We start from the raw sequence: 209,741 nt of genomic DNA, 5'->3' as shown, positions 1-209,741 counted from the left end.
TGCTTCCCGCCGCGTCGACTTGCGCGACGCGATAACCCAGATCCGAAACGCGCTGACATATGCCATCGTCGGCTTCGCTGCCGTCATGGCTGACGATCACGGTACCTGCGGGGACCGAGACGACCACGTCCTGGACGCCGGGCAGCCGTTGCAGGGCGTTCTCGATCTTCGTGGCGCAGGAGGCGCAGTCCATACCCTCGACACGGAGCCGGATTTTCGTGGGCTGCGCAATGTCGCTCACGATCGTCCCCTAAGGAACTTGCTGCGAACGTCCTCGTTCGAACTCATGTCCTACCCTCCTTGCGCAAGCGCTTGTAGAGCGCCTCGACAGCATCGGAAAAATCCAGCGCCGCATTCTGAGCGCAATGGTCCTCAAGGAAATGCAATTGGCCGACAAGATCGAACGTTACCGGGGCGAGATCGAGCCCCTCGTCCACGCCTGGTGGCCTGCTGAGGATGATTCCGCTCATGAAGCCTTGTGCCCAAGCGAGGTAATCTCTCCGGAGCACCGGATTCGCTTTGACGTCATCACTGAAGCGTTGGCACGTCGTAGCGCCCAGACCGACAATCTTGGCCTTCTGCGATTCCGCCTGCAGCACCTGCCATCCGGCGGTCGCAAGCAATGGACCGGACGATAGCGCCAGGACCAGAAGCCATCGCCTGCACCAACCGCCCGTATGACTCACGCGAGCGTTCGCTCCGTCCTGGCCGTCACTTCTGCCTGGAGCTCCGTTGTTGGTCATCGTTAATCCCCATTCAGAACAGGGACGATGATCCCCGCGGCGAGACACCTCATGGGTTTACTCCCTCCACAGCGGGCGAGTTCGAGCCGCCATTCTCCGGATCTTCCCGTCTGAACAGGACGTAGAGCGCGGGCAACACCAGCAACGTCAAGATCGTCGAGGAGATGATTCCGCCGATCACCACGGTCGCCAGTGGTCGCTGCACCTCGGCGCCCGCACCGGTGGCAACCGCCATCGGCACGAAGCCGAGCGAGGCGACCAGCGCCGTCATCAACACGGGTCGCAGCCGGGTCAGCGCACCTTCGCGGACCGCATCGACAAGGGCATGTCCTTCTCGCCTCAGGCGCTCAATGAAGGTGATGATGACCAGACCATTGAGCACCGCTACGCCGGACAACGCGATGAAGCCGATCCCCGCGCTGATCGACAATGGGATGCCGCGCAGCAAGAGTGCCACGATGCCGCCCGTCAGTGCGAGCGGCACCCCACTGAACACCAGCAACGCATCGGCCATTGATCCCAGGCTCATAAAAAGGAGCAAAAGGATCAGCAAAAGCGCGATCGGCACGACGATCGTCAATCGTTGCGTGGCGGAAACAAGCTGTTCGAATTGGCCGCCCCATCCGATCCAGTAGCCCGCCGGCAATTTCACTTTCTCCTCGACCTGTTTCTGTGCGTCGGCAACGAATGACCCGAGATCACGGCCGCGCACGTTGGCGGTAACCACGATGCGCCGCTTGCCGTTTTCGCGGCTGATCTGATTGGGACCCAACGCAACGTCGATTTCGGCAAGTTCGGAAAGCGGCACGTACCGGATTTGAGCAAGCGGCGAATTGTTCCAAACCGCTGGCTTTGCCTTGGCGTCGTTCTCCAGAGGAGGCAATGGCACCGGCAGCGCCCGGACCGCCTGAATGTCAGATCGCAGATACTCCGGAAGCCTAACCACGATCTTGAAGCGCCGGTCTCCCTCAAAGACAAGGCCGGAGGGTTTTCCCCCAACGGCGATTTCGATCAAATTCTGGACGTCCGACACATTGATTCCGTATCGTGACAAGGCCTGTCTATTGAGCTTCACCGTCAACACCGGCAAGCCGGAGGCTTGTTCGGTCTTGACGTCGGCCGCGCCTTGAACATTCTGCAACACGGCTTGCACCTTTGCTGCCGATTGGACCAGCGTGTCGAGATCGTCGCCAAAAATCTTGACACCGACGTCGCTGCGGACCCCGGAGATTAATTCGTTGAAGCGCATTTCGATCGGCTGCGATATCTCGTACACGCTGCCCGGAACGTCTTTGGCGGCTTCCTGGATTTCACGAACCACCGCGGCCTTGCTCTTCTCCGGATCAGGCCATTCCTTGCGCGGCTTCAACATTACGTAACCATCCGAAGTCGACGGTGGCATCAGATCGGTTGCGACTTCTGCGGTGCCGGTCCGTGCGAAGGCCTCCTTGACCTCGGGAATCTTCAGCAGCCGCTTTTCGAGCATCGCCTGCATTTCCAGCGACTGGGTCAGGCTCGTTCCCGGGATCCGGATCGCCTGCAGCGCGACATCCCCCTCGTCGAGGCTGGGAATGAATTCACCGCCCATGCGCGTCGCGGCGATGCCGCAGACGATGACCAGCAACGCGGCGACGGCGGCGACACCGAAACGGTTGCGAATCGAGGCGGACAGCAACGGCGTGTAGAGCTTTCGCGCGCCGCGCATGAAGAAGTTTTCGTGTTCGGAGACCTTTCCGGTCACCAAGAGGGCAACCGCCGCCGGCACGAAGGTGAGCGACAGGATGCTGGCGCCGGTGAGCGCCATCAGGACCGTCAAGGCCATCGGCGTGAACATCTTGCCTTCGACGCCAGTCAGCGTGAGGATGGGCAGGTAGACCACGCCGATGATCAAGGTTCCGAACAAACTGGGACCGATCACCTCCCTCGACCCGGCGAGAATGGTCTCGAACCGTTCCTGACGATTGAGCAATCGGCCCTGCCGATGCTGTTCTTCCGCCAATAGCCGCAGGCAGTTCTCGACGATGATGACTGCGCCGTCGATGATGATGCCGAAGTCAATGGCGCCGAGGCTCATCAGGTTGGCGCTGACCTTGTTCTCCACCATGCCGGTGATCGTGAACAGCATGGCTAGAGGAATCACGCATGCGGTCGCGATCGCCGCTTTGAAATTTCCCAAGATCATGAAGAGAATCACGATAACGAGCAGCGCACCTTCGACCAGGTTTTTTTCCACGGTCGCAACCGTCGCCTCGACAAGGTGCGTTCGGTCATATACCGCGCGCGCGATCACGCCATCCGGCAACGATCGGCCGATCTCCTTGAGTTTGGCGGCAACCCGCTGCGCGACAGCGCGACTGTTCTCGCCGATCAGCAGCATTGCGGTTCCGAGAACGGTTTCCTTGCCGTTCACGGTGGCCGCGCCGGTCCGCAGATCCTTGCCTTCCCTCACCTCGGCGACGTCTCCGATTCGAACCGGAACGCCATTGTGAGAGCCAATCACAATTTCCTTGATTTCCTCGACGTTCGCCACCTGGCCCGGCGTCCGAACCAGATATTGCTCGCCATTCCGCTCGATATAGCCTGCACCCACATTGGCGTTGTTCGACGCCAGCGCCGTCATCACGTCGCGGAAGCTGAGCTTGTAGGCCATCAGTTGCGCCGGGTCCGGCAGCACATGAAATTGCTTCTCGAAGCCTCCGATGGTGTTGACCTCGATGACGCCCGGGACGTTGCGCAACTGTGGTTTGATGATCCAGTCCTGGATCGTCCGCAGATCGCTCGGCGTATAATCGCCGCCGCCCTCTTTACGGGCGCCGGGCTTCGCTTCGACCGTGAACAAATAGATTTCGCCGAGTCCTGTCGAGATCGGTCCCATCGCGGTCTCGACGCCGGCGGGCAGTTGGTCCTTGACCTGCTGGATGCGCTCGTTGACCAACTGCCTGGCGAAATAGATGTCGGTCCCATCCTTGAAGATGATCGTGACCTGGCTCAAGCCGTAACGTGACTGTGAGCGCGTGCTGTCGAGATGCGGCAGCCCGCCCATGGCGGTCTCGATCGGAAACGTGATCCGCTGCTCGACCTCCAGCGGCGAATAGCCAGGCGCGCTGCTGTTGATCTGGACCTGGACGTTGGTGATGTCGGGCACCGCGTCGATCGGCAGCCGGGTGAAATTCCAGGCGCCGAGGGCCGCCATGATGAGAATGCCGATCATGACCAGCCATCGCTGCCGGATGGCGAACGACAGAATTCCATCAATCATGACGCTGCTCCTGATGCTCGCCGATCTCCCGGATGCGTCCGAACGAATGCACGGACGTTGTGTAGATCACGCCATCGCCTTTCCGACCGGTCCAAGCGGCCGCTGCAATGCGTTCGCAGATCGGCGCCGCTTGGTCCGACCGGCAGACAAGCCTCAGTTCCAGAAACTGGTGGTAGGTGATGTCCTCATCGCTCGCGACATACGACCCGCCCTGTCCCCGGCCGCGGCCCTGGCCGCGCACCTCGTCGAAGGTAAAACCTGGAAAATTCGTGAGATCATGAAGGGCGCGGACCACATGGCCCTCCATGTGAGGTCTGATCAACGCGGTGATCAAAATCATGTCGTTCTCAGTGTTCATCACCGCCCGCTCCTTTCGTCATCTCAGCCTTTACGATGAAGCTGTTCTTGGCCGCATAGACGTCGCCGTCCAGAACGCCGTCGGTGATCTCGACGAGCTGCGGATCGCGTTCACCGATTACAACGTTTCGTGCCTCGAACTTTTCGCCGTTGCGAACGAAGACGATCGTGCGGTTTTCCACGGTCTGCAGCGCCGATGATTTCACCGCGACGCCGACCTTTTTCGCGGTGAGCATCAAACGACCGGTGACGAAGAGTCCCGGGCGAAGCCGTTGTCCGGCGTTCGGTACCATTGCCCTAGCGATCGCACTCTGGGTGTCACTGCTGCCAACCGGGGAGAGATAGGAAATTTTCGCATCGATTGGCGCGCCGCCGTCCGCTGGATCGATGAACACTTGGTCACCGACACTGACCCGCTTGAGATCGCGCCGATAGACCGAGAAATCGACCCATACGGTCGACAAATCCGCGACCACGAAAGCGGGCTTCTGCTCGGAAGCGTACTCGCCCAACGTGATCTGGCGATCGATCACCGTTCCGGCCAACGAGGCCTTTAATTCGTACTGGGTTAGGCTTTGGTTGCTCTCGATGACTGCAAGGACGTCACCCTTCTGGACGGCGTTGCCGATCCGCTTGCGCACGTCGCGGACGATCCCCGGGAAGCGGGGTGTAACCTGGACCAGCGATTCCTGGTTCGGTTGGACAATGCCGTTGAGGAAAAGGCTTTCGCGCAGCACGCCGGATGAGGCTTTCACGAGTTCGATCTCCGAAGCCTCGACCTTGGCGTCGCTCAGGATAATGCTCTCTGAGTGCTCGTCCTTGTCCGTTTTTTCGGTGGGTGTGACTTTCGAGCTTGCTGGCATCAGCATGCGATAGCCGCCGTAGCCCAGCGCGACGGCGACCAGAATGAACACGGAGTAGCGAACAATTGCCTTGATCATCTTGAACTCTGATGTGTGAGCGAAAACGGGTTGCCGACAAGACCTTCGATCGTCGCCACGGCAATATGGAAATTCTGCAACGCTTCCTGCTCGCGCAGCCGAGCCTGGGCGAGCGTGGCTTGCGCATCGAGGACTTCGAGCAATGTGAACCGTCCCTGGCCGTAGCCATCGACGATTGCCTCCGCCGCCGCCTCCGCCTTCGGGATTGCGGACTTCCTGAGGATCGCTAGCTCGCGCAGCGATCCTTCCAGAGAGTCATAGGCCCGCCCCGCCAGCACAACGAGCGTGGCCTTGTTCGCCGCTCTTTCGGCGGCCGCTTTTGCCAAGCTTTCCTGTGCGGAGAGGATGTTGCCCTGGTTCTGGTCGAACACCGGGATCGGAATAGAGATTCCCAGCCGCACGGCATTGTCGCCGGTTTCATTGAAGTGCCGCCAGCCCGCGCTCACTCGCACGTCGGGATAAGGCTTGAGTCGCGCCACCAACAACTCGGCATTCCGCTGCGCGTAGACTGCCGTCCATCGCACCAATTGCGGATTTGCATCGATGGCGGCGATGACGGATTTAAAGGATGGCGGGCGGCCGACCGCTTCAAAGCGCCCGGTTACGGTCGAAAATCGCGGAGAGGTGTCGCCCATGAGTACTGCAAGGTCGCGCCGCGCACTCGACAGCGAGGCTTTGACGCGTTCACGGTCGGCCTTGACAAGGTCCGAGGCGACCTGAGCCCGTCCCGTTTCAGCCGGCGACGACGCGCCAGCCTCGACGCGCCGTTGCAGCAAGGGGGTCAGGCGATCGATGGCGGCCACCTGATCGTTCAAAATCTGGACGCGCCGTTGCGCGCCGAGCACCGTCAGGAAGGCCACCGCCGTTTCCGACAGGACCTCCAGTCGAACAGCCTTGCGCTGGATGACGGCGACGTTGAGCCCGGCCGCTCCCGCCGCGATGCGCGCGTCGCGTTTGCCGAACAGCTCGAACAGTTGGCTGATCTGCACGGTCGTCTCGGCCGACCACGTGCCGCGGTAGGGCCCCGAGCCGAGCGAATTGTCCTGTTCGTAAGACAGGTCGGGATTGAAAAGCGCCCCGGCCTGGATTCGCTGGCCGGTTGCAATGCCGACATCCCGCTCGGAGGCGGTGAGACGCGGATTGGCTGCAAGCGCTCGCTGTAACGCATGCTGAAGCGTCATTGGCCGCGACGCGGCCCAGGCAATGCTCGAGGGCAGCCCGAATAGGATCAGCGACACGCACAAGAGGCGCGCCGGAGCACATTTGGAAAACATAAAAATGACCTCGAAAACGACAATTCAGGGCGCAGAGCGCCCCGGCGACGATTTTCAGGTCAGATGCCGTGGTGGGGGCGGATCGAGTCCCGGTGCCAGACCGGAATCATGCGTCAATCGCGCCAGAATCAACTTGGATGTTGGTTCAAGCGGCGTCGCTAAAATGACAGGGATCGGGACGGACACAGAAAAACACCCATGGCAATGGTGTTCGACCGCCAAGCCCTTGCCGGAAAGGTCGACGTCCTTGTTCATCTGCGTTGCAACGATCGAACTGCCGGCGGGGTTCGTTACGTCGATATCGTAGAGGCTATGCAGCGTCCCGGCCAACAAATAGGCAACCATCAGGAACACAGCCGCAATGCCGCGCGGGCTGCGCAAGCGACGTTTTCCAGACGGGTCAGACGCGAACGTCAAATGGAACTCACTCTCCTTGATCCCAACGAGCCTATCACCTGAAGTTAGTCCGTGTCGATCCGCAACAATATTACACTCGCCGACCTGAACGGGCGTTTCCCAGAGTCTATCCTGCCCGGTACAATAGTTGGGAAGTGTCGATGTAGTCAGGACCTTGCTTGAGCAGCCAAGTGCACGCCCTCCTCAGATGCGGTCGACCATGTGCGTAATGCTTCGCACGCGGCCTCATTGATATGCCTCTGCTGTTGGGGCTTAGGGAAATTGTTTGAATGAGAAGAATTGGAGGCTCGCGAAAGCCGCGAGGCCAACGGACCGCTCTTACGCCGCCTTTGAAATATCAATTTGGCGCCGACCACAACCCCGAGAAGAACGGCTGCGACGAGAGCGTCCCTCCTGACCACAACCCGAGAGAAGTGCCACTCAAAATGCGCCGCGTAGTCTGCGACGTAAGCAATTGCAGTCGCGCTCGCCAAAGATGCAAACAAACTCATCGATCTCCTTAAATTGTCTGTCATATGCTACCTTGAATACCGAGACTCGCTTCGAACAAGCCGTCAAAGTTTAAGTTTGATGCCGTGACGCCTTTGGCTAGACTGTCAGCGCAGCAATAATGCTGCGCCTACTTTCCCCCGCCCCACACGGCGGAGCTTTTTTGTTGGTTGCATCGAAAAGGCAAGGACTTTGACCATTGCTGGGCCAAGTGTTCTGCCATTTAGCGTCTCGCGGTGCTGAAAGGGTCCGAACCTGCCATCGACGCTGGTATAGGTCTTCGTCCTGCCCCGGACACGGTTATTACTGAAGCAGGTTAGGCCCATCCTCATGGGGCCGTGCCAGTGCAGTTTTTATTGATCCCGTCGCACTAGCCGCGTCGCCTGATCACTGACCTCGATTGTAACGTGGGACAAATCGCCGAACTTGCCAAGCATGCGGCGATAATATTCGGCTTCGCGGCGTTTCTCGGTGGCGATGGCGACGATTGCTCCAAGGTGTCCGGGTCCCAGCCGCCAAAGGTGCAGGTCGGTCACCCGATCTCCGTCGCGCTCGATCGTCTGTCTGACCTTTTCCGCCATCCGCGGGTCCGGATTGCGGTCCAGCAATATGCCGCCGGTATCGCGTAAAAGTCCGAACGACCAGTTTGCGATGACGACGGCGCCGATAAGGCCGGCGAGCGGATCCATCCAGAGCCATCCGAAGGTGCGCGCGAGGAGAAGTCCGACAATCACCAGCACCGAAACGGCGGCGTCGGCCGCCACGTGAACGACCGCGGCACGCATGTTGTTGTCACGATGATGAGCGCCCGCTGGCGCATCGTGATCGTGCTCTTCGAATCTTTCTTCAAATTCCTCGAACCGATCGCCCTGTCTCACGCGGACCTTGGCCACGAACTCATGCGGTTCCGGAATCTCGTCGAGCGATTCCAGATATCCTCCGCGATCCGCGAATGTGAATGTCTGTCTGCCGCCCGCAGGTCTTATGGTTTCAATGGCGGCGTGCGAAGCATGCAACTGCAAACCATCCGGAAGCCGCAATCGGAAGCGAGGCGGCACACCATTTTCAAAAATCTCAAGCTCGATGACGCCGGCTCCCAGGTCGATCCGGCGAACATCCTCACCATGATCGTGAGGATGTTCGGGGCCGTGTGAATGACCATGGCCATGACTGTGCCCATGGTGCCCATGATGACCGCCGGACAGCAACCACGCACTCACCAGATTGACCGCGAGACCGAGCACGGCAATCGGAATGGCCTCATTGAAACTGATGGCGACGGGGGACAGAAAACGCGATACCGCCTCATAACCGATCAGCAACGCGACCATCGCCAATATGATTGCGCTACTGTATCCGGCCAAATCCCCGAACTTTCCGGTGCCGAAGGTGAAATTCCGGTCGTGGGCATGTCGGCGCGCATACGTATAGGCCAAAGCCGCCAACAGAAGCGCGCCGGCGTGCGTCGACATATGCAGACCGTCTGCGATCAGGGCCAACGATCCGAACAGTGCACCGCCGACGATCTCCGCTATCATCATCGCGCCACACAGCACGATGACCCCCCAGGTCCGGCGCGCGGCCTTGTCGTGATCTTCGCCCAGAAAAACGTGATCATGCGCGGCAAGAGGATCGAACGTTCGGTCGGCGGTCATGGGGTGTCCTTACTTCAGGTAGGTGTGAACGACTTCGATCAGTTGATCCGCCGCATCCGCATTGAGCGCGCCAGGATTCTTCTGGGGGTCAACCAGATGGGTGCGGATGTGATCCTCCACGACCTCGGCCATCAGACCTGCGACACTTCCACGGATGCCGGCAATCATGTGCATGATGCGCTCGCACCCGGCTTCTTCGCTTAAGGCACGCTCGATGGCTTCAAACTGACCGCGGATGCGGCGAACGCGCGCAAGCAGCTTCTTTTTCTCGCGGACGGTGTGGCTCATGCGACAATATAGCCTACCCCCCTATCCTTTTCAAGCTTGTAACTTTCGGGTTGGCATATCCCCCCAGGGAGGATAGGTTCCGCGGATGGCAAAAGTTCACGTTCACGAAACTCATCCCAATATCGTCAGGCGGCTCCGGCGCGCCGAGGGTCACCTCCGTCGTGTCATCGACATGTTCGACGAAGGCCGGTCGTGCCTGGATCTGGCTCAGCAGCTTCATGCCGTCGAGAAGGCCATCGGCGAGGCGAAGCGCACATTGATCCACGACCACGTCGACCATTGCCTCGATCGCGCCGTGAGCGGACCCAGCAAATCGACAAGAACCGTCGTCGATGAATTCAAGGCGATTTCCAAATATCTGTGACGGTGGCGCGCTGGCTCCACGTCGGAAGAGTATCATGATGAGTCGCTCGACAATCGTTGTGCTTGCGTTCGCGGCAGGAGCCGCGATTTTCGCGCTGGGGCTGTCGACGACCCTTCAACGGGCAATCGGGATGGGACCGCCGGCCAAGACGGCAATATTGCCCAAGCCGTCGGCACCGGAGCTGATCTCCAGCCTTCTGTCTATGAGTGATGAGCAGATCAAGCTCGCGCAGATCGATCTGGTCGACGTAGGACCGGCAGCAATCGCCAAGCGTCTCGTTGTTCCGGGTTCGGTTGTTCCCGACGCGGACCGGATCGCACATGTCTCGGTCAAGCTATCGGGGACGGTCGCGGAGCTGCGTAAGAATATCGGTGAAGATGTCGCAAGGGATGAAGTGATCGCCGTCCTCGAAAGCCGCGAGGTCGCGGATGCCAAGAGCGAATATCTGGCAGCCGGACTTACAAACGATCTGCAACAGGATTTGTCCACCCGCGACAAGACGCTCTGGGACAGCCGTGTAGGCACCGAGCAGCAATACCTGCGGTCGCGCAACGCCGCGGCGCAGACCGAAATGCGCTTGAAGATCGCGCGGCAGAAGTTGCTCGCGCTGGGCCTAGGCGAAAAGGAAATCACTGCGGTGCCCAAAGCCCCGGAGGCTTCGCTTCGACGCCAGGATGTACGCTCACCGATCTCCGGGCGGGTGGCCGAACGCAAGGTCGAGTTGGGAACGGCGGTCGGCCGCGACAGTCTGGAGACCGAACTGTTCGTCGTGGTCGACCTTAGCCGTGTCTGGGTGGAATTGTCTGTTGCCTCTTCCGACCTTCCTCTGATCAAGGAAGGCCAGCAGGTCAAAATTTCCGCGCGAGGCCTCACCGAGACGGCCACTGGCAAGATTGTCTTCGTGAGTCCGCTGGTCGACAAGGATACGCGCACGGCGCGCGTCGTCGCCGAAATGCAGAATCCTGACCGGATGTGGCGTCCGGGCTCGTTCGTCACGGCGGCGATCGCCCTCAACGAGCGGACCGTGCCCCTCGTCGTGCCGGCGACCGCAATTCAGAAGCTGGACGGCCAACCGATCGTATTCGTCCGGACCAAAGACGGTTTCGAGAAGCGCGACGTCGTGCTGGGCGAGAGGGAGGATCAGACCGTCGAGATCGTGTCCGGCCTGACGCCCGGCGAGGCCATCGCAGCGACGAACACGTTTCCGCTCAAGGCCGAGTTGTCGAAGCCTCGGGACGAGGACTGAGCGATGATCGAACGCATCATCGATTTTTCGGTCCGGCGCCGATGGCTCGTCTTGCTGATCACGCTGGCGGCAGTCGTGTCGGGCTTCTGGTCGCTGACCAAGCTTCCGATCGATGCGGTTCCGGACGTCACCAATGTCCAGGTCCAGGTCAATGCCGTGGCTCCGGCGCTGACGCCGGTCGAAATCGAGAAGCAGGTCACCGTGGCGCTGGAAACGGTGCTGGCTGGCACGCCCGGCTTGGAATCGACGCGGTCCTTTTCGCGAAACGGTTTTGCCCAGATCACGGCCGTGTTCACCGATCGCACCAATATCTACTTTGCGCGCCAGCAGGTCTCGGAGCGCATCAACGAGGCCAAGGCCAATCTGCCGCCCAGCGTGGACATCAAGCTGGGGCCGATTTCGACGGGACTTGGCGAGATCTACTGGTGGGCGGTCGAATACGCCAAGCCAGGCGCTATTGCGCCGGTGCGCGATGGGCAGCCCGGCTGGCAGTCGGACGGGACATACCTGACGCCCGAAGGTGAGCGCCTGACCGATGATTTTCAGCGGACGGTGTATCTGCGCACCGTGCAGGACTGGATCATCCGTCCGCAGATGAAGACGGTCCCCGGGGTGGCTGGCGCCGATGCTATCGGTGGTTTCGTCAAGCAGTTCCAGGTGCAACCCGACCCAGCACGGCTGATCAGCTTTGGACTATCTCTCAATCAGGTCATCGAGGCCATCGAGGCCAATAATGTCAGCCGCGGCGCCAACTACATCGAACAAAATGGTGAAGGTTACGTGGTCCGCGCCAGTGGCCGCGTCGAAAACATAGAAGACATCTTGCAAATCGTCGTGGCCACGCGGGCCGGCGTGCCGGTGCGCGTCAAGGATGTCGCCGACGTCGTGATCGGCAAGGAGTTGCGGACCGGCAGCGCCAGCGTCAACGGCCGCGAAGTCGTCCTTGGAACGGCGCTCATGCTGATCGGAGGCAACAGCCGCACGGTCGCGGCTGCGGCGGATGCGAAGATCAAGGAGATCAGCCGGGCGCTTCCGCCCGGCATCTATGCCCACACCGTGCTCAACCGGACGCAATTGGTCGATGCCACGATCAAGACTGTCGCCACCAACCTGGCCGAAGGCGCTCTGCTCGTCATCGTCGTACTCTTCCTCCTGCTAGGCAACCTGCGGGCCGCGGTAGTGACCGCGTGCGTCATCCCGGTCACCATGATGCTGACCGCAACCGGCATGCTGCAGGGCAAGATCAGCGCCAATCTCATGAGCCTGGGCGCGCTGGATTTCGGACTGATCGTGGACGGCGCCGTGATCATCGCGGAAAACAGTCTGCGCCACCTCGCCGAACGCCAGCGCGAGTTCGGGCGAGTGCTGGCGTTGGACGAACGGCTGCAGACCGTCAAGGAATCCGCCATCGAAATGATCCGGCCTACAGTCTACGGCCAGCTTATCATCATTCTCGTCTACGTGCCGCTGCTGACGTTCACGGGCGTCGAGGGCAAGACGTTCGAGCCGATGGCGCTGACGGTCATCATCGCGCTCGTTGCGGCCTTCGTCGTCTCGCTGACGTTCGTCCCGGCCATGGTTGCACTGACCGTCACCAAGCCTGTCAACGAGCAGGAAAACGCCATCATCCGCAAGCTGAAGGCGGGCTATGCGCCGCTGTTGACGCGGGTGATCGCGTCGCCGCTGCCGGCTATCGGGATTGCTTCGGTTCTGTTCATCGCGGCGGGTTTGCTGTTCACCCGGCTGGGGCAGGAGTTCACGCCGACGCTGGATGAGAAGAACATCGTGATGGAGGTCAAGCGTATCCCGAGTACGTCGATAACCCAATCGCAAGCCATGCAACTCCAGATCGAGAGTGTCGTCAGCAAGTTTCCGCAGGTGGCGTTTGTGTTCTCCCGTACCGGAACCCCGGACCTCGCCGCAGACCCGATGCCGCCGAACGCGTCCGACACCTACATTATCGTCAAGCCGCAGGCCGAGTGGCCTGATCCATCGATGACCAAGGACGATCTCATCAAGCAGATCGAAGCGGAAGCCTCGAAACTGCCGGGGAACAAACTCGGCTTTTCCCAGCCCATCGAAATGCGGTTCAATGAGCTGATCGCCGGCGTGCGCGAGGATCTGGCGGTCAAGGTGTTCGGCGATGATTTCGAGCAGATGCAGCGGGCCGCCGGTAGCATCGCCAATACGCTGCGCCGCATTGACGGCGCCCAGAATGTGAAGATGGAGCAGACTGCCGGTCTTCCGTTCCTCGAGATCAAGATCGACAAGGCCGAAATCGCACGACGAGGACTCAGTTTGCTCGCGGTTCAGGACGTGATCGAGGCCGCAATCGGCGGTCGGGTCGCCGGACTGGTCTTCGAGGGTGATCGACGTTTCCAGATCATCGTCAGGCTGAACGACGCATTGCGCAACGATATCGCGGCGCTGGAAAACCTGCCGGTCCAACTGCCGCGACTGACCGCAAATGCCGCGGTGGCATCCGTCCCCCTTCGCGCTCTGGCGACATTCGAGCAAACCGAGGGCGCAAACCAGATCAGTCGTGAGAACGGCAAGCGGCGCGTCGTCGCGACGGCTGAAGTGCGTGGGCGGGATATCGGATCATTGGTCGCCGAGGCGCAAGCGATCGTCGGAGAGAAGGTCAAGCTGGCACCGGGGACCTGGCTCTCCTGGGGTGGGCAGTTCGAGAATTTCTCCGTCGCCCGGCAGCGTCTGATGTTCGTGGTCCCCGGCTGTTTCCTCTTGATATTCCTGCTGCTGTTCGGTGCCCTTGGTTCCGCGCGGGACGCGCTTCTGGTCTTCAGCGCGGTGCCCCTCGCGCTTACCGGCGGCATTGCCGCACTGTGGCTGCGGGGCATGCCGTTCTCGATCTCGGCCGCGGTCGGCTTCATCGCACTCTCCGGAGTCGCCGTCCTGAATGGATTGGTGATGTTGAGCCAGATTCGAAGATTGGTTTCGGAAGGTGTGGATACCCGCGTGGCCATCAGCCAAGGCGCTCTGACGCGGTTTCGTCCGGTCATCATGACCGCGCTGGTCGCCTCGCTCGGCTTCGTGCCGATGGCGCTTGCGACGGGGACGGGAGCAGAAGTGCAGAAGCCGCTGGCGACCGTGGTGATCGGTGGCCTGTTGAGCGCGACGCTGCTCACCTTGCTGGTCTTACCCGCGCTTTATTCCTACTTCGCATCTATCGAAAGCCAGACGAAGCCCGGCCGCGCGTTCGTTCCGAACCGGGCGGCCGAATAAAGCTCTATTGCAAGCGCGAACCTAGAGCGTTTCACGTTTTGATTGAAGCGTATCCTGCGTTTGCGAAGTAGTTGGCGCATTCTGCGGGCTGGATGGTTGCGATGAGGCTGCCGAGATTTCGGCAGATTTCATCGAGGGTGCGTTTCTGGGCGGCGCGCATCCAGTGCTTGATCTTGGCGAAGGCCTGCTCGATCGGGTTGAGGTCGGGTGAGTATGGCGGCAGATACCATAGCCTGGTACCTGCGGCCTTGATCAGGCGGCGCAGCGCGGCCGGCTTGTGGCTTCCGAGATTGTCCATGATGACGATATCGCCGGGCCTCAGACACGGCACGAGCTGTTGTTCGACATAGGCGCGGAAGCACTCGCCGTTGATCGGGCCGTCAAACAGGCAGGGAGCTGTGAGGGCGTCGCAGCGCAGTGCGCCGAGGAAGGTCATCGTACGCCAGCGGCCATATGGTGCGAAGCCCCGCACGCGCTCGCCCCTCAAGCCCCATCCGCGCAGCGGCGCCATGTTGGACTTGATCCAGGTCTCGTCGATAAAGACCAGACGCTGCGGATCGAGGCCGGCCTGCCACGATAGCCAGCGCCGCCGCCGGCGGGCCACATCGGAGCGGCCTTGTTCAAGAGCGAACAGCGTTTTTTTGAATCGCAGTCCTTCGCGGCGCATGAACAGCCACACCGCATTATGCGAGACGCGAACTCCGCGTCCCGCCAGTTCTTCCTTCAGGGCGTGCAGCGTCAGCTGTGAGGTCTGCCTGATCCGCTCCTTGATGAAGCCGCCATGCGGCTCCAGCACCGACTTGCAGTGACCGCCCATCTTGCCGGGCCTGACCGAACCCGTCGCCCGGTAGCGCGCTGCGACCACTTCACCACCGAAGACACCGCAACGCCAAACCGCGCCGCCGCAGCCCGGCAACTCTCACCCTTCGATACCGCAGCGACCGCCCGCTGGCGCAAGTCAATGGAAAGAGGTCTGACCATCGGATGCTGGCCTCCAGTCCAGCCAGCATCTTGAATCATATTCGCGCCAAAACCGGAATCCCTCCCGATTCAATAAACTCGTGAAACGCTCTAGCGTCTCCCATTGATACGAATAGCGAGCGCGCCTCCGGAATCACCACGGCAGCATTCGCTGCATCACACGATCACGATGGATTAAGAGGTGTGCCATTGCCGCCGCAACGTGAACGCCGATTGCGACGAGTAACGACCATTCCATAATTTGATGCCAGCCGTCGATCGCACGAACGCCGGAGGCGCTTTCGGAGGCCAGCATCGGCAAACGGATCAGGAAGAAATACGACAGACTCCATCCGCGAAACGAGGCGAACAGCCAGCCGGTTATGGTCGTTGCCAACACAAGCGCATAAAGCAGCCAGTGGACAGCTTCGGATGTCAGGCGTTGCCAGGGAGGAAGCGAGACTTCCGGCGCAACCGGATGCGTGATGCGCCACCCGAAACGAAGAACGATCAACGCGAGGATGGTGAGCCCGAAGGAAACGTGAAACACCATGGCGCTGCCCGGCTGCGCGCCACGGTGAATGTCCGGCATGAACCAACCGATCGGGTACTGCACCACCAGCAGCGCAACAATGAGCCAATGAAAGACTTTCGCCGTGGTTCCGTAGTGCAATTGCTGGTGCATGACTATGCCGCTCCGATCAGGATGCCGACCGCCAGCACGATCGCACCTCCAAGCACAATCTGGAACACCGCCTGCAGGAATGGCGTGTCCATGTACCGCGTACGAATGTAGGCGATCGCCCACAGTTCAAGAAAGACGACGCCACCGGCGATCGTCGTCGCAATCCAGAACGCGTTGGGCCAGGAATCGGGGACAAGGTAAGGCATGGTGTGGCCGAGGCCACCCAACGTCGTCATCAGGCCGCAGATGGCTCCGCGCAACCAAGGCGAACCGCGCCCGGTCATCGATCCGTCGTCGGACAGCGCTTCTGCAAAGCCCATGCTAATGCCGGCGCCGATCGATGCGGCGAGGCCGACCAGAAACGTCTGCCAGTTTTGATGGGTCGCGAATGCCGCGGCGAAGAGCGGTGCAAGCGTCGACACCGAGCCGTCCATCAATCCGGCGAGGCCCGGTTGAACGTATTGCAGCACGAACATTCGCTTGCGGGTTTTGTCCTCCTCCTCGCGGACGTCAGGGCTGAGGTTGCCAGTCAGTCTCGCAGCGAAGCTTTCGTGATCTTTCTCCATCTCGGCAAGATCGCCAAGCAACTTGCGGACTCCAATGTCGCGGCTCTGTTCGGCGGCTTTCGTATAAAAACGCTCAGCCTCGAACTCCATCGTTTCGGCTTCTTTGCGGATAGTATCTAGGGAGAGATTTTTGGTCAGCCAGATCGGACGGCGGCGCAGGAATCCCTTGACGTTTTCGCGGCGGATCGGCGGCAGATTGGGACCGAACCGTTGTTCGTACAATTCGAGAAGCATGTGGCGATGATTCTTTTCTTCCTCGGCCATCCGCTCGAAAATCTTGGCGGAGTCGGGATATCTGCTCATCAGATCCTCCGCAAAGCTCATGTAGATTCGGCTGTCCTCCTCTTCGCCCGAGATCGCGACGGCAAGCACCTCCCTTTCGGTCAGGTCCGCAAAATTCTTCATTGGAAGCCCCGACGCCATAGTTTAGAATAATTCTAAATCAATTAAGGATGCTGCGGCGACAGGTCAAGCCCAGAATCGCGTTGCCATTCTGAGAACGATCAACGCGGTGGGCCGCGAGCGAGGGCGAAAATGCAGAAGGTCAAATATCGTCTGATCAACTCGCGGCTGGCGCCGCGACGGACCAAGCTGGAGCTACCTGGATGGGCGGGTGAGCGCCAGCCTCGCGCGAATGGTTCGCGCGAACAGGTCTGGCATTGTGTGCCCTTTTCGGAAGGCGCCCAGTACGGGATCGAATTGTTTTATCCCTACGACAACGAGCTTCGCGTGAGCACAAAAGATGGCAAGCTCGTTCTCGACGGAGATTTTGGACCCCCGCCAGAGTCCGGAGTGCAATGGCCGCCGTTCCGGAACTTTGGCGACAGCTACTACACCTATCAACTCCTCCTCGATCTTAAGGTCGAGCAAGGATTCGCTATCAGGACCGAACCGCACCCGCGTTTCTACACCGACCGCACCGATACCGTGCCGGTGGCGGTGCCCGCGCTGATACGAAACTGGTGGCCGATGTTGTTCTTCATGGTGTTCAAGTCCCCCGCCGAAGGACGAACTCACATTTTCCGGCCTAATGAGCCGTTCGTGCAAATCATCGTTATCCCGGAAGAGGCGGCCTTTGAACTTGAGGAGATGAACGACGAGGAGGCCGCCGAACGTGAGCTGCAATCGCGCCGGATATTTGCCAATCGTCCGAAGCTGGCGGAAGGTACCGAGTGGACGTCATCGACAGATACCGTATTCGACGGCACTTATCGCCATCTGCATCGGGCGGCCAAGGATCGAGCCCGCAATCAATAGCGGCTTGATCAAAAGGGGCCTGACGGCCCTTTTGATCGATTCGCTTAGTCGTCGTCGCGATAAAAATGATGATGGTGATGGTGGTGGTAAAAGTGATGGTGATGGTGATGATGGTGCCATCGCGGTGGAACCACAACGATCCGAGGCGCGCGGTGCCATCGATGGTGATGATGGTGATGATGATGATGATGATGATAATAAAACTGGGCCAATTCGATTTGGCCATCAGCCGAAGGTGATGAAGCAGCGTCAATGGCCTGAAGAGTGGTCAGCGCGTTCGGAATTGGCTGTAGCAGATCGGCATACGAGTTTGCCTGGAGAACGTCAGTTGGCGCGGGATTTACTACGGGGGGTGCTGCCTCCGCGACATTGCAGGCTCCGAGCGTCGCCACGGCTCCTATAAGTCCGGCGATCTTCTTGTCCATTCACGCCTCCTGAGAATCTTAGCCAACGGATGCTGGCACCTTGTAACGTTCCCCCGCACCGCAAGTTCCAAGTTGAACTAGATGGGAGCGAGCCCGAGCTTGCGGCTCCGGTTATATCCGGTACCCGCCGCCTCCCGACAGACGTGGCGCTGCTGGGCGAAGCAATAAGAATATGCCGCGTGCAATACACAGCAGGTCATGGAAAGCTACCCGAGCGCGCCGATTCACGATCGACATCTATTCGCAGACCCGGACTCGGCGCCGCACCCAGCTATAGCCGTCCCAATACGGCCTTCCCTGAGTCCAATAGCAATCCGGCGCGTATCGTGGCGCAGCTACCATTCCACCGATGATTCCGCCAATTATACCTGCAGCGGGGTCATCGGAGTAATATCCGTGGTGATGGTGATGGTGATGGTAAAAATGATGATGGTGGTGATGATACTGTGCAAGTTGGACAAGTGGCGTCTCGCTAGTGCGAGCTGCGTCGTCCGCTCTCAACATTGCGACCGCATCGGGGATAGGCTCGAGTAGCTCGGCGTAAGACTGAACCTGCAGGTTAGGGCGAGGGTCTTGAGCGGGGGTTGCCGCTTGACCGGGAGTGCTACAGGTCAGCAGCGCAGCGGTACTGCAAAGCAAAAGCGAGAGATTATTCTTCATTTCACGTCCTCCACCCCCTGTGTGTCAGCACCAGCTTGTTTCATACTTTCCTTCCGGCCCGAGCGACCGAGGAGGCTCAATCAATTACGCGCGACCATGTCTTCCGTTTTCACGACCTGAGATTCGAAATCGGGGCGCAATTTAGAGCGGAATTGTGGCAGGAAGCACCACCCAGCGATCAACAAGATCAAAGTTGCGCAAGACGATGTAACTCCTTTGATCAATCCGATGGGCGATCACATCAATCCGGATGCGGCCCCTCGGTCTTGTTTTCAAGCACCTTGCCAGTGGCGGCATCAATCCCGACTTCCTGGGTCCGCGAGCCCGTCCTGATGTCGAACGAATAGCGCAACCCGCTACCACCGGCCTCGCGCCCAAGCTCCTCGTCGGTGATTTTCCCGGGATGAGCCTTGAGGGCGAACTGGCGGGCCTGCGTGGAGTCACCTTGGCGTGACCTGCAAGGTTCTGACCTGTGTAGGCAGGATAAGTCCAAGGATGACCAGGCCGAACACCGGATGCAGCACTACGGCATCGACGCGCGTGGTCAGCGTGTCAGGCTTCGACGGCATCGTCACGGTCTCGCGGATGATGCGGTCGGCCTCGCGCTGGGTGGCTTTCAGTTCGGCGATACTCAGCGGCATCCAGGTGTTGTCGCGTTTGTTCTCGCCGAGATGCGCCGCGAATTCGTCGGTGCGCCGCAGCAGTTCGGCGATGCCGCCCTTGCGCACCGCGATCGAGGTGACGACAGTGACGCCGAGTGCCGCCGACATCTTGTCGATATCGATCTCACTCCACGCCGTTGGGCGATGTCGAACATGTTGAGGATCACCAGCAGCGGGCGACCGGTGCGTTTCAATTCCAGCACCAGGCGGAAAGTCAGGCGCAGGTTGGTCGCGTCCGCGACGCATAGCACGATGTCAGGCGGATCCTCGTTGGCATAGCGGCCGAGCACGACGTCGCGGGTGATCTCCTCGTCAGGGCTGCGGCCACGCAATGAATAGGTGCAGGGCAGATCGACCAGCGACATGGTGCGGCGCTCGGGCGTCACGAACGAGCCAGTCTTGCGCTCGACGGTGACGCCGGGATAGTTGGCGACCTTCTGACGGCTGCCGGTTAGCGCGTTGAACAGCGAAGTCTTGCCACTGTTAGGGGCACCCACCAGCGCGATGTGCAGGGAAGCCGCCGTCATCGATCGAAACCGATCATCGCACCACGACAGCCATAGCTTCGCGCCGCCGCAATGCGATCGTGATATTGTCAACGCGCACAGCGATCGGATCGCGGGCGATGGCCCCCTCGTGCAGGATTTCGACCCGCGCGCCTTCGATGAACCCCATTTCGATCAGTTGCTGCTCGCGCTCGGCTGCAACCGCCCCGTACGTTGCCGATTTTAGCACCACGACGGTGCCGGCAAAGCCCCGCGGGGCGTTGCCGAGCAGCAATTCGGGAGGCGGATGCGGGCAGTCGCACATGCGACGTTTGTGAGCAGCCGCCCAGTCGACGTCAAGCTGCCTCCCGGCGCGAACATTAGAAATGCTCTACGTATGCTCGCCAAGCTGGCCGCGCAGCTGTTCCTTACGGAGGGGCGTGGCCCAACGCGTGCGATGAGCTCGCCCAACGTGGGTACGTAGTAGCCGAGAGCATTGTGTGGCCTGAGGGGAAGCTCGCCGTGAACACATGCGGGGCATTTGGAACGAGGTCGGGTCGCGCGCGCTCGAAACTCAACTTCAGTAGGATGCTGATTAATTGACCGCCGACACTGCTCCAAGGATTAGTAAGGCGGCGGCACGCTTGCGCAGCATAATGAGATAGCCCAGCACAGCTACAAAGACGAGACCGAGTACGACCGTACTGCCGAGCGCCGTTAGGTCTCGGGCAGCCTCTTTGAGCCATAGGGGTCCGATTGTGTTCGCCATGTCTCCGGACTGTCGGAAGAACACGAGAATCGCGTTATCAAAGGCCGTGGTGTCACCCTCCGCCACATCCGCGGCGAGGAGTCCGAACGCGAGGAAAAGAGCGGCAACGCCAAGAATGACAGGAGCGGACAAATCTCCTGTCGCGTAACAGAAGTGGTGAGCCATTGCCACAAGGAGTGTCGGCGCGCTTCGAAAAACATACATGTGAGAGCAATCTCACGCGCGCTAGTTCCTGTCCACGCGCGATGGCCAACATTGGCAAATTGTATAGTCGCGGTCGAACGCCTGTGATCGTCGCGAGCGCATTCTCTTGGCTCTCCGCGGTCGTGATCGCTTGCGACATCGTCACCTCAAGACGGCCGGAAGCACAAGGTACTTGTCGACACTCAAAGCGGTCAGGTTGTGAAGACAGCCATGGCCGACGATGAGCAGAATGAGAACGGCCACGAGGGCGACGACAACTGACGCTCGTCATTTTGGGCGGCTCGCGCTCGCTGTGAGCCGCCTCCTATTGCTCCCTCTCTCGCTCTCGATCCGTGGGCCAGCCGTCGCCATGACAGCCAAGCCGCAACGACCCTTCAAGAGGCCAACATGAAAACCCGATCAAGAAGTCACCTCATCGCATCATCGCTGGCGTTTGCGCTGGCAGCTTCGATGGCCGTGCCGATCGCCGCCGCGCCTGCCCTCGCTCGGGAGACGGCCGTCGCGCCGGAGAAGAATCCACCGGGGGATATCCCGGACAGCCAGGTCTTCGTTGAATACAAATCGCCGTTTGGCTTCGCCATGAAAGTCCCCGAGGGCTGGGCTCGCGCCGATCGCGCGGACGGCGCTCGCTTTTCGGACAAATACAACATCATCGATCTGGCTGTTTCGAAGGCTGACCAGGCGCCCAATGCGACGATCGCGAAAACACGCGAAGCAGCCGAATTGCAGAAGGGCGGCCATGCTGTCGCGATAAAAACGGTCAAGGACGTCAAGCTCAAGTCGGGCCCTGCTGTCCTTGTTTCTTATGCCTCGAACTCCGCCCCTAACGCCGTCACCGGCAAGCAGATCCGGCTCGAGCATGACCGTTATCTGATGTTCAGGAACGGCACCTTGGTCACGCTCGATCTGTCCGCGCCACTCGGCGCCGACAATGTGGATCAGTGGCGGCTGATGTCGAACTCTTTCCATTGGCAGTGACATGAGCGTGCTCCGCGGCCACGAGCTGTATCGGTTCTTCCACGTGGGCGACGATGAGACGCCGGCGCTGAGAGGCATCGATGTGCAGCTCGACGCCGGCGAGATGGTCGCCCTGGTCGGCCCGTCCGGGAGTGGCAAGTCGACGCTCCTCGCCTGCCTCGCCGGTCTGGACGAGCCCGATGGCGGTCATGTGGACGTCATGGGAGAGCGCCTGTCGCGGCGGCCCGAAGCAACACGGGCTCGTCTGCGCGCTCGCCATATCGGCATGTTGATGCAGTCCAACAACCTGTTCGACCACTTGACGGTGTCCTCCAACATCGCGCTGCAAATCGAGCTGTCGGGCAAGGGCGAGCAGGGTTCGCTGCTGCAGCGGCTCGGCATCGGCGAGCATGGCGATGCAATGCCATCGCAGCTCTCCGGCGGCGAGGCCGCGCGAGCCGGCCTTGCCGTCGCGCTCGCAGCCGATCCGGACATCCTGATCTGCGACGAGCCGACGGCCGAGGTCGACGCCGACACCGAGCATCGCATTCTCGAGTTCCTCGACGAGAGGCGGCGCGCGGGCTGCGCCATTCTGGTCGCGACCCATAGCGCGTCCCTGGCGCAATGCGCCGACCGCATTCTGCGGATCAAAGACGGGCGGATTGTCCATGATTGATCTCGTCGAAGCGTTCGGAGCGGCCCGCTCCTTCCAGCGCGGCGGCAAGACCGTGGCAGCGCTCGCTCCGACGACGTGTCGGGTCAGAGCGGGGGATCGGATCGCTTTACTGGGACCCTCGGGAAGCGGAAAATCCACCCTCCTGCACCTTATGGCGGGTCTCGACATCCCGAGCGCGGGCGAAATGCGCTGGCCGCTTCTGGGACGCCGGGATGGTCTGCTGCCCGGCAAGGTCGCCATGGTTTTTCAATCGCCTAGCCTCATGGCGCCGCTGAGCGTCATCGAGAACGTCGAGCTTCCCCTTATTTTGAAGGACGGGCGGGACGACGCGCGCGCCACCGCTATGGAAGCACTCAAGCGCGTCGGCCTTGCCGATCTGGCAAATAAGTTGCCCGAGGAACTGTCCGGCGGGCAGGGACAGCGCGTGGCCATGGCTCGCGCGATCGCGGCGCGCCCGCAGCTCCTTTTGGCGGACGAGCCTACGGGGCAGCTTGATCAGGCGACCGGGCTCGCATTGATCGATGGTCTCTTGAATTGGCTGGCAGGCTCTCCGACCGCGCTGGTGATCGCCACGCATGATCTCGCCATTGCCGAACGCATGGAGCGGATCTGGCACATGGACCACGGCCAAATGTGTTCCGCGGCGGGAGATGAGCGATGATAGGGCCATGGATCTCCGGACTCGTCCGGGCGCGCTCGGGACGCTTGATCGGTGCCGTCGCAGGGGTCGCGTGCGTGGTGGCTCTTATCGCCGTCCTCGGCATATTTCTTCGGGCCAGCTCTGCGAGCATGACGACCCGGGCGATCGCCACCGTGCCTGTCGATTGGCAGATCCAATTGGCTTTCGGCGCCTCACTCGAGGCCATAAAGGAAGCAGCCTCGAAGGCAAACCCGCTCGCGAAGGTGCAGACGGTCGACTACGCATCTGTCGACGGCTTCGAGTCCTCGACCGACGGCACGGTGCAGACGACGGGAGCTGGACAGGTCCTTGGCCTCGACCCCTCCTATACTGCCTCGTTCCCCGGCGAGATCCGGCTTCTTCTTGGGTCGTTAGACGGCGTTCTCGTCGCCCAGCAGACGGCAGCCAATCTGCACGTCGGTCTCGGAGACATGGTGATGATTCACCGGCCGGGGCTGTCGAACTCCGCGGTCAAAGTGGGCGGAGTGATCGATCTCCCGAACGCCGACTCGCTCTTCCAGGCGGTCGGCGCCCCGAAAGGCCTCGCACCGCAGGCTCCGCCCGACAACGTGCTTGTCCTTCCCGCCCCGCTTTGGCGCGAGCTCTTCTTGCCACAGAAGAACGTCCGGCCGGATAGCGTGCGCCAACAACTGCATATCGGCATCGACCGCGCGCAGTTATCCAGCGATCCCGGAGCAGCCTATATCGCCGCGACTGCTTCCGGTCATAACCTCGAGGCGCGAGTGGCAGGGACCGCGGTTCTCGCCAACAACCTTGCGGCGCGCCTGGATGCCACCCGCGGGGACGCGCTTTACGCCAAGGTGCTCTTCCTGTTTCTCGGAGCGCCGGGAGCAGCTCTCGCGGCACTGCTGACTGTCGCCTGTGCTCGCTCGGGCGCGGACCGGCGACGCCGGGATCAGTCGCTGCTGCGATTGCGGGGAGCGTCGACGCGCCGGATCCTGACGTTGTCCGCTGTCGAGGCGGCCCTCGTCGCTGCGGGCGGGGCGGTCCTGGGCCTCGCCGTCGCAGTTCTCGCGGCGCACCTTACTTTCGGTGCAGTGCTCACCATCACCGGCCTTTGGCCCTGGCTCGGGGCTGCCGTGATCGCGGGGCTCGCCCTCGCCCTCTTGGCCGTTCTGCTACCAGCTTGGTCCGAGGCGCGTCGGCTCACGGTTGCAGCGGCGCGCATGGTGCTCGGTTCGGATCACGTGCCGTTGTGGCGGAGAGCTTTCGTAGACTTGGTGCTCATTGCCATCGGCGCTTTGGTCTTCTGGAAGACGGCGAGCTCCGGTTACCAGGTGGTGCTCGCGCCGGAAGGCGTGGCGGCAGCTTCGGTTGACTATGCGACGTTTCTCGCTCCCCTGCTGATGTGGGCCGGCGTCGGCCTGTTGACCGTCCGCCTTTCGACAGTGGGGCTCGCGCAGGGCCGCCGCTGGCTCACGGCCGTCCTGCGGCCTGTCGCCGGACCTCTCTCGGACCTTGTGGCGGCTACGATGGGGCGACAGCGCGGGCGGCTGACGAGCGGGATCGCTATGAGCGCCCTCGCCCTTGCGTTCGCGACTTCGACGGCCGTCTTCAACACGACGTACAACGCGCAGGCTCGCGTTGACGCGGAACTCACTAACGGAGCCGACGTCGCCGTCACTGGTACCAGCACCGCACCGGCCTCCAACGTCATGGACAAGCTCGCGGCTTTGCCGGGCGTCGTGGCGGCACAGCCCATGCAGCATCGCTTTGCCTATGTCGGGACGGATCTGCAGGACATCTACGGAATCGATCCGATTAATCTGGGCAAGGCCACCGATGTCTCTGACGCTTATTTTGCGAACCGGAATGCGGAGGCCACCCTGGCCGAGCTTGCCAAGACGCCCGACGGCGTCCTCGTCTCGCAGGAGACCGTCAATGACTATCAGCTTGCGCTGGGCGATCCGATCAATTTGCGCCTTCAATCGGCGACCGATCACCAGTACCACGTCGTTCCGTTCCGCTTCATTGGTATCGTCCGCGAATTCCCGACGGCGCCGAAGGATTCCTTTCTCGTCGCCAATGCTACGTACATCGCTAAGGTGACCGGCTCCGACTCGGCTGAGGTCGTCCTGCTGCGCACGCGCGGCAATCCAGCTGCCGTCGCTAAGCTGGCAGAGCAGGTCGTGAGTTCGCTTCCGGGCTTGAAGGTTCGCGACATCGGAACCACGCAGCATCTCATTGGCTCGAGTTTGACGGCTGTCGATCTCGTCGGTTTGACCCGGATCGAACTGGTGTTCGCCGTGATCATGGTGGCCGGCGCGGCTGGGCTCGTTCTGGCGCTGGGACTGGCCGACCGGCGGCGCGGCTTCGCCATCCTCTCGGCGCTGGGAGCGAAACCGCGCCAACTCAGTGCTTTTCTTTGGAGTGAAGGGATGCTGATCTTTACCGTCGGAGGCGCAATTGGCGTCGCCGGCGGCTTCGGCATGGCATGGATGCTCGTCAAGCTGCTGACCGGCGTCTTCGATCCCCCTCCCGATCAGCTGTCGATTCCGTGGATCTATATCTTTGTCCTGATCTGTGCTGCTTTCGCCTCAATGGCGGCGGCGGTGATCGGAGCGCAACACGAGACGCGGATCCCGGCCGTTCAGCGGCTAAGGGAGATGTAAATGGGGGCGGGTGCTCATTACTATAATGCAACGTCGCTTTGGTCCGACCTGGAGCTGCGTCATGGGTATGAGAGCGCCGACCCCGGTGAGAACCGCAGCAGGAATAGAGGCCATGAAGATTCTCGTCATTGAAGACGATCGCCGGATGGGAGCGTACGTCCGCAAGGGCCTGGAGGAACACGGGCATGTGGTCGACTTGGCTCCTAACGGTCGGGATGGCCTGTTTCTCGCCGCTGGGGAGACCTATGACGTTATGATTGTCGATCGCATGCTGCCCGGCCTCGACGGGCTAGGCGTAGTGAAAACAGTACGCGGCGCCGGGGTGAAAACGCCAATCCTGTTTCTGACCACGATGGCGGGGATCGGCGACCGCGTGGAGGGCCTTGAGGCTGGCGGCGACGACTATCTGGTAAAGCCGTTTGCCTTCGCAGAACTTCTAGCGCGAATCAACGCGTTGGCTCGTCGCCCGCCCATGACAGAGGTCTTGACGATTATCCGGGTGGCCGACCTCGAAATGGACCTGATTGGCCGAAAGGTGAAACGCACCGGCCAGGACATTGCCCTTCAGCCGCGCGAGTTCCGGCTGCTTGAATATATGATGCGCAATGCCGGCCGCGTTCTCACGCGCACAATGCTGCTTGAAAATGTCTGGGAATTCCACTTCGATCCCAAGACCAACATTGTGGAGACACATATGAGCCGGTTGCGCGCCAAGATCGACAAGGGCTTCGAGACGGAGCTGCTCGAAACCGTACGAGGCTCCGGATATATCCTTCGTGTTCCAGCGTAGGCTTCTGCGCACAGCGAGCTTTCGGCTTGCATTGCTTTATGCCTTGCTGTTCGGCATATCCGTGCTTCTCCTGGGCGCAGTGACCTTCTGGAGCACGCGCGCGGCACTGGAAGATCAGCTCCGGCGCAGGATCGAGGCCGAGATGAGCTTCCTGCAGGAAGAGTTTAGAAGCGATGGAATTGATCACCTAGTCGCGACGGTGCAGGAACGAACGCGAACGCCGTCCAATCTCGATTATTTCGTCTTGGATCCTGCGGGTAAACGCCTCGCCGGAGACCTGCCGATGGTTTCCGGCAGCGTCGGCTGGGTTCGCACGAAAAGCGGTCGTGATGCAGACGGAAAGGAACGTACGGAATCCGAACGCATCGAGGCCCTCGTTTCGGAGCTGCAGGGAGGTTACAGGCTGGGTGTTGGCGAAGATCTCGAGCAGGTGCGCGAGATCGAGGACACCTTCCTGACCGCCTTCGCGTCGGCCCTCAGCGTTGTTTTGTTGCTCGGCATCGGAGGCGGCCTTCTTCTCAGCGCTGGGTTTCTTCGTCGCGTCGAGACCATCACGCGCACTGCCGATGCCATAATCGCAGGCGACATTTCGCGGCGGATCGAGCGCAACGGGTCCGGAGATGATTTCGACCGGTTATCGGCGACGCTGAACGCAATGTTGGACCGGATAAGCGGACTGATGGAAAATCTCCGCCAAGTCTCGACTGATATCGCTCACGACTTGCGGACGCCCCTTTCCCGCCTTCGCCAAGGCCTGGAGGAAGCACGATGGCGCGAGCTGACCGCGGCCGACTATCGCGGCGTCGTCGAACACGCGATGGAGGAAGCCGACGCTATCCTCGACACCTTCTCCGCCCTGTTGCGCATAGCGCAGATCGAGGCAGGCGTCCGGTGTTCGGCGTTTCGGTCGGTTGACCTGTCGGAGGTCATGCAAACGGTCGCAGACGCCTATGCGCCGACTGCCGAGGAAAGCGGACGCACGTTGCGGATAGACATTGCGGGCGGCGTAACAATCAATGGCGACCGCGACCTTCTCGTTCAGCTCTTCTCCAATCTCGTGGAGAACGCACTCCATCATACGCCGCAGGGAACCATCGTCGTCGCGCAATTGTCTGAAATTTCGACAACCGTGATTGCCGAAATCGCGGACAACGGATCGGGGATCCCCGCAGAGGAACGCTCAAACGTGCTTCGGCGCTTCTACCGACTCGAACGCAGCCGATCGACCCCCGGCAGCGGTCTTGGCCTGAGCATGGCGAGCGCAATTGCCGCGCTCCACCACGGGACGCTCGAGATTATCGACAATGCGCCGGGCCTTCGTGCCGTCGTGCGATTCCCAAGCTCCAGCCGCGTCTCCTAGAACTTGAGCCTACCTGGACCACGGTGGCGCCAGGACTGATTGGCCAGCGCGCGCTCGAAACTGGCCCAAAAGGGCGCAGATTACCGATCCGTATACATCCGGGAATGCCGTTCCAATCCCCATGGGCGCTTATGGGTGTGACGGGCGGTCGCCGATTGTCGCCGCAGCTCTCCGATTGGACGGAAAACCTCATGACCTCAGAACTGTCGAAACGCGGAAGCATTGTCAGGATGATGCTGAACAAAGTTCCAGAGGTGACTCTCTTTTTCTGGCTCATCAAGATCATGTCGACGACGGTCGGGGAGACCGGCGCGGATTACCTGGCGGTTCACGTAGGGCTTGGCACCGCCCTCACCGGCGGGATCATGGCCGCGCTGCTGCTTGCCGCGCTGGTGTTGCAAGTCCGGATGCACCGATATGTGCCGTGGATCTATTGGCTGACGGTTGTGCTCGTCAGCGTCGTCGGTACGCAGATCACAGACCTGTTGACCGACAAGCTCGGCGTCCGCCTGTATGTCAGCACCTTCGCATTCGCAACCGCTTTGGCCGCAACCTTCGCGGTGTGGTACGGATTTGAAAGAACGCTGTCGATCCATACAATCGTGACGACGCGACGCGAGCTATTCTATTGGCTCGCGATCCTCTTCACTTTTGCGCTGGGCACGGCGGCCGGCGACCTTGCGACCGAAGCGCTCGGTCTTGGCTTTAATCTGGGGGTGGTAGCCTTCGGCGCGCTGATCGCGGCCATTACACTGGCGTATCGTTTCGGTGCCAATCCGGTTCTCACCTTCTGGCTGGCTTACATCTTGACGCGCCCGCTTGGAGCGTCGCTGGGCGACCTTCTGTCCCAGTCGCGGGAGTACGGCGGGCTTGGACTTGGCACCGTGTATACCAGCATGGCCTTTCTCGTCGTTATCGTCGGGCTCGTGATCTTCCTGAGCGTGGAAGCCGGGAAGCCTGCAGATCCAATGCTGGCCGAAGACAAGGTGTGAGCCCGTACATGGCGAATCGTCCCCGCCGGGCAGGATCAATCGCAATCAACGTTTCCACAAAATCAGAAGATCAGCGATGACCACGCATAGACAAGCGGGTATGGCAATCATGCTAATGATAGTAGGCGCCGCCGCTCTGGCGGGAGGAGGTCGGATCCCCGTGAGCCTCTTCGCCACTACGAAGGCCGAGGCCGCCGCGGCCTCGAAGCTCGGGGACCTCTCGAAATTCCAAACGATCGCGGCTGACACCAAGGCGCTTGCGGACAAGGGCGATCTGGCGGGGGCAAAGACACGCATCAAGGATCTCGAAATGACATGGGATGAGGCGGAGGGCGGGCTTAAGTCGCGCGCGGCGGCTGATTGGCACGTACTCGATAAGGCCATCGACCGTGCGCTCCAAGCCTTGCGTGCGAGTGTACCTGATCCTGCGGCTTGCAAGCAGGCGCTGGCTGATCTTCTCGCGGTAATGGACGGTATGAGCGGTAAGACCTCACGCTAAGCCGCCAGTCTCGTTCGATCAACGACCTATCGTGGGCAAGCGTTTGGCTTTGTTGTTTGACACAACCGCGCCGCCGTCGCCGCAACAAGCTGCATCGGATATGGCCATGGAAGACAAACGAGAGCATGAACGCAGGCGAGTGCTGAAGGGAGGGAAAATAGTATTTAACGGCGGTCGCTCCGCAATCGATTGCACCATCAGGAATTTGTCAGCCGGTGGCGCCACTCTTCAGGTCGAAAGCCCGCTCGGCATTCCCGACACATTCGAGTTGGTTGTGCATCCAGACAACATCATAAAAAGCTGTCGGATGGCCTGGAAAAAGGAAAACCTGATCGGAGTCGCGTTCCAAAAGACAAGTTAGCCTGCTGCTGTCAAATACCCAGTAACCCCGTCCGCAAACACCTGTTTACCCCAGAGAACACGATGAATGAGATCGAAAAGTCGGCCTTCAGTAAAGTCCCGCCGGACGCCTGCGTCGACGCTGACCGCGATGCGCGGGAAGCTCACGTGCGGGAACAGAGAGACCGGGAGTCGCAGGATGCATTATTGTCGAACGCCGACTTCAGCGTCGCGGGCATTCCCGCCCGCACATTGCCGACATCCTCGGGCTCAACGCCGAGCAGCACCGCTAAGGCGTCCGCGTCGGCCAGCCCGTATTGCGCGAACCTCAGCGACTTCAAATGCCCGCTTGGTACCGATTTCGGATCCCTCCCGCGATCGTTCCGACGCTTTGCTGAGCGTCTGTGCGCGCGGCGAGGTAATCTCCCAGCCCCATCGCGATCGCGCCAGCAGCAATCTCCGTGCGCGCAGTAAGATGACCAACTGATGCCGAAGCGCTACGTTCTCGGCTTCAAGCCGCAACGTCGACTTGAATGGCGAGGTCGGACGGCCAGAACCAAACACAGCAGCCCGATCATTTCGCCACCACGCAAATGCCGACCTTCGGAAATGTTCGAAACAGCCATTTGCGGTGGCGTACATGAGGACGCCTAGCGCCGCGCTCACTCAGAGCGACTTGTCGCGATGCTCAATCCTGCGGGCCAATGCGTCGGCAAGTCCAATCGTCGGTTTAGCCTCGGGACGGCGGAACGTGCCGGCGGTGGCCTTGCGAGCACCCAACACAGTCAACGCTTCGGCCTGTTTCACCGCCGCTGCCATCTGATCCACGACCGGCACCGGAATTCGACCCTTGACCTTCTCGGCGAGGCCGGCGAGTGGCGCCCCACCGAGAATAATGACGTCCGCCTCGTCCTCGGTCACTGCTCGGTTGGCAAGCTCAACCAGCAGTTCTTCCTTTTCTTCCTGCACCTCCGAAACCGACGCAAAGGAACCATCGAGCATGCGGATGCCGGCGCAACGCCCGCCCAAGCCATGCATGTCGACGCAATCCTGATACCAAGCACCGAGGGCCCGGGCGAAAGTCACAATGGCAAAGCGACGTCCGAGCATGCACGCGGTCAGCATCGAGGCTTCAGCCATGCCGACGACGGGCAGATCGAACAGTTCACGTGCGCCAAAAAGACCCGGATCACCAAAAGCCGCAATAATTACGGCATCTACATCCCGATGCCGTTCCGCAAGCATTTCCAGAGCGATGGCGCCGCCGATCTGGGCTTCGGCGCGCGTCGCGATGTAGGGAACGCCGCGGGGCGCGGTCAACGGAACAATAACGGTACCCGGCGCCGCAGCCTTCTCGGCGGCAGCGGCAAGGCGCGCAGTGATAGATTCACTGGTATTGGGATTAAGCACCATGATGCGCATGCGGGACGAAGTCCTTTAGTCCGATCGATCTGCCGCAGCTTCCGGCACGGGAGCTGTCACGGTCCGTCTGTCAGAGCAAATACCTAAGAACACACGATCTGCAAACAAATTTTTGTATGCAGTATACAAATGGATTGAGAACGCCTCTATATTGTTTCAGACACAGTGCAGGTTGGATGGAGTGGTGAATGACACCTCGGACTGCTGTAACACGAGTCAAAGAAGTTCGCGCCGCCGCCCGGAAACTGCCTGAACGGGTTGCGCTCCATGAACAGGCTCTGGCGCGGCTGCGCACATTGATTGTCCGCGGCGATCTCGCTCCCGGCGTGGCAATCCTCGAAACCAAGCTCAGCGAAGAGCTCGGAATTTCCCGGACTCCCCTTCGCGAGGCACTCAAGCTACTGGCGGCAGAAGGGTTGCTCGAGTTGAGATCCAACCGGAGCGCGCAAATCGCACCATTACGACCGGTCGAGATCGACGAAATCTTCGAGGTCATCAGCGCTCTTGAAGGCATTGCCGCTGAACTCGCGGCATCACGCATGACATCTGCAGAGTTGCGGCGGCTGACACAGCTCCAGGATCGGATGGAGACCCATCACGAAGATGGCCGGCTGGATGATTACTTCAAAATCAATCAGGAGATCCACAGCTACATTGTTGCGTGTGCCAAAAATGCGGTCTTGAAATCGACGCACGACGGGCTCCTTGCCCGCGCTGAGCGTGCACGCTACTTCGCTTTGTCGTCTCGCTCGCGCTGGGATGATTCCGTCATGGAGCATCGGGAAATTTTAAAAGCGCTCAAGAAGCGCGACGGCGCTGCCGCGGCCCGTGCGTTGACGCAACACGTCTTGCATACCGGCCGAACGGTCAACAAGGAACTACGTTCCCGCAGGAATATTCACCAACCAACAAGTCCTGTCAGAGACGCAAACCGCTAACGAGCCACATCGTCTTCATGTCATTCGGAATATATTCCTCAAAAAAATTGTATGCAGAATACAAAAAATGTTGTGTTCTGCCCGTTTGTGCTGCAGCTTTGCAGCGGCTATCGGGATTTCTGACGGTTCGGGCACGGTCGCATGCAGGTCTCTCAATCAAGAGGAGGCCGCATGGCTTAGATGACTCAACATTGGAGGAACAAATGACTGCGCAAGGCGATGTGATCTCAGCGGAAGGCTCGCAGCAAAAGACCGGCGTACGCTGGAAGATTTTCGTTTTGATGTTGTTTCTGATCACGATCAATTACATCGATCGTGCCTCCCTCTCCGTTGCGATGCCGCTCATTTCCAAGGAGTTTGGTCTCGATGCCGCAGCTCAGGGATTTATTCTGAGCTCGTTCTTCTGGACTTATGCCCTGATGCAAATCCCCGGCGGCATGCTGGCGGACCGATACAAGCCGCGCATCGTCATTGCAGCAGCGACGATTGGTTGGGGTTTCTTTCAGGCGATCGCAGCCGCCTCAACAAGTTCGTTCATGCTTATCTTAACCCGCTTGGGACTCGGGGCGGCGGAAGCGCCGATCTATCCCGCCGGCGGCAAGCTCAATGCGATGTGGATGACGCCAAACGAGCGCGCGCGTGGCGCCACGCTGCTTGATGGTGGCGCGCCGCTTGGCGCGGCGCTGGGCGCACTTGTCATTGCCGGCCTTATCGCCGCGTTCGATTCCTGGCGGATTTCTTTTGCGGTCGCTGGAATCGGTACGGTTCTCTGCGGCGCCCTTGCCTGGTGGTACATTCGCAATAGTCCAAGCGAGCACCCGTCCGTCAATGAAGCCGAGGCGAAGCATATTGAAACCGCCCACGCATTGGAGGATTTGAATGATCCGGTGTCGTCTGGCCGCGGGATTGGCGCCTACTTCGCGTACAAGTCTGTCTGGTGCATGTGTTTGGGATGGATGTTCTTCAACACCGTGTTTTACGGACTGCTGACGTGGATGCCGACCTACCTCTTCAAGGTTCACGGCCTCGACATCAAGCAGCTGGGCGGGGCTCTGTTCATCATGTTTTTCGCCGGATTCATTGGGGAACTCGTCGGGGGACAGATTGCCGACGTTTGGCGGGAACGTGGCGGTCAACCCAACACCGTCTTTAGAACTCTGTTCGGCATCGCTGCAATCGTCGCAACCATCTCAATCTTCTCGGTTGCCTACGTGAAGGACGCCGTAATCGTCGTTGCGCTGCTATCTTCGACGCTGTTCTTCCTGCGCTGGTGCGGAATGTATTGGGCCATCCCATCCATTCTTGCCACGCGAAATCGGGCGGGATTTTTGGGCGGTTGCATGAATCTCGGCGGTAACATCGCCGGCGTCACTGTCCCGATTATCGTAGGTTTCATTGTTCAGTTCACGGGATCCTACTACCTCGCTTTGATGTTCTTCGCCGCCGCGGGCGTAGCGCTGCTCGTTTGCTCGACTGCAATCGACTACAGCCGGAAACTTCCGGTTTAGATCGGACTCGATGAGCCTCGCTCGTGAATGCGAGGCTCATCACTCCGAATCATCCAGTATCATCCGGTCATCGACGCAGACCGACGGCGTCGGATGACCATTCGCATTAGCGAAGCTACCTGACCATTATTCGAGCTTTCGCAATGCTCTCCGGAGAACTTCATGAACACGCGCCTGCGTCTCGGAATGTTGACCCCCTCGTCCAACACCGTCCTCGAGCCCATCAGCACGCAGATGGTCGCGGGACTTCCGGAGGTCAGCGTTCATTTTGGCCGCTTCAAGGTAACCGAAATCGCATTGTCGGATCAGGCGTTGAAGCAGTTCGACGACACCGAGATATTGCGCGCGGCGGAACTTCTCGCCCATGCCAAGGTCGATGTGATTTCCTGGAACGGCACATCCGCGAGCTGGCTTGGTTTCGACCGCGATGAGCGACTTTGCGAACGCATCACCTCCTCGACCGGTATTGCCGCCTGCACATCCGTATTGGCATTTCGGGAAATATTTGAGCGAACACGTGTGAGGCGGATCGGTCTTGTGACCCCCTATACCGACGACGTTCAGGCGAAGATCATCGCGAACTGGAAATCCGCCGGCATTATCTGCTCGGCAGAACGGCATAGCGGTCTCCGCGATAATTTTTCGTTCGCGGAAGTCAGCGAGCACACCATAGCAGAGATGATCGGTTCGGTTGAAAAAGCGGGATGCGAGGCAGTCGCGATCGTGTGCACGAACATGCGCGGAGCTCCGCTTGCTCAATTGCTGGAAGCAAAACTCGGCATTCCGGTCTATGACTCGATCGCGACGGCCGTTTGGAAGAGCCTTGTTCTGGCCAGCGCCGACCCTCGGCGGGTCAAGGGCTGGGGCAGCCTGTTCCAGGATGCCCGGCTTTCGGCTCAACCATGACGTCGGTGTCGAGGATGTTGTATCACACCGGCCCGCAGTGAGGAGGGCACCATGGCAAAATTCGACACCATCATTCGAGCCGGCACGATCGCGACCGCGTCGGACATCTTTTCCTGCGATATCGGCATCCGCGACGGACGCATCGCTGCCCTCGGACATGACCTTGGTACTGCCGACCAGTTCATTGACGCCACCGGCAGGCTGGTGCTGCCCGGCGGCATCGACAGCCATGTTCATATATCGCAACCGTCGGGCCCCGATGTCGTCATGGCGGATGACTTCGAGAGCGCAACGCGATCGGCTGCATTCGGCGGCAATACAACAATTCTGCCTTTTTGCTTGCAGGAGAAAGGACAATCGCTGCGCCAGGCATTGAAGGATTATCACGCTCTCGCTGAAGGCAATTGCCATATCGACACCTCCTTCCATCTCATCATTTCCGACCCCACCGAGCAGATGCTCGGGCAGGAGTTGCCGGGGCTTGTTGCCGATGGGTATACCTCGTTCAAGGTCTTCATGACCTACGAAGGCCTCGCGCTCGCCGATAGGGAAATATTGGAAGTCATGAGCGTCGCGCGCGAAACGGGCGCGCTTGTCATGGTTCATGCCGAGAACTATGACGCCATCCGCTTCCTCACCGACCGGCTTGAGCTCGCGGGGAAAACCTCGCCGCGTTATCATGCGACTTCCCGGCCAATCGTGGTCGAGCGCGAAGCAACGCACCGCGCAATCTCGCTGGCGGAACTCATCGGCGTGAACGTGATGATCGTTCATGTTTCAAATCGCGAGTCGATGGAGGAAATCCGCCGTGCTCAAGCCAAGGGCTTGAGCGTATCCGGCGAAACCTGCCCGCAATACCTCATGCTGACGGAGAAGGACCTCGACGGACTCAATATGGAAGGCGCCAAATACGTCTGCTCGCCGCCACCACGCGACGAGGCCAGCCAAGCGGCGTGCTGGGAGGGTATCCAGACTGGCGTGTTCTCGGTTTTTTCCTCAGACCATTGCCCGTTTCGTTATAACGATTCACAGGGCAAGTTGACCGCAAAAGGCAGAACAAGTTTTCGCTGGGTGCCGAATGGCATTCCGGGAGTGGCAACACGCTTGCCCATCCTGTTTTCGGAAGGCGTCAACAGAGGCCGCATTGACCTGAATCGCTTCGTCGCGCTGACCTCGACCAATCATGCCAAAACCTACGGCCTCTACCCGCGCAAAGGCACGATCGCAGTGGGATCCGATGCAGATATTGCTATCTGGGATCCGAAGAAAAAGGTGACACTCACCCACGCGCTTCTGAAGGATGGCTCGGATTACACGCCGTATGAGGGCCTCAACGTCACAGGATGGCCTGAACTGACGATGGTGCGCGGCCAATGTATCGTTAAGGATGGCGAACTGATCGGCAGCAAAGGTTTCGGTCAGTATATAAAACGAGAGACGGCCTCCTTCATTAAACCGCCTGTAGGGTCAGTGCGCGCCGACGGATAACCGATCGTCAAATAGGCGAATAAATTAGGAAGGCTCTTGTGAACGTGGCGCGCCATTCAGAATAACATTTTGAAATCTTACGTGATTGAAACTGCTTTGTAATTTTTAGACGCTGCCGAAGGCAATTAAGGCGGATCACAACTGATCCCTGCCGCCAAGTCGCTTGCAACAGGGCTTGGGAGGTCAATGTTCGGCGTGGAATGCAACAACTGGCGGATGCCCTGCATCTTTGCAATAGCAATGAAACAGGTGTTGCATCCGTCTGAGAACCCCGGTAATGCAACACCTGTTTCGGAGGTCGGAGAGAACACATTACCGGTCAGTGGCTTCTGTTCTTGGCGCAGCTTCCGGCTGCCCCCTCCAGCGGGCGCGTGGCGCTGTGGCGGCGTCTTCGTGCCGCCGGAGCTGCCAGCGTGCTGAATGGGGCGTGGATTTTAACAGTTACGGACGAGCACAAACTGCTCTATGCGCAGCTTGTCGAGATGGTTCGCGCGCAAGGCGGCAGCGCCACCGTCTTCTCGACGACTGCGACCAGCGAGGAAGAAGAGCAAGCCATTATTGCTCGGTTTCAGGCGGACCGAGCACGCGAATACGACGAGTTCGCCGAGCGCTCCGGCGAATTTCTCGCCGAGATCGAAAAGGAGACCCGGCGCCGGAAATTCACATTTGCAGAACTTGAAGAGATCGAGGACGACCTCGACAAGCTTTCTGCCTGGCTCGCCAAGATCAAGGCGCGCGACTTTTTCCCCAACGCTCGAATGCAAGTGGCGAACGAAACGCTCGAGACCTCTGGCGCCGCTTTGCGAACCTTCGCCGGCGCGGTCTATACGCAAGAGGGTGTTGTAGACGCGGCTGATGACAGCGCTGGTTCGTCGGATACCGCGACTCCGAATTCCCCGCTCAAGAAGCGAGGGAGACTGCGGGATGGCTGACCAGGTTCTTGCCGCCTCGACGGCGCTTCGAAACCTGCCGCGCGGAATCTGGACGCTTGGGTTCGTATCGATGTTCATGGATCTCTCATCCGAGATGATCCACGCTCTCCTGCCGATCTACCTCGTCGCCGTGCTTGGAGCCTCGACACTCACGGTCGGACTCATCGAGGGTGTCGCCGAATCGACGGCGATGATCACTAAAATTTTCTCCGGCGCGCTGTCTGATTGGTTGGGTCGCCGCAAGCTGCTGGCCGTTATCGGCTACGGTCTTGCTGCCCTCACCAAACCGATCTTCCCGCTCGCGACGACGCTTGAATGGGTGGTGACCGCCCGATTCCTTGACCGGGCGGGAAAGGGTATTCGCGGCGCACCGCGCGACGCGCTGGTGGCCGATCTCGCCCCCGCTCCGCTGCGAGGAGCAAGCTTTGGTTTAAGACAATCCCTCGACACGATCGGGGCCTTCCTCGGCCCGCTTGCCGCAATCGGGCTTATGCTTTTCACCGGCGACAATTACGCCGCGGTGTTCTGGATCGCGGTCATCCCGGCGTTCATCGCGTTCGGCCTGATGGCGTTCGGGGTGACGGAGCCGGAACGCGCCATTGACGCTACGGCAAGACCCAAGCCGCAGTTCGCCGATGTCTGGCGGCTCTCAGGGCCATTCTGGGCCGTGGTAGCAGTTGCGGTGGTGCTGACGCTGGCTCGGTTCAGCGAAGCCTTTCTGGTTCTGCGGGCTCAGAATGTAGGTCTCGCGATTGCGATCGTACCCGTCGTCATGGTCGTTATGAACATTGCTTACGCACTCGCAGCTTACCCGGCCGGCATGCTGTCTGATTGGTTCGGGCGTCAGGGCGTCCTGATCGTCGGCGTCGCTACACTCGTGGTCGCCGATCTGCTCCTGGCACTCACGACGTCAGTGCCCATTCTTTTGTTCGGTGCGGTGTTTTGGGGCCTGCACATGGGCCTGACCCAAGGGCTGCTTGCAACGCTGGTGGCGGACACCGCGCCTGCCGATCTGCGCGGAACCGCGTTTGGAGTGTTCAACCTCGCGAGCGGGGTGGCCATGCTTGTCGCCAGCGTGGTCGCCGGAGCGCTCTGGGATGTCTACGGCCCGAACGCGACCTTCCTGGCCGGCGCGGCTTTCACCGCCATCGCTTTGGCCGGCCTGCTCGCTCTACGAAAGCAATTCCGATCAGACAACACCTCATCAGCTTAGAGCAATCGGAAACTGTCGATGGATGTGAGCATGTCCGGTAGTGAGCACAAGAATCCTGGTGGACCTGGGCGTCGAATCGTTCGGCTTCTGGTTATTCTGGCGGCGATCGGAGGTCTTGGCGTGCTTGTCGTCTGGGGTTTCCTTGCCGGACGCGGCGAGGCAACGATGGAAGCCGAGCGAGAACGTCCGGTCAAAGCGCCCTTACGCGTGTCGACTGACGGCCGAGGGCAGCCCGTCGTGACCCTCGACGCAGCAACGCGTAGGCAGAGCGGAGTCGATGTTACCAAACCAAAGTCGACGCAGTACCAGGAGCAAGTCCGCGCCTACGGAACAGTGCTTGACCTCGACAAGCTGGTTACGCTGGACAACAATTATGTAACTGCCGTCGCCCAGCTTCAGAGCGCTCAGGCTAAGATCGTTGCATCGAAGGCGGCTTTCGAGCGCGCGCAGGCCCTTTCCAAGGACAACATCACGACTGTGGCGCAGCTACAGACGGCCCAGGCCACATTCGGTGCGGATAAAGCCGGCGTCGCAACGGCAGAAGCCCAGGTCAAAACGCTAAAAGCAACGGCGCTGCAGGAGTGGGGAACGGTCATCGGCAAGGCGCTCGTCGAGAGTGGGCCTTTGGTGACGCATCTGATCGAGCGCCAGACTTTCCTCCTCCAGATCACACTGCCGCCTGGAACATCCATGACGCCGCCGTCGACCGCGACGGTTCAATTCGGCGCAAGCGCCTCGCACCATCAAGTGGATTTTGTCTCGGCCGCCACGCAAACGGACCCGAAGATCCAAGGCCTGAGTTTTTATTATGCGGCCGATGCCGCGAGCAATCTGTTGCCGGGAATGAACGTCCTTGCGTTCCTGCCGTCCGGTGCTCCCATCGATGGAATTGAAATTCCAGCCTCGGCGGTCGTGTGGTGGACGGGGCGGGCATGGGTCTATCTGCGCACTGGCGCGGACACGTTCACGCGCCACGAAATTCCAACCGATGTGCCCGCGCCCGGAGGCGGTTTCATCGTTTCGGTCAAGAGCCTCCCATACCCCGACCCGGAGATTGTGGCGCAGGGCGCGCAGATCTTGCTGTCCGAGGAGTTCCGGTCACAGATCCAGGTCGGCGAGGACAAGAAATGACGTCGGCAAACCCTGATCATTCAACACCATTCGGCTTGCAAGCGAATGTCATCGGTTTCGCGATCCGCTTCCGCGGCATCGTCGTGGCTATGGCCTTGGTGCTGCTCGGCTACGGCGTCCTCTCGGTTGCTGGCGCCAACTACGACGTTTTCCCGGAGTTCGCACCGCCCCAGGTCGGCATCCAGACCGAGGCGCCCGGCCTTACGCCAGAACAGATCGAGGTCCTCGTCACCCAGCCGATCGAGAATGCCATCAATGGTGTCCCCGGCGTGCAATCGTTGCGGTCCACCTCGATCCAGGGGCTCTCCGTCATCACGGTTATCTTCGCGCCCGGAAGTGACATCTATCGGGATCGGCAAGTGGTGGCCGAGCGCCTGGCGGTCGCCGCACAACAACTCCCGGCGGAGACGGGGCCGCCGGGAATGACGCCGCTGACCTCTTCGACGAGTACCATCCTTGTCGCCGGGCTCACCTCCGACACGCACTCGCTGATGGATTTACGCACTATCGCCGATTGGACGCTGCGCCTGCGGCTTCTCGCCGTGCCGGGCGTCGCCAAGGTCGCGGTGTTCGGCGGCGATCTCCGTTCGCTTCAGGTTCAGGTCCATTCGGACCAGCTCATTCGCTATAATCTCACCCTCAACGACGTTTTGACCGTGGCGAAGAAAGCCACCGGCGTGCGCGGCGCGGGCTTTATCGACACCGCCAATCAGCGCATCGTCTTCCAGACCGAGGGCCAGTCGCTCCAGGCGGAGGATGTTGCTCACACTGTTCTGCTGAACCAAGGCGCTTCGAGCGTGCTTCTCGGTGACGTCGCCGAGGTGGTCTATGCGCCGGAGCCGCCGATCGGCGGCGCGACGATTATGGGCAAGCCTGGCGTAATGTTGAATGTCTCGGGGCAATACGGCGCCAATACGGTCGAGGTGACCCAGCACGTCGAAGAGGCGCTGGCGAGCTTGCGGCCGGGACTGGAAAAGGCCGGTATCAAATTTCACGGCGATCTTTTTCGTCCCGCCAACTTCATCAATACGGCCACCAACAATGTCCGGAACTCGCTGCTCCTCGGCGGTATCCTCGTCATTGTGGTCCTGTTTCTGTTCCTGTTCGATCTACGCACGGCGGCGATCGCCTGCACGGCGATCCCGCTGTCACTGCTTGCCGCCGTCATTATCCTCGACGCTTTGGGCCAGAGCCTGAACACAATGACCTTGGGCGGGCTCGCGATCGCCATCGGCGAAGTCGTTGATGATGCGGTGATCGGCGTTGAGAACATCGTCCGGCGTTTACGCGAGAACAGGCGTTTGCCGGAACCTCGGCCAGTGGGCCGGGTCGTCCTCGACGCCTCGCTCGAAGTGCGCGGCGCTGTCATTTATGCGACCTTCGCGGTTATTCTTGTTTTCTTGCCCGTGCTGACGTTACCGGGTCTCGCCGGCCGGTTCTTTGCGCCGCTCGGCATGGCCTATATATTCGCCATTCTCGCATCACTTGTTGTGGCGCTGACGGTGACGCCGGCGCTCTCGATGCTGCTGCTCGCCGGCCGTGGACGACGAGGCGAAGGCGCGGGTGCGGTCGCGCATGATAGAGAGCCGCCCGTCGTTCGCTGGACGCGCGGGCGTTATGAGCGAATTTTGCGCGGCATCGCCATCCATCCGCGTACGGCGATCGCTGCCACTCTGGTTTTTACCGTGGCCGGCTGTGCCGCCCTTCCGTTCTTCGGTAGCGCCTTCCTGCCCGAACTCCAGGAAGGGCATTTCATTCTTCACATGTCGGCTGTGCCCGGCACCTCGATTGCCGAATCCGAGCGCCTCGGCGCTCTCGTCACCAAGGCCCTGATCGCTCTGCCGGTGGTGCGCTCGGTCGCCCAGCACATCGGCCGCGCCGAGAAAGCCGACGACACCGCGGGCACGCATGAAAGCGAGTTCGAAGTCGACCTCAAATCCGGATTATCGGGCGACCAGACGGAAGGAGCGCAGGCCGACGTACGCAAGGCGCTCCGAGGGTTCGCGGGAGTCAATTTCGCGGTCACACCATTTCTGACCGAGCGCGTAGAGGAAACCTTGTCAGGCTACACGGCTGCTGTCGTCGTCAACATCTTCGGCGACGATCTCGACACGCTCGATCGCGCGGCACGGGACGTCGCGCGTACCGTTGGGGGTATCCAGGGTGCGACGGACGTGCAATTGCAATCGCCGCCTGGTATGCCGCAGTTGACCATTCGACTCCGGAAAAAGGACGTGGAGCGCTGGGGCTTCGATGCGGTGGACGTCCTCGATTTGGTCCGCACCGCCTATCAGGGCGATGTTGTCGGCCAGAGCTATGATGGCAACCGGGTTTTCAACGTCATCACGGTACTCGACGCCGAGAGTCGCAACAGCATCACCAAGGTGGGTGACCTTGCGCTACGCGCCCCGAGCGGCAGCTATGTGCTTCTCAAGCAAATCGCGGACATATACGAAACCGCCGGGCGCTATCAGGTGTCTCACCTCGGCGGCCGACGTCTCCAAACGGTGACGGCGAACGTGGCCGGCCGTGACGTCGCCTCGTTCGTGCGGGATGCTCAGGCCGCGGTCTCTGCCAACGTAGAACTCCCGAGCGGCGTCTACGTGGAATTCGCCGGCTCGGCGCAGGCGCAGGCGCAATCCCGGCGGGACCTGCTGATCCATTCGTCGATCGCAGCAATCGGGGTCGTGCTGCTGCTGTCGATCGTAACGCGTAACTGGCGAAACCTGCTGCTCGTCCTTGTCAATCTGCCGTTCGCGCTCGTCGGCGGCGTGCTGGCGGTATTTGCGACCGGAGGCGTACTCTCACTCGGTTCGATGGTCGGCTTCGTGACGCTGTTCGGAATCACGCTGCGCAACTCGATCATGATGATCTCGCATTACGAGCACCTGGTCGAAACTGACGGTATGCCTTGGGGCCTCGAAGCTGCGATCAAAGGCGCCGGCGACCGGCTGACGCCGATCCTGATGACCTCGCTCGTGACTGCGCTCGGTCTCCTGCCCCTCGCGATCGGAATGGGAGATCCAGGCCGTGAGATCGAAGGCCCCATGGCGCTCGTGATCCTGGGGGGCCTGCTGACCTCGATGGCCCTGAATTTGCTTGTCTTACCCGCCCTAGCCCTGCGCTTCGGGCGGTTCGAGTCGGCCGTCGATGAACTCGGCGGCGGTTCGCCTGAATTGGCGAAGCAAAACTCGAGCTAATATCTTACCAGTACCCGCAGCCGAATGTTTCCGGAACGAGCGAACTCATCGGCCATCTGGTGCTCTCGATCCCGCAATGAACGCGATCGATGCATTGTCGAGCCACGTCGAGCCGGATGAAAAGGCCAAACATTCCGGCGGCTACCCATCCTCTGAATACAACGACAATATCGACACGCGATCCGGACGAGGTCGCATTTCGGTCATCACACTCATCCTCCGACCCTTCGCAAACCCGTGCGACGTCGGCGTGGACCGTCACCGCTCTCTTCTAGGAATTTCACGCTTTCACTGGGACGATGGCCGGGCGGCGCGTCGAGCATCGAACGCGGATCGATCCGTTGACCAATTTGCTCGAAGCGATTACTGTTGAGTTACAGATGGGGATGGAGTCCCCCGATACCCGCCCGTCGTGGGCTGATGACTCCTGCTGGGATGGGGCTGCAAAGCTCCGTCATGGCGGGAGCGTTGTTTAACCCGCCATAGGCGGGTTTTTTGTTGCCCTTCGATGATTGCAAGGGCAGCCGCATGGACATTCTCACCAGGCAATTGCGCGAATGGCTTAAATTGATCGCAGGCGATAGCTTTGCCGCGTCAATTCTTGCTGCCGTTGGCGTAATCTGTTTTCTCGCGTTCGGATTGGGCGCGGCCTACGACCTCGTCGGCGGCCTGCTCGTCCTCGGACTAGTCACCGCCATCTTCGAAGCGCGGTCGCGCGCGAAGAATCAAAGATAGCGCGATGCAAGCGTATCTGATCGTCTTCCTTGGCGCCGGCATCGGCGGTGCGTTCCGACATGGAGTCAACGTCTGGTCGGCTCGCGTCTTCGGTCTGAATTTCCCCTACCGCACATTGATCGTCAACATCGTGGGGTCGCTGGCGATGGGTTTGATCGCCGGCTATTTTATGGCGAGAGGAAGCGCCTCCCAGCACTGGCGGTTGTTTCTCGCGACGGGCATTCTTGGCGGCTTCACCACCTTTTCATCGTTCTCGCTCGACGTCGCCCTGCTTTATGAGCGCGGCGAGCTGGTGGTCCTCGCCTTTTACGTTCTGGCTTCGGTGTTGGCGTCTGCCACGGCGTTGTTCATCGGACTCTGGGCGACGCGGATTTTCATCTCTTGAAAGGGTTACATCCGCAAAGGCATGTCGCGAGGGACGCCGTTTGGCCAACGCAAAGGAGGACGCATGTCCTTTGACAATCCTGCTACGCAGCAATCGATCGACCGGCGTCTCGTCCTCGTCCGGCACGGCCAGAGCGAGGGAAATCTCAAGAACATCTTCACGGGCTGGCGCGATCTCGCTCTGACGGAGCAGGGAATTGCCGAAGCCAGCGGCGTTGCGCAACGGTTGCAAGCGTTGGATGTTCGGTTCGATATCGGCTTCACCTCAAGGCTTCGACGGGCATGGCAATCGTGTTCGATCATCCTGGAGAACATGGGGCAAGCCGATGTCCGGCAGTGTCGCAATGCCGCACTCAACGAGCGAGACTACGGCGATCTCACCGGTCTGAACAAGGATGAGGCTCGAACGCGTTGGGGCGACGATCAAGTTCAACTGTGGCGCCGCTCCTATGATGTGGCGCCGCCGGGCGGAGAGAGCCTGAAGGATACGTCCGCACGAATATTGCCATTCTTCATCCAAAAGATCTTGCCCGCAGTCATGCGTGGCGACAGGACGTTAGTTGTCGCCCATGGAAACAGCCTGCGCTCGCTGGTCATGGTTCTCGACAGGTTATCGCCCGAATCTGTCACCTCGGTCGAGTTCGCGACGGGCGATATTCATCTTTATCGCCTCGCTGCCGATACGACCGTCGCGCAAAGGCAAGTCTCGCTGGCATCAGGTGAAATATGACATTTCCCACGTTCGTACCGACAATACCGATCCAATGCTTCGCTCTCGATGCAATCGAGAAGAGCGCGCCCGTTAGCGGCCGGCGACTCGATGCCGTCACATGGTTTCGTAGTCAGGAGGCCGAGTTCGACCGCGCGGCGCCTCCGATGGCGTATATCGGAAACTCTCGATGACCGAGCGCGCGGCGAACGACCGAGGTCGCCAATCAAATGTCGGGAGGTCCTGTCTCGCTTTCTTTGCGACGACGAACCGGTTTTTGACGTCTCATCCGATTGGCCGCGCCGTGATGTATACGACAAATGCGCTTCTCATCTGCGTTGGTCTTGCCGGCGGGTGGGCCATCGGCCTGCAACTGGTCGGGAATGTCCACGTCGTCGAATCCGGAGTGCTTTACCGCTCCGCACAGTTGAACGGGCAGAAGTTGGCCGATGTGATGGACGCTTACGGCATCAAATCGGTGATCAATCTGCGCGGCGAAAACAGCGGGTCTTGGTGGTACGACAATGAAGTGGCGGTTACGACCGCGCATGGAGCTTCTCACCTGGATGTTCGAATGTCGGCCCTACAGGATCCGGCGGTTGGGACGATTGCCAAACTGATGGAGACGATGCGTACCGCGCCACGACCGATATTGATCCACTGTCAAAGCGGCTCCGATCGGACTGGACTGGCGGCAGCCTTGTTTGAACGGTTTGTCGAAAGGCGCCCTGCCGATATTGCAGCTCATCAAATCTCGTTCCGCTACGGTCATTTTCCGTGGCTCGGAAGCCGGTCGATCGCCATGGACCGAACATACCGGCGGCTTTCGGCCGGTGGCTTACCGAAACCTGAGTGATGTAAGGGCCGAGGCAGAAAGCATAAAGCGAAGCAAGATGATGCTAAGATCGAGATTACGAACCGGCTGGTACGCATTTGTGCATCACCTCGAGCCGCTTCATCGATCAGAGATGCGGCGGGGGAAAATCGCCTTGGGCAAATGGAAGACATGTAGCGAGGCTTCGTAAGGTCGCTCGATCAGCGGCAGGAGATGAGCTGCAACGTGAAGATGAACAGCCCATGTCACAGCAGCACCTGTGGCCGCGACAACGGCGGACCCGGCCATATCGAGGGGAAAGTGAACGCCCACGTAGATTCGAGCCCAGGCCGTCGCAAGACCAGCGAGGAACAGTACCCACCCCCACCCGCGTTGTTCTCGCGTGGCGAGGAGACCGAAGCCGAAGGTCCAAAGGAATGTCGTGTGATCGCTCGGAAACGAGCTGTCGGGCGAGTGAGCCAGTAAAGTACGACCCAAGCCAATAACGAAGGGGCGAGGATGATACCACAGAAGCCCGATGGTCCAGCTCAGTGCAAACGCGATCAGGAGCCCGACCCCGATCGAAGTCAACGCATCGCGTTCATCACGCGAACCCCGCACCCACAAGCATACTGCCAGAACGGCAGCCACATACACGAGATATTCCGCGGCTACCTTGGCGAGCCCTATCGTTACGGCGTTCGCTGAAGCCGGGGCATTGAGGGCTATAAAAAGTGCGGTATTCCAGGTTTCCATCGTTCTCTCAGCAATCTATTCGTCTTGCATCACCGGATCACGTCAGTGCGCTGTCCTCAAATTCTCATCGGAAGAAGTAATATGATCGTTAATTGGGCGCATGCTTGGCCGACGGCAATTGCCGCATTTCTGGCCTCACTCGTCGAGTTCGTCGAGGCTCTGACCGTTGTTCTGGCCGTCGGCGCGGTCCGCGGCTGGAGCGGTGCATTGATCGGAAGTGGGGCCGCGCTTGGCGTGCTGCTGGCCATCGTCGTGGCTATCGGTCCGGCGCTCGCGCGCATCCCGCTGGATGTCGTCCAACTCGCGGTCGGAGCGCTTTTGCTCCTCTTCGGAATGCGATGGCTGCGCAAGGCAATCCTGCGTTCGGCCGGCGTTATTCCTTTGCATGACGAGGACGCGATCTATTCCAGGCAAACGGAATCGCTGCGCAAGCTCGGGCAGCGTGGGCGGGGATGGGACAAAGTTGCCATCGCAACAGCTTTCAAAATCACGATGCTTGAGGGCACAGAGGTGGTCTTCATTGTTATCGCTGTCGGTTCCGGCGGCGTGGGCTTGCTTGTTCCGGCGAGCGTTGGGGCGCTGGCCGCGCTGCTTGTCGTCGTGCTGCTTGGCTTTGTCGTTCACAAGCCTTTGGCGTCCATTCCGGAGAATACCTTGAAGTTCATGGTCGGTGTATTGCTCTCCGCCTTTGGGGCTTTCTGGGTTGGCGAAGGCATGGGACTTCGATGGCCAGGTCAAGATTGGTCTATCCTTGGTCTCATCGCTGGCTTCCTGATCATCGCATTGATCGCAACCCCGTTTCGCCGGGCCCGGTTGAGCGCGCGCGACGCCGCGAAACGATAGGAGTTCCGCATGCGCTGGTTCAGGACGATCATTCGAGAGCTTTTCGGCTTGTTCGTGGATGACGGCAGCTTCGCGATCACAATCGTTGCGTGGCTTGGCATCGCGTGGCTTGTGCTGCCATGGCTGACAGCCGGTTCGGCCTGGGGCGGCGCGGCCCTTTTCGTCGGTCTTGCCGTGATTCTCGCCGAGAGTGTCTGGCGGCATCGGGCTTAGCTGGATCTCCTCGCGACATGATTGCCTATATCGACCACCTGATGAAAGCCTTTCGGGGACGTCGCGCCGCGATCGAGTATACATTGTCGTTCCTAGTTTTCGCTATTCGCCCCAGTGAAGCGAACACCTATACGTCTCTCCTTGCGCCAGATCAGCCGGCAATGCTGCGAGCCGCTATCCATCAGCAGCGAAAAGACGTCGGGAATTCCGATCGGTGATGTCACATCTAGCGAGGCGCCGTACTCGGAAAGATTCCGAACCGTGCAACTGATTGCGCCTCCACCAAACGCGATCGTTGCAGCCTTCAAGACCCGGCGGCGCGGTGTGGAACGATGCTCCTCCATTTGAGAACTCCATGGTGATGTCGGGAGTCTATTCCGCGATCAATCGAGTCCGCGAAGTTCGGAGACTCGCGAATATGCGCCGGGATGCCGCCCCGGCCGCTGCGGAATAACGAGAATGCAAACGGTAATGACGACGATGAGGGCTGCCGAGACGGAAAAGTCGCCAACGGCAAGCCCCCCGGCGGCGACCGGCTTGTCAAGCGAGTTGGCAATTGTGGCGCCCAGCGGACGCGTCAGGATGAAAGCCGCCCAGAACAATGTGGTGCGGGACATTTTCGTGAAGAAGTAAAGAACGGCGACGATTGCCAAGACGAGGGCAATCACAAGCGCGCTGCCGTTGTAACCGAGCCCGGTGTCATCTGCCATCCAGTCGCCGAGCGCCGTGCCGAGGGTCTGCGAGAACATGATGGTCGCCCAGTAGAACGCTTCGACTTTGGGCGACGTAACGGTTTCGACGGAGACGGAGCCGAGCAACCAGTACCACAAGCCCAGTGTCGCCATGACCATCGTGAAGAGCGACAGGGAGCCGCCGAGATAGCCAATGCCGAGCGAACGATCGACCAAGTCGGCAAGCGTCGTTCCGGCGAGCGTGGTCGCGGTGATGGCGGCCCAGTACAGGAAGGGCTGAAATCGCTTCGCCCTTATCTGAGCACTCACGGCCGCAATCAATACGGTGGCAAAGATCGCGGTGCCGATCAGATAGCCGAGACCCAACGTCAACGTCACCGCGTTGCCGCCTACCTCGCCCAGGGTGGTCGCGAATATCTTGATGACCCAGAATCCGAGCGTGATTGCCGGCACCTTGCTGGCTTCCGTGCTGACGATTCTGTCCATGCGGCTTTCTCCGAACAACGATTGCTGATTGAACGACAAATTGACAAATTGAACATGGGAGCCGCTCTCCGACGGCTACGGATTCTGCATCGCTCGACGCGCCACGCTTGAAAATTTGCGAACGCTCATGAGGATCGCCATCGCTTGCCGACGCAGTAGCGTCACGCCGGATGCTTGCCCGCGCGCTGCGGCAACAGGATCAGGCACGCAAGGATGAAGGCTGCGATCACGGCCGATGCGAGCGGCCTGCTGAGACTGAGACCCCCGGCAGCGACCGGTTTATCGAGGAAGTCGCCGACCGTCGCGCCGAGCGGACGGGTCAGAATGAAGGCCGCCCAGAACAGCAGCACCCGCGACACGTTTGTGCGATAATAGAGTGCGACAACGACGGCCAGCCCGGCCGCAAAGACGAGAGCGCCCCCTTCATAACCAAGGCCGCCGGTGTCGGCCAGCCAGTCGCCGAGCGCAGTGCCGAGGGTTTGCGAGAACGTGATCGCTCCCCAGTAAAATGCCTCGACCTTCGGCGTAGAGACGGTGTTGACCGATACCGTCCCCTCCGACCAGTACCAAAGCCCGAGGACGCTCACGAGGCAGAGAAACAGCAGCGATGAGCCTCCGGTATAACCGATCCCGAGCGATCGGTCGGCGAAGTCGGCCATCGTGGTGCCAAAGGTGGTCGAGGCCACGATGGTCGCCCAGTAGAGAAACGGATGAAAGCGCTTCGCGACGATCTGTGCGATCACGAACGCGATGAGCAGCACCGCGAACAAGGCTGTCCCCGCCAAATAACCCCAATTCAGCGTCATGGTGACGGTATCACCGCCAGTCTCGCCGAGCGTTGTGGCAAGAATTTTGATGATCCAGAAGCCGAGCGTAACTTCAGGGACTTTGCTCAATGCGAATTTCTGGGCTGGGGTCATGATTGCATTTCCGTTATGTAGCCGGCCACCCGGCGCGTGCGAGGACGCACCGGGTTTGTTCGTGGGACATGCTGCGGTCAGTCCGGATGGGGACCTTCTGTCTTGTTTTCGAGTACCTTGCCGCTCGCGGCATCGACGCCGACTTCCTGCGTCCGCGAGCCGTTCTTGATGTCGAACGAATAACGCAGGCCACTGCCTCCGGATTCGCGCTCAAGCTCTTCGTCCGTGATCTTGCCGGGATGGGCCTTGAGAGCGGTTTCCCGGGCCTGCGTGATGGTGACCTTCGCTTGACCGGCAAGCTTTTGACCGGTGTAGGCCAGCGCCGGCACCATGAGCGCCAGCAAGATACCTGCGGCGCCCAAGGCGCCCAGGCGGTACGGGGTAGTCCTGATCATGTGTCTCTCCAATTCGCCCCCGCTTGCGAACGGATGCGCGGCGCGTCGGCGACGGCCCGCTCCGATGAGGTGACCATGGCCCCGGAGACTGAGGACAGAATGAGCATGGGTGCGGCGAGAAGAGAAAAGTGCGCTATGCCGGTAATGTGACGCGCGCGAGAACGCCGGCTGCCCCGTCGGGGCGGTTCTCGACGGTCAGGACAAGACCATTGCGCTCGGCAATTCGCCGCGCGATCGCCAGCCCCAGACCGGTTCCCTCGACGTCCGGCGGCGACGCGCGATAGAACCGATCGAAGATGCGGGAAATGGCGCCGGGCGGCAGACCGGTACCCGTATCCAGAACCTCGACAACGCTTCGCCCGTCGCGCAGAGTCAGGGAAATGTCCACCTGCCCGCCGGATGGCGTGTACCGCACGGCGTTATCGATCAGATTTGCGAACAGAACGCGCAATTCCTCGACCGAACCATGCAGCGTCGCGGACGTCTCCATCCGGGCCCCGAGATCGATGCCCTTGTGTTCGGCCAGCACGACATGATCGCCGACGCAGTCGAGCAGCAGCGGACCCACCTCAACCGTTTCGCTGAGGGGTGCTACGGGCTCGTCGAGGCGCGCCAGCCGCAGCAGTTGACCGACAAGGGCGCTCGCGCGCTTCACGCCCTGCGCAAGTGCCGCCTTGCCAGCCTCGAATTCCGCTCCGACCGAACCGGAGCTGTTGATCTTGAGGTTATCCACCTGGATTTGCATCGCGGCGAGCGGGGTGCGGAGTTCATGCGCCGCGTCGGAGAGAAATCGCTTCTGCGCTTCCACGGCGGCGCGCAGGCGCACGATCAGGCCGTTCATGCTTTCGACCAAGGGCGCCACTTCGACCGGAATTCCGGTGAGGGGAATGGCTGCGGCCGCCACCGCGCTTCGATTCGCAATATCCCGCGCCAGAGTGTCCAGCCGTCCAAGCATCCGGTTCAGCGCCCAACCAACGACGAGCCAGGACAGCGGTATCACGATCAGGATGGGAGCTGCGGCTCCCACGGCGGCGCTTCGAGCAAATTCCTGACGAACCTTGTCGCGCTGCGCGACCTGCACGGTCCAGGTGTCGTTGTCCGTCGAATAGACCCGCCAGGGCTCGCCTACGATGACGACATTTTCAAAGCCGGGCTTGCTCGGCCGCGCGATATCGAGACCGCGAAGCGTGGTGTGGGCAACGACGCCACCCTTCCAGATCGTTACCGCAATCTGATCTTCCGGATCCTGATCGCTGGCCGGCGGCGCGTCAGCATCGGGAAGACCCAAACCGGCGTTGAGTGCAACCTGGCGTAACTGTCCGTCAAGAAAATCAGCGGCTTCGTCACGCGCAAGCTTGTAGGCGAGCAACATCGCGGCGGCGCCGACCAAGGTCAGAAGAACGGTCATCGAGACAAGGGTTGCTCGCCGGAGCGATACCGTCGTCATGATTTTTGTACCATCCAGCCCGCCCCCCTCACATTGAAGATGATGTCCTTCCCGAATTTGCGTCGTATCGAGTAGATCAGGGCATCGACCGCGTTGCTTTCCACCTCTTCTCCCCAGCCGTAAATACGCTCCTCCACCTGTGCGCGGGAAAGAATACGACCCGGGCGCTCCATCAAGGCGTGCATTAAAGCGTACTCGCGGGCGGGCAACACCTGCACGATATCAGCATGCGACAACTCATGCGTCTCGGTATTGAGCTCAATCGCGCCCGCCACCAGGTACGATGTCGCCCTGCCCGCCCGGCGGCGGAGGACTGCGCGCATTCTGGCGAGCAACTCCCGTGTCTCGAAGGGTTTGACGAGATAATCGTCCGCGCCGAGATCGAGCCCGGCCACCCGATGGTCGAGCCCGTCGCGCGCCGTGATGATCAGCACAGGTGTATCGAACCCCCGGCTCCGCGCCGCCTTCAAAAGATCGAAACCTTCAGCGCCAGGCAGCCCGAGGTCGAGCAGCACAATCGCATGTCCGCTATCGGCGAGCGCGGCTTCCGCCTCTCCGCCGGCGCGCACCCAATCCACCGACATGCCTTCCTCCGCAAGCGTCCGGGAAAGGCCCTCGCCGATCATCGCATCATCTTCCAAAAGCAGAACGCGCATCGCTAAACCCCGAACCTACAGGCACCGTACACACGAGAACCAGGTTCTATAGCTGGCGATAAACACAAAATATCACACTCCTCTTTCGCCGAATTCTAGTAACATTTTTCTTGGTTTGATAATGGCGCCGCCCGACCGCTATACCGAACCACTTCTGCACTTAGAATCTCGCGCGTCGCGGGAGACCCTCTCATCCGCCTTTTGCGAGACGGATCTACTCGGAACATGATCAGTCGCGGGGGCCTGAGAATGACAGACTTATTTTGGAGCACCTGGGAAGTTATCTCGCTGATAGAGCAAGCGGTCGACCAAAGCGCCCTTCAAGATTGTCTTATAAGCATCGCCAATAGTTACGGGTTTGCTTCAGTATTTGGTGGAATCGTACCACCAGCTGATATGCAAAATTCAAGGACCGAGATACGAACCCGCTCTATGGTGCAACATTTTCCCAAAGCCTGGGCGACCAGATACGTCGCTCAAAATTATCTTCCGCGCGACCCGATCGTTGGTCGCCTTCAAAAGGATCGAAATGCCTTTTCCTGGGCTGAAAGTTACAAGTCGTGTTCGGAGCCAGACAACGCGCGGATAATCGGAGGGGAAGCTGCCGACTTTGGGTTAGTCGAAGGCTTCGTGATCCCGGTCACGACGCTTGATCAGCGGTCAGCGGCATTGTCCTTCGGCGGAGCAAAGGACGATCTCAGCAGTAACGACCGATCAGCCCTTACGTTTCTTGCAAATTTTGCCATCGGGCATTGGTTGTGTTTACGTCGTCCGAGATCAACGCGCAGCAATAAGCTTTCACCTCGTGAATTTGACTGTCTTCTCTGGGCTGGGGAGGGAAAAACCGATTGGGAAATCTCGGTCATTCTCGGCATTTCTCGACCGACGGTAGCGAAACACATCGCTTCCGCTCGCGAGAAACTTGATGCTGTTAACAAGACACATGCGATCGCAATCGCCATGCGTCTAAAGATTTTGGGCTAGGATCTCCGTAGCAAACTCCAGGAACATTTCAATCACCCTTAGCGAGCGCGTTCAAACGCGTAGCAATCATATTTGCGATTCCTTTTAGAGATCGCTGGTAATATTCCCCCTCAACTGCGCCTTTGGCCTTTGATTGATTGCAAGCTTGGCTTTTCGGCTTCGAGCTCACGCACGATTTTTTCCTGCTCCGCGCGAAGCTTCGCCAAGGCATCGGTCTGGATCAGGGATATTGGCAGCGGCTGCGCCGGATGTTCCGCGATCGCCTGCGCTGCCTCGACCGCCGCGGCCGCCTCTCGAGCTTCACGCGCCGCGGATTGTTGCGAGCCAACAACGATGGCCCTTTCCGCTTTCAATTCCTCTTGCGAAGTAGGATCAATACTCCCTCGCGCCTCCTGCCGCCGCTCGACGTCGATTGCACGATTCGCGAGACGCTCCGCAGATGTCGCTTCCCGTTCTTCCTTGACGCGGATTTCCTGGGCGTTCTCGATGAGCCGATCGGCGTTCGTGCCAACTACAGCCTCGACGTCCGCCGGGCTGAGTTGCTGTACGCCACGCTCCTGCAGGCGTTGCAGATCAATCCGATTGGCGAGCGTTTCCAGGTAGCGCCCCGACGTTTCGCGAAATTGCTGCTTCGTCTCTCCATCTAAGAGATCGCTAGTCCGGGAGACCGCATCATTCATGATGCGTAAATCCTGGACCATCTGCTCCGATGTAATTGGCATCTCGCCCTCCTTAACCAAATACTCCACACGTTTGCCAATCGTGTGCAGGATGCCACCGACGGTCTGCGCCATCAACAGCCGCTCGAGCATATCCTTTGCTACGCCGTTTGAAGGCTGCTCCGCCGCAACGGTCCTCCAGGCGACGATGCCCTCGTTCACGACTTTGCGATCCGGCGCCGACATCGGCAGGCGGATGGGGTTTGTTTTCGCCACCCGGATCCGCTGCCGGGCATTGTCGATAAGACGTTGATTGCCGGGATCGGCGGCATAGGCACGATCGCGGGCTTCTCGCGCAGGACGCGGCCGATCCGCCGCCTCGACGATTGCCTTATCCTTCGGACCATAGCTTTGCGAAGAGGCCCGCTCCTTCGCCGAGGTTGCGACGATCTTCAGGCCTTGCGCCTGGGCATGCTGCGCGTAAGCCTCGCGCCACTCCCGGAAAGTCTCTGGATTAGGATGGATCTTCTGGCCGGATTCATTCTTCACCGTGATGACGGCGTGAGCGTGAATATGCCCGGCCGATTCCTTATCCGTGTGAACGCCAAACATGAATTTGTGATCGGCGAAGCGGTCGTGCAGGAAGGCGCGCGCCGCGTCGGCCAAGGCCGTCACACCGGTTCCGGCCTTCGCCGAAATGATCATGTGCATGGTATCGCGCGCGGATTGCGATCGAAGCGACGGCCCCCATTCGCGGGCGGAAATCCGCGCATCCGCCACGTTGGACAGGCTCTTCCCGCGATCGTCGGTCGCCGGACCCCGCTCAATCAGCTTGTTGAGCCTGTAGGTGACGCCATCGCGGCCATGGCTCGTCGCCCCGGGCCGAATGACCACAGTCTCCGCATCAATGCCTGTGGCCGCTGCGATCCTGGCACGAACCGCGGCATCCGAAACGGAATCGAGACGGCGTGGTCTGGCGTCGTATTCCTGATCGGCGGCCTGAGCCTCTCGAATGCGGAATCGCTCCTTGCCGCTCCCGGCCATGGCCGCGACAACGTGCGCTTCGAGCTGTCCGTTATCGTCGACATCGATGCGGGTCGCGTGACGATGTCCGGAGAACGCGGACGCGATCGCCTTCTCGCAAAACGCTCGGCCTTCGGCGTTATCTGCAACACCTGCAACCTTGAGACGGAATGCGCCGACGTCTTGGCTTTCCGCGCGCTTCGAAAAGTCGGTCGACCAAGCCTTCATCTCCTCGGCCACGGCCTCCCGGTCCGTCAACAGCCGCCCGTCATGGGTCTCAAGCGTAACATCCTCGCGCTGCACATACTGGCCGGTCGCCGTGGCGCGCGCGGCACCGCGCGCATAAGAAACCACCTTGATGACGGCAGGCTGGTAGCCGGCAGCGAGCTGCCGGGCTCGACCAAGAGGACCGCCCTGCCCTCCCCCGGTCGAGTTCACTCCGGCTCCAGCACCGGCGCTGATGCCTCCGGAGATCGAGCCCCGCGCCCCACGCGAAGGTGAGGCCCCAGGGCCTGCGCCGGCACCTCCGCTCGCGGCCGGGATCGCGCGAGCCCGCTCCTCATCACGCTCGCCCGTAATTGTCGCGCCGCGAATGATATCTTGTGCCGGCGGCATCTTGGGAAGCGGCGCGACGTGTACTTGCCGTGCGCGGACGTTATCGCCCGGCCGACGCGGCCGCCGACGTTCCGCGCGCGCCTCCACGACTGCCCGACGCGCCGCCTCGACCTGTTCAAGCCACCAGACGATCTGTGCGGCACGGCTCACGTCAATTCCTCGCCTGAGATCTCCGCCGACAGCGCGAGCTTGGCCTCGCGACGTAGTTTCGACCCGTAGGCGACCGTCATCTCAGTCAGCTCGTCGTTGATCGCCGCGATGACCTCGTGCAGCCCTCGCCATACCGGCTCGGTGTCTTCGATGCGAACGGCTTGGCCGCGATGAATCGCCTTGACGACTTGCGCGAGATTGCGGCCGACCATGCGCACCTGGCTCGCCAACTCCACAACAGCGCGCGTGTTTTCGGCCGACAATGCGGGGCCTGCTTGGACGGAGGCGCGGATCAGCCGACGCACCACCTCGGCTTTCGGCAAGCCAAACAACGCGACGGCCTCCTGCAGACGCTGCTCATCTGTCTCGGAGAGCTCGGTCCGAAGTCTCGGCTTGCGTCTCAGTGATGCAGAGCCAGCCATCCGCGTCCCCACACTCTTTCCGGTTGAGCGGCTCGTCGGTCGTCAGACCGAAGCCGAATACGCCGGGCGTTCCGTCAGGACGCCGGCGTCGCGCGTCAGTGCCCTCGGCTGCGCTCAGCAGCCGTTTCCCGGTTTGGCCCACAAACCGGTATCTTGTCAACCAATATCTAATACACTGAATGTTAGACACTCAGCGCATGAAGGCGCTTGCGTCCAAAAAAGCTGTCCGAATGAACTCTCCAACCTTCTGGCGCGCAGTGCCATCCACAAGCTCCTGATTGCGGCAAGACCGCAATTCGGCAAGACGGTAACGCCGGAGAACGGGAATGCCTCAACACCGTAACAACCTCATCCGACATCCCGGCAACGCGGCATCACCGCATTCGCAAAATCACCGATTAACGAACCAGTGCATTGCGACAAAACCGCAATCACGATCTACCGAAAAGAGATATTGCGTGATTGCCGCAAGTTCATTATGTTGTATGTTGTCATTCCGCCGACGGAGCTCACCGCCTAAGGAGGACCAAGTGCCGAGCATCTTCGCCGTGGCAAACCCGAAAGGCGGAAGCGGCAAGACGACCGTCGCGATCATCCTCGCCGGCGAGTTCGCCAAGCACGGTTACTCGGTCGCCATTGTCGATGCCGATCCGCAGGGATCCTCTTACCAATGGCATGCGTCATCGGTCGCGCGGGGCTTGAGCCCGCAGGGCGTCGACCTCGTGCGCGCGCCTGATGAAAAGGCTCTCGCCCAGGCGATCGATCGGCTGGACGGCTATGACGTCGTCGTCGTCGACACCCCCGGCTATTATGGCGATGTCTTGATCCAGTCGGCGCTCCGCGCCGACCTCGTTGTCCTTCCTTGCAAGGTTCACACCTTCGACGCTTCCCAGGTCGTGCGCACCATCCGCAATCTCGAACAGCATGCTGCCAGCTCAAAGCTGCCGATGAGCCAGCATCGTGTTCTGTTCAACGAATACGACAGCCTCGACCGCAACACCCGGCCCCTGAAGGAGGTCGTCGCCTATCTCGATGCAGAAAAAGTTCCCGTTTGCGCCAACGCGCTGTACCGGCGCGTCACCTATCGCACCATGACAAGCGGACACGGCACGTTGTACCAGATGAGCGACAAGGACGAATCGGTCCGCAAGGCCCGTTACAACGCCGATCAGGTCGTCCGCGAATTGCTCGCTGCAAGCCAAGGTGCCGACCAGGGCGACGCCGCATGACGGATCCCGACTCTGCACAGAAACCGGATCGCCCCGCCCTGCCCCGCGACGCCTTCCGCGCTCATCGCGTGAACACGGCGCCGATCGATACCCCCGCGGCAAAGCCGGTCGTGGTAACACCCGCCTATGAAGATCAGGTCGCTGCGCCAGCAGCACATCCGACCTCGACGGAAAGCGCGTCGACCCGCAAGCCATCACGCCCTCAGAAAGCCCGCGATCGAAATCCATTCGATGTCTACGGCGAACGATCCTCATCTCGGCCTTACGCGTTGCGCTTCCCCGATGCGATCGACCTTGTGGTCCGTCAAATGGCCGCCGAGGAGCGAACACAGCCGCTTCGAATCATCGACCGCATAGTTTACGACCACCTCAAACGGATCGGCCGGCTGCCGCCGTCGCACGAAACCTGACAGAGATGTCCGCGCTGAGGCCGCATGTTCGCGGCCACGCGACGCACCAAATGAGGGAAGCGACACAAGCAGGATCACCTTTACGAAAAGTCGTCCGGGAAGGAAGATGAGGGTGGGTCTCTGTCACGGGCAGCTTGCCCTTGCCGCCGAAGCGCCATCAGCATCGGCCAGACTGAGAATTTGCCCGCTGCGGCGCGCCGGGCCAGGATTCGGAGATAGCCTCCTGGATTCTTGATGGCGTTGCCCCGTTGCAGAATGGCCGAGAGCACTACACTGGCTTGTCCATCGCCCATTGCGATGCGGGCTTCCTCCCAGGCGCTTGGACTAATGCCGAGCATGGAACGAACGGTGGATGCGGTCGTAATGAGATCCTGCGGCGTGCGGATGCCACTGCGCGCATAGTCGACGATGTCGGGACAGAGTTCGACCACCATGCGAATAGGGATTGCGCTGGCCGTTCGAGCGTTGCTGGGGTCAGCCATCTCATGGGCGCCCGGTGCCGGGTCAGGTTCGGATGAACTAGGCTCCTCCGGGCCTGAGTTCTGAGTCCGATCGGCCGATGAAATTGGCGGGACGGGCTCGATCGGATCAAGGTGTTGTTCGAGAGCTTTGACGATCGCTTTTGCCAAGCTCACTAGTTCGACAACGATGGGCTCAAGAATCTCACATTTCGGGACGCGAGGAAGCCGGGTCAGGATCTCTCGGAACGTCCGATGATAGGAGGCCCAATCGGCGGCGACACCCTGCTCCACACCAGTCGCAATCATCTTGGCGATGTCACGCCGCGCCAAGGTCATCCGTTCGCGAAGAATGCCGAGCGCCTGGCGCTTGGCGATGGCGGCTTCGGCCGCGGCAGCGAATTCGTCGGATCGGGCCACGATCGGTCCGAGATCGAAGCCAAACGCCTGTTCGATATCGCCGGAAGGCGTCTTGCGTGCGTAGCGTTTGCCATTCGGACTATCCCTTCGGAGAACGAGTCCGTGATCGACAAGCGCCGCAAGATGGCGGCGCAAGGTCGAGGCTGCCATCCCATGCGCGCGCAAGGCAAGAAGCCGATTTGAGGGAAACACGACCAGATCGGTCGCGCCGGCAGTCAATACTGTGTCGGGATGAAACGAGAGCAGTGCGTTCAAAACCATAAGCGCGCGATCGGAGATGGCGAGCGATGCCCGCGCCTCACAGATGTTTCGGAACACCTGCCATTTGTGCGCGGGCTTGCCCTCGGGGAATTCTCTCACGCCGCGTTGCGCCTCGACGGTACTGAGCGACAGCGGTCGCCGCCCAAACGGCGTAATCGGATTTTGGTCAAGCATCTCCATTCGCGTCCTCTCGTTAGCGAGAGCGCGGGCAAACAAAGACCGTGGCGTAAAAACGCGAGTCCCCTTGAACTGTCGGATGGCGCGGGCTAAAATGCCTCTATGCGATAGGGGCATTGTTGGCGATTGGCGTCGCCAGCCCGTTCATCCTCATGAGAGACCCGGCTCTGCCGGGTTTTTCTTTGTCCGAACGCACCTCTCTTGGTTGAATCGAATCCGTCTATTATATTGAATGTTGACCGGCCGTCCAACATGGAGGCTTGACCGGCGGAGCGGCGGAACCGTTTGCGTTTGGAACTGCGAGGAATCAGCGATGGGTGAGAAGTGTTGCCGCCGAAAGGCAGCTCACGCAGCGCAAGGCAGCACCTTGCGGAGTGCGTTCCACGCAGGATTGGAAGCGCTCAGGCTGGAATCGGGGCTGAGCCGGCGGGAATTCGCGGAGCGGCTTGGCATTCCGCGATCGAGTTATTTCCACTTGATGACATCGGCAGCCAATCCCAGCCTCGATTACATCGAGCTCATAGCCGAGCGGGCGGGTATCGACCCGCTGAGATTGCTTCACCGGCAGGTTAGCCCCACGGCCGGACGCCGCGCGGACATCAGGGATACTCGGGCGGCAAGATGAGTCGTTTCAAAGATTTGCCTGTAAAATTCTCCAACGTCCAATATACTGGACCTCGGGCTTGGTGTATGTTCCCCGGCGTTTCTCCCGGTGGACCCGAAAGCCAACCTACCATGTCACCAGTCCGCAAACCCCAGGCGACCGATCATTCTGTTCTGAGTGAAATGCTTGCAGCCCGGCTCCAGCAACTCGAAATCGAGAACGGTGGGACGGAACGCTTCCAGCGAAAGCTAGGCCTTGCGCGCGGCACCTACTACACGATGGTGCGTGGTAGAGGAAATCCGACGCTCCGAACCATCGAACGCATCGCATCGAGCCTCAATATGAGTGTATTCGAATTGCTTGGCTTCAACGATACCGATGCCCGTCGTGCGCTGAATAAAAGCGGTATCGATTACGATGAGTTGGTTTCCGCAATCGAAAAGAAAAATCAAGCCGAGCGTAGCCTTGCGCGTCAGACGCGATCACGCAAATTGCCATACTGAAATTAGCACAACCGGAAGGCGGAAAGCGGCGGGGAGGCCAAAACCTCCCCGCCGATCCGCTATGCGGCGACGCGCTCGCTGGCTTGCGCCAGCCGGCCCAACTCCAGACCGATGAGATCGACGGTGTAAACCCGCTGGCCGTCGCGCTCAAAGCTGTTCTGCCGAAGTCGCCCGCGGACGTGGACCAAGTCTCCCTTGCTGATGTGCTCGTTCACGTAAGACTGGATCGCCTTTGTGAAGATTGTGACCTCGTTCCAGTGCGCGTCGTCCTTCCACTGACCTTTGTCGTCCTTGAACGGGTAGTTGGCGCAGATGCTGACGCGAACAGTCTTGCCGACCTGCTTGATGGTTCCGACCCGACCGATGAGAGTGAATTCGGCGATATTGCGCATTATCTTTCTCCATCTTGTGGGGCTGTGCCCCGTTGCGATGGCGATCCGTTCATGGCCGGGAAGACGAAACAGAGCCGGAGCCGCCAGAGGCGAGCGGAGGGCAAGCGCAGCGCTGCGCCCCGGCCGGAGCCACGAATTTTGGCGCTGCAGGCGCATGCGCGAGGAATGCTGGTCGGGGTCCCCGCTTGCGGGGGAAACCGGCAGGGGAAAATTCTTGGCTCCAGGGGCCGACGTGCCGTCGACGGCCATAGGAATCCAGCCATGCAACCGGGAGCGACAGCCCGAACAGGGGAAAGATCTGCGATCGTCGCCAGCGCCCGGATCTTCGGCGGACGGATCAAAAGGGACGGCCATGTGATCGTTGCGGCGTTTCGCACATTTGCCGACGGACGACATTTCGGAAGCGCCGACCTGTCCTGACGAGTACGATCGTCTTGGCGATTCCCAGGATGCGTGCGGCCCGCGCGGAGAGACCGAGCACTGCGGAACGGCCGCGCAGTTTCAGTTTTCCGCGACCCCCGGGGCGCTCGATCACCTGCTCGCAGCCAAGTGCGTCCATGGCTAAAGCTCAAGAATGCCAGGCAAAGCGAGGAGGTGAAGATGAGGTCGACCATTACGTCACGCCCGCCGCTTTTCGTTGAGGTGCGAATTGATCTGCGACATCAAAATCGGGCCGAGCGAGAACTCTCCGGCCTCCGCTTTTCGAGTCAAACCGCGCAGGTAACCGCCGGCGGACCTGATCGCCGTGCCACGCTGCAGAATGCACGCGACAACAATCGCAGCCGGCGTCTCACCGAGGATCGTTTGCGCCTCCTCCCAGGCACTCGGACTAATTCCGAGCATCGATCGAACCACGGCGGCGGTGGCGAGGAAATCCCGCCAGTTCGAAATCCCGCCCTTGGCGTAATCGACAATATCGGGGCAGGCGCTCAGCACCATTCCCAACGGATAGGTCCCTTCCGCCACCCTCGGTGCTTGGGGTGTTGGCTCAGCCCTCGCCGCCCTGCCTTCTCGAAGGCTAGGTTCAAGATCAATAAGGGGGTCTGTATTTGAATTCTGTATGTGGCGCTCAGAATGGGACTCATTGGCGCTAGGATTCTTGGTTTTGATATGTGTTTCCAGAAGATTGAGCACATCATCGGCAAGCTGTGACAGCTCTTCGGCGATCGGCTCGAGTTCTTGCCGCGTTGCCGTGCGCGGAATCTGGTCGATGATCGAGCGGAAGGCGGCGTGGACCTCCTGCCAATCGGCCGGCCCCTGCCCTCCCCTACGGGTCGGGACGCCTTCCTCGATACCGGTTGCGATCATCTTGCCTATATCGCGCCGGCACAGCGTGATCCGCTCACGGACGAGCTTTAGCGCCCGCGCTTCTGCCTCAATGTCCGCCGCCAGGCTCTCGAATTCCTCCGATCGGACAACCAGTGGCGAGATATCGAAGCCGAAGGCCAGCTCGATCTCGCCGGCGCTGCCCTTGCGAGCATAGCGCTTGCCGTTTGGACTATCGCGCCGAACGACCAAGCCAGCATCGACGAGTACAGCAAGGTGACGCCGCAATGTCGATGCCGGCATCCCATGCGCCCGCAGCGACAACTGATAATTCGACGGGAAGACGATCAGATCGTCCTCTCCCGTGAGCGCGGTCTCAGGATGGAAGGTGAGAAGCGCGTTCAAAACCGAGAGCGAACGCTCGGACACACCCAGCCGCGGCCGCGCCGTGCAGATGGCGTGAAAGATCTTCCATTTGTGTACGACCTTCTCGGGTGGCCGCGTGGTGGCCACCATTTGGCTTGCCACGTGGGCAAGCGTCAGTGATCGCCGCCCAAAGGGCGTCGTTGGAGCGTGTGACTGCATGTCTTTGCCTCTTCAGGGCAAAGGAAATCGGCTCGCCAAAACGACGCCGTCTCTCACGAGACACTTGACTGCGATTCGCGGAAGTGATTCTCTGTCAGTCGCCAAACAGACGAGAGAGGGCTTCCGGACGGAAACGTTTGGGGGCCTTTTCTTTTGCCGCTATGAATCCTTCTTCGTATTGCGGGAACGCGGCTTACACATCGGCGCGGCGTCGAAACGCCGCGTAGATTTCGGGTAGCTGTTCAATCAGGTAAGATCCGAAAGCGGGCGCTGATTTCTCTTCGATCGTGAATTGAAGGCGATCTTTTCCCTGCACGATCTGCACGAGGGGGGCGCCAGTATCTGACTTGATGACCTGTTTGGTCTTTTTGGCCTGACGAGGTGACAGTGCCTTGAGGGCCCGGGCGAAGCGCGAGTCGCTTTCAAGAGCATCGAAGCCAGGTGACACGATCGCTTGGCGCCATCTGTCGCCGGTCTTTGGGAGAAGTTCTGCCAACTGTTCCCACCGAGGCCGGCCAACCTTTGGGGCCGGACCGATGGCGACGATGAGCTCTTCTGGGACGCTGCGCGCGACCGTGATCATGGTCGACAGATTGCCCTTGTGGACCGCCAAGGCCGCCGTCAACGCTGACCGAGCGAACCCGTGATCCTCAAGCCGCGCTGCGAAGAGCGCGCGCTCGATGAAAGAGAGATCGCGCCTTTCGAGATTCTCTCGGCCCTGGGCCACCACGAGTTGCTCGTCGCTCAGGTGTTTGACAATGGCCTTAACTGGTCGGCCAAGGCGCTGCAGCGCTTCTAGTCGCCGATGCCCATACGCAACTTGATATCGACCCTCCGTTTGAGGGCTCGGTCTCACCAGAATCGGGACTTGTTGCCCATGTTCAGCAATGCTGGCCTGAAAGGCCTCAAACTCCGCAGCCTTCGCATCGTCCAACCGGTCGCGAATAAAGGATGGATCGATCAGCGCGGGATCGAGCTCCACCACGTGATCTCCACCAGCGAGTTGCTCACGTAGGGCTCTCGCTTCGTCGGCATCCTGCGATAGGCTCTGCAGAGAGAGTCCCATAGCCTTAAGCGATCCCGATTTGACCGGGGTGCGAGTTTGCCGGTCATCGGATGATGGCTGCGCGGTGATTGGGGCCATCATGGCTTTGAGCGCGTCACGTCGCTTGTTCACACCGCCCTCCCCCATGCCTCTTTGACAAGATTCTCGATCTCGGCATGCGCGCCATCGAGGGATTCAAGAGCGCGGTCGTAGGTGCTTCGAACGAAATTCTCGCGGCCGACTTCGTACAGCGTTTGTTTGGTCAACCCCGCGTCTGAGATAGCCGTTGACTTCAAAATTGCGGTCGTAAGGACACGCTCGCCGAACAGGCTGCGCATGAGCCCAACGATTTGGCCCTGGGGACCATCGGTGGGCTCAAAACGCGTAATCACGTAACGAAAGAAATCGTAATCGGCGTCGCCGCCGGCTTGCTCGACCACATCGAGAAGACTCGCAGTCATGTGCAAGAACTGCGACATCGACGCGACGTCGAGCATCTGAGGATGGATCGTCACCAAAACACTGCGAGCGGCACATAGCGCGGAGAGCGTGAGAAAACCTAGAGATGGCGGGCAGTCGAGAATGACGACGTCATAGTTGTCTTCAACTGACGCGAGTGCACTTGCGATGCGCGAGAAAAACATGCGCTCGGAGCCGCGGTTGCGTTCGGCCAGGACTTTTGGCGTATCGTGCTCGAACTCCTGGAGCTCGAGATTGCCCGGAACGATATCGAGGCCCGAGAAATAGGTTTTCCGGATAATCTCGGACAACGGTCGGCGAGCGTCATCGTAGCGGATTGCGCCATACAGCGTTTCGTTTTCTTGGAGATCAAATTCTGGCTGGAGGCCGAATAAGGCAGAGAGCGATGCTTGAGGATCAAGATCAATCGCCAGAGTGCGATAGCCCCTCATCGCGAAGTGTTGCGCCACGTGAGCGGCGGTCGTGGTTTTGCCAGAGCCGCCCTTGAAATTCGTGACAGCGATGACCTGGAGATGCTCACCCTCGCGACGGTTCGGGGCGTAGCTCTGTTTGGTCTTCGCAAGCGTGCGTCGGATTTCGTGCACTTGCTCCAATGAAAATAGGCGGCGCCCACGAGCCGTCTTTTCTGCCTCAGGGGCGTCGCCGGCAAGTGAGAGATGGCGAATATAGGCGTCGGTAACGCCGATCAGCTTTGCTGCTTCGCCGGAGGTGAATTTGCGGAGCTCTTTCAGAGACGACGGTGGAAACGCGCGGAGCCGCAACTCCTTGAGCTGGGCGCTAAGAAGATCGGCATCCGACTCCACAAGCCGCGTTAGAGAGCGGACTTTCTTGCCGGTTCGGTGGCTGGCATCATTTGCTGCTAGAGCCGTCATATACGCTCGGTATCCAAATTTTCCACGTTGAGCGTAAATTCGGCGACTTCTCCGAGTCGGTCAAGCAAATAAGGGTTAACGGAAATTAACCACTTGGCCCAGCCGAAGTGTTCTCAGCTGAGAACTTCAACTCGCCGCTGGCAGTTCTCAGCTGAGAACTGCCATGTGCGGGCAAGGCCTGCCGCTGGTCGGGGCCCATGGTGCATCAGAGAATCAAGCGCGCTGCCCGTCCCAACGATCGTTCTGCCTCATTGTAATAGCTGGCGGCTTGTTGCACCGACCGATGCTGCGACTGCTGCATCGCCTCGGGCAACGCGACGCCCTGGCGCGCCGCCTCCGTCAGATACCCCGACCTCAGCCCATGCGCCGAAAACTCCCGCGGCTCCAGGCCGGCCATGGCGCAACGCCGCTTGACGATCAGGTTGATCGACTGCGGCGTCAGCGTCCGTTCCTCGATCGCCTCCCAGCGGTCGATGGCGCGGAACACCGGTCCTTTGGCGATGTCGGCGCGCTCAAGCCATTCCCGCAGCGCGTCGACTGGCGGCCCGATCAAAAGCACCCCGCCCCCCTCGTCCGCGACCCCGGTCTTGGTCCGGCCGAGCTGGATCGTTACGCATGGCAAGGTTGGCGAATGGGGGTCTTTGGGGTCGAGCGGCACGGCGGGCTCGTCGCTGATCTGCTCGACGCGAAGCCGCGCCACCTCGCTGCGGCGCCGGCCGCCGGAGGCGAAGGCGAGGAGCAGGATCGCGAGATCCCGGGTGTCGACGAGCCGGTCGGAGCGGCAGGTCGCGAGCAGCCGGTCAAGCACGTCGCGAGTCACTGCCCGCTTGCTCTTGCGCTGGCGCGGCCGGACGCTGGCCCGGACCGCGAGCCGCAAGGCCGCACGAAGACTGGGGGCGTGGAACGGACCCTCCTGCCCTTTCCAGCGATGCAGCGTGCCCCAGTTCGCCAGCCGGCGTTTGACCGTCGACGGCGCATGCGGCCCATCGGTCCGAAGCAGTAAGGCCTCTCGCAGCTCCGTCGCGACCTTGGCCGGCATGCCGTGTTGCGGATCGGTTTCGCGCTCGGCTGGATCCCACAGGTGATGCGCGACGTATTTCAGGGCCAGGCTTTCCGGCGCCGGCCACGGCAGTGGCGCGCCGGTCGCGGCTTTCGCCCAGCCCTCAAGGTAAGCGAGATCGGAGGCGAGTGCCCGCAGCGTGTTCTCGCCCATGCCTTCGCGAGCGAGATGTTTTAGGGTCGCAACGTCGTCGTCGGTGAGGAGTTCGGCGAGCCGATCGCGCCGTTCCATCGGCAGGATCGCCGAGAACGCGTCGAGCTGCAGAGCCCGCCGGGTTTCGGGGTCAGAGATCAGCGCGCGGGAGGTGATGTCGTCCATCGGCAGCGCTCCGTCAGAAGCCGTAGCTTCGATCCGCCCAGCGCAGCAGCACGCAGGCGTCGGGGTCGGGAAGGCGGACGCGCTGGGCCATCAGGCCCTCAGCGATGGTGCGTCCGACATCGGGGTCGACCCAGTGGCCGTGGGTCATCAGGAAGAACCAGCCGAAGGGCAGGCCGATCTCTCGGTCCACAGCCTCGACCCGGTCCATCAGAAGGTGAACCGAAGCCTCCGGCGTCATGAGCAGCCGCTCCTTTGGCGGCTGCAGCGGCCGCGGGATAAAGCCGACCTCGCGCTCGCCCTGGTGGGTGTAATCGCGGGCGTCGAGCGCCCAATGGGCGAAGACGCGCTGCGGTCTGGCGCTCGATTCCTCCCAGTCCTGAAAGAACCGCAGCTCGCGCGGGACAAAATCAAAATAGTCCGCGACCGCGTCGAGGAACGGCGTCTCGCGCGTTCCGCCCGGCCCGCTCTCGCGAATGACACGCCGTTCCAGTTCGGGCCGCTTGGCCTCCCGCTTCTCGCGTTCGACGCGACCGCAGCGATCGAGGAAGCTGCGGACATGGATCACCGCGCCGCCGGCGCGGCCGAGGAGCCGATAGACCGGGCCGGACAGGCGATCGGAGTCCAGAATCTGATCGGTGCGAGGCCAGCTCGGATCGAGTAGTTCCGATTCTCCCCGGGGTCGATAGTCCGGGTTGACGATCGGGCCGGCGCGCCATTCGGTCTCCCGTCCGAGCGCAATCTGAAGATAGTCGGCCGCGCCGGGCCCGGTCGGCGCCGACACGAAGGCACCGGTGCCGCGCCATTCGGTGATCTGCAGATCGGTCTCTTTCAGGCGCAACCAGACCGCCTTGATGTCGCCGCTGTCCTTGGCGATCTCGGCCGCCATCCATGGCCGCAATTCACCAATCCGCGTGCCGTCGGGCCGGAGGACCGACCTGGTGTCGCGCCAGTAATCGTCGTCGATCGGCGCGACGCCAAAGGCAAAGCCCGGAAACGCGGCGGCCAGCGCAGGGATGAGGTCGGCGTCGACCGAGGCTGGATCGAGCCCGGCCAGGACGGTTTCGAGCGAGGCGGCGTCCGGGAGGCGGGCAGGGGTGGTCATGCCGGCGCACCTTTATCGGTCCAGGGGTTCAACAGCGGCACGCCCAGCGCCGCAAAATCCTTGGTATTGCGGGTCGCGAGCACCAGCTCGCGGTCCAGTGCCGTGGCCGCAAAAAACCCGTCCATGACCGAGAGCGCAAAGCCGCTCTGGCGGGCTTGCGCCATCAGGTCGCCCCAGCGTTCGGCGATCGCGGGATCGATCGGCAGGATCCGACCGGCGAAGCGCGCCGGCAGATCCTCCGCGAGCCAGACGCTCAGCGCCTCACGACGGCGGCCATCGTCCATCAGGGCGATGCCGCGCCGGAGCTCGGCGATCGACGCCACGCTGATGAAGGCCCGGTCCTCGTCGACCGTATCGAGCCAGGCGAGCACCTTGGGGTCCGGCGTCGGCCGGCGCACCTCCGAGAGAACATTGGTGTCGAGCAGGACGTTCATAGATCGAGGTCGCGCGGTTGGTCGCGGGCCCGATCGAGGTCGAGATCGGCGTCGCGCAGGGGCGAGGCCATCAGGAACTCGGCCAGCGTGCCCTTGCGGACGGTCTTGCGCGCCCATTCCTCGGCCGAGACGATGACGACGCTCGGCTTGCCGTGGCGGGTGATGATCTGCGGGCCGCTTTGGGCGCGCTCGATCACCTCGGAGAGGCGCGCCTTGGCGCCGGCGACGGTCCAATGATCCGATTCGAGGGTCTGGGTTTTTCGGGGGGCTGTCATGATCCGCTCCTATGACCATAATGACCATCGTGACTATAAGGAAGATCGCGCCGACTTTCAACGGCCACCGTGCGGGAAAGACACCCTTGCGCTAGTATCGGGGCGAACGGACGGAAGCGTCATGGGCGGTCACGCGAAACAAAACCAGCCGCGGCCGGCGCCGGCCGACGAAGCCAGTGCGACCAGGCTCGATCGTCGGGCCGTTCGGACCGTCGATCTGACTGAGGAGGACATTGCCGCGATCAAGGTCTCGGAGATAACGCCCGGCTTTGAGCACCTCGATGCCGAGCTTGAGCCGGAGCCGGCCTCCCTGGTCGAGCAGGGCGTGCGCTTCGGCCGAGAACTCGGACAGCGCGGCGGGAAGACTGAGGGTCGGCCGGCCGACAAGGCCTTTCGCGACAGCCTGTTCGACGATTCCTGACCGCGATCGCGCCCACAGGCAAATAGCCGGCGCCGAAATCGACCGGGAGGGTAGGGGACAGTCTCTTCCGGAAGAAGGGAGGGCGCTGGCACGGGATGCCTTCTCTCGTCGGCAGGCCCGGCGGGGGATGATTTTCCCGGCTGCGGGCGCTCAGAATCGCTGATTTGCGCCGTGCCGTCCAACACTATCGATAAGGGCTAGTTATCGATAGTGAGAGGGGTGCGCGAAAAGGCATCGCTATGACGGAAGTGAAAGGCGTGATAGCTTCCGTTTAATCGATTCCTGTTAGGGTTATCAAAGCCTTGCCAACTGGCTATCAAATCCCCGATCCGCTGCCCTGGAGCCAGATCGCCGGGCCGCTGGCGGCCGCCGAAGACGCGGTCGCGCGCCTCGACGAGCGTCTCGCCAAAAGCCCGATCCGCGCCGGCTGGGCCGCGCGGACTCACTTCACCGATGCCTGCGCCACTCTGTGGCTCGAGGGCGAGCTCGTCCACCTCGAGGATCTCGTTCTCCACGACGCCGGCATGGACGTCCGCGCGCCGACCCACGAGCTGACCCGCGCACATGCCGTATTGCGCGCGCGACGGCGCATCGCCGACGCCAAGCCGGATTGGGCGCTGTCGGCCGCCGGGCTCGCCGGACTGCGGGGCCGGGGCGGTCAGGGCGACCGGGAAGAAGAAGATGGCAGCCGAAAGGGGGAAAGCGGAGTGAAGGCCGATCCAGACGATGCCGATGGTGAGGCTGAACTGGATGTGTCGCTCGAGGTGGCAGCGCCCGACGATCGGCTGGCTGACGCTTATGCAGCGCTCGACGCCGCGATCGCCAAAACCGACCAGACCCTCGCCGGCGAGATCGCCAGCCAGGCGAAGCGAGCGCCCGAGCGCGACCCGCTGGTCTACGACCTCGATTGGGACGAGGACGAACGGCTCGATGACTGGCGCGCCGTCGTCGGTCAGACGCGCAGCCTTCCTCCGGCTCTCGCGGCGGCGATCGCCGCCGACGCCTGGGCCGCGATCGAGCCGCTGCAGCACACGCCATGGCTCGGAAGGCTGCTCGCCGCCGCGCTGTTGCGCCAGCGCGGCAAGACGCGTTGGCATCTGCCTTGTCTCCATGACGGGCTCAAAGCGATCCCGCGCGAGCGGCGGCGGCCGCGCGACGCGGCCTCCCGGCTTGCCGTGCAGCTCGAGGCAATCGCCGCGGCGGCCGACACCGGGCTGAAGGCTCACGATCGCTGGCAGACCGCCCGCACGCTGCTCGCCCGCAAGCTCGCCGGCCGCCGCTCCACCTCCCGATTGCCGGCGTTGCTCGACTACGTCCTGACCCGGCCGATCGTCTCGGCCGGCATGATCGCGGAAGAATTGAAAATCACGCCGCGCGCGGCGCAAGACCTCGTCGCCGAGCTCGGACTGCGGGAGGCGACGGGGCGAGGGCGTTACCGGGCGTGGGGAATTCTATGAGATCGCGACCGGACGGAAGTGACAAGGGAAAAGACACGATTCCGCGATACAAATCACAATCGAAAAGTTAACGTTTCGTGCGCTGCGCACGGAGAGCCGAAGAGAAACGACGATGACCACCGCCCGCCACATCGTGACCTTGCTGAAGAGCCACATCGACGGTGACAAGGACCGTTTCCTCGCCACCGCGATGCAACTTGCCGCGCACGAAGCCCGGCAAGGTCACGGCAAGCTGGCCCAGGAGCTCAAGGAATTGGTGGATGCGGCGAAAACGAAAGAACCAGCGATCGGGCGGGAGGCGCGACCTGTTCCGCTGGTCCAACCCAAAGGGGAACTCGCCGTACTCCTGAATGCGCGCTATCCGGACCTCCGGCTTGGGGACATGATTCTGCCGGAGGCGCTCCGCGTCCGCCTCGGCCGTGTGCTGAGCGAACAGCGCCAACAGCAGAACCTGCGCGATCATGGCCTTCACCCGCGGCGCAAGCTGCTGCTGGTCGGCCCGCCCGGTTCGGGCAAGACAATGACCGCTGCCGTGCTGGCGGGCGAGTTGCATCTGCCCTTGTTCACGATCGTGCTCGATGGACTGATCACGAAGTTCATGGGCGAGACCGCCGCCAAACTGCGTTTGGTGTTCGACGCCATGCAGGCGACCCGCGGGGTCTATTTCTTTGACGAGTTCGACGCGATTGGCGCGCGACGCAGCGAACGACAGGACGTCGGCGAGATCCGCCGTGTGTTGAACTCGTTTCTGCAGTTTCTGGAACAGGACGAAAGCCATGGTCTTGTCATTGCCGCGACCAACCACCCCGAGCTCTTGGACAAGGCGCTGTTTCGACGCTTCGACGACGTGATCGAGTATGCCGTGCCGAACGCCGGCTTGGCCGAAGCGCTGCTGAGGGCGAGGCTCGGCCGCTTCGACACCCGCGGACTCTCCTGGACGGAGGCCGCACAACAGGCGGTCGACCTGTCGCAGGCAGAGATCGTTCGGGCCGCCGACGATGCAGCAAAGTCCACTCTTTTGCGAAACGGCAAGCGGATCACATCGGAAACGCTGCAAGAAGCGTTAACGGAGCGTCGGCGCGCCTCGTTGACGGGCTAGCAGCGCGCACATGGCAGACGATTTTCCGCGCGATCGGCCGCACCTCCTTCTGCGCAACAACGGTGTGCGGGAGGCCTACCGGCGGCCGAACCAAATCATTACACCCCCAGCGCTGCCCGATCGCGAGCGCGCGGCCCATGCACACGCGCTCGCTCAAACCGTTGGACAGGCGCTCGATGCCGCCCGCCACCAAATGGCGGAGCGAGACGCAGGCGTCGCTGTCGGCACGCCCGGCTTCTATCTCGAGATTCAGTTGCCCGGTTCAGAGCGCGCAGGCCTCGATCTCTTGGCTGACCGCCGGCAGCATATGGAAGTCGTCGCCGTGCGCGAACCGGAACAGCCAGGCGATCCATTGCGCGCATCGGTGTTCGTGCCCGCGCGCGCTGAAAACTTCTACCTTCGCAAAATCGAAGCCTATCGCACGACGGACACGCAGTCAGGGCGCCCCCGAAACGAACCGCTGGTCTCGCGCATCGACACTGTTCGCCTAGCAACGGCGCGCTCGCTGTTCACCGACGAAGAACGCCTTTTTCCCAACCAAGCAAATGAGCGTGTGTGGTGGGAGGTGTGGCTGCGCGACGGGTACCGAGAAAATTTCGAGCGCGTGGCGCAGGCCCTGAACATCACGCTCCGGGCTCACGCCGTACGCTTTCCGGAGCGCGAGGTGGTATTGGCGTTGTCGGATGCCGCGGCGCTCGATCGACTCGTGGCCCACAGCGACGTCGTTGCCGAACTGCGCCGAGCAAAGGACACCCCCGCATTCTTCATGGGGCTTGGCGGCGCGGAGCAGAGAGCGTGGAGCGACGAGTTGCTCGCTCGGCTTGCGGCACCCGCGGAAGAGAGCGTCGCAGTGTGTCTGCTCGACAGCGGGGTGCGCCGCACCCACCCGCTGATCGAACCGTCACTCGCAGAAGCCGACTGGCACACGATCAACCCAACATGGGGCGCAGACGACACGCCAGCCTGGCAAGGCCACGGCACGCGCATGGCAGGTGTCAGCCTCTACGGCGATCTCGTCCCGGTGCTCGCAGGGAGCGATCCGATAGCGCCGGCGTATCGCCTCGAGAGCGTACGCATCCTGCCGCCGACGTCGGGACCGGCGAATGATCCCGAGCTCTACGGGGCGATCACAGGCGAAGCCATCGCGCGCGCTGAGATTCAGGCCCCGCAGCGGCGGCGGGTGATTGCGATGGCCGTCACGAGCGCGAACCCGGCGCGCGGACGGCCGACGTCGTGGTCGGCGGCTGTCGACCAATTGTGTTTCGAGGAAGCAATCCGCCGCCTGATCATCCTGTCGGCGGGCAATATTGCGGACGAGCTGACGCCCGCGGATCATTTGACGAAAAACGACCTCGAACCGGTTGACGATCCGGCGCAGGCTTGGAACGCATTGACGGTCGGCGCCTTCACCGACAGGGTCGACATCATTGATCCGGACTTCGTCGGATACGCGCCGGTCGCGCCGGCCGGTGAGCTGTCGCCACGCAGCCGAACGTCGGTGACTTGGGATCGGCAATGGCCGGTCAAGCCGGATGTCGTTTTCGAAGGCGGCAATCTCGCCCATGACGGCGCCTCGCCAGGAGAGCCGATCGACGACCTTCAAATCCTGACCACCTATTTCCGCCCGGAGAACCGCCACTTCACGACGATCGGCGACACCAGCGCCGCAACCGCTTACGCTGCCGGCATGGCCGGCGCAATCCTGGCGGCGCGGCCGAATTTCTGGCCTGAAACAATCCGTGCCCTGATTGTGCATTCGGCCGAGTGGAGTCCAGCGATGCGGGCGCGGATCGATGCCTGTCACGGAGCGAAGACGCAGATCCAGTCCCTCGTCCGTCGCTACGGCTACGGCGTACCTGATCTCGGGCGGGCATTGCTGTCGACGCGCAACGATCTGACCTTGATCGTCGAGGATGAATTGCAGCCCTTCCAGCGCGAGGGCACGGCCGCGGCGAAGACGCGCGACATGAAGTTGCACCGGTTGCCGTGGCCGAAAGACGAACTTGCGGGTCTTGGAGATGCGCAGGTTGAGCTGCGCGTGACACTGTCATATTTCATCGAGCCCAATCCCGGCGAGCGCGGTTGGACACGCCGGCACCGATACGCTTCGCACGGCTTGCGTTTTCGGATGAAGCTGGCGACCGAAAGCGTCGACGAATTCCGAGCCCGCATCAATCAAGCCGCTCGGGATGAAGAAGAGGGTGCGCCAGGCGGCGGCGGCGAGGACTGGCTCCTGGGCACGTTCCGCGATCGCGGATCTCTCCATGCCGATTTCTGGTCCGGGAGCGCAGCCGACCTGGCCGAGCGCGACGCGGTCGGCGTGTTTCCTGTCGGCGGCTGGTGGAAGGAAAAGCCCTATCTAGAACGCTTCGACGCGCTGGCGCGATACGCTTTAGTCGTGACCATTCGAACACCAGGCATCAACGTCGATATCTTCACGCCGGTCGAAACATCGCTCACCGTCCAGACCGCGGTCGAGACATGACATTCGAAGTGGACTACACGAGTACAATGCATGTCGAAGGCTAAGGAACGCGCGCTCATCATCTTGGGAGCAGGCGCATCGATCGAATACGGCATCCCGGCAACGATCAAATTCACCGACATCATCGAAGGGGCGGTGATGTCTGATCCATGGGTGCAGAGCCAAAAAGGCGACGTGGCCTTCAAGACAATCAAACGCCGGCTGAAGCGTTACCTACACAATCCGGGAATCGTTCACTTTGAGCAAATCTATCATTGCGCACACGAACTCATCTACCTGCAGCGACCCAATGCAGGCGCGGTCGACGAGTTTCGTCCTATCCTCGTCCCATTTCTGAAGGACACCTCAAAGACGACCAACGACGGATTGCGAGCTTTGGTCAGCAAGATGACCGAGGTCATTTACGACGAGGTTGCAGCACGGAGTGCCGCACCGGCTTGCCCGGTCCATTCATTCAAAGCATTCCTGACCGGTTTGGAGGCGGCAAGCATCCCACGTCTCTACACCACAAACTACGATGACTTCGCGCTCCAGGCCCTTCCAACGCTCTACACCGGCTATGATCGGAAGGGCGCAAGAGAAACAGTGTTCGACGTCGATGGGTTCTGGGATCGCTGGAGCGATCCGAGCCTGTTTTACCTACACGGCTCGGTGCACATGAGCTATTCACACCATCCCGCGGCTGGCCCTTTCGCCGACCTAGTATGGTTTGATGATCCCAAGGAGGCGCGTAAATCAGCGAACTTCTTCGGCAGCGACTTGCGCCGGATGGACGGATCGGGAGTCTTGCGGACGCCGATTGTGACCGGCCTCGATAAGCTGTCGCGACTGCAGCAACGTCCGCTGCCATATTTCTACGCCGCGCTCACGCGCGATGTCATGGAAGCAGACGTGATTTATGTGGTCGGGGCAGGCCTTGGAGATCTTCATCTTAATACTTTGCTCGCGGAGGCTCGGTCGAGACCGAATCCTGCGCCTTTGCTATTTGTTGACTGGTGGAACGGTGGCTTTGATCCGCATGCTCCACCTGATCGTAAATCGATCGAGATGTTCCACGCACTGCGTATCCATATCGGCGGCAGCGGAGTGCCGCCGCCGGCGACGGTCGGCGACTGGCTCGTCTCATCTGACAAAACGGCCGCGATCTGGTCCGGTGGATTCCAACACTTTCTCCAAGAGACGTCTCAGCACGATGCGGTTCGTAAAGCCCTGAATCCAAGGGGGCCCTGATGATGTTCCGAGAGAAAGGGTTGTCGGTCGGCTGTTCGGCCCCGTCAACGCCGTCATAAATAGTCGAGAACCGGAACACCTACCGCGCGAACGGCGAGGAGAACCGACCGCATTTGCCTTGCTGTCTCGCCTCGGACGAACACGCCACACTCAAATGACCGTTCGAGCGCCGAACCCATAAAATTGCTGGAGCCGACGTAGAATTCCGAATCATCGGCCAATACGACTTTCGCGTGGAACGTCTCGCGACCGGATGGCAGCGATGAAGGCAACGCATATTCGATCACTGATACATTCAGGCGGCGGAAATCGGCAGCGCGTGGATTGAACGCGTCCCCACATTGCGCTTCTGCCAAGGGCCTTGAAATCAGAAGACGGAGTACCTCGGGCCGGCAAAGTGTGAATAGCTCCAGCAACAGCTCCACTCCTTGAGGGTCCAAAAACGGGGAGAGGACAACCAATTCCTGCTTGGCACCGCGCGCCAGGTTGAAAAACGCATCGGTCGTCTGAAAGACAGTCGGCCAGAGCGCTTGCGCGTCATCGATGGCCCGGCGAAGCGCACTCTTCAAGCCGGGCTCCGTGAGCACCAACCGGACCTCGTCCCGATCTTTATGGACACGAAGGTAGGCGGCGACGCCTTGGAGGTGCTCAGCCAATGCAACAAGCACAGAAGGCTCTGAGTGCAGTCGGGTGGCAAAGCTCGACCGCGTGGCAAGGCCATTCTCGATCAGCGCCCGACGAACGATGGCAACGTGCTCAGCCGAAACGCCTCGCAACCGAGATGATAGATCACGATCCGAACGGCCGATCGCATCCGTGCTGTCGGCTAAATGCGCGATGATCCGCGCGGCCTGCGTGGCGAGCGGATAAAGCTCGCCGATCAGCGCATCGAAACGACGATCATTGAGCAGCTCTGGCATTTTCAAGCGCGAATTGGAGATAACCCTTTATGCGTTCTTCACCGACGATAAAGTCGGGTCGGCCGCGGCCAATGAGCGTTGAGCGACTGAGGTATTTGTTCGCCGTCAAGCAAATCACTTCCGGGATCATGATGCAGTCGGGACAGGCTCCGCCCTTCGTCATGCAGAGATTTCCGAGATTGCAACCCAGTGATGTCGGGAAGTTGCGGAGGTAAGAGAGAAACGCCTCATGGTGATTGCGCCACAGCGCCGATAGATCGCCGAGATCAAGCGTCATCCCGTTGCGGTAGACTACAAACCCGAGATCGGCCGGAAACAGATATTCGCCGATCGATCCTAGATCAAGACCCGAGAACTGCTGTATCCCCTGCATGATGTAATGCGAGTAAGAATGCAGCAACGCATAGGTCATTTTATAGATTGTCGGGTTTGACTTGCGATCATGCTCTTCGAGATAGCCTGACATGATTTCTGCTGAACTCAGCAAAGCCGCCGCGAAATTGTCGGGGTAATCACTCAGCAAAGTGGCATCGGCGCACCCCAGCTGCGGCTGCAACAGCCACGCCCGCACGAGAGCTTCTTCGAGTTGAAAATAGAACGCTTCGTTCGATTGCTCGAGCACGTAAACCGGGTGGCGCGACTCTTGCGCCGTCTGAACCTTCGGAAAGAGATTCAAACGGACCGGCATCATGCGACCGTGCTTGAGTATTTTGGGCGTGTTGCCCACTCGAGAGTATCCATAGCTGAACTTGCAGAGATCGAACTTGCTGATCAGGCCAGCGCGCCGGACTCCCAGAAAGCGCATCGCCCCTTCGGCGTTCTGCACCATCGTTGTGCGTTGTGGTGAATACGGCGGCACAAGCCACTCATCTGGATTGGTGAAGTCGACATAGCTCGCCCTGCCACCGACAATCTCTCCGCGAAGCTTCGTCTTCGTCAGCGCCGAATGTTCGACTAGAAGCCGGAACGGATCGTACTTTCCCGTCCACTCGTGCCGCTGTTGAAGCTTCATCGTTATAGCAAGCGGTAACGCGGCGTTGCGCTGGAGCCATCCAGCTTGCTGCCAATTGGCAAGCCGCTCGGTTCTCATCTTCATCATGAAGTCCGCCACCACCTGGTTATTGTTGTCGGTGGCCAACTTCAAGCCTTGCAGGAGTTCGTCGAACTCCTTGGCTTCTGCTTTACGCTCTTTCGCCAACAGCTGCGCCGTCACCTCGGCGTCGTCCAGCGCTGGCCCCTCCAGTCCGACAAGCCTTTCGATCACACCCGCGAGCAGTCGCGCCTGACCCGGCTCCAGCGCTTCGATCCCTGACCCTTCGGGAAACGTGATGAACGTATCGGATTTTACAAAATAAGCCGAAGACGCAGCGTAATTGATCTTCTCCATGGACGCTTCGCCGACGATATTTCCGCCGGGCCCGATCGATGATGCGATCCGTCCAAGCGTCTCGTCGCACTTCTCAACCCATGGATCGGGATTTTTTGTCCCGCAGTTCGCGCACGAGAAGGACCAATTCGAAAGCGCCACCTGATCCTTGTTGAGGACGAACTGACGACTTCCGCATTTGCCGCAAACCGCAAATCGCTTGATCGGACGACGGGTCGCCTGATCGTAGACTGTCATGTTGGGGCTTGCCGGTTTCCACGAGCCGGACCAGTGAGCGAAGATGACGTCGAGCTGACCCCACGAGCAGTTCGACGGATCGTTGAGACGCTTCGGATGCGCGCATGCCTCGCTGAGTTCCGAGAGGCGCTGTCCCATCTGCTTCGGATTTGCCGTCGCTTCGATCAAACCGCACTCGCTGCATATCAGCGTTGTCGGGCGCGGGAGGTAACCCATCCGGTCGGGCTTCAAATAGACGAACGCCGTCGGCCTAAAGCTGTATTGCGTGCGTGATGTATCCAAAAGGGAAACGTCCACGCAAAATTCCGGTAACGGCGCTGGAACATCGGCCTCGTTTTGCCGACAGGCCATCGCTTTATCAAACCAGGCACGCGCAACCTCGTCGATGCGCATTTCGATTTGAACTTTTGTCGTTTGTTCTGGCCGCGCAGGCGTCGCATTCGGAGACGGCATGGCCTGACAAGCGCCCGCAGCCCCCTCAAACGTAAAATGCTGCCCTGGCGCGTAACTCATGGCGATCTGCGCCTGCGATCGGCTCATGGACGGGCCCTTAGCATCCGCTTCGCGGGCAGTATCGGCGGGTGGTCTAGCCATAAGTCCTCATTCCCCGGTCTCCCCGGCCGTCCAGCTATTGTTGCCTCGCATCAGGGCCGACATAACACGCCCAAGATCGCTTCTGCGGATGCTGTCTGAGCCGGTCCCGAGACCTCCCTCGATCGATCCTGCTTCGTTGACATCGCGCAAGCTCGTCATCGGCCGGTTGAGAGGCGCTCCCGGCTGCTTGAAGAAGCTGTCGAGGTTCTCTGTTCTCCAATTGGATTGCTCCATCGCCGTCGTCGCGTCATGAAAGAGCTGATTGATGCGCTTCCGATAGAAGTCCTTGTTAAGCGGCGAAGTGTCGTGCTCCAGACCGATACCATCCACGACAAACTCACAGAGCTCATCAAGAAGGTTGATGTGGTCGGTTCGTGATCGCTCGCCAATCTCGCCGACGTTATCGGGCTCGGCCAGCGCCGCCTTGTCCGTGTTCGTCCGGGCGCGGCTCATGTCGCGGATATAATCAACGCCGCAAATCTTCAATTGCAGGAACGACGCAAGCGTTCGCGTGATCGCGTTCTCCGCCCAACGCTCCACGGGCGCGGCATCAATCATTCGCTCCAGGAAACGATGGAAGATGTCGTGAATTTCAACAATATACCGGTCACGGCGTTGCTGCGGGGTCGGAATCAAAATACTCGTGCCAACATGCGTTCGCCCTACCCGCGACGAGGCCTGGATATATTCGGCGATGTCGGACGGCTGGCCGGCAAAGAACATCATATTGAATTCATCGACATCGACGCCATGAGAGATTGCCGATGTTGCGATCACGCCGCGGAGTGAATCCTTGAGAACCTCCGATTTGAACGGCGATCCCACCTTCGGTTTCTGTCCGGCCTCCGCAACAATTGCATTTATCAATCCGGCATCGATAGCGCCGGTGATTAAAGCAGTGCGGACCCCTGGAATGTCGTCAATTCCCGCAAGCTTATGATCACGGCGGATGACGTCCTGGAGCGCCGCTTTCACATTGTCGCCGCCCTTTTTGTTCGTCACATAAAGAAGCGCGATTCGATCAAGGTCGACGGCGTAAGCGATTTCCGAATGGCTCACGGTACGGTCGAGCAGCGCGGCACGGTGGCCGTCCCTAAAGATATCGGATGGCAAAGCCGCAGCGAGCGCTTCACGCACGTTCCAGCGTGCGGCATCATCTCCCTCAATCAGCGCTTTGAGCACTTGCGTGATCGTAAGATGGAAGGCGGATAGGATCGCCACTGTAGCCGAGGTGTGCGTGCGCCCATTGGTCATAAGCGACACATACCGGCGGCGCGTTGGCGTCCGATGCTCCGCATTGTCGCTGGCATCCCGCGCCGCGTCGCCGCTGCTCGGTTCGCGTAGCCGCGCGTAGAAACTCTCGTACAAGTCTGGCCCGGGTTGAGGAAACAGAACGACCTGCCGCTGATAGATTTGATCGATCTGACGCGCAGGGTCCGAAACCGTGGCCGAGGCAGCCACAATTCTTGGCGGGCGCGCAACGCCATTTTCTTTAACGACTTGATCTGCCAGCAACGGCGAAAGCGTTCTCAGCGCATGAAGAAAGGTCGTCTCGAACAATCCCGAGAACGTACCAAGAGACTCATCCAACAAGTGGGCTTCGTCTTGGATTTCCAAGACGGGATACGGATCGAAGAAGAGCTTTTTGCCATCGGCATAAAATGGAAACACGCCCTGGCAACCCGACGCGTCGGGCCCGCGCTGGAATTGATCGCGTTGCCACGGCGAGACTAGCCGTCCGGAGTCACGATGCTGCCACGCCGCAAAGCCGAACATGCCAAGCACGCGGATGAGCGTCCTCGCGCTCTGGCCTATCAACGCCAGCTTGTCGACCGTGCCTAACAGGACGGCAGGCGCATAAGCATAGATGTCGGAATCCATAATGTGAATCGGAAGCGGATGAGGCGCGTCGCTCGCGCTGTGCCGCCGGTTCCAAGCGCATTCCCGGTTGAAGCAGCAGTGCGCAAGACGTTCTTCCGGCGGCGGCCCTTCGCGGAAACGTCGCAGGCCGATCGTCGATGTCTTCTTACCGTCCGCGCCTGTCAGTGCGCCCGAACAATAGGGGCAGCTCGACAAGCGCACCCATTTCTTCAGGTAGATGCTGTAGTCACCGCGCCGGCGTGACATTTCGTCCCAGTCGTCCTTGGCGAGTGTCGGGATTTCCGAAAAGCCGCGGACGCTTCTGTTATTCGGCGTATTTCCGCCACCCACCCAAAATCCGATATCGAAGTCTGCGCCTTTAAGGTCCAGCCCCTCACGTTGCCACACCCACCTCACTTTGTGAGCGGCGGCCAATACCTGCGAAAGACGCTGCGCTTGCTGGCTCGTTAAGAGGCGTAAGGGATAACGAACGAGCGCCGTCACGCCATGGTGCTTGCCACGAAGTCGATCGAAGGCCAGGCAAAACACAAGCAGTCCGAAGAAGCTTTCCGATTTTCCGCCGCCCGTCGAGAAGTAGAGGAGCGACGCCTCCCGATCATCCTTGGCTGTGATCGCAGCGTTGTCCTTCCAACATTCGATCCGCGAAACGATCGCCGGGATTTGCGATAGAATGAACGCGATTTGGAACAAGCGCCACCCTTCAACGCTTGCGTTCTTTTCCTTCCAGAACTGGCCGAAGGCCTGGTTCATGAAACGCCATGCGGTCAAGGGGATGACTTCCGGATCGGATACGCCTTTCCCGGCCGTCTGCGCCGCGAATGCTTTCTCAAGTATGGCGACACCGCGCGCGATGGCGTCACGCTCTCCCGACCAACCGCGCAGATCGATCGATTCAAACTGCGCCTTTTCACGCGCGTAATCCGCCGCGTCGACGACAGGATCGAGCGATCGGCCATACGGCTTCGACGCCTCAACATCCGCCAGCCAGTCGTCGAACGCGCCGAGCAGGCCCTTCACAACATCGAGCCCGCCATCCTTCGACCCAAGCGCGTCGAAATTTGGCGACGTTGGGAGATCGAACTGTCGGATGAGCGGCTGGAAGTAAACCGGCAACGAGGTTGTTTCGAGAACCATCGGGTCGGTGAGCCCGCGCCGTCTCACGCCGCAATTAATCCCGAGAGCGTCATGCTCGAGATAGCGATTGTATCGATACGACGGCGCGATGCGGTCAAGGAGGATGGCCCGGTGAACGCCGGCATCAAACGCGACCGACATCTCGACCTGATAAAGCGTGGAATCGGTCTCCCGCGCCAAAGCCAGCTTCGCGTCCAGAAGGTCGGATTCATTCGCGAGAATAATCCGAACAGTACGCTCGTCCGGACGAAGCGGGTCTTCCAGATTTTCGTATTCTAAAACGGGAATGATCGTAGGCCGCGCCAAACGCCGGTTCGTTCGGAGCACCGCGAGCGTTTGCTCCCACGCGACCACGTCAGCCGGTGTTATAGTTCGCGATTGCGTGCCGCGGCCACCCGGAAAGCCCCACGTCATCCCGCCGATCTCTGGATCCGCGTCTTGCTGCCAAGCGTCAATCACGGCCTCGACACGCCGCAACATCTCCGCGTTAAAATCCGCCAAATCGCGATCGATTTCGGCGGCGCTGCGTGAAAGCTCAATTCGAAACGCTCCGAGATCCACGGGCACGCGAAGCCACTTTTGCGGGATTTGTTCGCGCTCAATGAGGGCGTCGGGCGGCGCGTTCGCATCGCCGGGGGCTACGGCAAATTCGAACGCTCTCAACGTGTCTCCGTCTCCAGCCGCCGCCGTTTGAACCGTCTGGTCGTCCGCATCAAGGGCGGTATCCGACAAACCGTCCACAAGCTGCCCGCCCGCATCGGTCGCTGCACTCGCTTCTTCTTCGACCGCTGGATCGTCGGTAGTTGGCTCTTCGTCACCTTCGGCAAGGATCGAGACAAGCACGTCTTGCCGCGCAGGCGATTGCAGGATTGCGCCCGTGATCCCCAGTTCCAAAAGCGCGCTCGCTTCGGCTTGCTCGGTCACCCGGTTTTTAATGTCGAACCACTTGGGGCTCTTTCGACCGTCCTCACCTAGAATCGCGCGGTTTTCGTCTTCGGCTTCTTTCAGTGCTTCCCGCCGATGGCGGAGGATGACCGACCGCGCGTTCTTGGAAAGCCTAAACACAACCTTCGCGGCCGATAGGTCTGCCGCGGAAGGCAGCATGCGAAGATAGATGCAGGCCTTCAGGCCGACCGTGATCGTCGCATGCGTCCGATCGGCAATTTGGAACGTGAGGCCTGTAGTCCCCACGTGAACTGGCGACGTGACGTCGTCTTTCTCGGCATAGGTTACGGCGACCGACGACGGTTGTCTTCGGGGAAGAAGATGTTGGGTGTGAATTACCCGCGAAGGCTTTTCCCGGTAAATGACGCGCCCGGTCGGCCCAGCGCCCCTGAGCCGATCGTAGGTTTGTTGCAGGATCGCGGAGGCCACGGCCTCCTTCGTCGTGTGGCTTACGTCATTGGCATTCGGAAAGAGAAGATCGGTCATTGCGCCGCCACCTGAAAGGGCTGTTCATTTCCATTCGCCGCAGTGACGTTCTCAAGGTTCATCTCAAGCACCGGGAAAACGCTCTCCATCGCGGCGCGCCGCACATCCTGTAACTTGGAAAACGATGACAGCGGCCCTTGGATGACGCTGTCGGCATCCAGCAGAAGCCGATCGAACAAGCCGCGGCTTGCATGACCGTCGCGACGGAGGTCCGTCCGCACAATCCGGACGGCATCGGTCAACGGACGCGCCAATACGCCAGCGCCCATCAGACGCAAGAACGCCTCGATGTGAAGGGGATTGATAGCCGCGTGCGGCGTATCAACCTCTGACCGCTCAGCTGCCCGCAGCCAGTATTCCACGGCTGGCTTGCTGATCGACGGGAGACTTGGGTTCTGCTCAAAGAGCATGTCACGGACCCGAGCTGTTAGGCCTTTGGCTCCAAATTGAGCCGTCAGCGACTCAATACCTTTTTTCACCGTGGCCTTGTATTGGTCGACCAGAGCCTGTTCGAGCGTGCGGCCTTTATCGTCCTTCTCTCGCAACGCGGCTTCCAACTCCTCGCGTATCGCATCGGGCATGACGAAGACCGCATCGCCGATATCTAGCGCGCGGGCTTCCTTCGGCGCCAATTGATGCGAGGCAGGATCAAGCACGTAAAATTGCGAACCGGGGCCAGCCGCAATCTTCCCATAGCCGTCCAACACCAAATAGCCCTGCCCGACGAATGGTAGCGCGACCCGCGAGCGATCCGAGTCCAGACCATGAGCGACCGACAAACCACCGTATTCTTTGGCGACCCACGGCAATGCAGCCCGAAGCAAGGCGGCTCTGCCCGCGTAGGCCGCGTATTCATCGGCGACCGCTGCATCGAGAACGCGGCTCAACGTCAAGGCATCGTGCCCTGCAACGACGAGCCTGAATTGCGCCGGACAGAATGCATCGCCGATAAAGCTTCGCGCCCCCAAATCCGTTGAGGCGGCCCAGATCACAACGGTCGGTTTTTTTTGCTCCACCTCGGCGGGATAATGGTGAGGCGTCGTCATCCGAAGTTCCGGAACGCCAGCCTTGAACGAGCCAGGCGTTGTCAGAAAATCCAAGAGCCGGTCGCTCGCTTGCTGCGCGTCTTCCGGATGGCGCAAGACAACCACAACATCGTTTTCTGGATCGATCTCCGTCAACACGCGCTTCAGATATCGCATCAATGGGGTTTCGGCACGCAAGGCCTCAGCCAAGCCCAAGCCCTCAGCCAGATCCGATTGGATTGAGTCTCGCCACGGACCCGCGTGACCGTCGGCAATCCCGGCCATAGCCTTGTTGTAATGCGGCTCGAACGAATGCCGCTCACGCTTCACGCGATGGTAGACATCGTGAACATCGGTGTAAGGCGAGAGGATCGCGTCCGCTCCGGACGCCGTCAGCGCCATGCCCTTCAACGCAACCGCGCCTTGCTCGAGGACCGAAGCGAGAGGGTTTCCATCGTCCAGCTGTTTTGCATGATGCCAAAGTCGCGTGGCGACAACGCACTCTCGCGAGCCGATTGTCTCAACGATGGGCTGTCTGGCGCTATCGCGGACACCCGGCGCTTCGAAGCCGCGATCGCGCGTCGCCCAAACGAGGCGGTGGGCTTCTGATTTTGATCCGAGAACACCGGCGCCACGGTAGGTTCGTAACGACCGTCGGATAAACGAATACCTCAAGGGACAATCGGCCAGAATCAGCACCCGTTTTGGCGGCTGCCGCAAGGTCTCCGACAATTCGGAGATAAGCGTCCTTATCAGGGCGCTCGCGTCGCGTCCGCGAAGCGCGTGTTTCGTCATATCGATGACGGCGAGGTCGAGCGATCCTGGCAATGAGCGCAGTGCCCGTTTTCGATCGGCATCGGGAAAATGAGACGGCAGCAAGAATGCGAAACCCGGACTGCGCGCGGCAGAGCCCAAGAGGTTGAGGTGCGAGCGAACGGAGTCGAGCCGCCCGGCAGGGTACAGACGCTTGAATCCTTTCAGCGTCTTTTCATCGAAGTCCCGCCAGTAAGTGCCATCATTGAGCGCGACGGTGTGCGGCACGATCGAAACGAGCGGGACGGACTCGATCTTGGTCTGTCGGTCCCCCAGAAACATATAAAACAGCGCATCGGAACTGATCGCTCCCGACACCCGTTCGCCGACCACACCGCTCCGAAAGAGCCCCCGTTCATGAAGCTTGGCCGTCCGTGCGCCAATGTCAGCCACGGCTTGCATGGCCGGGCGCCCCATATTCAAAAACAGGGTCCGGATAGGTTTTTCAACTCGCCCCCGGCTTACTTCACGCAGCATCCAGGGAAGAATCGCACGCGGGGGAATATGCGGCCAAAACAAAGCCGCGTGAACAATGTCTTCACTTGCAAGCACATCGTCGATGAGATCAACGAAGTGTGCGAGGTCTTCGTTTGGCTCGACGGTCGCCACAGTCAGGTCGCGATCTTTCGAAGAGGCGTGCTCAAGCACCGGCGCAGTTGCGCCTTTCTGCTCGATGGCAGCCGCCTCGTCCGGCGCTTCGCTTGTCGGCCGCGTCCGAAGTTTCTCGACCAGCAACTTCGTTCGTTCGCGTTTGGATGCCGTAGCCTCTGCTAACCGTTCAGACCAAGAAAGCTGGGCCATCCGATGCTCCTACTGTCTCGGCCGTTTGGAGCAGAAGGCGTCCCAATCGCGGGCTACGTGGTTTTCCAGCAAGCTCGCGTCGCATTCATACAATTCGGCGACCAAGTTGAGGACGGCGCGACCGTCTTTCGCCTTTCGCGCATCTTTGAACTTCACCCGCCAGTCCGGCGACAAATCCGCCCATTGCGGCATATGAACAGCTGCGATCTGGCTTTTCTGGAACCGATGAAATCCCGCCTTTGACCCTGCGGACAAGCTCGCCACGAAAAGACCGAGGACGCCCGCGGATAGAAAGGTCAAAAGATCAGCGAGGGGCCAATGGTCGCTCTTGATCTGATAGACCCCGCTGCCAGCGCAGTAGCCGTGGAGGTCAATTCCGATTACCGGCGCAGCCGACACATCGACAATGAGCAATTTTGGCGACGCGTGCCAATCCGGATGAAGGCTATCGATCGTCCGCCACCAGATTTTTGATTGGCTCGCTTTCGCGCGCGATTGGAGGGCCTTCTTATTCTTCCGTAGATAGGCGGCCATCCGTGGAAACTTCGAGAGTTCCACGACCTTCCCATTCCTATCGAATACGTTGACGATGTGCGTGCCAGCCCAGCGCACTTTACCATCGTGGATCGACCTCGCATTCACGAATGGTAACAACCTAGAGCGCTCGATCGCGATCTCTTTCGCTTGTCCCAAGAATACATCATTACATCCGGTAGCAGAGCCAACGCGAATGGTGCAGCCTACATCTTCTAGTTTTGGAAAGCGTTGGCGAGCCGCATTGACCGCATTTTCAGCAGCGGAGTCGCGTGTGAGAAGAAGAGGTGAAGCTGAAGGCAAAAAAGCTCTAACGATCTCGTCACCCGATCTTTCGATTTTGTCGAATTCTTTGACCGACGAGATCTTTGTAGGGCCCGAGATGTCTCTCTGGAACACGAAGAAATGCGGATAAGCGTCGGCCGAGGTCTCAAAGCTGTCGACATCGCTAAAGTCGATGATACTTTTCAACTGTCCCTGCGACGTAAGAGCCTCCCGAATGGAGTTGCCGTAGACATTTCGCGTCCAGGTCCCAGGGCACAAAAAGGCGAGCTGACCATGGGGCTCCAGCAGCCCGAGCGCATGCTCGATAAACGCGACGTAGAGGTCGGCTCGCTGTTTGAACGATTTAAATCGCGCTTTGTAAACGTCGCGTAGCCGAGCCGGGATGGCATCCCAGCGAATGTAGGGTGGATTGGAGACGATGTGCGTGAAGCGCTTGCTCGGGCGCGCCTCAAGAAAGTCTTCGTGCTTGATCCACGACTGGGCGATCTCTTTTGCTTTAGCCCGTGATATCCCGAGGTCCTCAAGCTTACCAGCGCACTTGGCGCGAAGGCTCGCTGCGACCTCGGGATCAATTTCGTAGGCGCGGATAACAGGCCCGAGGATATCAAACTTCTTCCCTTGCGCGTAACATGCTTCAACTAAACGGGGCAGCAACGGCAGAAAAAAAGCGCCTTGGCCGGCAGCCGGCTCAAGCAATTTCATTGTGAGGATATTTTCAGGAAAAGCTACGTGGCGTAGACATAGCTCCGCCACTGACTCACGCGTAAAGAACTGGCACAAATCAGCTTGCCAAGGTCGCTCGCCCTCCAGCTGAACATCGAACTCCCCCTCCATCCACGCCCCCCTGAGCCGTCCTGCCGAAGCGGCGTGGCTAGTACTTGCCACATTTGTCGCGCTTCGACGTGCTTCCCTGGCCGGGGCGACGGCAGTAGCCATTCCAGATTTCCATTCCGTCCACCTCGGCATGGACGCGCCGAGCTCTCCAGTGACCAGGCATTGGCATTGACCTTACAATGCAAATGCATTACATGCAATGCTCTACGATGCAAGGAGCCGGCAATGGCGAAGGGAGCTGAAATCCTCGAGATCCCCGCAACCATCACGGATCGCGGACAGACTACGGTGCCAGCGGCCATCCGCAAGATGCTCGCCCTGGGGAAGCGCGACCAGGTCGTGTTTCACGGGCTCGCAGACGGCACGGTCATGATCTCGAAAAAAGAAACGCGCGCGGAGGAGGGCGATCCCTTGATTGGGAAGTTTCTCGCATTCCTGGCGCGAGACATGACCGACGAGCCAGGACGGATTCGACCTGTGCCGAAGTCTCTGCTCGCGCGAGGCAAGGCGTTGGTCAAGGGCGTCAAGGTCGACCTTGATGCGGCCCTCCCGGACGACGACGCGTGAGTGAAGAGATCGTTGAGATCAACGGGTGGACGATTTACGCGCACCCGTTGTTTCTCGACCAGTTGGAGGCGATGATCGAAGCGGTCGAAAAGGCCCGGAAGAAGGATCCGAAGAAATACAAAAAGAAGCGCGCGGCGAAGCTTCTCGCGGCCGTTTTGAAGGTCGCGTTCGAGAACATTCCAAGCGACCCGACGCGTGACGTCTATCGCCAGGGGAGCACGCTCGGCGACGATTACAAGCATTGGTTTCGCGCCAAATTCCTGCAGCAGTTCCGGCTCTTCTTTCGCTACCATCAATCGGAGGACGCCAAGGTCATCGTCCTCGCATGGGTGAATGACGACGCGACGCTGCGCGCCTACGGGAGCGCGACCGACGCCTACGCCGTGTTCAGAAAGATGCTGGACCGCGGGAATCCTCCTGACACGTGGAACGAACTCATGGCGGCCGCTTCGAGTGATGTGTCCAAGCGGCGACTGTCACGCACAACGCGCAGGAGATGATATTGGCTAGATCCCTTCAGGAAATTTCCGCTGGGCAATCGACGTAGAACGGTCGGCCGAGAGCGGACATTGGCAACGACCAAGGAGGATCCGTTAAATGCCTACCATCCAGCTTTCAGCAACGCCCAAAGGCAATGGCTACCAAGCGACCGTGACATTTCCCGACGGCGTCTCCATCAGCTCTGACGAAACCTATCCGAGCATCGGCGAGGCGATCGCGGCCGCGGCGATGAAGTTGCTCGACATGCCCGAGCGTCTGGCGCGACTGGATCAGCAAGCCGGTTAGCAAAGCGTGGTCACAACACCTTCTGCCGGCGCAAGCTAAAGTCTGCAGCCACCAGGGATCAACTTCTGGACCACGCCGCAGCCGCTCGCACCTTCCGATGAAAAAGGCGCCATCAAGCGCCGAGCCAGCGAAATGACTTCTCAAGAAGGGCGTGCCCATTAGTTCGCACCCACTCACCGTGCGCCATGATGACACGCTGACAATTCCAGCTGAGTACCTTCGCTCGCGCCCGCCGTGCCGGCCCGCGATTGATAAACGATAGTCTCCATTCGCGTGGCGCGCCGGCCTGGTCCTGCGTGAGGCCGTCGAGACGCGCGAGGAAGCGAAACCAACCCCAGTGCTTGCGGAGAAAGCGATCGCTGAAAGTCTGGACCAAGTCGGCGACGATAGCCGTACCGGACGGCCGGTGAAAGAACACGACCTCGTCCATGGCGAACGAGCCGCGAAACCAGGCTTGGTCGATGTCGAAAAGCCAGTCTTGCGGCGGGTTGTCAGTAAGCGGCGCGCGGAACGATAAGTCGGAACGCTTCTTGATCGTCGACTGCGGTCCCCACAGCGCCGCCTCGGGATAGGCCGTCTTCCATTGCTTCAGATAAAGATGGTGGAGTTTGTTGGGGCTAACGAGGTGGCGGACTGGTCCCAGGCGGTCAACATCGGCGCGCAGATCCGCAGTGAATCTAACGGGCGACCAGACCCACAGATCGCCGTTTTCCAATCGTGCGATGACGGAGCGCGTCGGGTAGGGCGCGCCATAGAAGCTGACGTTCTCGCCTTCGGCGATCCACAGCGCGTCATGCACTTGCTCAAGCATTCAGGCGCTCCAGCCTACCGTGAACCGGCAGCGGCACCGATTTCTATCAGAAAAGATTCGCGGACGCGCCGGCATCAGTGATCCCGTTCAGAGCCCGCCACGCCGGCCGGTTCCTCCCAAACGCGCCGGCCGATCCCAACCGGGGAACGAGCTGGGTTGCGTCGCGTTGCTTTGGAAACTCGTGCGAGGTGTGAAATGGCCCTGTCCCCGGAAATGCAAAAGTGCATCGACGCCTGCCTGGACTGCTACAAGACGTGTCTCGGCATGGCGATGAACCACTGCCTGGAGGCCGGCGGCGAGCACGTTGCGCCGCCGCATTTCCGACTGATGATGGCCTGCGCGGAGATGTGCCGGACCTCGGCGCACTTCATGCTGATCTCCTCGCCGCACCACAAGCAGACCTGCCGGGAGTGCGCGGAAATCTGCACCGAGTGCGCCAAGGATTGCGAGCGGCTCGACGGGATGGAGGACTGCGTCGCCGCTTGCCGCGCCTGCGCTGACTCTTGCAGCGCGATGGCGGCGTGAGGCAGCCATGAGAAGCCAGCGGATAGCAGAAGAGGGCAGGGGCGAGACGCTTATCGTGGTGCTTGACGACGGCGAGGAGGCGTTCTCCGCCTTGCAGGAGTTCGCTCGGAAGGAAGGCATGTCCGGTGCTTCGCTCACGGCGATCGGCGCGTTCTCGCGTGCCACCGTCGGGTGGTTTGACTTCGCCGGCAAGTCCTACAAGGAGATCGCCGTCGACGAGCAGTGCGAGGTGCTTAGCGCCATCGGCGACGTCGCGGTCGGCGACGACGGCAAGGCGAGCCTACACGTCCACGTCGTGCTCGGCCTGTCCGATGGGTCGACGCGCGGCGGACACCTGCTCAAGGGCACGGTTCACCCGACGCTCGAGGTCGTGCTCACGGAAACGCCGGCGAGGCTGCGGCGGCGTAAGCGCCCCGAGCTCGGCATCGCGCTCATCGACGCCGACCCGCAGCGGCAATCCCGCGGTCAGTGAACGCCGAGCGCGTTCTCGAGCTGCCGCTTCGTCATCTTCGACGGGCCCTCGATGTGCTGGCGTTGCGCCTGGGCGTATGGTCTTCGACCTGATCGACGGCGAGACGCGCGAGCGCTCCGGGGCGCTGCTCAAGCGGGAAGGGGTGCTCGTGTCGACGCTGACCGATCCTTCGCAAGACAAGGCGAAAGAGCACGGCGTGCGAGCGATGCGCTACACGGTCGAGGCCGACGGCGCCGAGCTCGCGGAGATCGCAGAGTTGGTGGTGGCCGGGAAGGTGAAGCCGCACGTCGCCAAAACATTTCCTCTCGAACAAGCATCCGATGCGCTGAGCGACGTCGAGAAGGGCCACTCGGTGGGCAAGGTCGTGCTCACCGTCGAATAGCGGCAGCGCCAAGTTGGCGAACCAAGAAACGGGAGTGATCTGCAATGCCGTCCGACCACCCGAAGCCACCGTTCCCGTCGCAGAAGCAGCCGATGCCGGGCTCGACTGAGAAGATGGACCCTCGTCCTGACCACGGGGAAGAGAGCTACAAGGGGTCGGGCAGGCTGAAGGGCCTGAAGGCCATCATCACCGGCGGAGACAGTGGCATCGGCCGCGCTGTCGCGATCGCCTACGCGCGCGAGGGCGCGGATGTCCTGATCGCGTACCTGTGCGAAAACGACGACGCGCAGGAGGTGAAGGCGCTGGTGGAGAAAGAGGGACGCAAGGCGATTCTCGTCGCAGGCGACGTCCGCGATCCCGCGCACTGCAGGGCGATCGTCAAGCGCGCCGTCGAGGAACTCGGCGGCGTCGACATCCTCGTCAACAACGCCGCGCACCAGGCCACGTTCAAGGACATCGGCGACATCAGCGACGAGGAGTGGCAGACGACGTTCGACGTCAACATCCACGCGATGTTCTACCTCGCGAAGGCTGCCGTCCCGCGCATGAAGCCGGGCAGCGCGATCGTCAACACGGCGTCGGTGAATTCCGACATGCCGAACCCGATCCTGCTCGCCTACGCGACGACCAAAGGCGCCATCCAGAATTTCACCAGCGGCCTCGCGCAGATGCTGGCGGAGAAAGGCATCCGCGTGAACGCGGTCGCGCCGGGCCCGATCTGGACGCCGCTCATTCCTTCGACAATGCCCGAGGACGCGGTGAAGTCGTTCGGGAAGCAGGTACCGATGAAGCGCCCCGGGCAGCCGGCTGAATTGGCGACTGCCTACGTCATGCTTGCCGACCCGCTCTCCAGCTACACGTCGGGAACGACGGTCGCGGTGACGGGCGGCAAGCCGTTCATCTAGCGGAGACCGCTCAGCGCCGGTTCGCAAGGTCGGCGAGCACGTCGCCGTGACAGGCGAGCGGCGCGCACCAGCAGACGAGGTCGCGGCCGCGCAGCTCCTCGAGCGCACCCATCAGATCGGGCTGCGCCACGATCCAGGCGCGGTACTTCGCGATGACGTCCGCGCGGGAGCCGTCGCGCCCGATCGCGAACGGATTGCCCCACTTGCTGGGCCGCCCGATGTAGACCCGCGATCCGTCCGAGCGTTTGCCTACCTTCCGCGCATTCAACACTTTGCACATTTGCGTTCTCCTTTCTGCACACGCTCGAAAGCCCCGCCTCGCGGCGGGGCCTTCATCGCCGAACCTCAGTCGCGGTTCGGGCGGGACCAGATGAGCGAGTGGCCTTCCTCGCCCTCCACCTCGACCAGCGTGGCGTAGATCGGAGCCGCGAAGCTCGGGTCGTCCAGCTTGACCGAGAGGTAGTCGCGGTTCTGCTCCTGCGACTTCTTCTTCCAGGCGGCGCCGAACTCGATGGTGCCGGCGAAGATGCGGTAGTCCGGGGCTTTGTCCGACGTGCGGTCGGCCGGGACGATCTTGGCTTTCACGGTGCCGAGGGCGAGAGTCTTGACGGAGCCGACGAAGCCGTTGCCGTTGACGGTGAAGTTGCCGATGGTAGCCATGTTCGTATCCTCTTTCGGTTCTCGGGCCGCGACCACCGCGGCCTCGATGGCTGTCGTTGACCGGAGGCGATTGGACCGCACCCACCGGGGTCCCCGTTGCGCTTGCGCAATGGGGTGGTCCTTAGGGACGCCACGCAGTAGAGGGCGGCCAGGGCGAGGCTTTCTTGGCCCGCGAGGAATGGGCGCGCAGCGGCCAGGGGAAGAAAGCGGAGACCGGCCGTTGCGGTCTTGGAATCGAGGCGGAGCGCAGCGACGACGGCCTTCGGTTAGACATGCCAAATCGAGGACGCACTGGGCGCGGCTAGCCGACCGGGAGGATGTGACTGGCGACGGGCACCTCACCACTGCGGCGGCCGGCGTGCCGACGATGAAACGAGCCTTCCACCTGAGGTACATCCCGAGCGAGCGATGCACCGGCAATGCCTCCGAACGCACTTCGCGGTTCGCCAAGCTGTCGCCGTCTCCGGAAGACGCCGATCCAGGCAGACCCGATCACCCTGAGCTGACAGTGACGACCCTGTCGCCGCACTGCCAGCCACGCCTCCGGATGAGGTGGCGAGAAAGCCTCGCCATTCCCGGACGCAGAATACGCACAGCGGTTCACATGCGAAGGCCCCGCCACGAGGCGAGGCCTTGGTGAGCTCGCGAAAGGCGACCGGTGGACGACAAGAAGTCCGAGCGCAATGTCCTTGCGCTCATGCCGCCTCGTCGACCTCTGCCGCTTTCGGCTGGAGGCCGTGCAAGTACGTGACTGCGCGCTGCGCGTGCGCGGCGGCAGAAAAGATGAACCGCTTGTCGTTGGAGAGCACCTCCAGCCACGATGCGAGATAGCTCGCATGGTCCGCGCGCGGCTCGAGCTCAGGCACGATCCCGAGGTCCGCGCTGAGGAAGCAGGCGCCGAGCTCCGCGATCAACTCCTCGCGGGCGCGCTCGCTGCGGTCCTTGGCGTAGCGGCTGAGATCGCGGTTGACGCGGTGCGCCGGCGCCGTCCAGTGCACGCACTCGTGCGCCAGCGTTGCCGTGTAGCTCTCCGCGTCGCGGAAGCTCTCGAACGGCGGCATCTGGATGAGATCGAGCGATGGCGCGAAATACGCCTTGTCGCCGCCGTGCCGGATCGCCGCGCCGGTGTGGGCGAAGAAGGAATCGGCGTGCGCAATACGCGGCGCCGGCAGCGGCGCCGGAGCCGCCGTGGACTTGTAGTACTGCTCGGGGAGCCCGTCGATCTGGTCGACGCAGAACACCGTGTAGGCGCGCAGGAACGGCACCGTCCGCTCGACGTCGTCGCCGTTGTCGTCCGTCTCGGTCTTGGTGACCTTGTTGGCGTAGACAACCATCGTTCCGCTCTCGCCCTTGCGAATGTGGCCGCCGAGCTCGAGTGATTGCTTGAATGTCATCCACGTCGACGACGCGAAGCCGCGCGCGACGGCTTCGGACCAGAGCAGCACGACGTTGATGCCCTGATACGGCATCCCGTTGTGGCGTAGCGGCCGGGTGATGCGGCCGGCGGCATTTGCTGTGCTCCACGGCCTCACCCACGGCCGCACCCCGCGCTCCAGGTCGGCGACGATGCGATCCGTGATGCGCGCGTAGACGTCAGCGCGCGGCTTCTCTTCCATCCTGCTCATTTCAATAACCTCCGATTCGGAGGCCGCGCCTGTCGCGGCCCCTCACGGGGTCCGCGGCGGCGGCATCTCGCGCTCGCGCACCCACCGGGCCGCAGCGGAGCGGAGGACGGCGCAGCCGTTGCGCCTGCGTGGCATCCGCCGCATGGACCACGAACCGGGAGGGGCCGCTGGCGCGGAGCGCCGCTCCTTTCATTCTCATTGGTCGTGTCTTGGTTTTGTCGGCGACACGAAAGAAGGGCCGGTCTCGCAACCGGCCCTTAGAGAGAGCGAAGTGAAAGGCGGGGCCGAAGCCCCGGCCTGAGGCTTATTCGAAGGCCGACATCTGGACTGCGGCTGCCTTCTTCGAGACGGTTTCGCCGGCGTGCTCGACCTGCCGTTCGAAGGGCTTCCAGGCTTCGCCGATGACCTGCTCGTAGGCGGCGACGGCCCCCTCGGCCGCCATGCGGAGTGCGTGCGCCTGCAGTCCCATGTCGGCCGCGAACTCGCGTTTGCGCTGCGCCTGGCTGTCGAAGCCGACGGGGCCGTCGAGGTCCTCGTCGCGGGCATCGTTGGCAAGTTTGGCAGTGACCTCGCGTGCCTCGGTCACGGCGCGGGAGTAGAACTGGCCGGCACCGTGGGCGGAGCCGACGTAGGAGCCGACGATGCGCTGGAGGTGGATTTCCATCGCGCGGTCGCTGAGCCCCTCTTTGAGAGCGTCGGCGGTCTCGACGACGAACCGCTCGTGCAGGTCGCGGATGCCGTCGCTGTCGAGGACAGCGAGCCCGAAGCTCTCGGATATGCGCAGGGTCTGCGCCGAGTCGGGGCAGACGAGGCGGACCATTTCGAGGGTCGTGCCGCGGCGGAGCGGGATGACGCGGGCTGCGGAGCGAGGAGAGTGGGCGGTCTTGGTCATGGTGTGATCCTTTCTCGGTTTCACCTGGGATGCGATCGGGCCTTTGCCGTCGCTCCCTCGGGTGCGGTCGACCAGAACCGGCCCCAGCGGGCCGCTTCAGGGGGCGGCGGCTGCCAGGGCGAGCATGGGCGGGTTGCGGACAAGCAGGCCTACAGGCCTGCGAAGGACGCGGCCCCCCATCGCGAGACGGCGGCCGCCGATCGCTTCGCGACTTGCCCTTGAAGCGGACCGCGGACGGTTCAGACCGCAGCACAAACCGAGGGAGTGACGGCAAAGGGGCACCCGCCGTCGAAACCGGGAGGTCACGGCAGGCCGTACGACACACGACGCCGCCGGCACGCGTCAGGTCTCTTCGCTCTCGGTCGCAATGTTGAAGTGCCTGATCTCTCCCTGGTCCGCGGCGTAAACGCGATTGCGACTCCGAAACTCGGCGATCGCCGTCTCCTGCCGGTCGAGCTTGCGTGTGAGTGCGTCGATCTCGCCGCGGCGGGCGAGGACCAGCTCTGCGAGGTGCTGCTGAAACAGACGCTCGTCAGCGTTCGTCCAGCTCGAAGCGCTCCGGACGTGCCGCCGTCGCTTCGCCCGATCGGTGACCGTCAGCCGCTCTGCGCGTGCCGCGATCTGGCGCTCGATGACGCCGAGATGGCGTTGCGTCTCGGCCTGCGCGACCTCCATGCGCGCGAGCGCGAAGCGGCGGTCCGGTGGCCCGTTCATCGCACCGTCCCCACCGGCCACAAGGCAAAAGCGGACACGTCCGCCGTGTAGTCATCGGCGAGGGAGACACCCGCGATGGATGAAGAGAGATCGTCGCCGGCGACCGCCCAGTCGATCAGCGCCGAGTTGGCCCCGGCGTGCTTGCGCATATCAGGCGTCAGGATGCCGTCGAGCGCGTCAGCGATGGCGCTCTCGGGATTGTGGTGCGCGTGAACCAGGAGGTTCACGGCGACGAGGTACGCTTTCATGACCGGACCTCCTCTCTGGCCGTATCGGTTGGGTAAGGCTCCGGCGCGCGGACGGAGACGCGCACGGCGCGTCTCCAGGCGTCGGAGCCGGTGAAGTGCCGCTTGAGGCGCGGGTGCCAGACGACGAGGAGCGGCGTTTCGCCGTCCTCGTCGTTCGCGGTTCGCCAGCCGAAGGCTTTGGCAATGAGGCGCCAGGGCATGGGTCACCTCCATCCGGCGAAGTCGGAGGGGCCGCCGTAGATCTGGTGGCGTGCCTCGTCGATCACGAAGCCGAAGCGACCGATGCTGTATTCCGCGCACGGGACGAGGAAGCGGCGCTCCTCGGTCCCCGGGCCGCGCTTGCCGCCGAGCGTGGCAACGACCTCGACGAAGCCGGGCTCGTGCTTCGACGTAATGGCCGAGGTGACGATCCAATGGCCGGCGTGCTCGCGCTCGAACGCACGCCGGTCCTTCTCGTGGGACTCGCCCGGCTGCAGCACGGTGCCGAAGATCGCCTCCCAGGCATCCGGCCACGAGTCCTTGATCGTGCGCTCGGCGCAGCGACGCTCAAACGCCGTGAAGAGGTGCGGAAAGGTGATCGCGACGATCGCCCACGCGGCATCCTCTTCGTACCAACCGCCTGGTGAGCGGAGCATGGGATGGACGTTGCGGTTGCGCTCGGCCGAGAGCTTGAAGCCGCCGTGACCCGCCGTCGAATGCGCTGTGACACCTTCGGCGTAGACGCTCGCGCCTTGCGAGGCGCCCCACGGCGTGCCGGCGCGCGAGCAAATCTCGTGACGACCGAGCGCGCGCTTCTCGCGCTGGTGCTCGGCATTTTCGAGCACGCGTGCCCGAAACGCCGCCTCGTCGACGAGCTCGCCCGAGTGCCCGTAGAAATCGCCGCGCGTCCACTCGCCCATCGGTCGCGCGAGGCGCCAGGCGGTGACGCGATAGTGACGGTTGTCGCGCGCGTTCGCCATGGCGAAGGCGGTGTCGCCGACCAGCGCGACAGGCATGCCGTCGGCACTGGTGCCGAAAGAAACCCCCGGAAATCCGGGGGTCTGGGTTTGAGGGCGAGCAGGGGAGGGCGCGTTCATGCCGCGGTCCTCCCCTCGATGATATCGGCGCCGACCTGGTCGGCCGTGACGTCTTGAAGCACCGCGCGCGGATAGCCGTGGCGCGTGAGCCATTTTCGCGCGTCGACCTCGTTCGTTGCGAGATAGACGAGCTCGGCGTCGTCGCCGGCGCGGTCGAACACGCGGACCGATCCGATCGCCGGACGCTCGACGATGGTGAAGTGGAGTTTCGACTCCACCGAGAACGTTCGGTGGACACGGATGGCGATGACGCCGCCAGCGCCGTAGTCGGCCTCGTGCAGGGTGAAACACGCCGACAGCGAGAGATTGCCGACGCCGCGCACGCCCTGCTTCCGGACAAGCCGGCCGCGACTGTTGCTGGTCCGCCAGGCAGCCCGTTTTTTGTTGAAGCGCGCCGGCGGCTGTGGCGTCCCGTCGGACCAAGCGACGATCGAGCCGATGGGAGCATTGTCGATGATGGTGTGCGCGGACATGGTGTCCTCCTTGTTGTGCGCGTGTGGAAACGAAACCGCCGCCGGCATGGCCGGCGGCGGTGGATCGTTCGGAACGGAAGCGCGCCGCGGCTATTCGGCGGCCTCCTGGAACGCTTCGGTCGCTTCGTCGGAGGAGTCATCGACGGTGCTGTCGGCGTCCTCTTCGGTCTCGTCGTCGTCTGCCGCGGTCGCGCACGACGACAGGAAGTCGGAGAGCTTCGCCGGGTCGGGCGCGAAGAGCGCGGACGGGTGGACGAAGTGCCCCTCCTTGAAGTGCTCGACGAGCGCGGCGCGCGTGTCCTTCACGCGCTGGCGCGGCAAGACCGGCGTGTCCCTGCACGACGCCTCAAGTGCCCCGCGCGAGAGGCAGGTGAGGAAGTCCTCCGTGCCCATGTTCGGCAGGAAGGCGTCCGCGCCGACGACCTCGCCGGCCACGCGGGCGACGACGCCGCTGTTGGTGGCGTTCTCCCGGCACGAGAACACGTCGACCAGCATGGTGCGGGCCGCGACGCGCAGCGTGTCCATGTCGAAGGCGAGCTTGCCGTCGGCGTCGAACAGCACCATTGCGTTCTTCGCCAGGCGGCTGTGGCCGTAAGTGGCGCCACCGTTTCCCGTCGTCACCGAAACGTTCTGCCCGGCGAAGGCGAGGATCAGCAACGCCATCAGCGTGTCGTCCTCGATCGGCGCGCGGCGGAGCGCTTCGCGCAGCGCGTCGGTGCGGAGGTCGCCGATGATCTCGACGCCCTTGCGGGTCACGTCGGGACGCGGCTTCGACACCTCGCCGACGTCGTCCGCTGCGTTGTCCGGACCGGCCGCGCTTTTGCCCTTCGGCTTCGTCGCCGCCGGCATGCGGTAGTGCACGGTCTGCACGCGGCCGTCGCGGTCGAGATACATCGCGGTGCAGTCCGACTTCGTCGGCTTGCCGTAGACGCGCTCGGCCTTCGGCGGCAGCTTCACCTCGCCGTAGTTCGTGGTCTCGGCGATGACGCCCTTCTTCGGCAGGTTCGCCGTCATCCACTCCTGCTGCGCGCCGAGGAAGGCCTCGACGTCCGTGGTGTAGCGGCTGTCCTCGTCCGCCGGCGCGAACAGGTCCTCGACCCACGCAATGCCGTAGGCTTGCGCGAGCTCGTCGCCGAAGCTTGCGTGCCGCGCGTACATGCGCGTCTTCTGCAGCGCCTGCGCGACGCTCCACCACGAGACCTGCGGGTCGGCCTTCGACGGCTTGTGCTTCTTCCAGACTTCCTTCTGCTCGTCGAGCGACGCTGCCGCGATGGTGCGCAGCTGCCGCTCGTCGGGCATGTCGCCCTTGGCCATGTGGTCGAGCATCGCCGACAGCACGTTGGCGAGCAGGCGCAGCTTCCTGATCTGACGCACCGGCAGGGCGAGCGCGACGCCGATCGCCTCCTCGGTCCAGCCGAGTGCGACCAGGCGCTCGATCGCACGCCACTGGTCGACCGGGTTCAATGCCTCGCGGGCGATATTCTCGACCATCGAGCGCATGGCGCCGTTGTCGTTCGCCGGATCGTCGACGAGCACGTCGATTTCGTCGAGGCCCGCGGCGATGGCGAGGCGCACGCGGCGCCGGCCGGCGTTGATGAGAAAGCCGTTGCCGCCGTCAGCCTGCTGTGACACGACGGGCGGCTGCACGATGCCGACAGCCTTGATCGAGGCTAGCAAGAGCGCGTCGGCCTGCGGCGACGACTTGGTCTGGCGCGAATGGTCGGGGCTCTCCACGAGCGCGCGCGGATCGACCTTGATGAGTTGCATGGGGAACACTCCTTTTGGGGTTGCGGACCGGCATCGCCAGCCCTTGTTCGTCTTCTTCCCGAAGACACCCCCCGGCCCGCGGAGCGGTCGGGCCGGTGCAACTGCGGCCGAGCATCCCTGACCGGCTGGACCAGCAGGGCCACAGCCCTGCGCAGGACGACGGGCCGGGATCGCGCAGGCGGCGGTTGAGCGCCAGCATCGACGGCCCGCCCGATCTGCGAGCAGGCATCTCTCCGGTTTTCCATTTCGTTTTTTAGGCGGCCGCGGCCATGCCGCCTTCGCTCTCGCTGTCCTCCGCCAAGGCCTTCTCCACCTCGGTGAGCTGCCGGCGCTTCTGCGCTAGCTCGCCGGCGAAGACGAAGTCGCCGCCGTCGCGCGACTCGTAGGAGGCGAGCCGCTTGCGAGCGTCCGCCAGGCGCTGGCTGAAGCGCTCGCGCTCGCCTTCGAAGTCGTCGAGCGCGTGCTCAAGCCGGGCGACGGCGCCGAGCGGCGTCACAGTGACCGGCAACTCGATTTCGTGGTCGGCTCCGGTGCGCAGCAGCGCCGTGGTGAAGCGGTAGCCGTCTTTCCCGAAGCGCTCGCCGCTGTATTCGACGCCGAAGCCGCCGACCGAGGCGATGACGGTTTCGCCTTCCTGCTGAAGCTGCACCAGCGTCAGGATTTCCTTCAGCAGCGCGCGGCCCGCGAGCTTGCGCTCGGCGTACGTCTCTCCGGTCACCACCATGGCGAAGGCGTCGCCCGAAGTCGGGATGCGGCGCTCGATGTCCTGCCCAATCTCACTGAGCCGGCGGATGGAGAACTCGATGTCGCGCTCGGCGTCGCGGATTTGCCGGCGCACCGCGTGCTGGTCGTCGATATGCGCAGCCCGCAGGCGCTCAAGCCGAGCGACGTCGGCCTCGAGCCCCGCTTTCAGCATCAGCCGCGGGTCGCCCGACGCGATTGCCTTGGCCATCGCGAACTGATTGGCCTGGCTCTCGCCCATGTCTTCGAGCCGGCGGATCGAGGTGTCGCCCGAGAGCGCGGCCGCGATGAAACGCGCCTTGCGCTCGTTGTTCTGCCACATCTGCGCGTCGAGGCTGCCCTCGGTCGCGTAGGCGAAGACGTCGACCTCGTCGTGCTGGTTGCCCTGCCGCACGATGCGCCCCTCGCGCTGCTCGATCTGCGACGGCAGCCACGGCACGTCGAGGTGGTGCAGGGCCTTGAGGCGGAGCTGGGCATTGACGCCCGTCCCCATCGTCTCGGACGAGCCGATCAGGAAGCGGACCTTGCCGGCGCGCACGTCGCCGAACAGGCGCTGCTTCGCCTCGGACTTCTTGTAATCCTGCATGAAGGCGATCTCGGACGCGGGCACGCCCATGCGGACGAGCTCGTCGCGGATCCAGCGGTAGGCGGAGAAGCCGCGCGACTTCTCGACGCTGATCGTGCCGAGGTCGGAGAAGATCATCTGCGCGGCGCCTGGCAGTTCGAACGGCTTGCCGTCGGAGCGGACGTAGGCGTTGTCGGCCGTCTCGCTCCAAATGCGGAAAGCGTTGCCGACGAGCTGGTTCAGCTTGTTGTCGGCCTCGTTGTCGTTGTCCGGATCGACGAGGCGGAGGTCGATCGCCGCATGCCGCCCATCGGTGATGACCGACAACAGGATGTCGTCGCCGGGCTCGGGCGCGCGGTCGCGCTCCTCGATCGCCTTGATGCGCTCGCCGAGCAGGGTTTGGTAGCGCTTGAACGCCGACGACGGCTTCGCGGTGAGGATCTGCCGTTTGCCCGTCGAGATCGCCGGCACCCTCACGTACTGCCGCAGGTCCTGCGGCATCACGACGTCCGCGAAGGAGCGGAACATCGCGATCAGCTCCGGCACGTTAACGAAGGTGGCGAAGCGCGTCACCGGCTTGTACTTGCCGGACGGCTGCAGTTCGAGCTCGGTCGAGACATCGCCGAAGGTCGACGCCCAGGCGTCGAACTCGTGCAGGCCGCGTTCGCTGAGCGCTGCGTAGCCAAGGTAGCGCTGCACCGAGAACATCTCGCCCAGCGTGTTGGTGATCGGCGTGCCCGAGGCGAGCACGAGCGCGCGGCCAGGGTTCTTCGTCTCGACGAAACGGGACTTCACATAAAGGTCCCAGGCGCGCTGCGAGCCGCTCGGGTCGACGCCCTTGAGCGTCGACATGTTGGTGGCGAAGGAGAGCTTCCTGAACTCCTGCGCCTCGTCGACGATGATTTGGTCGATTCCGATCTCCGAAATGGTCAGCAGGTCGTCCTTGCGCGTCGACAGCGACTCCAGCCGCTCCTTCAACCCCTCCTTCAGCCGCTCGAGACGCTTGCGCGAGACGCGATCGTCGCTTTCGACCTTGGTCAGCAGCGTCTCATAGAGCTCCAGCTCGTCCTGGATCATCTGCTGCTCGAACACCGACGGCACCGCGATAAAGCGGAACGCGCTGTGCGTGATGATGATCGCGTCCCAGGTCGCCGTGGCCGCCCGCGACAGGAAGCGGTGCCGCTTATCCTTGGTGAAGTTCGTCTCGTCGGCGACGAGGATGCGCGCGTTCGGGTAGAGCGCCAGGAACTCGCGTGCGGCCTGCGCCAGGCAGTGGCCCGGCACGACGACTATCGCCTTGGCGATCAGGCCGAGGCGGCGCTGCTCCATGACGGCGGCGGCCATTGTCATGGTCTTGCCGGCGCCGACGGCGTGCGCGAGGTAGGTCGAGCCGGCCGAGACGATGCGCCAGATGCCGCGTTTCTGATGTCCATAAAGAGAAAAGGCGCCAGAGGCGCCGGGAAGCTTCAGGTGGGAACCGTCGAAGGCTCTCGGCGCGATGTTGTTGAACCGGTCGTTGTAGACGCGCGCCAGGCGGTCAGTGCGGTCGGGATCGGACCAGATCCAGCGCTGGAACGCGTCCTTGATCTTCGAGAGCTTCGTCTTCGCCGCCTCGGTGTCGACGACGTTGAGCACGCGCCGCTCGCTCATCTCCTCCTTCACCGTGTCGAAGATCTGAGGCACGCGGCTGTTGAGCGCGTCGGCGAGCAGTTCACCCGCGTGTCGGCGGTCCGTGCCCCACTCCGACGTGCCTGTCGCCGTCCACCCGAGCTGCCGCGCCTCGACGGTCCACGACGCGAGCTCCGGCATGTGGTGGATCTTGATCTCCACATCCATCGTCTCCTTGACGAAGGCGACGACGTCGGCGGCCGGAATCCATGGTGCGCCGAGACGCGCCGTGATGTCGGACGGCTTGAGGTCGGCAGGCTGCACGCCCTGCAGGGCAGAGACATTGCGTTCGTACTCCGGGTCGAGGGCGGCCGCGGCCTCCGCGGTTTTCAGCTTCTCGCGGACAGGGCCGGAGAGGTAGGCGTCGGCCGTCTGCCACGATCCGTCAGACGGGTCGCGGAAGATGGCGCTGCCGAGTTCGGCGACGACATCCTGCGCGTCGCGATGCAGGAGCTCGGCGATGTGGTCGACGTCGACGTGCCCGCGCTCGTTGAGGACAACGGCGAGCGCGTCGGCCGCGCTCGCGATCACCGGCGCCACCGGCGGCGCGATCACGCGCTCGGTGAACAACGGCCCGGGTTTCGCGGTGTTGGTCTCGAGGTCGTAATCCTCGATCGAGGCGACGAGCCAGCAGTCGGGGTCGTCGAGGAAGGGCTGGATGTTCGGCCGGCGGTGCGTCTCGCGTGTTTCGCCGGTCTCGTCATCCTCCGCGATGGAGACGGTCGTGAAATTGATCGGGCCGAAGTCGCGGACAAAGCTTGACCAGGCGATGCGCAGGCGGACCTGCGCGTCCTTCCACGGCCGGTCGAGCTCCTGCGCCTTCAGCACCTCGCGCACGGCGTCGCGGATCGGAATCAGCTTGCGGACGATGCGCACGTGCTTCTCCGGGATGCCCTCGGCGCCGCGGCCCTTGCGCGCTCTCACCGTAACGGGCTCGCGGTCGACGACCTGCATCAGGCCGTGCGCCTTGTCGAAGAAGTAGCTGCCCTCGCGGACGTGGCGATCCGGCGGCAGGTCGACGGCACCCAAATCGCTCGCATCTTCCAGATCGAAATCAATCGCTTCGGGCTCGCCGTCGTAGACTGCTTCCGGAAGGAGATTGACGGCGGCCGCAAGCGCTGCGGCGAGGTCCTCACCGTCACGCGGCAGGCACGTGTAAGCCTCGCCGAAGGGGCCCGAGGCGAGCGCGTGCACGCCGAGCACGAAGTCGGGGTGCCGCGCGAACCACCGGTTCACGCGGATCGCGCTCTCGTCCTCGGTCGCGGGCCGGATCTCCTCGAGGTCCAACCACGACAGGTCGCCCTCGGCATCGCCGACCTTGCGCTTGCGGAAGAACAGGAGGTCGACCACGACGTCGGTGCCGGCGGCGAAGCGGAAGCTGCCCTCGGGGAGCCGAACGGCGGCGATCAGGTCAGCCGACTTCGCGATGCGCTCCCGCGCGGCGTAATCCGCCTTGTCCATCGTGCCGTGCGAGGTGACGAAGGCGGCGAGCGCGCCCGGCTTCAACAGGTCGATCGCGCGCGCGATGAAGTAGTCGTGCAGGCGCAGGCCCATGGAACGGTAGGCGCGGTCGGAGCGCACGGTGCGGTCGGAGAACGGCGGATTGCCGATGGCGAGGTCGAAACTCGCGGGCAACTCGGTACGCGCGAAGTCCCCGGTTATGATGCGCGCGCCGGGCTGCAGCAGGCGGACGATCCGCGCCGTCACGGGATCGAGTTCGATGCCGGTGACGTGCGAGACATCGCGCAGCCCTTCCGGCATCAGCGCTGGAAACAGCCCGGTGCCGATCCCCGGCTCGAGGACGCGGCCGCCGCGCCAGCCGAGGCGCCGCAAGCCAGCCCAGATCGCGCGAACGATGAACTCCGGCGTGAAGTGCGCATACTGCGTGCAGCGCGCCAGCGAGGCGTGGTCGAAATCGTCGACCGCGTCCTGCAGGTTCTCGGCGATCGCCTCCCAGCCCTTCCGAAACTCGGCCTCGCCAGGGCGGCGGAAGACGGAGTTGGCGAGCTCGGAGGCGCCGAATCCGGTGAAGCGGATCAGCTGCTCCTGCTCCTCGACAGTTGCAGCGCGCTCCTTCGCGTCGATGCTCGCTGCGAGCCGGATCGCGGTGATGTTGTCTCGCGCGCGGTCTTTCCAGCCTTTCGCCAAGGCGCGGTCGCCGGCGAGGTGGAAATTCGCTCCGCACGCCCGGCGGAGAGACGGTGTCGGACGCGCGGCTGCCGCGACCGGAATTGCGGGCGCCGGTGACGACGGATTGGGGTCGTCGCCATCGTCCGGATCTATGCCGAGGCCAGTCCCGAAAGCTGTGACGCCGAGGCCGAGGCCGGATGAGAGTGCGGTGTCTCCGAAGAGGTCGAGCGTGAAGGGGTCGTCATGCGCCATTGGAGCATCTCCTTGTGATGAAGGCGCGCGCCAGCGGCCCGCCGGCGGATGTCAGCGGGATCGATGGTCGCGAGTGGTTGGGGAAGTGGGCCGTGCGATCGGGGAGGTCAGCGGCAGATCGGCGTGATCGAGACGCTGTCGTCGGTCATCGCGAGTGTGAGGTGCGTGGCCGCGGGTGCTGCCGCGATCAGCTTCACCAGCATCTCGGCGTCGAGGAAATCGATGCCGTCGTCGCCCCCGAAATACTGGCGCTTGTAGTGCCAGTATTCGGGATTGGTCTTCGGATCGCATTCCTCGGCGTAGACGACGAGCGGGCGCTGCTGTCCCTCGGCAAGCTTGCCGTTGGACATGATGTAGACGCCTTCATCGCCCACCAGCCAGATGCCCGGCTTCTCGTCCTTGCCGGGCGCGAGGCCGTAGTGCGGATTGCGGAATCCGCCGTTCAGAAAGGCGTCGATGCGCCCGCGCATGATGACGGCGCGCACCGCCGTGACGGAGAACGTGAACATCGCCGCCTCCTCACGCTGCCATCGCGTCGGGGAGGTAGCGCAGATGCACCGGCAGCTTCGCGGAGATCTCCGCGTCGGTGAGTTCGTCCAGCAGCTTGAGCATCGTTCCGCGCTGCCCGCCGTAGAAGAGCACTGTGCGCATACCGCGCTGGCGCTCGGTGAAACGCTCACCGGCGTAGCCGCGGTAGTCGTCGTGGGTGCTCGACCAGATGTGCTCGAGCCGCTCCTCACGCGTCATCGCACGGACTGGCCGTGACTCGCGCTCGACGATCGCGGCACGCATGCAGCCTGGCGAGGCGCGATCTGACAGATCGCAGTAGCCGTGGAAATAGCGGATGCAATTGTCGATCGGCAGCGCGAAGAACACGCTTGTGACGCTGCCGGTGAGGAATTCGCGCATGGCGAACATGTCGCTGCGCACCCACAGGGGTGGCAGGATGTCGAGCATGGTGTCGTACTCGGCCTCGCCGATCTCAAACCACTCGCCGCGGTAGAGGGCGCCGTCGTCCGGCGAGCGGTTCGGCCGCTGCGCGTGGCGATCGAACATGCGGAACATTTGCCGGCGGTCGGCGGTCCCTTGGAAGACCTTGCAGATCGGAGAGAGGGTCATGGGCGGGCTCCTTTCAGCCTCGTCGGGCTGGAGCGCGGCTCACCCTTCGGTCCGCCATCCTCTTCAGCCCTTCTGACCCCTCCTTCGCGGCCGCCTCTCCGGACCGGCGGGTCAAGGGCCGCGTAGCGGGCGAAGCCTCCCTTGACGCGCCGGCCGGGCATGCGGCACGTCATTCCTCCTTTCCTCGTTTTTCCCCCTCCCTCATCCTCAAAGCCGGCGCTCGGCGCGCCGGTTGGCGGAACGACGTCGATCCGGCAGCGTTCAACACATACTCAGTGGGAGTATCTGTGGTGGATGCGGCGAGCGCTCGGACGAAGGCGAAGGTAAACCGCTTCAATCGTATCGCCGGCCAGGTCCAGGGCATCGCGCGGATGGTGCAGGAGGGCCGCTACTGCATTGATGTGCTGCAGCAGATCCAGGCGGTGAAGACGGCGCTCGCGCGCGCCGAGGGCGAGGTCCTGCGCGACCACGCGGCCAACTGCGTCGCCCACGCGATCAGCACGGGAGACAAAGCCGAGCAGAGGGAGAAGGTCGACGAGATCGTCGCCCTCTTCGACCGCGCGAGGCGCTAGCAAGGAAGGGAAGAGCAAGTGAGCGCACCGGTGCGTCAAGCCCAGCTGTTTCGAATGGTGACGGACCAGCACATCTGCCCGTTCGGGCTGAAGTCCCGCGACCTTCTCGGGCGCGAGGGATACGAGGTCGACGACCACGAGCTGAAGACGCGCAGCGAGACCGACGCATTCATGGCCGAGCACGGGGTCAAGACGACACCGCAGACGTTCATCGGCGGAGAGCGCATCGGGGGCTACCAAGACCTGCTTCGCTACTTCGGCAAGGAAGTGGCGGATCCGAAGACGACGTCATACCAGCCCGTCATTGCCGTCTTCGCGATCGCGGCGCTGATCGCGCTCGCCGCGAGCTGGAGCGCGTTCGGGACTCTCGCGACGGTGCGGGCAGGCGAGTGGTTCATTGCGATATCGATGTGCATCCTCGCCATGTTGAAGCTGCGCGACCTCGACAGCTTCTCGAACATGTTCCTGGGCTACGACCTGCTTGCGCAACGATGGGTCCGCTACGCGTACATCTATCCCTTTGGCGAGGCGGCAGCCGGCATCCTCATGATCGCCGGCGCGTTGCTGTGGGTCGCTATCCCCGTCGCGCTCGTCATCGGCTCGATCGGCGCTGTCTCCGTGTTCAAGGCGGTCTACATCGACCGCCGCGAGCTCAAGTGCGCGTGCGTCGGCGGCGACAGCAACGTTCCGCTTGGCTTCGTCTCGCTGACCGAGAACCTGATGATGGTCGCGATGGCAGTCTGGATGCTGCTCAAGTAAGGCGAGCGATTTCCCGCGGCGCCGTCACCCCGCTTTTGCCAGCGGCTCGCTCTCGATCCGCGCGAGAAGCGCCTTCAGGTCTTCGTTCCAGTCGCCGGCGCGCGGCCGCGAGCGTGCGTAGCCGGCGCCGGCCTCGGCCGCGATCGCGCGGATGCGGTCGGCGTAGACGTCGCCCTGTCGGTTGTTATCGGTCGCCGCCACCAGCCGCGTGCCCGGCCGCTCTGCGAGCCGGCGGATAGACTTCTCGCTTGCGGGCGACCAGCCGCCACCCGTGCTGACGTAGAGTGTGTCCGGGCGCAACACCTGGATTGCCCCGAGACTCATGGCGTCGATTGCGGCCTCGGTGACGCAGATCCGCGGCGCCGCCGATGGACCAAGCCGGAGAAGCTCCTTGGTGCCGCCGGTGGCAAAGCCGCGCCACTGCGGGCCACGCTCCTCCCAACCGATAAGGGCACCGTCGCCATTGCGGTGTGCCGCCCACATGCTGCCGTGCGGTCCCTCGCGCAGCAGATCCTGCTGGACCGCCGTCGCCACGATCGATTCGGGGATACCGCGCTCTTCCGTCAGGTAGCGCCAGGTCGCCGAGCCGGGCCGAGGCCTGGCGCGACGCGCCCAGCGGTCGGTGACGGAATCGATCGGCGCCGGCCGACTCTGCCGCTCCCACGCGGGCGCTGCGGGAACGAAACCCACGAGGGCGGCAACGCGCGCGGACGCTTCGGGGAAGCCATGAGCGCCCAGATGCTCGGCGAGGTCGAACACGTCGCCTTTCGCCGCGGACAACGGATCGAACCAGCCGCGACCGTCGTGGATCACGATGACGATCTTCGCATCGCGGCGGTACTTCACCGCGCGTCGGGTGCTCTCCTTCACGTCGACTTTCCAGCCGTCGTCTTCCAACAAGGCGGCACAGCCGACCCTGTCTCTCAATTCTTCGATTTCGCTCTTCTCCATGGCTTCACTACTCGGGCTCCGGCCCGATCCTTTCTTCGGTTGACGCCCGTCGACACACCAACGAGACGCCGTCCGCCTGCCGCGAAGCGTGCCGGATGCAAGGGCGCGCTGGCAAGTCGTTACGATGGTTTCGTTTATCCGCGGCGCAGCCTCCCTTGCATCTGGCGCAGCGCCAGCGGCACCGGTCGCCCGGCTCAGTGAGCCGGGGACCACGGGTCGTATTCATGCTTATGCCCACCTGCGCATAAGCATGATTATGATCCGTGGGAAATTATGGAAAGCTCGGACTGAAGAGTGTGGCAATTGCGCAGCCCGGCGCAGAGTCGGGCTGCGCATAATCACAGCGACTGGAGGAAGGCCATGAGTTGGTCCGGTGGGCGATACCGGACGGGCGTAGTGGCAATTGGCTGGAGGTGACTCAACGCCTCCTCCTTCATGGCGAGGTCCGCCTCCAAATACATATGCGTCGTGCTCGGGTGCTCATGGCCGAGCCACAACGCGATAACGGTGATGTCCACGCCCGATTGCAGCAGGTGCATCGCTGTGGTGTGGCGGATCGTGTGAGGCGAGGTCGCCCGGTCAGCAAGAGCCGGAAGTTCGCACGCCGCTTGGGCAACGGCCTGGCCGAGTCGCTGAGTCACGCTCGATCGCGACAACCGTCGACCCGCGCCGCTTGGGAACAGATACCCGTGTGGGCTCGCATCTGGCAGGTGGCGAAGCCATCGTCGGAGTGTCGCGGCGGTCGCCTTCCAGAGCGGAACACTCCGGCGCTTTCTCCCCTTGCCGTGGAGGTGAGCGACTGGCGAGATATCCAGTACCACGTCACCGACCTTGAGGTTGATCGCCTCGGAGACCCTGGCACCAGTATTGTACAGGAGCGTGAACAGCGCTTGATCGCGCCGGCCCGCCCACGTCGCGCAGTCCGGCGCTGCGATGATCGCCTCCATTTCGGATCGGGATAAGAAGCCGAGCACGGCTCTGTCATGACGCTTCTGCGGGACGGCAAGGCTGCGCTCGATGACCGCGAGCGCAGTTAGATCCTCGTGGGCGGCATACTTCAGGAACGAGCGGATGGCGGACAGGCGCGCATTGCGGCTCCGAACGGTATTCTTCCGCTCGCTCTCGAGATGGTCGAGGAAGGCGAGTATCAGCGTGGCGTTCAGGTCGGCCAGGACGAGGTCCGTCGGTGCTTTGCGGATCGTTTTTTGCGCGAAGACAAGCAGCAACTTGAACGTGTCGCGGTAAGCCGCGACTGTGTTGGAGCTGACAGCGCGTTGCTGACGAAGATAATCAGCGAAGAAGCGCTGGAGGAGCATCGGGAACGAAGGGTTTGCCTCAATCATGGCGCGCCTCCCCGAAGTGCAATGCAAGTGTCTCGAAGCGGTCTCCGGCCAGCGCCATGAGTTCGGGGACAGCCTGCATGTACCAGTATGTGTCGCCGAGATTGACGTGGCCGACATAGGTCGAGAGCGCCAGCATTGCATTGTCGATGTCTGTACCCTCGGCTTGCCAGAGCATCAGCCGACAACAGATGAAGGTATGCCGCAAATCGTGGATGCGGATGAACTGATGTCCGCCGCGCGGCACGATGCCGAGGTTTTTCGTCAGCCGAAGCCATGCTCGACGCACGGCGCCGTAACGTAGAATCTCGCCGCTTCGTTCGTCGAGGAAGAGTGGCGCAGAGCGGTCGGTCGTGTTGAGCCTTGCGCGGGTCCGCATGTAATCTCGCAAAGCCACCGTCGCGGTTGGGTGTAACGGGACAATGCGCGTTCTCTTGAACTTGGAGTGTTTCGCCGTGATGCTGGTGAAAGCCTCGTCAAGGTCGCCGCATCGAAGCCGCAGCGCTTCGGAGATGCGCAGGCCCGTTGAAGCAAGGAGGCCGAGAAGCGTCGGGAACGTGGTCGGGCCGGCGCCAAACACAGGCGGAAGAGTACGCGCGGCCGTCATGAGCGCGTTCACCTCGGCCGGTGTGAAGATGTGTGGCGCGATCCGGCGCTTCGAGCGTCCGAACGGCGCGCCCTCCGGGAAGCTGGTTCCCGATTCTGCGTCCACCAGATGACGCGCGAACGGCCGGAGCACGTTGAGGCGCTGCGCCCAGGTGAAGGGATCGGCACACACCGCCTGCTCCTTTACCCAGCGTAGCACTATGGCGGAGCCGAGCGGACCTTCGTGGCCGCTTGCATCGGCGAAGCGGGCGAAGGCCAATGTGAGACTACCGGACCGATCCAGCGCGAATCCGAGTTGACGACGCTCGGCAAGGTAAGCCTCGGCGCGCGCGAGCATTGTGACCGGGGCACTCATGCCATTGCTCCCGGCCACGGCAGTGCGACAGACGCCAGCCGTGCGACGTCGACCCGCGCATATGTGGCGGAAGTGACGATGCTCCGGTGGCGCAAGACGTCAGCAATCTGCTTCATCGGTACACCGGAGTTGATCAGCCGGGTTGCGAGCGTGTGTCGGAGGATGTGGACACGACTTCGGTCCCAGCCGAGCCGAGCGTAGGCGGCATGCAGCGTCTTCTGCACGACACGCCTCCCAACCGGCTCGCCGAGCGGTGCGACGTGGCGGACGAACACCTCACGGCGAGCGGTCGCGGGTCGCTCATTGAGGATATAGTCGACAATCGCTTCGCCGGTTGCTGGCGAGAGCGGAAGGATGTCCGAACGCCGAGCTTTCCCGGCGGGCACTCTCACGATGCCTTCCGTCCAATCGATGTCATCGAGGGTCAACCGAATTACTTCGCTCGAACGCAGGCCGAGATCGGCTAGACAACGCACGATGGCGTAGCCTCGCCGGCGCGACGGACAGGGCTTTTCGAAGGCAGAGAACAATCGCTCGACATCTGCTGCCGACAGAGCTTCCGGCAGTTCTGCATCCCGCCAGAATGCGGGCCGCGGCACGGCTTTGCGGAGAAGAGCAACATCGTCACCGATGAGCGCACGATAACGGAGATAGCAACGGACCGCGCCAGCCATGACACGGATCGTGCTGGTGCTTCGGCCAGCGTCGCCCAGCACGAAAGTGCGAACAGCATTGGGCTTAATCTCACCAAGCTCGATCGGACCCGTGCCAAGCTGTTCCCGGAGAAGCCGTCGGATGATGCGGCGACGATGATCTCGCGTGCCCTGCGTCAGCCCCCAGACATCGTTCATCTTGGCATCGAACCGGGCGAGCTCCAGCTCGATTGCGTCAGGCGCAGGTGTAACAGCGATATTGTGCCTGCGCAGCACGCGGAGAAGGTTGTTGAGCGCCGCTCTGTTGAGGATAAGTCCGTGCGGGGTCGGATGATCGCATGAACAGGTAGGCAGGTGACCCGTGAGGAACCGGCCTATTCGAGTCTCGTCGATGTCGCCTGGTCCAGCGCCCTGGCTATGTAGCCAGTCGCCAAAGTGAAGAGCTGAGGCCGTATATCGGCGACGGCGCTTAGCTTCATAACGGCTGCGCACGAGATAGTCGGTGTAGAAGCCCATGATGGGCCAGAGAACATTATCTGGATCTTCGATCCTGAGCTGAAGGCGAAAGGGTGTCGGCATGCTCGATCTCCATTGTGGGGATTCGAGCAGGCCTCCGGATTATGTGCAGTTCAACGATAGCCTGGACGGGGCCTCTCTCCGCGTACAGTCGATGGCAGCTTGCATTATCTCCATACGTCGAATATTCTCGACATATGGACGCAGATCAAGCCATTCTCGCCTTCTCGGCGCTTGCCCAGCCCACCCGGCTGGAGGTGTTTCGGCTCCTGATGGAGCACGAACCTGACGGGCTGCCGGCCGGCGAGGTCGCGCGCCGCATGGACGTGCCCCACAACACCATGTCGACGCATCTTGCGATACTGACCCGCGCCGGACTGATCGAGGCCGAGCGCCAGAGCCGGTCCATCGTTTACCGCGCCCAGCTTGAGGCGGTGCGGGGGCTCACTGGCTTCCTCGTCAAGGACTGCTGCGGCGGCCGACCGGAGCTGTGCGCGCCGCTGATCGCCGACCTGTCACCCTGTTGTTCGCCACAAAAGCCATCGTCCAAGGAGGTCGCCCATGGCTGACCGTATCTACAACGTGCTGTTCCTTTGCACCGGCAATTCGGCTCGCTCGATTTTGGCCGAAAGTATTTTGCGCAAGGACGGCGCGGGCCATTTCCACGCCTTCTCAGCCGGCAGTCACCCGAAGGGACGGGTCAACCCCTTCGCGTTGAAGGTGCTCGACAGCTTCGATTACCCGGCCGATGGCTTCCGCTCGAAGAGCTGGGAGGAGTTCGCGGAGCCAGGCGCGCCTGTCATGGATTTCGTGTTCACGGTCTGCGACAGCGCCGCCGGCGAGACCTGCCCCGTTTGGCCGGGCCAGCCGATGACGGCCCATTGGGGCATCGAGGACCCGGCCTCGGTTGAGGGCTCCGACATCCAGAAGGAAGCCGCCTTCGTCGCTGCGTTTCGCCACCTGAAGACCCGCATCGGGCTGTTCACGGCGCTGCCGCTGAAGAGCCTCGACAAGATGGCGCTCGGCACGAAGCTGCGTGAGATCGGCCAAAGCGAAGGTTCGACATCGCATCGTCCAAACGCGGCGTGAGGCAAGCCATGGACATCATCATCTACCACAATCCCGACTGCGGGACCTCGCGCAACACTTATGCAATGATCCGCAATACCGGCGTCGAACCTCACGTCATCGAGTATCTGAAGACACCGCCCTCGCGGACGATGCTCAAGCAGCTCATCGCGCGCATGGGCACTCCCGTTCGCGCGCTCCTGCGCGAGAAGGGCACGCCCTATGCCGAGCTTAGCCTTGGCGATCCAAGCCTGACCGATGACCAGCTTCTCGACGCCATGCAGGCGCATCCGATCCTGATGAATCGGCCAATCGTCGTGACACCCAAAGGGGTCCGGCTCTGCCGTCCTTCCGAGGACGTGCTCGATCTATTGCCGCCGCAGCGCGGCGAGTTCGTCAAGGAAGACGGTGAGCGCGTGGTGGACGAACACGGCCGCCGCGTGGCGACAGCGTAAGGCAGCCCCATGTCCACCTTTGAACGCTATCTCACCCTCTGGGTCGCACTCTGCATCGTGGCCGGTGTCGCGCTCGGCCATTTCATGCCGGGCGTGTTCCATGCGATCGGCGTCGCCGAGATTGCCAAGGTCAATCTGCCGGTAGCGGCGCTGATCTGGCTGATGATCGTGCCGATGCTGATCAAGATCGACTTTGCCGCGCTCGGTCAGGTGAAGGAGCATTGGCGCGGCATCGGCGTCACGTTGTTCGTCAACTGGGCCGTGAAGCCGTTCTCGATGGCGGCGCTCGGCTGGCTCTTCGTCGGGTATCTGTTCCGGCCGTATCTGCCGGCCGCTCAGATCGACAGCTATATCGCGGGCCTCATCATCCTCGCTGCCGCACCCTGCACGGCAATGGTGTTCGTCTGGTCGAACCTCACCAAGGGCGAGCCGCATTTCACGCTGAGCCAGGTCGCGCTCAACGACTCCATCATGGTGTTCGCTTTCGCGCCGATCGTCGGCTTGCTGCTTGGACTCTCGGCCATCACGGTGCCCTGGAACACGCTCGTCCTGTCGGTTGCCCTCTACATCATTGTGCCCGTGATCGCCGCACAGCTCCTGCGCCAGCGCCTCCTCGCAAGCGGCGGGGAGCCGAGATTGAAGGCCTGTCTCGACCGGCTGCAGCCCGTCTCGCTCATCGCCCTGCTGGCGACGCTGGTGCTGCTGTTCGGCTTTCAGGGTGAGCAGATCCTGGCGCAACCGCTCGTCATCGCGCTGCTCGCCGTGCCGATCCTGATCCAGGTCTATTTCAACGCGGGGCTCGCCTATGTGCTGAACCGGATTTCCGGCGAGCAACATTGCGTCGCAGGCCCCTCCGCCCTGATAGGCGCCTCCAATTTCTTCGAGCTGGCGGTCGCCGCCGCGATCAGCCTGTTCGGTTTCCAGTCCGGTGCGGCACTGGCCACCGTGGTCGGCGTGCTGATCGAAGTGCCGGTCATGCTAACCGTTGTTTGGATCGTGAACCGATCTAAGGGCTGGTACGACCGCGGCCAGACAGCGCCGCGCGTCGTCAAAGAGGCGCGCTGATGCAGGCGCCCGATTTGACGGATTTGCCGAACATCGATGCCGATGCGTTCGAACGTCCGACGACGGTTGCGCTGATCCCAGAGCCGCCGACGCACCCACCGCGCATCCTGCTGCTGTACGGCTCCCTGCGCGAGCGATCGTTCAGCCAGTTCCAGGCCCAGGAAGCCGCTCGTCTTCTTGAAGCCTTCGGGGCCGAGACCCGCATCTTCAACCCCAGCGGCTTGCCGCTTCCGGATGATGCACCCGTCGATCACCCCAAGGTTCAGGAATTGCGTGACCTATCGGCCTGGTCGGAGGGACAAGTCTGGTGCAGCCCGGAGCGCCACGGGGCCATGACGGGCATCATGAAGGTGCAGATCGACTGGATACCGCTGTCCCTCGGGGCGGTCAGGCCCACCCAGGGCAAGACGCTCGCGGTCATGCAGGTGAGCGGCGGATCGCAGTCCTTCAACGCCGTCAACCAGATGCGTGTCCTCGGCCGCTGGATGCGCATGATCACCATCCCGAACCAGTCCTCGGTCGCCAAGGCCTATGAGCAGTTCGATGAGGACGGCCGGATGAAGCCGTCGCCCTATTACGATCGCGTCGTCGACGTCGTGGAGGAGTTGGTGAAGTTCACTCTTCTGACGCGCGGCCCCTCTGCCTACCTCACCGGCCGCTATAGCGAGCGCAAGGAGGCTGCGGAGAAGCTCGCCGCGCGAGTTAAGCTGGCCGCCATCTGACCCGGCCTGCTTTCGCGAGCCGCGCCCACTACTAAGCCTGAGCCTGAGCCTGAGCCTGAGGCTTCCTTCGGTGGGCTATCCGCAGCACGATGTAACCTGAGATGCCGGCGATCAACGAACCGGCCAGAATACCAAACTTCACCCTGTCTTGGAGTGCAGCGTCATCGAAGGCAAGTAATCCAATAAATAGGCTCATGGTGAAACCGATACCGCATAGAAGGGCAACGCCAAACACTTGGCCCCAGCTTGCGGCGGCCGGAAGGTCAGCCAATCCCGTCCGCACCATGAAGAAAACCGCACCGAACACGCCGATCAGCTTTCCGAGCACGAGGCCTCCAGCCACGCCAAGAGAGAGTGGCTCAAAAAGAACTGCGGGAGTCACTCCGGCAAACGAAACACCGGCGTTGGCGAATCCGAAGATCGGAACGACCAGATAGGCCACGGGGGCGTGAAGCATGTGCTCAAGCCTGTGTAACGGTGAAATATCTGGCGAAGCTTCCGGTGTGCCGGGTGTCAACTTAATCGGGATGGTTAGCGCTAAAACGACGCCGGCGATCGTCGCATGGATTCCCGAACGAAACACCAGAACCCAGAGCACGGCGCCGAGCAGCAGATAGGGGATGAGGGAATTCACCCCACGTTTGTTGAGAACGAGCAGTATCGCCACTACGCCCGCTGCGCCGGCAAGATTCGGCAGTGAGAGCCCGCTGGTGTAGAACGATGCAATGATGATGACGGCGCCAAGATCGTCGATGATCGCGAGCGCCGCCAAAAACACCTTGAGCGAGGTCGGCACACGTGACCCAAGCAACGAGATCACCCCGAGAGCGAAGGCTATATCGGTGGCAGACGGAATTGCCCAACCGTGAATCGCCTTTGAATCCGCGTGATTGAAAGTGATGTAGATGAGCGCTGGGATCAGCATTCCTCCGGCGGCCGCCACACCGGGCAAGAGCCGGCGTGTCCAGCTCGACAGTTGACCGTCTATCATCTCGCGTTTGATCTCCAGCCCCACCATCAGGAAGAACACTGCCATCAGTGCATCATTGATCCAGTGCTGCAGGCTTAACGGCCCCAAATCAGCGTGCAGGGCAGAAAAGTAGACATGGGCGAGCGAGGAATTAGCGGTAATGATCGCGAGCAACGCGATGACCATCAGAAGAAGGCCACCTGAGGCTTCGTTGTTCAGAAAGCGGCGAAGTGTGGAATTGATGCGGCCCTTGAGCGGCGCGTTAGGATGATTTGAAAACATGCGTCTGCGTCCCTCGTAATAAGGTCGTTTGATCTCCGTTGTGGTGAAGCGGAGGCGCACGCAGCACACGCCAAGGCCGTGAGACTAAAGGGGTTGGCGCCGACTTTCCATCCAAACCGGACGCGTCGCATCACACATTTTGTTGGGCATCGTGTCCAAACACGCGTCTGTGCGTTAAGAGTGCGTGGCGCGGGTCCCGGAACGTAGATCGAAGTCGCCGTCTGCATCGGAAGCTAAGTGGGCCGTCCTTAGCGCATAAGGAGAACCGGCACGCGCACGGTGCGTATCATGGTTGTGGTCGTGCTGCCGACGATCAGGGTTCTGAACGGCGAGTGACCATAGGCGCCCATCAGCAGGATCGCACCGGGGGTTGCACCAACCACTGAAGATATCACGTCCTCCGGCTTGCCTTGCTTCAGCGTCGTCGCCACCTCGCGACCGTCGAGTTTGGCACGCGCGTCCTCAAGTAGCCGACGATGCCGCTCATCATCAGCGCCGGCGACGACGATATGGACAGGCAACTCGCGAAACAACGGTGAGTCGACACACCGCTCAAGCGCTCGGCCAGCTGCAGGACTGCCGTCATAGGCCAGCACGGCGGCGAGCGGCGGCTCGATACTGCGGGAAGCAATCAGGATAGGCTTGCTGCTCGCACGGACAACGCGCTCGACTTTGGAACCAACGTGATCCTGCGCAAACTCGTGACTGGCGCCACGCTTGCCGATCACGACGACGCGCGCCTCGGTCTCGCGCTCCAGGATCGTCTCGACGATACCGCCGTGGCGATGGAGCGTCTTCATTCCAATGGCCCCGGCCGTCTTCAACCGCTCTTCGCCAGCCGCAAGCAATACGCGACCGCGTTCGACCTGAAGGCGGGCATCGGCTGCCTCGAGTTGGGTCAATTCCTCGAGCAACTGTGACTTCACACCGAGCCCGATTGCTCCCGATAGGTCGTGCCGTTCGGCAACCGCATCCTTCCGCTGGACCACGTGGAGTAGTTCCACGGGTAATTCCAACTTCCTCGAGGCCCAAGCGGCGAGATCGCAGACCGACGTGGCGTAGCTGGAAGCATCGATACAGGCGAGAATGTTCTGCATGGTCTCTTCCTCCTCAATGCGCCGCCAGCAGCTTTTCGGCGTCCGGTTTGTCGTGGACGCCGAAACGCTCGACCATCGCCGCGCTCGCCTCGTTGAGGCCCACCACCTCGACCGCCGTTCCTTCACGCCGGAATCGGATTACCGTCTTGTCGAGGGTTCCCACACCGGTGATGTCCCAGAAATGGGCGTCGGTGAGATCGATCACCACGTCATCGAGCACCTCCTTGAAATCGAAGGCGTCGGCGAAGCGCTCGGCCGAGGCGAAGAATATTTCGCCGGAAACCCGGTAGGTGCGTGTGCGGCCATCCTCCGAAATGTCGGAGGACACGGTGAACATGCGCCGCACCTTGGAGGCGAAGAACAGACCGGAAAGAACCACGCCCACCACGACGCCTGCGGCGAGATTGTCGCTCCACACAACGATCACCACCGTCGCCGCCATGACCAGCGAAGACTGCCAGGGATGATGGCGGACATCCTTCACAGACCGCCAGGAAAAGGTGCCGATTGAGACCATGATCATCACCGCGACAAGGCTCGGCATCGGAATGCGGGCGACCAGCGGATTGAGCACGACGAGGAGGAACAACAGAAATACACCCGCGATCAATGTCGACAGCCGCGTCGAGCCACCTGACTTCACGTTGATCACCGATTGGCCGATCATCGCGCAGCCGCCCATCGCCCCGAAGAACCCGGTGACGAAATTGGCGATGCCCTGGCCGCGCATCTCGCGCGCCTTGTTCGACGACGTGTCGGTAAAGTCGTCGACGATCTGCGCCGTCAGCATCGATTCGAGCAGACCAACCGCCGCCATCGTCAGCGAATAGGGCAAGATGATCCTAAGGGTGTCCAGGTTGAACGGCACGTTCGGCAGAGCGAAAACCGGAAGAGAAGTCGGCAGCTTGCCCATATCACCGACGGTATTGACGTGTATGCCGCCATAGATTGTGACGATCGTCAGGACGACGATGGCGACTAGCGGAGACGGGATGGCCTTCGTGAGATACGGGAACAGATAGATGATCGCTAGGCCGGCGGCGATCAGGGCATAAGTGACCGGCGGCACGTGTACGAGCTGCGGCATCTGCGCCAAGAAGATCATAATGGCGAGTGCATTGACGAAGCCGGTAATGACCGAGCGCGAGACATACTGCATCAGCAGATCAAGACGCAGCAGCCCCGCAACCAGCTGCAGAACGCCCATCAGGACAGTTGCGGCAAACAGATACTCGACGCCATGTTCGCGAACGAGCGGGATAATGACGACGGCGACTGAGGCGGTTGCGGCCGAGATCATGCCCGGCCGGCCACCGGTGAAGGCGATGATAACGGCAATCGAAAAGGAGGCGTAAAGCCCGACGCGCGGATCGACGCCGGCAATGACGGAAAACCCGATCGCTTCTGGAATCAGCGCCAGAGCGACGACGATGCCTGCAAGGATATCGGCGCGCGGACTGGCGAACCAATCGCGTCGGATAGAGGCGAGACTTGGCATATGGAATTCAGCAACGTGCATGAAGCATCCGCCACGCGCCATGTTAGGCACGCTGGCGAGCGAGCGGCCTCAGCCGCGATGCTTGAAGGTTGTCCCGGGGATAGGCGCCGGGCGGAGCCACCCGGCGAGCCGGGTCCGACTAATATGCTTGTCGCTTAACGTAGATTCAGGGTTGCTGCAAGTGCGAAGGGCTCAATTTCCGCCGCATTTCGCGCGCTCGAACTTTGTTCGCAGCCACGGCGAGCGCGAGCGAGGCGAGAACGCACCATGCGGCCATCCACAGCATCTGCGTGGGTAGAGGAATCCCCATATCGATCAGAGCCCCGGTGATGCCGGGGCCGAGGGCCGACGCCAGCACCATCCCCGAGACAGTGATCGCGCGAATGCCTCCAAGATTGGCCAGCCCGTAGACCTCCGGCCACAGGGCCCCGAGCAATGTAGAGGTGAAACCGTTGCTGATACCGAGCAGCAACATGAAGGCATAGATGCCCCAGACCGGTATGATCAGCGCGACGGCCACGGATGCGACGGCGAGCGGCGCTAGGAAAAAGGGCAGCAATCTGAGCGCACCGAACCGGTCGATGAGAAAGCCGCAAACGAGGCCGAAAACGATCGTCGTTACCGACATGACGGAAAAGGCTCCGGCGAAGATCAGTGGATCGTAGCCGCGCAGCGCGATCAGATAGCCCTGATGAAAGAAGATCACGGTGCCGATAAAGGACGGGGCCAGTGTTCCCGCCAGCAGCATGTAGAGGACCGGGTCCCGCACGACTTCGCCACGGGTCCAGTCTCGCGCTGTGCGCGCGCTCTGCGAATTCGCCTCATGCGATTTGGGCACCCGCTCGATCCTCATCAAAGCAATGATGATTGGCAGGCCGACGACCATGAGCACCGCCGCCGAAGCAAACCAGGCCGTCCGCCAGTTCCCGCTCATCCGCTCGATCAGCACGACGGTCGCCGGCAGGACCGCCGAGCCAGCCTGTTGACCGGGCACGATCAGCGCCATCGCTCGGCCCCGGTTGGCGACAAACCATCGGCCGATCTCGGTAAACGCTGTTTCAGTCATCATACCCTGTCCGAAAAGGCGCAGGAGGTAGATGGCGAGTGTCAGCACGAGGATGTTGGGTGCGATCGCGATCAGCACACAGGCAGTCGCAAGCGCCGGCATGGTGAAACGAATTACCTTCCAGCCCGGCATCAGGTCGAGCGTACGACCCAGCCACGGCAACGTCGCTGCGCTGGCGAGCGTTGCCAGCATGTAAATGCCGCCGAACGCGCCGCCTGAGAGGTGAAAGGTCGCGCGCAAGTCATTGCCCGACAGGCCGATGAAAAAGGTCTGACCAAACGACGAAAAAAGCGTGAGCAGAAATCCGCCAGAAAGCCAGCGGATGTTCTCTTTAATAAAGGTCGGCCTGTTGTTATCGATTGTTTTCATGGTGCTGATCTATCGAAACGCCATCGATGAGCAAAGCATCCATGCGTGAATTAGCGTGCCATCTGACTTTTCTGTCTGCCTTCGCCGCAAAGGAAAGCGTCCACACTCTCTTCGTGTGGACCGACTGATAGCCCTTGTGTGGTTGCGATTATGTACAGCCCGGCTTTGCGCGGGGCTGTGCGAATCCGGGCGTGTTTAGTCCGAGCTCTCCATAATCTCCCACGGATCATAATCATGCATGATGGCTTCTTCTTCGCCGTCGTATTCGCTGGAAACCATGACGCCGAATTCGTCGTCGACCTGAAAGAGAACCACCGGCACCATCAACGTGCGGGCGAGATCGAGGGCGTGATCCTGAGCGAGGGTGAGATTCTGCGACATCGTGAGGCTCCCGTCTTGGGGCGGGGACCATCCCCGCTCGACAGGCGCCGACGTGTTCGGGCGCGGCCGCGGTCACCTCGCAGGCGAAGCCGAAGAGGTCGCACGCTTGCGTAGCGAACCCCTTGCGGGTTGATCGTGGAAGGCCGCGGCCGAACCAAGGAAAGCCCATTCGAGAGCGGGATGGTCCTTCCCCGGATGCATGGCGCGCCGAACGTCGCAGTCTCGACGGCGGATGCTTGCCGCCGTGGCCGCTACGCGAAATCAAGCTGCTCGGTGGTCTTCTTATTGAGTCGACGAAGGCTCGTGGTCGATGCGTGCGAAAGAGCTCCAGGCCGATTGACTGGCGCCGGGTCGCGTTTGGCGCTCTGCCGTTGGAGATCATTCCGATTGGCCGCCGGGATCCGAAGAAGCGGGTGAACTCGCCCTGAAACGTCATGGCCATGCTCAATCTCCGTTGTAGGGAGGTTAAGCAGTGCTCGGGATTGTGCGCAGTTCAACGGTAGATGTGTCCCGCTCAGGTTCGGTCGGCAGGGATGGGACGACGGTGGCTACTTATGGCGCCAGACTTTGACGGCGCTGAGGAGCAAGATGACTGCTAGAAGCGGTAACAGCACGGAACTGGGCACAACGCCGAGAAGCTGTGCGCCAATGAAAGTGCCAACGATCGAGCCTATGGCCATGATCAGCACGAACGCCTTGTTGTGGCCGAGCACAGAAAAACTACTGTCGCGGCTGTACCGCGTGAAGCCCATCAGCATCGTCGGCAGGCTGACGGCTAGCGAGAGGCTGCCAGCCAGCCTGATGTCGCACCCGAACAGCAGGACGAGCGTGGGGATCAGCAACTCGCCTCCGGCCACGCCAAGGAGCGCGGCCACAACACCGATGACGACGCCAGCCATCACACCGGCTACAATTTGAGCTGTTCCAGTCAACAGCGGATGGCCGCCATCATGTGCATAGTGGCCGACCACGAGCACCACGGCAATCATCACCAGCAGCACCGCGATGATCCGATAGAGTGTTTCCGACCGGAGCCGTGTCGCCCATCCCGCTCCGAACCACGCACCTGCTAGGCTGCCTGCGAGCAGGTTGACAATCACCATCCAGTGCGACGCGACGGCGCCCCACGGCACGTTTGTTGCCCGAAACGGTAACGCCGAAGCGACGACGACCAAGCTCATTGCCTTATTGAGGATGACAGCCTCTAGAGCCACAAAACGGAACATGCCGATCAGCAGCGGCAGTCGAAACTCAGCGCCACCAAGCCCGATGAGTCCGCCAAGCGCGCCGATGATCGCGCCACCGCCAAACGCGGAAGCAGGATTACGAGGTCTCGTATCAACCACTGTCATAACTACGCTCCGCCACTTACCATGGACGTCCCCGTCAAGTTCTCCGCCAACGCCCGGCAGACACCCTCAGCAATGCGTCTGGGTCGTTCTCCCAGGCCAAAGGCGCTCGACGGATCTCCGCGCGGGTCGACCTCGATCACCTTTGCGGCAACCCCGACAGACACGCCGCGGCGAGTCAGGCCTCGGATCACGCCGGAAAGCGGTGCTGTCAGAGCAGCCGTACCGATCGTTGCCACGACTTCTCTAGACTCGACGCGATTCCCAATCCGGGCTGTCGTCTCAAAGCGACCTGCCACGGGTGCGTAAACGAACCGCGCCCGTCCGGCGCCACCGAGCGATCGAGGCTCCCCGCCGAACGGCAATGTAGCGCCCAACCGAATGATCTCGCCCAGGTGCTCACCCCAAGCGGTTTCGATTGCCAAGTCGACAGTTTCACCCGCGACGAAGTTCGGCCCGAGTCCAAGGGTGAGCGGAGCTAAACCCCGTTGGCGTTCGGGAATGGCGCGCTTGCGCAATCGCGCGTCGACAAGAACAGACCAGCTCGCCGCCTCAAGTACTTCTTCAAAGGGCGCTACGCTGATAGGCACCGCGTCGCGCGCAACGAAGGCCTCTCGCAACATGGCGGGCGTATCGATGCGCCGTGCAGTGATGCCCTCGAGGGTAACGGTCCCATCAAACACCGCATCGGTGAATGCCATGCCGCGTCGCGATGTTGCCGGCTCGGGATCATCGTGCAACGCGACGGGATAGCCGGCACGAAAAAGAAGGACGCTAACCGCAGAACCAACGTCCCCGATGCCCCGCACGAGAACCGGAAAGGCGCGCGCCTCAGACCCGCTCATGTTCAACCTCCGAACGGAGGTCCAACGCTTCGCGCACGCGTTCGCTGGTAGGACGCGATAGAACATCACTCGGCCGACCCGTTTGAAGGGTCTCCCCTTGATCCAGCACGCATAAGACGTCAGCGAGAGCCGCCGCTTCATCTAGGTCGTGGGTGACCATGACGATCGGCATCGACACGGCCGCGCGCAGCTCCTGCAGCTCACTGTGCAGACGGCGCCGCGTGCGTCGGTCGACTGCCGAAAAAGGTTCATCCAGAAGCAAGACGTCCGGATCTCGAGCGAGCGCCCGCGCAACCGCCACGCGCTGCTGCTGCCCACCCGACAAGGCCGACGGTCGGCGTTCTTCGAGGCCATCAAGGTGAACGAGACGCAATAGCTCCCGTCCGCGTTCAATGCGTGCGTCCGGCGGGAGATGACCGAGAGCGGCGACCACATTGCCGAGGGCTGTCATGTGCGGAAAGAGCGCGTAGCTCTGAAAGACCAGTCCGACCGATCTGCGATGCGGCGGCAGATCGATTCCCTTCTCGGCGTCGAACCAGACGGCGCCGTTGCAGGCGATGCGCCCGTGTCCTGGCCGGTAGAGACCCGCAATCGCCCTGAGAATAGTTGATTTTCCGCTGCCGGACGGGCCCACGAGCGCCAGCAACTTGCCCGGCGCGCAGACCAGCTCGGCGGCCAACGGAATTGGTCCCGATTGCTCGACAATCACGCGCAAGCCTTCAGACATAGCGGCGACCAATGCGCCGCGAGAGCATGAAGGTGATTCCAAGCGCGATCAGCGACAGGACCAGAAGTAACGCCGACATTGCTCCCGCCGCAGCGTTGTCGAACGCTTGCACACGATCATAGATGGCGATTGCCATGGTCTTAGTCTGGCCGGGGATGCTCCCACCTACCATCAGCACGACGCCAAACTCCCCCAGCGTGTGCGCGAACGTGAGAACAAGGCCGGTGACAATCCCAGGCCACGCGAGGGGTATTTCGATTTGCGTGAGCACCCGCCATGGCGACATGCCCGAACAAGCGCCAGCGTCTCGCACTTCAGGCGGGATTGCCTCGAACGCTCGTTGTGTCGGCTGGATCGCGAAAGGGAGATTGATCAAGATGGAAGCGGCTAATAGGCCGTCAAAGCTGAACACCAGCGAGTGCCCGAACAGCGACTGGTAGATTTGACCGAAGCTTGAGGCCCCGCCGAAGCCGACGAGGAGATAATAGCCGATGACGGTCGGCGGCAGAACGAGAGGTAAAGCGATGGCGGCTTCGGCCCAGCTTCTACCTGGAAACGGCACGTAGGCGAGCAACCGACCGATCGCTATGCCGATCGGAAGCAAAACCAAGACGGTGAAGCCACCGAGGCGAAGGGACAATGCGAGCGCCGACCAGTCCATGGGCCGCCTCGCCGATCAGGAGCCTTCGCCCGGTAACACAAAGCCATATTTGCGGAAAATTGCTCGGGCTGCAGGCTTCTGGACATATGCGTAAAATGCGCGTGTGGTCTCGTCCGCGCCTTTGAGCAGCACCATGCGTTGCCGAAGAGGTTCATGCGATTCGGCGGGCAACAGCACAAAGGTGCCGAGATCGCCGACATGCTGCGAGAGGGCGAGCGAATACGCAAATATGCCGCCTTGCGTGGATCCGGAGGAGGCGAATTGGGCGGCCTGCGCCACGTTCTCGCCCATCACCAATTTGGGCTGCACGGCATCCCATAGACCGCGAGAACGCAACGCCTGCTCGGCCGCTACGCCATACGGCGCATGCTCGGGATTGGCGATGGCGAACTTCTGGACTCGGCCATCGGCCAAGGCGGCACGGAAGTCCTTCAGCTCCGGATCGACCTTGAACGGAGCGTTCTTGGGCGCGAACAGCACGATGCGCCCGATCGCGTAGAGGGTGCCGCCGTCGATTGTTTTCCCAGCGTCGGCAAGCTGGCGGACAAAGCCCTCATCCGCGGAGAGGAACATCTGGAACGGCGCGCCCTGCTGGATCTGGCGAAGGAAATTCCCCGAGGACCCGTAAGTCAGGGCGACCGTCTTTCCCGTGTCGCGGGTGAAGGCCGCGCCGACCTCGTCGAGCGCAAACTTGAGGTCGGCAGCAGCGGCGACATTCGGAGGCGGCGACTGTTGGGCCTTTAAATTCGACATCGATGCGCCAAGCAACGCGAAACCAAAGCTCGCAACTACAACGCTGCGGCGTGTCCAGGCACGTATACGGTCGACGCTATTAGGCACGAGGTGTTCTCCCTTTCGTAGCGGTAGCTCCGCCGAGTCCAAATCAGGGGGCGCTCCGTGCCGGCCTAAACGAAAATGGATGAGAGCGAGCGGTATGGCCCCCACCAGCCTGTCTCGTCCTTACAAAGCGTAGGATCGTTCGCCTGTAAAGCGAAAATGTACGAAAATGGGTGGCATCTCTCCATGGAATGCGTCTATTAATACGAAAATGAACGAAATTTGATTCGGAAGGCCTTCATGACGACGCGGGACGCGCTCACGGTCGAAGATGTGGCCGCTTTGCTCAATGTCAGTCGGAGCGGCATTTACGCCCTGATCAAGAACGGGGACATCGGCTCGTACAAGGTAGGGCGTAAGATCCGCTTCACCGACGCTCATGTCAGAGACTACATCAATCGTTCCGGACGAGAGCCGCGCCGGCCAGAACGCAACGGCTCCCCCGCTCTCGACGAGAACAAGTATTTCGACCTCTCAATGGGCCGACATGGCGGTGAGGGTTTCATCATCTGCGGACAGGATCTCATCCTCGACATCCTGTCGAACTTTATGCGCATGCACGGCGTGATGGCTCTGAGAGCCTATATCGGCAGCTACGACAGCTTGGTTTCGCTCTACCATGACAGGGTCAGCGTTGCGACGGCTCATCTATGGGATAGTTCGAGCGATGACTACAATGTCTCTCACGTTCGCACTCTGCTTCCGGGTATCCGTTGCACGATCGCCAACATCACCTATCGGACGCAAGGGCTCTATGTCGCCAAGGGCAATCCGAAGAACATCCGCTCGTGGAGGGACTTCGCCCGCAAAGATATTCGGATGATCAACCGCGAGAAGGGCGCTGGCTCGCGTGTCCTCCTTGATGAGAACTTGAAATTGCTTAATCTCTACGGCAGCCAGGTCGCTGGATACGACGACGAAAACCAATCACATTTGGCGGTGGCAAGCGCTGTAGGACGTGGCGAAGCGGACGTCGCGGTAGGAACTGAGAAGATAGCCCGGCAAGTCGAGAACATAGACTTCGTTCCAATGAAGAAAGAGCGGTATGACCTTGTCGTAAAGACGGAGCGCGTCGACACGCCGGAAATCAAGACGATGTTCGAGATATTGCGATCATCGAAGTTTCAGAATGAATTTAAGAGCATCGGTGGGTACGACATAAGCGATATCGGAAAAATCATTCACGAAACCTGATCTGGTTCGCGTTCTGCGGATGCCAGGTCTAGAACGATCATCCTCCGGTCTTGAGCACAAGCCGGTTCGTCGGGAGAATGGCGGAGCGGTTTCGTGTCGAAACACGCGCGCTCGACCGCCGCTGTTGCTTCGGCCGAGCGCTAAGCAAAACTCCTCAACTGTCCATAATCTCCCACGGATCATAATCGTGAACGATGGTGTCTTCTTCGCCGTCGTATTCGCTCGAAACCATCACGCCGAAGGCGTCGTCGACCTGGAAGAGCACAACAGGCACCATCAGGGTGCGGGCGAGGTTGAAGGCGTTCTCCTGGGCGAGGTTTAGGTTCTGCGACATCGTGGGCTCCCGTCTTTGGGCAGGGACCATCCCCGCTCGACAGGCGCCGACGTGTCCGGGCGCGGCCGCGGTCACCTCGCAGGCGAAGCCGCAGAGGTCGCACGCTTGCGTAGCGAACCCCTCGCGGGTTGATCGTGGAAGGCCGTGGCTGGGACCAAGGAAAGCCCATTTGAGAGCGGGGTGGGTCGTTCCCCGGACGCTTGGGGCCCGGTCGTCGCGGTGTCGACCAGACGATCGCCGCCGTCTGGCTCGCGCGGTGTCGCGCGCGCGTCGCTCCTCTGTGTCGACAAGCGGGTGCTGGCGGGTTCGCGTGGCGGCGGAAGCGGCGCACACCGCGAGGCCGCCGCCAGTTCGGCCTATTCCCCTGGTAAGTAGCGTCGGCACGCCAGGTCGAAGAATCCAATCGGCAGGCTCGAGCGCGCCGCGTCAGGGATGGCAGCCCGCCGGGGGAAGACCCGCGATGCGGGGCTTCAGCGCAGCCGCCAGCCCGACCCCGCAGGGGTGACGCCCAAACACTTCAGCCAAGGCATACGCCGAGGCATCCTGCAGCCTTGCCCGGCATGCCCCGCGGCGGCTTTCTCTAAATTCTTCCGTCCGCTCAAGTATTTGCTTCAGCCCGCTGGCGATTGCCCTGCGAATCCATCTGGAACAGCGCGTCGCGAGGGGTTATGAGTCGTGCGGGGCAGTACGCGCTGCCCTGGGGCGTGGAAACCCCGCTAGCGGTTTGGTGCCGGCCGTTACGGCGCCGCACTCCTTGACCTTATGGTCGGGGGGCCTGTGGCGTATGCAACAGGTTCACCCGAACTAAAGGCCATAGGGCCGTCTAGCACGGTTTCCAACTCCCCGATCACCAAGAGTCAGCGAGGGTTCGTTTGCGGGGGCGCACCGCAGACACTGCCCGCCGGGAGAGTTAAGTGGCGAGGGAGCGACGTGAAACTTCGCTCGAGGCGCGGGCGGTCGCGGCCCAGCGCGCCTATGTTGAGGCGCTGGCGGAATTGGAGCGCACGGTCCACATCGCGAATTGCCCGGCCTGCCGCCCCGACGGCACCATGGAGTGCGAGCACATTCTTCGCTGTTCCTCCGCGGAGGCCGAGAAGGAGCGCCGGCGCGTTTTCTTTCGCGACCTGTGCGACGAGCTCGGCTACGTCCCCGTCGGTCACGGGATCGCCCTGCCGGCCGTTCATTGCCCCTCGCAGCCCCGCGCCGGGTGACGTGATATTTGGCGTCCCGCCAATTACAGCGTCATCACCGCGTCGTCGCCTGCGGCTACAATGACACTGGTCGGCTCCGAATCTTTGGGCGCCGCCGCAACAGCGGCGCATCAACTGACTCCACAACTCGTCGCGGCAATGGTCATTTGTGACCATACCGGCGCGACGCCATGCGTGGCCAACTCGGCTCATTCAACAAGCCGAGGAGTCGCCTATGCTTATGGTCATCCCTGGCTCGGACATCAGCCGCCATGCTGTGCTGATGGATCGGGCCTTCCGTTTCCGCCACGCGGTGTTCGTCGAGGAGAAGGGCTGGGAGGACTTGCGCCAGCCAGACGGTCTTGAGCGCGATCGGTTCGACGACGCACATGCAACTCATCATATCTGCCTGCGCGGCGACGAGATCGTGGGCTACCAGCGCCTGCTGCCGACGACGCGTCCGCACCTGCTCACCGAAGTGCTGTCGGACCTGTGCCGTAAGCGCCCGCCGCGCGGGCCGCGCGTGGTCGAGTGGACCCGTTTTTGCGTCGCGCCCGGCCATCGCGAGATGCGTCCGCGCGGCGACAGTCCCTTTCTGGAGCTCGCGCAGGGCGTTGTCGAGTGGGGCATGGCGAGCAAGGTCGACACTGTCACGGTCGCGATCGACTGGCGATTGATGGTGATCGCGATGCAGCTTCGCTTCTTTGTCCGTCCCCTCGGATTTCCGAAACGCATCGGCCGCGACGAGGTGGTCGCTCTGCGTATGTCGTTCAACCGGGAGACGCTCGCCGCGCTCCAGCAGGCCCGCGGCTGCGAGGACCGCGTGCTTCCCGACACCAGGCTGCCTTCGGCTGCGTGAGTGAGTCATCTACAAGAGAGGAGGTCGCGTGGTGATCCGCAGTGCAGACACGAAGATCGTCGCCCAGGAACTTCATACGCGCTACGACCACATCCGTGCTGTTACAATCATCGGTCGCACGCTACAGAAGGCGCTCTTCGCCGGGCGGTCCGACGAGGTCGTTTTCTGGGCCCTCGTGCACGCGCACTATCGCGGTGGGAATTTATGTTCGACCACGGAGCAGCAGTTGCACGCCTTCGCCGACTTCATCATCCGCGATCCGTCAGAGGTGAACTGAGGTCACGATCGTTAAACGTCGGTCGGACTGACAACGATCGACGCGCTCGACGCGGTCGGGGGGTTGGCGGCGACGCCCGTTGTCGTCGGAAAATCGCCCGGCCCTGAGGGCCCGCACACGGCTTGCCCATCTTTGCAGTTCGGGTCCGCGAGCGCGCGCGCATTGTTCGACATCTTGCAGATGGTCGTCCCGTTGATGTCGGAGAAGCCGGAGCACGAGCCGGAATTCAACATTTTCTGGCAGTTGCCGGTGCCGAGCTGAATGCAGGCGGCAATAAAACTGGCGTCCACCTTCTGGCCGTCGAAGGTCGACATCGAGGCCAGCTGCCTGACAGCGGGTGAGTTGTAGCCGTCGTTAGTGAGCTTCGCCCAGGCGTCGACCTGGTCCTGCAGCGACATGCAGCCATAGCCCGCCCGGTCGGTCGCAGCGTATTTCTGGACGTTGGCGTTGTTGAGCTGAAAAACTCCGGTGCAGCAGCTGCCATTGTAATTGCCTTTGTTGCCGCTAGACTCGAAGCGTCCCAGGCCGCCAAGCGAGCAGGACGTTCCCTTAAGGTCATCCCGCAGCGGAGAGCTCCTCACCGCATCGGTGATCTGTTGGGCTGAGTAATTCGTGCGCTCGCAATATTGTGCAGCAACGGCCTGCCTGCTTCCCAGCCATTGAGTGATCACGCACAGGACCAGGAAAAGCACAAGGCTTCCAAACCGCATGCACATGAAATCCCTCCTAATTCCCGAATCTTACTTGAGCGAATAGACCCGTTCGCAGCTCGGCACGTCGCTTCCGCCGATCGACGTGCGGAAGCTGATGGTGCCGGCCGTCGCGTCGTAGCGCGTGTAGGAAATATCGTTGCGGTTCTTCGCGGGCAGATCGGGATCGGCATGGTCCGTGTAGCAGCCGGTGTCCGACTTGATGGATATCACCTTCCCGTTTTCGATCGTGACGATGCGCACAGGGCAGGTCGACGGCTCGATCGCGGCCCCCTTATCATTGGCGCCGCTATCGCACGCGCGCGATAGCGCCGTGCTCACGATGATGGTGCGGTTGCCGTCGCGATAGGTCGAGGCGAGCGCGGTGACAAGCGCGTTCTTGCCGTCGAGAGACCGCTTGAGCTCGGTCGTCACATAGGCGTTGGCCTCGCGGATCACGTCGGGCCACACCAGCGTCTGCAACGGGTCGGTCGCCGACGGGGTCTGGAAACTGTAATAGTTCATAGCCTGCCAGCCATCGGCAGCTTGATCCTGCGCGGCGGCGATGCCTGACATCGCAAGCAGCGCGAGAAACGGAAGGGTGAACCGGAATCGCATCGAATCCTCCTGATGCTGAGATCGCCAACCAGCATGGCACGGCTGCGAGCGCCGTCCAGGCCGCGCGCCAGCGCGCCCCGTAGGGGTCGCCTTGACGGCGCCCTCAGCGGGCGTGGCACCACGTTGGGCGGGCGGGCAGCGTTTCATTGGGAATTCAGCGCGATGTTTTGTGAGCAGCCGTCGACGGGCTGGTGATCGATGATGAGGCCGGTTTTCACGGTCTTGGTGGCGACATCGTAGGAAGCGTAGGAAGCAGCCTGTACGTCGCTGCTGCCGCCGGCGACGGCCGCAGCAAGTTCGAGAAAGCAGGCATAGCCGCCATCGAGAGTCCGGACCTGGATTCCCTCGTAGATGGCGATCCTCAACGGGCAAAGTTTGACGGTCGCACCGGCGGCCGCGCGCAGTTCTTTGAGCGTGCAGCCGGTGACCGTGTTAAGGATCGAGAGTACGACGGATTTCTTAGGACTCCAGATCACGAAGTGCGCCTCCGTGGCGGGGGCGTTACCGTCGTTGAATCTCTGGTCGCCACGCGCCTGATAGGCGCGATTGTTGATGTCGATGGCGTCTTTCCAAATGTCCCGATAGGTCGCAGTCCCCGGGGAGGAATTCTGGAGGTTTGCGTACGACATCGGCCGCCAAGATCCTGGGTCGAGCGTCAGCGATTGCGTGTGAGCACCGGTGGTAAGGCTGACTATCATCACCACCGCGCCAAGGGCGCGCGCGCCATTCCGTTTTAGCTGACGTCTCTTCGGACGCGGATAACATCTAATATATTGTCTTTGTCCGATCGGCACAACCGGGTTCCTTATTCGTAGCGGGGGCGGCCGGGGACCCACCACCAGACGTCCTGGGGGGAGCGCTCGCGATTGCGCCACGGCGCTGCGACGCGCGGCGGGTACACTGGCTGCATGTTCCAGATGGCGCCGTAATAGTAGAAATTTGCGGTCTCACGGCGCAGCCGTCTCCCGGAAGCATCCAGGAAATCCGTCGCGCAATGCACCACAGGGCCGCGATAGCGCGTCACCCGCGCGGTCTGCTCGTCGAGGGCCCCGGGCTTGCATCCGAACAGCCAGATCGACGACGCGTAGGAACGGTCCGATGGCGCGGCGGCGATCAGGCGACGATAGGCGGCGTTCGCCTCCGGCTGCGTGGGATAGGGGAAGCGTTCGGTCAGCAGCGGCGCGAAGGTCGAGCGGTCCGGCGCATATTCAAGGCGGCCCGGCTTGACCCGTTCGGGACTAAAGAGCGCTTCGGGCGCCGGCGGTCCCAGGTCGGCGACAGATGCCGCCGGCGCGGCGCAACCCGCCAGAACGATCAACAGCGGCGCAAACAGGATATGAGATGCACGGATCACGGCGTGGCCTCGCCCTGCGCGGCAGCCTGCCGCTTGGGATCATGATTGGCGCGCCAGTCCCACGGCATTTGGAAGGTGCTCGCCCACAGACCGCGATAGGCCTTGCGGGCGTCCTGCTCGGCGAGCGCATAAGCGCGAATGCGGGGATCATCCGGCGACGGCGGACGAGCAACGGCAACGCCCTCGCGCACCATGTCCGCCGCGATGTCGGGATGACCGGCCGAGGCGCATCGCGCCAGATGCTCACCGGCCTCGTCGCGCAGGGTTCTGCAGGCCAGCCAGACGTTGAGCGTCACCTTCACAAGCCAAGCCGTCGCCATCGTTCCACACGGCCAGGGCTGGCGACCAAGGCGCGCGGTTTGTTCGGGCGCGCAGGTCTCGATTCCATAAAGCCGATAGACCGCATGGGTCTCGATATCGCGAAAGCGTGTGCCGTCGACCACCTCGACGCGCAGCGGCGGCGACTGGACCGCAGCCTTCGGCGAATAGATGCCGGGTGGCGGCTCGGGCGTTTGTGCGAGGCTTGTCTGGGCGCCGAAGATAGCCAGACCTGACAACACACCCACAACGAGTTTAGGCCGCGGCATCGTCGCGTGATCCGAGATCGAGTTTGTGGAAGACGCTGGCGATGATGTCGGTCGTATAGATGGTTTCCCCATCCTTCTTGTAAGACCCATCCGCGACCCGGCATTCCGCATAGACCGCGTCGCCTTTGGCGACGTTGGCGATCGCCCATTCCGCCACCTTTTCGTTGAGGATGGTGACGGTCACCCAATCGGTTTCTTCGCGACGCTCGCCTTTACCATCGGTCCAGGCCCGATCGGTCGCGACGTTGATCTTGGCGGCCTTGTTGAAGGCTTTCGGAGCCTGGCCGACGCGACCGCGCAGGATGAACAGGTTTGTCGTTCTCATGATACTTCCTCCTCTTGGGTAGCTGCTTGGATGTCAGGGTGTTGTGGTTTGCGGGGATGACGTCGTCGAAAGAGACGAAGCTGGCGGCGCTTGCTCGCGCAGCGCACGCAGGATAATGGCGTTCGGGTCGGGCAGATCGGGAAACGCCCATAGGCCGGCCTTGGCGCGTTGCGCCACGAGCTGGGCGACGAAATAAGGCGCGTGCACCGGCTGACCATCCGGCTTCAGGGCCGCGAACGCAAAGCCCGTCGCGACCAGCGCCGTGCCGAGATCGATGCGGGATCCCGCGCCCGCACCAGTGGTGCGGCTTGAGACGCAAAACACGAAAATTGTCTTGGTCTTGGGTTGCTCGGCAGCGTCATAGCATTGCGGTCGCAGGTCGCGCGTGAGCGCCACCAGCATGGCAAGGGAGGCCTCGCCGCAATCGCGCTGGAGACCGTGCGCGTTGGTGAAGTTCGTTCCGCGCAGGCAGGATTGGACGCCATAGAGGCGATAGGTGACACCATTGTCGGACCAGCTGTCGCCCGTCAGATAGAGCGCATTCGCCGGGACCGGAAACCATCGTGATGCGGCCGGGTCTGCGATTGCCGCGTTGAATGCCAGCACCGGAACCACGACTGCGGCGAAAACCTCAGCTCTTGCCATGTCAGTAACCCCGCAAGGAAAAGTAGAACCGCTGGCTGCCATTCGCCGAACTGATGTCGACGTAATAAGGATCGCTCCGCGGGTCTCGCGCCGTCGTGGGATAGGTGGTGCTGCAACCGCCGTCGCCATCCGCACAAACTTGTTGCGGCTTCGACAGGTCCGCACAGAGATCGCCGTTCGGCGCTGCGGACAGACCGAGGACACCGTCCGGCGCTGATTGAACGGGCGTCAACCCGGCGGGACAGGCCTGATAAGGCTCGTAACCGACCCCACTGGCGTTCCCCTCGGGACACGACGGCCAGCCGCCGCCTTTTGCCAACTGCCGAAACAACGTCTGCATCACTGGCACGCAATAAGGGATGCCCGACCAGCCTGGCACGCTCGCGGCCGCGCAGAGCAGCACCTTGCATCCGAACGACGCATCCTGTGCGCGCGCCGTCCCGCCGATGCCGGACGCGCAACACAGGCCGACGGCCATCCACAGAACTGCACCGCGTTTCATCCATCCTCCGGGAGTGCGCGCAGGGGACGCTTGGCTTAATCCAGTTGCCAAAGTATCAACATTCAATATATTGTCTATTGGAAAGTGGAGGCGGGGTGGCATGTCTATTCGCATCGCAGCGCTCGGATTGGGCGTCCTGGCCATGTTCGCGACCGCAAGCGCGCAGGATTCATCTCCGCCGCCCAGGCTGGCGGCCATCGATGCGACGGGTCGGATTCTGCCGCTGAATACGCCTCCGGCCGCGATCGAGCGGATCGATATCGCTTTTGCCGCAACCGTTCCCTGCCTTGATGCCAAGGCGATGGCGCCGGAAGCGGCACGCGCTCTGGTCGTGCGTATCGCCACGGAGGAGAATTTCTATCCGGATTTTGTGCAGTCAGTCGCCAAGGCTGAGAGTGACTTCAATTCTGTCGCGCTGTCCGACAAGGGCGCATTCGGTTTGATGCAGTTGAAGCCGGAGACGGCGCGGCGTTTCAAGGTTGATCTCTGCGACCCCGCAGACAACGTCCGCGGCGGCGTTCGCTTTCTGCGCGCGCTTCATGACAAGTACCGCAATCCGCTCTTCATCCTCGCGGCCTACAACGCGGGCGAGGGGGCCGTAGAGGACAGCCATGGTGTCCCTCCGTTTCCCGAGACGGTGCGTTTCGTCGCCAAGGTGATCAACGACTTCTACGTCTGGCCCGCGCCGGGCGGCCGCGCTCACGCCGAGCCGCGCAACCGGATGAGCAGTCTCGACCTGATCGAGCCCGAAACCCCGCCCTCCGCTTCGCCTCCCGCACCAAAAGCAACGCCTCAAAAGGGCTGGAGCGACGGATTCGTTATGCATGTCGACTGAACCGGAGGATTGGATGAAAAAATCGATACCGCGCTGGACCCTTGCGGGAGCGCTCCTGACGGCGAGCATCGCGGACGCGGCCGCGCAGACCGGCGGCACGCTTCAACCTGTTCAATCCACGCTGACGCAATTGGTGTCGGCCCTCACCGGGCCGATCGCCACAGCGCTGGCAACGCTCGCCGTGATCGCTTGCGGATTTTTCGCCTGGTCCGGGCGGCTGACCTGGGGCATTGCGGGCAGCGTCATCTTCGGCATCGTGCTCGTGTTCGGCTCGGCGCAGATCGTGCAGTTTTTCCAGTCGGCGGTCGGACAATGACAGAGAACGAGCTTGAGGATCCCCTCATCACGCCGCTCGTCAAGGCATTGACGCGCGCGCCGACGCTGATGGGGGTGCCCTACATGTACTTCATGTTCAACGGCGTGGTTTCGAGCGTCTGCTTCCTCGTCACGCACAATCTCTTCATGCTGCTGGTGGCGATCCCGCTGCATCTGTTCGGCTTCGTCATGACGCTGCGCGACGATCGGATCTTCGAAATTCTTTTCGTCAAATCCACCAAATGCCCGCCTCGCTCGCGCGCCTTCTGGGCCGCGGACAGCTACTCAGCGTGAGGGTTGGCGATGGTCGCGCGTGCCCTGCTCGATGAACTGACCTTCGGCGCGGTCTCACGGCGCGAGCGGCCAGTCGCCTCGCACGTGTGCTATACACGCCACGTCGACGATAACATCATGAAGACCCGCGACGGCCTGGTGCTGACCGTTCTGAAGCTCGACGGGTATTCCTTCGAGACCTCCGACATGAGCGAGGTTAATGCCCGCCTGCTGGGACGCAACGATGTCGTCCGCACGCTGGCCAATTCGCGGTTCGCGCTCGTCAGCCACATCATCCGCCGCGAGGTGCAGCCACGGATCGACTCGACTTTCGACAATCCGTTGTGCCGCGAGCTCGACGAGCGCTACGACGCGGCACTGTCGCAGCGGCGCATGTTCGTCAACGACATTTACCTGACCATCGTGCGGCGTCCGTTGCAGGGTCAGGCCGGGACGTTCGACGTCATGCTGACCAAGCTGCTCGGCCGCAAGGACGAAGCCGGCGAGTCGGTCGCGATGCAGACCGCCTTAACTGAGTTGCGCGATGCCGCCACCGCAGTGCGCGAGAATCTCGCCGGCTACGGCGCGCGTCAGCTCGGCGTCGTGCGCCGCGAGGGCGTGTGGTTTTCCGAACCGCTCGAGTTTCTGGTGCAATTGCTCAATGGCGGCATTCCGCGCCCGATGCACCTTCCGCGCATGGACATCGCAGATGCGCTGTCGATGAAGCGGCTCTTTTTCGGTCGCAACGCGATCGAAATGCGCGGCGCCGGACCTGACGATACCCGCTTCGGCGCCATGGTCTCGATCCGCGAATACCCGGCGCAGACGGGACCCGGCTCGTTCGACAACCTCTTGCGTGTTCCCCACGAGTTCATCGCCACGCAGACCTTTGCCATCGTCGACCGCCCCGAGGCCGCCAAGCAGATCGACCGGGTATCGCGACAGGTCGATATGTCGGACGAGGCCGGCTCCATCGTCGCCGAGCATCTCGACGACGCGCGCGACGAGCTGCTCGCGTCGGAGGCGATCTATGGCGAGCACCACATGACGGTGATGTGCCTCGGCCGGAGTCTGCCGGAGGTGGGAGCCGCGGTCACGGCAGTCGGCGCGGCGCTGACCGATCGGTCTGTGATCTGGACGCGCGAGGACCTCAATTGCGAGCCGGCGTTCTGGGCGCAGCTTCCGGGGAATTTCCAGTACATCGCGCGCAAGGGCGTGATCTCCTCGAAGAACTTCGCCGGCTTCACCTCATTGCACAATTATCCGAGCGGACGGCCGAACGGCAATCATTGGGGTCCGGCTATCTCGGTGTTCGAGACGACGTCGCAGACCGCCTACTATTATAATCATCACGTCCGCGACATCGGCAATTTCACGGTGGTCGGGCCAACCGGCTCGGGCAAAACGGTGTTCCTGTCTTTCATCGCGGCGCAGACGCAGCGCGTGCAGCCGCGACCCAAGCTGTTGTTTGTCGACAAGGATCGCGGCGCTGAGATCTTCATCCGAGCGCTCGGCGGACAATACGAGACGCTGGTGCCGGGTGAACCCACCGGATTTAATCCTCTGTCGCTGCCGGACAACGCGCCCAACCGCGAGTTTCTGTATCAGCTCTTTGCCTTCATGTTGCGCCCCGCGAACGGTTCGGATCTGAGCGCGTCGGAAGAGCAGGTGATCCGCAACGCGATCGCAGCCGCCCTCATCGGCGGGCCAGCGGGTCGAACGCTGAAGGCGTTCTCGACGTTGCTGCGCGGACGGATCCGCGCCGGCGAGGGTGATCTGCTGGCGCGGCTCGAAAGCTGGATGCGTTCCGACCAGCGCGGCTGGCTGTTCAACAATGAGCAGGATCAGTTCTCGCTGTCGAGCGTGTTCGGTTTCGACATGACGCGGGTGCTCGATGATCCGGTGATCCGCACTGCAGCCCTCATGTACATTTTCCACAGGACGGCGGAGTTGCTGACCGGCGATCCGGTGATGATTTTCCTCGATGAGGGCTGGCGCCTGCTCGATGATGACGTGTTTGCATTCTTCATTCGGGACAAGCTCAAGACGATCCGCAAGCAGAACGGCATCGTCGGCTTCGGCACCCAGTCGGCCGCGGACATTGTGCGATCCAAAGCATCGAATACGCTGATCGAACAGACCAGCACCAACATCTTCTTCCCCAATCCAAAAGCGGATGACGAGAGTTACCAGAAAGCCTTCCGCCTCTCGGGGCGCGAGGTTGCATGGATCCGCAGCACGGCGCCGGAAAGCCGATCCTTCCTGATCAAGCACGGCCGCGACAGCGTGGTGGCGCGGCTCAATCTCGCCAGCATGCCCGATCTGATCAAGGTCTTGTCCGGGCGCACCGAGACGGTTGCCGAACTCGACGCGCTGCGCGCGCGTGTTGGTGACGACCCGGCGGTGTGGCTGCCGATCTTTATGGGAAGGAGCCAGGCATGAAGCTCCAGATCGCGATCATAGCAACAGCACTCCTGTTCAGTGTGCCGCCCGCGCTGGCGGATATTCCGGTCAACGATGCGGCGCAATTGACGCAGCGTTCGCAGACAGCCGGCACGACCGTGAAGCTCGTGCCGGTCACGACGCAGCGCCAAGACGCCAATAGCAGCGTCAAATGTGCGGTGACGACGGGGAAGAAGGCCAACGTCACCGATCCGACCGTGCAGCCGCAGAGCGGCGCCGGCGCCCAGGCGATCCAGTCCTACGGCCCGGATTTGCCTGTGACCCCCGATCCGGGCGCCCAGGGCGCGACGCTGAACAGCCAGACGCTGTTCAAGTTGAGCGGCGATGTCGTCGCCGGTCTCGATGCAAGCCGTCAGACGATGACGGCGGCGCAGTCGGCATTCCAAGCCTCCGCACAGCAGGTCGGGACCGCGCCGACGGTGATGGCCGCGATCGACATGAACAGTGCGGCGCGTCTTCAGAACAATCTGGTTTGGAACGGCGCGATCGGTTCGGCCAATCTGTGGGTCACGGCGCTGAACGCGCTTAATCTTGCTCTCAACAGCGACATGAGCCAGGCCGCACTCGGGATGCGGGCGACCGTGACCAGCACCCAGCCCGCGACCGGACCGGCATGCCCCGTCGGCATGATCGGCGCGGGAACGGCCGCCAATCCCTGCCGGCCGCCCACGGCCTGCTCGACCACACCACCCGGATCATCGCCCGACCCATCGTGCGTCAGTGCGCGCTATGTCGACAGCAACGGCAACGTCATCTTTTACCTCGCGCAAGCCCAGACGGCGGCGACCGGCGCCAACGCCGGCGCGACCGCGGCACTGAGCGTCGCTGACGTGACTGCGGCGCTTGGCGCGATTTCTGCAAACAGTCGATAGGGAGGCTCCGATGCGCTTGATTGTCTTGCTCGCCATGCTGTCTCTGGCGGTTGCCGGCGCTGCGCCGGCAATGGCGCAGGTGCCTGTGATCGACAGCGCCAATCTCGCCAAGGCGCAGCAGATCGCGACCAGTACCCAGCAAATCCTGAACGCCGATCAGCAAATCCTTCAGTTCACGCAAAAGACCTTGCAGGCCGTCACCGGCGATCGATCCTCGCAAGCACAGGGGACGCTGGCCCAGATGGCACTCGGCGGCGGTTTCTCGATGGCGCAGGCGCCTTCGCTCGGTTCGGTGATCTCGGGCGGGGCTTTGTCATTCGCCGGCATGGGATCGGCGTCGCAGAACATCGTCTCGACCCTGATCAACGGTCTGCAGCTCGTGCAGACCATCACCGGTCTCATCAGCGGCCAGACCCATCCGGCGGATACCGCCTACAAGAACTCGGTCAACGTAGCAGCCACCCTGTCGGGATTGATCAACTCAACCCAAGGCGCCGTGCAGCAGCGATCGTCGGCCTTCACGCAGGGCGGACAGCAAATCGGCAAGGCGCAGGATCTCAAAGGCAGCGTCGACCAGAACACGCAGGTTCAGATTCAGACCGGTCAGACCATCAACGAGCTCAATGGCGTTGTGAACAACGCCGCGGCCGCCGCCAACCAGGCAAACCTCGATCGGATCGCCGCCGAGTCATCGGCGGCCCGCGCAATGAAATTCACGCAGCAGTAACAGTCGTGTTGGAGGACTCGTGTCCAGGCGTACTCTGATCCTTATCGTACTCCTTGTGCTCGTTGCCGGCATCGCAATCGGCCGTTACGTGCTTGGGCCAGCTCGAGCGCCAGCCGTCAGCGCCGGGACGAGAGGCGCTCAAGATGCCGCGGCAAACGCCGCGTCGCGCGCCATGACATTCACCCAACCCAAGGCGCCGGCGCCGTGAAGATCATCACCACATTCGCCATCGTTGCGGTGATGGCTGCCGTGCTCGGCGGCTGCGCCTACAAGCCGTTGAAAGCGCCATGCTCTCCCGATGAGGGCGGGACGCCGCTCGCTTATTCGGATCTGACAACGCCGGCCGTTCCGGAGGCTTTCCGGCGCCTCGATCGTTGCGGCCCGATGCGGTCGATCTGAGAGGGGCGATGGCCAACACCTTCAACATCACCACGTTGCTGCAGTCGGTCGACCAGCTCGGTCAGAACTATGTCTCGACCGCCTATCAAGCTCTGGCGACCGCGGCGACGTCGGGCGGCGCCACCGGCGTCGCCGGTCTGCTGCTCACGCTCTATGTGATTTTTTGGGGTGTGGGCATCTGGCAAGGCACCGCGACCGGCGGCCCCGCCGACCATGCATTCCGGCTGTTCCGCGCGATGCTGATCTACGCCATGGCCACGAAGTGGGGCGACTTCCAGACGTTGGCGTACAACCTCCTCAACGACGGCCCCTCCGCCATCGGCAACGCCCTGCTCAGCGCCGTCACGACCGCCAACAACACCGGAACGTCTGCAAATCTCAACTCGGTCAACGGCGTGCAGTCGGCGTTGCAGAACATGTGGGACACCACCAACAGCGCGACCGAGGCGTTTCTGCAGAATGCCGGCATCACCAATTGGGGGCCCTATATCTTCGCCGCGGTGTTCTATGTGGTGATGGCGATCCTGATCGGCTTCGCAATCTTCCTGATCGTGCTGTCGAAGATGTTCATGTGGCTGCTGCTGGCATTGGCGCCGCTGTTCATCATCCTGCTGCTGTTCGGCGTTACGACGCGGTTCTTCAGCGGCTGGATGAGTTCACTGGTTCAGTATTTCCTGGTCCAGGTGCTCGTCTATGCGTTTCTTGCGTTCTATGTCTCGCTGATCCAGCAGACGATCGATACGCTGAACGGCGTTGCCAATTCCAAATCCGCCACCTGGGCAACGATCGGCCCGGTCGTGCTGCTTGCCATCATCGGAATCCTGCTGCTGAGCCAGATCAACAACGTGGCGGCGGCGATCGCCGGCGGCGTCCCTATATTTGCGCCGCGCATCGGATCGGTCATTGCCACTGCCACCGGCTATCGGCTCGGCGCAACGGCCAACCGGGCGCGCCTTGCATTCCGTAATCCGCTCGATCCCGCGTCGATGTCGCGGCGCGAGGAGCTTGTCTCGCGTCAACGGGCGCGTGTCGGTTTGCGCGCGGCGTCCTGGGCGCAGTCCGCTGAATTTCGTCGTCTGGCTGATCAGCTTCGCAATCCCGGCGTCCCACCGGCGTCCAGTGGGGGAGGGCGGCCATGACCGAAACGACAGCCCCGGAGCCGGCACGGGTCGATCCGCGCTATTACGCCGATGGCCTGACGTGGGAGCAGGATATCGCGCGCCGCAACCGCAATTCGCGGGCGCTCGCCTGGATCGTCGCTGCGGTGATGACCATCGTGGCCGTCGGCACGCTCGGCACCCTGGCTTTGCTGGTGCCGCTCAAGACCTACGAGCCCTACATGGTCGTGGTCGACAAGACAACCGGCTTCGTCGAGGTGAAGCGGCCCATGGCCGAGGGGTCACTGACGCAGGACGAGGCCATCACGACATTTAACGTCGTGCGCTACATCAAGGCGCGCGAGACCTATGATCCGAAGGCCCTGAAGGACAATTTCGATCTGGCGCAATTGCTCGCGACCGCTGACGCCGCGCGCGAGCTCACCGAGATCTACTCGCCGGCCAATCCCAGTAACCCCGTGAAAGTCTACGGTTCCAATACCGTGGTCGCCGTCACCATCAAGTCGGTCACGTTCCCGAACAATCGCACCGCGCTGGCGCGTTTTTCCACCGAAGAGAAGTCGCCGACCAACATCATCACCCGCAACTGGGTGTCGCTGGTTCGCTTCCGCTATACGTCCGCACCGATGCGCAATGAATGGCGGTTTGACAATCCGCTCGGCTTCCAGGTGCTCGAGTATCGCCGCGATCAGGAGACGGCGCCCTCGCCGGGAACTGCAGGTGCGCAGCCATGATCAAATGTTGCGTCGCCTCCATTTTCATTCTGTGCATCGCGTCTGGCGCTGCCTTTCCGGAAGCGTTGCCGCGACCGGGACGGGTGGATGCGCGGGTACGCGACGTCGTCTACAATAAGGACAACGTCACCGCGATCGACGCCAGCTACGGCACGTCGACGATGATCGAGCTGCAGCCGGACGAGAAGATCGAAACCCTGGCGCTCGGCGACTCGATCGCGTGGAAGGTCGAGCCGAACCGCAAAGGCGACATCATCTTCGTCAAGCCGGTCGACAAGAATGCGATATCGAACCTCAACGTCGTCACCGACAAGCGTATCTATTCGTTCCTGCTGCGCTCGAACACGCGGCCGCCCGGCGGGCAGATCTATGCGGTGCGGTTTCGGTTTCCGGATGATGAGGCGAGCGCCCGGCTTCTGGCCGAAGCCAAGGAGCGCGCCGCCAACCCGAACCTCAAGGATCTGAACATCGCCAACGCCAACAGCGACTACGGCTACAAGGGCTCGTCGGTGAACAAGCCGGTCGCCGTGTTCGACGACGGGACGAAGACCTGGTTTCGGTTTCAGGGCGAGACGCCGGCGATCTACATCGTCGATGCCGAGCGCAATGAAAGCCTCGTCAATTTCCGGACCGAAGGGCCTTACGTCATCGTCGACAAGGTGTCGCCGCAATGGACGTTGCGCAACGGTCAGGAGTCGACCTGCATCTTCAACCGACGTCTGACCAACGTGCATGAGCCGAACGGACTTGAGCCCTACGCGCCGCAGCGCGCGGGAGCGACCGCGGCTTTGGGAGGTTGACGCGCGATGCCCAGCCCCGACGACTATCGCTCGTTTGAACTTGAAGCCGCGGCCGCCACCTCCGTCGCGCGCGGTCGCACGGCGCTCGGCAGTTTCCTGAAATACGGGGTGCCGATCGGCGCTCTCGTGGTGGCGGCCTGGATGATCTACGGCTCCGTGGTGCGGCGTTCGCCTCTGCTGACGACGCCTGACAAGGAGGAATTCACCACTACGCAGTTTCCGGCTCCCTCGCTATCTGCGCGGCGGACGCAAACCAACCAGGGAACGATCGTCATCCCGCCGGCGCCGGCCGAACCGGTCCTGCCGCCGCCTCCGGTAGCTCCTCCCTTGGCGCTTCCGGCACCGCCGCCGCCTGAACCGCCGCTGGCCGCAGCTGTACCGAACGACGACGAAGCGCGGCGTCTCGCGGAGCTTGAACGTCAGCGCCAGGAGGAAGAGCGGCGGAAATGGGAGCGCCTGCGGGCGCCCCAGGTAATCGCCGACAATGCATCGGCGACGGCGAACGCTGCAAATCCGGATGACAGCGCGAGGACCGCCGCAGGCCCGGAGGACGATCCCAATCGTCGCTTTCTGGCGTCGGTGTCGGCCGCCGGCGTCGAGGTCACGCGCGCCACCAAGAACAACCGGATCGACGCGCTGGTGGCGCAGGGCACGACGGTTCGCGGCGTGCTTGAGACGGCCGTTCAAAGCGACCTGCCGGGCATGGTGCGCGCGGTCGTGACCGAGAACGTCTGGTCGTTCGATGGACGGCGAGTCCTGATCCCGGCTGGAAGCCGCCTTGTCGGGGAATACAAATCGGGGATCGCCCAAGGGCAGACGCGCGTATTTGTCGTCTGGACGCGCATGCTGCGGTCGGATGGCGTCTCGGTCCAGCTCGGATCGAACGGCACGGACGAACTCGGCCGTGCCGGCAATGCCGGCTTTGTCGATAACCACTACCTCGAGCGGTTTGGCTCGGCGATCATGCTCTCCATCGTGGGCGGCGCGGCACAGTTCCTGAGCGCTTACGGACAGAACACCAACGGCTATGGCAACGGCACGATCATCACCACGACCGACCCGGTGACGGGCGCGGTGACGCAGACGCAGACAGGCGTGAACCAGAACCAGTTGTCGCTGCAGGCCCGTCAGATTGCGGCGCAGAACGTATCGCAAACACTGACCAACATCGCCCAGGAGGCGCTGCGCAACTCGATCAACATTCCGCCGACCATCTACCTCGACCAGGGCACGCGGATCATCGTCTTCGTACGGCGCGATCTCGACTTCTCGGCGCTCTATCCCGATCCGGTCAAGGAAGCCTTGAGGGAGCTCAAGCGTGAACGCGCTGGCACGAAGTCTGACAGTCTTCATTGACCGCGCGCTCGATCCCGTTCGGCCGTGGCTCGAGGACGACCAGGTCGTTGAGATCTGCGCGAACGGGCCTGGGGAAGTGTGGGTCGAGCGCTTCGGACAATCGGCGATGGAGCGTCACGAGGTGCCAAGCCTGACCGAGCATGCGATCCGTCACCTGGCCGAACGCGTCGCCGGACACTCGGGCCAGAGCGTCAATGAGGAGCACCCGCTGCTCTCGGCCGCGCTGCCGACAGGGGAGCGGTTTCAGGGCGTGATGCCGCCGGCGACGACGGCCGGAGGCGCCTTCGCGATCCGCAAGCAGGTCATCAAGGAGATGCGGCTCGATGATTATCGCAAGCTCGGATCGTTCGACAAGGTGACGACGGCAAGCGACGGCACGCTGTCGGAGACTGATCGGCATCTGTGCGAACATCTCGACTCCGGCCGGATCGAGGAGTTCATCCGCCTTGCCGTCGTCAACCGCTACTCGATTCTTCTTTCGGGCGGGACAAGTTCGGGCAAGACCACGTTCCTCAATGCGATCCTTAAGGACGTGCCGGTCGACGAGCGCATCATCACCATCGAGGACACGCGGGAGGTCAACCCGATCCAGAAGAACTACCTGCCGCTTGTCGCCTCCAAGGGCGATCAGGGCGAGGCGCGCGTCACGGTTGAAACGCTGCTGCAAGCCTCAATGCGTCTGCGGCCCGACCGCATCTTCCTCGGCGAGATTCGCGGCGCCGAGGCTTATTCGTTTCTGCGCGCGATCAACACCGGCCATCCGGGCAGCATCACCACGGTGCATGCCGACAGCCCGGCGGGCGCGTTTGAGCAGCTCGCGCTCATGGTGATGCAGGCCGGCCTCGGGCTGCGGCGCGACGAGATTGTCGGATACATCAAATCGGTGCTGCCGATCGTGATCCAGCAGACCAAGGTTGGCGGATGGCGTGGCACCTCGGCCGTCTATTTCTCGCGGGTTGCCGAGTGGCGACAGGAACGGGCAGGGGGGAAAGGCCGCCATGGCACGCGTCGTCGCCTATAGGATCGGCATCGCTATCCTTCTTCTCCTCGCCTTCTGGCTGTTGTGGAGCATGGCCTATGAGGTGGTCGTGGCGCAGCGCTGGGCGCCGACGCGATTTCCCAGCGAAGGCGCCAGCCGCTGGGCGCTCTTCCGGATGCAGAATGCCGACCGCTCGGCCGACTTTTTCCTTGTCGCCTGGCGTCATTTCTATGACCGCCTTGTCTTTGCGCCGACCCGCACCGAGGCGCTCATCCGCGGCCTCTACGCCGCGGCGGCGGTCGTGACGCTGGGCCTGGCTGGCGCGCTCTTTGCGTTTATCAACCGCCGGCAAATGCCTTATGGCGCCGCTCGCTTCGGCACGGTGATGGAGGCCGCCAAGCAGGGCCTCACCGCCAGGCAGGGCATCGTGCTCGGAACGCTCAGTGGGGCAACGATCCGCTCCGACGAACCCGCTCATATCCTGGTCGTCGGGCCCTCGCGGTCGGGCAAAGGCACCGGCTTCGTCCTCCCGAACGGCTACTCCTGGCGGGGATCGGCGGTGTTCTTCGATCCCAAGCGCGAGAATTTCGACGCGTTGGCCAATCATCGGCAAGCGATGGGCAACAAGGTCTTCATGTTCTCGCCAGGCTCGAATGACACCCATCGCTATAATCCGCTGGATTTCGTGCGGCGCGACGAGCGCATGGCGACCGACTGTTTGGTGGTGGCTTCGTTCGTGATTCCCGAGAAAGCGGACGACACCTGGGCTGGCGCGGGCCGTCTCTTGCTGTCGGCGCTGATCGGCTACGTGCTGTCGTCGCCTTTGATTGCCGGCGCGCAACACATGCGCACCGTCGCGCGGATGACGACGACCGGCAAGGACATCTCCTCGGTGCTGCGTGCGATCGTGCGGACCGAACGCCAGCATTTGCCGACCTGGGTCATCGACAGCTTCAACCAGTACATCGCGCTCGAGCCGGAGACGCGCAACAGCGCTGTCTTCAATGTCAACATGGCGATGTCGCTGTGGAACAATGGGTTGATCTCGGCGGCAACGGAGACGTCGGACTTCGATATTCGCGAACTGCGCCGCAAACAGATGACGATCTTCATCGGCTGCACCATCGCGGAGCTGTCGATTTTCCGGCCGCTGATCCGAATTCTTTTTCAGCAGATCCACGATCTGATGATGGTGAAGATTCCGGGCGACGACGAGCCGCATCAGGTGCTGCTGATGCTCGACGAATTCTACCATGTCGGGCGGATGGATTCGCTGATCTCGAAGATCACGATCAGCGCTGGCTACGGCTTCCGCATGGCCATCGTCATGCAGGACATCGCGCAACTCGACGAGCTCTATGGTAGGAACACCCGCATCACCACGGTGTCGGGCTCGCAGATCAAGCTGTTCATTCAGATCAACGATCTCGAAACATCGGAGTTCGTCTCCGAAATGCTGGGCGAGACGACGCAAGTTTACAAGACGCCGATCCAGCGGCCGGGGCAGGGTATCTTCGCGCCGCGCGTCTGGGCGCCCCACTACACGCCGCGGCCGCTCCGCAATCCGCTCGAACTTCGGGAGATGTCGGCGCGGCTGTCAATCCTGATGGTGAAGAACTCGCGCTCGTTCGAACTCACGAAGATCCGGCACTATCTCGATAAGCCGTATCGCGCCTTCTATGAAAAGGCGAAGGGCTCGCCTCCGTCCCTTCCTGCACTTCGGCAGTGGCAGGACGAGGTGCTGGGCGGCGCGATCAGCCCGGCCTCTGCCGAGATCGCAGCCGCGGTCGAAGAGAGGGTCGAGGAGGCGCCGGCGTCGGCGCGCAAGTTGGCCGCCAAACGAACGCCCGCGCCAAAAACCGCCAAAGCGAAGACCGGGAGGAAGCCGGAGCAAACCGCCAACGGACCAATTACGCGGCTGGTTCTGACGCCACGCCAGACGGCTTCAAAGCCGAGCCGCAAGGAGCTGTCCTTGGGCGTGGCGCCCGCGCCGGTTGGCGAAAGCTGTGACCTTTGCGATATTCTCGCCTTGGCCGGGGAACGGCAGGATGAAGTCTTCGATACGATGATGGGTGTCTTGAAATCTCATCAAGCCGAGGCGGGGCCTGTGACTGAGGCCGCAAGAACATTGGAAGGCCTGCATCGTTTGTTCGGAGATGACGACAAGTAGACATATGGCTGCCCGTCTCGCCACGGCGGAAGAAGGCGGGATGTGAAAATCCGGTCATCCGCGTGCAGCGAACTTCAGCGTTGAGTGCGATCGTGTGTGAGCCACCACGCAGATCGGGCCTCCCCAAAAGACCGATAGTATGCTCTTAAGAGCACCAAATCTGTCTTATTGTGCTCTCAAGAGCACGATACACTTGCTGTTAGGATGTTTTTGCCTATATGCTCTTAAGAGCCTCAAAACCGGGATTTGGAGCCCTTAAGAGCATATGACCGCTAAGAACAACTTAGTCCAGGCGCCGCCCTTCGAGGTCGATCGAGCCTTGAAAAAGCTTGGTGCCGATCTGCGCACGGCACGCCTGCGACGCAACCTGACCGTCGAGGCCACTGCCGCCAAGATCGGGACCGGCCGTCGTGCCATCCTGGATGCCGAGAAGGGCAAGATCTCGACGCAGATCGGGGTCTATGCGGGCCTGCTGTGGGCCTACGGCCTCGTCGACCGCTTCAGTGACGCAGCCGATCCGCGATTCGATGAAGAGGGCCAGCGCCTCGCCTTGATTGGGGATCGTGTCCACGCCCGCAGCCCGAAGGGATTGGACAATGAGTTCTAACGTCACGCCAACAGAATGCTTCGTCTACGTTACTTTGCCCGGTCAAACCGCGCCGGTTACGGCGGCGCGGTTTGAGCTTACCAAAGACAGGCGCGACATTGCGATCGGCAGACTGGTCTATGGCCGCACCTATCTCGCCCGCGCCGAGGCCGTGCCGATCGATCCGATCGAACTCAGGCTTGCTAATCAGACCTATGGAACCGTCAGCATGAAAGGCTTGTTCGGCGCGCTGCGTGATGCAGGGCCGGACTACTGGGGCCGCCGCCTTATCGAAAGGCATCTCGGTGCTGCCCAGCTCAACGAGATGGATTACCTGCTGCACTCACCTGATGATCGGGCGGGCGCCCTCGGCTTCGGACTGAATCAGCAGCCTCCGGCGCCCAAGCGGGATTTCAACAAGACCCTCAGCCTCGCTCGGCTGCAGAAGATCGCCGATGCAATCGTCGATGAAGAAGATCGCCCCGATGACGCCGAAGTCGCTCAGGTCGAAGAACTGCTGCTGGTCGGCACGTCAATGGGCGGTGCGCGGCCGAAGGCCGTGGTCGAGGACACCGATGGGCTATGGATCGCCAAGTTCAACAGGAAGGACGACAAATGGAACAACGCGCGCGCTGAACACGCCATGCTCATGCTCGCACGGGCATGCGGTATCACGACGGCGGAAAGCAAGGTGATCGTCGTCGGCGGTCGTGACGTCCTCATGGTCAAACGCTTTGATCGCGAGCGGGCCGACGGTGGTTATCTGCGCGCCCGCATGCTTAGCGGTCTGACGCTGCTTCGCGCCGAAGAGGGGCATGACACGCGCGATCGATGGTCCTATGTGCTGCTGGTCGAAGAGCTGCGGCGAGTTTCGGCCAACCCCCGGGGTGATGCTGCCGAACTGTTTCGCAGGATGTGCTTCAACGCATTGATTTCGAACACCGACGATCACCCGCGCAATCATGCGGTCATGGCAATGACTCCTGACTGGAACCTATCGCCAGCCTACGATCTCACGCCGGGACCCTTGATCAGTGAGGAGCGGCGCGATCTCGCCATGATCTGCGGCGACGCGGGCCGCTATGCCAATGCCGAGAACATTGTCTCGCAAAGCATGCGCTTCCTGCTTGAAAAAGACGTGGCCGAAAAGATCGTGTCGGACATGGAAGAGCAGGTTCGAAGCAAGTGGTATGAGGTCGTACGGCGGGAGGGGCTCTCGGAAGCGGACTGCAACACGATCAGCCGGTCCTTCGTCTACCCGGGCTTCCGGTATCCTATATCACGAGCCGCGCCACCGATCTGACCCTTTGATCTGCTAAGTGCCTGCCAGTGAGCACGAACGCCGCGCCGGCGCGACACGTGCGAGAAGTGCGGACTTTATTTTCTCGAGATGCGCATCATCCCTTCTCGTTGCGAACAGCCCAGGTCGCCAATCCTGGGTCACGCCACACCTTGCTCGGCGCCAGCCGTATCCCCGCGTTGATCACCTACGAAGAAGTCCCCGAATCCACCAGCGGTAAGAAGACTTCGTCGACGATCTCGTTGATGGCTTTGTCTGACAGAGGCTCGAACGTCATCAGAATCTCATGGCGCGCAAGGTCCGTCGGAAGCAGCACGATCCGCGGGGTGAGGCGGGCAGCGACGATCTCGCCACGATTGATCGCGCGTCCCAGGAGAACCGACCCTATTTTCAGGTAAATCAGCTTTCCTCGATCAGCTTGAACCCGCCGTTGCAAAACTCATCGCTTGCCGCAAGGCCCCAATAGAGCGCCGCGCGCCACGCATTCAAATTGCCGCGCTGGCGGCTGCGCGCGGTGTGCTTTAGTTCCGATCGAAGGATGTCTGCACCGCCGGTAAAATTGCGCCGAAACGTGTCCTTGCATTCGACCAATTCGACTGCGGCACTCCCCGCGTACAATGACCCGAGTTCGAACAGCTCAAAATGTCGCCGCGCTCTGGCTATACGCGCCGCCGGCACTCCGGCGACGGGGTCGATGGAAAAACTGACCTGCACGGTGTTGGTAATACCGATCGTTGCTCGGAGAATCCGGTGCGAACTCCAGTCGTCAAAATACGGATGAAATGTCTGTTCGGCGTGTGCGCGAGGCGCATGTTCCTGTTTGACTTTGTTACAATCCGAACAGCTCGGCACCAGGTTGGCTGGAAAGACGGCAAACTCGGGATACCCTGATTGCGGCAGATAGTGATCGAGCGTTTTGACGTCCCGCGCGCCACAGAGCGGGCAGCGTCGATACTTCGCGCCCGCCCGCAGGCGGTCATAGACCGGGCGCCCTTTGCCACGGACGAGAACGCGATCATAGACGTTAGAAAGATCTTCCTTGCTGACACCGTCGGGATCTTCAGCCATCAGCTGGAAGAGTTCTGTGCGAGTCGCCAATTCCAGATATTCGGTCGCGCGCTCCCCGATCCGTTCGGACAGGGCAAGAAGCGCACTGCGAAGTTTTGGGTCTCGGGTGCGCGCTGCCAATCCGCGAAACACCACCTCTGCATCATCCGTTGGACACGAAATCGCAATCACGGCTCAGCGCTCCTCCCAGAGCGCGCGAACTAGTGCGCGGCCCTCGGCACCTATATGGTCCTCGAAGGTCGCCAGTGCCTGGTCGACAGTGTTTGATCTTGAAACGACGTCCGAGATCAGCGCGTGATATCCGCTTGCGGTGAATTCAACCCGAAAAATCTCGCGTGTCAGCAGCCCGACATTCTCAGCAAAGGTTTCGACCTCTGGACGCTCGATCCCAATGCTTGCTCCGTCACGGAAAAACAGCGACACACAATTGCTGGGTACTTCCTGAGCAATGACGGGTGAGTGAGTGGCCAGAATGGCCACGCCGTTGCGTTGCGCCAATAGACCCGAGAGCGCACGGACGAACGATGCCGCGAGCGGGGGATGAAGATGGGCTTCCGGCTCGTCGATCAGAACCAGCGTTCGCTCGCTGACCAGCTCGACTAACCGCGTCATGGTGAGCAACACAATCTTGTGGCCGGAGCTTGCCGCGTCAAACAATTGAACTGCAGTGTTCTCGAAGTCGTCTTGCGGCAAGTCGGCAAGTCGTTCTAATCGCAGTGCGGCAAAAAGCGGATCGCTTTCCAGGATGCGCATGGCAGACCGCCATCGCGGCTTTCGCGAGCTGCGCAGGCATTTGAGGGTACTCGCGACAAAGTCAGTGCGCAGATCAGCTGTCGTCTTATTTCGTGCCTCATGCCTACCGCTCTTCAGGCGCACGTTCTTCTTCAGGCCAATATAGGCGTATTGCAGGCCTGTGGCGGTCCCATCATTGGGTATGGCGGGGTCAAATTCATCGAACGCGCTGAAGGCCACGGTGACAAGGTTTGCGAAGCCTTCCTCACCATTGAGCTCATCGTCGTCGGTGATGAAGGTCAGGCGTCCGAGCGATCGTTTCCGCCCGACCCGCAGTAGGGTACTGATCGAACGAAGAAGTGTTGTTTTTCCGACGCCGTTGCGGCCGATAATGGCATGAATATTTGTCGGCGGAACCGCGTCGGGGGTCACCTGAACTTCGATGACGGCATCGTCCGATTCGGGAAACTTGTACCGGAAATGGAACGGCGTCAGCATCGCCTGCTCGTGTGCAATGGTTCTGAGTTTGGTCAACTCTCGTGCCGAAACAGACCGGAGCAACGACGTCTCGAACGCGGTTTCGTTCTGGACGGCGGCGAAAATATCATCATTCCAGACCACGTCCTGCAGTGCTTCGAAAATCGCGATGCGATCCTCTTCATCGACCGCAATTAGATTTTCGTAATATTCTTGGCTTTGTCCAAGTGATGCATATTCCGGCCCGAGGGCGGCAAAGCCGTCTTCGACCTGGGTGTATCCGTGGCGCATGTTGCGTTGCATAATCTTAACAGCGCCGATGTCATGACGGGTACCATCGCCGTCCAAATAGATAAGCGAGAACGCCGTTTTATAGGAATAGTCGTCCCAATTATCGGTTACGAGAAAACATTGCCGGCCACCGGCAATGTCGCGCTCCACGCGCGAACTGCGCGAATACGGTATGACCGTGAACTGCAAGGGGAATCTCCAAGCGGCGGCGTATGCAGGTCGCCGAATAAAATTGAGTAAAATTGATACGTGCTTTGCGGCGATCCCGCTAGCATCGGGCGGCTGCCGGGTGCTTGAGAACCCTTTGCGCCCTTACTAATGGGGAGGATGAGATGGGTTGATTTCAGAAGGGTCGCCTCGTGTGACATACGTCGCAGCTAGCAAGGTCGGATGGACGACTTGTTTCTGCCATAAGGAGTGCCTATCCATTGCTGTGAAATCTCTTATTTCTTCAACTATTTCAATTACTTATGTTCCATAATCTATATTATGCGAATCAAATTTCTAACCTGCTTAACAGCGGCCGATGTTATTAACGGTGGGATCGCAATGCCATCAGCTTTTCGCCTCTTCGGCCACGGTGTTCTTGGTTGCATGCCTTGGCACCAATAACAGCGCAGCGAATGCGACAAGACTCAGTAACGACAATACAACCAGAACCCCTCCCCATAGTGGATCAATCAGCAGGCTGAATCCCAACGGAGCCAATGCCTGACAAACGCGCGAAGGTGCGCCCAATAATCCAAGCCGATAGCCATAGTTTTCGGGGCCGAAGATCGCCAGCGGCAACGTTCCCCGAGCGATCGTGAGCAGGCCGTTGCCTGCGCCGTGAAGCAAAGCAAATGCCGCGGCCGCAGGCCCTCCGAATATCCCGATCACGCAGGCATCGATCGGATGCGTGATGCAGGCAAGCCGCGTCGAAAGCAATGGATGGAATCTGCCAAGCGTACTCGCTTCAAGGACATGCGCCGCGACCTGGGCCGGACCGATCATCATCCCCGCAAAGACGGCCTGCCCCGGTGTGGCACCGAACGCCTCGACGATGCGCGGTAGATGTTCACACCCCGTGATCATCAGGAACGTCGGCGCCCGCCCATAGGACTTCATGCCGGCGAGATACAGCCCCGGTTCATCCTGCCGGAGTTCGGGGGCGCACCGTCCCGCAACTGTGTTCGTTTGGATCGATCAAGGGCGCTAGATCGACCGGGGCCTCGATCGCGGAATCCAGGCGCAACCGCATTTCGCCCAGAAACGAGAGATCGGGCCGGAATCCCGTCGCCACGATCAACTCATCGACGACGACGTGGCGGCCGCAGCAGGCTAACCCTGCCCCGATGCGTAACCGTTCTCCCAACGCGGAAACGTGCGTGACGCCGAAACCATTCCACCTTGATCCTGCCGTTGGCAACGAGGCCAGCAAATACCGCGCCCAATTCGCCACGGGCGACCAACTTGTCGTTGGCACCTCCGCCGAATGCTTTCGACGGATCGGTGCCGCGGAGAAGCCAGATGACCTCCGTTGTCGGGGCCTCATCGCGAAGGCGCGCCAGATCGGTCAACGTACCGATGGCGGAATGGCCTGCGCCGAGCACAGCAACGGTTTTGCCCTTGTACCGCTCCCGATCGTTTCCGGAGACGTCAGGCATTCCATAGATGATCCGGCTTGCACAGTCCCGTTCCCCGATTGCAGGAAGCCCGTTCGCGCCCGCGGGATTGGGAGACGACCACGTTCCAGACACGTCGATCACGGCGTCGGCCCGCAAGACCTAAGGCCCCTTGCCGTTCTGAAACCGGATTTCGAACGGCGCGTTCTCACGGCCTCTCGTCTTTGCCTTGTCGAATCCGACGCGGCTGATCGCCGTCACGCGACTGGATGTCCGGATGACATCCTTCAGCGGCGTCTTGGTCCCAAGGGGATCGAGATAGTGGTCGAGCAACTCGCCGCCCGTAGGATAGACTTCCGGATCGGGGGATTCCACCCCGTTGAAGCCAGCAGGCGAGCCGCCGCGCCGTCGATGTTGTACTTCCAAGGCGAGAACAGTTGAACGTGCCGCCACTGCCTGACCGCGTGACCGGTCCGCTCTCCAGCCTCCAGCACGATCGGTGTCATGCCGCGTTCCATCAAGTGAGCGGCGGCGGCAAGACCGACGGGATCCCCGCCGATGACGGCTACGGTTTTCGATGTCATTTTCCATTCTCCATATTTCTAGAATGACCGAAATTTAAGGTCCGAAAGACTTAGGCAGCGGTCTTTGTCTCGTTACATCCGGTGGCTTCGTCGGCACAGCATTCAGCCACGAGGAAATCCACCAGCCCACGCATCGTGTCGTACTCGGCATGACACACGAGCGTCGTCCCTTCCCGGACTTGCCGGATCAGGCCGACGCTCACCAGCGACTTGACGTGATGGGACAAGGTGGACGGAGCGACCTTCAATTTTTCCTGCAAACGGCCAACGGGCATTCCGGACTGCCCCGCCCGCACGAGCGTCCGATAAATCCGGAGCCTCGTCGGATTGCCGAGGGCTTCGAGGCGCGATGCTGCGTCGATGAGTTTCATGCCAGAATACTGAGCGGGAAGCTTTCTGGAGTCAAACCATATTTCTAGAATATTCGAAATATAAGTACCTCCGATTTCCTCGAAACAGGTTGACAAAATCGAATATTTCCATAAGTCTGGATATATGGAAATCGAACAAGCCATTCTGGCGCTCGGCGCCCTCGCTCAGCAAACCCGCCTCCAGGCCTTCCGGGTCCTGGTACAACATGAACCCGATGGATTGGCCGCCGGCGATCTCGCGCGATTGCTTGAGGTGCCGCAGAACACGCTTTCGGCCCACCTCTCCGTGCTGACCCGGGCCGATCTCGTGACGTCCGAGCGGCACAGCCGTTCGATCGTGTATCGGGCGAACCTCACAACCTTCCAGGCGATCACCGTCTTCCTGTTGCAGGACTGCTGCGGCGGTCGACAGGAAATTTGCGCGCCCATTTTCGAAAGTCTCGTCCCTTGCTGTCCGCCTCCGAAGAAGGAGAAATCTCGTGCCTGACCGCGTCTATAACGTCCTGTTTCTCTGCACGGGCAATTCCGCCCGCTCAATTCTGGCCGAATCCATCCTGCGCAAGGACGGAAGCGACCGCTTCCGCTCATTCTCCGCAGGTAGCCAACCGAAGGGAGCGGTCAATCCGGTTGCATTGCGCGTACTGGCCAGCCTCGACTATCCCACGGACGGTTTGCGTTCGAAGAGCTGGCAAGAATTCGCCGCTCCGGATGCGCCCGTGATGGACTTCGTCTTTACGGTTTGCGACGGCGCCGCCGGGGAAAGTTGCCCTGTCTGGCCGGGGCAGCCGATGACGGCGCATTGGGGCATCGAAGACCCCGCGGCCGTGGAAGGAATCGACATCCAGAAGGAAGCCGCGTTCGTTGCCGCACTTCGCTACATGAAGAATCGCATTTCGCTATTCACCGCTCTTCGGCTTGCTTCGATCGACAGAATGGCGCTCGGCACCAAACTTCATGACATCGGAAACTCCGAGGGCTCGACGTCGGACCGACCTCAGGTGGCCTGATCATGAATACGTTCGAACGATATCTGTCTCTATGGGTCGCCCTTTGCATCGTCGTGGGCATCGGCCTCGGCCAACTGGTGCCAGGTTTCTTTGCCGCGGTTTCAGGCGCTGAAATCGCGAAGGTCAACCTGCCGATCGCCGTGCTGATCTGGCTCATGATCATCCCGATGTTGCTGAAGATCGACTTCGCCGCCATGGGGAAAGTCACGGAGCACGCGCGCGGCGTCGGCGTGACCCTCTTCATCAACTGGGCGGTCAAACCGTTCTCGATGGCATTGCTGGGGACGCTGTTGATCGGTCATTTGTTTGCGCCGATGCTCCCGGCTGACCAAACCCAGTCCTACATCGCCGGTTTGATCTTGCTGGCGGCAGCGCCCTGCACGGCGATGGTCTTCGTTTGGTCCAATCTCGTGGGCGGCGAACCCCACTACACGCTGGGCCAAGTGGCGCTCAACGACGTGCTGATGGTGTTCCTGTTCGCGCCACTGGTCGGCCTGCTCCTCGGCGTGGCTTCCATCACCGTGCCATGGGAAACACTGTTGCTATCCGTTGTCCTCTACATCGTGGTTCCGGTCGTCATCGCGCAGGTATGGCGTCGCGCCTTGCTCAACATCGGTTCGGCCGCATTCACCCGGACCCTAAGTCGGCTCCAGCCGCTATCCCTGATTGCCCTCCTCGCCACCCTGATCCTGCTGTTTGCATTCCAGGGCGAACAGATTGTCGCGCAGCCCGCCGTCATCGTCATTCTCGCAATCCCGATCCTGATTCAAGTCTACTTCAATGCGGGTCTCGCCTATTTGCTCAGTCGGCATTTCGGAGTGGCGTGGTGCGTGGCCGCACCCGCCGCGCTGATCGGCGCCAGCAATTTCTTCGAACTCGCCGTGGCGGCGGCCATCAGCCTGTTCGGGGTCAATTCCGGAGCGGCGCTCGCCACCGTCGTTGGCGTGCTCGTCGAAGTGCCCGTAATGCTTTCGGTCGTGAAGATCGTGCGGATGTCTCGCGGTTGGTACGAATCGCGCCCACCCGAACAGATCAAAAGCGCCGAGGTTCGCTCATGAGCGTCACCATCTATCACAATCCGGATTGCGGGACGTCCCGCAACACTTTGGCAATGATCCGTCAAAGCGGCGTCGAACCGGAAATCATCGAATATTTGAAGCAACCGCCGTCACGCGAAAAACTGGTCGAGTTGATTACCCAAATGGGTATCTATCCTCGTGACCTGCTCCGAATAAAGGGTACGCCGTACGACGCTCTCGGACTGGCGGATTCAAAGTGAAGCGACGACGATTTGATCGACTTCATGGTTACTCATCCGATTCTGATCAATCGCCCTATCGTCGTGACATCCAAGGGCGTCACGCTGTGTCGTCCTTCCGAAGAAGTGCTGTCCATTCTCCCGAAACCGAACATCGGACGGTTCGTAAAGGAAGACGGTGAAATCATCAATGCGGACTGAAATGCAAGATTTGCCGAACATCAACGACGAAGCCTTCGTCCATCCCGATCCCGGATCGCTGCATCGCCCAATGCCGACGCACCGCCCGCGCATTCTTCTCCTGTACGGATCGTTGCGCGAGCGGTCATTCAGCCGTTTCGCCACGGTTGAAGCGGCGCGCCTTCTTCAAACCTTCGGCGCGGAGACCAGGATCTTCGATCCCTCCGGCCTTCCTCTCCCGGACGACGTCCCGGCAACGCACAAGAAGGTTCAGGAACTTCGTGAGTTGTCTGCTTGGTCGGAAGGCCAGGTCTGGTGCAGTCCGGAGCGCCACGGTGCGATGACCGGCATCATGAAGGCGCAAATTGACTGGATTCCGTTATCGATCGGCGCGGTGCGACCGACGCAAGGCAAAACGCTGGCCGTCATGCAGGTCTGCGGCGGTTCTCAATCGTTCAATGCCGTCAACCAGCTTCGCGTCCTCGGCCGATGGATGCGCATGATCACGATCCCGAACCAGTCGTCGGTCGCCAAGGCCTATGAACAATTCGATGAGGCCGGGCGCATGAAGCCGTCGCCCTACTATGATCGGATCGTCGACGTCATGGAAGAGCTTATGAAGTTCACGTTGCTGACGCGTGGCGTATCCGGTTATCTCACGGATCGTTACAGCGAGCGCAAGGAAACGGTCGAACGCATTTCAGAGCGCATGAGTCTCGGCACGGCGCTCTAGCCGACGCTCCGAAACCGGACATTCCTAGCATTTTTTCTCGATGAATCTCCCGATTTCATTAGGTGCAGCGAAGATCACCGCCGCACGATCCCCCATCATTCCCGCAGGCATAATTGCGGGCGCACCTTTCTCTGGCCCGTCGTTGCTTGAATCGGTCATGAAGCGAAGATTGCGTTCCCAGAACGCACGCGTCTTTCCGTCGGCGGTAGCAACCCGATAAGTATCACGGCAATAGGTGATCGCCTTTACCTGCTTGGCGGGCTCAATCTTCTTCAGATTTGGGTCGCGGCCTCCGCCCATCATTCCGCCCATGCCTTTCATCTGCGTCTGCGCGGATTGCGTGGGTGCGGCTCCCGGCTTGGTGGCCTCCTTGAGGAACGCCAACAGGTCTGCGCGGGCGCCGGGGTCCTCGATGCCGTCGAACGGCATGTCGTTGTCCGGCACCATCCGCTTTGGATCAGTCAACCATCCGTCGAGCGCACGATCGTCCCAGATAATTCCCGATGACTTAAGCGCATCGGAATAACGGTCGAAACTCGGCAGCGACCCGGCCTTCCGTCCCCACAGGTTGGCCAGACTTGGTCCTGTCATGTTGCGGCCGGGTTCGAGCGAGTGGCACGGCGCGCAGGCTCTGAAGTCGCGCTGACCGCGTGCGGCATCGCCCTGCTCGGCGAGAGCCGGCGTCAGCAATGCGCCGGCGAACAGTGCCGCGATCCCGAATATTCTCATGGTCGGTCTCCTTTGCGTCCGGACAACAGATACTTGACGAGCGCCGCCGCGGTCAGGATCAGCACGACGATGACCAGCAGCCCGACCAGCGCCACGCCCCACATCATCCCGGGCATCATCATTCCGTCCATCATGGCTCACCTCATTTGGCTGGTTCCGGAATATGCTGTGTCACTCTCTTTACAGGAGCCGAAGGCGTTGCAGATTGATCGCTGCCGCCGTTCGGAAGTCGGTATCCCTTGACCAAGCCGAAGATCGCCGGGATCACGATCAGCGTCAGCAACGTCGACGAGATCATGCCACCGATCATCGGCACCGCGATCCTCTGCATGATTTCGGAACCGGTGCCGGTGCTCCACATGATCGGCAGCAGGCCCGCCATGATGGCGACGACCGTCATCATCTTCGGCCGCACCCGCTCGACCGCGCCTTCCATGATCGCATCATAAAGGTCTCGACGCGTAACCTTCCGGTCCTTGAGTGTGCATCGCAATTTGACCTCATCAAAGGCCTGATTGAGATAGATCAGCATAACCACCCCGGTTTCGGCGGCGACGCCTGCCAGTGCGATGAATCCGACGGCGACGGCGACGGACAGGTTGAAGTTCAACAACCACATCAGCCACAGGCCACCAACCAGGGCAAACGGCAGCGACAGCATGACGATCATGGTTTCGGGGATGGAGCGGAAGTTGAGGTACAGCAGCAGAAAGATGATCAGCAGCGTCACCGGCACTACGATTTTCAACCGTGCGGTGGCCCGCTCGAGATACTCGTACTGGCCGCTCCAGACCACGTAGTAGCCCGGTGGAAACGCGATGCTGGTATTGACGGTGAAGCGCTGGCGACCCTCAACGGTCGTGGTCACCGTCTGCCCCCCAGTGCGGTGGCGATCACGTCCTGCACGTCCTGGATCATAATGCCGTAACGCGCCAGCGCCATCCGATCGGGCGTGATCTCGAGATAGTATCCGCCGATGCCGCGCTCGGCATAAGCCGACGATGTGCCCGGCACCGCCTTCAGAACCCGCTCGACTTGTTTCGCCAGCTTGTCGATCCCATCCAGATCGGGGCCGATCACCGTGACGCCGACCGGTGTCCGGATTCCGGTCGACAACATGTCGATGCGGGCCTTGATTGGCATGGTCCAGGCATTGGAGACGCCCGGGAATTGCAACGCCTTGTCCATTTCGGCGGTGAGGCTATCGATCGTCGCGCCGGGGCGCCATTGCCGCTTCGGCTTGAGGTTGATCACGGTCTCGAACAAAACTTAGCGCTTTCGTGCTTTCACGATCGAAATCCGTCCTGACTCGAATGAATGAGATGACATCCGTGACGCGCCTGCGAGGCCAGCTTTCGCTAGAAAATCAACCCAACTACCGTCGAAGTGTGGCGTTACCGCAGCGACTCCTGAGATGCGTCCCGCTAGCTCGAGAATCCGCCGTTCTTTAGCATTTTCCGGCTTGTCGAAATCGACTGCTCGTAACGTCCCACCATGCCGTAGAACCCGGCCCATCTCTTTAATAATGCCAAGCTTTGCCTCCGGAGGATTGTCATGGAGCGCAAGCGTACAAATAACCGCATCGAACGAACCCGCGTTCAGCGGAAGCTTGCCCAGAAGAGACGCATGAACAACAGTAATGTTCCCGAGCTGTTTCCGAGCAGCACTAAGCCGCATCCTTTCGGCAGCCTTTGAGTTTGGGTCCACAATGACGAAAGTTGCTTCGGGATATCGAAGCGCGAGCGAAATCGCCGTGGAGGAACTGTGCGGCCCAAAATTGAGTATCCGATCACCTGCCTTGGGCTTAAGAGAAGCGACGAGTTCTTCCTGCCAGCTTGCATCGCGAGCCAAGATGGCAAACGAAAGATTATAAAACAGTTTAGCAACCCAAAATCGGTACCGGACTAATAGTCCTGGCGAACCTTGCTTGATAGATGACTTGATCACCGTTCGTCTCCGCCGGCGTTAAGTTGGTGTACGGGCCGCCAACGGACCTGTCCGTGTGGCGCAGCATAGCAACTGTTCGTCGACCAAGACGTACGACGCCGACATCAAGCAAATCACCACTGCAGCAGGCCCGGGCCGAGCTTGCTCCCCACGACGGCACAGATGACGATCGGGAAGCTGTACCAAAGTGCGATCGATGGAAGCGCCCCATCCACACAAGGGAAGGCGCACGCCAATGCGGCAAGGCCGCCTGCCACGAGACCGGCGATTTCGCCGGCGCGCATTGGATCGGTTGACGCCCCCACGCGCAGGCCCCAGATAATGCACGCGAAAGGCAAGACCGCGAGCACCGGAATCGCGACATGTCGTCCAATCCCGCCCGACGATCATGCCGGCCCAGCTAGACCAATGAGACAAAGCGAGAGCCACGGTAGCTGATACTGCGACCGTAGCGAATGGAATGAAGACGAGCTTGGGAAGACTGTACATCCGCGCTTCAGGACGTGTTAGCTGAGGCAGGAATACCGCCGCAGTTGCAACAACGCCTGACGCAAAGAAGATCTTGATCAACAGGGTGCCCAGGGTTCTTCCACTCGGAAATTCAATGCGAGGATTAAAAAGCAGGAGCATCGCGCCGAAAGCTGCCGCTGTGCCGAGCGCGACGGCGAGGATCATCGTCCACATGATACGCCGCCGCCCCACCGGCGTGAGGTCCGCGGCGAGTAATTCAATCAGCTGATCGGTTGTCATGGCCTTCCTTTCTCGCGCCAATAGCTATATCGATTCCTCGTAGCAGCGATCAGTAGTTCCCGGAATTAACGGTTTGGACGGGACCGTTGTCCAGTTGCCTGGAGAGTGTGAACGCCGCATCCGAGAACATCCAGGAAGCGACGGCCTGGTTGCCGACAAATTTTCCAACGTGGCCATCCGCGTCGCTCGCAAAGATCGAAGCGGTGTGGATGCCGATGAGGGCGTAACCTGACCCGTCTCGCAGCAGTAGCGGGGCTCCAGAAGAACCAGGCCGCGCCACACAGGTGTGAAGGAGTGTATCCCATACCAGATCGCGAACACTGCAGACCGGATCGACGCTAAGGACTTCGGCGTTGCCGATATCGTTCGAATACGCCGGCAAGAGGATTTGCCGTTCAGACAACTCTTCGGTCCTCAACGAACGATGGCTCAGAAGAAGCGGCTGGACGTCCGTAGGCGCGCGATTAAGAACAAGTATAGCCCAATCTCTCGAAGCATCCCGGACAGATTCGTGCGTAAGGCTCTGCTTCGATCCGACGGCCCAGACTGTTGCCTGGAAGGGTCCAAGATCAGCTCCCGCTTGATAGGCCAGATGGAACGAAAAATTGGATTTTCTTGTCGTGCCGTCTCTTTCAGCGACGCAATGACCTGCCGTAATGATGATCCTTGGATTGAGCACGATCGCTGCTGTACACGTCATTGTTCCTTTGAATTTTCCGATCGCCGAATAAGGCGCCAAGCTTGCATCGACGATCTGATGATGGTCGATCTCAGAGCCGCTATACCATGCATCGTCGCGCTGGCCTGCTGAATGCGGATTGAAGCCCGAGGGTAACGCAGTAAATGCAACGGGAAGCAAAACGACAAGGCTTCCCAGTACGGCCAAAGTTTGTGAGGTTATCATTTCGTCCTCCCGGTCATTGCGTTGTCGCAATGCCAACCAATGGGATAACGGTTCGGCTGTTGACTGCTGATCTCAGGCGCCGCGCATTGAGATTATCGTCCGCCAGCAATCCGAACGATTAACCACCGAAATGAATTGTTCGAGGAAGCCTTCAGGCTTGATGTTGACCTGATGCACACGAACCTGCGATGCCCGCGGGTGCGGCCATCTCAACTGATGACGATAAGTCTCGGCGGAGGTGGATCAGGTGCGCGGCCGTGATCGAGAGCGGCTTCAAAAACGGATGGCGTTGCTGCCGGGAGGCTGACCAATGCCAGAACAATCACAAGTGGAGCGAGGGCACTTGCCGTACTGCAACCGGTACCGCAAGCAACTGCACACGCGTCGCAAGCCTTTCCGAAGCATCGGCCGCATTTCATCGACATGCGACTTGCTTGACGAGGAATTGCAGATTGAACAAGGGTGGCTTGGGTCACAATCGGGGCTTCTGGGCGCGCACTCGTCTGCCCGACCGTAGGCAGCATCAATGCCATGGCTAGCAACAGCAAGGACAACGAACGTACGATGGCTTCCATATCGATAGGATAGCAAAAACGCTCGGCTGAGCGCCACCTAATTGGCGTTGACGAGGTGGCAAGGCCGGACGCGAGTGCGATGCACAATTCCGTCAACGATACCGACCCAGTCGGCTTGCAACCTTGGCAAGATCAAACAACTCGAAGCATCGCGACCCTGTTGAAAACTTGTCGCTCATCCTATGGTGGACAACAGCGGAAAGGTTTCCAACAGCCAGAATGAAAACGTCGAAAGCTGGCCGGTTATAATCGCCACGCCCATGAGGACCATGATGCTTCCCGCGACAATCTGAAGGATCCGGCCGACACGACCGATCGACTTGAGCCTTGCCAACAGCCCGCCCGTAAACAAGGCCACCAATAAAAACGGCAGACCAAGCCCGAGCGAATACACAGCAAGAAGCTTCACCCCTTCGGCAACCGTGGCCGAGGCTGCACTTACCGTGAGGATCGCGCCAAGCATGGGACCAATGCAGGGAGTCCAGCCAAACGCGAATGCCATTCCTAGGAGATAGGCGGCGACCGGGCGGCCGCCCGGAAGCACAATATCAAACCTGAAATCACGCTGAAGCCAGAAAGGACGCAGCAGTCCGGTCGCAAAAAGGCCAAAGCCAATCACGACCAGCCCGCCAATCAGATTCAGCTCGTAGCGATAAGAGATGAGCGCTTGGCCGAGAGCCGTTGCGCTTGCACCTAGGATTACGAAAATTGTCGCGAATCCCAGCACAAAGCAGGTACTCAGGGCAAGCGCACGTGCTCGCACGACCAGCGCTCGCGACGCGCTCGAATCCGGCATCGATTGCCCGGCAATGTACGACACGTAACCGGGCACCAACGGCAGGACGCAAGGCGACAAGAACGAAATGACGCCCGCAATAAAGACGGCTGAAGTCGCAGCAACCGAACTTTCCATCACTTGTCAAAACCGTCGGGTTTCGTCCTCGTCATTGCCGATGCTCTCGCGCTGTACGAATCATCGTCTGTAGGGTCTTCAGATCGGTCGCACCGCGCAGAATCTGATCACCTACAACAAAGCCTGGCGTGCCGTTGATGCGGAGCGCCTGAGCCAATGCAAAGTTCTTGGCAATCAGCGCCTCAATTGCAGGGTCTTTCATGTCGGCGTTGAGACGATCCATATCCAGTCCCACCGCGGCGGCGACCTCCTTGACCTTTCCTGAATCAACCGCGCCGTGCACCTCATAGAGCGCCCTATGGAACGCAACATACTTGCCTTGTTTGTTGGCCGCGAGTGCCGCTTTGGCAGCAACGATCGAGTTTGGCCCCAGAATCGGGAACTCCTTGTAAGCCACGCGCAGTTTTGGATCGGATTCCTCGGCCTTGGTCACGACTGACGCGACCTGGCGACAATAGGGGCAGTTATAGTCAAAGAATTCCACAAGAGTGATGTCCCCATCGACATTCCCGCTCACCGGGGTGGCCGCATCACGAAAAATCTCGTCTGCGCGGCTTTTGACAATCGCCTGAACTTCGGTCTCGTCTTTGGCGCGTTGACGCGCCTCAAGTTGATTGACAGACTGCATGATAACGTCAGGGTGAGCCATCAGATAGTCATGCACGCGACGTTCAAATTCGTCGTTCGGCGCGCCTGTCGAGAGATTCGCGGTCTGCTGTCGGCGGAATCCGGGATCGAAAGCAAGCCATGCAGCGGCCGCACTCACCAGAACAAGCGGCAAAACCAACCAAGCGACACGGCGCCCTGTCCAAAATCTTTGTGTCATCCGAACCCCTCGTCATTCTTTCCGATGCTGATCTGTTGAACCCTGCGCAACCGATCTCGATTGTGATCGGGCACTCGTCTCGCGGGTTGCCTTTTCCAGGTAGGCAATGATGTCTCTCCGGGACGCCGCATCTACAACGCGCGCCGGCATTCTCACGCCAGCGATGAATTTGCGAGGATCGGTCAGCCAGCGATCGAGATTGTCAGCGGACCAGCTAAGACTGGTATTGGCCAGCGCAGGCGAATATTTATAACCGGCAGCAGAGCCGGCCTTGCGTTCAAACACGCCGCCAAGCATCGGTCCTGTCTTGTTGGCGCCAAGTGCATGGCACGAAGCGCACCTTTCGCTGAAGAGCGCCTGCCCGCGAACTGGGTCAGGTTCGGCACTGGCAACGAAGCGCGAAAGATCTTTGGCGTTCTCCGGCTTGACAGAGCGAAAGAACGTATATGACAGCGTAATGGCATCGACATCGCGCGTATCGGGATCGCTGGCTAACGCCGGGTCGACGAAGAAGACGACGGGCATATCGACCTTCTGATGTGCGTTGAGACGCTCCTCGTCAAAGCAGAAACATTGGATCTTATTGAAGTAGATACCCGTAGTCTGAGGCGTTACGTTAAACGTGGCATGCCCAACGATAGCCTGATCCGTGAGATTTTCGGCTGTGAAGGATACAAGCTGCTGCTCCCCGAGACGGACTTTCACTTCGCGCTGCACCGGCTCAAAACGCCAGGGCAGGCCTGGCGCAACATTGCTATCGAACCGCACGGTAATGACACGACCTGAGATAGCGTTCATGTCGGAGTCAACCCTTTGCGTCGTGCCCCCATAGCCGGTTGCTGCACAGAACAGTCGGTAAAGCGTTGGCGAATATGCAACGACGCCAAGCATGATGCCGATGACGCCAATGGCCGGCACAACGACCCTCAAATTTCTCCGTCGCGTGAGATTCATCATCGATACTTTCGCTGCTCGATCGTCGCTCATTTCTTCATCGGCTTGTCAGCCCCGTGCGCCATCGATCCCATACTCCCGCCTTGCATGGCGCCAACCTTCGCAACGGAAGCTGCCACGTTGACTTTGCCGGCCTTTTCGAAATCCAGGGTCAGCGGGATAGTCTGGCCTTCCTTCAACGGTTGTTTCAGTCCGACCAGCATCGCATGCGTATCACCGGGCTTTAGGATGACTTTCGCGCCGGGTGGAATATCCATCGCAGGCAGCTCACGCATACTGGAAACACCGTTTGCCTCGCTAACGCTGTGAAACTGGACCTTGTCTGCCACTGGCGTTGTCGCACCTAGCAGGCGATCCGGGATCGCACTTTTGTTGACCACAGTCATGTACACCGCGCCAGCCTTCGCTCCTGCCGGTGTCGCGCGCGCCCACACGTGCTCGACAGCAATCGTATTGGCGTCCGCCGTTTGCGCTTCCACCTGACCGCTGACGGACAACGCAACCGCCAACGCACCAATCAGTTTGTATGTGAGCTTCATCTCATTTCTCCGTTACTGTCTTGAACGTGATATTTCCTTGCGCAGCCAGCTGGCGATCGCTTCGCCATCCTCGCTGCCCTGGATGACGCTCACGAATTTTCCCGTGGGACTCATCAGATAGAGGTAACCGCTGTGCGAGACGAGATAATCCCTGTCATCGGTCCCTGACTTCTGTTGCGCGACGTAGATACGGTATTCCTTGACGACGCGATCGATCTGCGCCTGAGTGCCCGTCAACCCGAGGATCCGTGAGTCAAACGATTTTAGGTACTCGCTCAAGACGTCCCGCGTATCGCGCGCGGGATCGATGGTAATGAACATGGGCTGGATCTTGACCGCATCCGAACCGAGCTTCTCGAGCGCCACGGTCATGTTGTTGAGCGTCGTCGGACAAACATCCGGGCAAAATGTGTAACCGAAGAAAATGAGGGCCCACTTGCCCAGATAGGTTTTCTCGCTGACGACTTCGCCATTCGTTGCAACGAGCGTGAACGGGCCGCCAATGAGAGGGGTACCGGACGTTGTTGGTTTTGGTAACGATGGCGTCACCGGGCTAATGGTCCGCCACGCCCAAGCTATCGCAACAGACGTTGCGATAGCGAGAGCGACGATAATCAGAAATTTGCGTAGGCTTCTCATAAGAATCGATTGTCCTTGCGATAATCGAGGGCTAGGGCATCCGGCTCGGCGCGGGATGATCGCGGGTCTCGTCCGATTGAAACTGGCGTTGCTCGGGAGTCCACAGCGTCCTCAGATAGCTAATCACCGCGCGGATCTGCTCCGGCGTGAGCGCATCGCTGAAGGCTGGCATGGTCATTCGTTTAGACTTGTTGAACGGATCGCGCCAACCCTTGCTCACCATCTCGTACAGAGCGGCATCGGAGTGCCGCCAGGTGTGACCTTCTGCATTGTGCGGCGGCGCTGGAAGCTCGCCAAGCGCATCGCGTTCCTGCCAATTTGGCGCCCCCTCAGCGTTGGCGCCATGACACGACGCGCAATGTTGTTCGTAGATCGCCCGCCCTGAATTGATCGAGTCGACGTCGGGCACCGGCGTTTCACCATTCGCACGTGCGACGACGGTCTGACCGGCCACGATAAGCATCACACCCATCGCGACCCTACGCATCGACCCGAGTCCAGGTGTTACCGTCATCCGTGCTCCGGAACAAAGCGCCGTTCCCGTCGATCACGTAGAGGATATTGGAAGGAGCAAACGTGACTGTAATCGCATTGGCGTTCGGCCAAACCATCTGACTCCAATTTTCTCCGCCATCCTTGCTGCGAAAAAGCCCTTTGTCGGTGACGGCATAAAAGTGATCGGGATGGCTCGGGTCGTAAGCAACGCTACGGGCCTCGGTCCCGAGCTTTCCGGCATCCTGCCAAAGGCAGAAGCAATCCATCGTCCGCCGAACGCCTTTGGCGGTCGCAGCGAACAGCCAGCCAGTTTGCATACTTCCGGTCATATCGGAGTGGATCAACTGACGGATGCCACCCTGAGAGCCACGGTCCATCAAACGCCAGTTCCTTCCGGCGTCTTGACTGCGGTACACGCCGTGATCCGATACGACAACGTAGACGGTCTCCGGTTCGGTGGTATGTGCTGCGACAGCGACAACATCTCGGCTGGGGAGTCCGTCGTTGCGCTCGATCCAGCTCTTACCGCCGTCCTCGGTTCGCAGTACACCCAATCCCTTTCCCACCACGTAGGTAACACCCTTGGCGGCTGGGGATGGTGCGATGCTGGCTATCTGGCCGTTCTCGGAAGCGGGAATCCGGATCGCTTTCCAGCTTCGTCCGCCGTCGGCGCTCTGATAAAGTGTTCGGCCGTCCGATTTCAATAGCGCATCAGTGCCGCGGTCATAGGCCAGAGCAACGGCAGCGGCATCTTGCTGATTTGCTCCGGCAGTTCGGATTGCCCCGGCCCCGAGAATGAGCACAATCACCAGCGCCGCGGCACCCAAGTCGCGTACAAAACCATTAAGCCGTCTCATTGCAATCCCTCATGGGCTTCAGTCGCAGCACAGTAGAGGGCTGAGTACCGATCGGGACCGCCGCCCAGCCTTTATCGGCATCACTTCTTCTCTGGCTCAGCAGGCACATTCTTCTTTTCCTGGTCTTTCGGCTGGTTGTTGCTCATCATGTTGTTGTGCTGCTCCATCATTTGGCTCATCTGTTTCATCATTTGGCTCATTTGCTTCATCATGCCGACCATTGCGTCCTGGCTGCCTTGCGACATTTCGCCTCGACCCATCATGCCGTGACCGCCTTGCATCATGCCGCCTTGACCCATCATGCCACCGTGACCGCCTCCCATCATACGTCCTTGACCCATCATGCCGCCTTGGCCACCTCCCATCATTCCGCCCCGACCCATCATGCCACCCTGACGGTCTTGCATCATCCCGCCGTGCTCGCCTTGCATCATGTCGCAGTGTTCGTTCTGCATCGCCCCTTCCTCGGCGTAGAGGGGCGACGCGGTTGAAGCGCTCGCGGCAACAATGAACGCGAGCAAGAGCGGTGTTGTGATCTTACGCATGGGAGTCTGTCCTTTCGTTGAGTGCCTGAAGCTTTTTGACTTGCGATGACTGAGGTTGATCAACCACGCCGTGGCAACAACTTGAGCCGCTCGCCGTTGGCTGGTCCATCTTGGCAGCCCCAAGCACGCCGGACGATGTCGCAGAGTTCGTCGCATCGCCTGATACTGTCGATTGCGCTTTGTTGGACCGGCACATCGCGCACACGCCAAATCCGCACATCACCAGGCAAGGCAGCGTACTGAGAATGACCGGCGCAAGGCCGGCTGCCACCAACCACCCCCAGCCTCCGAATGACAGTCCGGCAATCACGGCGAGACTGCCGAGCGCCAGAAGAGCCCATCGATTGCCGAGATAGTATCGTGCCGCGTTGAGTACATCCCGCCCGAGCGGCGGATCAGCCGTCGCGGTGGTTCGTGGTAACGTCATGCGATCTTCTCCTTCATGGTTGCCTGTTGCTATCGGTGCCACCGGCTGGGATGCCAACGCTGCGTTTGCCGCAGGGTGGCGTTGCGGCTAATTTTGATTCTTTCGAGAACGGCGCCGCGGCGTCTCTCGCAATCACGCAACTAATGACTTCAGTGATCTCTGGCGCATCCCACTCGGCAGGTCCGATAAGCCTGCCGATCTCCCGACCCTCGCGATCGATCAGCAGCGATGTCGGAAGGCCTACCGCTCCCAGGTCGCGCGTCGCCTTCGCCGAACTGTCGAGGTATATCGCAAGCTTTCGGATTCCGATCTCGGCAAAGAACTTGCGCACCGCATCCATGCGGCGGTCAATCGACAGCGCCACCACCTCGAAGTCGGTTCCCCCCAACGCAGATTGCAGCCGGTCGAGTGTCGGCATCTCCTTGCGGCACGGTACGCACCAGGTCGCCCAGATATTGAGGAGCACGACCTTGCCGTGGAAATCAGCCAAACTTCGCGACTGACCATTGGCGTCCTCGAACTGGATCGCCGCAAGCGGCTTGGGTCTCTCGTTGACAGTGAGATGCCTGCTCGGCTCCTGCGCCGCCGCAATTGTCCATGTCGCAACAACGAGGACGGTTGCCGCGAAGCAGAGACCCACACCACGTACAAGCAATCGTTTCACGGACATCATGGTTGCCGCAGCTTTCGGATCAGTGGAAGAATCGTGTCTTCGAGCACCTTTGGCGTCACCGCTCCGATGTGTTTGTAAGCAACACGGCCATCCTTGGTGATGACGAACGTTTCAGGCACGCCGTAAACGCCCCAATCAATTGCCACGCGTCCGTTGCGATCGGCACCGGTGCGGGCATAAGGATCGCCCATCGCGTTGAGCCATCGCGCGGCGTCATCAGGCTGGTCCTTGTAATTAAGTCCGTGAATGGCAACGATCCCCTCGGCCTTCAACTGCATGAATACCGGATGCTCTTCCCGGCATGCGGTGCACCACGAGGCAAAGACATTGACCAACGATACTTCGCCGATGAGATCGATACTGGCCAGACCAAGCGCGCGGCCTTTGACCGGCGGCAGCGCGAACTGTGGTACCGGCTTCCCGATCAGCGCCGACGGGATCGTGCTTGGGTTACGGGTCATCCCCCAGGCAAGTACGACTGCGAGTCCCAGAAAAATCGTGAGAGGGCCGAGAAGGATAATTCGTCGGATTCCCGCATGCGCACCGCCACCAACAAGGCCGGGTGTGGCAAGAACCGGCTGGGCGCCTGTTTCCATTCCAAATACTGTCGACGGCCAGCGCCAGTAGCGTCGCAACAGGAGCACGATACCGGCCAAGATGGCCGATACGAGGAGTAAGCCCGCTGCGGTGATCGCCAGTAAAGTGGCCTCCCAACCTAACTCGGATTCACCCATGGCCAGCATCGTAGATGCTCCGCTCTACTCGGTCGCAAAGACCTTCCCGGGCACAGTATCGTTCCCGATTTCATAGACCGGAAGCGGTCCTGTCTTGTGGCCGGTCATTCCCGGCGTCCCCGCGGGCATCCCCGGAATCGAAATGCCAGCGATGGTCGGACGTTCGGCGAGTAGCTTCTTGATGGCACCCGCAGACACATGGCCTTCGACTGCATACTTGTCGATGACCGATACATGGCAGCCTTCAAACTGTTCGGGAACGTGCAACTGCTTCCGGACGACCGCCAGATCCTGCTTCGAGTCGACCGTGACTTCGAAACCTGCACCGCGCAAATACTCAGCATAATCCAGGCAACAGCTGCAGTTCGGATTTCTGTACAGCGTGACTTTTGTCTTCTCTTGCGCGACAGCTTGGACTGTCACCGATCCCAACAAAAGCAATGCAAACAGTAGTTTGATCATTCTCATTTTCCGTCTCCGAATTGAATATTTCTTCTTTTCGATAGGTAGATCTAGCGTGGTGCTGCTCAACCGATGAAAGAACTGATTTCGCGCGGGGCGGCGAACACGACGAACGCCCGGTCGCTACTGGTGGGCATCAAAACCGGGGTGTGTTCGGCTGGTCCACGATTGCTGGCATCAGTCTTGAAACGCAGGTCGAATTCCGAGTACGAGACCACTTTCCCGGAAGCCGTAACAACGCGATAAGTGTCGCCGAGGTTACTGATTGAGACGACCTGATGTTCCGGGCCGAGCGTTCTCAAATCCATGGTCGCCGCCGCTGGAGCGCGGGAGGTAGGCTTCAGGTTCTCTCGAGAAACACGTGACTTATCGCTTCCAACGTTAGCGGCAAGCGCTTCGTCACTGTAGCCACGACGGGTCAACGTCAAGGTCGCTGCAATGCTCGCAACCGTGGCAAGAAATGAGCGGCGGCGAAGCAGCCGACCTTTAGATGAATCAATGTCAGACATGATATTGTCCTTTTGCTAGTCGCGATTGCGACCTCCTTGAGGATGTCGAATGATCGTTCTCTGTCTTTGGCATAGGCGATGCTCTTCACGTGTCGACCAGCGTTGTCAGCGTTTATCGATCCAATGCAATGCGGTCATGTCCTAGCATCGGCGATCTCGCTCCCTTGGCGTAGTGCGTTCAACATTTTTTCTCGACCAAACTTCCGATTTCATCCAGATTTGAAAATACGACCGACGCGCGATCCCCCTGCATCCCGCCATGCACAAGCACAGGCTTTCCCACTTTTGGGCCGTTCGCGCTGGAATCGATTTTTAGGCGCAGATTCATCTCCCAGAACGGACGCTGTTTTCCGTCCGCCGTCGCGACGAAAAATGTCTCGTGGCAAAATCGGAGGCCCGTCACCTGTTGTTCCGGAGGGGCGGCGGCTAACGGTTCTGGCGCCTGACCGCGTGCGGTTTCAGCGTCGATCAGTCCCTGCGCTACAACGGTCTTGGCGCCGCCAGGTATCATTGCGATCTTGAGAAAGGCGATGAGATCGCTGCGCACTTTTCCATCCTTGATCCCGCGAAAGGTCATGTAAGTGCCAGGCACGAATGCCTTCGGATCGGTAAGCCAGGCATTCAGCGACGTCTCATCCCACTGAAAGCCCTGCTCCTTGAGTGCGCTGGAATATCTCACGAAGTCCGTGACCGACGCGGCCTTCTTGCCCCACAGCCCGTCAAGGCTGGGTCCGGTCAGATGCAAATTGGGCTCGAGCGAGTGGCAAGCCGCACAGGCGCCATAGATCCTTGCACCGCGTTTTGGATCGCCATCGGCGTAAGCCGCATGAGATGCGAAGAATACAAGTGCCGTACAGAAAACAAGATACGCTTTCATTTTCATCGAATAGCTCCGCCTCAGGCTACACGGATGACGGCCGTCATGCCGCCGTCCTGATGATCGAGAATGTGACAGTGGAACATCCAGTCACCTGGATTATCGGCGACGAAAGCGATGTCGGCAGTCTCCCGCGGTGGAATCAGCACGGTGTCCAGCCACTCGCGGTCGCGCGTTGGTTGGCCGTTGCGTGCAATCACCCGGAACGAATGCCCGTGTAGGTGTATCGGATGAAACCAGGCGGTTTCATTGCGGATGCTGATGACGCAGGAACGTCCACGGGACAACGTGATCATCGGCGTCATATCGTGACTCGTTCCAGCAACGTTATTAATCGACCATCCCATGCCGTTGCCGCTCATGCCCATCATCATGCCGCGGCCACTCATCATCCCGCCCCCCAGGACTGCGGTGTGCTTTTCGGCGTTGTCGATATCTGGCTCCGGCATGGTGTTGGAGCGTATTCGTGAGGGCGCATGGAGTGGCTGCGCTCGCAGCAGCGGCTCCTTGCCGTATTCGAGTTCGACCAGCTTGTAGAAATCACGATAGAATGTATCGACCACGCTCGCGGTTGCGCCGGGCGTTCCGCTCATGTCGAGCAGAACGTCGGCGCGCATCGCCGGTCCCAATACAACGCGGTTATCTGATGGCTCGCGCGGCTCGACTGGTTGCCCATCGAGCGCAACAATCAACGGCCGAAGATCCCTGAACTCGAGTCCGAAAATCCGCGCTGGTGCGGCATTGATCAATCGCAAACGCAGCCGTTCTCCGGCGAGAACGGAGATTTTCTCGGGCACATGGCCGTTGATGGTAACAACATTGCCAATGCGCCCGGCCATCGTCACTTCCATGCGATCACCGAAGTCGTTGACAATCGACGCATCACGCGCCAAGCGCCAATCGCGAAGAACCCAGACAAGGTCGCGATTCACGACAAGCGGTTCGCTCTCCTCGACGATCAACGCTCCAGCCAAACCTCGGCCAACCTGCTCGGCACTGTGGTGATGCGGGTGGTACCAATAGGTGCCAGCATCCGGAACATCGAATTCGTAGGTAAATGTCTCCCCGGGGGCGATCGGCTTCTGGGTCAGAAACGGCACGCCATCCATTGCATTCGGCACCCGCACGCCATGCCAATGCACTGTCGTTGCCTGAGATAATTGGTTCTCAACCAGGATTCGCAAGCGCTCGCCTTGGCGAACTCGAATCTCCGAACCAGGGATGTTGGCGTTGTAGGACCAGACAGCCGTATCAGGGTGAGGCGGACCAACCAGCGATACGCGGCTTGGCGCAGCTACGAGCGTAAATTCTCGAACAGGCGCAGCAGTACCACCACGACTGCCGCGCGGAAATAGAGCCGCTGCCGCCAAACTTGCGCCGCCGACGAAAAGCGACCGCCGGTCAATGCCAGGCCATCGAATCGAGTGCATGAAGATCCGTCCTTGATGCCGCTTTGAATCGTGCCGCAGCCTTTCAGCCAGACGCAGGCCACGATTAGACACACACGACACGCCACAACGCGTCGATGCTCATTGCGAATTGCACCCGCAATGGGTGCAAATTAGCTCAAGACAACAGATCGAGGGGGATAAGGATCGGGGGACACATCGTGCCCGACCAAAAGACGCGGCGTCAAATATTGACGGCTTTCGCCAGCGACACCGTCAATCGTCGCTACTTCGGGGAATACCGCAGCCACGCCAATGCAATACACGGAGCAGAGGTTGACTGGAACGCCACTTTTGCTTCCGGCGCAACCATTGCAACTGCCTTGCCCGGACATGTCGCTCAGGGCAATTGATGCCATCTTCCCATTCATCGACGAGGCGCGCACGCCAACTCCCACCGTCCCCAACACCAAGGAGAGGATAAGAACCACGGCAGAAAATTGGCGAAACACACCAGTCATGATCTTCTAGAGATACCGGTTTCCACAATGGATTACCAGAGGTGCGCCACCTCAGATGACCGTTGGTTCTAAACTTTTTGTGAAATGAGCGCGCCGCTCATGCCCACGGTGACAAACACCGTGAGTGCTACAAGCCGTCGGATCGACCAGCGTTTCATGACATTGAATGCTCGCACTAAAGTATGCCGAAAACAATTTCTGGCAGCATGGAACACCGAAACGGCAGAGTTGGCACAATGAGGCGATAAGATTTCTCATCTGAAGAACAAGTATTTTACGAGGGCCGCGCCGATCAGCACCAACACGACGAGTGCGACAACGCCGAAAAGACCCATACCCCACATCATCCCGCCGCCCATCATATCCTGCATCATCATTTCCTCCGCTCACTCGGCAGCCTCCCGAAGAAGTACGGATTCCATCCCGTCCTCCGAGATTGAGGCATACTTCGTCGGTAGCCGCCATACCTTGATGAGACCGTAGATCGCCGGAATTACCACCAAGGTGAGCATAGTCGACGACATCATTCCGCCAATCATCGGCACCGCGATACGCTGCACCACCTCCGAGCCGGTGCCGGTGCTCCAGAGGATCAGCACCAGGCCCGCCATGATGGGAACAACCGTCATCATCTTCGGCCGCACGCGCTCCACAGCTCCGCGCATGATGGCCTAGTGCAGGTCCATCCGGGTAAACGGCCTGCCCTGCCGGACACGTTCTTCCCTTACCTCCACGATGAGCGTTTCCGTGAGCTTGCGGAAATTGAGGAAGAGCAAGAGGAAGATGATGATCAGCGTCACCGGTACGACGATCTCGAGGCGCGCGATGGCACGCTCGAGATATTCCTACTGGCCGCCGCTCCAGACCACGTAATGACCCGGTGGGAACTCGTGGATGTAATCACAGCTGATCTTCGACGTCCATCGGCTCTTGAAATTGACCTGTGCGCTCCGCTTTGATTGCCGCCCATGTTCTTCATGCACATAAACATCATGAGCGCGCATGGCAGTACAAACAAAAGGGGTAACAAGGCGCCAGCAGGCAGCTTGCCATCGAGCTCGCCGCTGACAGCCAGAATGGCGCCGACGATGACGAGCACGCAGACCACCATCCAGCCCCATCCACCGAGCCATTTATCCCACTTTACAGTCGCAGAAGAGTCAGGCCGTGTACCTGTCGATTTTTCATTCGGTCCCATCATCTTCTCTCCTAATGCTGTGACGCCAAGATACGAAAAAGAACTGTGACCTTCCCGTCATTGAAAGGTAGCAACTGTCATATTCGCAACAAACCAGCGTCCCGCCACGCGGTCGACGCGCCACGAAGTGAGATCTTGATGATAACTTCGCAAAGCGCTCCGGACAGGTTACACGTTCACGGATAGGTGACACTGAAAAGAATTGGCCGGGTTTGTAGTGCCCAATGGACCAGCCAGTGGAACAGCACCTAATGCGCATCGTGCAGACGCTGTCGTGCAAGCCACTCAAGACTTAACCGCGGTTATGATCACCATAGCGAGAAGCGGCGCCTAGCCTCTCACGTCAGCGTGAACCTGTAACCGACATAGCGATATCTCCGAACTTATTGTGAGGAACGCTAACAGCCGGCGTCACGAGACCGCTTGTGAGCGGTGACCTTAAATGTAGGCGAACAAGTTAGCGCTGGACTCGGGGGCCATGGTCGTCGCACGAAAACGATTCTCATCGCGTACATCGACTGAGACGCAAACAATCCACCCACAACGTACCCAATCCCCGGTACGGGGTTTTCCAATCGTGTTCCGCTTCTTCGAAAATCCCTGCGATCGCAAACAGACCCGCGTCAAGCAAGCGTTTAGAAAATAAAAGACGATACGCATGCGCATTAATGCCACCCCTCCAATGAGCGGACGCGACCTTCGCCTTGATCTCTTCCGCGGCATTGCTAACTGGGCGATCTTCCTTGACCATATACCAAACAACGTTGTCGCGTGGATCACGACCAGAAACTATGGCTTCAGCGATGCAGCGGAACTCTTCATATTTATGTCAGGCTATATGACATCTCTGGTCTGCGCGAACATCATGATTCAGCGCGGTTTTGTTGCGGGAACGTCTTGGTTGATGAGGCGCGTCTGGCGGCTCTACGTTGCACACATTTTCTTGTTTGTGTTGTATGTAGCCGTGATCGGCCATGTCGCACAAAGCTACGCTAATCCCGAGCTCATAAATGAATTCAATATAGCCGGGTTGCTGCACAACCCGTTCGATGTCCTTACCCAGGGCTTGCTCCTCCGTTTCAAACCCCTCAACATGGATGTGCTCCCCCTTTACATCGTGCTTTTGGCAGGTATGCCGCCAATTCTATGGCTTATGTTGCGATTGCCCAACGCTACGATGCTAGGATCATTGTGCATATACTTCGTTGCACGAGATCTCGGCTGGAATTTATCCTCCTACCCCCGGGGGGCGTGGTATTTTAATCCTTTTGCATGGCAACTACTGTTTGTCCTTGGTGCGTGGTATACCGTAGCTGCAATCCGATTGCGTCCCCTCACCAATTCGCGAGCCCTTCGTTACGTTGGAGCCGCCTATCTGCTGTTTTCGCTTGTGATGACGATGACAGTTCATATCCCATATCTGGCAAACGAACTCCCAAAATGGCTTTTTGACGCATTCAATCCTAACGACAAGACCAATCTCGCCCCTTACCGCGTGGTCCACTTCGTATTCTTTGCACTCTTTGTCACAAGATTTCTGCCGAGGAACTGGCGCGGTTTGAAATCTCGCATTCTTCAGCCTCTAATCAAATGCGGTGAGCAATCATTAAACGTCTTTTGTTCGGGAGTTCTTCTATCATTTTTGGCCCATTTCATATTGGAGACCGGCTCACGCACAGTGTGGACAGAAATCCTCGTCAGCGTAGCTGGGCTTTCGCTGATGACTGCAGTTGCGTACTTTGTGTCTTGGTCCAAAACATTGGATATACCACGACCGCTTTTCCTAGCGGGACGCACTGGAAAAGATGCGAGTAATGCTGCCAACAGCGATGATACTGAAACATCGACCAACCGTCCGACTTGGTTGGGCCGAATCGGCTTCTCTCACGAACGGTAGAAAACGGCGACATCAGGAAGCGCGGACGCTCGTTCTGGGCTAGCTATTTCGTTGAGTTTTCTACTGCGGCGGCGTCGATCAAGGTAATCGAATGCTCATCGACGAGCCCGCGGCGGTCATTGACCAGTCCCTTTCGCTTTCCTTGACCTCCGGTCCCCTTGCTCCATTCCGCAAAGAGCTTTCGCAATTTTGCGCGCGACGCTCTATCGCATGTCCAAATACACTGCTAAAATTTCTTTTTGTCGTCGCTCCTGCTATTGCTTCTCTCGAGACGGCCGGTCACCAAGAGCTGCACGCCAACAGCAACGATCCGGCAAGAACATCGGTACGCGCTTTTGATAGTTCTGATATTCATCGCCGAACCGTATGAGCATCTGCCTCTCCTCCTTTCGAGCCAGACGCTGGTAGGCGATGACGATGATAGGAAAGGCCGCAAGTGAAAATATTGTCGGCCAATGCACGACGCCTTCACCAAAAAGGGCGAGGAAAATGCCGCTATATTGCGGATGGCGCACAAAAGCGTAAGGCCCCTCGGAGGCGAGCCGTCTTTTTGCAGTCGCTCGATAAACCTCACGCCAACCTGCGATCAGCAGCGTGATCCCCGAAAATACAACCGTGTAGCCAATCGCCATCGAAACCGGCATCACCCACCAGTCGCCGGTTAGATAAACCCAGAGATTCTCGTCCCAAAAGTTGCCGGCGACGTCCAGACCGAAAATCCGCGTCAGTAGATAGATCGTAACGGGAAATCCATACATCTCGGCATAAAACGCAATGATGAATGCTTGCACGAGTCCCGCCCGGCTCCATTCACGCCAGTTGCTCGGCACGACAAGACGATAGAAAAACCATGACACGACGACGATCGAGATCGCTATGCCTCCCCAGAATATGTTTGCATGCATCCATCTGCCTCCGTCGTCGATACTCAATGATTCGCACGCCGTCGCGGATTTTCCCCGGCGATGCGACCTCCCGTAGTGTTTGCAGTCGACAGCTTGACCGCCGTCGGTTGGCCCCTTTGTGCTAGAGCGCGATCGCGATTTTCTCGTTCTCGCGCTGCAGATAGTTTGCCGGCGGCCGGTGAAACAGAAGCGTGCGGCGCGCACCAATGAATCGACCGCAGCTCCTCGGGTATCGCCATCCCTCGTGGGTTAGGGCAGTTGCGGTCCTTGCGCTTTTCCATTGCGCTTTGCATGCGCTTCTCAAATAAGTTCGGGTCAAGCGACCGCCCGGTTACACGAGATGAAGGCGAGAGCGGGATTTCTGCTGGCCACGGCTGTCTGGCCGCCGCGATTTCGGGGCGGGGCCGGCCCTGGCGACGATCGCATCGAACAGCGACGCCCGCTGCCCAACGTGACCGGTCCGAAAATCCTTGGAAAATTCCAGGTTAAAGGGGCTATAGTGTCATTGTAACTACATCGTGTGGCCTTCACAAAGCGAGGTCGCTATGCTCAAGCAAAGCTGGAAAACCGAAGCTATTATAGACGTCGCCAATCTCGCCCTGGGCGGGTTTCTGTTTCTATCGCCCTGGATATTCGGCTTCAGCTCTCGGCTCGGATGGCATACGTCTTGGATGGCCGGTGCCGCCATCGGCATCGTCGCTATTTTTTCGATTGCCGACCTCCTCAAGCCGGTCTCGATTCCGATGTTCTTCGAACAGGAGGAATGGATCAACCTCACTATCGGCGCGTGGTTGGCGGTCTGCCCTTGGGTTCTCAGCTTCCACGACGATGCCATGGCGATGCAGGTTCATCTCGTGGTGGGAATCATCGTCGCAACAATTGCCGTTGTCGAACTCTGGGCTCTGCATCACAGCTCGCCACATCAAAGGATATGATGCTTTTCGTGGCAGCATTCCAGTGAAAGCGAATGTTGAGGCTAGCGTTGCCGTGGGCGGAGCTGCAATGAAGAATGCCGTGCTACTAGGACTGGTCGCGTTGGGTCTCTTCCGCTGCCGCGTTGGCGGCGGATATGGTAAGGCCCCAAAGCGTTGCCATCTTCGTGGGATACCGTCACGGTAACCGGCCATCTGGAAGCCGGCGTCACGCTCAATGGGACGGGCCTTCGGACGGGATTAATTTCTGTCGTACGGCGCGGTGCTGCCGACGCACAAGATGCTGGCCGTCATGCAGGCGTGCGGCGGTTCTCCAATCGTTCAATGCTGTCAATCAATCCGTGTCCTCGGCCGATGGATGCGGACGATCGCGATTTCCCAACCAGTGATCGGTCGCAAACGCCTATGAACAATTCGATGCCGCCGGGTCGATGAAGCCGTCGTCCTCAGGGAAGAGCCTATAAAGTTCACGTTGTTGACATGCCGCGTAACCGGATATTTCACAGATCGTTACAGCGAGAGGAAAGAATCGGCCAAACAAACTCGCAGAGCGTAAAGTCGCGATCACGCGCTCCAGGGACACCAAGAAACCATAACCTCCTGCATCTCGGCAGGACAGAACCTTCCGATCTCACCAGGAAATGCAAAAGATCACGGCCGCCCGATCGCCTAACATTCTTGCGGGCATATTCGCCGGGATATCCTTCTGCGGTCCGTCATGCTTGTGTCCGTCGTGAAAACCAAGGTTGCGTTCCCAGAATGCGCGCGGTCAACGCCTAGTGCAGTGAAAATTAACATCGCTCAGGTTGAGCAACGACGTCGTTCTGCATCGGTCCTGGAATCAACCGTAACGACTTCAGCATGCTCCTGTCAGATCGCCAATATTCTCTTTTTATTCTCTCATGACCACGCAGTTGAAATGGCCCGCTATTGGGATCTAATCGAGCTTTGGATACTGAATCGCCATCCCGCATGAAAGATTCATGATGTGGGTTCGTTCCTGAGGGATGCCGTCATGCTAGGCGATGGGCACACCCGGAAATCAGTTCAACGAAGGCTTCCGCCGTTCATAACGTCGTACGTTTAGTACGCACGACCACATGCCTGTTTTCGGTCCGCCGCGATAGCTGCAAGTTTTCGGAAGCGAACGCAGGGTACCGACCCAGCCGTCGCGCGAGACTACGGAAGCCGCCCGCTCCGCAGGCTTGGTTCGGAGAGCCGAACCCATTTCGATCCCGTTCGTGTGCGCAAAGCTTGGCGACGCGGCAGCGATCAGCAACAGCGGCAGAAATGCAACCAGGCTTGATTTGCCCATTTTCGTCTCCCGGCTCGGCTTGATCGTCAGATCCTGAATGGATCGCATGTAGATGAGTTCGAGCGAGAGATCGGGCGGGTTACAGGTCACGACGATGTGAGCGCGACCGCATACTTTGGAGTCGGGCAGACGCGGCGACCGAGACGTGCCCTTCGTGCAAACCTCCCATATTCCTCAGTTCCGATCCCCCCGGGCCGCTCGGCCGGTTAACGTCGAAAGCCAGCTCTGTCGCCACAAGCGCCGTCTTCATCCAGAACCACTCGCAGAACTGTTCGATGGCCGAGGAATTCGTTGCGGCGCCGCAGCTTGCCCTCGTCAAAAGCACGCTATAATCCTCGGTCGGATCGAAGCGTTGAACGGTCTGATCGAGGAACCATGCCGATGTGCTATCTTTTTGTGATCTCTCCTGACCTCCGCCTGTCGCGGTCACTGCACTCACGATCCCGTGAGCGTGTAACCGCGGGCATTCTCCGTTCGAATCAAATGAGGGAGAGATGACAAAGGAGTCCGAGCTCAAAGCACTCATGACGGCGAGCCTCGAAGGCGATTCCAATGCGCATCGATCGCTGCTGACGGCTTTGAGCGGACATCTGCGAAGCTACTACAAGAGCAGACTTTTGCGATCCGGACGCGCGGCCGAAGAAACTGAAGATCTCGTGCAGGAGGCATTGATCGTCATCCATATGCAACGTCACACCTACGATCCGGAGCAGCCGCTGACGCCGTGGGTGTACGCTATTGCCCGCTACAAGCTTATCGACCATTTGCGACGCACCAGGACCACGACGGCGCACGTACCCTTGGAAAACGCCGAATACATCCTGGCATCCAACGACAACGCCGCCGCCGAAAGCCAGCTCGATCTCGCCAAGCTCTTTGAAAGGTTACCGGAACGAATGAGACTTTCGCTCCAATACGTGAAGCTCGACGGCTTGAGCGTGACCGAAGCCGCCGATCGTAGCGGGATGTCGCCATCCGCCGTCAAGGTCAACATTCACCGTGGGCTGAAGATCCTCACGGCATTGATTGCACGGGAGACCAAAGCGTGAAAACCAACGAATTGATTTCCATGCTCAGTTCGCAGGTCGACCCGGTCGACACGCGGGAGGTCGTCCGGAACGTCCGGAATGCAATCTTGATAGGAGCCGCGGCATCCCTGCTGGCGGTGGTCTTCGTCCTCGGCGTTCGCGCCGACCTCAGAGAGATGCACGCCAAAATCTTCCTACTCGCAAAACTGACCTTCAGTTTGTCAATCGTGATCTTGGCCTCGCATTACCTTGTCAAATACATCCGTCCTGGCGGCGAATTTGGGGTCCGGTTTGCCGTCACGGTCCTGCCGTTTCTCGCGTCCATGATCATCGCAGCCATCAGTCTTGCCACGGCACCGCGGTCGCACTGGGAGACCATGGTGTTCGGCAGTTACTGGCTCGAATGCCTGATCGCCATCCCCACGGTGGCGGTCGTACCGTTCGCCGCAATCATGGCGGCGGTCCGCCTCGCGGCCCCGACGGATTTGGTCCACACCGGTGCGCTCGCCGGGCTGGTCGCCGGCGGCGTCAGCGCGACCGCTTATGCTTTGCATTGCATGGATGACCTGCTTCCCTTCATTGCGCTCTGGTATGGGGGCACGATCGTGTTGTGCACGGTCGCCGGCGCCGTGCTCGGCCCCAAACTGCTGCGTTGGTAGGCTGGCATTGGGCGCGCCCGGGCATTGCGCGGTGGAAAGACCAAATTCTTACTTCGTCTACACCAACATGAATGCTGAAGGTCGCGGCGGCGGCGATGAGTGCAGCCACGATGGAAGACGGCATATCACCTGTTTGTCCGTGCCGAGAAAACCGCTCATCCGGTCGATCTCACGAAGGCGTGAGCATGTAACCGGCGTGCGCCCCTTCGCGAACTAATAGATGACGCTCGCCCTCTGAAGCGGGCGCCCAAAGTGCAATTGTCGTGCATGACAGGAGACCATGACAGGAGACGCGACCATGACGTGGTTGACGTCGGCGTTGGATAGGCGAGATCTGCGCCGTCGGATGCCCGGCACGTTTGGCTTCCGCAGCCGCACGTTGTGGCTGATTCTGGCCACGTCGGCGTTGCTTGCCGGAGCCGCGCTCGGCTGGCCTTGGCTCGTTGCGTCGGGCATCGGACCGTTCCTGCTGCCCGCACTCCCCTGTCTGGCGATGTGCGCCCTGCACCTGTGTTCTCGTGGCAATGCCTCGGGATGCGACCGACGCGAAGCGTCGCAGTCTGCACCAAACCGCACCGCAACTCGCGTTGACCAGTGACGCGAGTCCAAACTTTAGGAAAGGCAACAAGATGAAGATCACCACGCTCATCCCGCTCACATTGATTGCGTCCTTGGCGGCTTCCGCAGCCGTCCGGGCGGACGAGACGTCGACGCCGCCGAAGAAACCGACGGAAAACAATCAACCCATGATGGGCAACGGCTCACAGGGAATGATGAACATGATGGGCCAAATGCAGCAAATGATGGAAAGCTGCAATCATATGATGAAATCCAGCAACGAGCGTCACGACAAGCAGAATACGCCGGAACAAAAAGACGGCCGCGGATGAAACCAGCCGCGGTGGACCGTTCATCGCCGCCCTATTGTTTCGCAGCACGAAGGACCACTTGGGCGAAGCTTTCACGTCGTCGTGAATCTGTAACCGGTTCGGTATGCGGCGCGAACTAACAGGTGGTTCGTCTGCAAGCTCGTCTTGCCTTGCCGACGAACCGCCTCGGGTCCGGGCAATGGTTCGTGGGGATTGAAGGATCGTCAGATCATCCCGGGCGGGGGGGACGGCTCGCGATCTCCTTCCGAACGTCGAGCGGTCGCCAGAGGGTTCAATTGCATTCTTCCGCGCAAGCCGCATCAGGGGCACACTATTGATGGACAAGTTGACTGATTACCATCCATTCGAAGATGGACATATGACGCGCCGCGCCCGAGCCGGAAGATCGACCGCGAAACGGATCGTGCTCATGGTGTTCGCGATCAGCGCCCTCGCCGCAACGCTGGGACTTGGCTATCGTCTCGGCCACTCCGATCCGGCGTTGCCCGACTGGATCCCGCCACGCATCGCAGCCATGCTCGGATCCCACCCCAGCCAACCCGCAGGCTCAGGTCCGGTCATTTACTACCGCGACCCCGACGGCAAGGCGCTCTATTCCAAGGATGCCAGGACGACGCCGGACGGGCGATCGTATATCGCCGTTCATACCAGCGAAGACGTCAGCTTCGACAATCCTCGGGAAACCGCAGCGCCAACCCAGGACGCCAACTCCGGAGCCAAGCGAATTCTCTTCTATCGCAATCCAATGGGTCTTCCCGACACCTCTCCCGTCCCGAAAAAGGATTCGATGGGAATGGACTACATCGCCGTCTACGAGGGTGAGAACGACGCCTCCACGATCCAGATTTCACCGGGCAAGCTGCAGCGCACCGGCGTGCGCTCCGAGCCCGCCGCTCTGCGCACCGTGACGAGGCCCATCCGCGCCCCCGGAACGATCAAGCTCGATGAGCGGCGCGTGGCCGTCATTTCGTTGCGGGCGCAGTCGTTCATCGAAAGCGTCGAGAACGTTACGACAGGCGATCATGTCACCAAGGGACAGCCCCTTCTGAAACTTTATTCCCCGGATGTGGCATCCGCCGGCGCCCAATATCTCTCCATCGTCGGGGACAGTGCTGGAACAGCCAATCTCGCGGGGCGCAAGCAACTGGTCGAGGGCGCGCGGCGGCGACTCGAAAACCTTGCCGTGCCCGCCGACGTGATCGCCGACATCGAACGCACCAAAACGGTGCCGCTGACCATTACCTGGACGGCCCCCCGCGATGGCGTGATTCTGGAACGAACGGCGGTCGAAGGCATGCGGGCGATGCCGGGCGACGTGCTGTTTCGGCTGGCCGACACCTCCGTGATCTGGGTGATCGCCGACGTCGCCGAACAGGATATCGATGCCGTGAAGATCGGCTCGGCGGCAACCATCAAGCTCCGCAGCCTGCCGGGACGTGAATTCAAGGGATCCGTCGCCTTGATCTATCCCCAGGTCAACACCGAGACGCGCACCACCAAGGTGCGTATCGAACTACCCAATCCGGACGACGTGCTTCTTCCCGACATGTTCGCCGATGTTGAAATCGCGTTCGGTGCGGAAAAGCCCGTGATCGCGGTACCCAACGGCGCGGTGATCGATACCGGAGCGCGGCAGATCGTTTTCATCGACAAAGGCGAAGGCCGTTTCGAGCCGCGTGAAGTCAAGGTCGGCACGCACGGCGAGGACTACACTGAGATCCGCGAAGGGGTCGGCGAAGGCGATCGCGTTGTCGTTGCCGCCAACTTCCTGATCGATGCCGAAAGCAACCTGAAATCCGCCTTGCAGGCATTTACAGACGGAGAGAAATCGAAATGATCGCCCGCCTGATCGCCTGGTCGGCGCGGAATCTCATGCTCGTCCTGATCGGGACGGTATTCGCAGTCATGGCGGGCATCTATGCGCTGCGCACCCTGCCGCTCGATGCCATCCCCGATCTCTCCGACGTGCAGGTGATCGTCTACACCGAATATCCCGGGCAAGCGCCGCAGGTCGTCGAGGATCAGGTGACCTATCCATTGACCACCGCGATGCTGACGGTGCCGAAATCGAAGGTGGTGCGGGGCTTCTCGTTTTTCGGCGTGTCCTTTGTCTACGTCATCTTCGAGGACGGCACGGATCCCTACTGGGCACGCTCGCGCGTGTTGGAATATCTCAACACCGTAGCGCGCCGGCTTCCTGCCGGCGTGACACCCACTCTTGGGCCCGACGCAACCGGCGTGGGCTGGGTCTACCAGTACGCCGTCGTGGCCAAGAACATGACCCTCGCCGAACTGCGGTCGGTCCAGGACTGGATCGTTCGGTATGGCATTTCCAATGCCGAAGGCGTTGCGGAAGTGGCCAGCGTCGGCGGCTTCGTCAAGCAATACAACATCGTCGTCGATCCGCAGAAATTGCGCGCCCAGGGCATCTCGCTGGACAAGCTCCGCAGTGCCGTCCGGGCGAGCAACATGGATGTTGGCGGTCGCACCGTGGAACTGTCGGAGTTTGAATTCGTCGTCCGCGGCCGCGGCTACCTCAGGGGCATCGAGGACATCGAGAACATCGTGCTGAAGACCGACGCGGGGGCTCCGCTTCGATTGCGGGACGTTGCTCGCGTCGAACTCGGTCCGGACGAGCGGCGAGGAATTACCGAACTCAACGGCGACGGAGAGGTTGTCAGCGGCATCGCGTTGCAGCGGTTCGGCGCCAACGCCCTCACAGTCATCGACAACGTGAAGGCGCGCCTCGCCGAGATCGCTTCAAGCCTGCCCAAGGGCGTCGAGATCATCTCGGTCTATGATCGCTCCGAACTGATCAAGGCGGCCATCGAGACCCTCAAGGGCACGCTGCTCGAAGAGAGCATCATCGTTGCCTTCGTTTGCTTCATTTTCCTGCTTCACCTGCGCAGCGCCCTCGTGGCCATTCTGATGCTCCCCGTCGGCATCCTGATGGCCTTCGCCGCCATGAAATTCATGGGGCTCGGCGCCAACATCATGAGCCTTGGCGGCATCGCTATCGCGGTCGGCGCCATGATCGACGCAGCGATCGTCATGATCGAAAATGCACACAAGCACCTGGAGCGCGCGGAGCCCGGAACGCCGCGGACGCAGATCTTAATCAATGCGGCGAGCGAGGTCGGACCATCGCTGTTCTTCAGTTTGCTGGTGATCACCGTCTCGTTCCTGCCGATCTTTACCCTGGAGGCGCAGGAAGGACGCATGTTCGGGCCGCTCGCCTACACTAAAACATTTTCGATGGCCGCGGCCGCCCTGCTCTCGATCACGCTGGTGCCTGCCCTGATGGTCATCTTCGTCCGCGGGCGCATCATCTCGGAACACAAGAATCCGGTGAACAGGTTCCTGATCTGGGTGTACCGACCGGTGATCCGGTGGGTTCTCAACGCCAAGACATTGACGATCGTGTTTGCGCTGGTGGCGCTTGCGGTGACGATTTGGCCTGCCCGCCAACTCGGCAGCGAGTTCATGCCGAGCCTCAATGAAGGCACGTTGATGTACATGCCGACGACGCTGCCCGGTCTGTCCATCACCAAGGCGGCGGAGCTGTTGCAGACTCAGGATCGCATCATCAAGTCGTTTCCCGAAGTCGCGTCCGTCTATGGCAAAGCGGGCCGCGCCTCGACCGCGACCGATCCGGCGCCGACCGAGATGTTCGAGACCATCATCAATTTGAAGCCGAAATCGGAATGGCGGCCCGGCGTGACGATCGACAGTCTCAAGGCCGAGATGGACAAGGCGCTCCAGTTTCCTGGGGTGTCGAATGCTTGGACAATGCCGATCCGCGCTCGCATCGACATGCTGTCGACCGGAATCCGCACCCCCGTCGGGATCAAGATTTTCGGCAAGGATCTTGGAGAAATGGAGAAGATCGCCCGCGAAGTCGAAGGGGTGGTCAGATCGGTGCCCGGTACCTCAAGCGCCTACGCGGAGCGCGTGATCGGCGGATACTATTTGGAGATCATCCCCGATCGTTTGGCGTTGGGTCGCTACGGGCTGACGATCAGTGATATCCAGGACGTGATCTCCACGGCACTCGGCGGTGAAACTGTCACCACGACGGTCGAAGGCCGGGAGCGTTATGCCGTCAACATCCGGTACCCGCGCGCGTTGCGCTCCAGCCCGCAAACGATCAGCACCGATGTCCAGGTGCCGCTGGCGGCCGGCGGAAGCGTTCCGCTCGGCCAGGTCGCCAGCGTGAAATTGACCCGCGGCGCCACGTCCATTCGCACCGAGAACGGTCAACTCGCGGTTTACATCTACGTCGACATTACCGGTCGCGATCTGGGCGGCTACGTCGCGGAGGCGCAGCAGGCGGTCGCGCAGAAGGTCAAGTTTCCGCCGGGCTATTATGTCTCTTGGAGCGGGCAATTTGAATATCTGGAGCGCGCGGAAGCGCGGCTAAAGATCGTCGTGCCGGTGACATTGCTGATCATCTTCCTGCTGCTCTATCTTAATTTCCGGAAACTGGCCGACACCCTTATCGTGATGTTGTCGCTGCCGTTCTCGCTGGTCGGCGGCATCTGGTTGATGTGGTGGCTGGGATTCAACATGTCGGTCGCCGTCGCCGTTGGCTTCATCGCGTTGGCCGGCGTCGCGGCCGAGACCGGCGTCGTCATGCTGATCTACCTCGAACAGGCCATGGCCGAATTGAAGGCGGAACGCGCGGCTACCTGCGAGCCTTTCACGCGCGTCGATCTGTACGACGCGATCATGGTCGGCGCGGTGGACCGGGTGCGGCCCAAGATGATGACGGTCGTCGCTATCATGGCGGGCCTGGTGCCGATTCTCTGGAGCACGGGGACCGGCTCGGAGGTCATGCAGCGCATTGCCGTGCCGATGATTGGCGGCATGGTTTCGTCGACCGTGCTGACCCTCGTGGTCATTCCCGCCATCTTTGCGATCGTCAAGGGATACGGGTTGCCAGCCTCGCCGTGGCACGGCGAAGAGAAAGACGGTGGACATCGGAATTTGACGCCGACGCTAGACCTGCATCGTGCGGAGAACGTGCAATGATGGAAGAGCGGCCTCACAGAATTGCGCGTCGGAAACGGCGGCAATGGACGCGAAGACGGTCCTAGCGGCTCCCGTTCAATCGTTCATCACCAGCAACCCACGCCCTCGTGGTCTCTGCCAATCATCAAGCCAAACAGGAGAATATCTATGTACTTCGTCGACAACCATCGCTGGACCTCGCGTCCCGGGGTTCTTGCCGCCGCGCTAATCAGCGCAACCCTGACGCTGCAGATAGGCTCCGCGTCCGCGCAAGGCGGCACGGGCATGTCTGACATGAAGAAGATGGCGCCGATGAGCGACGCGAAGGCCGCAAAGAGCGCGACCGCCACCGGTACGGTCACGGCGCTAAACGCCGCGGATCACAAGATCACCTTCGATCACGGTCCGATTCCCGCCATCAACTGGCCCGCCATGACGATGGAGTTCGCGGTTGCACCGTCGGTCGATCTCGCAAAGGTGAAGACCGGCGACAAGGTCAATTTCACCCTGAGCGGCTCCGGCGGCACCTATACCGTCCAGTCGATCACGCCGGCGCCTTGACGCACGCGGCGGACGGAATCGGATCGCACAAGCCCTGGCCGCGAACGAGTCGTATTCGAGAACTGCGGCCATGGCCGCGGTTGTCGAAAACCTGTTTCGATTAGGGGCAGCAATTGTAACAGTCGCACGAAGCCAGGAACGACGCTGGAGCTGGAAAACCCAAAGTGAATATTTGGCAAATGACTGCCTGGACAGGCGTGCCTTCAATTCAACCTTTCAGAAATGCCTGTCGGTTAAGATTTCAGGGGCGCTCGGTCGTCGCCTTTCCGATGAGAGAGGTCGGCGACCCGCTTCCGATCAAGTCTCTCAGCTCGCTCGCGTCCTCGTAGATTCATACCGTTGGCGCACTTCTTGCTGATGATTGAAGCGGCGGTTCATGTCGTAACGATCCGGCACATCACGCCGTTCAAATAGGTGGGAAGATGGCACTAACCCGTGTCGGAGACATTCTTGATCCGAAACAGAACAACTTTACCCTGTTACGTCTACTGGCCGCCTCGGCCGTGGTCATTTCTCATGCAGTTTTCTTACACTCTGGTCACAAGGCCGATGAAATCCTTTCGAGCATCACCTACTTCAATCTGGGTGATCATGCCGTCAATGTGTTTTTCGTTCTGTCCGGCTTAACGGTTGCCGGAAGTTTCGCTAAATCGCCCTCTATCACTGAGTTTACGATTGCGCGCGGCCTCAGAATATTTCCTGCACTCGGGGTCTGCGCACTGCTCCTGGTCCTCGTAGGAGCAATCGTTACGACTTGCACACCGACGCAATTCCTGTCGGACACCCGTGTTTGGCGGTACGGCTTGAGCACCCTGCTTCTGGGTTCCGCGGCCACAGGTTTGCCCGGCGTTTTCGGCGAGAACCCACATCCTTCCGTCATGAATGCATCGATCTGGACGCTGAAGTATGAAGCGGCGTGCTATTTGTTGCTCGCATTTGTCGGATGGCTTGGGTTTCTGACCAAACGGCGGTTTGCTTGGCTGCTCGGCCTCTCGTGGGCTATTGCGGGAGGAGTTCTGTTCGTTCGTTTCGGACACGACACAACCCCTCTCGATCAGGCGGCGCGCTTTTGGTTGTGTTTTTCTCTAGGCATCGGATTTTATGTTTTCCGGAGCCAGATCGTTTTGTCTGCCTTCGGGGTGGGCGCAGTATCCGTTTTGTTTTGGCTTACGATTGGATCTCCTCTTGAGCGCATCGTTTCGCTTTTTGCGACAGGGTACGCAATTGTCTGGCTTGGAAAACTGCCCATCGGTCGTCTGCGCAGCCTCACCAATCGCATCGATCTTTCCTATGGCATTTACATATTCGGCTGGCCAATCACACAAACATTGATGTTGGTGCAGCCAAGCATCAGCGTTTGGTTGCTAACACTGCTTTCGCTGATGTTGGCCATGGCTGTCGCACTTCCATCGTGGCTGTTAATCGAGCGACCTGCTATGCGCGCGCGCAGAACCATCTCGACTTCAATTGAAGTACGCATTGACCGTCTGCGTCAGCGATTAATATCAAAACCCATGGATGAGACGGCACAACATACAAGGTCGATGCAGCCAATTACCGACAAGTAGGTCCAGCTAAATATTTGGCTGCTCGCACCACTTCACCCAACGGGACGCACGCCTTCGAATTCCATGTACGCGCGTCGACCGCCCGGCCCGAACAGAACAACGGCATATCGTTCGGGCGTGCCGCCCTCCATACCGGGCGACCCCACTGGCATTCCCGGGACCGCCACGCCTGTCGCAACGGGGCGCTCTTTCAATAGGCGCTGAATAGCCGCCGCCGGAACATGTCCCTCGATGACGTACCCGCCCGCCTCGGCCGTATGGCATGCGGCGAGATCGGTCGGGACGCTCAAGTGCTTTCGGATGCCCTGAAGGTTTCTCTCTTCTTGAACCGCGACGCTGAACCCCGCAGATTCCAGATGCCGCACCCAGCCTGAGCAGCAACCGCAACTCGGATCCTTGTGAACACGGATAATGGTGCTCTGTGCAGCGTCGGAAACCGCCGGAGCGATCAATGCCACCGCGACAATTCCCAGTGCGCTCCGCCGCGATAAGTTACCTGTGTTCATCTTGAGCCTCCTTCCAAGCGGATCATCCTTTACATAATCCCATTGTCACTACCCGGCGGCCGGCTGCATCGTGCCGAGAATGCTGACCGCCAGGAGAACCATCCATCCCAAGAACTGCTCTCCAAGCACGTGGTTGCGCAGCCTGGCGGACGACCTCGTCAATCCCTCGGCCGCATCCTTTCGAATCCTGCCCATCGACGGAACGAGCCAGAATCGGTTCGCAATCGCAAGCGCGAGCATTCCACCGAACAGGGCAAGCTTCCCGAGAAGGATTTGGCCGTACGGCGTGTTCAGCAATCCGGACAGCGATCCGACCAGAAACCAGCTATTGACGAAGCCGGACCCGATCAACGCGGCGACTGCAAGATATCCCATGCCGGAGAACCGCATCAGAATTCGATCCATGTCCTTCGGTCCGACGTTCAGGTCCGTTCCGAGGTAGCGATGCAGGATCAACGCCAATGGAATGAGGCCGCCGAGCCAGACTCCGGCGGCAAGAAGATGTACGGCATCGGCAACAATGTGCATGACGCCAGCCCAGCCTTCCTCAATCTGGGCGTGACCCGTCCCCGCCAACGATGCCAAAAGGATTGCGGCCAGGAGTGGCATCATCCAATTCTGATGATACGCCGTCCCCTTCGAACGGAGACCCCGGGCCGCCACGCCAACCATGAGGGTCGCAAGGAGCATGCGCAGAGTCCAAACAGTACCAAAACCCGTGTCGTGGACGACCGCCCACAGCGTCTCCGCATCGAGGAGATCAGCCATGCTGCCGCTCATATTCGCGGCCGCAAACGCAAACCAGCATAGGCCGCTGAACAGTGCTGCAACGGCGATCCACAAAATCCAGCGTTGCCGCCAGCGGCCCAAGACGCCCGGTTCGGCTCCCGCGTAGGCATAGAGCGGAAACAACGACAGCCCCGCGAGGGCCGTTGTCGCCAGATAGTGCAAGAACCGCGCGATGATGAGTCCGGCTTCGATCATCAGCGGGTCACGCTGAACGAATAGGTGCCCTTGACGCGATGGGTGTCGTCCGAGACGGCGTGCCAATCGACCTTGTACTCGCCGGGAGACAATTCCTCCTTCACCGGGACCACCAGCCGCTTCTTGTCGGCCGGGTCTGCCTGGGATTTCCCGGTCGCAATCGTTCGGCCCGCTTTGTCCTTGATTTCGATTCCGGAGAATTTCGGTATCACCACTTCATTGAAGGTGATCCTGATCTGCTTGGGCGACGACGTCGTCGCGCCAGCGGCGGGTTCGGAGGTCTCGAGTTGCGGATGAGCAACGGCTGCTCCGCCTGAAAAGATTGCTGCGATCAATGCAATGGCGATCGTTGAAGCCTTCGACATTTGTTTTCCTGTTTGCGGTGAAGCGGAAGCTCATTTCACGTCGAGAACGAGCATCAGGCCTCCGCCGCCCTGCTGCTCGACATTGTTGTTCGCCGTGTGATGCGGGATGTGGCAATGCACCAGCCATTTGCCGGGTTTGCGCGCTGTCCAGATAACGTCATAACGCTGGCCGGGTCCGACATTGACGGTGTCCGCCTGATATCTGGCACCTTCGTTCAGGGTTACGCCATCGACGGCAACGACCTCGAACGGTCCGCCGTGAACATGCATAGGATGCACGAAATTATTGTTGGTGCCGATGAATCGCAACTTGATGGTTTGACCGACCTTCATGGCAACGGTATCGGTCGAGGGATAGGCCTTGCCGTTAATGGTGAAATAGTTCGGGAACGCTCCCTCCATCAGCATGGCCGGATAGGTCAACCACTCGCGTTTGAGCCATTCCTGCAGCTGGATCGTGTAATCGAGGTCGGCTTTGACTTCGGCACCGGGGTCCTTGGGCGCGATCAGCAACGCGCCGTAGAGTCCCAGCGCCTGCTGGCGATCCGGATGGTCGTGGCTGTGATAGAAATACGTGCCGCTTTGCCCGACCGTGAATTCGTAGGTGTAGGATCCGCCGGGCGGCACCGGTTTCTGGGTGATCTTCGCCGGACCATCCATCTCGTTCGGGACGATCAGCCCGTGCCAATGAACGGTCGTGGTTTCCGGAAGCGCGTTGTGGAAATTGATGCGGACGTGATCGCCCTCGGTCAACTGCAACCGCGGTCCGGGCACCTGGCGGTTGTAGGCGTAGGCTTCGACCGCAACGTCCGGCAGAATGTTCCATTGGATGATGGAAGCTTCGATATCGAATACCTTGACCCCGTTCTCGACGCGCGGTTCGAGCACGCGGTCGCCCTTGGCATCGGGCGGCGCCTTATAGACGACCTGCCTTGGCTTGACCGCCGCCATGTCCTTCATCGCCTCGCCCGGAAGATCGAAGGTGTTGATCATGCCCGGAGGCATGATGGCGCCGTCTACGTCGCGGACGCTCAGACCCAGGTTCACAGAAAATCCCGGCACCACCATTCCGGAGATCAGAAGAAACGAAGTTACCCCGGCCAACGCGACCAACTGCGGGACCGTGGCCTCGCTGCCCATCCGGTGACCGCCCCCATGCTGCATTCCGCCATGGTGTCCGGCTTCGCTCTGTTTCCCATATGCTTCCTGACGCGGCTGCGACGCCCCGCCCTCTGCCCGCACGGTCATCAGACCATGTTTGATCTTCTTCTTCACCATCCAGACGTTGAACGGGTACGCCGTCGCAAACCCGACCATGACGCCGAGCGACATCACGCCCCAGAAGACCAGTTCGAGCGGGTCCATGGCGCGCATGTCACGGCCCATCATCAGCAGGCTCATCGTCGGCGCCATTCCCGCCATCATGGCGTTCATGCTGATGAACTCGGGCATGAAGCTCTTGCGCACGTTCTCCCAGTACGTTCCGCCCATCATCTTCTTCATGAACAGGGACTGGAAGATGAAGAGGCCGAACGTGAACCCGGCAACGTACTCGACAATCAGGTCGATCCACATCGGAAGGCCCAGGAGCGCCGTTATTGTGGCCGCGAGGATGATCCCAGTGGCATCGCCGGCGACGCAATGGATGGTGCTTCCAATCCCCTGCTTCCACAGCGGAGAGGTGAACCGCTCATGCTCGCCGGGATGCGGCTCTTTGTCCGCCAGCACGTAAAGTAGCAGACCGAACGGTCCCATGTAGAGCGTGACGAGGATGAAGCCCCACTTCATCACCGTCGGCTCAGGATTGCCGTTGAACTGGTCGAAGGCGACGTACGCGGCGGAGGCAACCGCGATGACGAACCATGCGATCAGGAAATAATCATAAGGAAGCGCAATCATAGAGACCTCGCTTAAGCCCAGTCGCTGCGCGTATTGATTCGCATCGACCGTAGGCTGGTTACCGGTTGTCCTTTAAACGTCCGAGACGTCGTATCGTTCTTCGCAGCTATGTCGCCTGCGCCGCAAAACGCGAAAGTCCTTTGGTTCGTCATTCATTCCCTCCTTTGGGCCCGATTGCGGCGGGCGTTACCGATAGTTTGGGTGCGCGGACATCAAGCGTTCGGGACCAGGTCCGATAGAGCGCGACGGCCGTCATCAGCAGAAGTCCGCCGACGCTCACCCCGATCTGGGTAAGCATACGGTCCGAATACATCTCCAGAATGAAATGTCCGACGAACGACAGAAAAATCCCGATGCAGAAAACCTCCAGCGACCTCTGACCACATACGATGATCGGACGAACCAGGCTCGAACGAAGGCCGTTCCAGTCTCGCGGAACGAGGTGAACCACGATCACCGCAAGCGCCAGAAAATGAACAATCCTGTAGGGTGCAAGATTGGTTTTCTCACTGAGAACATCGAACAGGGGTGACAACGTCGATACATCAAGGCGAGCACCAACTGTTACGACGAATGCGAAAACCACGAATGCAATGCTCGCGATCAGGACTGTTCGGGTCCGAGCCAACGCTTGCGCCCGGGCGGCGCCGCCCAACGCCGCCCATGCTCCCATCGTGAACGGAAGCTGCCATGTGAATGGATTGAAGTACCAGCCGCCCGCGGGATAGGCCGGAAAATTCCAGCCGAAATGGCGGGCCAGCAAATAGACCGCGATTGCGGCAGCCAGCGCCGTATTCGGAGTCCGCATCATCAGCATCAGCAACGGGGCAAAGCCCGCCATCAACACGATATATAAGGGCAGGACGTCCAGATTAAGCGGCTTGAACTGGAGAAGGAGGCCGTGTGTGAGCGTCGCCACCGGTCGCTCTATCAGCCCGGCCACGTTGAACTCATCCAGCAAGTGGGAATGTCCGTAGTCCTGCGCGACGTAGCCGATCGCCGCGGCGTAGAACACGAACAATAGGACATGCGCCACATAGAGCTGCCACACCCGGCGGATCAGCAAGGCCGTCCCCGCGAGATATCCCTGCGCGGCCATCCTGCGTGCGTAGATGAACGCCGCGGTGTAACCGGAAATGAACACGAAAACGTCCGCGGCATCGCTGAAGCCGTAGTTTCGCGTGGTCACCCATGCCACCGTATTGTTCGGAATGTGATCAAGGAAGATCGCCCAGTTCGCCAGTCCGCGGAACAGATCCAGCCGCAAGTCGCGCCCCAAGGATGATGATCTGCGTACTCCATGGCCTTCGACCGTGCCTCCGCTAGGCGAACCTGCATTCGGTGCGCACCGCATGTCGCCCTCGGTCATCGGCAAATCCATTGCGCAGACTGCAATCGGTCTTCCCAAACCGAGCTTCGCGTGGCGAATACGTTGTAGCCGACCCAACGATATCGCTTCACGCGATCCAGCACCGCCGGACCTTCGACGCGAACGAAATGACAATCGGCGGGGTCGAAGATGTAGAGCCTCAACGCGGCCTCATTCATCAAATGATACGAAACACCGTGCGCCCGATCCGAGCCGTGATCCTCGCAGATCAAAAGCGAATCTCCGGACAACAAGTTCTTTGCGCCTTCGATTGCTTCGATCTCTACCCCTTCGACATCCAGCTTGATGACCGTCGGCGCCTGTGCATCGAGGACGCTGCCAAGTAGGCCGTCGAGCGAGACTCGTCTCACCGCTCCGTGATCGTCATCCGCAACCGCATAAGTCGAAAATGCCTCATGTCGTCGTCCCGCGACACGCACGAATCCGCCTGTGCTGCCGCCGATGGCCGCGTTCACGCAGCGATACCGGTTGCCATTCAATCCAGCATTCAATGCGAGCCGCGCGGCGTTATCGGGTGAGGCTTCGATCGCCAGGACGGTCTGGCGGCCGAACGGTTCGCTCGATGCGAGAACCGACCAATAGCCGAAATTGGCCCCGCAATCGACGAAGGTGTACCTGATGTCGGCGACGCTCTTCAGAAACACCTCGATCTCTTCTTCGTAGTCGTACCGATCGTTGAGGATTCGGCTCCAGTATCGATCACAAAACGGAATCGCAAATCTTGCATCTGCATTCAATCCAACGACGATGTCGCGTTGCGCGACGGCGCTGGAAACCACGTCGCACCCCCATCCGTAACCGCGGTGACCGAACGGCCGCGTAACGACGGAGCCGATCTGCAGTGCGTAGACCGCCATTTGGTCGACCAGGCTTGCCCCACTTAGGTTGCCGCTCTGGCGGTCGTAGAAAAACTCTGCATCGGCCCCATTGTTACGACGCAACGATCCCTCCATCCTAAAACTCCTGCTCCGCCGCATTCGACGCCGCCGAACCTGAGGCCGACGGCGTCGAAAAGCCGGGTGCTATTTCTGCTTCTCGATCTTGGTGACGGTGATGCCAGCCGTTGCCCGTTCGGCCTGGAATTGCACCTTGTCGCCGACCTTGACCTGTTTGAGCATCGCCGGGTCCTGAACGCGGAACACCATCGTCATGCCGTCCTCGTCCATGTCGAGGTTCTTAATCGGCCCGTGCTTCAAGGTGATCTTGCCGGCGGACTCGTCGATCTTCTTGACTTCGCCCTTGGCCATGTCGGCCTGCGCCATTACAGCGGCTGACGACAAAGCGAAAGAGATCGCGACAATTCCCGCGATGAAGTTGCGTGTTTTCATTTTCACTCCTCTTCAGTTACTTCGCCTTCCCTCGGAAGGCCTTCTTTCACGCTGCCAGCGCTGGATCCTGTTACGTGCGTCACGGAGGGCGAACAGTCCTCCCACGACCACGCGCGCGGTCACATCGGGGCAGTAGTGAAATTCACGGACGGCAAGCAGAACGCCTCGTTTGCCCGCGAGTCCCTTTTTGAATTGCCGGATTCCCGGATCACCGGGACCGCCGAGTTCGTACCAGCGCACCTTCGTGTTTTCCCGCAGCCAGCGCATGACGTGCCATTGCAGGACGTATCCGGCGTTCAGTGCGGTCGCCTCGTCGCTGGTCGCCCCGAAGACGTAGTAGGCGAGATCGCCCACGACGCTGAAAGCGATCCCGCCGATCGGCTTTCCATCGTGATACGCCAAGGCAATGCGCATCTTCATTCGTTCCGGAAGCCGCATCAGGTCCGGAATGGATGCGGGCAAATCGACGCCCGGATAGTTCAGGTTCTTGCGCCGAACCATCTCGGCATAGATCTCCTGGAAGGTCTTGATGTCGGCCGGAGCGTCACCGATACGAACGTCAAGGCCGTGCGCAAGACCCTTGCGGAGATTATAGCGCCATCGCTGATCCAGGCTTTTCTGCTGCTCCGCCTCGTCGAGCGACGCATCGACGAAATAGCGGTCAAGCATCGATGACTTGGAGTCCGTAAGACCCATTTCGGTCAGAATTTGCGCTTCGATCGGATAGAAGTCCGGATGGGGACGCGGACGGAGGACGAGGTAAAGCTTTCGCCGCCGACAATATTCGTCCACCAACGCTCCCACCACAGTCCGGTAGTGCTCCGGGTCGGGAGCAACGTCAAAGGGGCGCCAGAACGGCGCGAAGCGCACGAGCGCCATGCCGCGGCCGAGATAAGGCACGAGATACAATCCGATCCGGGCACCTGCGACGGGAGTGCTCTCGCGCCGCAGCAGAATATGGCTCGATCGTTCGCCCCGTTGTCCGGAGCCGTAGATTGCCGTCTGCTCGTAGTGGACGTCGGCGAACGTCCCCATCGCCGCGTGCCATCCGTCGTCCGGCACGCAGTCGATCTGGCGTTCGTTCATAACATCACCCTGCATGACAAATATCGCGCGGCTTGTTCGAACATTCCTATCCGACTCTCGGTCATCGCGAAGCGGGAATGATCGGCACGGTCGGAGTGAAGCGAACCGCCGGCTCGCGGTAGGCGAACGCCCAGCCGCCGGGATTGTCGGCGATGTTGAAAGCGGCTCGATAGGAACATCCATCGTCGCGATCCCAGCACCCAGCCGCCGTCCGTGTCACCGCGAAGTGGTGGCCGTGCAAGTGATACGGATAATTGATCATGGCTGTTGTCCTACACCTTTTGAGGGCTCAGGCTTTGTGCCGTGCTGATGTGGTTCGCTACCGTGTTGATGTTGATTGCCGCCGCCACCTTGATCCATAGACCCCATTTCTTCGTCGGGCGGCGCCTTGGCAACGATGTCCTTGTAGTCCTGCGGCGACATACCCGGCAATTTTTGGACAAAAGCAACGATGCTCCAGATCGTATCGTCATCATGACCTAATCCCCATGCGGGCATCGCCGTCATCTTCAAGCCGTGCTTCGTCACCCAAAAGACGGTCCTTGGATCGAGCTTCGTTTGCGAGAGATTGGGCGGCTGCGGATACAGGCCGGGCCGGATCTCCGAATCGCTTTTGCCGGGCGCAAGATGGCAGCCCACGCACATCGCGGCGTACTGCCCCGCTCCCTTCAGAATCAATTGTTCGTCGGCCAAATCGGGCACCTTGATATCGCGTGCGCGAACCGCGATCGCCCGATCGCGTGCGGCTTCCAGCACTTTGCTGGTAATATTCCAATGCGGAACATCAGCGCCAATTTCGTAAGCTCCAGAGACGATGAATGCACCGCCTCCGAACAGTACCATCAAGCCGAAAAGGCTGGCCCCGAGTATTATTCGCTTCATCGATAGGTCTCCATGCGTCATGCTTCGGACGCAGCTATAATTGATGTTCGAGAGTACGTGTTGGTGCCGCCTGCGGTCGGACTTTCCGATCCTACCCGCTCAGCGTGGAGAGATCGCAGCCAACTACATCCCCTTCATGCCATTCATTCCCTTCATGTTCATTCCTTTCATGCCCTTCATGTCGTCAGGCATCGCCTTCGGTTTTGACGACGCGGGGACTGGGGCTCCTGTCGCATCGACCTCGTAAGCAACCGTACGCTCAGGGTTCTTGTACGGCCCTGGATCGCGATAGTCGTCACTTGCCATGCCTTCGCGGATCTTCATCACCGTGAACATGCCGCCCATTTCGATCGGCCCGAATTGTCCGGAGCCTGTCATCATCGGCAGCGTGTTGTCCGGCGCGGGCATCTCCATCTCGCCCATCGCCATGCCCGTCGACCCCATCACCATAGCGTCGGGCGCCAGCTTGCCGACCGCTTTCGCCAAGTCCTTCTTTGAGACGCCGATCATGTTGCGCATGTCGTGGCCCATGGCGTTCATGGTGTGGTGCGACTTGTGGCAGTGAAACGCCCAGTCCCCGGGATTGTCGGCGACGACGTCGAACGCACGAACCGCGCCGACAGGTACGTCGGTCGTCGTCTCCGGCCATTGCGCGCTTTCGGGAACCCAGCCGCCGTCCGTGCAGGTCACCGCGAAATGGTGTCCGTGCAGGTGGATCGGATGGTTGGTCATGGTGAGATTGCCGATCCGCACTCGTACCTTGTCGCCGAGCCGCACCGGCAGCGGGTCGATGCCCGGAAACACCCGGCTGTTGAATGTCCACATGTTGAAGTCGGTCATCTCGTTGACCTTCGGCAGGTAGGTGCCGGGATCGATGTCGTAGGTGCTCATGATAAAGACGAAGTCGCGATCGACCGGGCGGAAGGACGGGTCGCGCGGATGCACGATGAACATCCCCATCATGCCCATCGCCATCTGGACCATTTCGTCGGAGTGCGGGTGGTACATGAACGTCCCGCTGTTCTTCATCTCGAACTCGTAGACGAAGGTCTTGCCGGGCTTGATATGCGGCTGATTGAGTCCGCCGACGCCGTCCATGCCGTTCGGCACGATCATGCCGTGCCAATGCACGGTCGTGTGTTCCGGCAATTTGTTGGTGACGAAGATGCGGACCTTGTCGCCCTCGACCGCCTCGATCGTCGGCCCCGGTGCCTGACCGTTGTAGCCCCAGAGGTTGGCTTTCATGCCGGGCGCGAATTCGCGGACGACAGGTTCAGCGACGAGATGAAACTCCTTCCAGTCGCCGTTCATTCGCCAGGGAAGCGACCAGCCGTTGAGCGTGACGACCGGACGGTAATCCGGACCGCTGGTCGGATGCAGCGGCGGCTGCATCGTCACCTTGTCCATGATCGGCGCTTCCGGAATGTTGGCCGCCTGCACGCGGCCGCTGACGGCGCTGGCGCCGACCAGCGCCGCCGTTCCCAGAAATCCTCTTCGCGATAGCATGTTGGCCTCCATCAATGACCGCCGCCGCCGCCAGCCTGGGCGGTGGTCGTCGGACGGGACTCTATTTGTGTTTCTCCCGAGCCGCCGCCGTTGACGGCGGTCTGCAGATCAGATTGGGCGAGCCAGAAGCTGCGCTTGGCATCGATTCCGGCCCGCAGCGACGCGATGCGCTGGCGCGCTTCCGTCAGCAGCGCGAACACATCGACCTGCATGCTCGAGAAGCGCAGCTGCATTTCTTCGGTGATGATCTTCCGGAGCGGCAGCACCTCGCGCTCATACTGCCGGGCGATCTCGTAGCTCGATCGATACGTCCGGTACGCGTCTCGTGCTTCCGAGCGCACGTTGATCGCCTTCTCGGTCAGGCGATTGAAGGCCTGATTGTAGGTCTCGCTCGCTTGTCGCACCCGGACTTCGCCGCCATCGAAGATGGGGATCTGGAACTGGATGTCGAAGCCGCGTTCACGGAACCGGGAGCCATCGGGATCCCTGGTGGTCTTCGCGATTCCTGCAACATCGAGCAGCGTGACGAAACGACTCGCTTCCGTGAGATTGAGCGATTTCGCCAGCGCATCCAGTTCGATGCGTGCGATCTGCAGGTCGATCCGGTGCGTCACTGCATCCACTTCGATCGACGGCAGAGCGGAAGGACGTCGTGGCAATGGCGGAAGCGTCTTGGGCAGGCGGAACGTAAGTTCGCCGTCCCAAAGCCCCATCAGTCGTGCGAGACGTTCACGCGAACTGGTCGCCTCCTGACGTGCCGAAGCGAGATCGGCTGTCGTCTCCGCGTAGAAGACCTGCTCGCGGGCCTGATCGAGCTTGTTGAGCGAACCGGTTTCACCCAGCTTCGAGGCCAGCTTGGCGGTCGCCTCCGCCGTGGACTTGGCATCTGTGAGAAGGCCGACCATCTCGTTAGCGCCGACGGCGCGGTAGTAGGATCGCCGCACATCGGACGCGAGCCTCAAGGTCTCCAATGCTGCCCGCAATTGCGCCTGGTGGAATCGCCTCTTGGCGATCTCGGAACGGAACGGCAGCGTCGCCAACGCAAGAATGTCCCCGACCACCTGACGTTCGATTTCGACGGCGCCGCCGCCCGATATTCGCGAAATCGAGAATGTCGGATTGGGCGGAAGGCTTTCCTGGACGAGGTCGGTTTCCGCCAACGCCAATTCGTTGTAGGCGGCTTGCAGTCCCCGGTTGTTGAGCAACGCGACCTGGACTGTGGTTTCGACGTTGAGCGTCCGGCGCAGCAGCGGCTTGACGGCATCGTCCGTGCGTTGCGCATCATCCACGGAGCGGATCGCGACCACGTCCTTCTTGATGGTGTTGTCGGCGATATCGGCGACGACGCCCATTCCTCGATCCGGCGAAAACGTTGCGCAACCGGAAAGGAGAAGGGAAACGGCCAGCGCCAACGCCAACCGATTATTTCGGAGAACGCTCTGATGCGGCAGCACGCCACGGATGATTTTCATGACGTGCTCCTAGTGCTCGTGTCCGGACTTCGGTGACGGCGTGACGCTCCGGTTCTGTTCCTTCCAGCCGGAAGGCGTCGTCGGACGAAGGCTGGCGTAAGGGGCGATGGTCGACCGATAGCCGACGCCCGCAACCTTTGTTCCGGGATCCGCGGGGTCCGGGCCGACGAGCGACGCCGTCGGCACCGCGCAGCCTCCCAAGATCAGGGCCGCAACAGCCACCCCTGCGAATGTCCCGAATCTGATTCCGAATATTCCGCGCACCACCGAACCAACGGCGGCGGCAGTCGCCCCAATTTGCGCTGACATAAGACTTTCCTGAACTGACGATGGACCACAGGTGCGCGTGCCCCCGAACGGGCGCAGCACCGCGTCATGCTTTTGTCAGGTCAGGAAATGGGGGGGCGATAGCGCTGTGGAGGCGCGTTGTCGGTCAGCTTCCGATAATCATGGGAGATCCGGACGGCCTTCGGCACCGCGGGTTTAGCCACCGCGACGAACGGCGCGGGAAGCGCGGTAACGCACATCAGGCCGCAGCACTTTCCATCCGCCGAATGCGGTGGTTTTGCCGGGCCGGAGTCGCTCTTCAACGCGACGGGTTTCGCGTCGTGACCCGCAGATGAATCAGCGTGAGTCTGGACGCCGGAATGGTGATGGGCATGTCCATCCTTGTGGACGTGCATCATGCCTTCGTGATGCACGTGGACCATGCCCGGCACGTGACCTTCGTCGGTCAGGCAGTAGGGAGTGGACTGACTGCCCGGCAAGGCGAAGGAAAGCGTCGGGGCCAGCACGCAAAACAGATATGTCAAGGCGATGAACCACCCTGCTCCCTGCCGCTGCGTACTGGTAAGTCCGGTCAACATAAACGGGTCAATGCTTTAGATTTGCCGTGTTCGAACTTGGAATCATAGTCGGGAATCCTCGTACCGCCAAGACGGAACCTGACGCAACGAGACGGTCATCGTTCCGCACGCCCGACCACCGCCATCAATTCCGCGATCTTGCGACGCTGGTCCGCCTTGTCGCCGCTCGCGATCGCATGCTCGACGCAGTGCGAGACATGATCTTTGAGGATCTCTTCCTCCACGCGCCGCAGCGCGGCACGAACAGCGGAGATCTGCGTTACGATATCGATGCAGTACCGGTCCTCTTCCACCATCTTGGCGAGGCCGCGCACCTGTCCCTCGATCCGACTCAGGCGCTTTTGGCAGGACGTCTTGATGTCTTTTCGCATTTGCTCTATATACCCCTACTGGGTATGGGTCGCAAGCCGTGCAGGAGATTTAGATGACCGATCCAGAAAAGGCAAGTTCCACAGGCGAATGCGGCTACTCCTCGATGGCGATGGCAGCGCCGAGCCCCGAAAACAAGGCGGCGTGTTGCGGCGGCGGTCACGGTGATCATCGTGAGGACGCTCATGACCATCACCACCAACCCGTCTCCGGAGACGGAAGGGTGGTGGACCCGGTCTGCGGGATGACCGTCGATCCGGCGACAAGCAAGCACCGGTTCGATTACCACGGCCGCACCTACCATTTTTGCTCGGCCGGCTGCCGCGCCAAGTTTGCCACCGCTCCGGAGCAGTACCTCGACAAGTCGCAGGCCTCGGCGATGAAGGCGACCGTTCCGGAAGGCACCGTTTACACGTGTCCGATGCATCCGGAGATCAGGCAGATAGGACCCGGCAGCTGTCCCATCTGCGGAATGGCGCTCGAGCCGGAGGTGGCGACACTGGATGCGCCACCCAATCCCGAACTGGCGGACATGACCCGGCGGTTCTGGATCGGTCTCGTGCTCGCGTTGCCCGCTGTCGTTCTCGAGATGGGCGGACACCTGGTCGGTGGCCACGGCTGGGTCGACCAGACCCTGTCGAACTGGATTCAACTCGTCTTTGCGACCCCGGTCGTAATCTGGGCGGGTTGGCCTTTTTTCGTGCGCGGCTGGCAATCGCTGTTAACCCGCAACCTCAATATGTTCACCTTGATCGCGATGGGGACCGGTGTGGCTTACGTCTACAGCCTCGTCGCCACCGTCGCCCCACACGTCTTCCCTCCCGCGTTCCGCGGACACGATGATGCCGTTGCCGTCTATTTTGAAGCGGCGGCAGTGATCACCGTTCTGGTATTGCTGGGCCAGGTCCTCGAATTGCGAGCCCGCGAGGCAACGTCGGGAGCGATCAAGGCGCTGCTCGATCTCGCCCCGAAGACGGCACGCCTCGTTGCGGAGGATGGTACCGATCATGAAGTCCCGCTCGATGGTCTGAACGTCGACGACCGGCTGCGCGTCCGTCCCGGCGAAAAGGTACCGGTCGACGGCGTCATTCTCGAGGGGCGTTCATCGGTCGATGAATCGCTTGTGACAGGAGAGTCCATGCCCGTCACCAAGGAAACCGGAGCCAAGGTGATTGCCGGGACCCTCAATCAATCCGGAAGCTTCGTGATGCGGGCCGAAAAGGTCGGCCGCGATACGGTGTTGTCCCAGATCGTTCAGATGGTTGCGCAAGCGCAACGGTCGCGGGCGCCGATTCAGCGTCTCGCCGACCAGGTCGCGGGCTGGTTCGTGCCCGCGGTGATCGTGGCCGCGCTCGTTGCCTTCGTGGTCTGGGCCATGGTCGGTCCTGAGCCTCGTTTGGCGTTCGGCCTGGTGGCGGCCGTGAGCGTGCTGATCATTGCTTGCCCTTGCGCACTTGGCCTCGCCACACCTATGTCGATCATGGTCGGCGTGGGACGCGGCGCTCACGCCGGCGTGCTGATCAAGAACGCCGAAGCGCTTGAGCGTCTAGAGAAGGTAGACACCTTGGTGGTCGACAAAACGGGGACGCTAACCGAAGGCAAGCCGAAGGTCGTCTCCATTGTGGCTTCTTCCGGCTTTCAGGAGGACGTCCTGCTGCGTCTCGCGGCAAGCGTCGAGCGATCGAGCGAACATCCGCTGGCGGACGCCATCGTTCGCGCAGCCAAAGAGCGCGATCTGACACTGGCGAACGTGGAGGAATTCGATTCGCCGACGGGCAAAGGCGTGACCGGAAAGGTCGAAGGCAAGACTATCCTGCTGGGCAATGCGGCCTATCTGAAATCGTTAGGTGTCCAGACACAAACGTTGGAGCCACAAGCCGAAAACCTGCGCGGTGAAGGTGCAACCGTTATCAATATCGCACTCGATGGAAAGTTGGTGGGACTCTTTGCAATCGCCGATCCAGTGAAGCAATCGACGCCTGACGCCTTGAAGGCGCTGGCGGCAGAAGGCATCAAGGTCATTATGCTGACCGGCGACAATAGAACCACGGCAAATGCGGTCGCGAAACGGCTCGGCATCTCCGATGTGGAGGCAGAAGTGCTTCCGGACCAGAAGAGCGCCGTCGTCAGCAAGTTGCAGAAGGCGGGGCGGATCGTTGCAATGGCCGGAGATGGCGTCAACGACGCCCCTGCCTTGGCGACCTCGGACGTTGGAATCGCGATGGGCACCGGGACCGACGTCGCGATGGAAAGCGCGGGAGTCACTCTTCTCAAGGGCGACTTGATGGGAATCGTTCGTGCCCGCCGTCTCTCCGAAGCGACGATGAGCAACATCCGGCAGAACCTGTTCTTCGCGTTCATCTATAACGCTGCCGGCATTCCGATCGCGGCCGGTGTGCTCTATCCGACGTTCGGATTGCTGCTGTCACCCATCATCGCTGCAGCGGCGATGGCGCTATCTTCAGTCAGCGTCGTGGGCAATGCGCTACGATTGAAGACTGTGAACTTGTGAGGTGTCGGACTGAAAGCGCTGTTCGAACTCAGCGGGGCTGTGATTGAGCGCCCGCTGAGTTCGAGGATGATCCAACCTCAAGAGTTCTTATTCCGGGCCCTGATCCGCTCCAGATGCATCTGGATGTCAACTTGTTTTGGGAACCAGTCTGAAATGGCATATCGCGAAACCAGCGGTATCAATGGATGGATCCAAACCGTCCTGTCCGGGATGCTCGCAAACTGGCTCGTGGGTTGGCAGCGTTCTTCGCCACCATGGGCGGACGATCATCGACAGGTTCGTCCCCGTGTTCCTTGCCGTGTCGCTGTTCGTCGCGGCGGGGTTTCAACACAGCCTGGCAAACATGGCGTACTTTTCGCTCAATCGACGAACGAATATTGCCCATCGACGACGCCGCGCAGGAAGACCTCGATCTTCTCCTCATAATTGTAGAGTCGATTGAGTAGTCGGCTCCAGTTGATGTCAGACTTGACGGCTCATGCTTGGATTATCTCAGCTATAACTCCTAAACTTTAGCACGACAATTTCGCTGAAATTCTGGTCGCACCAATTTCCTTTTAGGAATTACTCAGAAGACTTGCCACCTAAACCACGATAAGCCCAATTTATGCGATGGCCTCAGGCGCCGCGATTTCTGCTACAAGCACCGGTGCGATTGCGACTTGTATGCCTGATCGATTTATCTTGCTTCCGGCCTCCCGCAGGTCAGAGCCTAAAAGCAAAATTGACATTAACAATCGGCTCACGAACATCGAAAATTTGGAGCGGATGGAGGGAATCGAACCCACGCCTCCAGTTTGGAAACTGTTGCTCAACCCTCGAGCTACACCCGCAAAAGAGATTCTATACCAATTTCACAAAGACGGCAGAGACTTTCGCGTGCTAATGGCATTATTCCGGAACCAACGTAAATTTTGTGTTTTCGTCGGACGGCTTAAACTACTATGGACATCGTTCGAGTGCGGTAGCAAATTGCGTGCTGCAACGTATCCCGGCAGTTTCCGTCCTTGTAGGACGGGGGCGACGGAGACCGTTCGAGGTTCTAGCGATCATAGGATCGGCGTCAGAAGATCTTGCGGTTGTTGTCGCACTTTCACAGCCGCTGCATGAAGAACCGCTGCTCTTCTCCGCGTGCGAAGGCAGTTCAAACCGGACGAAAGGGCGGCGTTTTCGTCAGCTAGCGTCCGTGACATCTTGTAACTTCCACTGCAGCTCTAATTTGGCAGGAGGATTGATTGTTGAAAAAACCGATCCACCGAGTCCAGGCGATCGCCGCAGTCTGTTTCTTCGGTACGTCGATTTTTCCAAGCCAGACGGTCCTCGCTGGCCCGTGTGCATCCGACATCGCGCAAGTGGAGACGGCCATGGACGCGTTGGCTTCAAATCAGGGGAGCGGTTCTGCTCATCAATCGCATGCCGCAAACCTACACCATCAACCGACTCCAAATTCGGTCAGGCGAGGCAAGGAGAAGGCGGGAGTCGATGAGCGCCACGATCGCGCGGCGCTGCAACGCGCGCGTATGGCTAACGCCAAAGGTGATATGGACGGGTGTGCGAAGGCCCTCGCCGAAGCGCGTCGCGAACGATTGTCGCAGTGAGATGATAGTTCGCCGCCAGTAACCTCATTTCGTGCACCAACGGACCGCGCCCATAGGGTTACTCCGCCATAGACGCCTCATCGCAACACTCTGCCGGTCCGAAAGACCAGCCATTCCGCGTGCATCTGCGTTGCCAAAGGTATTTTCGGTAAGCGCCAGCAGTGCGATCAAATGGGTCCGACAGTGGCGTGTTGACGGGCGAACGACGCCGAACCCGGTTCTCGGTCATCGCGCGCGCGGTTCTCCGATGACGCCCAGCGCTAAAATAAGCGCGCTCGCGCTTATTTTTTAAAGCCCGAAGGAAGTCGCGCCGTTGCGCCGATCACAAACGTCCTCGAAGCCGGCCAGCGCATGGATTACCGCCCCGCGCAATCATCCGGACCTTCGCGATGTCCGACATGCTCATGGTTGTTCGTGCTTAGACATGCAGCACGCCTTCCTCGTTGCGTAACGCCTCGTCCTCGATCTGAATTGTGACATGGTCGATCTTGAAACCGTCCTTCATGCGGCGGCGGGCTTCCTGCAGAATCGTACTGGCGACCGACATGTCGTTAACCACCAGGTGGCAGCTCATGGCGTCGAAGCCGGACGTAATCGTCCAGACGTGGAGATCGTGGACCGTCTTCACACCTTCGATGGTCGATAGTTGGCGCTCGAGAAGACCGAGATCGACGTCCGGAGGCGTGCCTTCCATAAGGATGTGCGTGACCTGTTTGAGTAGGATCCACGTCCGCGGCACGATGAACAGCCCGATGCCCGCGCCGATGATAGGATCGGCCAGCACCCATCCTTTCCACATCATGAGCAGCGCGGCGATGATGACGCCGATGGACCCCAGCATGTCGCTCAGCACCTCGAAATAGGCGCCCTTGACATTCAGGCTCTCCGACGAACCGCCCGCCAGCAGCCACATACTGACCAAATTCACGATCAGACCGACGCACGCCACGATCAACATTGGTCCGCTCAGGATGTCCGGCGGGGCGAGGAAACGCTGGTATGCTTCATAGAGAATGTAGACCGTAAGCAGCAGCAGCACGACGGCATTCGTCAGCGCGGAAAGCACCTCCATACGGAGGTAGCCGAAGGTCCGCTGTGGTGTGGCCTCTCGGGCGGCAAAGCGGATCGCGAGCAGCGCCAGCGCCAGTCCGCCGACGTCGGTCAGCATGTGTGCGGCGTCAGCCAGGAGCGCCAGGCTGCCCGTGATCAGGCCGCCAGCAATTTCGGCAAACATGTATGTCGCCGTCAGGGCAAGCGCCCATGCAAGTCGGCCTGCGTGTCGCGCGGCCGCCGTCCCGGCGGGACCTCCACCATGCATCGTCAGTTCTCCGGTTTAAGCATTGGATTCGAAGCGCTTTCGCCGATCGATCCGCGCAATTTTACTTCGAGTTCGTCCAGCAGAAAGAAACTGACGTCATCAACTGAATCGTGTCCTTTGGCGAATGGCTGCTCGAGAAGACGGACGAGGTACAGCGCGTAGACGAACATGTAGGAAATGAAGCCAAACATGATTGCCGATGCCGGATCGCCCTCGGTCTTGAGAAAGAGCATCATCATGACAATAGCGGCGACCAGCGTCTGCACCAGAACGTGGACCGATGGCACGAACTCCACGCGCTGAATCTGGTAGATTCGGAGCACGGCTCTGCGGATCACATCCTGCGTTGAGCGGAGGCGGACGACGAAGTTGGCCGCCATCCCCATTCCCTCCAGGTGTCCGAAAATCGGCGTCAACTTGCCGATCTCCTCAAGAACCGGTGGAATATCCTTGTGATCGCTGGCGTGGCCAAGACCGGTCCGCAGTTTATCGATCGTGTCGATCAGGACGCGGCGGCTCGCAATCAAATCGAAGTCCTTGTTGATAACGGCAAACGATTCCAGATCGCCGTCGATGGCTTCAATGGACGTGCGGATGTCCGCCGGGATGCGTTCCGCTTCCTTGTAGTCGGCAAGAATGCTCGACAACAGAAATCCGATGATGAAGATGGCGCCGCCGATGCCGCTCGTCAGCAACCTGTTGAGTTCGAGAAACTCGAAGCCGAAAAAGTGCACGGCGGCCTTGATGCCGCCGAGCAGCAGCACGACCGCCGCGACCGTGAAGAACAGGCGGAACTTCTTGCGGAAGCTAAGGTCCGCACCTCCAAAATGGAGATGTCCAATGATCGACGATGTCACGCGTTACCAACCATTCTTGATCGTACGGACGGACACAAACCGCCATCCATTCCAGCGAAAAACTCGTATCGATGTGCCATCAGTCACCTCGATTCCAGCAGCGCCATCGTTGGTGAGTTTCAGATCACGGGCGTGCGTGGTGAAGACGAGGCGGTGCCGCCCGTGCGATTCCAGGTACACCTCGTGGAGACAGCGATCGGCGATGCAGACGGCGGCGCGGTTCGCGCACGCGAAGTCCTCGAAATGCAACGAGACGAAGCGGAAGCCTTCGGCTTCGATTGAAACCGAGAAATAGTGCGCGGCCGCCGCCTTATTGCCGCAGGCGCGCGCACGGTTGACGACCACACGGTGGAGATCGGGCGGCAGGGCATCGATGTGTTCGGCAGCCAAGGGGTTTTCCGACGCGGAGCTGCCGCGCGCTGCAGCCACAGCATGAATATCGATTAGTGCGGCAAGCAGGAAAATCAGCCCTGTTGTCGCCGATCGCACCCATTTCTTACGGATCCTGTGCATCTGTGTCCTCCTTGCGCTCAGCCGCGCCGAAAGCGGTCGGTCGCGGTCGCGGTCATTCAGGTTCCGACGCGCGATGCCTCACACCGCCGTCGTTCGGCTGCTCAGAAAGAGACACCGTGATCCAGATCACGCGACACTCCTTCGCAAACGAGTCCGAGGCGGACCAGTAGCGTGAAGCGTCTCGGAATGCCGAGCGGACTTTCGACAATGAGCAGCGCGCCAACCGTGCTGAGATTGCGCACGACGCAGGGTATCGTCGCCCCGCCGAACGAGATCGTGCCCGCCTTGACCACCCTACTCCGCCTCTTCCGTCGGCGCTCCTCCGCGACGCCCTCCCTCCCTTCAATCGGCCTTCTTCTCCGCTTTCTCCGCAAGTGCGACGATGTCGCCGTCCCTGAAGAGGATCCCCTCAAGCTCGGTTCGCCATGCCTTCTTCTTGCGTAACAGGAATTCCAGGTTCATGCCGAAGTGCTTGAATTCCTCCTTCTGCGCATTCGCCATGATTGCCTTGGCCACCTTGTCCTTTTCGACGGACATCCGCTGTTCGTACCAACTGATCGCTTCCGCCTCCTCGATCAGCGAGGTGATCATCCGCGCAAAAGTCCGGATGTCCTGCGACAGTTCGTCCGGCGGTTCGTGATACTGGTCGAAGCCCATGGAATTCTCCTTGGTTTGAAGTCCAATGTTTTGGGGGGTTACTTTTCATCCGCCTGGTCGGCGCCGGGCGGCGCCAGCAGCCGCAGCGCGTTGAGCGTGACCAGCACCGTCGCGCCAGTGTCGGCAAGGATGGCCGGCCACAACCCTGTCAGGCCGACTATCGTGGTGACCAGGAAGACCGCCTTCAGACCGAGCGCGACTGCGATGTTTTGGCGGATATTGACCATGGTCCGTTTCGACAGATCGACCATCGCCGCGACATCGGAGACCCGACCGTGAAGCACCGCCGCGTCGGCGGTCTCCAGCGCGACGTCGGTCCCGCCTCCCATGGCGATGCCGACGTCCGCGGCCGCCAGCGCCGGAGCGTCGTTGATGCCATCGCCGATCTTGGCCACCGTCCATCCCGCGTTCCTGAATTGGGCGACGATACGCTGCTTGTCCTGCGGCAAAAGCCCGGCCTGAACCTCGATCCCGAGTTGCTTGCCGACCGCGGCCGCTGTCCGCTGGTTATCGCCAGTCAGCATGACCGTTTTGATGCCCGCCTCGTTAAGCAGTTTCAGGCCTTTCACGGCATCCGGACGCGGTTCATCGCGCATCGCTATAGCGCCGGCCAAAAGCTGACCGATCACCAGAACCGAAACCGTCTTGCCTTCGTCGGTGAGTCCTGCGAAGCGAAGTTCATCGTCGGGTTTCAGAGAAACGATTTCGGCTGCGGCCGACGGCGATCCAAGAAAGACGTGGAGTCCGTCGACCCTTGCGCGAATCCCCTTTCCGCCGACCGCCTCGGATTCCGAAGTCGCCGGAATTGGAATGTCGCGCTTGTGCGCCTCGGCCAGAATTGCGGTAGCTAGTGGGTGGCTCGATCCGGCCTCGAGCGCGGCGGCAAAACCGAGTACGTCGTTCTCGCTGCGCGCGAGCCCGATGACGTCCGTGACTTGGGGTTTGCCCGCCGTCAACGTGCCGGTCTTGTCGAAACAAGCCATCGTCACCTTGCCGACTTGTTCGAGAACGGCACCACCCTTCAGTAACAGGCCCCGGCGCGCGCCTGCGGAGAGGCTGGCGGCGATCGCCGCAGGCGTCGAAATGACCAGGGCGCAGGGACAGCCGATCAGCAAGATCGCCAGACCCTTGTAGATCCAGTTGCTCCAAACGCCACCGAACAGCAGCGGCGGCACGACAGCTACCAGTATTGCCACTGCGACCACACCCGGCGTGTAGAACCGCGAGAATCGGTCGATGAACCGTTCGGTAGGCGCCTTGGATTCTTGGGCTTCCTCGACAAGGCGCACGACCCGCGCGATGGTATTGTCCGCCGCAGCGGCGGTCACCCGCACCCGCAGCAGCCCATCGCCGTTGACGGTGCCGGCGAACAGAGTGTCATCAGGCCCCTTCCGGACCGGCGTGCTCTCGCCCGTCACGGGCGCTTCGTCGATCGCGCTCTGTCCGGAAACGATCATGCCATCGGCGGGGATTCGATCGCCGGGCCGGACTTGAATCAGCGCCCCGACGGCAAGAGTTTCTGCCTGTACTTCGCGTACCTGCCCATCCTCCTCGACCCGGGCGGTCTTCGGAACAAGTCTGGTAAGATCCTGAATGCTGGCCCGGGCACGGCTGGCGGCGACGCCTTCGAGCAGTTCGCCGATCAGGAACAAGAAGACCACCGTGGCGGCCTCTTCGGTTGCACCGATCACGACCGCACCGATCGCGGCAACCGACATCAGCATCTCGATCGAGAACGGCGTGCCGACACGCGCGGCGGAGACCGCGCGACGCGCAATTGGAACCAGACCAACCAGCATGGCGAGCAGGAATGCCCAATGCTCCGTCGTCGGTACGGCCTTACCAAGCACGTAGGCCACTGCCAATGCCATTCCGGAAGCGATCGTCAGGATGCCCTTGCGGGTCCGCCACCACGCCCCGCCGCTGGAGGTGTGCTCATGAAGGTGGGAGTGACCGTCCTCGGGGGAGGACGCTTCGTCATTGGCTTGCTGCTGGCGATGATTGCTGCTTCCCGCCGCGTCGACTTGCGCGACGCGATAACCCAGATCCGAAACGCGCTGACATATGCCATCGTCGGCTTCGCTGCCGTCATGGCTGACGATCA

General features: G+C 60.9%; 213 protein-coding genes, 6 pseudogenes, 1 riboswitch and 1 other annotated feature. Of the genes and pseudogenes, 91 read left to right on the top strand and 128 right to left on the bottom strand.

Going from position 1 to position 209,741, the window contains the following annotated elements; all coding sequences use genetic code 11:
- The 9 genes from ASC80_RS22535 to ASC80_RS22495 form a co-directional block, all read right to left on the bottom strand.
- Positions 1–241, bottom strand: a 241-nt coding sequence (locus ASC80_RS22535) for a heavy-metal-associated domain-containing protein (RefSeq protein ID WP_162244618.1), incomplete at its 3' end; no start/stop codon positions are given.
- 43 nt (positions 242–284) lie between these two features.
- On the bottom strand, positions 285–743 hold the full coding sequence (locus ASC80_RS22530) for a hypothetical protein (RefSeq protein WP_234707365.1): 459 nt from the start codon (positions 741–743) through the stop codon (positions 285–287).
- A gap of 49 nt (positions 744–792) precedes the next feature.
- Positions 793–4,002: an efflux RND transporter permease subunit gene (locus ASC80_RS22525; RefSeq protein ID WP_044408983.1), complete on the bottom strand. Its 3,210-nt coding sequence runs from the start codon at positions 4,000–4,002 to the stop codon at positions 793–795.
- Complete coding sequence (locus ASC80_RS22520) at positions 3,995–4,360, bottom strand: P-II family nitrogen regulator (protein ID WP_044408980.1); 366 nt, start codon at positions 4,358–4,360, stop codon at positions 3,995–3,997. Before ASC80_RS22520 ends, ASC80_RS22525 begins: the two co-directional genes overlap by 8 nt.
- Positions 4,350–5,300 (bottom strand): divalent metal ion exporter adaptor subunit IhpB, encoded by a 951-nt coding sequence (gene ihpB / locus ASC80_RS22515; RefSeq protein ID WP_173427337.1) that lies wholly within the window; start codon positions 5,298–5,300, stop codon positions 4,350–4,352. The genes ASC80_RS22520 and ihpB overlap by 11 nt, the downstream gene beginning before the upstream one ends.
- A complete protein-coding gene (gene ihpA / locus ASC80_RS22510; RefSeq protein ID WP_056302040.1) occupies positions 5,297–6,574 on the bottom strand; it encodes a divalent metal ion exporter subunit IhpA in 1,278 nt (425 codons plus the stop codon). The genes ihpB and ihpA overlap by 4 nt, the downstream gene beginning before the upstream one ends.
- A 54-nt stretch (positions 6,575–6,628) precedes the next feature.
- On the bottom strand, positions 6,629–6,991 hold the full coding sequence (locus ASC80_RS22505; RefSeq protein ID WP_244487350.1) for a hypothetical protein: 363 nt from the start codon (positions 6,989–6,991) through the stop codon (positions 6,629–6,631).
- A gap of 842 nt (positions 6,992–7,833) precedes the next feature.
- Positions 7,834–9,135: a CDF family Co(II)/Ni(II) efflux transporter DmeF gene (gene dmeF / locus ASC80_RS22500; protein WP_056302038.1), complete on the bottom strand. Its 1,302-nt coding sequence runs from the start codon at positions 9,133–9,135 to the stop codon at positions 7,834–7,836.
- Between the two features lie 9 nt (positions 9,136–9,144).
- Positions 9,145–9,423: a metal/formaldehyde-sensitive transcriptional repressor gene (locus ASC80_RS22495; RefSeq protein WP_056302036.1), complete on the bottom strand. Its 279-nt coding sequence runs from the start codon at positions 9,421–9,423 to the stop codon at positions 9,145–9,147.
- 85 nt (positions 9,424–9,508) lie between these two features.
- On the opposite strand from ASC80_RS22495, the gene ASC80_RS22490 reads away from it, so the two are divergent.
- Genes ASC80_RS22490 through ASC80_RS22480 form a run of 3 tightly spaced genes read left to right on the top strand, consistent with a single transcriptional unit; the run spans position 9,509 to position 14,276 of the window.
- Complete coding sequence (locus ASC80_RS22490; protein WP_056302034.1) at positions 9,509–9,787, top strand: metal-sensing transcriptional repressor; 279 nt, start codon at positions 9,509–9,511, stop codon at positions 9,785–9,787.
- A gap of 37 nt (positions 9,788–9,824) precedes the next feature.
- Positions 9,825–11,033, top strand: coding sequence for an efflux RND transporter periplasmic adaptor subunit (locus ASC80_RS22485; protein WP_082512722.1), 1,209 nt, complete (start codon positions 9,825–9,827; stop codon positions 11,031–11,033).
- Between the two features lie 3 nt (positions 11,034–11,036).
- Positions 11,037–14,276 carry an efflux RND transporter permease subunit gene (locus ASC80_RS22480; protein WP_056302030.1) on the top strand — a complete coding sequence of 1,080 codons (3,240 nt, stop codon included), beginning with the start codon at positions 11,037–11,039 and terminating at the stop codon, positions 14,274–14,276.
- Between the two features lie 31 nt (positions 14,277–14,307).
- On the opposite strand, the gene ASC80_RS22475 is transcribed toward ASC80_RS22480, so the two are convergent.
- From ASC80_RS22475 to mbfA, 3 genes are all read right to left on the bottom strand, one after another.
- A protein-coding gene (locus ASC80_RS22475; RefSeq protein WP_156464498.1) for an IS630 family transposase occupies positions 14,308–15,257 on the bottom strand; the annotation gives its coding sequence in 2 pieces (ribosomal slippage) (positions 14,308–15,129 and positions 15,132–15,257; 948 coding nt in all).
- Positions 15,258–15,390: 133 nt separating this feature from the next.
- Positions 15,391–15,921, bottom strand: a complete 531-nt coding sequence (locus ASC80_RS22470) for a cytochrome b (protein WP_056302028.1) — start codon at positions 15,919–15,921, stop codon at positions 15,391–15,393.
- Positions 15,922–15,923: 2 nt separating this feature from the next.
- Positions 15,924–16,892, bottom strand: coding sequence for an iron exporter MbfA (gene mbfA, locus ASC80_RS22465; RefSeq protein ID WP_056302027.1), 969 nt, complete (start codon positions 16,890–16,892; stop codon positions 15,924–15,926).
- A gap of 129 nt (positions 16,893–17,021) precedes the next feature.
- On the opposite strand from mbfA, the gene ASC80_RS22460 reads away from it, so the two are divergent.
- Positions 17,022–17,744 (top strand): hypothetical protein, encoded by a 723-nt coding sequence (locus ASC80_RS22460; protein WP_056302024.1) that lies wholly within the window; start codon positions 17,022–17,024, stop codon positions 17,742–17,744.
- Between the two features lie 44 nt (positions 17,745–17,788).
- On the opposite strand, the gene ASC80_RS23360 is transcribed toward ASC80_RS22460, so the two are convergent.
- From ASC80_RS23360 to ASC80_RS22440, 5 genes and pseudogenes are all read right to left on the bottom strand, one after another.
- Positions 17,789–18,169, bottom strand: coding sequence for a hypothetical protein (locus ASC80_RS23360; RefSeq protein WP_082512720.1), 381 nt, complete (start codon positions 18,167–18,169; stop codon positions 17,789–17,791).
- Between the two features lie 901 nt (positions 18,170–19,070).
- A complete protein-coding gene (locus ASC80_RS24810) occupies positions 19,071–19,322 on the bottom strand; it encodes a PepSY domain-containing protein (RefSeq protein WP_200941233.1) in 252 nt (83 codons plus the stop codon).
- Positions 19,309–20,018 (bottom strand): annotated as a pseudogene (locus tag ASC80_RS22450) (FeoB small GTPase domain-containing protein); the annotation flags it as partial. The gene ASC80_RS24810 and the pseudogene ASC80_RS22450, both read right to left, overlap by 14 nt.
- 13 nt (positions 20,019–20,031) lie before the next feature.
- Positions 20,032–20,301 (bottom strand): FeoA family protein, encoded by a 270-nt coding sequence (locus ASC80_RS22445; RefSeq protein WP_056302021.1) that lies wholly within the window; start codon positions 20,299–20,301, stop codon positions 20,032–20,034.
- A gap of 270 nt (positions 20,302–20,571) precedes the next feature.
- Entirely contained in the window at positions 20,572–20,877 is a 306-nt protein-coding gene (locus ASC80_RS22440) for a hypothetical protein (RefSeq protein WP_210168420.1), read from the bottom strand.
- Between the two features lie 522 nt (positions 20,878–21,399).
- Between ASC80_RS22440 and ASC80_RS22435 the strand changes: the two genes are divergently transcribed.
- From ASC80_RS22435 to ASC80_RS24805, 10 genes are all read left to right on the top strand, one after another.
- Positions 21,400–21,927, top strand: coding sequence for a hypothetical protein (locus ASC80_RS22435; RefSeq protein WP_244487349.1), 528 nt, complete (start codon positions 21,400–21,402; stop codon positions 21,925–21,927).
- A 1-nt stretch (position 21,928) separates the two neighbouring features.
- On the top strand, positions 21,929–22,582 hold the full coding sequence (locus ASC80_RS22430) for an ABC transporter ATP-binding protein (protein WP_056302015.1): 654 nt from the start codon (positions 21,929–21,931) through the stop codon (positions 22,580–22,582).
- On the top strand, positions 22,575–23,243 hold the full coding sequence (locus ASC80_RS22425) for an ABC transporter ATP-binding protein (protein ID WP_056302013.1): 669 nt from the start codon (positions 22,575–22,577) through the stop codon (positions 23,241–23,243). Before ASC80_RS22430 ends, ASC80_RS22425 begins: the two co-directional genes overlap by 8 nt.
- A 74-nt stretch (positions 23,244–23,317) precedes the next feature.
- Positions 23,318–25,894 (top strand): ABC transporter permease, encoded by a 2,577-nt coding sequence (locus ASC80_RS22420; protein WP_244487348.1) that lies wholly within the window; start codon positions 23,318–23,320, stop codon positions 25,892–25,894.
- 112 nt (positions 25,895–26,006) lie between these two features.
- The gene (locus ASC80_RS22415; protein ID WP_056302068.1) at positions 26,007–26,684 is read left to right on the top strand and encodes a winged helix-turn-helix domain-containing protein; all 678 of its coding nucleotides are present in this window, start codon (positions 26,007–26,009) and stop codon (positions 26,682–26,684) included.
- The gene (locus tag ASC80_RS22410; protein ID WP_056302009.1) at positions 26,671–28,044 is read left to right on the top strand and encodes a sensor histidine kinase; all 1,374 of its coding nucleotides are present in this window, start codon (positions 26,671–26,673) and stop codon (positions 28,042–28,044) included. The genes ASC80_RS22415 and ASC80_RS22410 overlap by 14 nt, the downstream gene beginning before the upstream one ends.
- Before the next feature lie 191 nt (positions 28,045–28,235).
- A complete protein-coding gene (locus ASC80_RS22405; RefSeq protein ID WP_200941232.1) occupies positions 28,236–29,036 on the top strand; it encodes a COG4705 family protein in 801 nt (266 codons plus the stop codon).
- Positions 29,037–29,196: 160 nt separating this feature from the next.
- The gene (locus ASC80_RS22400; protein WP_244487347.1) at positions 29,197–29,535 is read left to right on the top strand and encodes a histidine kinase; all 339 of its coding nucleotides are present in this window, start codon (positions 29,197–29,199) and stop codon (positions 29,533–29,535) included.
- Positions 29,536–29,566: 31 nt separating this feature from the next.
- On the top strand, positions 29,567–29,896 hold the full coding sequence (locus tag ASC80_RS22395; RefSeq protein ID WP_347329915.1) for a PilZ domain-containing protein: 330 nt from the start codon (positions 29,567–29,569) through the stop codon (positions 29,894–29,896).
- 62 nt (positions 29,897–29,958) lie between these two features.
- A complete protein-coding gene (locus ASC80_RS24805) occupies positions 29,959–30,348 on the top strand; it encodes a hypothetical protein (RefSeq protein ID WP_210168419.1) in 390 nt (129 codons plus the stop codon).
- A gap of 192 nt (positions 30,349–30,540) precedes the next feature.
- Here ASC80_RS24805 and ASC80_RS22390 read toward each other — a convergent pair whose 3' ends face one another.
- Complete coding sequence (locus ASC80_RS22390) at positions 30,541–31,296, bottom strand: aspartate/glutamate racemase family protein (RefSeq protein WP_056302006.1); 756 nt, start codon at positions 31,294–31,296, stop codon at positions 30,541–30,543.
- 188 nt (positions 31,297–31,484) lie between these two features.
- Here ASC80_RS22390 and ASC80_RS22385 point away from each other — a divergent pair, with 188 nt between their 5' ends.
- The 13 genes from ASC80_RS22385 (at position 31,485) to ASC80_RS22330 (ending at position 45,296) form a co-directional block, all read left to right on the top strand.
- A complete protein-coding gene (locus ASC80_RS22385) occupies positions 31,485–32,234 on the top strand; it encodes a GntR family transcriptional regulator (protein WP_056302004.1) in 750 nt (249 codons plus the stop codon).
- Between the two features lie 203 nt (positions 32,235–32,437).
- A complete protein-coding gene (locus ASC80_RS22380; RefSeq protein ID WP_056302003.1) occupies positions 32,438–33,742 on the top strand; it encodes an MFS transporter in 1,305 nt (434 codons plus the stop codon).
- 162 nt (positions 33,743–33,904) lie between these two features.
- Entirely contained in the window at positions 33,905–34,648 is a 744-nt protein-coding gene (locus tag ASC80_RS22375; protein ID WP_056302001.1) for a maleate cis-trans isomerase family protein, read from the top strand.
- Between the two features lie 51 nt (positions 34,649–34,699).
- Positions 34,700–36,136 (top strand): dihydropyrimidinase, encoded by a 1,437-nt coding sequence (gene hydA / locus ASC80_RS22370; protein WP_056301999.1) that lies wholly within the window; start codon positions 34,700–34,702, stop codon positions 36,134–36,136.
- 335 nt (positions 36,137–36,471) lie between these two features.
- On the top strand, positions 36,472–37,068 hold the full coding sequence (locus tag ASC80_RS22365) for a Chromate resistance protein ChrB (RefSeq protein ID WP_156464497.1): 597 nt from the start codon (positions 36,472–36,474) through the stop codon (positions 37,066–37,068).
- Entirely contained in the window at positions 37,061–38,281 is a 1,221-nt protein-coding gene (locus ASC80_RS22360) for an MFS transporter (RefSeq protein ID WP_056301996.1), read from the top strand. The genes ASC80_RS22365 and ASC80_RS22360 overlap by 8 nt, the downstream gene beginning before the upstream one ends.
- Before the next feature lie 18 nt (positions 38,282–38,299).
- Positions 38,300–39,412, top strand: a complete 1,113-nt coding sequence (locus ASC80_RS22355) for an efflux RND transporter periplasmic adaptor subunit (RefSeq protein WP_056301994.1) — start codon at positions 38,300–38,302, stop codon at positions 39,410–39,412.
- Positions 39,409–42,612 carry an efflux RND transporter permease subunit gene (locus ASC80_RS22350; protein WP_056301992.1) on the top strand — a complete coding sequence of 1,068 codons (3,204 nt, stop codon included), beginning with the start codon at positions 39,409–39,411 and terminating at the stop codon, positions 42,610–42,612. The genes ASC80_RS22355 and ASC80_RS22350 overlap by 4 nt, the downstream gene beginning before the upstream one ends.
- A gap of 76 nt (positions 42,613–42,688) precedes the next feature.
- A complete protein-coding gene (locus ASC80_RS23910; protein WP_156464495.1) occupies positions 42,689–42,985 on the top strand; it encodes a hypothetical protein in 297 nt (98 codons plus the stop codon).
- Positions 42,986–43,049: riboswitch (Fluoride riboswitch) on the top strand.
- A 91-nt stretch (positions 43,050–43,140) separates the two neighbouring features.
- Positions 43,141–43,347 carry a hypothetical protein gene (locus ASC80_RS22345; protein ID WP_056301990.1) on the top strand — a complete coding sequence of 69 codons (207 nt, stop codon included), beginning with the start codon at positions 43,141–43,143 and terminating at the stop codon, positions 43,345–43,347.
- A gap of 4 nt (positions 43,348–43,351) precedes the next feature.
- Positions 43,352–43,732, top strand: coding sequence for a fluoride efflux transporter CrcB (gene crcB / locus ASC80_RS22340; RefSeq protein WP_056301988.1), 381 nt, complete (start codon positions 43,352–43,354; stop codon positions 43,730–43,732).
- 96 nt (positions 43,733–43,828) lie between these two features.
- On the top strand, positions 43,829–44,461 hold the full coding sequence (locus ASC80_RS22335; protein WP_056302064.1) for a 2,3-bisphosphoglycerate-dependent phosphoglycerate mutase: 633 nt from the start codon (positions 43,829–43,831) through the stop codon (positions 44,459–44,461).
- A 169-nt stretch (positions 44,462–44,630) separates the two neighbouring features.
- Positions 44,631–45,296 (top strand): tyrosine-protein phosphatase, encoded by a 666-nt coding sequence (locus ASC80_RS22330; RefSeq protein ID WP_082512718.1) that lies wholly within the window; start codon positions 44,631–44,633, stop codon positions 45,294–45,296.
- Positions 45,297–45,395: 99 nt separating this feature from the next.
- Here the strand turns inward: ASC80_RS22330 and ASC80_RS22325 are convergent, their stop codons facing one another.
- On the bottom strand, positions 45,396–46,010 hold the full coding sequence (locus ASC80_RS22325; protein ID WP_056301984.1) for an undecaprenyl-diphosphatase: 615 nt from the start codon (positions 46,008–46,010) through the stop codon (positions 45,396–45,398).
- An 81-nt stretch (positions 46,011–46,091) separates the two neighbouring features.
- On the opposite strand from ASC80_RS22325, the gene ASC80_RS22320 reads away from it, so the two are divergent.
- Positions 46,092–46,853: a COG4280 domain-containing protein gene (locus ASC80_RS22320; RefSeq protein WP_056301981.1), complete on the top strand. Its 762-nt coding sequence runs from the start codon at positions 46,092–46,094 to the stop codon at positions 46,851–46,853.
- 9 nt (positions 46,854–46,862) lie between these two features.
- Positions 46,863–47,066: a hypothetical protein gene (locus tag ASC80_RS22315; protein ID WP_056301978.1), complete on the top strand. Its 204-nt coding sequence runs from the start codon at positions 46,863–46,865 to the stop codon at positions 47,064–47,066.
- Positions 47,067–47,158: 92 nt separating this feature from the next.
- Here ASC80_RS22315 and ASC80_RS23345 read toward each other — a convergent pair whose 3' ends face one another.
- The 6 genes from ASC80_RS23345 to ASC80_RS22285 all read right to left on the bottom strand — a co-directional run bounded on the left by ASC80_RS23345 (position 47,159) and on the right by ASC80_RS22285 (position 51,662).
- Positions 47,159–47,410: a PilZ domain-containing protein gene (locus tag ASC80_RS23345; protein WP_082512717.1), complete on the bottom strand. Its 252-nt coding sequence runs from the start codon at positions 47,408–47,410 to the stop codon at positions 47,159–47,161.
- A gap of 39 nt (positions 47,411–47,449) precedes the next feature.
- Entirely contained in the window at positions 47,450–48,244 is a 795-nt protein-coding gene (locus tag ASC80_RS22305; protein ID WP_056302062.1) for a COG4705 family protein, read from the bottom strand.
- Between the two features lie 161 nt (positions 48,245–48,405).
- A complete protein-coding gene (locus ASC80_RS22300; RefSeq protein ID WP_042002414.1) occupies positions 48,406–49,164 on the bottom strand; it encodes a COG4705 family protein in 759 nt (252 codons plus the stop codon).
- Positions 49,165–49,241: 77 nt separating this feature from the next.
- Positions 49,242–49,559, bottom strand: a complete 318-nt coding sequence (locus ASC80_RS22295) for a PepSY domain-containing protein (protein ID WP_056301972.1) — start codon at positions 49,557–49,559, stop codon at positions 49,242–49,244.
- Between the two features lie 133 nt (positions 49,560–49,692).
- Positions 49,693–50,967: an ATP-binding protein gene (locus ASC80_RS22290; RefSeq protein WP_244487345.1), complete on the bottom strand. Its 1,275-nt coding sequence runs from the start codon at positions 50,965–50,967 to the stop codon at positions 49,693–49,695.
- Between the two features lie 35 nt (positions 50,968–51,002).
- Positions 51,003–51,662 (bottom strand): response regulator, encoded by a 660-nt coding sequence (locus tag ASC80_RS22285; protein WP_056301967.1) that lies wholly within the window; start codon positions 51,660–51,662, stop codon positions 51,003–51,005.
- Positions 51,663–51,911: 249 nt separating this feature from the next.
- On the opposite strand from ASC80_RS22285, the gene ASC80_RS22280 reads away from it, so the two are divergent.
- Positions 51,912–52,646, top strand: a complete 735-nt coding sequence (locus tag ASC80_RS22280) for a helix-turn-helix transcriptional regulator (protein WP_056302060.1) — start codon at positions 51,912–51,914, stop codon at positions 52,644–52,646.
- Between the two features lie 110 nt (positions 52,647–52,756).
- Here ASC80_RS22280 and ASC80_RS22275 read toward each other — a convergent pair whose 3' ends face one another.
- Both ASC80_RS22275 and ASC80_RS22270 read right to left on the bottom strand, forming a co-directional pair.
- The gene (locus ASC80_RS22275) at positions 52,757–55,093 is read right to left on the bottom strand and encodes a relaxase/mobilization nuclease domain-containing protein (protein WP_056301966.1); all 2,337 of its coding nucleotides are present in this window, start codon (positions 55,091–55,093) and stop codon (positions 52,757–52,759) included.
- On the bottom strand, positions 55,090–55,416 hold the full coding sequence (locus tag ASC80_RS22270; RefSeq protein WP_244487344.1) for a hypothetical protein: 327 nt from the start codon (positions 55,414–55,416) through the stop codon (positions 55,090–55,092). The genes ASC80_RS22275 and ASC80_RS22270 overlap by 4 nt, the downstream gene beginning before the upstream one ends.
- Positions 55,417–56,045: 629 nt before the next feature.
- Here ASC80_RS22270 and ASC80_RS22265 point away from each other — a divergent pair.
- Both ASC80_RS22265 and ASC80_RS22260 read left to right on the top strand, forming a co-directional pair.
- Positions 56,046–56,744: a ParA family protein gene (locus ASC80_RS22265; protein WP_002719025.1), complete on the top strand. Its 699-nt coding sequence runs from the start codon at positions 56,046–56,048 to the stop codon at positions 56,742–56,744.
- Complete coding sequence (locus ASC80_RS22260; RefSeq protein WP_002719024.1) at positions 56,741–57,154, top strand: hypothetical protein; 414 nt, start codon at positions 56,741–56,743, stop codon at positions 57,152–57,154. The genes ASC80_RS22265 and ASC80_RS22260 overlap by 4 nt, the downstream gene beginning before the upstream one ends.
- A gap of 80 nt (positions 57,155–57,234) precedes the next feature.
- Here ASC80_RS22260 and repC (ASC80_RS22255) read toward each other — a convergent pair whose 3' ends face one another.
- Positions 57,235–58,467, bottom strand: a complete 1,233-nt coding sequence (gene repC, locus ASC80_RS22255) for a plasmid replication protein RepC (protein ID WP_040308457.1) — start codon at positions 58,465–58,467, stop codon at positions 57,235–57,237.
- A gap of 235 nt (positions 58,468–58,702) precedes the next feature.
- Between repC (ASC80_RS22255) and ASC80_RS22250 the strand changes: the two genes are divergently transcribed.
- Entirely contained in the window at positions 58,703–59,095 is a 393-nt protein-coding gene (locus ASC80_RS22250; protein WP_347329882.1) for a helix-turn-helix domain-containing protein, read from the top strand.
- A gap of 110 nt (positions 59,096–59,205) precedes the next feature.
- Positions 59,206–59,577: a helix-turn-helix domain-containing protein gene (locus tag ASC80_RS22245; protein WP_040308444.1), complete on the top strand. Its 372-nt coding sequence runs from the start codon at positions 59,206–59,208 to the stop codon at positions 59,575–59,577.
- A 59-nt stretch (positions 59,578–59,636) separates the two neighbouring features.
- Here ASC80_RS22245 and ASC80_RS22240 read toward each other — a convergent pair whose 3' ends face one another.
- The 8 genes from ASC80_RS22240 to ASC80_RS22200 form a co-directional block, all read right to left on the bottom strand.
- Complete coding sequence (locus ASC80_RS22240; RefSeq protein ID WP_002719020.1) at positions 59,637–59,969, bottom strand: single-stranded DNA-binding protein; 333 nt, start codon at positions 59,967–59,969, stop codon at positions 59,637–59,639.
- A 618-nt stretch (positions 59,970–60,587) separates the two neighbouring features.
- Complete coding sequence (gene repC / locus ASC80_RS22230) at positions 60,588–61,820, bottom strand: plasmid replication protein RepC (RefSeq protein ID WP_044403887.1); 1,233 nt, start codon at positions 61,818–61,820, stop codon at positions 60,588–60,590.
- Between the two features lie 193 nt (positions 61,821–62,013).
- A complete protein-coding gene (gene repB, locus ASC80_RS22225; RefSeq protein WP_111772144.1) occupies positions 62,014–62,997 on the bottom strand; it encodes a plasmid partitioning protein RepB in 984 nt (327 codons plus the stop codon).
- A complete protein-coding gene (gene repA, locus ASC80_RS22220) occupies positions 62,994–64,217 on the bottom strand; it encodes a plasmid partitioning protein RepA (RefSeq protein WP_024584969.1) in 1,224 nt (407 codons plus the stop codon). The genes repB and repA overlap by 4 nt, the downstream gene beginning before the upstream one ends.
- A 205-nt stretch (positions 64,218–64,422) precedes the next feature.
- Positions 64,423–65,595 (bottom strand): site-specific integrase, encoded by a 1,173-nt coding sequence (locus ASC80_RS22215; RefSeq protein ID WP_044414607.1) that lies wholly within the window; start codon positions 65,593–65,595, stop codon positions 64,423–64,425.
- A gap of 13 nt (positions 65,596–65,608) precedes the next feature.
- On the bottom strand, positions 65,609–66,697 hold the full coding sequence (locus ASC80_RS22210; protein ID WP_056301959.1) for a hypothetical protein: 1,089 nt from the start codon (positions 66,695–66,697) through the stop codon (positions 65,609–65,611).
- The gene (locus ASC80_RS22205; RefSeq protein ID WP_056301957.1) at positions 66,694–67,131 is read right to left on the bottom strand and encodes a type II toxin-antitoxin system VapC family toxin; all 438 of its coding nucleotides are present in this window, start codon (positions 67,129–67,131) and stop codon (positions 66,694–66,696) included. The genes ASC80_RS22210 and ASC80_RS22205 overlap by 4 nt, the downstream gene beginning before the upstream one ends.
- Positions 67,128–67,406, bottom strand: coding sequence for a type II toxin-antitoxin system Phd/YefM family antitoxin (locus tag ASC80_RS22200; protein ID WP_056301955.1), 279 nt, complete (start codon positions 67,404–67,406; stop codon positions 67,128–67,130). Before ASC80_RS22200 ends, ASC80_RS22205 begins: the two co-directional genes overlap by 4 nt.
- A gap of 121 nt (positions 67,407–67,527) precedes the next feature.
- On the opposite strand from ASC80_RS22200, the gene ASC80_RS22195 reads away from it, so the two are divergent.
- The 5 genes from ASC80_RS22195 to ASC80_RS22175 all read left to right on the top strand — a co-directional run bounded on the left by ASC80_RS22195 (position 67,528) and on the right by ASC80_RS22175 (position 74,098).
- Positions 67,528–67,827, top strand: coding sequence for a hypothetical protein (locus ASC80_RS22195; protein WP_056301953.1), 300 nt, complete (start codon positions 67,528–67,530; stop codon positions 67,825–67,827).
- 293 nt (positions 67,828–68,120) lie between these two features.
- Positions 68,121–69,284 (top strand): RHE_PE00001 family protein, encoded by a 1,164-nt coding sequence (locus tag ASC80_RS22190; RefSeq protein ID WP_056301952.1) that lies wholly within the window; start codon positions 68,121–68,123, stop codon positions 69,282–69,284.
- Positions 69,285–69,396: 112 nt separating this feature from the next.
- Positions 69,397–70,383: an AAA family ATPase gene (locus ASC80_RS22185; protein ID WP_056301950.1), complete on the top strand. Its 987-nt coding sequence runs from the start codon at positions 69,397–69,399 to the stop codon at positions 70,381–70,383.
- A gap of 10 nt (positions 70,384–70,393) precedes the next feature.
- A complete protein-coding gene (locus ASC80_RS22180) occupies positions 70,394–72,868 on the top strand; it encodes a S8 family peptidase (RefSeq protein ID WP_056301949.1) in 2,475 nt (824 codons plus the stop codon).
- Between the two features lie 30 nt (positions 72,869–72,898).
- Positions 72,899–74,098 (top strand): SIR2 family protein, encoded by a 1,200-nt coding sequence (locus ASC80_RS22175; RefSeq protein ID WP_056301947.1) that lies wholly within the window; start codon positions 72,899–72,901, stop codon positions 74,096–74,098.
- A gap of 53 nt (positions 74,099–74,151) precedes the next feature.
- Here ASC80_RS22175 and ASC80_RS22170 read toward each other — a convergent pair whose 3' ends face one another.
- Genes ASC80_RS22170 through ASC80_RS22150 form a run of 5 tightly spaced genes read right to left on the bottom strand, consistent with a single transcriptional unit; the run spans position 74,152 to position 86,076 of the window.
- Complete coding sequence (locus tag ASC80_RS22170; RefSeq protein WP_244487343.1) at positions 74,152–75,018, bottom strand: phospholipase D-like domain-containing protein; 867 nt, start codon at positions 75,016–75,018, stop codon at positions 74,152–74,154.
- Positions 74,999–77,182 (bottom strand): DUF8724 domain-containing protein, encoded by a 2,184-nt coding sequence (locus tag ASC80_RS22165; protein ID WP_056301944.1) that lies wholly within the window; start codon positions 77,180–77,182, stop codon positions 74,999–75,001. Before ASC80_RS22165 ends, ASC80_RS22170 begins: the two co-directional genes overlap by 20 nt.
- Positions 77,183–77,242: 60 nt before the next feature.
- Positions 77,243–81,682 (bottom strand): DEAD/DEAH box helicase family protein, encoded by a 4,440-nt coding sequence (locus ASC80_RS22160; protein ID WP_056301942.1) that lies wholly within the window; start codon positions 81,680–81,682, stop codon positions 77,243–77,245.
- On the bottom strand, positions 81,679–84,321 hold the full coding sequence (locus ASC80_RS22155; protein ID WP_056301941.1) for a hypothetical protein: 2,643 nt from the start codon (positions 84,319–84,321) through the stop codon (positions 81,679–81,681). Before ASC80_RS22155 ends, ASC80_RS22160 begins: the two co-directional genes overlap by 4 nt.
- 9 nt (positions 84,322–84,330) lie before the next feature.
- Positions 84,331–86,076 carry an Eco57I restriction-modification methylase domain-containing protein gene (locus ASC80_RS22150; RefSeq protein ID WP_244487342.1) on the bottom strand — a complete coding sequence of 582 codons (1,746 nt, stop codon included), beginning with the start codon at positions 86,074–86,076 and terminating at the stop codon, positions 84,331–84,333.
- 123 nt (positions 86,077–86,199) lie between these two features.
- Here ASC80_RS22150 and ASC80_RS22145 point away from each other — a divergent pair, with 123 nt between their 5' ends.
- The 3 genes from ASC80_RS22145 (at position 86,200) to ASC80_RS22135 (ending at position 87,327) form a co-directional block, all read left to right on the top strand.
- Complete coding sequence (locus ASC80_RS22145) at positions 86,200–86,541, top strand: type II toxin-antitoxin system PrlF family antitoxin (RefSeq protein WP_056301938.1); 342 nt, start codon at positions 86,200–86,202, stop codon at positions 86,539–86,541.
- Positions 86,538–87,041, top strand: a complete 504-nt coding sequence (locus tag ASC80_RS22140; protein ID WP_056301936.1) for a type II toxin-antitoxin system YhaV family toxin — start codon at positions 86,538–86,540, stop codon at positions 87,039–87,041. Before ASC80_RS22145 ends, ASC80_RS22140 begins: the two co-directional genes overlap by 4 nt.
- 97 nt (positions 87,042–87,138) lie before the next feature.
- On the top strand, positions 87,139–87,327 hold the full coding sequence (locus tag ASC80_RS22135) for a hypothetical protein (RefSeq protein WP_056301934.1): 189 nt from the start codon (positions 87,139–87,141) through the stop codon (positions 87,325–87,327).
- A gap of 112 nt (positions 87,328–87,439) precedes the next feature.
- Here the strand turns inward: ASC80_RS22135 and ASC80_RS22130 are convergent, their stop codons facing one another.
- Positions 87,440–88,126, bottom strand: a complete 687-nt coding sequence (locus tag ASC80_RS22130) for a DUF4336 domain-containing protein (RefSeq protein ID WP_244487341.1) — start codon at positions 88,124–88,126, stop codon at positions 87,440–87,442.
- Between the two features lie 207 nt (positions 88,127–88,333).
- Here ASC80_RS22130 and ASC80_RS22125 point away from each other — a divergent pair, with 207 nt between their 5' ends.
- From ASC80_RS22125 to ASC80_RS22110, 4 genes are all read left to right on the top strand, one after another.
- A complete protein-coding gene (locus ASC80_RS22125; protein ID WP_056301930.1) occupies positions 88,334–88,663 on the top strand; it encodes a four-helix bundle copper-binding protein in 330 nt (109 codons plus the stop codon).
- Between the two features lie 7 nt (positions 88,664–88,670).
- Positions 88,671–89,135, top strand: coding sequence for a PPC domain-containing DNA-binding protein (locus tag ASC80_RS22120; RefSeq protein WP_056301928.1), 465 nt, complete (start codon positions 88,671–88,673; stop codon positions 89,133–89,135).
- A 76-nt stretch (positions 89,136–89,211) separates the two neighbouring features.
- On the top strand, positions 89,212–89,517 hold the full coding sequence (locus tag ASC80_RS22115) for a zinc-binding dehydrogenase (RefSeq protein WP_056301926.1): 306 nt from the start codon (positions 89,212–89,214) through the stop codon (positions 89,515–89,517).
- A 44-nt stretch (positions 89,518–89,561) separates the two neighbouring features.
- A complete protein-coding gene (locus tag ASC80_RS22110; protein ID WP_056301925.1) occupies positions 89,562–90,422 on the top strand; it encodes a glucose 1-dehydrogenase in 861 nt (286 codons plus the stop codon).
- Between the two features lie 10 nt (positions 90,423–90,432).
- Here the strand turns inward: ASC80_RS22110 and ASC80_RS22105 are convergent, their stop codons facing one another.
- From ASC80_RS22105 to ASC80_RS22045, 13 genes are all read right to left on the bottom strand, one after another.
- Positions 90,433–90,702, bottom strand: coding sequence for a DUF4326 domain-containing protein (locus tag ASC80_RS22105; protein WP_056301923.1), 270 nt, complete (start codon positions 90,700–90,702; stop codon positions 90,433–90,435).
- A gap of 65 nt (positions 90,703–90,767) precedes the next feature.
- Positions 90,768–91,118, bottom strand: a complete 351-nt coding sequence (locus ASC80_RS22100; protein WP_056302058.1) for a DUF736 domain-containing protein — start codon at positions 91,116–91,118, stop codon at positions 90,768–90,770.
- Between the two features lie 659 nt (positions 91,119–91,777).
- Positions 91,778–92,707, bottom strand: a complete 930-nt coding sequence (locus tag ASC80_RS22095) for an ArdC family protein (protein ID WP_056301921.1) — start codon at positions 92,705–92,707, stop codon at positions 91,778–91,780.
- A 304-nt stretch (positions 92,708–93,011) separates the two neighbouring features.
- Entirely contained in the window at positions 93,012–93,599 is a 588-nt protein-coding gene (locus ASC80_RS22090; RefSeq protein ID WP_056301919.1) for a hypothetical protein, read from the bottom strand.
- A gap of 342 nt (positions 93,600–93,941) precedes the next feature.
- Positions 93,942–94,313, bottom strand: a complete 372-nt coding sequence (locus tag ASC80_RS22085) for a hypothetical protein (RefSeq protein ID WP_056301918.1) — start codon at positions 94,311–94,313, stop codon at positions 93,942–93,944.
- On the bottom strand, positions 94,310–94,561 hold the full coding sequence (locus ASC80_RS22080) for a hypothetical protein (RefSeq protein WP_056301917.1): 252 nt from the start codon (positions 94,559–94,561) through the stop codon (positions 94,310–94,312). Before ASC80_RS22080 ends, ASC80_RS22085 begins: the two co-directional genes overlap by 4 nt.
- Positions 94,558–94,761 (bottom strand): hypothetical protein, encoded by a 204-nt coding sequence (locus ASC80_RS22075; RefSeq protein WP_044416853.1) that lies wholly within the window; start codon positions 94,759–94,761, stop codon positions 94,558–94,560. The genes ASC80_RS22080 and ASC80_RS22075 overlap by 4 nt, the downstream gene beginning before the upstream one ends.
- A gap of 3 nt (positions 94,762–94,764) precedes the next feature.
- Entirely contained in the window at positions 94,765–95,637 is an 873-nt protein-coding gene (locus tag ASC80_RS22070) for a DUF7007 domain-containing protein (protein WP_044416852.1), read from the bottom strand.
- Positions 95,634–96,110, bottom strand: coding sequence for a UCP036055 family protein (locus tag ASC80_RS22065; RefSeq protein ID WP_056302057.1), 477 nt, complete (start codon positions 96,108–96,110; stop codon positions 95,634–95,636). The genes ASC80_RS22070 and ASC80_RS22065 overlap by 4 nt, the downstream gene beginning before the upstream one ends.
- Before the next feature lie 90 nt (positions 96,111–96,200).
- Positions 96,201–97,877, bottom strand: coding sequence for a ParB N-terminal domain-containing protein (locus ASC80_RS22060; RefSeq protein WP_056301916.1), 1,677 nt, complete (start codon positions 97,875–97,877; stop codon positions 96,201–96,203).
- A gap of 253 nt (positions 97,878–98,130) precedes the next feature.
- On the bottom strand, positions 98,131–103,233 hold the full coding sequence (locus tag ASC80_RS22055; RefSeq protein WP_056301914.1) for a helicase-like domain-containing protein: 5,103 nt from the start codon (positions 103,231–103,233) through the stop codon (positions 98,131–98,133).
- 107 nt (positions 103,234–103,340) lie between these two features.
- A complete protein-coding gene (locus tag ASC80_RS22050) occupies positions 103,341–103,742 on the bottom strand; it encodes a DUF3085 domain-containing protein (protein WP_056301913.1) in 402 nt (133 codons plus the stop codon).
- 10 nt (positions 103,743–103,752) lie between these two features.
- Entirely contained in the window at positions 103,753–104,352 is a 600-nt protein-coding gene (locus tag ASC80_RS22045) for a DUF1419 domain-containing protein (RefSeq protein ID WP_056301911.1), read from the bottom strand.
- Between the two features lie 290 nt (positions 104,353–104,642).
- Between ASC80_RS22045 and ASC80_RS22040 the strand changes: the two genes are divergently transcribed.
- Both ASC80_RS22040 and ASC80_RS22035 read left to right on the top strand, forming a co-directional pair.
- Positions 104,643–104,924, top strand: a complete 282-nt coding sequence (locus tag ASC80_RS22040; RefSeq protein WP_173427391.1) for a metal-sensitive transcriptional regulator — start codon at positions 104,643–104,645, stop codon at positions 104,922–104,924.
- Between the two features lie 54 nt (positions 104,925–104,978).
- Complete coding sequence (locus tag ASC80_RS22035) at positions 104,979–105,683, top strand: MauE/DoxX family redox-associated membrane protein (RefSeq protein WP_056301910.1); 705 nt, start codon at positions 104,979–104,981, stop codon at positions 105,681–105,683.
- A gap of 24 nt (positions 105,684–105,707) precedes the next feature.
- Here the strand turns inward: ASC80_RS22035 and ASC80_RS22030 are convergent, their stop codons facing one another.
- From ASC80_RS22030 to ASC80_RS22015, 4 genes are all read right to left on the bottom strand, one after another.
- On the bottom strand, positions 105,708–106,634 hold the full coding sequence (locus ASC80_RS22030) for a DUF3991 and toprim domain-containing protein (RefSeq protein ID WP_056301909.1): 927 nt from the start codon (positions 106,632–106,634) through the stop codon (positions 105,708–105,710).
- A 338-nt stretch (positions 106,635–106,972) separates the two neighbouring features.
- Positions 106,973–107,977, bottom strand: a complete 1,005-nt coding sequence (locus ASC80_RS22025; RefSeq protein ID WP_056301908.1) for a tyrosine-type recombinase/integrase — start codon at positions 107,975–107,977, stop codon at positions 106,973–106,975.
- Complete coding sequence (locus tag ASC80_RS22020) at positions 107,970–108,917, bottom strand: tyrosine-type recombinase/integrase (protein WP_056301907.1); 948 nt, start codon at positions 108,915–108,917, stop codon at positions 107,970–107,972. Before ASC80_RS22020 ends, ASC80_RS22025 begins: the two co-directional genes overlap by 8 nt.
- Positions 108,918–108,931: 14 nt before the next feature.
- Complete coding sequence (locus ASC80_RS22015) at positions 108,932–110,167, bottom strand: tyrosine-type recombinase/integrase (protein ID WP_056301906.1); 1,236 nt, start codon at positions 110,165–110,167, stop codon at positions 108,932–108,934.
- A 134-nt stretch (positions 110,168–110,301) separates the two neighbouring features.
- Between ASC80_RS22015 and ASC80_RS22010 the strand changes: the two genes are divergently transcribed.
- The 5 genes from ASC80_RS22010 to arsH (ASC80_RS21990) are packed head-to-tail and all read left to right on the top strand — an operon-like array spanning position 110,302 to position 113,414.
- Positions 110,302–110,673 carry an ArsR/SmtB family transcription factor gene (locus tag ASC80_RS22010; RefSeq protein ID WP_056301905.1) on the top strand — a complete coding sequence of 124 codons (372 nt, stop codon included), beginning with the start codon at positions 110,302–110,304 and terminating at the stop codon, positions 110,671–110,673.
- On the top strand, positions 110,666–111,193 hold the full coding sequence (locus ASC80_RS22005; protein ID WP_056301904.1) for an arsenate reductase ArsC: 528 nt from the start codon (positions 110,666–110,668) through the stop codon (positions 111,191–111,193). Before ASC80_RS22010 ends, ASC80_RS22005 begins: the two co-directional genes overlap by 8 nt.
- An 8-nt stretch (positions 111,194–111,201) precedes the next feature.
- Complete coding sequence (arsC, locus tag ASC80_RS22000; RefSeq protein WP_056301903.1) at positions 111,202–111,627, top strand: arsenate reductase (glutaredoxin); 426 nt, start codon at positions 111,202–111,204, stop codon at positions 111,625–111,627.
- 9 nt (positions 111,628–111,636) lie between these two features.
- Positions 111,637–112,692 carry an ACR3 family arsenite efflux transporter gene (arsB, locus tag ASC80_RS21995; RefSeq protein WP_056301902.1) on the top strand — a complete coding sequence of 352 codons (1,056 nt, stop codon included), beginning with the start codon at positions 111,637–111,639 and terminating at the stop codon, positions 112,690–112,692.
- A complete protein-coding gene (gene arsH, locus ASC80_RS21990) occupies positions 112,692–113,414 on the top strand; it encodes an arsenical resistance protein ArsH (RefSeq protein ID WP_056301901.1) in 723 nt (240 codons plus the stop codon). Before arsB (ASC80_RS21995) ends, arsH (ASC80_RS21990) begins: the two co-directional genes overlap by 1 nt.
- Positions 113,415–113,445: 31 nt before the next feature.
- On the opposite strand, the gene nhaA is transcribed toward arsH (ASC80_RS21990), so the two are convergent.
- The 10 genes from nhaA to modA form a co-directional block, all read right to left on the bottom strand.
- Positions 113,446–114,666 (bottom strand): Na+/H+ antiporter NhaA, encoded by a 1,221-nt coding sequence (gene nhaA, locus ASC80_RS21985; protein ID WP_056301897.1) that lies wholly within the window; start codon positions 114,664–114,666, stop codon positions 113,446–113,448.
- A 248-nt stretch (positions 114,667–114,914) separates the two neighbouring features.
- On the bottom strand, positions 114,915–115,763 hold the full coding sequence (locus tag ASC80_RS21980; protein WP_056301896.1) for a universal stress protein: 849 nt from the start codon (positions 115,761–115,763) through the stop codon (positions 114,915–114,917).
- Positions 115,764–115,776: 13 nt separating this feature from the next.
- Positions 115,777–117,261, bottom strand: coding sequence for a SulP family inorganic anion transporter (locus ASC80_RS21975; protein ID WP_056301894.1), 1,485 nt, complete (start codon positions 117,259–117,261; stop codon positions 115,777–115,779).
- Between the two features lie 87 nt (positions 117,262–117,348).
- Positions 117,349–117,401 (bottom strand) — a sequence feature (sul1 is cis-regulatory element that is thought to sense ions involved in sulfur or methionine metabolism; They are found in Alphaproteobacteria).
- Between the two features lie 26 nt (positions 117,402–117,427).
- Positions 117,428–118,696 (bottom strand): MFS transporter, encoded by a 1,269-nt coding sequence (locus ASC80_RS21970; protein ID WP_056301892.1) that lies wholly within the window; start codon positions 118,694–118,696, stop codon positions 117,428–117,430.
- A 195-nt stretch (positions 118,697–118,891) separates the two neighbouring features.
- Positions 118,892–119,077: a hypothetical protein gene (locus ASC80_RS21965; protein ID WP_056301890.1), complete on the bottom strand. Its 186-nt coding sequence runs from the start codon at positions 119,075–119,077 to the stop codon at positions 118,892–118,894.
- A gap of 548 nt (positions 119,078–119,625) precedes the next feature.
- Positions 119,626–120,429 carry a sulfite exporter TauE/SafE family protein gene (locus ASC80_RS21960; RefSeq protein WP_015822482.1) on the bottom strand — a complete coding sequence of 268 codons (804 nt, stop codon included), beginning with the start codon at positions 120,427–120,429 and terminating at the stop codon, positions 119,626–119,628.
- A 2-nt stretch (positions 120,430–120,431) separates the two neighbouring features.
- Entirely contained in the window at positions 120,432–121,271 is an 840-nt protein-coding gene (locus ASC80_RS21955) for a hypothetical protein (RefSeq protein ID WP_050983371.1), read from the bottom strand.
- Positions 121,258–121,998, bottom strand: a complete 741-nt coding sequence (locus ASC80_RS21950) for an ABC transporter ATP-binding protein (protein ID WP_041358600.1) — start codon at positions 121,996–121,998, stop codon at positions 121,258–121,260. The genes ASC80_RS21955 and ASC80_RS21950 overlap by 14 nt, the downstream gene beginning before the upstream one ends.
- On the bottom strand, positions 121,991–122,659 hold the full coding sequence (gene modB, locus ASC80_RS21945; RefSeq protein ID WP_015822485.1) for a molybdate ABC transporter permease subunit: 669 nt from the start codon (positions 122,657–122,659) through the stop codon (positions 121,991–121,993). Before modB ends, ASC80_RS21950 begins: the two co-directional genes overlap by 8 nt.
- A 15-nt stretch (positions 122,660–122,674) precedes the next feature.
- Positions 122,675–123,427: a molybdate ABC transporter substrate-binding protein gene (gene modA / locus ASC80_RS21940; protein WP_244487340.1), complete on the bottom strand. Its 753-nt coding sequence runs from the start codon at positions 123,425–123,427 to the stop codon at positions 122,675–122,677.
- A gap of 309 nt (positions 123,428–123,736) precedes the next feature.
- Here modA and ASC80_RS21935 point away from each other — a divergent pair, with 309 nt between their 5' ends.
- Positions 123,737–124,690 (top strand): helix-turn-helix transcriptional regulator, encoded by a 954-nt coding sequence (locus tag ASC80_RS21935; protein ID WP_056301888.1) that lies wholly within the window; start codon positions 123,737–123,739, stop codon positions 124,688–124,690.
- Positions 124,691–124,844: 154 nt separating this feature from the next.
- Here the strand turns inward: ASC80_RS21935 and ASC80_RS21930 are convergent, their stop codons facing one another.
- Entirely contained in the window at positions 124,845–125,024 is a 180-nt protein-coding gene (locus ASC80_RS21930) for a hypothetical protein (protein WP_056301886.1), read from the bottom strand.
- A 914-nt stretch (positions 125,025–125,938) separates the two neighbouring features.
- On the opposite strand from ASC80_RS21930, the gene ASC80_RS23330 reads away from it, so the two are divergent.
- The 3 genes from ASC80_RS23330 (at position 125,939) to ASC80_RS21915 (ending at position 127,350) form a co-directional block, all read left to right on the top strand.
- Positions 125,939–126,235: a transcriptional repressor TraM gene (locus ASC80_RS23330; protein ID WP_152647630.1), complete on the top strand. Its 297-nt coding sequence runs from the start codon at positions 125,939–125,941 to the stop codon at positions 126,233–126,235.
- 214 nt (positions 126,236–126,449) lie between these two features.
- Complete coding sequence (locus ASC80_RS21920; RefSeq protein WP_044407372.1) at positions 126,450–127,073, top strand: acyl-homoserine-lactone synthase; 624 nt, start codon at positions 126,450–126,452, stop codon at positions 127,071–127,073.
- Positions 127,074–127,104: 31 nt separating this feature from the next.
- On the top strand, positions 127,105–127,350 hold the full coding sequence (locus ASC80_RS21915; RefSeq protein WP_044407388.1) for a hypothetical protein: 246 nt from the start codon (positions 127,105–127,107) through the stop codon (positions 127,348–127,350).
- Between the two features lie 11 nt (positions 127,351–127,361).
- On the opposite strand, the gene ASC80_RS21910 is transcribed toward ASC80_RS21915, so the two are convergent.
- From ASC80_RS21910 to ASC80_RS21875, 8 genes are all read right to left on the bottom strand, one after another.
- On the bottom strand, positions 127,362–128,066 hold the full coding sequence (locus ASC80_RS21910) for a hypothetical protein (RefSeq protein WP_056301884.1): 705 nt from the start codon (positions 128,064–128,066) through the stop codon (positions 127,362–127,364).
- Between the two features lie 24 nt (positions 128,067–128,090).
- Positions 128,091–128,657 (bottom strand): hypothetical protein, encoded by a 567-nt coding sequence (locus ASC80_RS21905; protein ID WP_044407366.1) that lies wholly within the window; start codon positions 128,655–128,657, stop codon positions 128,091–128,093.
- Between the two features lie 143 nt (positions 128,658–128,800).
- Complete coding sequence (locus ASC80_RS21900; RefSeq protein ID WP_044407363.1) at positions 128,801–129,286, bottom strand: hypothetical protein; 486 nt, start codon at positions 129,284–129,286, stop codon at positions 128,801–128,803.
- A gap of 176 nt (positions 129,287–129,462) precedes the next feature.
- Positions 129,463–130,011, bottom strand: coding sequence for a hypothetical protein (locus tag ASC80_RS21895; protein WP_044407360.1), 549 nt, complete (start codon positions 130,009–130,011; stop codon positions 129,463–129,465).
- The gene (locus ASC80_RS21890) at positions 130,008–130,598 is read right to left on the bottom strand and encodes a thermonuclease family protein (RefSeq protein ID WP_044407357.1); all 591 of its coding nucleotides are present in this window, start codon (positions 130,596–130,598) and stop codon (positions 130,008–130,010) included. The genes ASC80_RS21895 and ASC80_RS21890 overlap by 4 nt, the downstream gene beginning before the upstream one ends.
- A complete protein-coding gene (locus tag ASC80_RS21885) occupies positions 130,585–130,923 on the bottom strand; it encodes a single-stranded DNA-binding protein (protein WP_044407353.1) in 339 nt (112 codons plus the stop codon). The genes ASC80_RS21890 and ASC80_RS21885 overlap by 14 nt, the downstream gene beginning before the upstream one ends.
- Positions 130,924–130,956: 33 nt before the next feature.
- A complete protein-coding gene (locus tag ASC80_RS21880; protein WP_044407350.1) occupies positions 130,957–131,568 on the bottom strand; it encodes a thermonuclease family protein in 612 nt (203 codons plus the stop codon).
- A gap of 1 nt (position 131,569) precedes the next feature.
- Complete coding sequence (locus ASC80_RS21875; RefSeq protein WP_044407346.1) at positions 131,570–132,070, bottom strand: hypothetical protein; 501 nt, start codon at positions 132,068–132,070, stop codon at positions 131,570–131,572.
- A 100-nt stretch (positions 132,071–132,170) separates the two neighbouring features.
- On the opposite strand from ASC80_RS21875, the gene ASC80_RS21870 reads away from it, so the two are divergent.
- From ASC80_RS21870 to ASC80_RS21800, 16 genes are all read left to right on the top strand, one after another.
- Positions 132,171–132,905, top strand: coding sequence for a lytic transglycosylase domain-containing protein (locus ASC80_RS21870; RefSeq protein WP_044407343.1), 735 nt, complete (start codon positions 132,171–132,173; stop codon positions 132,903–132,905).
- 13 nt (positions 132,906–132,918) lie between these two features.
- Positions 132,919–133,221 (top strand): TrbC/VirB2 family type IV secretion system protein, encoded by a 303-nt coding sequence (locus tag ASC80_RS21865; protein ID WP_044407340.1) that lies wholly within the window; start codon positions 132,919–132,921, stop codon positions 133,219–133,221.
- Positions 133,218–133,514: a VirB3 family type IV secretion system protein gene (locus ASC80_RS21860; RefSeq protein ID WP_044407337.1), complete on the top strand. Its 297-nt coding sequence runs from the start codon at positions 133,218–133,220 to the stop codon at positions 133,512–133,514. Before ASC80_RS21865 ends, ASC80_RS21860 begins: the two co-directional genes overlap by 4 nt.
- Positions 133,515–133,523: 9 nt before the next feature.
- Positions 133,524–135,935 (top strand): VirB4 family type IV secretion/conjugal transfer ATPase, encoded by a 2,412-nt coding sequence (locus ASC80_RS21855; RefSeq protein ID WP_044407334.1) that lies wholly within the window; start codon positions 133,524–133,526, stop codon positions 135,933–135,935.
- Positions 135,932–136,828 carry a hypothetical protein gene (locus ASC80_RS21850; RefSeq protein ID WP_044407331.1) on the top strand — a complete coding sequence of 299 codons (897 nt, stop codon included), beginning with the start codon at positions 135,932–135,934 and terminating at the stop codon, positions 136,826–136,828. The genes ASC80_RS21855 and ASC80_RS21850 overlap by 4 nt, the downstream gene beginning before the upstream one ends.
- A gap of 10 nt (positions 136,829–136,838) precedes the next feature.
- Positions 136,839–137,555, top strand: coding sequence for a type IV secretion system protein (locus ASC80_RS21845; RefSeq protein ID WP_044407329.1), 717 nt, complete (start codon positions 136,839–136,841; stop codon positions 137,553–137,555).
- A gap of 19 nt (positions 137,556–137,574) precedes the next feature.
- Positions 137,575–137,763, top strand: coding sequence for a hypothetical protein (locus ASC80_RS23325; RefSeq protein ID WP_080900918.1), 189 nt, complete (start codon positions 137,575–137,577; stop codon positions 137,761–137,763).
- Positions 137,760–137,954 (top strand): hypothetical protein, encoded by a 195-nt coding sequence (locus ASC80_RS21840; protein ID WP_044407326.1) that lies wholly within the window; start codon positions 137,760–137,762, stop codon positions 137,952–137,954. Before ASC80_RS23325 ends, ASC80_RS21840 begins: the two co-directional genes overlap by 4 nt.
- Positions 137,955–137,962: 8 nt before the next feature.
- Positions 137,963–139,093 (top strand): TrbL/VirB6 family protein, encoded by a 1,131-nt coding sequence (locus tag ASC80_RS21835; RefSeq protein ID WP_044407323.1) that lies wholly within the window; start codon positions 137,963–137,965, stop codon positions 139,091–139,093.
- Positions 139,090–139,806: a VirB8 family type IV secretion system protein gene (locus tag ASC80_RS21830; protein WP_044407320.1), complete on the top strand. Its 717-nt coding sequence runs from the start codon at positions 139,090–139,092 to the stop codon at positions 139,804–139,806. The genes ASC80_RS21835 and ASC80_RS21830 overlap by 4 nt, the downstream gene beginning before the upstream one ends.
- Positions 139,803–140,606 (top strand): P-type conjugative transfer protein VirB9, encoded by an 804-nt coding sequence (gene virB9 / locus ASC80_RS21825; RefSeq protein ID WP_044407317.1) that lies wholly within the window; start codon positions 139,803–139,805, stop codon positions 140,604–140,606. Before ASC80_RS21830 ends, virB9 begins: the two co-directional genes overlap by 4 nt.
- A 6-nt stretch (positions 140,607–140,612) precedes the next feature.
- The gene (virB10, locus tag ASC80_RS21820; RefSeq protein WP_044407314.1) at positions 140,613–141,962 is read left to right on the top strand and encodes a type IV secretion system protein VirB10; all 1,350 of its coding nucleotides are present in this window, start codon (positions 140,613–140,615) and stop codon (positions 141,960–141,962) included.
- A complete protein-coding gene (gene virB11, locus ASC80_RS21815) occupies positions 141,925–142,983 on the top strand; it encodes a P-type DNA transfer ATPase VirB11 (protein ID WP_044407311.1) in 1,059 nt (352 codons plus the stop codon). The genes virB10 and virB11 overlap by 38 nt, the downstream gene beginning before the upstream one ends.
- Positions 142,961–145,111, top strand: coding sequence for a type IV secretory system conjugative DNA transfer family protein (locus tag ASC80_RS21810; RefSeq protein ID WP_044407308.1), 2,151 nt, complete (start codon positions 142,961–142,963; stop codon positions 145,109–145,111). Before virB11 ends, ASC80_RS21810 begins: the two co-directional genes overlap by 23 nt.
- Positions 145,112–145,376: 265 nt before the next feature.
- Positions 145,377–145,718, top strand: a complete 342-nt coding sequence (locus ASC80_RS21805) for a helix-turn-helix domain-containing protein (protein WP_044407305.1) — start codon at positions 145,377–145,379, stop codon at positions 145,716–145,718.
- Positions 145,708–147,000 carry a type II toxin-antitoxin system HipA family toxin gene (locus tag ASC80_RS21800; protein ID WP_044407301.1) on the top strand — a complete coding sequence of 431 codons (1,293 nt, stop codon included), beginning with the start codon at positions 145,708–145,710 and terminating at the stop codon, positions 146,998–147,000. Before ASC80_RS21805 ends, ASC80_RS21800 begins: the two co-directional genes overlap by 11 nt.
- A 184-nt stretch (positions 147,001–147,184) precedes the next feature.
- Here ASC80_RS21800 and ASC80_RS24800 read toward each other — a convergent pair whose 3' ends face one another.
- The 6 genes and pseudogenes from ASC80_RS24800 to ASC80_RS21780 form a co-directional block, all read right to left on the bottom strand.
- The gene (locus tag ASC80_RS24800) at positions 147,185–147,433 is read right to left on the bottom strand and encodes a TetR/AcrR family transcriptional regulator C-terminal ligand-binding domain-containing protein (protein WP_080900917.1); all 249 of its coding nucleotides are present in this window, start codon (positions 147,431–147,433) and stop codon (positions 147,185–147,187) included.
- A complete protein-coding gene (locus ASC80_RS21795) occupies positions 147,397–148,236 on the bottom strand; it encodes an HNH endonuclease (RefSeq protein WP_152647629.1) in 840 nt (279 codons plus the stop codon). The genes ASC80_RS24800 and ASC80_RS21795 overlap by 37 nt, the downstream gene beginning before the upstream one ends.
- 3 nt (positions 148,237–148,239) lie before the next feature.
- Complete coding sequence (locus ASC80_RS21790; protein ID WP_080900916.1) at positions 148,240–149,754, bottom strand: ATP-dependent nuclease; 1,515 nt, start codon at positions 149,752–149,754, stop codon at positions 148,240–148,242.
- Positions 149,755–150,120: 366 nt separating this feature from the next.
- Positions 150,121–150,621: pseudogene (locus ASC80_RS24225) on the bottom strand (MFS transporter); the annotation flags it as partial.
- A pseudogene (locus ASC80_RS21785) lies at positions 150,607–151,753 on the bottom strand (NAD(P)-binding domain-containing protein); the annotation flags it as partial. The pseudogenes ASC80_RS21785 and ASC80_RS24225, both read right to left, overlap by 15 nt.
- A gap of 50 nt (positions 151,754–151,803) precedes the next feature.
- A complete protein-coding gene (locus tag ASC80_RS21780; RefSeq protein ID WP_044407298.1) occupies positions 151,804–152,124 on the bottom strand; it encodes an ArsR/SmtB family transcription factor in 321 nt (106 codons plus the stop codon).
- Positions 152,125–152,248: 124 nt separating this feature from the next.
- Between ASC80_RS21780 and ASC80_RS21775 the strand changes: the two genes are divergently transcribed.
- The 5 genes and pseudogenes from ASC80_RS21775 to arsH (ASC80_RS21755) all read left to right on the top strand — a co-directional run bounded on the left by ASC80_RS21775 (position 152,249) and on the right by arsH (ASC80_RS21755) (position 155,302).
- Entirely contained in the window at positions 152,249–152,611 is a 363-nt protein-coding gene (locus ASC80_RS21775) for an ArsR/SmtB family transcription factor (RefSeq protein ID WP_044407296.1), read from the top strand.
- A complete protein-coding gene (locus ASC80_RS21770; RefSeq protein WP_044407293.1) occupies positions 152,604–153,131 on the top strand; it encodes an arsenate reductase ArsC in 528 nt (175 codons plus the stop codon). Before ASC80_RS21775 ends, ASC80_RS21770 begins: the two co-directional genes overlap by 8 nt.
- Before the next feature lie 2 nt (positions 153,132–153,133).
- Positions 153,134–154,189 carry an ACR3 family arsenite efflux transporter gene (arsB, locus tag ASC80_RS21765; protein ID WP_056301880.1) on the top strand — a complete coding sequence of 352 codons (1,056 nt, stop codon included), beginning with the start codon at positions 153,134–153,136 and terminating at the stop codon, positions 154,187–154,189.
- Positions 154,186–154,590, top strand: a pseudogene (gene arsC, locus ASC80_RS21760) (arsenate reductase (glutaredoxin)). Before arsB (ASC80_RS21765) ends, arsC (ASC80_RS21760) begins: the two are co-directional and overlap by 4 nt.
- Position 154,591: 1 nt before the next feature.
- Positions 154,592–155,302 (top strand): arsenical resistance protein ArsH, encoded by a 711-nt coding sequence (arsH, locus tag ASC80_RS21755; RefSeq protein WP_056301878.1) that lies wholly within the window; start codon positions 154,592–154,594, stop codon positions 155,300–155,302.
- Positions 155,303–155,326: 24 nt separating this feature from the next.
- Here arsH (ASC80_RS21755) and ASC80_RS21750 read toward each other — a convergent pair whose 3' ends face one another.
- From ASC80_RS21750 to ASC80_RS21665, 21 genes and pseudogenes are all read right to left on the bottom strand, one after another.
- Positions 155,327–156,031, bottom strand: coding sequence for a c-type cytochrome (locus tag ASC80_RS21750; RefSeq protein ID WP_056301877.1), 705 nt, complete (start codon positions 156,029–156,031; stop codon positions 155,327–155,329).
- Positions 156,028–156,165 (bottom strand): hypothetical protein, encoded by a 138-nt coding sequence (locus ASC80_RS23905; RefSeq protein ID WP_156464494.1) that lies wholly within the window; start codon positions 156,163–156,165, stop codon positions 156,028–156,030. Before ASC80_RS23905 ends, ASC80_RS21750 begins: the two co-directional genes overlap by 4 nt.
- Positions 156,166–156,173: 8 nt before the next feature.
- A pseudogene (locus ASC80_RS21745) lies at positions 156,174–157,297 on the bottom strand (efflux RND transporter permease subunit); the annotation flags it as partial.
- 3 nt (positions 157,298–157,300) lie between these two features.
- The gene (locus ASC80_RS23315) at positions 157,301–157,978 is read right to left on the bottom strand and encodes a class I SAM-dependent methyltransferase (protein WP_082512713.1); all 678 of its coding nucleotides are present in this window, start codon (positions 157,976–157,978) and stop codon (positions 157,301–157,303) included.
- Positions 157,979–157,996: 18 nt separating this feature from the next.
- The gene (locus ASC80_RS23900) at positions 157,997–158,728 is read right to left on the bottom strand and encodes an NrsF family protein (RefSeq protein ID WP_156464493.1); all 732 of its coding nucleotides are present in this window, start codon (positions 158,726–158,728) and stop codon (positions 157,997–157,999) included.
- A 49-nt stretch (positions 158,729–158,777) separates the two neighbouring features.
- The gene (locus ASC80_RS21735) at positions 158,778–159,632 is read right to left on the bottom strand and encodes a trypsin-like serine peptidase (protein WP_156464492.1); all 855 of its coding nucleotides are present in this window, start codon (positions 159,630–159,632) and stop codon (positions 158,778–158,780) included.
- Between the two features lie 750 nt (positions 159,633–160,382).
- Positions 160,383–161,120: a cytochrome c biogenesis CcdA family protein gene (locus ASC80_RS21730; protein ID WP_056301874.1), complete on the bottom strand. Its 738-nt coding sequence runs from the start codon at positions 161,118–161,120 to the stop codon at positions 160,383–160,385.
- A 31-nt stretch (positions 161,121–161,151) separates the two neighbouring features.
- A complete protein-coding gene (locus ASC80_RS21725) occupies positions 161,152–161,946 on the bottom strand; it encodes a DsbA family protein (protein WP_082512711.1) in 795 nt (264 codons plus the stop codon).
- Positions 161,947–161,958: 12 nt separating this feature from the next.
- Positions 161,959–162,933 (bottom strand): cytochrome c oxidase assembly protein, encoded by a 975-nt coding sequence (locus tag ASC80_RS21720; protein ID WP_156464491.1) that lies wholly within the window; start codon positions 162,931–162,933, stop codon positions 161,959–161,961.
- The gene (locus ASC80_RS21715; protein WP_056301870.1) at positions 162,930–163,439 is read right to left on the bottom strand and encodes a copper chaperone PCu(A)C; all 510 of its coding nucleotides are present in this window, start codon (positions 163,437–163,439) and stop codon (positions 162,930–162,932) included. Before ASC80_RS21715 ends, ASC80_RS21720 begins: the two co-directional genes overlap by 4 nt.
- 12 nt (positions 163,440–163,451) lie before the next feature.
- Positions 163,452–164,078 carry an SCO family protein gene (locus ASC80_RS21710; protein WP_056301868.1) on the bottom strand — a complete coding sequence of 209 codons (627 nt, stop codon included), beginning with the start codon at positions 164,076–164,078 and terminating at the stop codon, positions 163,452–163,454.
- 31 nt (positions 164,079–164,109) lie between these two features.
- Positions 164,110–164,565: a c-type cytochrome gene (locus tag ASC80_RS21705; protein WP_056301867.1), complete on the bottom strand. Its 456-nt coding sequence runs from the start codon at positions 164,563–164,565 to the stop codon at positions 164,110–164,112.
- Positions 164,558–165,430, bottom strand: a complete 873-nt coding sequence (locus ASC80_RS21700; RefSeq protein ID WP_056301866.1) for a WD40/YVTN/BNR-like repeat-containing protein — start codon at positions 165,428–165,430, stop codon at positions 164,558–164,560. Before ASC80_RS21700 ends, ASC80_RS21705 begins: the two co-directional genes overlap by 8 nt.
- 80 nt (positions 165,431–165,510) lie before the next feature.
- Positions 165,511–165,975, bottom strand: coding sequence for a hypothetical protein (locus ASC80_RS21695; RefSeq protein ID WP_056301865.1), 465 nt, complete (start codon positions 165,973–165,975; stop codon positions 165,511–165,513).
- Entirely contained in the window at positions 165,968–166,402 is a 435-nt protein-coding gene (locus ASC80_RS23305; protein ID WP_082512710.1) for a hypothetical protein, read from the bottom strand. The genes ASC80_RS21695 and ASC80_RS23305 overlap by 8 nt, the downstream gene beginning before the upstream one ends.
- Before the next feature lie 13 nt (positions 166,403–166,415).
- Positions 166,416–167,072, bottom strand: coding sequence for a TlpA family protein disulfide reductase (locus ASC80_RS21690; protein ID WP_082512721.1), 657 nt, complete (start codon positions 167,070–167,072; stop codon positions 166,416–166,418).
- Complete coding sequence (locus tag ASC80_RS21685; RefSeq protein WP_349509676.1) at positions 167,072–167,818, bottom strand: DsbE family thiol:disulfide interchange protein; 747 nt, start codon at positions 167,816–167,818, stop codon at positions 167,072–167,074. Before ASC80_RS21685 ends, ASC80_RS21690 begins: the two co-directional genes overlap by 1 nt.
- A gap of 15 nt (positions 167,819–167,833) precedes the next feature.
- On the bottom strand, positions 167,834–168,277 hold the full coding sequence (locus ASC80_RS21680) for a DUF411 domain-containing protein (RefSeq protein WP_056301863.1): 444 nt from the start codon (positions 168,275–168,277) through the stop codon (positions 167,834–167,836).
- Positions 168,278–168,336: 59 nt separating this feature from the next.
- A complete protein-coding gene (locus ASC80_RS21675) occupies positions 168,337–168,780 on the bottom strand; it encodes a hypothetical protein (RefSeq protein ID WP_056301862.1) in 444 nt (147 codons plus the stop codon).
- 178 nt (positions 168,781–168,958) lie between these two features.
- Positions 168,959–169,663, bottom strand: a complete 705-nt coding sequence (locus ASC80_RS21670) for a c-type cytochrome (RefSeq protein ID WP_082512708.1) — start codon at positions 169,661–169,663, stop codon at positions 168,959–168,961.
- A 14-nt stretch (positions 169,664–169,677) separates the two neighbouring features.
- Positions 169,678–171,087, bottom strand: coding sequence for a multicopper oxidase family protein (locus ASC80_RS21665; RefSeq protein WP_056301857.1), 1,410 nt, complete (start codon positions 171,085–171,087; stop codon positions 169,678–169,680).
- Between the two features lie 179 nt (positions 171,088–171,266).
- Here ASC80_RS21665 and ASC80_RS21660 point away from each other — a divergent pair, with 179 nt between their 5' ends.
- On the top strand, positions 171,267–171,458 hold the full coding sequence (locus ASC80_RS21660; protein ID WP_152647778.1) for a hypothetical protein: 192 nt from the start codon (positions 171,267–171,269) through the stop codon (positions 171,456–171,458).
- Between the two features lie 494 nt (positions 171,459–171,952).
- On the opposite strand, the pseudogene ASC80_RS23300 reads toward ASC80_RS21660, so the two are convergent.
- Positions 171,953–172,456, bottom strand: a pseudogene (locus ASC80_RS23300) (efflux RND transporter permease subunit); the annotation flags it as partial.
- 990 nt (positions 172,457–173,446) lie between these two features.
- Between ASC80_RS23300 and ASC80_RS21650 the strand changes: the two are divergent.
- Complete coding sequence (locus ASC80_RS21650) at positions 173,447–174,661, top strand: OpgC domain-containing protein (RefSeq protein ID WP_502690998.1); 1,215 nt, start codon at positions 173,447–173,449, stop codon at positions 174,659–174,661.
- A gap of 254 nt (positions 174,662–174,915) precedes the next feature.
- On the opposite strand, the gene ASC80_RS21645 is transcribed toward ASC80_RS21650, so the two are convergent.
- On the bottom strand, positions 174,916–175,566 hold the full coding sequence (locus ASC80_RS21645; RefSeq protein WP_044409067.1) for a methyltransferase family protein: 651 nt from the start codon (positions 175,564–175,566) through the stop codon (positions 174,916–174,918).
- A 545-nt stretch (positions 175,567–176,111) separates the two neighbouring features.
- On the opposite strand from ASC80_RS21645, the gene ASC80_RS21640 reads away from it, so the two are divergent.
- The 9 genes from ASC80_RS21640 to ASC80_RS21590 all read left to right on the top strand — a co-directional run bounded on the left by ASC80_RS21640 (position 176,112) and on the right by ASC80_RS21590 (position 187,529).
- Positions 176,112–176,501, top strand: a complete 390-nt coding sequence (locus ASC80_RS21640) for an SPW repeat protein (protein ID WP_044409064.1) — start codon at positions 176,112–176,114, stop codon at positions 176,499–176,501.
- 1,806 nt (positions 176,502–178,307) lie between these two features.
- Complete coding sequence (locus tag ASC80_RS21625; RefSeq protein ID WP_044409056.1) at positions 178,308–178,862, top strand: sigma-70 family RNA polymerase sigma factor; 555 nt, start codon at positions 178,308–178,310, stop codon at positions 178,860–178,862.
- On the top strand, positions 178,859–179,500 hold the full coding sequence (locus ASC80_RS21620; protein WP_044409053.1) for an NrsF family protein: 642 nt from the start codon (positions 178,859–178,861) through the stop codon (positions 179,498–179,500). The genes ASC80_RS21625 and ASC80_RS21620 overlap by 4 nt, the downstream gene beginning before the upstream one ends.
- Positions 179,501–179,798: 298 nt before the next feature.
- Positions 179,799–180,098 (top strand): hypothetical protein, encoded by a 300-nt coding sequence (locus ASC80_RS21615; RefSeq protein ID WP_056302046.1) that lies wholly within the window; start codon positions 179,799–179,801, stop codon positions 180,096–180,098.
- A gap of 31 nt (positions 180,099–180,129) precedes the next feature.
- Positions 180,130–180,390: a hypothetical protein gene (locus ASC80_RS21610; RefSeq protein ID WP_044409050.1), complete on the top strand. Its 261-nt coding sequence runs from the start codon at positions 180,130–180,132 to the stop codon at positions 180,388–180,390.
- A 316-nt stretch (positions 180,391–180,706) separates the two neighbouring features.
- Positions 180,707–182,227, top strand: coding sequence for an efflux RND transporter periplasmic adaptor subunit (locus ASC80_RS21605; protein WP_044409047.1), 1,521 nt, complete (start codon positions 180,707–180,709; stop codon positions 182,225–182,227).
- Complete coding sequence (locus tag ASC80_RS21600) at positions 182,224–185,421, top strand: efflux RND transporter permease subunit (RefSeq protein ID WP_044409044.1); 3,198 nt, start codon at positions 182,224–182,226, stop codon at positions 185,419–185,421. Before ASC80_RS21605 ends, ASC80_RS21600 begins: the two co-directional genes overlap by 4 nt.
- 147 nt (positions 185,422–185,568) lie before the next feature.
- The gene (locus ASC80_RS21595; RefSeq protein WP_044409041.1) at positions 185,569–185,961 is read left to right on the top strand and encodes a copper-binding protein; all 393 of its coding nucleotides are present in this window, start codon (positions 185,569–185,571) and stop codon (positions 185,959–185,961) included.
- 422 nt (positions 185,962–186,383) lie between these two features.
- Positions 186,384–187,529 carry an acyltransferase family protein gene (locus tag ASC80_RS21590; RefSeq protein WP_173427338.1) on the top strand — a complete coding sequence of 382 codons (1,146 nt, stop codon included), beginning with the start codon at positions 186,384–186,386 and terminating at the stop codon, positions 187,527–187,529.
- A 32-nt stretch (positions 187,530–187,561) separates the two neighbouring features.
- Here ASC80_RS21590 and ASC80_RS21585 read toward each other — a convergent pair whose 3' ends face one another.
- From ASC80_RS21585 to ASC80_RS21515, 15 genes are all read right to left on the bottom strand, one after another.
- A complete protein-coding gene (locus ASC80_RS21585; RefSeq protein WP_044409038.1) occupies positions 187,562–188,035 on the bottom strand; it encodes a DUF411 domain-containing protein in 474 nt (157 codons plus the stop codon).
- Between the two features lie 48 nt (positions 188,036–188,083).
- Positions 188,084–189,019, bottom strand: coding sequence for a copper homeostasis membrane protein CopD (copD, locus tag ASC80_RS21580; RefSeq protein WP_044409035.1), 936 nt, complete (start codon positions 189,017–189,019; stop codon positions 188,084–188,086).
- Positions 189,019–189,384: a copper homeostasis periplasmic binding protein CopC gene (copC, locus tag ASC80_RS21575; RefSeq protein ID WP_044409032.1), complete on the bottom strand. Its 366-nt coding sequence runs from the start codon at positions 189,382–189,384 to the stop codon at positions 189,019–189,021. The genes copD and copC overlap by 1 nt, the downstream gene beginning before the upstream one ends.
- Positions 189,385–189,414: 30 nt before the next feature.
- On the bottom strand, positions 189,415–191,283 hold the full coding sequence (locus tag ASC80_RS21570; RefSeq protein WP_044409029.1) for a multicopper oxidase domain-containing protein: 1,869 nt from the start codon (positions 191,281–191,283) through the stop codon (positions 189,415–189,417).
- 148 nt (positions 191,284–191,431) lie between these two features.
- Complete coding sequence (locus ASC80_RS21565) at positions 191,432–192,637, bottom strand: OpgC family protein (RefSeq protein ID WP_056302044.1); 1,206 nt, start codon at positions 192,635–192,637, stop codon at positions 191,432–191,434.
- An 11-nt stretch (positions 192,638–192,648) separates the two neighbouring features.
- Complete coding sequence (locus ASC80_RS21560) at positions 192,649–193,614, bottom strand: FkbM family methyltransferase (protein WP_244487338.1); 966 nt, start codon at positions 193,612–193,614, stop codon at positions 192,649–192,651.
- A gap of 81 nt (positions 193,615–193,695) precedes the next feature.
- On the bottom strand, positions 193,696–194,001 hold the full coding sequence (locus tag ASC80_RS21555) for a copper-binding protein (RefSeq protein WP_044409024.1): 306 nt from the start codon (positions 193,999–194,001) through the stop codon (positions 193,696–193,698).
- A 12-nt stretch (positions 194,002–194,013) separates the two neighbouring features.
- Positions 194,014–195,087, bottom strand: coding sequence for a lipid II:glycine glycyltransferase FemX (locus ASC80_RS21550; protein WP_056301846.1), 1,074 nt, complete (start codon positions 195,085–195,087; stop codon positions 194,014–194,016).
- Positions 195,088–195,148: 61 nt separating this feature from the next.
- Entirely contained in the window at positions 195,149–195,349 is a 201-nt protein-coding gene (locus ASC80_RS21545; RefSeq protein WP_044409018.1) for a cupredoxin domain-containing protein, read from the bottom strand.
- On the bottom strand, positions 195,346–195,969 hold the full coding sequence (locus tag ASC80_RS21540; protein ID WP_044409091.1) for a c-type cytochrome: 624 nt from the start codon (positions 195,967–195,969) through the stop codon (positions 195,346–195,348). The genes ASC80_RS21545 and ASC80_RS21540 overlap by 4 nt, the downstream gene beginning before the upstream one ends.
- A gap of 123 nt (positions 195,970–196,092) precedes the next feature.
- Complete coding sequence (locus ASC80_RS21535; protein ID WP_044409015.1) at positions 196,093–197,475, bottom strand: multicopper oxidase family protein; 1,383 nt, start codon at positions 197,473–197,475, stop codon at positions 196,093–196,095.
- A gap of 11 nt (positions 197,476–197,486) precedes the next feature.
- Positions 197,487–198,947, bottom strand: a complete 1,461-nt coding sequence (locus ASC80_RS21530; RefSeq protein ID WP_056301844.1) for a TolC family protein — start codon at positions 198,945–198,947, stop codon at positions 197,487–197,489.
- 9 nt (positions 198,948–198,956) lie between these two features.
- Complete coding sequence (locus tag ASC80_RS21525; RefSeq protein ID WP_056301842.1) at positions 198,957–199,256, bottom strand: hypothetical protein; 300 nt, start codon at positions 199,254–199,256, stop codon at positions 198,957–198,959.
- A gap of 80 nt (positions 199,257–199,336) precedes the next feature.
- A complete protein-coding gene (locus tag ASC80_RS21520; RefSeq protein WP_056301841.1) occupies positions 199,337–199,813 on the bottom strand; it encodes a hypothetical protein in 477 nt (158 codons plus the stop codon).
- Positions 199,814–199,908: 95 nt separating this feature from the next.
- Positions 199,909–200,184, bottom strand: a complete 276-nt coding sequence (locus ASC80_RS21515; protein ID WP_056301839.1) for a metal-sensitive transcriptional regulator — start codon at positions 200,182–200,184, stop codon at positions 199,909–199,911.
- Positions 200,185–200,237: 53 nt separating this feature from the next.
- Between ASC80_RS21515 and ASC80_RS21510 the strand changes: the two genes are divergently transcribed.
- Entirely contained in the window at positions 200,238–202,694 is a 2,457-nt protein-coding gene (locus tag ASC80_RS21510; protein ID WP_056301837.1) for a heavy metal translocating P-type ATPase, read from the top strand.
- A 1,238-nt stretch (positions 202,695–203,932) separates the two neighbouring features.
- Positions 203,933–204,292, top strand: coding sequence for a hypothetical protein (locus ASC80_RS21500; protein ID WP_152647665.1), 360 nt, complete (start codon positions 203,933–203,935; stop codon positions 204,290–204,292).
- Positions 204,293–204,710: 418 nt separating this feature from the next.
- On the opposite strand, the gene ASC80_RS21495 is transcribed toward ASC80_RS21500, so the two are convergent.
- The 6 genes from ASC80_RS21495 to ASC80_RS21470 all read right to left on the bottom strand — a co-directional run.
- Positions 204,711–205,610, bottom strand: a complete 900-nt coding sequence (locus ASC80_RS21495) for a cation diffusion facilitator family transporter (RefSeq protein ID WP_044408999.1) — start codon at positions 205,608–205,610, stop codon at positions 204,711–204,713.
- Between the two features lie 2 nt (positions 205,611–205,612).
- Entirely contained in the window at positions 205,613–206,467 is an 855-nt protein-coding gene (locus tag ASC80_RS21490) for a hypothetical protein (protein WP_044408996.1), read from the bottom strand.
- Between the two features lie 3 nt (positions 206,468–206,470).
- Positions 206,471–206,896: a hypothetical protein gene (locus tag ASC80_RS21485; protein WP_244487337.1), complete on the bottom strand. Its 426-nt coding sequence runs from the start codon at positions 206,894–206,896 to the stop codon at positions 206,471–206,473.
- Between the two features lie 185 nt (positions 206,897–207,081).
- The gene (locus ASC80_RS21480; protein WP_244487336.1) at positions 207,082–207,273 is read right to left on the bottom strand and encodes a hypothetical protein; all 192 of its coding nucleotides are present in this window, start codon (positions 207,271–207,273) and stop codon (positions 207,082–207,084) included.
- A gap of 49 nt (positions 207,274–207,322) precedes the next feature.
- On the bottom strand, positions 207,323–207,637 hold the full coding sequence (locus ASC80_RS21475) for a ferritin family protein (protein WP_044408989.1): 315 nt from the start codon (positions 207,635–207,637) through the stop codon (positions 207,323–207,325).
- A 38-nt stretch (positions 207,638–207,675) separates the two neighbouring features.
- Positions 207,676–209,741, bottom strand: a 2,066-nt coding sequence (locus ASC80_RS21470) for a heavy metal translocating P-type ATPase (RefSeq protein WP_056301833.1), incomplete at its 5' end; no start/stop codon positions are given.

This window comes from Afipia sp. Root123D2 (genome assembly GCF_001425835.1).
In the GTDB taxonomy this organism is placed as follows: domain Bacteria; phylum Pseudomonadota; class Alphaproteobacteria; order Rhizobiales; family Xanthobacteraceae; genus Afipia.
Note: the sequence above shows the minus strand (reverse complement) of the source record. Positions and strands in the feature narration are given on the sequence as shown.

Excerpts from the sequence above, each read along its gene's own strand:
- ASC80_RS22350 (WP_056301992.1), top strand. The coding sequence starts at position 39,409 with ATGACGTCGGCAAACCCTGATCATTCAACACCATTCGGCTTGCAAGCG.
- ASC80_RS21555 (WP_044409024.1), bottom strand. The coding sequence starts at position 194,001 with ATGAAAACACGCAACTTCATCGCGGGAATTGTCGCGATCTCTTTCGCT.
- copC (WP_044409032.1), bottom strand. The coding sequence starts at position 189,384 with ATGTCGAAGGCTTCAACGATCGCCATTGCATTGATCGCAGCAATCTTT.
- ASC80_RS21565 (WP_056302044.1), bottom strand. The coding sequence starts at position 192,637 with ATGCGGTGCGCACCGAATGCAGGTTCGCCTAGCGGAGGCACGGTCGAA.
- ASC80_RS21705 (WP_056301867.1), bottom strand. The coding sequence starts at position 164,565 with ATGCGTAGGGTCGCGATGGGTGTGATGCTTATCGTGGCCGGTCAGACC.
- ASC80_RS22380 (WP_056302003.1), top strand. The coding sequence starts at position 32,438 with ATGACTGCGCAAGGCGATGTGATCTCAGCGGAAGGCTCGCAGCAAAAG.
- ASC80_RS22360 (WP_056301996.1), top strand. The coding sequence starts at position 37,061 with ATGGCTGACCAGGTTCTTGCCGCCTCGACGGCGCTTCGAAACCTGCCG.
- crcB (WP_056301988.1), top strand. The coding sequence starts at position 43,352 with ATGCAAGCGTATCTGATCGTCTTCCTTGGCGCCGGCATCGGCGGTGCG.
- ASC80_RS22405 (WP_200941232.1), top strand. The coding sequence starts at position 28,236 with ATGACCTCAGAACTGTCGAAACGCGGAAGCATTGTCAGGATGATGCTG.
- ASC80_RS22125 (WP_056301930.1), top strand. The coding sequence starts at position 88,334 with ATGGCCCTGTCCCCGGAAATGCAAAAGTGCATCGACGCCTGCCTGGAC.
- ASC80_RS22045 (WP_056301911.1), bottom strand. The coding sequence starts at position 104,352 with ATGACCCTCTCTCCGATCTGCAAGGTCTTCCAAGGGACCGCCGACCGC.
- ASC80_RS21725 (WP_082512711.1), bottom strand. The coding sequence starts at position 161,946 with ATGACACAAAGATTTTGGACAGGGCGCCGTGTCGCTTGGTTGGTTTTG.
- repC (WP_044403887.1), bottom strand. The coding sequence starts at position 61,820 with ATGCAGTCACACGCTCCAACGACGCCCTTTGGGCGGCGATCACTGACG.
- virB10 (WP_044407314.1), top strand. The coding sequence starts at position 140,613 with ATGCCCAGCCCCGACGACTATCGCTCGTTTGAACTTGAAGCCGCGGCC.
- ASC80_RS21600 (WP_044409044.1), top strand. The coding sequence starts at position 182,224 with ATGATCGCCCGCCTGATCGCCTGGTCGGCGCGGAATCTCATGCTCGTC.
- ASC80_RS22090 (WP_056301919.1), bottom strand. The coding sequence starts at position 93,599 with ATGACCAAGACCGCCCACTCTCCTCGCTCCGCAGCCCGCGTCATCCCG.
- ASC80_RS21570 (WP_044409029.1), bottom strand. The coding sequence starts at position 191,283 with ATGATTGCGCTTCCTTATGATTATTTCCTGATCGCATGGTTCGTCATC.
- ASC80_RS22385 (WP_056302004.1), top strand. The coding sequence starts at position 31,485 with ATGACACCTCGGACTGCTGTAACACGAGTCAAAGAAGTTCGCGCCGCC.
- ASC80_RS21610 (WP_044409050.1), top strand. The coding sequence starts at position 180,130 with ATGAAGATCACCACGCTCATCCCGCTCACATTGATTGCGTCCTTGGCG.
- arsB (WP_056301880.1), top strand. The coding sequence starts at position 153,134 with ATGAATACGTTCGAACGATATCTGTCTCTATGGGTCGCCCTTTGCATC.
- ASC80_RS22445 (WP_056302021.1), bottom strand. The coding sequence starts at position 20,301 with ATGTGCGACTGCCCGCATCCGCCTCCCGAATTGCTGCTCGGCAACGCC.
- ihpA (WP_056302040.1), bottom strand. The coding sequence starts at position 6,574 with ATGTTTTCCAAATGTGCTCCGGCGCGCCTCTTGTGCGTGTCGCTGATC.
- ASC80_RS22415 (WP_056302068.1), top strand. The coding sequence starts at position 26,007 with ATGAAGATTCTCGTCATTGAAGACGATCGCCGGATGGGAGCGTACGTC.
- ASC80_RS21710 (WP_056301868.1), bottom strand. The coding sequence starts at position 164,078 with ATGAGAAGCCTACGCAAATTTCTGATTATCGTCGCTCTCGCTATCGCA.
- ASC80_RS21645 (WP_044409067.1), bottom strand. The coding sequence starts at position 175,566 with ATGCATGCAAACATATTCTGGGGAGGCATAGCGATCTCGATCGTCGTC.
- ASC80_RS21900 (WP_044407363.1), bottom strand. The coding sequence starts at position 129,286 with ATGTCGTACGCAAACCTCCAGAATTCCTCCCCGGGGACTGCGACCTAT.
- ASC80_RS22175 (WP_056301947.1), top strand. The coding sequence starts at position 72,899 with ATGTCGAAGGCTAAGGAACGCGCGCTCATCATCTTGGGAGCAGGCGCA.
- ASC80_RS21930 (WP_056301886.1), bottom strand. The coding sequence starts at position 125,024 with ATGTCGCAGAACCTAAACCTCGCCCAGGAGAACGCCTTCAACCTCGCC.
- ASC80_RS21515 (WP_056301839.1), bottom strand. The coding sequence starts at position 200,184 with ATGCGAAAAGACATCAAGACGTCCTGCCAAAAGCGCCTGAGTCGGATC.
- ASC80_RS23345 (WP_082512717.1), bottom strand. The coding sequence starts at position 47,410 with ATGGAGGAGCATCGTTCCACACCGCGCCGCCGGGTCTTGAAGGCTGCA.
- ASC80_RS21615 (WP_056302046.1), top strand. The coding sequence starts at position 179,799 with ATGACGTGGTTGACGTCGGCGTTGGATAGGCGAGATCTGCGCCGTCGG.
- ASC80_RS21865 (WP_044407340.1), top strand. The coding sequence starts at position 132,919 with ATGAAAAAATCGATACCGCGCTGGACCCTTGCGGGAGCGCTCCTGACG.
- ASC80_RS22135 (WP_056301934.1), top strand. The coding sequence starts at position 87,139 with ATGCCTACCATCCAGCTTTCAGCAACGCCCAAAGGCAATGGCTACCAA.
- ASC80_RS21585 (WP_044409038.1), bottom strand. The coding sequence starts at position 188,035 with ATGAACACAGGTAACTTATCGCGGCGGAGCGCACTGGGAATTGTCGCG.
- ASC80_RS22290 (WP_244487345.1), bottom strand. The coding sequence starts at position 50,967 with ATGACCGTTCTTCTGACCTTGGTCGGCGCCGCCGCGATGTTGCTCGCC.
- ASC80_RS21670 (WP_082512708.1), bottom strand. The coding sequence starts at position 169,663 with ATGAAAATGAAAGCGTATCTTGTTTTCTGTACGGCACTTGTATTCTTC.
- ASC80_RS21735 (WP_156464492.1), bottom strand. The coding sequence starts at position 159,632 with ATGATAACCTCACAAACTTTGGCCGTACTGGGAAGCCTTGTCGTTTTG.
- ASC80_RS21905 (WP_044407366.1), bottom strand. The coding sequence starts at position 128,657 with ATGCGATTCCGGTTCACCCTTCCGTTTCTCGCGCTGCTTGCGATGTCA.
- ASC80_RS21680 (WP_056301863.1), bottom strand. The coding sequence starts at position 168,277 with ATGAGAATGATCAAACTACTGTTTGCATTGCTTTTGTTGGGATCGGTG.
- ASC80_RS22050 (WP_056301913.1), bottom strand. The coding sequence starts at position 103,742 with ATGTTCACGTTCTCCGTCACGGCGGTGCGCGCCGTCATCATGCGCGGG.
- ASC80_RS21510 (WP_056301837.1), top strand. The coding sequence starts at position 200,238 with ATGACCGATCCAGAAAAGGCAAGTTCCACAGGCGAATGCGGCTACTCC.
- ASC80_RS22095 (WP_056301921.1), bottom strand. The coding sequence starts at position 92,707 with ATGAGCAGGATGGAAGAGAAGCCGCGCGCTGACGTCTACGCGCGCATC.
- ASC80_RS21845 (WP_044407329.1), top strand. The coding sequence starts at position 136,839 with ATGCGCTTGATTGTCTTGCTCGCCATGCTGTCTCTGGCGGTTGCCGGC.
- ASC80_RS21805 (WP_044407305.1), top strand. The coding sequence starts at position 145,377 with ATGACCGCTAAGAACAACTTAGTCCAGGCGCCGCCCTTCGAGGTCGAT.
- ASC80_RS21535 (WP_044409015.1), bottom strand. The coding sequence starts at position 197,475 with ATGCTATCGCGAAGAGGATTTCTGGGAACGGCGGCGCTGGTCGGCGCC.
- ASC80_RS21910 (WP_056301884.1), bottom strand. The coding sequence starts at position 128,066 with ATGTGCATGCGGTTTGGAAGCCTTGTGCTTTTCCTGGTCCTGTGCGTG.
- virB9 (WP_044407317.1), top strand. The coding sequence starts at position 139,803 with ATGATCAAATGTTGCGTCGCCTCCATTTTCATTCTGTGCATCGCGTCT.
- modB (WP_015822485.1), bottom strand. The coding sequence starts at position 122,659 with ATGGACTGGTCGGCGCTCGCATTGTCCCTTCGCCTCGGTGGCTTCACC.
- ASC80_RS22470 (WP_056302028.1), bottom strand. The coding sequence starts at position 15,921 with ATGCACCAGCAATTGCACTACGGAACCACGGCGAAAGTCTTTCATTGG.
- ASC80_RS22085 (WP_056301918.1), bottom strand. The coding sequence starts at position 94,313 with ATGAACGGGCCACCGGACCGCCGCTTCGCGCTCGCGCGCATGGAGGTC.
- ASC80_RS22120 (WP_056301928.1), top strand. The coding sequence starts at position 88,671 with ATGAGAAGCCAGCGGATAGCAGAAGAGGGCAGGGGCGAGACGCTTATC.
- ASC80_RS21590 (WP_173427338.1), top strand. The coding sequence starts at position 186,384 with ATGGCACTAACCCGTGTCGGAGACATTCTTGATCCGAAACAGAACAAC.
- ASC80_RS22030 (WP_056301909.1), bottom strand. The coding sequence starts at position 106,634 with ATGGAGAAGAGCGAAATCGAAGAATTGAGAGACAGGGTCGGCTGTGCC.
- ASC80_RS21970 (WP_056301892.1), bottom strand. The coding sequence starts at position 118,696 with ATGAAAACAATCGATAACAACAGGCCGACCTTTATTAAAGAGAACATC.
- ASC80_RS22215 (WP_044414607.1), bottom strand. The coding sequence starts at position 65,595 with ATGGACGACATCACCTCCCGCGCGCTGATCTCTGACCCCGAAACCCGG.
- ASC80_RS22205 (WP_056301957.1), bottom strand. The coding sequence starts at position 67,131 with ATGAACGTCCTGCTCGACACCAATGTTCTCTCGGAGGTGCGCCGGCCG.
- ASC80_RS22195 (WP_056301953.1), top strand. The coding sequence starts at position 67,528 with ATGGGCGGTCACGCGAAACAAAACCAGCCGCGGCCGGCGCCGGCCGAC.
- ASC80_RS22155 (WP_056301941.1), bottom strand. The coding sequence starts at position 84,321 with ATGGCCCAGCTTTCTTGGTCTGAACGGTTAGCAGAGGCTACGGCATCC.
- ASC80_RS22065 (WP_056302057.1), bottom strand. The coding sequence starts at position 96,110 with ATGTCCGCGCACACCATCATCGACAATGCTCCCATCGGCTCGATCGTC.
- ASC80_RS21715 (WP_056301870.1), bottom strand. The coding sequence starts at position 163,439 with ATGAAGCTCACATACAAACTGATTGGTGCGTTGGCGGTTGCGTTGTCC.
- ASC80_RS21640 (WP_044409064.1), top strand. The coding sequence starts at position 176,112 with ATGCTCAAGCAAAGCTGGAAAACCGAAGCTATTATAGACGTCGCCAAT.
- ASC80_RS21525 (WP_056301842.1), bottom strand. The coding sequence starts at position 199,256 with ATGTCAGCGCAAATTGGGGCGACTGCCGCCGCCGTTGGTTCGGTGGTG.
- ASC80_RS23360 (WP_082512720.1), bottom strand. The coding sequence starts at position 18,169 with ATGGACAAGAAGATCGCCGGACTTATAGGAGCCGTGGCGACGCTCGGA.
- ASC80_RS22530 (WP_234707365.1), bottom strand. The coding sequence starts at position 743 with ATGACCAACAACGGAGCTCCAGGCAGAAGTGACGGCCAGGACGGAGCG.
- arsB (WP_056301902.1), top strand. The coding sequence starts at position 111,637 with ATGTCCACCTTTGAACGCTATCTCACCCTCTGGGTCGCACTCTGCATC.
- ASC80_RS22280 (WP_056302060.1), top strand. The coding sequence starts at position 51,912 with ATGACAGACTTATTTTGGAGCACCTGGGAAGTTATCTCGCTGATAGAG.
- ASC80_RS22250 (WP_347329882.1), top strand. The coding sequence starts at position 58,703 with ATGTTGACCGGCCGTCCAACATGGAGGCTTGACCGGCGGAGCGGCGGA.
- ASC80_RS22200 (WP_056301955.1), bottom strand. The coding sequence starts at position 67,406 with ATGACAGCCCCCCGAAAAACCCAGACCCTCGAATCGGATCATTGGACC.
- ASC80_RS22150 (WP_244487342.1), bottom strand. The coding sequence starts at position 86,076 with ATGGCTACTGCCGTCGCCCCGGCCAGGGAAGCACGTCGAAGCGCGACA.
- ASC80_RS21690 (WP_082512721.1), bottom strand. The coding sequence starts at position 167,072 with ATGTCCGTGAAACGATTGCTTGTACGTGGTGTGGGTCTCTGCTTCGCG.
- ASC80_RS23910 (WP_156464495.1), top strand. The coding sequence starts at position 42,689 with ATGAACGCGATCGATGCATTGTCGAGCCACGTCGAGCCGGATGAAAAG.
- ASC80_RS21955 (WP_050983371.1), bottom strand. The coding sequence starts at position 121,271 with ATGAGCGGGTCTGAGGCGCGCGCCTTTCCGGTTCTCGTGCGGGGCATC.
- ASC80_RS22245 (WP_040308444.1), top strand. The coding sequence starts at position 59,206 with ATGTCACCAGTCCGCAAACCCCAGGCGACCGATCATTCTGTTCTGAGT.
- ASC80_RS22460 (WP_056302024.1), top strand. The coding sequence starts at position 17,022 with ATGCAGAAGGTCAAATATCGTCTGATCAACTCGCGGCTGGCGCCGCGA.
- ASC80_RS22480 (WP_056302030.1), top strand. The coding sequence starts at position 11,037 with ATGATCGAACGCATCATCGATTTTTCGGTCCGGCGCCGATGGCTCGTC.
- ASC80_RS22070 (WP_044416852.1), bottom strand. The coding sequence starts at position 95,637 with ATGAACGCGCCCTCCCCTGCTCGCCCTCAAACCCAGACCCCCGGATTT.
- ASC80_RS22345 (WP_056301990.1), top strand. The coding sequence starts at position 43,141 with ATGGACATTCTCACCAGGCAATTGCGCGAATGGCTTAAATTGATCGCA.
- ASC80_RS21685 (WP_349509676.1), bottom strand. The coding sequence starts at position 167,818 with ATGCTGGCCATGGGTGAATCCGAGTTAGGTTGGGAGGCCACTTTACTG.
- ASC80_RS21475 (WP_044408989.1), bottom strand. The coding sequence starts at position 207,637 with ATGGGCTTCGACCAGTATCACGAACCGCCGGACGAACTGTCGCAGGAC.
- ASC80_RS21870 (WP_044407343.1), top strand. The coding sequence starts at position 132,171 with ATGTCTATTCGCATCGCAGCGCTCGGATTGGGCGTCCTGGCCATGTTC.
- ASC80_RS21800 (WP_044407301.1), top strand. The coding sequence starts at position 145,708 with ATGAGTTCTAACGTCACGCCAACAGAATGCTTCGTCTACGTTACTTTG.
- ASC80_RS21605 (WP_044409047.1), top strand. The coding sequence starts at position 180,707 with ATGGACAAGTTGACTGATTACCATCCATTCGAAGATGGACATATGACG.
- ASC80_RS22300 (WP_042002414.1), bottom strand. The coding sequence starts at position 49,164 with ATGACCCCAGCCCAGAAATTCGCATTGAGCAAAGTCCCTGAAGTTACG.
- ASC80_RS21885 (WP_044407353.1), bottom strand. The coding sequence starts at position 130,923 with ATGAGAACGACAAACCTGTTCATCCTGCGCGGTCGCGTCGGCCAGGCT.
- ASC80_RS21890 (WP_044407357.1), bottom strand. The coding sequence starts at position 130,598 with ATGCCGCGGCCTAAACTCGTTGTGGGTGTGTTGTCAGGTCTGGCTATC.
- ASC80_RS21775 (WP_044407296.1), top strand. The coding sequence starts at position 152,249 with ATGGAAATCGAACAAGCCATTCTGGCGCTCGGCGCCCTCGCTCAGCAA.
- ASC80_RS22010 (WP_056301905.1), top strand. The coding sequence starts at position 110,302 with ATGGACGCAGATCAAGCCATTCTCGCCTTCTCGGCGCTTGCCCAGCCC.
- ASC80_RS23305 (WP_082512710.1), bottom strand. The coding sequence starts at position 166,402 with ATGACGTTACCACGAACCACCGCGACGGCTGATCCGCCGCTCGGGCGG.
- ASC80_RS22435 (WP_244487349.1), top strand. The coding sequence starts at position 21,400 with ATGGCCGTGCCGATCGCCGCCGCGCCTGCCCTCGCTCGGGAGACGGCC.
- mbfA (WP_056302027.1), bottom strand. The coding sequence starts at position 16,892 with ATGAAGAATTTTGCGGACCTGACCGAAAGGGAGGTGCTTGCCGTCGCG.
- ASC80_RS21550 (WP_056301846.1), bottom strand. The coding sequence starts at position 195,087 with ATGAACGAACGCCAGATCGACTGCGTGCCGGACGACGGATGGCACGCG.
- ASC80_RS24805 (WP_210168419.1), top strand. The coding sequence starts at position 29,959 with ATGAATGAGATCGAAAAGTCGGCCTTCAGTAAAGTCCCGCCGGACGCC.
- ASC80_RS21875 (WP_044407346.1), bottom strand. The coding sequence starts at position 132,070 with ATGAAACGCGGTGCAGTTCTGTGGATGGCCGTCGGCCTGTGTTGCGCG.
- ASC80_RS21975 (WP_056301894.1), bottom strand. The coding sequence starts at position 117,261 with ATGCCAAGTCTCGCCTCTATCCGACGCGATTGGTTCGCCAGTCCGCGC.
- arsH (WP_056301901.1), top strand. The coding sequence starts at position 112,692 with ATGCAGGCGCCCGATTTGACGGATTTGCCGAACATCGATGCCGATGCG.
- ASC80_RS22060 (WP_056301916.1), bottom strand. The coding sequence starts at position 97,877 with ATGCAACTCATCAAGGTCGATCCGCGCGCGCTCGTGGAGAGCCCCGAC.
- ASC80_RS21860 (WP_044407337.1), top strand. The coding sequence starts at position 133,218 with ATGACAGAGAACGAGCTTGAGGATCCCCTCATCACGCCGCTCGTCAAG.
- ASC80_RS22295 (WP_056301972.1), bottom strand. The coding sequence starts at position 49,559 with ATGATCAGGACTACCCCGTACCGCCTGGGCGCCTTGGGCGCCGCAGGT.
- ASC80_RS22210 (WP_056301959.1), bottom strand. The coding sequence starts at position 66,697 with ATGACCACCCCTGCCCGCCTCCCGGACGCCGCCTCGCTCGAAACCGTC.
- ASC80_RS22020 (WP_056301907.1), bottom strand. The coding sequence starts at position 108,917 with ATGCTCGCGCGCGCCGAGGCTTACCTTGCCGAGCGTCGTCAACTCGGA.
- ASC80_RS21810 (WP_044407308.1), top strand. The coding sequence starts at position 142,961 with ATGGCACGCGTCGTCGCCTATAGGATCGGCATCGCTATCCTTCTTCTC.
- ASC80_RS21695 (WP_056301865.1), bottom strand. The coding sequence starts at position 165,975 with ATGCGTAAGATCACAACACCGCTCTTGCTCGCGTTCATTGTTGCCGCG.
- copD (WP_044409035.1), bottom strand. The coding sequence starts at position 189,019 with ATGATCGAAGCCGGACTCATCATCGCGCGGTTCTTGCACTATCTGGCG.
- ASC80_RS22240 (WP_002719020.1), bottom strand. The coding sequence starts at position 59,969 with ATGCGCAATATCGCCGAATTCACTCTCATCGGTCGGGTCGGAACCATC.
- ASC80_RS22425 (WP_056302013.1), top strand. The coding sequence starts at position 22,575 with ATGATTGATCTCGTCGAAGCGTTCGGAGCGGCCCGCTCCTTCCAGCGC.
- ASC80_RS22185 (WP_056301950.1), top strand. The coding sequence starts at position 69,397 with ATGACCACCGCCCGCCACATCGTGACCTTGCTGAAGAGCCACATCGAC.
- ASC80_RS23905 (WP_156464494.1), bottom strand. The coding sequence starts at position 156,165 with ATGATGGACGGAATGATGATGCCCGGGATGATGTGGGGCGTGGCGCTG.
- ASC80_RS22520 (WP_044408980.1), bottom strand. The coding sequence starts at position 4,360 with ATGAACACTGAGAACGACATGATTTTGATCACCGCGTTGATCAGACCT.
- ASC80_RS22075 (WP_044416853.1), bottom strand. The coding sequence starts at position 94,761 with ATGCCCTGGCGCCTCATTGCCAAAGCCTTCGGCTGGCGAACCGCGAAC.
- ASC80_RS22375 (WP_056302001.1), top strand. The coding sequence starts at position 33,905 with ATGAACACGCGCCTGCGTCTCGGAATGTTGACCCCCTCGTCCAACACC.
- dmeF (WP_056302038.1), bottom strand. The coding sequence starts at position 9,135 with ATGACCGCCGACCGAACGTTCGATCCTCTTGCCGCGCATGATCACGTT.
- ASC80_RS21835 (WP_044407323.1), top strand. The coding sequence starts at position 137,963 with ATGGCCAACACCTTCAACATCACCACGTTGCTGCAGTCGGTCGACCAG.
- ASC80_RS22490 (WP_056302034.1), top strand. The coding sequence starts at position 9,509 with ATGGCAAAAGTTCACGTTCACGAAACTCATCCCAATATCGTCAGGCGG.
- arsH (WP_056301878.1), top strand. The coding sequence starts at position 154,592 with ATGCAAGATTTGCCGAACATCAACGACGAAGCCTTCGTCCATCCCGAT.
- ASC80_RS21595 (WP_044409041.1), top strand. The coding sequence starts at position 185,569 with ATGTACTTCGTCGACAACCATCGCTGGACCTCGCGTCCCGGGGTTCTT.
- ASC80_RS22110 (WP_056301925.1), top strand. The coding sequence starts at position 89,562 with ATGCCGTCCGACCACCCGAAGCCACCGTTCCCGTCGCAGAAGCAGCCG.
- ASC80_RS22015 (WP_056301906.1), bottom strand. The coding sequence starts at position 110,167 with ATGCCGACACCCTTTCGCCTTCAGCTCAGGATCGAAGATCCAGATAAT.
- ASC80_RS21980 (WP_056301896.1), bottom strand. The coding sequence starts at position 115,763 with ATGCAGAACATTCTCGCCTGTATCGATGCTTCCAGCTACGCCACGTCG.
- ASC80_RS22485 (WP_082512722.1), top strand. The coding sequence starts at position 9,825 with ATGAGTCGCTCGACAATCGTTGTGCTTGCGTTCGCGGCAGGAGCCGCG.
- ASC80_RS21935 (WP_056301888.1), top strand. The coding sequence starts at position 123,737 with ATGACGACGCGGGACGCGCTCACGGTCGAAGATGTGGCCGCTTTGCTC.
- ASC80_RS21850 (WP_044407331.1), top strand. The coding sequence starts at position 135,932 with ATGAAGCTCCAGATCGCGATCATAGCAACAGCACTCCTGTTCAGTGTG.
- ASC80_RS22305 (WP_056302062.1), bottom strand. The coding sequence starts at position 48,244 with ATGGACAGAATCGTCAGCACGGAAGCCAGCAAGGTGCCGGCAATCACG.
- ASC80_RS21545 (WP_044409018.1), bottom strand. The coding sequence starts at position 195,349 with ATGATCAATTATCCGTATCACTTGCACGGCCACCACTTCGCGGTGACA.
- ASC80_RS21520 (WP_056301841.1), bottom strand. The coding sequence starts at position 199,813 with ATGTTGACCGGACTTACCAGTACGCAGCGGCAGGGAGCAGGGTGGTTC.
- ASC80_RS21780 (WP_044407298.1), bottom strand. The coding sequence starts at position 152,124 with ATGAAACTCATCGACGCAGCATCGCGCCTCGAAGCCCTCGGCAATCCG.
- ASC80_RS22165 (WP_056301944.1), bottom strand. The coding sequence starts at position 77,182 with ATGAGCCGATCGCAGGCGCAGATCGCCATGAGTTACGCGCCAGGGCAG.
- ASC80_RS22035 (WP_056301910.1), top strand. The coding sequence starts at position 104,979 with ATGGTGACGGACCAGCACATCTGCCCGTTCGGGCTGAAGTCCCGCGAC.
- repA (WP_024584969.1), bottom strand. The coding sequence starts at position 64,217 with ATGACGGCTCTAGCAGCAAATGATGCCAGCCACCGAACCGGCAAGAAA.
- ASC80_RS22285 (WP_056301967.1), bottom strand. The coding sequence starts at position 51,662 with ATGCGCGTTCTGCTTTTGGAAGATGATGCGATGATCGGCGAGGGCCTT.
- ASC80_RS22495 (WP_056302036.1), bottom strand. The coding sequence starts at position 9,423 with ATGAGCCACACCGTCCGCGAGAAAAAGAAGCTGCTTGCGCGCGTTCGC.
- ASC80_RS21960 (WP_015822482.1), bottom strand. The coding sequence starts at position 120,429 with ATGACAGTGGTTGATACGAGACCTCGTAATCCTGCTTCCGCGTTTGGC.
- ASC80_RS21965 (WP_056301890.1), bottom strand. The coding sequence starts at position 119,077 with ATGTCGCAGAATCTCACCCTCGCTCAGGATCACGCCCTCGATCTCGCC.
- ASC80_RS22055 (WP_056301914.1), bottom strand. The coding sequence starts at position 103,233 with ATGGCGCATGACGACCCCTTCACGCTCGACCTCTTCGGAGACACCGCA.
- ASC80_RS22430 (WP_056302015.1), top strand. The coding sequence starts at position 21,929 with ATGAGCGTGCTCCGCGGCCACGAGCTGTATCGGTTCTTCCACGTGGGC.
- ASC80_RS22025 (WP_056301908.1), bottom strand. The coding sequence starts at position 107,977 with ATGATTGAGGCAAACCCTTCGTTCCCGATGCTCCTCCAGCGCTTCTTC.
- ASC80_RS21700 (WP_056301866.1), bottom strand. The coding sequence starts at position 165,430 with ATGAGACGGCTTAATGGTTTTGTACGCGACTTGGGTGCCGCGGCGCTG.
- ASC80_RS21750 (WP_056301877.1), bottom strand. The coding sequence starts at position 156,031 with ATGAGAATATTCGGGATCGCGGCACTGTTCGCCGGCGCATTGCTGACG.
- ASC80_RS22115 (WP_056301926.1), top strand. The coding sequence starts at position 89,212 with ATGGTCTTCGACCTGATCGACGGCGAGACGCGCGAGCGCTCCGGGGCG.
- ASC80_RS22145 (WP_056301938.1), top strand. The coding sequence starts at position 86,200 with ATGGCGAAGGGAGCTGAAATCCTCGAGATCCCCGCAACCATCACGGAT.
- repC (WP_040308457.1), bottom strand. The coding sequence starts at position 58,467 with ATGCTTGACCAAAATCCGATTACGCCGTTTGGGCGGCGACCGCTGTCG.
- ASC80_RS21730 (WP_056301874.1), bottom strand. The coding sequence starts at position 161,120 with ATGGAAAGTTCGGTTGCTGCGACTTCAGCCGTCTTTATTGCGGGCGTC.
- ASC80_RS22170 (WP_244487343.1), bottom strand. The coding sequence starts at position 75,018 with ATGCCAGAGCTGCTCAATGATCGTCGTTTCGATGCGCTGATCGGCGAG.
- ASC80_RS21920 (WP_044407372.1), top strand. The coding sequence starts at position 126,450 with ATGCTTATGGTCATCCCTGGCTCGGACATCAGCCGCCATGCTGTGCTG.
- nhaA (WP_056301897.1), bottom strand. The coding sequence starts at position 114,666 with ATGTTTTCAAATCATCCTAACGCGCCGCTCAAGGGCCGCATCAATTCC.
- ASC80_RS21540 (WP_044409091.1), bottom strand. The coding sequence starts at position 195,969 with ATGAAGCGAATAATACTCGGGGCCAGCCTTTTCGGCTTGATGGTACTG.
- ASC80_RS21675 (WP_056301862.1), bottom strand. The coding sequence starts at position 168,780 with ATGTCTGACATTGATTCATCTAAAGGTCGGCTGCTTCGCCGCCGCTCA.
- ASC80_RS22390 (WP_056302006.1), bottom strand. The coding sequence starts at position 31,296 with ATGCGCATCATGGTGCTTAATCCCAATACCAGTGAATCTATCACTGCG.
- ASC80_RS21650 (WP_502690998.1), top strand. The coding sequence starts at position 173,447 with ATGAGCGGACGCGACCTTCGCCTTGATCTCTTCCGCGGCATTGCTAAC.
- ASC80_RS22315 (WP_056301978.1), top strand. The coding sequence starts at position 46,863 with ATGCGCTGGTTCAGGACGATCATTCGAGAGCTTTTCGGCTTGTTCGTG.
- ASC80_RS22005 (WP_056301904.1), top strand. The coding sequence starts at position 110,666 with ATGGCTGACCGTATCTACAACGTGCTGTTCCTTTGCACCGGCAATTCG.
- ASC80_RS23900 (WP_156464493.1), bottom strand. The coding sequence starts at position 158,728 with ATGACAACCGATCAGCTGATTGAATTACTCGCCGCGGACCTCACGCCG.
- ASC80_RS21880 (WP_044407350.1), bottom strand. The coding sequence starts at position 131,568 with ATGGCAAGAGCTGAGGTTTTCGCCGCAGTCGTGGTTCCGGTGCTGGCA.
- ASC80_RS21855 (WP_044407334.1), top strand. The coding sequence starts at position 133,524 with ATGGTCGCGCGTGCCCTGCTCGATGAACTGACCTTCGGCGCGGTCTCA.
- ASC80_RS22180 (WP_056301949.1), top strand. The coding sequence starts at position 70,394 with ATGGCAGACGATTTTCCGCGCGATCGGCCGCACCTCCTTCTGCGCAAC.
- ASC80_RS21950 (WP_041358600.1), bottom strand. The coding sequence starts at position 121,998 with ATGTCTGAAGGCTTGCGCGTGATTGTCGAGCAATCGGGACCAATTCCG.
- ASC80_RS22160 (WP_056301942.1), bottom strand. The coding sequence starts at position 81,682 with ATGACCGATCTTCTCTTTCCGAATGCCAATGACGTAAGCCACACGACG.
- ASC80_RS22355 (WP_056301994.1), top strand. The coding sequence starts at position 38,300 with ATGGATGTGAGCATGTCCGGTAGTGAGCACAAGAATCCTGGTGGACCT.
- ASC80_RS21830 (WP_044407320.1), top strand. The coding sequence starts at position 139,090 with ATGACCGAAACGACAGCCCCGGAGCCGGCACGGGTCGATCCGCGCTAT.
- ASC80_RS21530 (WP_056301844.1), bottom strand. The coding sequence starts at position 198,947 with ATGAAAATCATCCGTGGCGTGCTGCCGCATCAGAGCGTTCTCCGAAAT.
- ASC80_RS21665 (WP_056301857.1), bottom strand. The coding sequence starts at position 171,087 with ATGCACTCGATTCGATGGCCTGGCATTGACCGGCGGTCGCTTTTCGTC.
- ASC80_RS21720 (WP_156464491.1), bottom strand. The coding sequence starts at position 162,933 with ATGAGCGACGATCGAGCAGCGAAAGTATCGATGATGAATCTCACGCGA.
- arsC (WP_056301903.1), top strand. The coding sequence starts at position 111,202 with ATGGACATCATCATCTACCACAATCCCGACTGCGGGACCTCGCGCAAC.
- ASC80_RS22525 (WP_044408983.1), bottom strand. The coding sequence starts at position 4,002 with ATGATTGATGGAATTCTGTCGTTCGCCATCCGGCAGCGATGGCTGGTC.
- ihpB (WP_173427337.1), bottom strand. The coding sequence starts at position 5,300 with ATGATCAAGGCAATTGTTCGCTACTCCGTGTTCATTCTGGTCGCCGTC.
- ASC80_RS22325 (WP_056301984.1), bottom strand. The coding sequence starts at position 46,010 with ATGGAAACCTGGAATACCGCACTTTTTATAGCCCTCAATGCCCCGGCT.
- ASC80_RS22320 (WP_056301981.1), top strand. The coding sequence starts at position 46,092 with ATGATCGTTAATTGGGCGCATGCTTGGCCGACGGCAATTGCCGCATTT.
- ASC80_RS21495 (WP_044408999.1), bottom strand. The coding sequence starts at position 205,610 with ATGCATGGTGGAGGTCCCGCCGGGACGGCGGCCGCGCGACACGCAGGC.
- ASC80_RS22260 (WP_002719024.1), top strand. The coding sequence starts at position 56,741 with ATGACGGATCCCGACTCTGCACAGAAACCGGATCGCCCCGCCCTGCCC.
- ASC80_RS22330 (WP_082512718.1), top strand. The coding sequence starts at position 44,631 with ATGACCGAGCGCGCGGCGAACGACCGAGGTCGCCAATCAAATGTCGGG.
- ASC80_RS21625 (WP_044409056.1), top strand. The coding sequence starts at position 178,308 with ATGACAAAGGAGTCCGAGCTCAAAGCACTCATGACGGCGAGCCTCGAA.
- hydA (WP_056301999.1), top strand. The coding sequence starts at position 34,700 with ATGGCAAAATTCGACACCATCATTCGAGCCGGCACGATCGCGACCGCG.
- ASC80_RS22080 (WP_056301917.1), bottom strand. The coding sequence starts at position 94,561 with ATGAAAGCGTACCTCGTCGCCGTGAACCTCCTGGTTCACGCGCACCAC.
- ASC80_RS22105 (WP_056301923.1), bottom strand. The coding sequence starts at position 90,702 with ATGTGCAAAGTGTTGAATGCGCGGAAGGTAGGCAAACGCTCGGACGGA.